The sequence below is a fragment of the Undibacterium sp. Rencai35W genome (assembly GCF_049340185.1).
Classification (GTDB): domain Bacteria; phylum Pseudomonadota; class Gammaproteobacteria; order Burkholderiales; family Burkholderiaceae_D; genus Undibacterium.
In genome coordinates, this window is record NZ_JBMPPC010000006.1 from 1 (window position 1) to 230,686 (window position 230,686).

At 49.0% G+C, this 230,686-nt stretch carries 200 protein-coding genes, 1 tRNA gene and 1 other RNA gene; 129 read left to right on the forward strand and 73 right to left on the reverse strand.

Going from position 1 to position 230,686, the window contains the following annotated elements; genetic code table 11:
• Nucleotides 1-139 precede the first annotated feature (139 nt).
• A complete protein-coding gene (locus ACO0K3_RS13890) occupies nt 140-568 on the reverse strand; it encodes a hypothetical protein (protein ID WP_422985544.1) in 429 nt (142 codons plus the stop codon).
• A 513-nt stretch (nt 569-1,081) separates the two neighbouring features.
• Entirely contained in the window at nt 1,082-1,573 is a 492-nt protein-coding gene (gene cadR / locus ACO0K3_RS13895; RefSeq protein WP_422985546.1) for a Cd(II)/Pb(II)-responsive transcriptional regulator, read from the reverse strand.
• A gap of 87 nt (nt 1,574-1,660) precedes the next feature.
• Between cadR and ACO0K3_RS13900 the strand changes: the two genes are divergently transcribed.
• Complete coding sequence (locus ACO0K3_RS13900) at nt 1,661-4,018, forward strand: heavy metal translocating P-type ATPase (protein WP_422985548.1); 2,358 nt, start codon at nt 1,661-1,663, stop codon at nt 4,016-4,018.
• A gap of 79 nt (nt 4,019-4,097) precedes the next feature.
• Here the strand turns inward: ACO0K3_RS13900 and ACO0K3_RS13905 are convergent, their stop codons facing one another.
• Both ACO0K3_RS13905 and ACO0K3_RS13910 read right to left on the reverse strand, forming a co-directional pair.
• A complete protein-coding gene (locus ACO0K3_RS13905) occupies nt 4,098-4,532 on the reverse strand; it encodes a cupin domain-containing protein (protein WP_422985550.1) in 435 nt (144 codons plus the stop codon).
• Nucleotides 4,533-4,618: 86 nt separating this feature from the next.
• Complete coding sequence (locus ACO0K3_RS13910) at nt 4,619-5,068, reverse strand: SRPBCC domain-containing protein (protein ID WP_422985552.1); 450 nt, start codon at nt 5,066-5,068, stop codon at nt 4,619-4,621.
• A gap of 416 nt (nt 5,069-5,484) precedes the next feature.
• Between ACO0K3_RS13910 and ACO0K3_RS13915 the strand changes: the two genes are divergently transcribed.
• Nucleotides 5,485-6,852 carry a pectate lyase family protein gene (locus tag ACO0K3_RS13915; RefSeq protein ID WP_422985554.1) on the forward strand — a complete coding sequence of 456 codons (1,368 nt, stop codon included), beginning with the start codon at nt 5,485-5,487 and terminating at the stop codon, nt 6,850-6,852.
• Between the two features lie 142 nt (nt 6,853-6,994).
• Here the strand turns inward: ACO0K3_RS13915 and ACO0K3_RS13920 are convergent, their stop codons facing one another.
• The 8 genes from ACO0K3_RS13920 to ACO0K3_RS13955 form a co-directional block, all read right to left on the reverse strand.
• The gene (locus ACO0K3_RS13920) at nt 6,995-7,510 is read right to left on the reverse strand and encodes a hypothetical protein (protein ID WP_422985556.1); all 516 of its coding nucleotides are present in this window, start codon (nt 7,508-7,510) and stop codon (nt 6,995-6,997) included.
• A 232-nt stretch (nt 7,511-7,742) separates the two neighbouring features.
• Nucleotides 7,743-9,158, reverse strand: coding sequence for a M64 family metallopeptidase (locus ACO0K3_RS13925; RefSeq protein ID WP_422985957.1), 1,416 nt, complete (start codon nt 9,156-9,158; stop codon nt 7,743-7,745).
• A 216-nt stretch (nt 9,159-9,374) separates the two neighbouring features.
• Nucleotides 9,375-10,016, reverse strand: a complete 642-nt coding sequence (locus ACO0K3_RS13930; protein WP_422985558.1) for a PRC-barrel domain-containing protein — start codon at nt 10,014-10,016, stop codon at nt 9,375-9,377.
• A gap of 120 nt (nt 10,017-10,136) precedes the next feature.
• Nucleotides 10,137-10,688 carry an NADPH-dependent FMN reductase gene (locus tag ACO0K3_RS13935; RefSeq protein WP_422985560.1) on the reverse strand — a complete coding sequence of 184 codons (552 nt, stop codon included), beginning with the start codon at nt 10,686-10,688 and terminating at the stop codon, nt 10,137-10,139.
• Nucleotides 10,689-10,789: 101 nt separating this feature from the next.
• A complete protein-coding gene (locus ACO0K3_RS13940; RefSeq protein WP_422985562.1) occupies nt 10,790-11,827 on the reverse strand; it encodes a zinc-dependent alcohol dehydrogenase family protein in 1,038 nt (345 codons plus the stop codon).
• A 317-nt stretch (nt 11,828-12,144) separates the two neighbouring features.
• Nucleotides 12,145-12,471, reverse strand: a complete 327-nt coding sequence (locus tag ACO0K3_RS13945; protein WP_422985564.1) for a chaperone modulator CbpM — start codon at nt 12,469-12,471, stop codon at nt 12,145-12,147.
• Nucleotides 12,468-13,436 (reverse strand): DnaJ C-terminal domain-containing protein, encoded by a 969-nt coding sequence (locus ACO0K3_RS13950; RefSeq protein WP_422985566.1) that lies wholly within the window; start codon nt 13,434-13,436, stop codon nt 12,468-12,470. Before ACO0K3_RS13950 ends, ACO0K3_RS13945 begins: the two co-directional genes overlap by 4 nt.
• A gap of 69 nt (nt 13,437-13,505) precedes the next feature.
• Nucleotides 13,506-14,201, reverse strand: a complete 696-nt coding sequence (locus tag ACO0K3_RS13955) for a VIT1/CCC1 transporter family protein (RefSeq protein WP_422985568.1) — start codon at nt 14,199-14,201, stop codon at nt 13,506-13,508.
• A gap of 376 nt (nt 14,202-14,577) precedes the next feature.
• On the opposite strand from ACO0K3_RS13955, the gene ACO0K3_RS13960 reads away from it, so the two are divergent.
• From ACO0K3_RS13960 to ACO0K3_RS13980, 5 genes are read left to right on the forward strand one after another with little or no spacing between them, the layout of a single operon-like run.
• Nucleotides 14,578-16,062, forward strand: coding sequence for an efflux transporter outer membrane subunit (locus tag ACO0K3_RS13960; RefSeq protein ID WP_422985569.1), 1,485 nt, complete (start codon nt 14,578-14,580; stop codon nt 16,060-16,062).
• Nucleotides 16,059-17,432 (forward strand): efflux RND transporter periplasmic adaptor subunit, encoded by a 1,374-nt coding sequence (locus ACO0K3_RS13965; RefSeq protein WP_422985571.1) that lies wholly within the window; start codon nt 16,059-16,061, stop codon nt 17,430-17,432. The genes ACO0K3_RS13960 and ACO0K3_RS13965 overlap by 4 nt, the downstream gene beginning before the upstream one ends.
• The gene (locus ACO0K3_RS13970) at nt 17,429-18,241 is read left to right on the forward strand and encodes an ABC transporter ATP-binding protein (protein ID WP_422985573.1); all 813 of its coding nucleotides are present in this window, start codon (nt 17,429-17,431) and stop codon (nt 18,239-18,241) included. Before ACO0K3_RS13965 ends, ACO0K3_RS13970 begins: the two co-directional genes overlap by 4 nt.
• Nucleotides 18,241-19,452: an ABC transporter permease gene (locus ACO0K3_RS13975; protein WP_422985575.1), complete on the forward strand. Its 1,212-nt coding sequence runs from the start codon at nt 18,241-18,243 to the stop codon at nt 19,450-19,452. The genes ACO0K3_RS13970 and ACO0K3_RS13975 overlap by 1 nt, the downstream gene beginning before the upstream one ends.
• Nucleotides 19,453-19,497: 45 nt before the next feature.
• Entirely contained in the window at nt 19,498-19,755 is a 258-nt protein-coding gene (locus tag ACO0K3_RS13980) for a hypothetical protein (protein ID WP_422985577.1), read from the forward strand.
• Nucleotides 19,756-19,817: 62 nt separating this feature from the next.
• Here the strand turns inward: ACO0K3_RS13980 and ACO0K3_RS13985 are convergent, their stop codons facing one another.
• On the reverse strand, nt 19,818-20,780 hold the full coding sequence (locus ACO0K3_RS13985; RefSeq protein WP_422985579.1) for a cation diffusion facilitator family transporter: 963 nt from the start codon (nt 20,778-20,780) through the stop codon (nt 19,818-19,820).
• A 27-nt stretch (nt 20,781-20,807) separates the two neighbouring features.
• Nucleotides 20,808-22,736: a molecular chaperone DnaK gene (gene dnaK / locus ACO0K3_RS13990; RefSeq protein ID WP_422985581.1), complete on the reverse strand. Its 1,929-nt coding sequence runs from the start codon at nt 22,734-22,736 to the stop codon at nt 20,808-20,810.
• 417 nt (nt 22,737-23,153) lie between these two features.
• Between dnaK and ACO0K3_RS13995 the strand changes: the two genes are divergently transcribed.
• The 3 genes from ACO0K3_RS13995 (at nt 23,154) to ACO0K3_RS14005 (ending at nt 25,983) form a co-directional block, all read left to right on the forward strand.
• The gene (locus ACO0K3_RS13995) at nt 23,154-24,314 is read left to right on the forward strand and encodes an Acg family FMN-binding oxidoreductase (protein WP_422985583.1); all 1,161 of its coding nucleotides are present in this window, start codon (nt 23,154-23,156) and stop codon (nt 24,312-24,314) included.
• 4 nt (nt 24,315-24,318) lie between these two features.
• A complete protein-coding gene (locus tag ACO0K3_RS14000) occupies nt 24,319-25,155 on the forward strand; it encodes a DUF6920 family protein (protein ID WP_422985585.1) in 837 nt (278 codons plus the stop codon).
• A 432-nt stretch (nt 25,156-25,587) separates the two neighbouring features.
• Complete coding sequence (locus ACO0K3_RS14005; RefSeq protein ID WP_422985959.1) at nt 25,588-25,983, forward strand: c-type cytochrome; 396 nt, start codon at nt 25,588-25,590, stop codon at nt 25,981-25,983.
• Nucleotides 25,984-26,147: 164 nt separating this feature from the next.
• Here the strand turns inward: ACO0K3_RS14005 and ACO0K3_RS14010 are convergent, their stop codons facing one another.
• From ACO0K3_RS14010 to ACO0K3_RS14040, 7 genes are all read right to left on the reverse strand, one after another.
• On the reverse strand, nt 26,148-26,564 hold the full coding sequence (locus ACO0K3_RS14010; protein WP_422985587.1) for a BLUF domain-containing protein: 417 nt from the start codon (nt 26,562-26,564) through the stop codon (nt 26,148-26,150).
• A 343-nt stretch (nt 26,565-26,907) separates the two neighbouring features.
• Nucleotides 26,908-27,939, reverse strand: a complete 1,032-nt coding sequence (locus ACO0K3_RS14015; protein WP_422985589.1) for a Stealth CR1 domain-containing protein — start codon at nt 27,937-27,939, stop codon at nt 26,908-26,910.
• A gap of 603 nt (nt 27,940-28,542) precedes the next feature.
• A complete protein-coding gene (locus ACO0K3_RS14020) occupies nt 28,543-28,689 on the reverse strand; it encodes a DUF6538 domain-containing protein (protein WP_422985591.1) in 147 nt (48 codons plus the stop codon).
• A 93-nt stretch (nt 28,690-28,782) separates the two neighbouring features.
• Nucleotides 28,783-28,867: transfer RNA gene (locus ACO0K3_RS14025), tRNA-Leu, on the reverse strand.
• A 184-nt stretch (nt 28,868-29,051) separates the two neighbouring features.
• Complete coding sequence (locus tag ACO0K3_RS14030) at nt 29,052-31,835, reverse strand: bifunctional diguanylate cyclase/phosphodiesterase (RefSeq protein WP_422985593.1); 2,784 nt, start codon at nt 31,833-31,835, stop codon at nt 29,052-29,054.
• A gap of 70 nt (nt 31,836-31,905) precedes the next feature.
• Entirely contained in the window at nt 31,906-33,621 is a 1,716-nt protein-coding gene (locus ACO0K3_RS14035; RefSeq protein ID WP_422985595.1) for an ArnT family glycosyltransferase, read from the reverse strand.
• A gap of 307 nt (nt 33,622-33,928) precedes the next feature.
• Nucleotides 33,929-34,195: a type B 50S ribosomal protein L31 gene (locus tag ACO0K3_RS14040; protein ID WP_262835590.1), complete on the reverse strand. Its 267-nt coding sequence runs from the start codon at nt 34,193-34,195 to the stop codon at nt 33,929-33,931.
• A 216-nt stretch (nt 34,196-34,411) separates the two neighbouring features.
• On the opposite strand from ACO0K3_RS14040, the gene ACO0K3_RS14045 reads away from it, so the two are divergent.
• Nucleotides 34,412-35,020, forward strand: coding sequence for a trimeric intracellular cation channel family protein (locus ACO0K3_RS14045; RefSeq protein WP_422985597.1), 609 nt, complete (start codon nt 34,412-34,414; stop codon nt 35,018-35,020).
• Between the two features lie 27 nt (nt 35,021-35,047).
• Here the strand turns inward: ACO0K3_RS14045 and ACO0K3_RS14050 are convergent, their stop codons facing one another.
• Entirely contained in the window at nt 35,048-35,683 is a 636-nt protein-coding gene (locus ACO0K3_RS14050; RefSeq protein ID WP_422985600.1) for a TetR family transcriptional regulator, read from the reverse strand.
• A gap of 159 nt (nt 35,684-35,842) precedes the next feature.
• Here ACO0K3_RS14050 and ACO0K3_RS14055 point away from each other — a divergent pair, with 159 nt between their 5' ends.
• The 6 genes from ACO0K3_RS14055 (at nt 35,843) to ACO0K3_RS14080 (ending at nt 43,487) form a co-directional block, all read left to right on the forward strand.
• The gene (locus tag ACO0K3_RS14055) at nt 35,843-37,189 is read left to right on the forward strand and encodes an efflux RND transporter periplasmic adaptor subunit (RefSeq protein ID WP_422985602.1); all 1,347 of its coding nucleotides are present in this window, start codon (nt 35,843-35,845) and stop codon (nt 37,187-37,189) included.
• Nucleotides 37,190-37,265: 76 nt separating this feature from the next.
• Nucleotides 37,266-40,421, forward strand: coding sequence for an efflux RND transporter permease subunit (locus ACO0K3_RS14060; protein WP_422985604.1), 3,156 nt, complete (start codon nt 37,266-37,268; stop codon nt 40,419-40,421).
• A 3-nt stretch (nt 40,422-40,424) separates the two neighbouring features.
• On the forward strand, nt 40,425-41,894 hold the full coding sequence (locus tag ACO0K3_RS14065) for an efflux transporter outer membrane subunit (RefSeq protein ID WP_422985606.1): 1,470 nt from the start codon (nt 40,425-40,427) through the stop codon (nt 41,892-41,894).
• 351 nt (nt 41,895-42,245) lie between these two features.
• Nucleotides 42,246-42,632 carry an OsmC family protein gene (locus ACO0K3_RS14070; protein ID WP_422985608.1) on the forward strand — a complete coding sequence of 129 codons (387 nt, stop codon included), beginning with the start codon at nt 42,246-42,248 and terminating at the stop codon, nt 42,630-42,632.
• A 343-nt stretch (nt 42,633-42,975) separates the two neighbouring features.
• Nucleotides 42,976-43,266 carry a hypothetical protein gene (locus ACO0K3_RS14075; protein ID WP_422985610.1) on the forward strand — a complete coding sequence of 97 codons (291 nt, stop codon included), beginning with the start codon at nt 42,976-42,978 and terminating at the stop codon, nt 43,264-43,266.
• Complete coding sequence (locus ACO0K3_RS14080) at nt 43,263-43,487, forward strand: hypothetical protein (RefSeq protein WP_422985612.1); 225 nt, start codon at nt 43,263-43,265, stop codon at nt 43,485-43,487. The genes ACO0K3_RS14075 and ACO0K3_RS14080 overlap by 4 nt, the downstream gene beginning before the upstream one ends.
• 618 nt (nt 43,488-44,105) lie before the next feature.
• Here ACO0K3_RS14080 and ACO0K3_RS14085 read toward each other — a convergent pair.
• On the reverse strand, nt 44,106-45,020 hold the full coding sequence (locus tag ACO0K3_RS14085) for a LysR family transcriptional regulator (RefSeq protein WP_422985614.1): 915 nt from the start codon (nt 45,018-45,020) through the stop codon (nt 44,106-44,108).
• A gap of 110 nt (nt 45,021-45,130) precedes the next feature.
• On the opposite strand from ACO0K3_RS14085, the gene ACO0K3_RS14090 reads away from it, so the two are divergent.
• From ACO0K3_RS14090 to ACO0K3_RS14120, 7 genes are all read left to right on the forward strand, one after another.
• Nucleotides 45,131-46,318: an MFS transporter gene (locus ACO0K3_RS14090; RefSeq protein ID WP_422985616.1), complete on the forward strand. Its 1,188-nt coding sequence runs from the start codon at nt 45,131-45,133 to the stop codon at nt 46,316-46,318.
• 180 nt (nt 46,319-46,498) lie between these two features.
• Nucleotides 46,499-47,155 (forward strand): hydrolase, encoded by a 657-nt coding sequence (locus tag ACO0K3_RS14095; RefSeq protein WP_422985618.1) that lies wholly within the window; start codon nt 46,499-46,501, stop codon nt 47,153-47,155.
• 8 nt (nt 47,156-47,163) lie between these two features.
• A complete protein-coding gene (locus tag ACO0K3_RS14100; protein ID WP_422985620.1) occupies nt 47,164-47,451 on the forward strand; it encodes a DUF1427 family protein in 288 nt (95 codons plus the stop codon).
• A gap of 35 nt (nt 47,452-47,486) precedes the next feature.
• Nucleotides 47,487-49,319, forward strand: coding sequence for an amidohydrolase (locus tag ACO0K3_RS14105; RefSeq protein ID WP_422985622.1), 1,833 nt, complete (start codon nt 47,487-47,489; stop codon nt 49,317-49,319).
• A 53-nt stretch (nt 49,320-49,372) separates the two neighbouring features.
• The gene (locus ACO0K3_RS14110; protein WP_422985624.1) at nt 49,373-49,783 is read left to right on the forward strand and encodes a DoxX family protein; all 411 of its coding nucleotides are present in this window, start codon (nt 49,373-49,375) and stop codon (nt 49,781-49,783) included.
• Between the two features lie 9 nt (nt 49,784-49,792).
• Complete coding sequence (locus ACO0K3_RS14115; protein WP_422985626.1) at nt 49,793-50,494, forward strand: YoaK family protein; 702 nt, start codon at nt 49,793-49,795, stop codon at nt 50,492-50,494.
• Nucleotides 50,495-50,708: 214 nt separating this feature from the next.
• Nucleotides 50,709-51,128 carry a hypothetical protein gene (locus tag ACO0K3_RS14120; protein ID WP_422985627.1) on the forward strand — a complete coding sequence of 140 codons (420 nt, stop codon included), beginning with the start codon at nt 50,709-50,711 and terminating at the stop codon, nt 51,126-51,128.
• A gap of 33 nt (nt 51,129-51,161) precedes the next feature.
• On the opposite strand, the gene ACO0K3_RS14125 is transcribed toward ACO0K3_RS14120, so the two are convergent.
• Both ACO0K3_RS14125 and ACO0K3_RS14130 read right to left on the reverse strand, forming a co-directional pair.
• Nucleotides 51,162-52,016: a helix-turn-helix domain-containing protein gene (locus ACO0K3_RS14125; protein WP_422985629.1), complete on the reverse strand. Its 855-nt coding sequence runs from the start codon at nt 52,014-52,016 to the stop codon at nt 51,162-51,164.
• A 99-nt stretch (nt 52,017-52,115) separates the two neighbouring features.
• Nucleotides 52,116-52,820, reverse strand: a complete 705-nt coding sequence (locus ACO0K3_RS14130) for a pirin family protein (RefSeq protein WP_422985631.1) — start codon at nt 52,818-52,820, stop codon at nt 52,116-52,118.
• 204 nt (nt 52,821-53,024) lie between these two features.
• Here ACO0K3_RS14130 and ACO0K3_RS14135 point away from each other — a divergent pair, with 204 nt between their 5' ends.
• Nucleotides 53,025-53,945 (forward strand): LysR family transcriptional regulator, encoded by a 921-nt coding sequence (locus ACO0K3_RS14135; protein WP_422985633.1) that lies wholly within the window; start codon nt 53,025-53,027, stop codon nt 53,943-53,945.
• Nucleotides 53,946-54,115: 170 nt separating this feature from the next.
• On the opposite strand, the gene rho is transcribed toward ACO0K3_RS14135, so the two are convergent.
• Together rho and trxA are read right to left on the reverse strand one after the other, a co-directional pair.
• Nucleotides 54,116-55,378, reverse strand: a complete 1,263-nt coding sequence (rho, locus tag ACO0K3_RS14140; RefSeq protein WP_422957053.1) for a transcription termination factor Rho — start codon at nt 55,376-55,378, stop codon at nt 54,116-54,118.
• Nucleotides 55,379-55,597: 219 nt separating this feature from the next.
• On the reverse strand, nt 55,598-55,924 hold the full coding sequence (gene trxA, locus ACO0K3_RS14145; RefSeq protein WP_422959549.1) for a thioredoxin TrxA: 327 nt from the start codon (nt 55,922-55,924) through the stop codon (nt 55,598-55,600).
• Between the two features lie 379 nt (nt 55,925-56,303).
• Here trxA and ACO0K3_RS14150 point away from each other — a divergent pair, with 379 nt between their 5' ends.
• The 6 genes from ACO0K3_RS14150 to ACO0K3_RS14175 all read left to right on the forward strand — a co-directional run bounded on the left by ACO0K3_RS14150 (nt 56,304) and on the right by ACO0K3_RS14175 (nt 63,841).
• Nucleotides 56,304-59,021 carry a PD-(D/E)XK nuclease family protein gene (locus ACO0K3_RS14150; RefSeq protein ID WP_422985635.1) on the forward strand — a complete coding sequence of 906 codons (2,718 nt, stop codon included), beginning with the start codon at nt 56,304-56,306 and terminating at the stop codon, nt 59,019-59,021.
• Complete coding sequence (locus ACO0K3_RS14155; protein WP_422985637.1) at nt 59,021-62,416, forward strand: UvrD-helicase domain-containing protein; 3,396 nt, start codon at nt 59,021-59,023, stop codon at nt 62,414-62,416. Before ACO0K3_RS14150 ends, ACO0K3_RS14155 begins: the two co-directional genes overlap by 1 nt.
• 57 nt (nt 62,417-62,473) lie before the next feature.
• Entirely contained in the window at nt 62,474-62,692 is a 219-nt protein-coding gene (locus tag ACO0K3_RS14160; RefSeq protein WP_422957057.1) for a DUF904 domain-containing protein, read from the forward strand.
• Nucleotides 62,693-62,703: 11 nt separating this feature from the next.
• Entirely contained in the window at nt 62,704-63,015 is a 312-nt protein-coding gene (locus tag ACO0K3_RS14165) for a cell division protein ZapA (RefSeq protein WP_422985961.1), read from the forward strand.
• Between the two features lie 76 nt (nt 63,016-63,091).
• A non-coding RNA gene (gene ssrS / locus ACO0K3_RS14170) (6S RNA) lies at nt 63,092-63,270 on the forward strand.
• Between the two features lie 118 nt (nt 63,271-63,388).
• Entirely contained in the window at nt 63,389-63,841 is a 453-nt protein-coding gene (locus tag ACO0K3_RS14175; RefSeq protein ID WP_422985639.1) for an EVE domain-containing protein, read from the forward strand.
• A 43-nt stretch (nt 63,842-63,884) separates the two neighbouring features.
• Here ACO0K3_RS14175 and lgt read toward each other — a convergent pair whose 3' ends face one another.
• From lgt to ACO0K3_RS14190, 3 genes are all read right to left on the reverse strand, one after another.
• Complete coding sequence (gene lgt, locus ACO0K3_RS14180) at nt 63,885-64,688, reverse strand: prolipoprotein diacylglyceryl transferase (protein WP_422985641.1); 804 nt, start codon at nt 64,686-64,688, stop codon at nt 63,885-63,887.
• Nucleotides 64,682-65,581 carry a LysR family transcriptional regulator gene (locus ACO0K3_RS14185; RefSeq protein WP_422985963.1) on the reverse strand — a complete coding sequence of 300 codons (900 nt, stop codon included), beginning with the start codon at nt 65,579-65,581 and terminating at the stop codon, nt 64,682-64,684. Before ACO0K3_RS14185 ends, lgt begins: the two co-directional genes overlap by 7 nt.
• A gap of 158 nt (nt 65,582-65,739) precedes the next feature.
• The gene (locus ACO0K3_RS14190; RefSeq protein WP_422985643.1) at nt 65,740-65,976 is read right to left on the reverse strand and encodes a TIGR04438 family Trp-rich protein; all 237 of its coding nucleotides are present in this window, start codon (nt 65,974-65,976) and stop codon (nt 65,740-65,742) included.
• A gap of 132 nt (nt 65,977-66,108) precedes the next feature.
• On the opposite strand from ACO0K3_RS14190, the gene ACO0K3_RS14195 reads away from it, so the two are divergent.
• Complete coding sequence (locus ACO0K3_RS14195) at nt 66,109-66,417, forward strand: c-type cytochrome (RefSeq protein ID WP_422957061.1); 309 nt, start codon at nt 66,109-66,111, stop codon at nt 66,415-66,417.
• Nucleotides 66,418-66,674: 257 nt separating this feature from the next.
• Here the strand turns inward: ACO0K3_RS14195 and ACO0K3_RS14200 are convergent, their stop codons facing one another.
• Nucleotides 66,675-67,820, reverse strand: a complete 1,146-nt coding sequence (locus ACO0K3_RS14200; protein WP_422959542.1) for a branched-chain amino acid ABC transporter substrate-binding protein — start codon at nt 67,818-67,820, stop codon at nt 66,675-66,677.
• Nucleotides 67,821-67,967: 147 nt separating this feature from the next.
• Between ACO0K3_RS14200 and ACO0K3_RS14205 the strand changes: the two genes are divergently transcribed.
• Nucleotides 67,968-68,477, forward strand: a complete 510-nt coding sequence (locus ACO0K3_RS14205) for an Lrp/AsnC family transcriptional regulator (protein WP_422985645.1) — start codon at nt 67,968-67,970, stop codon at nt 68,475-68,477.
• Between the two features lie 513 nt (nt 68,478-68,990).
• Here ACO0K3_RS14205 and ACO0K3_RS14210 read toward each other — a convergent pair.
• The 7 genes from ACO0K3_RS14210 to ACO0K3_RS14240 form a co-directional block, all read right to left on the reverse strand.
• Nucleotides 68,991-70,295 (reverse strand): D-amino acid dehydrogenase, encoded by a 1,305-nt coding sequence (locus ACO0K3_RS14210; RefSeq protein ID WP_422985647.1) that lies wholly within the window; start codon nt 70,293-70,295, stop codon nt 68,991-68,993.
• Between the two features lie 144 nt (nt 70,296-70,439).
• Nucleotides 70,440-70,811, reverse strand: a complete 372-nt coding sequence (locus ACO0K3_RS14215) for a hypothetical protein (protein WP_422985649.1) — start codon at nt 70,809-70,811, stop codon at nt 70,440-70,442.
• A gap of 12 nt (nt 70,812-70,823) precedes the next feature.
• Complete coding sequence (locus ACO0K3_RS14220; protein ID WP_422985651.1) at nt 70,824-71,249, reverse strand: DNA polymerase III subunit chi; 426 nt, start codon at nt 71,247-71,249, stop codon at nt 70,824-70,826.
• A 128-nt stretch (nt 71,250-71,377) separates the two neighbouring features.
• The gene (locus ACO0K3_RS14225) at nt 71,378-72,019 is read right to left on the reverse strand and encodes a glutaredoxin family protein (protein WP_422985653.1); all 642 of its coding nucleotides are present in this window, start codon (nt 72,017-72,019) and stop codon (nt 71,378-71,380) included.
• A gap of 15 nt (nt 72,020-72,034) precedes the next feature.
• The gene (locus tag ACO0K3_RS14230) at nt 72,035-74,098 is read right to left on the reverse strand and encodes a M3 family metallopeptidase (protein ID WP_422985655.1); all 2,064 of its coding nucleotides are present in this window, start codon (nt 74,096-74,098) and stop codon (nt 72,035-72,037) included.
• A 77-nt stretch (nt 74,099-74,175) separates the two neighbouring features.
• Entirely contained in the window at nt 74,176-75,021 is an 846-nt protein-coding gene (gene folD, locus ACO0K3_RS14235) for a bifunctional methylenetetrahydrofolate dehydrogenase/methenyltetrahydrofolate cyclohydrolase FolD (RefSeq protein ID WP_422985657.1), read from the reverse strand.
• A 378-nt stretch (nt 75,022-75,399) separates the two neighbouring features.
• A complete protein-coding gene (locus ACO0K3_RS14240) occupies nt 75,400-75,930 on the reverse strand; it encodes a helix-turn-helix domain-containing protein (protein WP_422985659.1) in 531 nt (176 codons plus the stop codon).
• Nucleotides 75,931-76,551: 621 nt separating this feature from the next.
• Here ACO0K3_RS14240 and tagH point away from each other — a divergent pair.
• From tagH to ACO0K3_RS14280, 8 genes are all read left to right on the forward strand, one after another.
• A complete protein-coding gene (tagH, locus tag ACO0K3_RS14245; RefSeq protein ID WP_422985661.1) occupies nt 76,552-77,802 on the forward strand; it encodes a type VI secretion system-associated FHA domain protein TagH in 1,251 nt (416 codons plus the stop codon).
• 16 nt (nt 77,803-77,818) lie between these two features.
• The gene (locus ACO0K3_RS14250) at nt 77,819-78,604 is read left to right on the forward strand and encodes a PP2C family protein-serine/threonine phosphatase (protein ID WP_422985663.1); all 786 of its coding nucleotides are present in this window, start codon (nt 77,819-77,821) and stop codon (nt 78,602-78,604) included.
• 59 nt (nt 78,605-78,663) lie between these two features.
• A complete protein-coding gene (locus ACO0K3_RS14255; protein ID WP_422985665.1) occupies nt 78,664-80,376 on the forward strand; it encodes a protein kinase domain-containing protein in 1,713 nt (570 codons plus the stop codon).
• Between the two features lie 11 nt (nt 80,377-80,387).
• Nucleotides 80,388-80,873, forward strand: coding sequence for a TssQ family T6SS-associated lipoprotein (locus tag ACO0K3_RS14260; protein WP_422985667.1), 486 nt, complete (start codon nt 80,388-80,390; stop codon nt 80,871-80,873).
• A gap of 496 nt (nt 80,874-81,369) precedes the next feature.
• Nucleotides 81,370-84,066: a pyruvate dehydrogenase (acetyl-transferring), homodimeric type gene (gene aceE, locus ACO0K3_RS14265; protein WP_422985669.1), complete on the forward strand. Its 2,697-nt coding sequence runs from the start codon at nt 81,370-81,372 to the stop codon at nt 84,064-84,066.
• Nucleotides 84,067-84,190: 124 nt separating this feature from the next.
• A complete protein-coding gene (gene aceF, locus ACO0K3_RS14270) occupies nt 84,191-85,528 on the forward strand; it encodes a dihydrolipoyllysine-residue acetyltransferase (RefSeq protein WP_422985671.1) in 1,338 nt (445 codons plus the stop codon).
• Between the two features lie 14 nt (nt 85,529-85,542).
• A complete protein-coding gene (lpdA, locus tag ACO0K3_RS14275; protein ID WP_422985673.1) occupies nt 85,543-87,654 on the forward strand; it encodes a dihydrolipoyl dehydrogenase in 2,112 nt (703 codons plus the stop codon).
• A 256-nt stretch (nt 87,655-87,910) separates the two neighbouring features.
• On the forward strand, nt 87,911-89,017 hold the full coding sequence (locus tag ACO0K3_RS14280; protein ID WP_422985675.1) for an HD domain-containing phosphohydrolase: 1,107 nt from the start codon (nt 87,911-87,913) through the stop codon (nt 89,015-89,017).
• 74 nt (nt 89,018-89,091) lie between these two features.
• Here the strand turns inward: ACO0K3_RS14280 and ACO0K3_RS14285 are convergent, their stop codons facing one another.
• The gene (locus ACO0K3_RS14285) at nt 89,092-89,883 is read right to left on the reverse strand and encodes a substrate-binding periplasmic protein (protein WP_422985677.1); all 792 of its coding nucleotides are present in this window, start codon (nt 89,881-89,883) and stop codon (nt 89,092-89,094) included.
• A 402-nt stretch (nt 89,884-90,285) separates the two neighbouring features.
• Here ACO0K3_RS14285 and ACO0K3_RS14290 point away from each other — a divergent pair, with 402 nt between their 5' ends.
• The 3 genes from ACO0K3_RS14290 to ACO0K3_RS14300 all read left to right on the forward strand — a co-directional run bounded on the left by ACO0K3_RS14290 (nt 90,286) and on the right by ACO0K3_RS14300 (nt 93,444).
• Nucleotides 90,286-91,302, forward strand: a complete 1,017-nt coding sequence (locus ACO0K3_RS14290; protein ID WP_422985679.1) for a GGDEF domain-containing protein — start codon at nt 90,286-90,288, stop codon at nt 91,300-91,302.
• Between the two features lie 290 nt (nt 91,303-91,592).
• Nucleotides 91,593-92,357: a DUF2189 domain-containing protein gene (locus tag ACO0K3_RS14295; RefSeq protein WP_422985681.1), complete on the forward strand. Its 765-nt coding sequence runs from the start codon at nt 91,593-91,595 to the stop codon at nt 92,355-92,357.
• A gap of 223 nt (nt 92,358-92,580) precedes the next feature.
• The gene (locus ACO0K3_RS14300; protein WP_422985683.1) at nt 92,581-93,444 is read left to right on the forward strand and encodes a tetratricopeptide repeat protein; all 864 of its coding nucleotides are present in this window, start codon (nt 92,581-92,583) and stop codon (nt 93,442-93,444) included.
• 65 nt (nt 93,445-93,509) lie between these two features.
• On the opposite strand, the gene ACO0K3_RS14305 is transcribed toward ACO0K3_RS14300, so the two are convergent.
• On the reverse strand, nt 93,510-94,457 hold the full coding sequence (locus ACO0K3_RS14305) for an alpha/beta fold hydrolase (protein WP_422985685.1): 948 nt from the start codon (nt 94,455-94,457) through the stop codon (nt 93,510-93,512).
• 39 nt (nt 94,458-94,496) lie between these two features.
• On the reverse strand, nt 94,497-97,865 hold the full coding sequence (locus tag ACO0K3_RS14310; RefSeq protein ID WP_422985687.1) for a S41 family peptidase: 3,369 nt from the start codon (nt 97,863-97,865) through the stop codon (nt 94,497-94,499).
• A gap of 325 nt (nt 97,866-98,190) precedes the next feature.
• Here ACO0K3_RS14310 and ACO0K3_RS14315 point away from each other — a divergent pair, with 325 nt between their 5' ends.
• Nucleotides 98,191-99,972, forward strand: a complete 1,782-nt coding sequence (locus ACO0K3_RS14315) for a glycoside hydrolase family 44 protein (protein ID WP_422985689.1) — start codon at nt 98,191-98,193, stop codon at nt 99,970-99,972.
• An 85-nt stretch (nt 99,973-100,057) separates the two neighbouring features.
• Here ACO0K3_RS14315 and ACO0K3_RS14320 read toward each other — a convergent pair whose 3' ends face one another.
• The 3 genes from ACO0K3_RS14320 to ACO0K3_RS14330 form a co-directional block, all read right to left on the reverse strand.
• Nucleotides 100,058-100,678 carry an FMN-binding negative transcriptional regulator gene (locus tag ACO0K3_RS14320; RefSeq protein WP_422985691.1) on the reverse strand — a complete coding sequence of 207 codons (621 nt, stop codon included), beginning with the start codon at nt 100,676-100,678 and terminating at the stop codon, nt 100,058-100,060.
• Nucleotides 100,679-100,754: 76 nt separating this feature from the next.
• On the reverse strand, nt 100,755-101,945 hold the full coding sequence (locus ACO0K3_RS14325; protein WP_422985693.1) for an acetylornithine transaminase: 1,191 nt from the start codon (nt 101,943-101,945) through the stop codon (nt 100,755-100,757).
• 276 nt (nt 101,946-102,221) lie between these two features.
• A complete protein-coding gene (locus tag ACO0K3_RS14330; protein WP_422985695.1) occupies nt 102,222-103,247 on the reverse strand; it encodes a CDP-6-deoxy-delta-3,4-glucoseen reductase in 1,026 nt (341 codons plus the stop codon).
• Between the two features lie 23 nt (nt 103,248-103,270).
• Here ACO0K3_RS14330 and ACO0K3_RS14335 point away from each other — a divergent pair, with 23 nt between their 5' ends.
• Complete coding sequence (locus tag ACO0K3_RS14335; RefSeq protein ID WP_422985965.1) at nt 103,271-104,206, forward strand: SDR family oxidoreductase; 936 nt, start codon at nt 103,271-103,273, stop codon at nt 104,204-104,206.
• Here ACO0K3_RS14335 and ACO0K3_RS14340 read toward each other — a convergent pair.
• The 3 genes from ACO0K3_RS14340 to ACO0K3_RS14350 form a co-directional block, all read right to left on the reverse strand.
• The gene (locus tag ACO0K3_RS14340) at nt 104,167-106,860 is read right to left on the reverse strand and encodes a CHASE domain-containing protein (protein WP_422985697.1); all 2,694 of its coding nucleotides are present in this window, start codon (nt 106,858-106,860) and stop codon (nt 104,167-104,169) included. The two genes, ACO0K3_RS14335 and ACO0K3_RS14340, sit on opposite strands and share 40 nt — an antisense overlap.
• Nucleotides 106,861-106,976: 116 nt before the next feature.
• Nucleotides 106,977-108,758 (reverse strand): GspE/PulE family protein, encoded by a 1,782-nt coding sequence (locus tag ACO0K3_RS14345; RefSeq protein ID WP_422985699.1) that lies wholly within the window; start codon nt 108,756-108,758, stop codon nt 106,977-106,979.
• Nucleotides 108,759-108,780: 22 nt separating this feature from the next.
• Nucleotides 108,781-109,605 (reverse strand): methyltransferase domain-containing protein, encoded by an 825-nt coding sequence (locus ACO0K3_RS14350; protein ID WP_422985701.1) that lies wholly within the window; start codon nt 109,603-109,605, stop codon nt 108,781-108,783.
• Between the two features lie 280 nt (nt 109,606-109,885).
• Here ACO0K3_RS14350 and ACO0K3_RS14355 point away from each other — a divergent pair, with 280 nt between their 5' ends.
• A complete protein-coding gene (locus ACO0K3_RS14355; protein WP_422985703.1) occupies nt 109,886-111,931 on the forward strand; it encodes a M13 family metallopeptidase in 2,046 nt (681 codons plus the stop codon).
• A 181-nt stretch (nt 111,932-112,112) separates the two neighbouring features.
• On the opposite strand, the gene ACO0K3_RS14360 is transcribed toward ACO0K3_RS14355, so the two are convergent.
• Complete coding sequence (locus ACO0K3_RS14360; protein ID WP_422985705.1) at nt 112,113-112,619, reverse strand: DNA-deoxyinosine glycosylase; 507 nt, start codon at nt 112,617-112,619, stop codon at nt 112,113-112,115.
• A 341-nt stretch (nt 112,620-112,960) separates the two neighbouring features.
• Between ACO0K3_RS14360 and ACO0K3_RS14365 the strand changes: the two genes are divergently transcribed.
• From ACO0K3_RS14365 to ACO0K3_RS14390, 6 genes are all read left to right on the forward strand, one after another.
• Nucleotides 112,961-114,208 (forward strand): YjgN family protein, encoded by a 1,248-nt coding sequence (locus ACO0K3_RS14365; RefSeq protein ID WP_422985707.1) that lies wholly within the window; start codon nt 112,961-112,963, stop codon nt 114,206-114,208.
• Nucleotides 114,209-114,216: 8 nt separating this feature from the next.
• The gene (locus ACO0K3_RS14370; RefSeq protein WP_422985709.1) at nt 114,217-115,269 is read left to right on the forward strand and encodes a M48 family metallopeptidase; all 1,053 of its coding nucleotides are present in this window, start codon (nt 114,217-114,219) and stop codon (nt 115,267-115,269) included.
• 170 nt (nt 115,270-115,439) lie between these two features.
• On the forward strand, nt 115,440-115,913 hold the full coding sequence (locus ACO0K3_RS14375) for a DUF962 domain-containing protein (RefSeq protein WP_422985711.1): 474 nt from the start codon (nt 115,440-115,442) through the stop codon (nt 115,911-115,913).
• Between the two features lie 167 nt (nt 115,914-116,080).
• On the forward strand, nt 116,081-116,497 hold the full coding sequence (locus ACO0K3_RS14380) for a glycine zipper 2TM domain-containing protein (protein ID WP_422985967.1): 417 nt from the start codon (nt 116,081-116,083) through the stop codon (nt 116,495-116,497).
• Between the two features lie 162 nt (nt 116,498-116,659).
• Nucleotides 116,660-117,265, forward strand: a complete 606-nt coding sequence (locus ACO0K3_RS14385; protein ID WP_422985713.1) for a DUF4337 domain-containing protein — start codon at nt 116,660-116,662, stop codon at nt 117,263-117,265.
• A gap of 138 nt (nt 117,266-117,403) precedes the next feature.
• Nucleotides 117,404-118,177, forward strand: a complete 774-nt coding sequence (locus ACO0K3_RS14390) for a transporter (RefSeq protein WP_422985715.1) — start codon at nt 117,404-117,406, stop codon at nt 118,175-118,177.
• 394 nt (nt 118,178-118,571) lie between these two features.
• Here ACO0K3_RS14390 and ACO0K3_RS14395 read toward each other — a convergent pair whose 3' ends face one another.
• The 3 genes from ACO0K3_RS14395 to ACO0K3_RS14405 form a co-directional block, all read right to left on the reverse strand.
• Entirely contained in the window at nt 118,572-119,048 is a 477-nt protein-coding gene (locus ACO0K3_RS14395) for an FKBP-type peptidyl-prolyl cis-trans isomerase (RefSeq protein WP_422985717.1), read from the reverse strand.
• Between the two features lie 178 nt (nt 119,049-119,226).
• Nucleotides 119,227-119,622 carry a VOC family protein gene (locus tag ACO0K3_RS14400; RefSeq protein WP_422985719.1) on the reverse strand — a complete coding sequence of 132 codons (396 nt, stop codon included), beginning with the start codon at nt 119,620-119,622 and terminating at the stop codon, nt 119,227-119,229.
• 139 nt (nt 119,623-119,761) lie between these two features.
• Nucleotides 119,762-120,784, reverse strand: coding sequence for an alpha/beta hydrolase family esterase (locus ACO0K3_RS14405; RefSeq protein WP_422985721.1), 1,023 nt, complete (start codon nt 120,782-120,784; stop codon nt 119,762-119,764).
• 300 nt (nt 120,785-121,084) lie between these two features.
• Between ACO0K3_RS14405 and ACO0K3_RS14410 the strand changes: the two genes are divergently transcribed.
• The 3 genes from ACO0K3_RS14410 to ACO0K3_RS14420 all read left to right on the forward strand — a co-directional run bounded on the left by ACO0K3_RS14410 (nt 121,085) and on the right by ACO0K3_RS14420 (nt 122,884).
• A complete protein-coding gene (locus ACO0K3_RS14410) occupies nt 121,085-121,735 on the forward strand; it encodes a helix-turn-helix domain-containing protein (RefSeq protein ID WP_422985723.1) in 651 nt (216 codons plus the stop codon).
• A 114-nt stretch (nt 121,736-121,849) separates the two neighbouring features.
• Entirely contained in the window at nt 121,850-122,377 is a 528-nt protein-coding gene (locus ACO0K3_RS14415; RefSeq protein WP_422985725.1) for a GNAT family N-acetyltransferase, read from the forward strand.
• A gap of 48 nt (nt 122,378-122,425) precedes the next feature.
• Nucleotides 122,426-122,884, forward strand: a complete 459-nt coding sequence (locus tag ACO0K3_RS14420; protein WP_422985727.1) for a GNAT family N-acetyltransferase — start codon at nt 122,426-122,428, stop codon at nt 122,882-122,884.
• A 45-nt stretch (nt 122,885-122,929) separates the two neighbouring features.
• On the opposite strand, the gene ACO0K3_RS14425 is transcribed toward ACO0K3_RS14420, so the two are convergent.
• Nucleotides 122,930-124,066 carry a DUF3734 domain-containing protein gene (locus ACO0K3_RS14425; RefSeq protein WP_422985729.1) on the reverse strand — a complete coding sequence of 379 codons (1,137 nt, stop codon included), beginning with the start codon at nt 124,064-124,066 and terminating at the stop codon, nt 122,930-122,932.
• 323 nt (nt 124,067-124,389) lie between these two features.
• The gene (locus ACO0K3_RS14430; protein WP_422985731.1) at nt 124,390-124,989 is read right to left on the reverse strand and encodes a response regulator transcription factor; all 600 of its coding nucleotides are present in this window, start codon (nt 124,987-124,989) and stop codon (nt 124,390-124,392) included.
• Between the two features lie 7 nt (nt 124,990-124,996).
• Between ACO0K3_RS14430 and ACO0K3_RS14435 the strand changes: the two genes are divergently transcribed.
• The 11 genes from ACO0K3_RS14435 to ACO0K3_RS14485 all read left to right on the forward strand — a co-directional run bounded on the left by ACO0K3_RS14435 (nt 124,997) and on the right by ACO0K3_RS14485 (nt 134,465).
• Entirely contained in the window at nt 124,997-126,937 is a 1,941-nt protein-coding gene (locus ACO0K3_RS14435) for a sensor histidine kinase (protein WP_422985733.1), read from the forward strand.
• Between the two features lie 210 nt (nt 126,938-127,147).
• Nucleotides 127,148-127,666, forward strand: a complete 519-nt coding sequence (locus tag ACO0K3_RS14440; RefSeq protein ID WP_422985735.1) for a hypothetical protein — start codon at nt 127,148-127,150, stop codon at nt 127,664-127,666.
• Nucleotides 127,667-128,314: 648 nt separating this feature from the next.
• Nucleotides 128,315-128,875 (forward strand): DUF2589 domain-containing protein, encoded by a 561-nt coding sequence (locus ACO0K3_RS14445; RefSeq protein ID WP_422957107.1) that lies wholly within the window; start codon nt 128,315-128,317, stop codon nt 128,873-128,875.
• A 101-nt stretch (nt 128,876-128,976) separates the two neighbouring features.
• On the forward strand, nt 128,977-129,276 hold the full coding sequence (locus ACO0K3_RS14450) for a hypothetical protein (protein WP_422985737.1): 300 nt from the start codon (nt 128,977-128,979) through the stop codon (nt 129,274-129,276).
• Nucleotides 129,273-129,731: a DUF2589 domain-containing protein gene (locus ACO0K3_RS14455; RefSeq protein WP_422985739.1), complete on the forward strand. Its 459-nt coding sequence runs from the start codon at nt 129,273-129,275 to the stop codon at nt 129,729-129,731. Before ACO0K3_RS14450 ends, ACO0K3_RS14455 begins: the two co-directional genes overlap by 4 nt.
• A 2-nt stretch (nt 129,732-129,733) precedes the next feature.
• The gene (locus ACO0K3_RS14460) at nt 129,734-130,216 is read left to right on the forward strand and encodes a DUF2589 domain-containing protein (RefSeq protein ID WP_422985741.1); all 483 of its coding nucleotides are present in this window, start codon (nt 129,734-129,736) and stop codon (nt 130,214-130,216) included.
• Entirely contained in the window at nt 130,213-131,202 is a 990-nt protein-coding gene (locus tag ACO0K3_RS14465; RefSeq protein WP_422985743.1) for a glycoside hydrolase family 25 protein, read from the forward strand. The genes ACO0K3_RS14460 and ACO0K3_RS14465 overlap by 4 nt, the downstream gene beginning before the upstream one ends.
• 145 nt (nt 131,203-131,347) lie before the next feature.
• Nucleotides 131,348-132,340 carry a hypothetical protein gene (locus ACO0K3_RS14470; protein WP_422985745.1) on the forward strand — a complete coding sequence of 331 codons (993 nt, stop codon included), beginning with the start codon at nt 131,348-131,350 and terminating at the stop codon, nt 132,338-132,340.
• 75 nt (nt 132,341-132,415) lie between these two features.
• Complete coding sequence (locus ACO0K3_RS14475) at nt 132,416-132,646, forward strand: hypothetical protein (protein ID WP_422985747.1); 231 nt, start codon at nt 132,416-132,418, stop codon at nt 132,644-132,646.
• Between the two features lie 162 nt (nt 132,647-132,808).
• Complete coding sequence (locus ACO0K3_RS14480; protein WP_422985749.1) at nt 132,809-133,774, forward strand: hypothetical protein; 966 nt, start codon at nt 132,809-132,811, stop codon at nt 133,772-133,774.
• 64 nt (nt 133,775-133,838) lie between these two features.
• On the forward strand, nt 133,839-134,465 hold the full coding sequence (locus ACO0K3_RS14485) for a glycoside hydrolase family 25 protein (RefSeq protein WP_422985751.1): 627 nt from the start codon (nt 133,839-133,841) through the stop codon (nt 134,463-134,465).
• A gap of 182 nt (nt 134,466-134,647) precedes the next feature.
• Here ACO0K3_RS14485 and htpG read toward each other — a convergent pair whose 3' ends face one another.
• Complete coding sequence (htpG, locus tag ACO0K3_RS14490) at nt 134,648-136,564, reverse strand: molecular chaperone HtpG (protein ID WP_422985753.1); 1,917 nt, start codon at nt 136,562-136,564, stop codon at nt 134,648-134,650.
• Between the two features lie 463 nt (nt 136,565-137,027).
• Here htpG and ACO0K3_RS14495 point away from each other — a divergent pair, with 463 nt between their 5' ends.
• Together ACO0K3_RS14495 and ACO0K3_RS14500 are read left to right on the forward strand one after the other, a co-directional pair.
• Nucleotides 137,028-137,825 carry a hypothetical protein gene (locus ACO0K3_RS14495; protein WP_422985755.1) on the forward strand — a complete coding sequence of 266 codons (798 nt, stop codon included), beginning with the start codon at nt 137,028-137,030 and terminating at the stop codon, nt 137,823-137,825.
• A gap of 108 nt (nt 137,826-137,933) precedes the next feature.
• A complete protein-coding gene (locus tag ACO0K3_RS14500) occupies nt 137,934-138,668 on the forward strand; it encodes a substrate-binding periplasmic protein (RefSeq protein WP_422985757.1) in 735 nt (244 codons plus the stop codon).
• Nucleotides 138,669-138,772: 104 nt separating this feature from the next.
• On the opposite strand, the gene cysS is transcribed toward ACO0K3_RS14500, so the two are convergent.
• Complete coding sequence (gene cysS / locus ACO0K3_RS14505) at nt 138,773-140,170, reverse strand: cysteine--tRNA ligase (protein ID WP_422985759.1); 1,398 nt, start codon at nt 140,168-140,170, stop codon at nt 138,773-138,775.
• A 527-nt stretch (nt 140,171-140,697) separates the two neighbouring features.
• Here cysS and ACO0K3_RS14510 point away from each other — a divergent pair.
• Nucleotides 140,698-141,792, forward strand: a complete 1,095-nt coding sequence (locus ACO0K3_RS14510; protein ID WP_422985761.1) for a GGDEF domain-containing protein — start codon at nt 140,698-140,700, stop codon at nt 141,790-141,792.
• Between the two features lie 30 nt (nt 141,793-141,822).
• Here the strand turns inward: ACO0K3_RS14510 and ACO0K3_RS14515 are convergent, their stop codons facing one another.
• A complete protein-coding gene (locus ACO0K3_RS14515) occupies nt 141,823-143,241 on the reverse strand; it encodes a PLP-dependent aminotransferase family protein (protein WP_422985763.1) in 1,419 nt (472 codons plus the stop codon).
• A gap of 328 nt (nt 143,242-143,569) precedes the next feature.
• Between ACO0K3_RS14515 and ACO0K3_RS14520 the strand changes: the two genes are divergently transcribed.
• The 11 genes from ACO0K3_RS14520 (at nt 143,570) to ACO0K3_RS14570 (ending at nt 154,525) form a co-directional block, all read left to right on the forward strand.
• Nucleotides 143,570-144,544, forward strand: a complete 975-nt coding sequence (locus tag ACO0K3_RS14520) for a threonine dehydratase (RefSeq protein ID WP_422985765.1) — start codon at nt 143,570-143,572, stop codon at nt 144,542-144,544.
• Nucleotides 144,545-144,745: 201 nt separating this feature from the next.
• Nucleotides 144,746-145,342 carry a LysE family translocator gene (locus ACO0K3_RS14525; protein ID WP_422985767.1) on the forward strand — a complete coding sequence of 199 codons (597 nt, stop codon included), beginning with the start codon at nt 144,746-144,748 and terminating at the stop codon, nt 145,340-145,342.
• A 61-nt stretch (nt 145,343-145,403) separates the two neighbouring features.
• A complete protein-coding gene (locus tag ACO0K3_RS14530; protein WP_422985769.1) occupies nt 145,404-146,285 on the forward strand; it encodes a DMT family transporter in 882 nt (293 codons plus the stop codon).
• Between the two features lie 192 nt (nt 146,286-146,477).
• Nucleotides 146,478-146,936, forward strand: coding sequence for a RidA family protein (locus tag ACO0K3_RS14535; protein ID WP_422962006.1), 459 nt, complete (start codon nt 146,478-146,480; stop codon nt 146,934-146,936).
• Nucleotides 146,937-147,024: 88 nt separating this feature from the next.
• Nucleotides 147,025-148,218, forward strand: coding sequence for a PLP-dependent aminotransferase family protein (locus ACO0K3_RS14540; RefSeq protein ID WP_422985771.1), 1,194 nt, complete (start codon nt 147,025-147,027; stop codon nt 148,216-148,218).
• Nucleotides 148,219-148,510: 292 nt separating this feature from the next.
• Nucleotides 148,511-149,134, forward strand: a complete 624-nt coding sequence (locus ACO0K3_RS14545; RefSeq protein WP_422985773.1) for a glycine zipper 2TM domain-containing protein — start codon at nt 148,511-148,513, stop codon at nt 149,132-149,134.
• A gap of 385 nt (nt 149,135-149,519) precedes the next feature.
• A complete protein-coding gene (locus tag ACO0K3_RS14550) occupies nt 149,520-150,317 on the forward strand; it encodes a substrate-binding periplasmic protein (protein WP_422985775.1) in 798 nt (265 codons plus the stop codon).
• Nucleotides 150,318-150,334: 17 nt separating this feature from the next.
• Nucleotides 150,335-152,308 (forward strand): ATP-binding protein, encoded by a 1,974-nt coding sequence (locus ACO0K3_RS14555; RefSeq protein ID WP_422985778.1) that lies wholly within the window; start codon nt 150,335-150,337, stop codon nt 152,306-152,308.
• 93 nt (nt 152,309-152,401) lie between these two features.
• Entirely contained in the window at nt 152,402-153,118 is a 717-nt protein-coding gene (locus ACO0K3_RS14560; RefSeq protein ID WP_422985780.1) for a pseudouridine synthase, read from the forward strand.
• A gap of 25 nt (nt 153,119-153,143) precedes the next feature.
• Nucleotides 153,144-153,755, forward strand: coding sequence for an AAA family ATPase (locus ACO0K3_RS14565; protein ID WP_422985782.1), 612 nt, complete (start codon nt 153,144-153,146; stop codon nt 153,753-153,755).
• Between the two features lie 170 nt (nt 153,756-153,925).
• A complete protein-coding gene (locus tag ACO0K3_RS14570; RefSeq protein WP_422985784.1) occupies nt 153,926-154,525 on the forward strand; it encodes a lysophospholipid acyltransferase family protein in 600 nt (199 codons plus the stop codon).
• Nucleotides 154,526-154,724: 199 nt separating this feature from the next.
• Here the strand turns inward: ACO0K3_RS14570 and ACO0K3_RS14575 are convergent, their stop codons facing one another.
• Entirely contained in the window at nt 154,725-155,795 is a 1,071-nt protein-coding gene (locus ACO0K3_RS14575) for an acyltransferase family protein (protein ID WP_422985786.1), read from the reverse strand.
• Nucleotides 155,796-156,047: 252 nt separating this feature from the next.
• On the opposite strand from ACO0K3_RS14575, the gene ACO0K3_RS14580 reads away from it, so the two are divergent.
• From ACO0K3_RS14580 to ACO0K3_RS14700, 25 genes are all read left to right on the forward strand, one after another.
• Nucleotides 156,048-156,734 carry a flagellar basal body-associated FliL family protein gene (locus tag ACO0K3_RS14580; protein ID WP_422985788.1) on the forward strand — a complete coding sequence of 229 codons (687 nt, stop codon included), beginning with the start codon at nt 156,048-156,050 and terminating at the stop codon, nt 156,732-156,734.
• Between the two features lie 57 nt (nt 156,735-156,791).
• Nucleotides 156,792-157,565, forward strand: coding sequence for a substrate-binding periplasmic protein (locus ACO0K3_RS14585; protein WP_422985790.1), 774 nt, complete (start codon nt 156,792-156,794; stop codon nt 157,563-157,565).
• 145 nt (nt 157,566-157,710) lie between these two features.
• Complete coding sequence (locus tag ACO0K3_RS14590) at nt 157,711-158,571, forward strand: HDOD domain-containing protein (RefSeq protein ID WP_422985792.1); 861 nt, start codon at nt 157,711-157,713, stop codon at nt 158,569-158,571.
• A gap of 453 nt (nt 158,572-159,024) precedes the next feature.
• Complete coding sequence (locus ACO0K3_RS14595) at nt 159,025-161,151, forward strand: S46 family peptidase (protein WP_422985969.1); 2,127 nt, start codon at nt 159,025-159,027, stop codon at nt 161,149-161,151.
• Between the two features lie 558 nt (nt 161,152-161,709).
• Nucleotides 161,710-163,395, forward strand: coding sequence for an alkaline phosphatase D family protein (locus ACO0K3_RS14600; RefSeq protein ID WP_422985795.1), 1,686 nt, complete (start codon nt 161,710-161,712; stop codon nt 163,393-163,395).
• Nucleotides 163,396-163,901: 506 nt separating this feature from the next.
• A complete protein-coding gene (gene urtA / locus ACO0K3_RS14605; RefSeq protein WP_422961688.1) occupies nt 163,902-165,155 on the forward strand; it encodes an urea ABC transporter substrate-binding protein in 1,254 nt (417 codons plus the stop codon).
• A gap of 285 nt (nt 165,156-165,440) precedes the next feature.
• On the forward strand, nt 165,441-167,045 hold the full coding sequence (gene urtB / locus ACO0K3_RS14610) for an urea ABC transporter permease subunit UrtB (protein ID WP_422985797.1): 1,605 nt from the start codon (nt 165,441-165,443) through the stop codon (nt 167,043-167,045).
• Complete coding sequence (gene urtC, locus ACO0K3_RS14615) at nt 167,042-168,190, forward strand: urea ABC transporter permease subunit UrtC (RefSeq protein WP_422985799.1); 1,149 nt, start codon at nt 167,042-167,044, stop codon at nt 168,188-168,190. The genes urtB and urtC overlap by 4 nt, the downstream gene beginning before the upstream one ends.
• A complete protein-coding gene (gene urtD / locus ACO0K3_RS14620) occupies nt 168,187-169,041 on the forward strand; it encodes an urea ABC transporter ATP-binding protein UrtD (protein ID WP_422985801.1) in 855 nt (284 codons plus the stop codon). Before urtC ends, urtD begins: the two co-directional genes overlap by 4 nt.
• Nucleotides 169,042-169,182: 141 nt before the next feature.
• Entirely contained in the window at nt 169,183-169,881 is a 699-nt protein-coding gene (gene urtE, locus ACO0K3_RS14625; RefSeq protein WP_422957142.1) for an urea ABC transporter ATP-binding subunit UrtE, read from the forward strand.
• A gap of 7 nt (nt 169,882-169,888) precedes the next feature.
• Nucleotides 169,889-170,773: an urease accessory protein UreD gene (locus tag ACO0K3_RS14630; protein ID WP_422985803.1), complete on the forward strand. Its 885-nt coding sequence runs from the start codon at nt 169,889-169,891 to the stop codon at nt 170,771-170,773.
• 150 nt (nt 170,774-170,923) lie between these two features.
• Nucleotides 170,924-171,226, forward strand: coding sequence for an urease subunit gamma (locus ACO0K3_RS14635; protein ID WP_422957144.1), 303 nt, complete (start codon nt 170,924-170,926; stop codon nt 171,224-171,226).
• An 8-nt stretch (nt 171,227-171,234) separates the two neighbouring features.
• Nucleotides 171,235-171,630 (forward strand): urease subunit beta, encoded by a 396-nt coding sequence (locus ACO0K3_RS14640; protein ID WP_422985805.1) that lies wholly within the window; start codon nt 171,235-171,237, stop codon nt 171,628-171,630.
• The gene (ureC, locus tag ACO0K3_RS14645) at nt 171,627-173,327 is read left to right on the forward strand and encodes an urease subunit alpha (protein ID WP_422985807.1); all 1,701 of its coding nucleotides are present in this window, start codon (nt 171,627-171,629) and stop codon (nt 173,325-173,327) included. The genes ACO0K3_RS14640 and ureC overlap by 4 nt, the downstream gene beginning before the upstream one ends.
• A 289-nt stretch (nt 173,328-173,616) precedes the next feature.
• The gene (gene ureE / locus ACO0K3_RS14650; RefSeq protein WP_422985809.1) at nt 173,617-174,165 is read left to right on the forward strand and encodes an urease accessory protein UreE; all 549 of its coding nucleotides are present in this window, start codon (nt 173,617-173,619) and stop codon (nt 174,163-174,165) included.
• Nucleotides 174,166-174,171: 6 nt separating this feature from the next.
• Nucleotides 174,172-174,852 carry an urease accessory protein UreF gene (locus ACO0K3_RS14655; protein ID WP_422985811.1) on the forward strand — a complete coding sequence of 227 codons (681 nt, stop codon included), beginning with the start codon at nt 174,172-174,174 and terminating at the stop codon, nt 174,850-174,852.
• A 51-nt stretch (nt 174,853-174,903) separates the two neighbouring features.
• Entirely contained in the window at nt 174,904-175,536 is a 633-nt protein-coding gene (ureG, locus tag ACO0K3_RS14660) for an urease accessory protein UreG (RefSeq protein WP_422985813.1), read from the forward strand.
• A 151-nt stretch (nt 175,537-175,687) separates the two neighbouring features.
• On the forward strand, nt 175,688-177,340 hold the full coding sequence (locus ACO0K3_RS14665; protein WP_422985815.1) for a methyl-accepting chemotaxis protein: 1,653 nt from the start codon (nt 175,688-175,690) through the stop codon (nt 177,338-177,340).
• A 155-nt stretch (nt 177,341-177,495) separates the two neighbouring features.
• Nucleotides 177,496-178,236, forward strand: coding sequence for a c-type cytochrome (locus ACO0K3_RS14670; RefSeq protein ID WP_422985817.1), 741 nt, complete (start codon nt 177,496-177,498; stop codon nt 178,234-178,236).
• Nucleotides 178,237-178,245: 9 nt separating this feature from the next.
• Nucleotides 178,246-179,574 (forward strand): c-type cytochrome, encoded by a 1,329-nt coding sequence (locus ACO0K3_RS14675; protein WP_422985819.1) that lies wholly within the window; start codon nt 178,246-178,248, stop codon nt 179,572-179,574.
• A 172-nt stretch (nt 179,575-179,746) separates the two neighbouring features.
• Nucleotides 179,747-180,784, forward strand: coding sequence for a LacI family DNA-binding transcriptional regulator (locus tag ACO0K3_RS14680; RefSeq protein ID WP_422985821.1), 1,038 nt, complete (start codon nt 179,747-179,749; stop codon nt 180,782-180,784).
• Nucleotides 180,785-181,365: 581 nt separating this feature from the next.
• Nucleotides 181,366-183,669, forward strand: a complete 2,304-nt coding sequence (locus tag ACO0K3_RS14685) for a TonB-dependent receptor domain-containing protein (protein ID WP_422985823.1) — start codon at nt 181,366-181,368, stop codon at nt 183,667-183,669.
• Between the two features lie 103 nt (nt 183,670-183,772).
• Entirely contained in the window at nt 183,773-185,812 is a 2,040-nt protein-coding gene (locus tag ACO0K3_RS14690) for an alpha-amylase family glycosyl hydrolase (RefSeq protein ID WP_422985825.1), read from the forward strand.
• On the forward strand, nt 185,809-186,816 hold the full coding sequence (locus ACO0K3_RS14695; protein ID WP_422985827.1) for a PfkB family carbohydrate kinase: 1,008 nt from the start codon (nt 185,809-185,811) through the stop codon (nt 186,814-186,816). Before ACO0K3_RS14690 ends, ACO0K3_RS14695 begins: the two co-directional genes overlap by 4 nt.
• Nucleotides 186,813-188,174, forward strand: a complete 1,362-nt coding sequence (locus ACO0K3_RS14700) for an MFS transporter (protein WP_422985829.1) — start codon at nt 186,813-186,815, stop codon at nt 188,172-188,174. Before ACO0K3_RS14695 ends, ACO0K3_RS14700 begins: the two co-directional genes overlap by 4 nt.
• 62 nt (nt 188,175-188,236) lie before the next feature.
• On the opposite strand, the gene pstS (ACO0K3_RS14705) is transcribed toward ACO0K3_RS14700, so the two are convergent.
• Nucleotides 188,237-189,298 carry a phosphate ABC transporter substrate-binding protein PstS gene (gene pstS / locus ACO0K3_RS14705; RefSeq protein ID WP_422985831.1) on the reverse strand — a complete coding sequence of 354 codons (1,062 nt, stop codon included), beginning with the start codon at nt 189,296-189,298 and terminating at the stop codon, nt 188,237-188,239.
• A 232-nt stretch (nt 189,299-189,530) separates the two neighbouring features.
• On the opposite strand from pstS (ACO0K3_RS14705), the gene ACO0K3_RS14710 reads away from it, so the two are divergent.
• From ACO0K3_RS14710 to ACO0K3_RS14720, 3 genes are all read left to right on the forward strand, one after another.
• Nucleotides 189,531-190,088, forward strand: coding sequence for a hypothetical protein (locus ACO0K3_RS14710; protein WP_422985833.1), 558 nt, complete (start codon nt 189,531-189,533; stop codon nt 190,086-190,088).
• A 338-nt stretch (nt 190,089-190,426) separates the two neighbouring features.
• Nucleotides 190,427-191,194 carry a GNAT family N-acetyltransferase gene (locus tag ACO0K3_RS14715; protein ID WP_422985835.1) on the forward strand — a complete coding sequence of 256 codons (768 nt, stop codon included), beginning with the start codon at nt 190,427-190,429 and terminating at the stop codon, nt 191,192-191,194.
• Nucleotides 191,191-192,033 (forward strand): UDP-2,3-diacylglucosamine diphosphatase, encoded by an 843-nt coding sequence (locus tag ACO0K3_RS14720; RefSeq protein WP_422985837.1) that lies wholly within the window; start codon nt 191,191-191,193, stop codon nt 192,031-192,033. The genes ACO0K3_RS14715 and ACO0K3_RS14720 overlap by 4 nt, the downstream gene beginning before the upstream one ends.
• Nucleotides 192,034-192,286: 253 nt before the next feature.
• Here the strand turns inward: ACO0K3_RS14720 and ACO0K3_RS14725 are convergent, their stop codons facing one another.
• From ACO0K3_RS14725 to ppk1, 4 genes are all read right to left on the reverse strand, one after another.
• Nucleotides 192,287-192,625 (reverse strand): DUF6968 family protein, encoded by a 339-nt coding sequence (locus ACO0K3_RS14725; protein ID WP_422985839.1) that lies wholly within the window; start codon nt 192,623-192,625, stop codon nt 192,287-192,289.
• A complete protein-coding gene (locus ACO0K3_RS14730) occupies nt 192,622-193,005 on the reverse strand; it encodes a glyoxalase superfamily protein (protein ID WP_422985841.1) in 384 nt (127 codons plus the stop codon). The genes ACO0K3_RS14725 and ACO0K3_RS14730 overlap by 4 nt, the downstream gene beginning before the upstream one ends.
• A 99-nt stretch (nt 193,006-193,104) precedes the next feature.
• Nucleotides 193,105-193,587 (reverse strand): phosphohistidine phosphatase SixA, encoded by a 483-nt coding sequence (gene sixA, locus ACO0K3_RS14735; protein ID WP_422961664.1) that lies wholly within the window; start codon nt 193,585-193,587, stop codon nt 193,105-193,107.
• Nucleotide 193,588: 1 nt separating this feature from the next.
• Nucleotides 193,589-195,679: a polyphosphate kinase 1 gene (gene ppk1, locus ACO0K3_RS14740; protein WP_422985971.1), complete on the reverse strand. Its 2,091-nt coding sequence runs from the start codon at nt 195,677-195,679 to the stop codon at nt 193,589-193,591.
• 359 nt (nt 195,680-196,038) lie between these two features.
• Between ppk1 and pstS (ACO0K3_RS14745) the strand changes: the two genes are divergently transcribed.
• The 7 genes from pstS (ACO0K3_RS14745) (at nt 196,039) to phoR (ending at nt 203,111) form a co-directional block, all read left to right on the forward strand.
• Entirely contained in the window at nt 196,039-197,055 is a 1,017-nt protein-coding gene (gene pstS, locus ACO0K3_RS14745; RefSeq protein ID WP_422961690.1) for a phosphate ABC transporter substrate-binding protein PstS, read from the forward strand.
• 331 nt (nt 197,056-197,386) lie between these two features.
• The gene (gene pstC, locus ACO0K3_RS14750) at nt 197,387-198,331 is read left to right on the forward strand and encodes a phosphate ABC transporter permease subunit PstC (protein WP_422957234.1); all 945 of its coding nucleotides are present in this window, start codon (nt 197,387-197,389) and stop codon (nt 198,329-198,331) included.
• Nucleotides 198,328-199,224: a phosphate ABC transporter permease PstA gene (pstA, locus tag ACO0K3_RS14755; protein ID WP_422985843.1), complete on the forward strand. Its 897-nt coding sequence runs from the start codon at nt 198,328-198,330 to the stop codon at nt 199,222-199,224. The genes pstC and pstA overlap by 4 nt, the downstream gene beginning before the upstream one ends.
• A gap of 17 nt (nt 199,225-199,241) precedes the next feature.
• Complete coding sequence (gene pstB, locus ACO0K3_RS14760; protein ID WP_422957166.1) at nt 199,242-200,039, forward strand: phosphate ABC transporter ATP-binding protein PstB; 798 nt, start codon at nt 199,242-199,244, stop codon at nt 200,037-200,039.
• Nucleotides 200,040-200,214: 175 nt separating this feature from the next.
• The gene (phoU, locus tag ACO0K3_RS14765) at nt 200,215-200,925 is read left to right on the forward strand and encodes a phosphate signaling complex protein PhoU (protein ID WP_422957167.1); all 711 of its coding nucleotides are present in this window, start codon (nt 200,215-200,217) and stop codon (nt 200,923-200,925) included.
• An 11-nt stretch (nt 200,926-200,936) separates the two neighbouring features.
• Nucleotides 200,937-201,626 (forward strand): phosphate regulon transcriptional regulator PhoB, encoded by a 690-nt coding sequence (gene phoB / locus ACO0K3_RS14770; protein WP_422961661.1) that lies wholly within the window; start codon nt 200,937-200,939, stop codon nt 201,624-201,626.
• Nucleotides 201,627-201,806: 180 nt separating this feature from the next.
• Entirely contained in the window at nt 201,807-203,111 is a 1,305-nt protein-coding gene (phoR, locus tag ACO0K3_RS14775; RefSeq protein WP_422985845.1) for a phosphate regulon sensor histidine kinase PhoR, read from the forward strand.
• 113 nt (nt 203,112-203,224) lie between these two features.
• On the opposite strand, the gene ACO0K3_RS14780 is transcribed toward phoR, so the two are convergent.
• Entirely contained in the window at nt 203,225-204,676 is a 1,452-nt protein-coding gene (locus ACO0K3_RS14780; protein WP_422985847.1) for a hypothetical protein, read from the reverse strand.
• 2 nt (nt 204,677-204,678) lie between these two features.
• A complete protein-coding gene (locus ACO0K3_RS14785; RefSeq protein ID WP_422985849.1) occupies nt 204,679-206,016 on the reverse strand; it encodes an SPFH domain-containing protein in 1,338 nt (445 codons plus the stop codon).
• 258 nt (nt 206,017-206,274) lie between these two features.
• On the opposite strand from ACO0K3_RS14785, the gene ACO0K3_RS14790 reads away from it, so the two are divergent.
• The 3 genes from ACO0K3_RS14790 (at nt 206,275) to ACO0K3_RS14800 (ending at nt 209,635) form a co-directional block, all read left to right on the forward strand.
• Nucleotides 206,275-206,979, forward strand: coding sequence for a response regulator transcription factor (locus tag ACO0K3_RS14790; protein ID WP_422985851.1), 705 nt, complete (start codon nt 206,275-206,277; stop codon nt 206,977-206,979).
• A complete protein-coding gene (locus tag ACO0K3_RS14795; protein WP_422985853.1) occupies nt 206,928-209,042 on the forward strand; it encodes a sensor histidine kinase in 2,115 nt (704 codons plus the stop codon). Before ACO0K3_RS14790 ends, ACO0K3_RS14795 begins: the two co-directional genes overlap by 52 nt.
• Nucleotides 209,043-209,242: 200 nt before the next feature.
• A complete protein-coding gene (locus ACO0K3_RS14800) occupies nt 209,243-209,635 on the forward strand; it encodes a VOC family protein (protein WP_422985855.1) in 393 nt (130 codons plus the stop codon).
• A gap of 312 nt (nt 209,636-209,947) precedes the next feature.
• Here ACO0K3_RS14800 and ACO0K3_RS14805 read toward each other — a convergent pair whose 3' ends face one another.
• The 3 genes from ACO0K3_RS14805 to ACO0K3_RS14815 form a co-directional block, all read right to left on the reverse strand.
• On the reverse strand, nt 209,948-210,208 hold the full coding sequence (locus ACO0K3_RS14805) for a hypothetical protein (RefSeq protein ID WP_422985857.1): 261 nt from the start codon (nt 210,206-210,208) through the stop codon (nt 209,948-209,950).
• A gap of 263 nt (nt 210,209-210,471) precedes the next feature.
• The gene (locus tag ACO0K3_RS14810) at nt 210,472-211,263 is read right to left on the reverse strand and encodes a siderophore-interacting protein (RefSeq protein WP_422985859.1); all 792 of its coding nucleotides are present in this window, start codon (nt 211,261-211,263) and stop codon (nt 210,472-210,474) included.
• A 95-nt stretch (nt 211,264-211,358) separates the two neighbouring features.
• Nucleotides 211,359-212,030, reverse strand: coding sequence for a PadR family transcriptional regulator (locus ACO0K3_RS14815; protein WP_422985861.1), 672 nt, complete (start codon nt 212,028-212,030; stop codon nt 211,359-211,361).
• A gap of 538 nt (nt 212,031-212,568) precedes the next feature.
• Between ACO0K3_RS14815 and ACO0K3_RS14820 the strand changes: the two genes are divergently transcribed.
• The 6 genes from ACO0K3_RS14820 (at nt 212,569) to ACO0K3_RS14845 (ending at nt 217,847) form a co-directional block, all read left to right on the forward strand.
• Nucleotides 212,569-213,801: a serine hydrolase domain-containing protein gene (locus ACO0K3_RS14820; protein WP_422985863.1), complete on the forward strand. Its 1,233-nt coding sequence runs from the start codon at nt 212,569-212,571 to the stop codon at nt 213,799-213,801.
• 227 nt (nt 213,802-214,028) lie between these two features.
• Nucleotides 214,029-214,631: a DUF6988 family protein gene (locus ACO0K3_RS14825; RefSeq protein ID WP_422985865.1), complete on the forward strand. Its 603-nt coding sequence runs from the start codon at nt 214,029-214,031 to the stop codon at nt 214,629-214,631.
• Nucleotides 214,597-215,004 carry a hypothetical protein gene (locus tag ACO0K3_RS14830; protein WP_422985867.1) on the forward strand — a complete coding sequence of 136 codons (408 nt, stop codon included), beginning with the start codon at nt 214,597-214,599 and terminating at the stop codon, nt 215,002-215,004. The genes ACO0K3_RS14825 and ACO0K3_RS14830 overlap by 35 nt, the downstream gene beginning before the upstream one ends.
• Before the next feature lie 129 nt (nt 215,005-215,133).
• Nucleotides 215,134-215,733, forward strand: a complete 600-nt coding sequence (locus ACO0K3_RS14835; RefSeq protein ID WP_422985973.1) for a rhomboid family intramembrane serine protease — start codon at nt 215,134-215,136, stop codon at nt 215,731-215,733.
• Between the two features lie 124 nt (nt 215,734-215,857).
• Entirely contained in the window at nt 215,858-217,066 is a 1,209-nt protein-coding gene (locus tag ACO0K3_RS14840; RefSeq protein ID WP_422985869.1) for a YHYH protein, read from the forward strand.
• Nucleotides 217,067-217,076: 10 nt separating this feature from the next.
• Nucleotides 217,077-217,847, forward strand: a complete 771-nt coding sequence (locus ACO0K3_RS14845) for an SCO family protein (protein ID WP_422985871.1) — start codon at nt 217,077-217,079, stop codon at nt 217,845-217,847.
• Between the two features lie 136 nt (nt 217,848-217,983).
• Here the strand turns inward: ACO0K3_RS14845 and ACO0K3_RS14850 are convergent, their stop codons facing one another.
• The 3 genes from ACO0K3_RS14850 to ACO0K3_RS14860 all read right to left on the reverse strand — a co-directional run bounded on the left by ACO0K3_RS14850 (nt 217,984) and on the right by ACO0K3_RS14860 (nt 220,987).
• Nucleotides 217,984-218,778, reverse strand: a complete 795-nt coding sequence (locus ACO0K3_RS14850) for a hypothetical protein (RefSeq protein ID WP_422985873.1) — start codon at nt 218,776-218,778, stop codon at nt 217,984-217,986.
• Nucleotides 218,779-218,786: 8 nt separating this feature from the next.
• The gene (locus ACO0K3_RS14855) at nt 218,787-219,587 is read right to left on the reverse strand and encodes a MipA/OmpV family protein (RefSeq protein ID WP_422985875.1); all 801 of its coding nucleotides are present in this window, start codon (nt 219,585-219,587) and stop codon (nt 218,787-218,789) included.
• A 104-nt stretch (nt 219,588-219,691) separates the two neighbouring features.
• Nucleotides 219,692-220,987, reverse strand: a complete 1,296-nt coding sequence (locus ACO0K3_RS14860) for a hypothetical protein (protein WP_422985877.1) — start codon at nt 220,985-220,987, stop codon at nt 219,692-219,694.
• Between the two features lie 218 nt (nt 220,988-221,205).
• Here ACO0K3_RS14860 and ACO0K3_RS14865 point away from each other — a divergent pair, with 218 nt between their 5' ends.
• Both ACO0K3_RS14865 and ACO0K3_RS14870 read left to right on the forward strand, forming a co-directional pair.
• Nucleotides 221,206-221,916: a response regulator gene (locus ACO0K3_RS14865; RefSeq protein WP_422985879.1), complete on the forward strand. Its 711-nt coding sequence runs from the start codon at nt 221,206-221,208 to the stop codon at nt 221,914-221,916.
• 51 nt (nt 221,917-221,967) lie between these two features.
• Nucleotides 221,968-223,272: an ATP-binding protein gene (locus ACO0K3_RS14870; protein ID WP_422985881.1), complete on the forward strand. Its 1,305-nt coding sequence runs from the start codon at nt 221,968-221,970 to the stop codon at nt 223,270-223,272.
• A gap of 153 nt (nt 223,273-223,425) precedes the next feature.
• On the opposite strand, the gene ACO0K3_RS14875 is transcribed toward ACO0K3_RS14870, so the two are convergent.
• From ACO0K3_RS14875 to metG, 3 genes are all read right to left on the reverse strand, one after another.
• Complete coding sequence (locus ACO0K3_RS14875; protein WP_422985883.1) at nt 223,426-225,249, reverse strand: aminopeptidase P family protein; 1,824 nt, start codon at nt 225,247-225,249, stop codon at nt 223,426-223,428.
• A gap of 274 nt (nt 225,250-225,523) precedes the next feature.
• Nucleotides 225,524-226,003 (reverse strand): GNAT family N-acetyltransferase, encoded by a 480-nt coding sequence (locus ACO0K3_RS14880; protein WP_422985885.1) that lies wholly within the window; start codon nt 226,001-226,003, stop codon nt 225,524-225,526.
• A gap of 6 nt (nt 226,004-226,009) precedes the next feature.
• Nucleotides 226,010-228,085: a methionine--tRNA ligase gene (gene metG, locus ACO0K3_RS14885; protein WP_422985887.1), complete on the reverse strand. Its 2,076-nt coding sequence runs from the start codon at nt 228,083-228,085 to the stop codon at nt 226,010-226,012.
• Nucleotides 228,086-228,420: 335 nt separating this feature from the next.
• Between metG and apbC the strand changes: the two genes are divergently transcribed.
• A complete protein-coding gene (gene apbC / locus ACO0K3_RS14890) occupies nt 228,421-229,509 on the forward strand; it encodes an iron-sulfur cluster carrier protein ApbC (protein ID WP_422985889.1) in 1,089 nt (362 codons plus the stop codon).
• A 56-nt stretch (nt 229,510-229,565) separates the two neighbouring features.
• On the forward strand, nt 229,566-230,666 hold the full coding sequence (gene ribD / locus ACO0K3_RS14895; protein WP_422985891.1) for a bifunctional diaminohydroxyphosphoribosylaminopyrimidine deaminase/5-amino-6-(5-phosphoribosylamino)uracil reductase RibD: 1,101 nt from the start codon (nt 229,566-229,568) through the stop codon (nt 230,664-230,666).
• The last annotated feature ends 20 nt before the right edge of the window (nt 230,667-230,686 follow it).

The window sequence follows — 230,686 nt, forward strand, 5'->3', positions numbered from 1 at the left end:
CACGCAGATTCCATGTCGGCACGGAACACAATAGATTCCACATTAGATGCCGGATATACGACTGCAGGCTTATTCCTCGCGCCAGAACTATTGACTAATTTCTTGTACTTTGGGGGGAGTCCATATATGATGGGTTAGACTAAACCCACTGATTTTCATAAATGGTACTACGAAGAGCCCGAGCAGCAAAAAATGCCATTTGCTCAAGCTCTTGCTCAGTTTGCTCTGGACACTCAAGAAGGCTAGCATCATTCCAGGGGTCGTCTATGTGCACCCACTTGTTGCGATATTTGCGCAGTAAGTGGAGATTAGTTTTTAGTTCGGTTTTGATACTGGCATGATTAATTAAATCAATAAGACGTTCTTTACCTGTGACTGAATATTCGGAACGAAGATAAGTTTCAATACCCGATACGGCGGTAAGTATTGAGGCTAGGTGCGCGCCCTTTACAAAGGCAGTGTCTGCTTCTCGCACAATAAAACTGCACCACTCAGAGAGAATAACGCCACCTTTAAGCAGCTCATCATCGAGAGTAATTAAAAGTTCCCGACGCTCATCTTCGGTCATAGTGGCTAACTTCAAATAGAGTGAAAAAGATTCCGCCCAACCTGGCGGCCTGTCTGCCTATCCTGGCGAGGCAGTTCCTTCGTAACCGTTGCTCTGTAATGCTTTCAGCAATATGCTGTAATTTTTATCAGTACTAAATAACCGGGAAAGGCAGACAGCTTTCGTGGACGCCGCGCATTTCACTTTCGAAGCAATTTTTAAACAAGCGAAGTTGTTCAGTGGCCTTAAAAATTGCCTGCGTGACAAGTGCAATAGATTACGCACGACTTGAGGCTATGTCTAGTGGATTCGACGGGTGGTCCGCTTTCGTCTCTATGCGGGCGCTCAAGAAAATCGTTTGATTAGCTCCTTCGAGCACGAAGCAGCCGATCACAAGACAAAGTCTGTCAGATTAAATATGAAGTACCGCAAATAGACATTGACCAAAATTGCGAAACAAAAATGAGCCTCAAGCTTAGTCTGAGACTCTTTTGTATTGACTGCATTCGTGGCACCACGATCACATAAATTCAATTAATGGCAGCCACCATGATGTGTACCCAGATTAGCCGGTGCACCACCATCGGCGCTTGCCAGACTCTGCAATATCCCACAATCACTGCTCGCTTGTACGTGTTGGCATAGGCTGCGGAGCTCGCATAATTGCGTTTGCAAATTGCTGAGTTCAGCGATTCTGTGTGCTACATGATGGATATGTTCGTCCAGCAGCGTATTCACTTCTGCACAATTTTCTTGTGGAGCGTCGCGAAACTTTAACAAGTGACGGATTTCTTCCAACGTCATATCGAGCGAGCGGCAGTTGCGGATAAATTGCAGTCGCTCTACATGTCCATCGTCATACAGTCTGAAATTGCCATCTGAGCGCGCTGGCGGCGGGAGCAATTTTTCTTTTTCGTAATAGCGCACGGTCTCTACCAGACAGCCTGTTCTTTTCGCCAGTTCACCGATTTTTAAACCGGCGCTGGTTGCTGTGTTCTGTTCCCGATTTATTAGATTTTTAGTCATCAACATGCCTTTATTTCTAAATTGCACTTGACTCTGTAGCTGCTACAGGGTCTCTAATGTGCAATATACGCTTATTTAGGAAACAGCATGCCGCACGACCATCATTCGCATCACCATTCATCTGATCAGAAAATTGATCATGAACCGGCTCATCAGGCCCATTCTGACGATCAGATTCAACATGGACATAGTTGCAGCCACGATCATTCGCATGCGTCTGACGCTGCATCGGGCAATCACAAGCCGGATGTGGACTTAGTCGCTGATAAGACAGAGTTGATCGCGGCAGCTGGCAGCGTGAAATCCTTATTCTCTATTGAAAATATGGATTGCCCAACTGAGGAGGCATTGATACGCAATAAGTTTGCGAACATGGACGGTATCAGCAAACTGCACTTCAATCTGATGCAACGTAAATTGACAGTGATTCATCTGCCAGATCAGCGGACCCAAGTTCAATCCGCATTGAACGCGATTGGAATGGATGCGGTGTTGTTGGAGGATGCCGCTTCCATCGGTTCTAACCTGCCAGCGCCATCTCATAACTCACCTGCTGCAACGCGAAAAAAATGGATATTGCTAGCGATTGCGGGTGCGGCTGCTTTGATCGCCGAAGTGATTGCATTGGTCAGCGGCTCTGATCGCTCTTGGCCCATTGTTCTGTTGTGTCTGTGTGCTATCGGGCTGAGTGGCCTGGGCACATACAAGAAGGGTTGGATTGCGTTAAAAAATGCGAACCTCAACATCAATGCCTTGATGTCGATCGCAGTGACCGGCGCGGTCGTTCTGCAGCAGTGGCCAGAGGCGGCGATGGTCATGGTCTTATTTACATTAGCGGAAATGATCGAGGCTCTGTCACTGGACCGTGCGCGTAATGCGATCCGCGGCTTGATGGCGATGACGCCTGAACAGGCGACGGTATTACAAGCCGATGGCAAATGGGAAGTCATTGAGGCGGCGAGTGCACAGCTCGGCGCCAGTGTCCGGGTTGCGCCTGGTGAGCGGATACCGCTGGATGGTTTGATCAGCAAAGGACAATCAAGCGTGAATCAGGCTCCGATCACAGGCGAGAGCATGCCAGTAGAAAAAGTGCCAGGCGATAAAGTATTTGCCGGTACGATCAATCAGACGGGTTCTTTTGACTACACGGTGACGGCATTACAAAATGATTCCACCATGTCGCGCGTTATTCACGCGGTGGAAGAGGCGCAAGCTAGTAAAGCGCCGACCCAAGGTTTTGTGGATCGTTTTGCGAAGGTCTATACGCCTTGCGTATTTTTGATCGCACTGGCCATCGCCATTGTTCCGCCATTGGCAATGGGTTTGCCATGGATGATCTGGTTTTATAAAGCGCTGGTTTTACTGGTGATTGCCTGCCCTTGTGCCTTGGTGGTTTCTACCCCCGTTACCGTGGTCAGCGGATTGTCGGCTGCTGCCAAGGCCGGTATCTTGATCAAAGGGGGGCGTTATCTGGAGGAGGGGCATTATCTGAAGTCAATTGCGCTGGATAAAACGGGTACGATCACGCAAGGTAAGCCAATAGTAACTGACGTGGTAGTGATGGCGGGCACAGAGCAAGACAGCATGCTTCTTGCTGCCCAGTTAGCAGCACGCTCTGATCATCCGATGTCGCTTGCGATTCATGCATATTGGCGAGAAAAAAGGGGTGATGTGTTGACGGGTGAGGTCACTGATTTTGAAGCGCTGACCGGTCGCGGTACCAAAGGTCGCCTTGCTGCGGAATTTCACTATCTTGGGAATCATCGTCTGATCGAAGAATTGGGTATTTGCAATCCAGAAATCGAGACTGCGCTGAATCGACTGGAAGCGGAAGGTAAGAGCGTCGTCATGTTAAGTAATGATACGCACGTCATCGCACTGTTTGCCGTTGCTGATGCAGTGCGTGATACCAGTCGCGCAGCGATTGCGGAATTACATCAACTCGGCATACGAACCGTGATGCTGACAGGCGATAACACGTTGACCGCGAAATCAATTGCACGCCAGACCGGCATTGACGATGCGCGTGGGAATTTGCTACCGGAAGACAAACTGGCAGCGATCAAACAAGAGATCGCTCTATATCGTACTGTGGGTATGGTAGGTGACGGTATCAACGATGCTCCGGCATTAGCGCAAGCCAATATTGGCTTCGCCATGGGTGCTGCCGGAAGTGATACTGCTCTGGAAACTGCCGATGTCGCTTTGATGGATGATGACCTCAGAAAGATCCCACAATTTATCCGTCTGAGTCGCCGCACCGCCGCTATTCTCAAGCAAAATATCGCGATTGCCTTAGGCATTAAAATCGTATTTTTTGTGATGGCGATGATGGGAGTGGCGACTTTATGGATGGCGGTGTTTGCCGATATGGGGGCAAGCCTGATCGTGGTGTTTAACGGTTTGCGTTTATTACGCTGGAAACAAACTGATCACATAAGATAGCAAGATAACCGGATAATGAAGTCACAGGATCATGAGGTCAATGTGGCTAATTAGAATGAGGACTTGGCGCGGGTACACCTTACAGATCGGTCCAGATGTCCTCAGGTTGTGAGCGATCCCGATAGCATACGCGGGCATGATCCGGATAAGTGATCGTATCAACTGCTGCTCTGGTTCCTACCACCAGACATTTCGTCGGAGATTGACTTCGATTTTCAAGAAAATGACCGACCGCCACATTCGCCAGGAATGTGGCGGCATCACCTGGATGCAATACCGATTCATTTATCCCTTCGATGAGCGTTATCTCACCTTCCAGAACGTAGACCATTTCATCTTCTTTGCTATGCCAGTGTTTTTTACTGGAACGAGACCCCGGCTGCAGAATTTCGATGAATGCGCCAAACTGAGTGAGCTGGCCCGCTTCGCTGATCCATAAGGTCTGATCCGGCTCTGATGTTCCAGGTGTGGATGTTTCTTCCTTAAGAAACTGGTGGGGACTAAATACAGGCATGTGACTCATTCCTTTGTCAGTGGAATATCAGGTGGGATATCAGATGAAATATCAAATAGTGCGGTCTCTTAGATGCTAGAGCGGTATCACTTGAGCTCGCCACGTAAAAGCATGTGTAGGCGATCAAGGTTTTGTTCATTCGCCGGCTCGACGATATGACGTACTGCGTCTGCCACCTTCACGTCGTCAAACTCCTGAACCCACAACACTTTAGTACCTTCTTTGTCTGGTAATAAGGAAACGGTGAGCGTGAAATGAGGGTGTGAAACATGCCGAATCACAACTTTCTGTCCAGACTCGATTTCTTTGAATATATTTTCGTTATGAAAATTGGATCCGTCAGGACCATGCATGATGAACTTCCAGATACCACCTGTCTTGAACTCAAATATTTCAAATGTGTTTGTGAAGCCTTTTGGCCCCCACCATCGCATCAGCCTGCCGGGATCAGAAAAGCTCGCATAGATTTCATCAGGCGTGTACGGAAAGGTTCGCTGCGTCTGCATTATCTGAGTTTCATTCGTCGATTTGTCCATTGAAATAGCTCCGGTGATAGAAGTGTAGAGGTGACACTTGAAAAAAATAGCGGATAGATTTTAAGCGTACTGGTGGAGACCTCGGAATCTAAAGTCCCGGGCGATCCTTAAAGGTGCGTTGATGTAATCATGTTGGAGCATAAATAGCCTAAGAAGGCGTAATTTTGGTGCATCTTGTATCAATTTGTAATTTGTTGTCATGATAGATACAAATACTATGAAATTGCTACAGAAACAATTATTCTCGACAACAATTTTAGTTTTCAATATGCAACTAATAAGCAACTTGTTGAGAGCCTGAATTGAGGATTTGTCCAGATCATCTTTGTATGTACGGCGAGATCCTGCGTCATCACACTGGTATAAATGAAGGTATTTTGCCATCACCAACAGATTAAACAATGATCGGATAAAAAATGAATAACAAGAAGTTGAGATTAATCGCCTTTGCCGCGCTCACAGCATGTGGCGCTGCGGGTTCTGCCTATGCGGCGGATTGGCCGTCAGGTTTTTCTAAATGCGCAGATGAGGGTGGCGTTTGTAAAGTGGGTGACAAGGCGCGCCAGGTATCGTTCGGCTTAAAAGATAAATGGGTAATAAAATCCTTGTCTGGCAATGTCAGTTGTTCGGCTGCTAGCTTTGGTGTGGCGGCCAGCGCTGACGTAAAAGAGAAATGTGCTGTCGGTCCAGAGGGCGGACAAGATAGCGGAAACGGCGGCAGTTCCAGTGGAGGTGGTTCAGGATCAGGCACTGGCACCACTCCGGCTGGATATAGCGGCGGCTTTGCAGGACAAGTCACTGGCGGCGGAACAGTGGCCCCTGTTGTTGTCACTAGCGCAGCGCAAATGCAAAACGCTATTGATGCTTATACGGGTACTGGCGGCCTGGTTATTCGTTACAGCGGTACTTTCGATTTCCGCACGATTCCTGATCCTTGTACTCAATGGAAGAAACCTCAGGGTGCAATTGTTGAAGTCAAAAACAAAGGCAACATCACTATTGAGGGTACCAATGGCTCTGCCGCCAATTTTGGTATCGCTGTCAAAGGCGGTTCGACCAACATCATTATCCGCAATATGACGATCGGCCTGTTACCCGGCTCTATTGACGCGATTGGCATTGAAGGTCAGAGTGGTAAATTCCCTGGCTATGTCTGGGTGGATCACAATACCCTGTTTAGCTCACTGGCGGAGTGTTCCGGCGCTGGCGACCTGGAATTTGATGGGCTGGTCGATAACAAAGCCGGTGCACATCATCTTACTTACTCCTACAACTACATCCACGATCATCATAAGGTAGGCTTGATTGGTTCTAGTGATAGCGATGCAAGCGACCGCTATATCACCTTCCATCACAATTACTACAAAGACGTCGGCTCACGTGTACCTTTGCAGCGCGGCGGCTACACCCACATGTATAACAATCTATATAGCGGTCTCAAGACCTCTGGTATCAATGTGCGTATGAGCGGTTATGCTTTGATCGAAAACAACTACTTCGAGAATTCACAAAACCCGGTGACTTCCCGAGATAGTTCGGTGATCGGTAACTGGGAGCTGCGCAACAATAACATCAAGACGCCTGCCGATTTCAGTACCTACGGAATCAAGTGGGTTGCCAGCGACTCCAAGCCTACCCGCGATGCGACGGACTGGGTTACCACAGCGCATTTACCCATTGGTATCTCGTACAGCTACACACCAGATGAACCCGCCTGTGTGAAGCAAAAATTACCAGCAGTTGTTGGGGCAGGTACGTCCCTCGCCAAGCTAAGCTGTAAGTGATCCCTAGTTGGTAAGCCATTTATACTGGCCGTGATTTGTCTACGAATTGCCAGTTATTGTGTTTGCACGCAGGCGTAAAAAAAGCCCTCAGAGATGAGGGCTTTTTTACTTACCGGCTGCTATTCATACCAGCTTAGTAATTTCAGTCAGGCTTGCGAAAATCATTTTCAATCCAAGCGTTGGCATTACTCATCGAGAGTTTATAGTTCGCGGCGACTTTGACTTTGGCTAACTCATTACGGTCTGCATCATGCGCCGACAGGATGGCATAAGGATCGTCGTCATCCGGCACGATATCCAGGCTGATTTTGTAGTCTGCAGTTGCGGTGCTGACCATTAAACTCTTATGCAAAATGGCATGCAGTTGTTGTTCGTGACGACGGATGACTTCAGACGCTGTTTTGACCAGCGTGCCAAATGCGTTTGCATCTAACGGTTTTGGATTTTTCTTGTCGCGACCCATGGTCCACGGACCAACTAGTGCAGGCTCAGGTTCTCCATCCTTGATCATGGCAACCGCCCAGCCCTCATCGTCGTCATTCTTGATAACACGTGCAGTCCAGCCCTTGTCCTTCCACAGACGTGGTTCTTGAATTTTTTCATCTGAGTCCTGCGCACTATCTTCAGGTAAATCAACGGGGTCGGTAAAATCGTTCATGCGCTACTTTCTGTCAATACATTGAGATCACTCCTCGCCAGAGGACTGATTGATGGAGTCGGGTGAATCTGAAAATAAAAAACCTCTTGGATTTTCAAGAGGTTAATGTTGAACGAGTCTTATGTTAAAGCCTTAGCACGTCATCAGATTAAGTGCGACGATTGTAATGCATTTCTCACTTGTTCGATCGCATCAGAATCGCCAGCCCTAGCTTGTTATAGTCGCTTATTGCTTACTTCATCGCCTTGGCTGACGTGGTGTAGAGATCAATGATCGTGCTGATAGCATCGCTGCATACATGGCAAAAGCTATCGCTACGGTCAAACATGATGCATTGCATTTCAGGGCGATAATAGCCTTTCGCTTCATAATTGGCACCTTCAAAAGCGCCAACCACATGTTGATGCGGTGCTTTTGAAAACAAGGCATTGTTATAGTGCAGATCTTCTTTAAATAAGGCACTCATTTCGGATTCCGGTCTGTTCGCCGCGCGCAGGGCAGAGCGCTTCTTCTGATACTCGCGGGAATGTTCCTCGTACACCTCTTTTGGCCACGGGCTAGGCAAAGGTGTACCGGCTTTTACTTTATTTTTCCATTTTAATTGTGCCGGATCTGATAATGCAGTGACATTCGGCTCCCATGGTTCCTGGCGACTAGCACTGGACTGATAGGCGACGGGTGATGTGTAATATTCGTCTGCCAAACCAGCGAAGTGATGACCAAATTCATGAACGAATAAGTAATTTGCCCAATCGTTGCTGGCTGCAGCTGTACTGAACTGGCCAAAAATACCACCGCCACCGTAAGTGTCGTTATTCACTAAAATCTCGATGAATTCGTAGGGTGCATATTGCGCAATATCACGCAAGGCGCGGTTATCTGTGGTCAGTACATAACGCTCACTACCAAAGATATCGTAACGGGTTCCCAGCGGTGATGAGTGATATACCCCGGTCGACGGGCGTGACACGCCAGATTCCTGCGTTGGCACGGCCATCGCCCAGACATTGAAATCTTTTGCCCGTTCACGGAAGGGCGATACCTGAAATAAATGATCCGACAACTTACGCGCATCGTTTTCAAACTTTGTCATATCTGCTGCCGTGTAGCCGTCACCTAAAATCAGCAGATCAACCTTTTGATCAGATGGACCACTCACTCTGATCGGGATGACCTTTGCCGGAGCCGGGCCTTGATGGCGAACCACATCCTGCGCGTCGGTATCGATGTCGATACTCCAGGTGACGACGAATTTATTTTTTTCATCGCGCTTGAGGATGCGAACGCGCACTGGTTTTTCTGGTTTAGGAAAACGAACTGACTCTTGAAATGCACGTTGTACTTTATTCGCTTCTTCCGTGCTGCTCCACTCACCAAAAATTGTCGAGAAACCTCGTGAGTACAGTAATTCACCCGTTTTTAAATCTGATACCTCGACCTTATTGACACCACGGTCACTATCGTCAACCGGTCGTGCGAGATTGCCCGCCCAAGGTAAAGGCTCAATCAGAACACGCTCAATCGCATAGTTTTCGGTACTGGCATTCCCCGTATGGACATAGTCAACCCGCACTGTTGCGGGTACTCCGGCATTTGCGGTGATTGATGCAGTGAACAACAAATGCAAGGCAGAAAAAAATAGAATCACGGCTTTCTTATACACGATGGCTCCGTAGAATTGAGATAGCCGATATTGTATGCTGTAGAAATATATTGTGATGCCCGATGATGACGGAAATTCAGATGTATTCCGGTACTCAGTAAAAGATCTGAACTTCTAAATGAAAAATCTCTGATAAGGTTTTTTATCAGAGATTTGATCAGCATTAATAAGCGTATGCATTTTTGATGCAGTCAAGCAGATCTAATTCGTCATCGTTTCAATCCACTTGTGTAAGCGAGCTGTTGCAGCGTTTACATTCACTTCAAATTCTTTCCATTTTTTTGCGCTGGCGTTTTTCATTGCGGCTAACTTGTCTTCTGCGCTAGCGACATCTAATTTCATGGCAACGATTTGTTGATCTAGTTTTTGTTTTGCATCGGCATTCGCCGTTGTCGTCTTTTTCTCCAGTTCGGCTATTTTTGCTTTTGCCTTGGCAATATCTTGCTCAGCGAATGCAATAAATTGATCCCGTTTCGCAGTCTCTGTCGCATAGTCAAAGCGTGGCATCGATTTAACCATGTCTTTGGTTGCTCCCGGCATGACTAGACGACCATTTTGATCTATAACTTGTGTGATAGGAATCGCCACATCATGGCGACCAATACCAACAAACCCACCCGCACCGATGATTAGATAGGACACGCTTTTATCTGGCGCAATGATCAGATCTTCTACGATACCAATTTTTTCTTTTTGTTCGTTATAAATTGCTTTACCCATAATATTTTTCTTCACACTCCATCCCAGGGCGAGCCGGCTTGCTTCTGTCACCGATACACTGACCGTGGTAGAGCCAGCTACTTGCGCACTTGCGCCATTGGCGAGTGAGATGAGGAATATCATGCAGATTGCTGGGAGTAGGTAATTCGTGTTCATTTCGCTCTCTTTTAGCTAGGTTTTTGTGAAATATCGGAGTGTAATTAATCGGATGTAGTTATCAGGGAAGGTGATGTATTGAATGACTTAAGGCGGTGAGACATGAAGTTTCACCCACGCTTCAAATGCGTGCATCCATGTCTGTATAAAATGTTTACTGTGTTCTCCGATATCCCCGTCAGCTGTAAACAGTGCATCCGTCGCCTGGATAAAGGCTTCTGGCTGCCCCAATGTTGGCGCATTGAGATAGCTAAGAACATTTCTGAGATGTTGTTGTGCCATTGCGGTTCCTGTGCTGCCAGGCGACACCCCAAGAATGCCAGCGGGTTTGCCCGACCACGCACTTTGACCATAGGGGCGTGAGGCGTGATCCAACGCATTTTTTAGTACGCCGGGGATAGATCGGTTGTATTCCGCGGTAACGAAGAGTAAACCTTGAGATGCCTTAATATCGCTCTTTAATTGGCGAACAGATTCTGCCTGATTTGCATCATGGTCTTGGTTATATAGCGGCAGATTTCCAATATGAAGTTGCTTAAATGAGAAATCGTGAGATCCCATTTTTGTCAACGCATTGGCAAGTTTTTGGTTGAATGAATCTTGGCGCAGACTACCCACAACGATACCGATTTGATACATATTGCCTCCGGGGAGATTAATTGCAAAAGCTATCTTTGCAGATTCGAACAGGACATTTTTAATGAAATGTATGTCGGCACGGAAATACACCTGTTAACGAATTAAATTTCGATCATGACTTTTAATGCATGCGTATCACTTGCATGAGAAAAGGTCTCATAGGCATCCATAATTTGGTCGAAGCTGTAGCGATGAGTGATCAGCAATTGAGGGTCAATTTTTTTCGATTGAAGTGACCTCAGTAACATGGGGGTAGTCACCGCATCGACCAGACGGGTTGTGATGGTGATGTTTCTGTCCCAGAGATTTTCCAGATGGAGGTCAACTTTCTTGCCATGTACACCAATGTTGGCGATGGTACCTCCGGGAGCGATAATTTTTTCACAAAGCTCAAACGTAGCGGGTACGCCGACAGCTTCTATAGCGGTATCGACTCCACGGCCATTTGTTAATTTCATGATGGTCTCTGCTGCCTTGCCATCGCTGCTATCTACGATCGAGGTGGCACCGAATCGTATGGCGACCTCGAGCCGGTTTATGTTCAGATCTATCATGATGATCTCGGCAGGAGAATAGAATTGTGCAGTAAGCAGCGCAGCTAAACCAATTGGGCCGGCTCCAATAATGGCGACGACACTACCCGGCTGTACTTTTCCATTCAGAACCCCACACTCAAATCCGGTCGGCAAGATGTCACTGAGCATAACTAATGCTTCTTCATCTGATCCGGCAGGAATAGGATAGAGACTAGTGTCTGCATAGGGGATACGTACAAATTCTGCCTGAGTGCCATCAATCTTATTTCCTAATATCCACCCACCGGTTGTGCAGTGCGAGTACATGAGTTTGCGGCAGTATTCACATTTTCCGCAGGAACTGATACAGGAAATGAGTACATGGTCGCCTACTTTGAACGCACTGACTGACGGACCTATCGCCTCAATAATCCCTACACCCTCATGACCTAAAATTCTTCCAGGGACACAGCTTGGAACATCGCCTTTCAATATGTGCAGGTCGGTACCGCATATCGTTGTTTTTGTGACTCTGACTATCGCGTCTGTTGCTTCGATTATTCCGGGTTTTGGTCTCATTTCAACTACGCTTTTCCCAGGACCTTGGTAGATAAAAGCTTTCATATAACTAATCCCTATTTCTATGATCTTGCTAGAATAATTGTTCGAATTTATTGAACAGATATCATGTCTATTGGTTCAATTGACGTATTTTTCAAACGCTATTTCAAAGCACATTTATAGTGGTTTGTTAAAATGAATTATTCTCTCAATACGGCCGTTTATCTGTTCGTTGCACCACAGAGGGTTTATTTTATTTCGCTTAACTCGTTCTTTAAAAAAGAAGAAAATATGTGAATGGCCTTCACTCTTTGACGAGCATTTAATCGACGGTTAGTCCATTTTTAGGATGTGGTCTTTTGAATTAAATAAGCTTATTACTACAAGCAATGCCATCCTGATTTAGCTCGAAGCGATGTGATTTGATTTTCAAGTTCAGATATACGTCGCATCAGCGTCACGGCTAATACCATGCCGTTTCTGTCCAGCTCAAAATCGTCACGAATTCTGCGCGCATTCCTTGCAGTAATTAACGCTTGCATAGAGAAAATTTTTACGCTCTGCTCGTCACTTAAGAGCTTGATGAGTTCATTTTCAATTAAATCCTGAATTTCATTTCCCGATAAGCCGGAAATTTCTATCAGATCATTTTCGGAATAGACCGACATATTGTCGATCCATGCAAGGTCAGAAATAGAGGTAATCATGTCGGTCCTTTGTTGAAATTTTTTCTTGGAAGGAAGTCCGATGTATTCGCGAGCTGCTGATAAAGATCGTGGTCTGGTTGAGAAATGGTTTTAGGCATTACAACCTGAATCACGGCATATAGATTTCCCATAGATCCGTCTGATGAGGGCAAGCCTCGCTGTGCTAACCGCAATCGTTGTCCTGATGATGTTCCTGCCCTGACATTTAGTTCTACGTTTCCTGTTAGGGTCGGTATTTCTATCTTTGCTCCCAATGCCAGTTCCCAGGCTGCAACTGGTACATCAAGATACAGATCGCGTCCATCGAGACGGAATAGAGGGTGTGTTGCGATTTCGATTACTACATAGAGATCACCTGCTTTTCCTCCATGTTGGCCAGGACCTCCTTTACCTTTTAACCGGAGTCGCTGGCCGCTGACTGCACCCTTGGGAACGGTGATGCGAAATGTACGTGGAACCCGATGTAGTAAACCTTGTTCGTCATATTCCGGAAGTGAAACAGTGAGCTCAGTCTCACCACCAGCATATATTTTTTCCAGTGACACTGAAATCGACACGGAATAGTCTTCGCCAGAAACAGGGAAATTTCTATGCTTCCGCTCAGTGCTTTTGCTACCTTGTGAACTTGAGTCAAAACCGTTCGATCTGAAAGCGTTAAAGATATCTGCCAGGTCTACATCATCGAAGGAAGATGCATCAGAACTATATTGTTGTTGCCAATTTGGTGGAGGAGTAAAGTTCTCACCGTTGGCGTGTTTGCCAAGCTGGTCGTACTCAGTACGTTTTTCCGGATTTTTTAGAGTCGCGTATGCTTCCGCTGCTTCTTTAAATTTTTCTTCGCCTTGAGGATCTTTCGACACATCTGGATGGTATTGGTGAGCAAGCTTACGATAGGCTTTTTTAATATCACTTGTGCTAGCAGTTCGTGGAACTCCAAGGATCTCGTAATAGTCTTTGTATTTCATTGCAGTCCTTGGTAACGAAAGCGGTGACGTTGTCTTTCTAAGTGCACATAGCGTGAAATTTGCCGCTGGTCAGACGGTAGTGCCAATGAAGCTGCCTATTCCCGCAGTAACGCCCATGGCAAGCGCACTCCAAAAGCTGACACGTAACACACCGTTGAAAATAGATGCACCACCGACGTGGGCGGCTAATCCGCCAAGAATTGCGAGAAATAATAATGAGGCTGAGCTAATCGCGATAATTAAGTAGCCTGGTGCGGACAGCAAAATAACGATTAGTGGAAGCAACGCGCCTAAGGCAAAACTGGCAGCCGATGCCATTGCTGCATAAAGTGGTTTTGCACTCAGCGTATCGGTAATACCTAATTCGTCTCTCGTATGCGCCCCTAACGCATCATGAGCCATCAGCTGAGCTGCAACCTGAGCCGCTAATGACGGATCGAGACCCCTAGCCATATAAATATTGGCAAGTTCATTTTGTTCGTCGCTGGGATTGTCACGTAGTTCAACTTTTTCTTTTTCTAAGGCCGCTTGTTCAGTATCTGCCTGAGATTGCACGGACACATACTCACCGGTTGCCATTGACATAGCGCCAGCCACGAGACTGGCAATACCCGTAATCAACATGGTGTGATGGGTGGCGTGTGCTGTTGCCACGCCGAGCAATAGACTGGAGGCCGATACAATCCCGTCATTGGCACCAAGCACTGCGGCTCTCAACCAATTGACGTTCTCAAGTTTGTGCCGCTCTAAGTGTTGACGACGCATTGACGATTCCTCAAAAAAAACAAGTTATTTTTTATTTAAGAATAATTTGTTACTTCAAAATTCACTGTGCGATAGCGCACTGAACAGAGCAGATTCTCTCAATTTTCCAGTCTGCATCTCAAACCGATAACGTTTGCTACCGCACAGACTATTTATTACGTTGACGCTTATCGTGAACATCAACAAAGTGAACTTCGTTGAAATCATGTTCTGGAAAATCATCAATTTTTCAAAGCTAATTTGGTTGAGTATCTTTGGATGATTTGATATGTCAAATTACTTTTTTAGATTTTATTTTCTGGAATTTATGAATGTCGTCACCACACAAGTATCCTTAAAATTTTTGGCATTTATAAGTGTTCATGCCATTTTCAGCATGATTTTATTTCTGAGCGGGTGTGCACCTATGGTCGTGAACAAGACTGGCAATGATGCGTCACTTATTCCTGCGCAGTGGTCTGTGCAAGCACCGAACGGCGAAAATACTGCATTGCTCCCAGTATCAACAAACGTGAGTCCGTATGGCGGTGGCTTATTGAAATGGTGGCAGCGATTCAATGATCCGATATTAAGCAGCGTAGTAGAGCAATCATTGAAGTCAAACCTGACTATCATCGGAGCACAGGCAAGTTTGAGACAAGCCCGCGCACTCAGGGATCAAGCCGAGGCGGGACTGCTGCCATTGGTATCAAGCTCGGTGTCAGCGCAACACAATACATTGGGCCGGCATACGAGCACTAATACGTATTCCGCTGGTTTCGATGCCAGTTGGGAGCTTGATATTTTTGGCGGCAATCGGCAGGCACTCAACGCAAGTGAGGCTGTCGTCGCTGCAAGTATTGCAAATTTAGGCGACATACAGACATCCGTCACAGCAGAAGTGGCAATCGATTACATTATTTTACGAAGCGTACAAGCCAGACTACTGATCGCCCGAGAAAATCTGAAGAGTCAGGAGGCCACACAACAGCTGACACAGTGGCGTTTGCAGGCTGGACTGGTCACTGAACTTGAGGTGCAGCAGGCGATCGCTGCGGTGGAACAGACCCGTGCGCAAATACCTGTTTTACAAACCAGTTTGGATCAAACGCGACATGCGATTTCTGTCTTGTCTGGTCAGGCACCTTCAGCGTTATCGGAGGTGCTGAGTACAGCCGTAATTGTGCCGCAAGCCGGAAGCGACCTGGCCTTGGATGTCCCGGCTGAAACATTGCGTCAGCGACCTGACATACGTGCTGCTGAATATCAGGTAAGTGCTGCCATGTCGCGTGTTGCGCAAGCCGATGCCGCTCGCTTCCCGAATTTTAGGATCGGTGGTTCACTTGGCTTAAGCGCAGCGAGGCTGAGCGCATTGGGTGATAGCGGCTCCTTAGTGTCCGCCTTATTGGCTGGAGTTACTCTGCCAATCTTTAACGGTGGCGCACTTCGTGCACAAGTTCGGGTGCAGCAAGCCTTGTTTGACCTATCTACTGCAACTTATAGAGCGACGGTGTTAGCAGCACTCGCCGGAGTTGAGGATGTCTTGGTTGCCTTGCGTGATGACCGTGACCGGTTGATATCTCTACGGCGTGCGGCGGATGCCGCAGAGAACGCGGCTGGACTGGCACGTCAGCGCTTTAGTAGCGGGTTGATTGATTTCCAGGTGGTACTGGATACTCAACGAACCCAACTGCTTACTCAGGATGCTGTTGCTATTGCATACGCCAATATCAGCACGGATCAGATTCGTCTCTATAAAGCACTGGGTGGAGGCTGGAGTTCTGGATTGTCTGGGCTACCGGGTTTAACCAGTGCCAAGGAGGCCGTTGAAAGCGACCAACAATTGCCGATTGACGTTAACCTACCATCACATCACTTATGAGTCTCACAATGCCACCAGAGTCACCAGTTATTGCGCCTGCAGGGTCACTAGGTACTCAAGGAACTCCAAAGGGCAAAGATATCAGTTCACTTCTAAAGGAACCATTGGCACGCCCTTGGTATCGTCGCTCAGTTGTTTGGATTTTGCTTGTGTCGGTGGTAGTAGTCGCTATAGGGACCTGGTATTGGCAGGCAAAAAAAGCAGCGAATGCATTACCAGCCTATACAACTCAGGTTGTTGCCCGTGGCAATTTGACGCTTACTGTCACTGCAAACGGAACAATACAACCGACTCGTTCGATCAATATTGGTAGTGAGCTGTCTGGCTCGGTTCTTAAAGTCAATGTCGATGTCAACGACCGTATAAAAAAAGGACAGGTGCTGGTAGAACTTGATCCGGCCAAACTCCGCGATCAGATATTGCGATCAGAAGCCACACTCACGTCGGCGAACGCAAAGGTTATACAAACAGGTGCGACCGTGAAAGAAGCGAAGACAACTATGGCCAGACTTGTGGAGGTTTCTCGGTTATCCGGCGGTAAAGTTCCGGCTAAAACTGAACTGGACACTGGACAAGCGATGGTTGATCGAGCCGTGGCCGACGACATTAGTGCTCGTGCAGGTGTTGATGATGCAAAGGCTGCGTTATCTACTGATCAGATCAATTTGTCAAAGTTATCAATCCGGGCTCCCGCTGATGGCGTTGTATTGACTCGCAACGTTGATCCTGGAAATGCCGTTGCAGCGTCCTTGCAGGCAGTGACTTTGTTCATCGTGGCAGAGGATTTAGCAAAGTTGAGACTATGGGTTTATGTAGATGAAGCAGATGTAGGCGCGGTGAAGATGGGACAGGATGCAACATTCACAGTAAGTGCCTATCCAGCCCGAAAATTCCCTGCTCGAATCACTCGTGTTGGCTTTGGCTCAACAATTACCGATAACGTGGTCACTTATCTGACCTATCTGGATGTCGGAAATGAGGACCTGAGTTTACGTCCCGGTATGACGGCAACGGCAACGATTACTGCAACACAGCGCACCAATGTCTTACTAGTACCTAATACGGCGCTGCGTTTTACCCCGATTATTACTACAGCTGGCACGCCATCAGGTAAGGGAGTGGCAACGAGTCTTATCCCTCGAATGCCAAGTACCAATACCCGTAAGCCTGCTGCACTGAACGCGAGCACGGCAACTGCAAAACAAGTCTGGGTCCAATCGAAAGATAGTAAAGGTATCGCTACCGGCTCTGCAGTGGCAGTGGCCGTCATACCTGGTATCAGTGATGGTCATATGACCGAGATTATTGGTGGAGATCTGCAAGCAGGGATGCTGGTAGTAACAGGCCAGAAGTCGGTGATCGAGAAATGACAGAGTCTCAGAATCCGGTCATCGCCCTCCCGACACATCTTCAAAACACCGATGCGGATAGTGAGCAGCATGGGGATCCAATTATCCGCTTGCGAGGTGTGACTAAAGTCTATGGCAGCGGACAGTCGCGGTTAATTGCTCTTAAGGGAATTGACCTCGATATCAAACAAGGAGAATTTGTCGCGATCATGGGGCCGAGCGGTTCCGGCAAATCAACTGCAATGAATATACTGGGTTGTCTTGATACGCCGACCGCTGGCCAGTACTTGTTTCAAGGTGCGCACGTTGAGGCGCTGTCACGTGATCAGAGGGCGCGTTTACGTCGTCAGTATTTGGGTTTTGTATTCCAGGGATTCAATTTACTTGCCCGTACTTCCGCACAGGAGAATGTTGAACTACCTCTCCTCTATCGCGGTGATAGTCCTGGCGTGCGACGCGATGCCGCATCGAAGGCATTGCAATCAGTTGGCTTAGGCGGTTGGGAGCAACATACACCTTCAGAATTGTCGGGCGGCCAACAGCAGCGGGTGGCGATCGCCCGCGCTATTGTTACCGCGCCAGCAGTAGTGCTCGCCGACGAGCCAACGGGCAATTTGGATACTCAACGTAGCCACGAGATCATGGGACTACTTCTTGCACTAAACCGTGATCATGGCATCACGGTTTTGATGGTAACCCATGAACCAGATATGGCTGCTTACGCACGCCGCATGGTTCACTTCACTGATGGCGGTATCGCGAAAGATGTGATCAATCCCAACCCGGTTACAGAGGCGCCGTCTGATCTCAGCATTGAAGAAAGTACCTGATGCTATTCAGTGTATTCATGCTTGCATTGCATTCTGTTCAGCGCAACATGCTGCGGTCGTTCCTAACCATATTGGGCATCGTGATTGGGGTGAGTGCGGTGATCACGATGGTGACTCTGGGTAACGGCGCGACGCAGGCAATAAAAACACAAATATCCAGTCTTGGAACTAATTTGCTTATGGTTCGTCCAGGTCAGCGCGGTTTTGGCGGCGGCGGTGGTGGCGTTCCTCAGTTCACCGAGGCAGATGCGGCTGCTATTGCTGCGCAAATTGGTGGCGTGGCTGCCGTCGCTCCTCAGGGTAATGCGAACGTTACTGTCGTCGCTAATGGTAGAAACTGGGCAAGCGGAGTGACCGGTAGTACGAATGAATGGTTCAACACAGGCAACTGGCGGTTAACTAGTGGCCGACTTTTTGGTACCGATGAACAGACAGCCGGTGCAGCTGTTTGTATTATTGGTGAGACGGTCAGGCGCGAGCTATATGGCGGAACGGTCGGCCAAAGTGGCTTGGGAGAACAACTACGGATAAAGCAGTTTTCTTGTGACGTAGTAGGTATTCTGACGGCGAAGGGGCAAGGCGGTATGGGCGATCAGGATGATGTTGTTGTCGTGCCCCTCCATACCCTTCAACGGCGCGTTACCGGGAGCCGTAAGGTGAGCACGTTGTTGGTGTCAATGGAGGACGGCGCAGACAGTGTGCCACTCAAGGCGAGCCTGAGGCAGTTACTACGTGAGCGTCGCAAACTTGCTGAGAACGACGACGATAATTTTAATATTTTTGATACCCAACAATTAGCTGAAACACTGTCGAGCACAACACAAGTGCTGACAACGCTATTAGGTGCGGTAGCGGCTGTGAGTTTGCTAGTTGGTGGTATTGGGATCATGAATATCATGCTGGTCAGTGTGACGGAGCGCACGAGGGAAATTGGTTTGCGTCTTGCTGTGGGAGCTCTTGAGAGCGAGGTGCTACTGCAATTCCTGATTGAGGCAGTAGTGCTATCCGCGCTCGGAGGTTTGATTGGTATTGTGATCGCGACTGCAGCATCGTATGGGCTCTCCAGTGTAATGGCTGTTCCCTATCGTTTTGATCCATTCATCAACCTTCTTTCGCTCGTTTTTTCCGCTGCCATCGGTATGGTTTTTGGGTACTTTCCTGCTAGACGAGCAGCCCAAATGGATCCGATTGAGGCTCTACGTCATGAATAAGAGATTCAAAAAATCATGTTGTCTCACTAAGAAAGTAGGTGTTTTATGAATATAAAGGCTGAAGAAAAAAATCTTCAATTAAAGAATGGGTCTGAAGTTTCCCAATCTGGCAGGTCGATTGCAAGTGCAAATACGGACGGAAAAAATAAGGGCGCTACAAAAAAGGTCATCAAGGCAAAAGTAGTGATTAAAAAAAGTATGACACGCTCTCCACTTGATCTCGCATTAGACGAATCATTAACGGAGACTTTTCCTGCCAGTGACCCCATCGCTATTGATGCCGAATATTATGAAAAAAAATAATGACTGTCTGAGGCACTCTTTTAGTTTATTAGTTTTATAGAAAACTAAACTCAAACCAGTTTTTATTCGTCCGCTTTGCCGTAACGCCGTGCAATCGTCTCCCTGTAAGCGGCTTGGCTTTGTGGTTTGATAAAAAGAATAACCACTGACGGAAAAGTTAATTTTACTAATCGTTCTAACTCCGTAACTCTCGTCTCTATCTCAGACGTGTGCAAATTATCTGCAAATTCCATACTAAGCGCGACCAAAATTTGATTAGGTGCCAGATGAATGGCAAGCGCACCGTTTGCATGGGATATGCCATCGATTGTCCCAGCCGCGTGGAGGATCGCGTCGATGATTTTTTGATCCGCTCTTTCTCCTATTAGCAGACTTTTTGTCTCACGTGCGAGTAACAGGGCCGTTGCCGCCAACACCAGACCTAGCAGTATGGAGGCGACCCCATCAAGTACCGGAAGGTCTAATTCAACTGAGAGATAAATGGCGATAAACGCGATGAGAAGGCCAATCAAGGCGGCGCTGTCTTCAAGCAAGATAATGAAAGATGGAGGGTCCTTGCTTCGGTGAATTTCGCTAAAGATATTTTGGTACGGCGTCGTACCTTTGAAGGTCTTTAAGGTAATCCACCAGGAACTACCGTCGATCAATGCAGATATTCCCAACACAATATAGTTGGCCGATACATTTTCAATCGGTGTTGGATTGCTCACGTGACTGATGCCCTCGTATAAAGCTATGCCTGCGCCGAGAGCAAAAACTAGTAGTGCGACAGCAAAGCTCCAGAAGTAGACTTCTCTACCGTAACCCAACGGATGGTCTTGATCTGGGCGGGCTGCTGACTGATGCATCCCATATAGTAGTAGAAACTCGTTTCCCATATCAGCGAGGGAGTGAATCCCCTCGCTAAACATGGCGGAGCTACCGGTCCAGGCAGCAGCGCCAAATTTTGTCGCTGCAACTAATAAATTAGCACCAAGCGCAATATAGATAATCGCTTTAGAAGAGTAGGGGGCGGACTGGTGCAAAGTAGCTTTTCTTGCGAATAAGTATTTTTACTTTGGTTCTTTGACTTCCTCAAACTCAGCATCGACGACATTCTCTGTGTGTTGTTTATCCTTCGCTTCTTTGCTGTCATTGGCAGAGGGTGGCTGTTGCTGATTGGCTTCGGCATTTACCTTCGTGCTGATTTTTTGAATTGCATCAGATAAAACATCGCGTCTGCTGTCAATATCAAGCTTGTCGTTATTACTAATTGACGTTTCTAGTTCTTTAATTAAAGAATCAATTTTTTCTTTTTCTTTGGAGTCCACTTTACTTCCGTATTCCGTCATCGTTCTATTGGTGGTGTGGATGAGACCATCAGCATGGTTGCGAGACTCTGCCAGGTCTTTTAGTTTCATATCTTCCACAGCATTCAATTCCGCATCTTTGACCATTTTTTGAATTTCCGCCTCCGTTAATCCAGAGTTGGCTTTGATGGTGATTTTGTTTTCTTTTCCGGTTGCCTTGTCCTTCGCGCCCACATGCAGAATGCCATTTGCGTCGATATCAAATGTGACCTCAATCTGTGGTGTCCCACGGTTGGATGGCGGAATTCCTTCAAGATTGAATTCTCCCAGAGCTTTATTGCCAGCGGCAATTTCACGCTCGCCTTGAAATACCTTTACGGTAACAGCTGCCTGATTGTCATCGGCAGTAGAAAATATCTGACTGAATTTTGTCGGAATTGTTGTATTTTTAGGGATCATCTTGGACATTACTCCACCCATCGTTTCTATGCCCAGTGAAAGCGGCGTGACGTCGAGCAGTAGCAAATCTTTTTGGTCTCCAGATAATACGGCCCCTTGTATTGCCGCACCCACCGCTACTGCCTCGTCCGGATTGACATCCTTACGAGCCTCTTTGCCAAAAAATTCTTTTACCTTTTCCTGAACTTTTGGCATTCGGGTCATGCCACCAACTAAAATGATATCGTCTATATCGCCGACGCTGATACCCGCGTCTTTCATAGCGATACGACAGGGCTCAATCGTTGCATTGATCAATTCTTCTACCAAAGACTCTAGCTTTGCCCTGCTTATTTTTTGGTTTAAGTGGATAGGAGCGCCATTCGCCATGGCGATATAGGGTTCATTGATTTCTGTTTGCTGGGTAGACGACAATTCAATTTTGGCGCGCTCTGCGGAGGCTTTAATTCGCTGTAATGCGATTGGATCTTTTTTTAGATCAATTCCACTGAGTTTTTTGAATTCATCAATGATGTAGTCAATAATCCTTTGATCAAAATCTTCACCACCAAGAAAGGTATCGCCGTTGGTCGACAACACCTCAAACTGACGCTCACCCTCGACCTCGGCGATCTCAATGATTGACACGTCAAATGTACCTCCACCTAAGTCATACACTGCTATTTTTCTATCACCACTTTCTTTTTTATCCATACCAAAGGCAAGCGCTGCGGCAGTAGGTTCGTTGATAATCCGCTTGACGTTCAGCCCGGCGATACGGCCAGCATCTTTGGTTGCCTGACGTTGGGCATCATTAAAATAAGCTGGCACGGTGATGACTGCTTCAGTAACTTCTTCTCCCAGATAGTCTTCTGCCGTTTTTTTCATTTTTCGGAGAACCTCTGCAGAAATCTGAGGCGGAGCTAACTTTTTATCTCGAACCGAGATCCACGCATCGCCGTTCTCTGCTTTCATAATTTTGAAGGGCATTAAGGCTATGTCTTTCTGAACCTCTTTTTCTTCGAATTTTCGACCGATAAGGCGTTTCACTGCAAATAAGGTGTTCTGTGGATTCGTCACCGCCTGTCTTTTTGCAGGGGCACCGACCAAAATTTCACCATCCTCTTGATAGGCAATGATCGATGGCGTTGTGCGGACGCCCTCAGCATTTTCAATGACTTTAGGTTGCCCATTTTCAATAATCGCGACACATGAATTGGTTGTGCCAAGATCGATTCCGATAATTTTACTCATGATGATTTCCCAGGTGGTCGCGTTCAAATACGCTATATGAATGAATTGGCAGGTCAGTGGTAATTAGAAAATTCAGCGTGAACGAGAAAGATTGGTTGGTCTGTACGTTACCAATCATAGGGAAAATATTTAGGTTTATTTTGCAATCGCTTCACCTATAAGCTACCTGCTCATAATTACATTTATTTTCCTCTTCATTCAATTATTGAACTATCGATTACCTCACTCCCCGAAAATAAGTAAACATAATCATTTTGAAGAGAAATAGATTCCGGAGTTCTATTGAATATTTCGGGCGTATGGCGATCAACATATCTTGCCTGGGTTCGCTAACGCACAGAAATAACTTCGCGTTCCACGCATAATCAGTAAAAAATTGCGCGAAACTTAAATATCTATACCTTAAAGGAGTAGCGTATGGATCGTCGTCAGTTTATTCAGGTAGCTGGGGGTGGAATTATCTTTTCAGCCGCTGTGGCATCTACAGGATGTACTCAACACATGCCTGCCGCCGCTGTGGCTCCATGGAATGCTCCAGGACAGGAAACCGATGTTAGACGCTGGATACTCAGTTACGCAATCCTGGCACCGCACTCGCACAATTTGCAATCATGGTTAGTGGATTTGCGTACACCTGACGAAATTCTGCTGCGCTGTGATCTGGCTCGTCTGCTTCCCGAAGCCGATCCATTTTCGCGACAGATAATGATGAGTCATGGTGCTTTCCTTGAATTATTAGATTTGGCAGCACGCGAGCGCGGTATGAGAGCTGATATCTTCTTATTTCCAGAGGGCTCGTTTGGCCCGAACGACATCGATCAGCGACCAGTTGCACGAATTCGCTTGGTCACCGATTTCAAAGTAACCAGAGATTCTTTATTCGCCCAAATACTGCATCGTCGCACAAATCGAAGTAAATATGATGCAGCGCGCCTGGTGCCACGTGAGGCATGGCAGACAATGACCGAGATTATAAAATCGTATCCCATGCATTTTGGATTTGTCGGGCTGGATCAGCCGGATTTGATCCGGCGTCATCGCGCTATTGCTGCCGAAGCATGGCGCATAGAACTCAGCACGCCACGAGTAGTCATGGAAACATACAAAGTACTGCGTATAGGGGAGGCTGAGATTGAACAGCATCGGGACGGTTTAGTTGTGTTGGATCGAATTCCTGTGCTGATGAGTAAACTCGGCCTGTTCGATCGCACTAAATCACCTGCGCCGGATGATTATGCTACTACCAGCCAGGTTAAAGACTTTAATATCAGACTTGACTCAACGCCAGGCTTTTTGTGGATGGTCACTGATAGTAACGACCGATCGACCCAGATTAATGCCGGCCGTGCCTACGTCCGAGTGCAGCTTGCTGCCACCGCCGTCGGCATCGCATTGCAACCGCTCTCGCAGGCCCTGCAGGAATATCCAGAACAGGCAAAGCCATACGCTGACATCCGCAGCTTACTAGGTTTGTCACAACCAAACCGTGTCGTACAGATGTGGGCTCGTGTCGGCTTTGCGCCAAGCGTCGGGCCTGCGCCACGCCGGGGATTGGATGCTCAACTGGTAAGGATCTGAATCTATGGTGATACTGACTTATTTTCTACTGGTGACTGCTTTAATCATTACTATTGCATTGACGCTTGCGCGATCGAAATGGCGGCGTGAGACCTTGACGCTACGTAACAAGATGAAATCTGCTCAAATAGCTTTCGCCAAGCAATTCTATGATCCTCGTGAAATAGAAAACCTACCTCTTCCCGTGAGACGCTATTTTTTAAACGCGTTGCAAGAAGGACAGGCCATGATTTCCAGAGTTCGCTTTAAGCAGCAAGGGGAGTTTCGGCAAAACGAAAAGAGTGCTACCTGGCAGCCGTTCCATGCGACACAGTGTGTGACAACGAATCCACCAGGATTTGACTGGGATGCACGTATCAGGATGGCTCCTGGTATTGATGTTTGGGTGCGGGATGCTTATGTCGTTGGCGGCGGTTCTTTACGTGCAGCGATATTTGGATTCTTCACCGTTGCAGAACAAAGTAATACGGAGGCATCGTCTCGGGGCGAACTAATGCGTTACCTTGCCGAGGCAGCATGGTATCCAACCGCGTTACTACCAAATCAGGGTATAAGGTGGGATACCATCGACGACAGCTCTGCAAGAGCGACCATCAGCGACGGCACAATAACGATCTCGCTGAATTTTACGTTTGGGGTGGATGGCTTGATTACTTCAGTATGGACTGAATCCCGCCCACGGACATCAACGGATTCTTCGCCATGGACGTGTCATTATCATGGCTACGAAGATCAAGCTGGCATGCGTGTCCCGATCACCGGCGAAGTCGAATGGGAGTTGTCAGGAGAACCCGCGCCCTACCTCAAGGGGCGTATGACTCACATCGAATATGAGTATTGACTTATGATTTCAAAACTGTACGTTGAGAACTGAACATTATTCAAAATCACTGTTCGTATTGAACCGATATCAATTTTTGATAGGCACTTTGTATTCCCCTTAATTCTCTTTTCTAATCGTTTTAATACCGACCTCCATACATTCGTACAACCCACTACGGAGGACATCCTCAAAAAGAACTGCGAGCTGACTCAGTGAAGGTTGCCTCCGGTAGTATCCAATGATGTTGGAGCATGCGAGCAGAGAAGAATCGCTGAAATACATGATGGTGTGGGATGCGACAACTTTGGCTTTTGCGCGGTAATATGTATCACTAGTCCTGTTTGCTGGCTCAAAGTCGATAATACCTCGATAGCGTAAGTGCCTTCGCGTCAATGAAAGTGAAGTATGAAGACAAGTGAAAAGAAGTCAGCTCGCACAGCGAACACTTCAATGGTAATTGGTCGACCCTGGTTGTTATTGGCTCTAGCGTGTCATACGCAAGTATCCTATGCGGCAGACTCTATCTCTGCTGGAAAAGCTTTATATGCGAGTTTGGCATGCGCATCTTGTCACGCAGTGGGGCCGGGCGCGAGGGCTGGGTTTGGGCCGCAGTTAAATGGGATTTTCGGGCGGGTAGCAGGCAGCACTGTTGATTATAAAGAGCGCTATTCGGCTGCAATGAAACAATCTGGTATCGTCTGGTCTGAACAATCTTTGACGAAATTTATTAACTCACCTAGTGATCTGGTTCCCGGTACAAAAATGAGATTTTGGGGTCTCAGCGATAAGAAGAAAGTCGCTGACTTACTAGCCTATTTGCGTAGCTTTCCGGTCGATCCAAAATAAAATTACTCAACGTAGATGCCGCCCTAAAACTAGCGAGCTGTACTAAGCCGCTAAGTCCTAACATTGTATTCACAATCGTCGTCCATTGACGATATTTGAATTAGTACGGTCAAGACAGTAGCGGCATACAGTGTGACATTACATTGTTTACATCGCTTATCAGACTAGCTTAACCACCTGGCAGTACTCATTATTTCAGCAAAAAATTCTTTCAGTGCAGAGGCGGACATAAGGTATGGATCGAATTCTGCGGTTGATGAGTATTTCAAGAATAAAGCTGAGTTCTCAGTAGTCGCAGCGATTAGTCCCATGTTCCAATTTGTGAACTGACGTTGAGTAATCTCTTCTAGCGACAAAACTTCAGGTTTAATGTGGCGCTTATCTTTTAAAATATGATGATAAAGGGCGTTGACGGACGAACGTTCTCCCTCCAGGCATTGTAAAAATATACCGTTTGATAAACTAAGTGCTCCGGTCACAGCGAGTTGTTGGTTATTCTTTCGAGAACTAGCCAAAATATCCTTCACATCGGCAGGGCCTAAATTGATTGCGCGGCTCGCATAGATCAAACGAATCATCATAAACAAATACTTTCAAGAATAAAAAGAGTGAACTTAAATATGCACCACCTAAGTATATATTCAGAAAATTGTATTGAGTTACCTGACAGCCAGTTGAACCGCAATCTAATCGCATAAAAATGGCTGATCTGTTTGTGTTTCGAGTAAGAGAGTGACGAGCAAGGATCAGCATATCTAGCTCATGGTTAAACCAAAATTTACCTGCTATGAATTTTGGTTTTAAATAGATGTGCAGAGTAATAATCACTCATTAGCGTAGCCACCAATCATGCACCGAATATGGAATGCGCGCTAACAATCACTTGCCCGTTTAATATTGGGAGTACTGGATGAAGAAGCAAATTCAAGAAAATCTAGCTGCATGACATTCGCCTGATGGTGAAGTCATCGAATCTCGGAATAACAATTCAAACTTTGATGGCTCAGGTAATAATTTTTTTAGAGTCTGGACGACTCGAAGCAAACGAAAGTCATTCTCCGGCGCGTCGTCACATGTATCGTTGATACAAAAAAACGGTAACTCGCCAAATTGAGTAAGTAGAGAGTCGAACTGTAGTTTGGCGTTATTGTCGCCTGTATTAATATGTAAGGGATCTAATACTATTTGTTGGGCGACCCCAATGTGTATCATCCAGCGTGGAACCAGATCGGGGACGATTGCCGGCGATCGCCACGAGCGGAATGTTGTTGAGCGTACTCGTTCGAATAATTCTGGCGCAATTTGCTCAAGCGCAAACATAGCACTCCTGAGCATAGGACGCGGGGAGTGCGAATAAACGCGAGGAACATGACTGTAGGTCGAATAGCGCTGTGATAGCCAGGCCTTCGATAGTATCGATGCATTGACCAATGCGGACTCATCAGGTTGCAGCGCTTCATAGTCCGGTATTGATTTTGTCTCAGAAAAAATTCTCAGACAGCCACCAAACCACCAATCAATATCGACTTTCGCACCGAAAAAGACATCGTCGTTGAGATAAATGAATTTTTCTGACAAGCCAGGGATATGGTGCAGGTAAGACTCGATATGACCTGAGTCAAATACCGATCCTGTCGTGCTCGGAATCAAATCTCGATGATCAATGATAGTAATATATTCCGACGAACGCAGCCATGATGGAGTCTGTCCGTCACTGATGATGTAGACATGACCATGGTCAGGAAAAAATTTTTCCAATGCGCGTAGGTTAAATAGCAGTTCTCCGTTGTCGCGATATCTGCCAGCCGTGTTTCCGTGCGCGGCTAACTCGTCCGGATTTTCTATAATCCAGCTTGCATAAGCCTGCTCCCGTTTTATCTGCCACATCGGATCTGAACCATCTACCCATAAATAGACAATATCGATTTGTTCCGAAATCTTACGTGCGTCGTTCATTAAGCAAGCCATCTTTCTATCCGTATTATTTTGATTGATACACGTTCTATCCGGTCTCTTGCAGAGCTTGTCAGATTATTTGTATCGAAACGACAATTCGTCCATACCTGGAAGACTTAGTCGTTGATATATCCTGAGTCAAAGAAACTCATAGACCAGTTTAAAAATTCGAATGATGTTGACAGTTACATCGCGTTTCCATGTCTGGAAGACGCGCTATGAACGTGATTCATTGCGATGTAATGATTTGTTCGTGTCGCAGGCACTGACAAATGAAGTGAGACTGATAAAGTCCAAAAGAAAAGGGGCTGCAAATAACGGCAACCCCTTGTATCTTATGTCTATCCTTACCTGATATTAACCAAGTAATTGCGAAATAGCAGTCAAATCAAGCAAACGAAGGCTAACAGCGATTACTGTGTTTCACAAGAATTTTCGCACCCAAACTAGCTGGCTATAACTACTTCACTAGCTTAGTTGATTTAAAATCAAAATATAAATTAAATTATTTATAAGAGACCCTTCTCTGGGTCACACTACTCGCACAATTACACCATCAATCCCGCAAATGGTGGTATTTCTCAGACAGGCAATGTCTGCTGACTAAGCGAGCCGGATGCTGGAGGTCAGTAAGCTGCGGTAGATTACTTTGGTCTCAAAGAAATCATGCAGGTCTTCTGGAATATTGAGACGCAAGTACAAAACACCATGTCTGTTGCGGTGTAAATTGGAAGATAATCTGATGCCCATTTTGTGCGATATGTGACACTCATGTGTGACACTAGACAAAAACAGAGCTAAAAAACAAAAAAGCCCTTGAAAAATCAAGAGCTTAGTGTCTTTTGGTGCCGAGAGCCGGAATCGAACCGGCACGCCTTGCAGCGCGGGATTTTGAGTCCCGTGCGTCTACCTATTCCGCCATCTCGGCAACGCAAGCCAAGATTATGACAGAAGCAATTTGAGATTGCAAGGGCGAACCAAGGATTCTTGTGTGTTCGGACGTTTTACCGGCAGCCAGCGCTACGTTTGTTGTTCATGTGTTGAGGGGGATGTGTCGCTTATTTATGGTCTTTGCTTTTTTTGAATTTATATTATTTGCGTGAGTGCGGGATTTATCCTATCGCGACGCTTAATGCAGGAGCCGCATTGCTATCGTTATGGTTCGTCGGCCTATCGGGTTCAATTGGGGGGAGCAGGCTTTGGATGGCTTGTGCGGGCAAAGCGGTTGAGCGCAGCCAGCCTTGATATAAATCGCAGCCTATATTTTCAAGCGAAATAAGTTGCAATTCGGTCTCGACGCCTTCTGCGATTACTTCCATGCCGAAGTCGTGACCTAATGTGGAAATAGCTTTGACGATTGCCATATCCTTGTGATTTTTAGTGTGTCCCTTCACGAAACGCTGGTCGATTTTGATGCGTTGTACGGGAAATTCTCTTAAGTAAGTGAGGGATGCGTATCCGGTACCAAAGTCGTCAATACTCACGCCGACGCCGAAAGCGTGTAATTGTTCTAGGCAGATTTTGGCGATATTGATGTCTTGCATAATCATGGTCTCAGTGACCTCGATTTCGATGCGTGAGGGAGGGATGCCGGCATCGGTAATCGACTTGATCACAAAATCGACAAAGCCTGCCTGAAAGAACTGGAGGCTGGAGACATTCACGCCAACCACGAATTTTTCTGGCAAGTTCCAGGTCGGTATTAACTGACAGACTTCGACCAGAATTTGATTGCCGATATCAATAATGAGTCCGGACTCTTCTGCGACAGCGATAAAATCTTTGGCTGCGATCATGCCGCGTTTTTCATGGCGCCAGCGCAGTAATGTTTCAACGCCAATCATTTGATGAGTGCGTACATCGAATTGCGGTTGGAAATAAGGCAGGAAACGTTTTTCTTTCATCGCAACGCGCATTTCGAGTTCTAGATTCGTTCTTTGTTCCAGGGCCTGTGCGATATCGATAGAGAAAATCGTGTATTTGTTTTTGCCTTTTTCCTTACTTTGATACATCGCCATATCGGCTTGCTTCATCAGCTCATCTACATCTGGTGCACCATCGCTGGCGATGGCAATGCCAATACTGGTAGTCAGATAATAAGTGTGTTTGCCGATGTTCATTGGCGCGCAGATCAGTGCGAGTATGCGGTCTGCTATGGCATTAACGTCGTTGTCTTTGGGTAGATGTTCCACCAGGATAACGAATTCATCTCCGCCTAGACGCGCGACAAAATCAACTTCTTTGACTGAGTTTTTCAGGCGATGGGCGATCTCGATTAAGACCTGGTCGCCGATATCATGACCGACTGAGTCATTGATAAATTTAAAGCGATCCAGATCGAGGAAGAAGACGGCAAGTTTGCTGTGATAGATATGTGAGTGTCGCAGCGCTCTCTCAGTGGCATGACGTAAGCTGGTACGGTTTGCTAATCCTGTCAGTGCATCCTGATAGGCTAACTGTTTAATTTTTTGCTCAGATTGATATTTATCCGTGACATCCATGGCGATCACGCGAAGTGTGAATCCCGTCGGCGTTTCGCTGGAATCTACGATGAGATTGAGCCAGCCAGGTGTTTCACTCTCTATGCGGACGACCTGATGTGTGTGTAATACCGTGGTGAGTGCCGTGCTGATTACTTGTGTAAATTTGAGTGCATCTTCAGCATCCATATGCAGAAGTAGTTGCAGCAAATAATCAATCCGTATCTCTGGATCGAGATAAAACAAATCATGCAGATTGCCCGTTTGTGCACTCAGCTGATGTGAGGGGCTGAGTTGAAAACTACCCATTTTAGCCAGACGTTGCGTTTCCAATAAAGATTCTTCGCTGATCTGTAAGGCGCTGGTCATATCGTAAGCAAGCCGGTGAGCGATTTTACCGGTTCTGACTGTCAGATAAATAAAGCCAGTGGCAAATGTCGTGAACAGAGTTCCTATCAGTGTGATCAGCCACAGGATATTGGTTTCTGCTAAACCGTCATAGGTTTGAATTTCGTAATTGACCGACCATTTTTTTCCAGGCACGGATAACGGTAGCTGAAAATTAAATTGCTCTATATACGGTTTATTCGTAGTGTCGGTTCTCGTTCCTGATGGTAGTGTGATCTGAATTTTTTCATCATCAATCCCGGTACCCGAGAGGGTGACGCTATTCATCTTCAGATTGGCAGAATCAAACAGATGATGAATTAACTTATCAATAGAAATAACGGTAGAAAACGCACCTTGAAACGCAGTTTTTCTTTGTGCTTGATTGGTCAGCGGTAAGCTGGTGTTGTACACCGGTATAGAAATAACGATGTTATTTCCTTTTAAAATCGGATGCTGATTATTCAGCATGAAGGACAGGGGTTGCGCACTCTCTCGCATGCGCTTACTCCCTGAAGGAAACCATTTTTCCAGATTCAGGCCAAGTGCATCGCGCAGCTCTTGTCGCGGCTCCATGTAAAGGGCAACCAGTGCATCCTGATGCGCAACTTTATCGGTAATCGAAAAATCAGGGTAACCCTGAGTATCAACACTGGTATCGATTTTCACCGCTTGTTCAAAGCGATTAAATTCGTCAGGACGGACTCGTTTAGAAAATAATTTGGCGACGAGCCAAGGCTGATTTTCTACTTTTGCAAAGGAGTGAAATGCATAGCGATTGAAGTTCGGTGAGATGTAATACAGACTGACGAAGGATTCCAGCCGTGATTCTTCATGTTCAAGTTCGTTTTGCAGGCTGGCATGGTGTTGATAGACAGTCTCTTGCAAACGCCTTTTAAGATTCTCTTTTGATACCTGTAACGACAGCCAGCATAGCCCTGTCGTGACGGAGATACAGATCACGGCAGTGAGGAGTGCTGCTGGAACTGCTTTGACCTTCAGGAAGCGTGCTGTGACTTGCGAATTCATTGAACTTAATTAAAGTGGAAGCGCCCGGTAGGCGCATTCCCTGACTACAAAAATACTGCGTGGTTACGGATTACTTTTTTAAATACAAAGAAAAAAGCTCATCATTGTCGGCGGTGCGGTGACCGTCCCATACTCGTTCCCATTTACCCGGATAGGCATTGCCATCGACCTCGCTGGTCTGGTGCAATCTCTGGCTTGATTGTAAAAGCAGTACATCGCATGAACGCTCATTAAAACCAGCAAAATGCAGGTGACCAAAATACGCAAACGAGGCGCGTTGTGAAGGGCCGATATTGCTATCAATACAGCGATAAGTCTGAGGCATTTTTGTTTGCAATTCCATCGTCAGGCCAGCATAGCTGATACGGTGATTGATCAGTGGTAATGCCAGCGTGAGCAGCAACAGCCAGCAAAGAATGACGCCGCCGCTAGATAAGACAACTGCACGCCACAGGACGGATGGTTGTCGTGAAATACGCCAATACACCAGAGCAAACCAGGCGATCGTCGCAATCAAGGCAATCAGAAAGGTAAAGGGGTTAAAGTGCGCCTCATAGCCAGGTGCCCAGCGTGTGACGGCCTTCGCTGCACTGGCAGGCCAGCCGGTTTGTAAGGCAATCCAATACAGCCAGAACAGAGCGGCGACGCCAGTCAATACCATCACGGCGAACCAGTCAACGGCATTGATTGCGCTGCGCTTCATCGTCGGCAAGCCAAAAGCTGCCAAAATCGCCAGCGGTGGCAAGATTGGTAGCAAGATACCTTCTTCCGAAAATGGATTAATCAGTGCGAGCAGGATAAAGCAGGCTAAAAATGTGACAGGTAAAGAGATGTGCAGAGCTTTTTCCTGTTTGCGCCAGGCATAAATTGCCCACGCAGCAAATGGCCATGCCGGCCAGGCAAACCAGATGCCGTATTTGAGCAAATAAGTAATGCTGGCGAATGAGGGAAGGTCGATCTGGCGCGTATTCCACAGCATCCAGGCTGGATAGGGTGAGCTGTCAAAAGGATTCACCATCGCAATTGCTAGTAGCCATGATCCCGCAACAATCAACGCTGCGGGAATTGTCAGCTTCAGCAGTAATTGGTACTGAGTTTGCTGACGATAAAAACATAATCCGATTAAACATACGCTTAGTGTCGCGGGTAACACCCAGCCACGCGTCAGAACTAGTAGTCCCAGAGTTAAGCCTAGCTTGAGTGCGCTGATCTTGCTGCTGCTATCGAGTAATCTGGCGCAGCCATATAAGGCATAGGCGACCAGAGATATTTGCAGAGCTTCGGCGCTGGTTTCATGACTGCGCACCAGCAGACCCAGGCAGCCCAGATAAATCAATAAAGCACCATCAGCCAGAGTCCGTCCAAAATCTTTGGCATCAGGTTGTCCGCCAAACGCCAGTTTCAATGGCTGCGCTTCGGTACGACGACCGAGTAAATACGTGGTGTACCAGACTGACACCGATCCCAGCATAAAGAACATACCGGTTGCAAGCCGGGCGGCCATTGCGTCACCTACCAGCCAGCCAAATAATTTAATGCAAATCGCGCCCAGCCAGAAGGCTAGCGGTCCTTCTTCCGGCATGGGCAGGCCGACGATGTGTGGCCATAGCCAATCATTCAGTGTGCCGTGCGCCATGGTCCACATCACGCCAAAACTGGCAGCGTCATCTCCTTTCCACGGGTCGCGACCTATTAGTCCGGGCAAAATATAGAGCAGACATAAAGCTAAAATGCCCCAGCGTGGCAGGGCGATAGTGGCAGCGGCAGGAAGGCGTACAGGCTTCATATGTCTCTATAAAATGAGCTATGACGAAAAATAACGGAGTGTAACGGGACTTATACTGACTTAAAGGATTGTGGCTGACCTTCAGTGCCAGGCGAATTGCAGTCCAGATTGTAGTGCAGCGCCAGAAGAATCATTAACACTATTCTTTGCGGGTACTCACAGATTGTTGCAAATTTGGCTTGAAGTAAAACCCGGTAGCTTGGTGCAGATCTGGTTGATCCAGATCATTTCCAGATCATTTATAAAAAAAGGCAGCTTGAGCTGCCTTTTTTGTTCAACACATTCTTTACAAATCTTAAGAAGAATCTTAGTTTGCAACAGAAGTTTTGGAACCAACAGTACCGAATTTTTTACGGAACTTATCAACACGGCCAGCGGTATCAACAATTTTGTGTTTACCAGTGTAGAAAGGATGGGATTCTGCTGAAACCTCAATCTTTACCAGTGGGTATTCTTTGCCTTCAAATTCCATTTTGTCACGTGTCTGGATAGTAGAACGTGTAACAAATTTGAAGTCATTAGAAACATCGTGGAACAAAACTTCACGATAATTTGGGTGGATGCCGTCTTTCATGCTTGCCTCAAAAAGTTTTGGTAGCCAATCATCACTTCGGCGGTCGACTTGCCTCTTGACCCGATTGTTGATCACTTGCCGGATATTAAAAATATACTCTTGGCAGAATTGCCAGCCCGCGATTATACAATAAAATCATGGGTTTGCGCTATTCTGCATAAAGACAAAAGCCTGAGAACGATAGGAGATACGGTGGCGGCATCAATACATTTAGGCATGAGCACCCTGATTCATGCAGTCGAAGTGGCAGGTATTATCGCTTTTGCCAGTTCGGGTTTTATCGAAGCCCGGCGCAAGAAGATGGATCTGGTCGGCGTATTTACAGTCGCCTTTATTACTGCGTTTGGCGGCGGCACTTTGCGCGATCTCTTGCTGGACCGGCGACCTTTATTTTGGGTTGAGCACCAGGAATATCCTTTGATGATCTTTGTTCTTGCATTGATTACGACACCGTTTCTCCGTCATTTACGTCATGTCGTGACGGAAAAAATGATTTTGTACGCGGATGCGCTGGGTCTGGGTTTGTTTAGTGTGGTCGGCGCATCTCTGGCGCAAGAGGCGCAAATGCCGATTTTCGTTTGCGTCATGATGGGGGTTATTACCGGCATCTTTGGCGGAGTATTGCGTGACATGATTTGTAATGAAATCCCCATGGTGTTCCGGCGCGGTCAGCTTTATGCGACCTGTTCATTTGCCGGCTGCTGGGCCTATCTCCTGCTGAATTTGCTGGGTGCGTCCGAGAGCGTGGCGGTATTTTCGGGGATTGTTCTGACGTCGGCAATGCGACTGCTGGCAGTTCGTTTTGACTGGAAACTGCCAGGTTAGTCTGATCCAGCAGGCGGACTAATTCGCTCAGGTGCTTATTTTCAGGGGAGGGCGTGCAACCAGTCCTGCCATGAACATATCAATCATCGCCTCTGAATGTTGTATCAGGCAGTAGGCTGACGTGTCTTCCAACCATTCATGAACGATGCCCATGGCATAAGCATGTATGGCTTGCATGACGATCCAGGTATCGGTATTTGCCGGAAGATTGCCCTGATCAACAGCCTGCGTCACGATGGCCTGAACTTTGTGAAGACATTCAACACGCTTTTCGTCCTCCGCATCGAAAAAAACCAGATCGCTGTTTTTTTCGCAACGATGAAAAATAATATCGAACACTTTGCGTTGGCGCTCGTCACCTGTGACTTGTCTTAAAAAATGTAGATATAGTTGCTTGATGCTTGCCAGCGGATCTTTGCTCGGTGTGGAGACAATTTCATTGAGCAAGGCTTCCATCGGCAAGAAGGCGCGATCGCACATGGCTTGAAAGAGCGCGCTTTTATCCTTAAAGTGCCAATAAATCGCGCCGCGCGTCATGCCTGCTGCGCTGGCCACATCATTTAATGTCGTACTGGTCACGCCTTTTTCGGCAAATACTTTTTCAGCCGCATCCAGCAGCGCACTATAGGTTTCCTGAGCTTCTTCTTTAGTTTTTCTAACCATAATATCTCTCCTGACGACGCAGATTCAGGTGGTCTTGCACCTGTTCTTGTATTTTTTGTTATCTTGTGATGCCAAGAATATTTTTTGCTTCAAACATTTACAAACATTCGTGAATGTATATAATAGCACACCGAGCTCCCTATCGAAAGAGAAAATTTCATGAGTCCACCTAATTCCGCCCTCTCTAAAGCGATCCAAAAAATGTTCCCAACTTCCGCTGATTCAGTTACTTCTATGCAAGCTAATTCTTCCATTCGTCTCTGGCACATTGCCGCGCTGAGCCTGCCGTTACTGACATTGTCAGCCTGTGGCAAGCAAGATGCGAGCGCCGCAGGACACGGCGGCATGCCACCACCAGAAGTCAATGTCGTCACCGTCCAGCCAAGAAATCTGGCAATGGATTTTGAATACGTCGGTCAGACTGCAGGCTCACGCGAGACAGAAGTGCGTGCACGGATTTCCGGTATTTTGGAAAATCGCGTGTATGAGGAAGGATCGCGCGTAAAAGCCGGCTCCGTATTGTTCCAGATCGACCCGGGTACATATCAGACCCAACTGGCATCCGCAGAAGCAGCGGCTGGTGTGACAGAAGCCAAGTTGAACCAGGCAAAACGTGAGTTTGCCCGCCTGACGCCATTGGCGGCTGAAAAAGCGATCAGTCAAAAAGAATTTGACGATGCAAAATCAAGTCTGGAAACAGCTGAGGCAACTTACAAGCAATCCCGTGCACAAGTGAATGAAGCCAAATTGAATCTTGGCTATACCAAAGTAGTTGCACCGATCAGCGGTGTAACAGGTGTCGCGAATAAGTCAAACGGCAGCCTGGTAACGCAAAGCGATAGTTTATTGACCACGATCGTGCAGACCGATCCGATTTATGTGAACTTCAGCGTTACCGAAGCGGATTATCTCAAACTCAGCAAGGACGTGAATAGCGGCAAGATCGCTTTGCCTGGCAAGCGTGCGACGAATGGTAGTCTGGCATTTGATATCAGACTGAAGCTGGCTGACGGCAGCATTTATCCAACGACGGGCAAGATGAATTTTGCCAGCGAAAAGATCAATCCGGCAACCGGTGGTTTTGATGCGCGTGCACAAATCCCTAACCCGGAGGGCAATTTGCGTCCAGGTCAATTCGTTCGGGTGATCATGAATGGTGCAACCCGCAGTGCTGCAATCGCCGTGCCACAACGCGCAATTATCGACAGCCCGATGGGTAAAATCGTCTTCACGGTATCGCCTGATAATAAGCTGGCACCGCGTCCTGTTGAATTGGATGGCTGGTCGAACGGCGAATGGATTGTAACCAAAGGCCTGCAAGCGGGTGACCGTGTCCTGGTCGATGGTTTCATCAAAGCCCATGATCCTGGCATGACCGTTACACCAGTTGCATTGACTGCACAGGCTGCCGTAACACCGGCGCCAGCAATGCCTCAGGCTGCGCCAGGTGCAAAGCCAGCTGCCGAATCTGCGAGTGCTAAAGCCGCTTCCGCTGCAAGCAAGTAAATACAAAACTCAGCACAAAACTAAGCGCCCCATTTAGCCCCCAAACAATACGTAATACGAGGCACAAGGACTATTCATGTTTTCAAAATTCTTTATTAACCGGCCGATTTTCGCGACAGTCCTGTCGCTGATTATCGTGCTGGCTGGCCTGGCCGCTTTGCGGATCTTGCCAATTTCGCGCTACCCGGAGATTTCTCCTCCGGTTGTCAATGTCACCGCGGTTTATCCGGGCGCTTCTGCCGAAGTGGTCGAGCGTACCGTTGCTGCACCGATAGAAGAGCAGATTAATGGTGTCGAACACATGTTGTACATGGATTCGACCTCATCTGCCGATGGTCGTGTATCGATCAACGTTACCTTTGAAGTTGGCACTGACCTCGACATCGCTGCCGTCAACGTCAACAACCGCGTACGTCAGGCGGATGCCAAGTTGCCGCAAGAAGTCCGTCGTCAGGGTGTGACCGTCTCCAAGAGTTCATCGAACTTCCTGGTGGTGGCTGCGCTGTATTCGCCGGATAACCGTTACGACTCTTTATACCTGTCTAACTATGCAACGCAAAACGTACTGGATGCCTTAAAACGTATTCCAGGCACGACCAATATTCAGATTTTTGGTGCGAAAGATTATGCAATGCGTATCTGGATGCGTCCTGATCGTATGGCACAGCTAGGTATTACCGTTGCCGATATTTCTAATGCGATTACCGAACAGAATGCCCAATACGCAGCAGGTAAAGTAGGCGCACCGCCAAACAATACCGAAGAGCTGACGATGACCGTCACTGCCAAAGGTCGTTTGCTGGAACCATCTGAGTTTGCCAATATCATCGTAAAAACCGACAAGAGCGGTGCCACTATCCGTGTCAAAGATGTTGCCCGTATCGAGCTTGGCTCCAAAGACTACAACCTGAATGGTCGTGTGAATGGTCATCCATCCGCGAATATCGGTGTCTTCTTGCAGACTGGCGCGAATGCACTGGATACCCGCAAAGCCTTAGAAAAAACTTTGCAGGATCTGAAGGCCAAATTCCCGGAAGGTATGGAATACGCGACGCCGTACGATACGACACCGTTTGTGACCGAGTCGATTGCCGAGGTACTAAAAACTCTGGGCGAAGCGATGGTGCTGGTATTCATCGTGGTGTATTTATTCCTGCAAAGCTGGCGCGCAACCATCATCCCGACGCTCGCTGTTCCTGTTTCTCTGATCGGTACGATGGCTGGTTTGCATTTGCTGGGTTATAGCATTAATACACTGACCTTGTTCGGTATGGTGCTGGCGATCGGTATCGTGGTCGATGATGCGATTGTTGTGTTGGAAAACGTCGAACGCCTGATGAATGAAGAAGGCATGACGCCAAAAGATGCGGCGATTGAGGCGATGCACGAAGTGACTGGTCCGGTTATTGCGATTGTCCTGGTGCTGGTTGCTGCGTTTGGTCCGATTGCTTTCCTCGGTGGTTTGGCGGGAGAATTGTATCGTCAGTTTTCCGTGACAATTTCGATCGCGGTCGTTCTGTCTGGTATCGTTGCCTTGACTTTGACACCGGCACTGTGCGCGATTTTGCTCAAACCGGGTGCGGAGCAGCACAATCGTTTCTTCACCTGGTTTAACGGCGCCTTCTTGCGTCTGACCAAACATTATACAAATGGCGTGACCTTCTTCCTGCGCCGTGCTGTCTTGGGCGTGCTAGTGTTCGGCGGCATGCTGGTCGTCACTGGTGTGTTGTGGAAAACGGTACCAGGTGGTTTGGTGCCGGATGAAGATCAGGGTTACTTCATTGGTGCTGCCATCATGCCAGAAGGTACGTCATTGGCTCGTACCGATGCGATGGTCAAGCAGGTTGAAGAAATTATGAAAACTAACAAGGACATTGATACAACGTTCGCGCTGGTTGGTCTGGATTTCCTCGGCGGCGGTGGCTTGAAATCCTCTGCAGCAACCATGTTTTTCCCGCTCAAACCTTGGGAAGAGCGCACTCACTCAGCGCAACAATTGGTTGGTGAAGCGTATATGAAAACCGGTCGTATCAAAGAAGGTCTGCCATTGTTCTTCGCACCTCCTGCGATTCAAGGTTTGGGACAAACCGGTGGTTTTGAATTCTATTTGCAAAACAAAGGCGAGGGCGGCGTAAAACGCTTGGCTGAACTGTTACCTGCATTACTGGCAGAGGCGAATAAACAACCAGAGTTGGCAGGTGTGCAGACTTTGTGGCAAGCGAATTCACCACAGTTGTATGTCGATGTCGATAACGACAAAGCGCGTGCGATGGGAGTGGCCTTGTCCGATATTTACAATACGCTGGCAGCGACCATGGGTAGCTACTATGTGAATGACTTCAACAAAAACGGTCGTATCTATACCGTGCAGTTGCAGGCAGAGGGGCAGTTCCGCGCCAAGCCAGACGACATCGGCAGCATGTATGTACGCTCCGCATCGGGTCAGATGATACCGGTACGTGCTTTCACAACGATCCGCTTTATCACTGGTCCGGATTCAGTCCAGCATTTCAACGCTTTGCCATCGATCAAAATTCTGGGCGGTGCTAAACCAGGTTACAGCTCAGGTCAGGCAATTGCCGCGATGGAACGTGCTGCGAAGAATGTCTTGCCGACGGAGATGGGCTACGACTGGGGCGGTGCATCATTCCAGGAAAAACGTACCAGCAATGCCGCAGGTATCGCCATCGGTGCCGGTGTTCTGATGATCTTCCTGATTCTGGCTGCACAGTATGAGAAATGGTCTTTGCCATTCTCCGTTTTGCTGGCAATGCCTTTCGGTATCTTTGGTGCTCTGCTGGCGGTGTATTTGCGTCACTTTAATAATGACGTGTACTTCCAGATTGGCCTTGTGACCCTGCTTGGTTTGTCTGCAAAAAATGCGATTTTGATCGTGGAATTTGCGGTGATGAAAGTGCATGAAGGCTATGCGCCGGTGGCCGCGGTATTGGAATCGGCACGCTTGCGTTTCCGCCCGATTCTGATGACCTCGCTTGCGTTTATCCTGGGCGTGGTTCCGCTGGCGTTCTCGCACGGTGCTGGCGCTGCGGCACGGATGTCGCTCGGTACCGGTGTTCTGGGCGGCATGCTGGCGGCAACTTTCCTTGCGATTTTCTTCGTCCCCCTGTTCTTTAAACTGATTAACGATAAACGGTTTAAAACTACTGAAGCAGACTTCGAGCATCCTGTGCATATTTTGCACAATGCACCAGTTGCAGAAGTGAAGGAATAAGTAATGACTACAATGATGACTACAAACATCTCTACATCCAGACTGGTACTGACTGCGATTGCTGCAGGCTTGCTGCTGGCGGGTTGCGGCGCAGTCGGGCCTGACTATCAGCGTCCTGCATTTGATACCCCGGCGACCTTGACCACGGCGGCGAATGCCTCCAAATCCGTCGCAGCGGTCGAATGGCTGTCGTGGTGGAAATCGTTCCAGGACCCGGTTCTGAACAGCCTGCTGGATGAGGCGGTCGCACATAATCAGGATCTGGTACTAGCAGCCGGACGTGTTGAAGAGGCGCGTGCTACAGCAACTGCCGCCAACTCCAGTCGCTATCCGACCGTCGACGCTAATCTGGTTGCTACCAAATCTCGGACGAGTCAGAATTCCGGCAAATTACCGTCTGGCTCACCGCTGATTGCTAAGGATTACCAGGCCAGCTTAAGCGCGTCTTATGAGCTCGATTTCTGGGGCAAACTCAGCCGCGCTGACGAAGCGGCACGCGCCAGATTGCTGTCCCAGGAGGCGAATCGCGGTATCGTGATCAGTAGCTTGTATTCCAATCTGGCGCAAAATTATTTTGCATTGCGTGCCTACGATGCACAGCTTGCATTGGCAGACTCTGCATTAAAAACGCGTCAGGAAAATCTGCGTCTGCAACAGAAGCGTTTTTCCGCCGGATCCATTGGTGAACTGGACTTGCATCAGGCAGAAGCCGAAGCAGCGGCAACCGAGATCACTCTGGCGCAAGCAAAGCAGGCGCTGGCAAACACGGAATCAGCGATTGCCGTATTGCTCGGTCGTTCACCGGCAGCGATTGCCAATCCGGATATCCCTCGTGGCAACAGCATTGACCGTATTTACCAGCAACTCAGCGTTCCCGCTGATTTGCCGTCGGACTTGCTGAATCGTCGTCCCGACATTATTGCGGCGGAACAGACCTTGGTTGCGGCAAATGCCGATATCGGTCAGGCGAAGGCGCAGTATTTCCCTAGCCTGAAATTGACCACGACTTACGGAGACGAATCCAAGGTATTTCAAGACCTGTTTAACCCGGCTTCTTTGCTGTGGAATCTCGGTGCGAACTTAGCGCAACCGGTATTCCGCGCTGGCGCCATCGGTGCGGTTGTCTCAGGTGCCGAAGCTCGCAAAACGCAAGCCTTGGCGCAGTATGTCCAAAGTGTGCAAGGGGCGTTCCGCGATGTGCATGATGCCTTGATTAATACCAGCGCCAATGAGCAAATGTATGCTGCGGGTAATCGCCGCGTCGTTGCCTTAAAAGATTCGTTGCGTCTCGCGGAGTTGCGTTACAAGAACGGGTACAGCGGCTATCTCGACGTACTGAGTGCCCAGCGGGATCTGTTGCAGGCCGAGTCAGGCCTGATCGATACCAAACGCGCCCATCTGGCTGCCGTCGTCAGTATTTATAAAGCAGTTGGTAGCGGCTGGGATAAACCACCGAGTCTGGCCGCGAAATAAATTCAAAAATAGGGGAGTATGTCCTTAAATTGGCATGAATGCGCACTGTTTATATGGGTAGTAAAATATACTATGGTGAGTATGCTTAATAAAAGCGACATGCGACTCTAGAAAAATCGGCGTCACGCAGTAGCAAAAATGAGGAGCGAATCTGCATGCCAGTTTCGCTCTTCTTTTTTTTGCGTGTATTTTTTTAATTGCGACGATAGTTTCTGTTGATGAGTCGCACACGTATGGCAGATGAAATTCCACCCGTCTGCTGATAGCGAATGCTTGTGAGTACCGGCGAATCTTTCTACAATCCATCAATAGTTTGCATCAGATTACACATATCAACTTCATGGAGAGCACATGGCAACCGTCCATCTACACAACACATCAGGTTACGCTCAGGAGATACGCGCGCGCACTCACCGGCTGACGTCGGATGAACCTGAGAATAACGGCGGTAAAGACACCGGTCCCGCACCCTATGAGCTGCTGCTAGCTGCGCTGGCATCCTGCACTTCGCTGACCCTGCGTATGTATGCAGACAAAAAGGGATGGCAACTCGGCAGCATTAAAGTAGATGCCCGCTTTTCCCGTGATGATCAGGGCGTAGAAACCATAGAACGCACCATCGCTTTTGGAGAAACGCTCTCCCCGGAGCAACGTACTCGCCTAGCCGAGATCTGCGAAAAAACACCGGTCACCAAAACCATACGACAAGGTACAGCAATCCAGACGCAACTACAGTAACTCCGGTAAACGTTTGTGTTCCTGGTGAATGCCCGCTATTTCGCGGGCATTTTTTCTTTCTCAGAGGTGGGGGGGCGAGGTGACTGGTCAACTTTTAGACAAAATGGCCAAATCGATTCGTGACATTTTTGACAACTAAGACTACACTGAGTTGAGTGCTGAGCAGCTCGGCTCTCGTAAGGCAACGTGGTACCGCTAGTCATCACAGATAGGGGCTCGCGTTGTCTTGATATTGCTGCATAAAGCACTAAGTCAGATTGAGTCTGCGCTGCTATCGCATCCTGATTGCTCTGTGGACCTGAACCCGTCGTAGGTAAAACTACTTCAATCGAGGAGAATAGTCATGGCAATGTTTCGCGCAGTAGGGGGACTTTTTTGGGTCAACGCAGGACAAACGGTTAAGTTTGGTTATGCTTGGCCCACCACCGGTATTACCGACATCGGTCCAGCCATCGCCACTGCCAATCCACAAGATACTTTTCACGGTGAACTGATCGTTCAAGGCAATGGTCGCTTTTATCGTACTGTTGGCGCAGGCGACAACGCTGTTGATGCCGCTGTCTATACCGCAGATATTTTTAATAACAGCAATGTCGCCGCCAGTTTTGTCGTCGACGTGGGGACATGGCAATGATCTACTCAGACAAACTCACGGTACTCAGCGAAAACGGCGTCATCGTTGCAATGCATATCCCCGCCGCCGCAACCCCTGGAGCGCCACATGCAGAACTAATGCCGTCGGCCACACAAAAAATGCATCACCTGAGTGTACGGGATTTGCCACATGGGGTAGATATGAAACCAGAGGTATTGCATGAACATGTTTGTTCTGCGCTGGGTTTGCGGTTGAGGTAAGCCGCGCTGAGGCCCGTCGCGTTTAGGCAAGGAGACATCAATAAAAATGCTAAGTAGTTTTTTTGTTTTCTCCGTCAGATCAAAATATAAATTGCTCTTCAAATATAAATAAGCCCCGCATCAATTTTTTGGAGGAAACAGTAACTAAGAAATATGATCGAAAAAATATCGACTTTTTTTACCCTTATATTTGGCAACCTTTTTGTGATATTCGCCCGAACCGATATTTTGTCGGCAAGCTCAGATCGGTTAGTGCTTGAGGTAAATACGTCTACAATTATCGTAGATAGAAAAACTCAATTAATTTCTTCACCCAGACAAATTCTCGCCAGATTTGATTCAATTCAATCAATTGATGTAGAGCATTGGCGAACTGGAAAGCGTCATGAGTAGTGGGCAGTTATCGTACGTTTATCAGGTGGACGACATCTACCCATTTGTAAAAATACTGATGAGGCGTTGTCTTCTATTGTTGCAGCTCATTTGGGAACCATCACAGGCAAGCAAGTTCGAGCTAATTCGAAATGGAGTGTCTGGAGATAATTTTTACGTTCTCGTCGAGCTACGCTAGACAGAGTTTATCGGTATGGCGATATAACAATATGACGATACAAGAATTCAGCCATTAAGAACATGACTCTTCAGATAGCGTTCAATTTGTTCGATGAATACACTCGTCTTTCTCGAAAAACGACGATTCTGCAGGTAAGCTGCATATACATAGGCTTCTTCAGCCTGCGGTGAAATTTTCCAGTCGTCAAACAAACGTATCATTGTTCCCGCGCTGATCTCGTCTGATATCAGCCACTCTGGCAGCAAGGCGATGCCCACGCCTTTTCGGACTGCCTCATGCAAGGTGTCTAAGCTGTTTGCAAGCAAGCGGCCTTTGATTTCTACCTGTATTTTGCGCGTCTTTTTTTGGAAGTTCCAATATTGCCTGCCATTGCCGTAACTGAAGCGCACACATTCGTGGGACGCTAACTCATTAGGATGGTGTGGTATCCCGTTGCGGTCAGCGTAAACTTTGCTGGTGACGATGAATCGCTGATTGATCGCAAGTCGCCTCACGATGAGATTGGGATCAATTTCTGGTGCGCCTATTCGAATGGCGACGTCAATATGGTCTTTGGCAAGATCGCAGTACGTGTCGGACACAACGATATCAAGGGATACTCGCGGATAAGTTTGTAAAAAATTCGCGAAGAACGGGGACAAGCACAATCGCCCAAACGTGACGGGTACAGAGACTCTTAAGTTGCCGATAGGTTCGCTCTGGTTATCCGCGACACTGTCATCCGCCTGCGTTAAATCCCCAAGAATTCTACTCACCTGTTCAAGGTAGGTTGCTCCTGCATCGGTTAGTGTGACGTGGCGTGTTGTTCTCGTCAAAAGAGCCGTGCCCAGAGATTCTTCTAAGGCGTCCAGCAGTCGTGTCAGCGACGAAGTAGCAAGGCCCATGTTACGTGCGGCTTTAGAGAAGCCGCCTGTACTCGTCACTTCGATAAAAGCCCGGATTGCATGCAGTTTATCCATTATTTACCTTTGCGTTGATTGCAAAGCTCAATTGCAAATTGAGTCTATTCTCAGATTATTTTGCAATGCTTATGATGGCTATGTCAAAATTTACTTTTAAAGGTGTTTCTATGATGACTCAAGTACAGGTACTTGCTTCTGCGCCCGTCGCAGGCCTCTCGCGTGGCATGGTGATTTTTTTTGCTTTTTGCTGTGGCGCGATTGTGGCGAATATTTATTATGCGCAACCGATTATTGAATTGATTGCCAGTGATATTGGTATGTCGTCAGCCGTTGCCAGTCTGATTGTTTCGCTGACGCAAATCGGTTACGCATTAGGTTTATTTTTTCTGGTGCCATTGACTGATCTGGTGGAAAGTCGCCGTCTGATGATGTTCACGGCGGTCGTATCTATCGCGAGTCTGACCGCTGCGGCGATGGTACATCAGGTAAATGTGTTTTTAGCGGTATCTTTACTTATTGGATTTAGTTCAGTCTCTGTTCAAATTTTGATTCCTCTTGCCGCACATCTGGCTCCCGAGGCGACTCGCGGTCGTACAGTCGGCAGCATTATGGGTGGATTGTTGCTTGGTATTTTACTGGCTAGACCTTTGTCCAGTGTGATTGCGGATCATTTTGGGTGGCGCGCCGTCTTCGTGATGGCGGCATTGGTAATGACGGGAATGACCCTGTTATTCTGGATGATCATCCCAACGCGCCAGCCTGACCACAAGGCCACGTATGCTGGTTTATTGCGTTCGCTTCTCACCCTCGTCAAAACAATGCCGGTATTGCGTCAGCGAGCTGTATACCAGGCCGGTATGTTTGCCTCATTCAGCCTGTTCTGGACGTCGGTACCACTAGAGTTGGCACGTCATTACCATTATTCACAGACACAGATTGCCTTGTTTGCTTTAGTTGGCGCAATCGGCGCTGTGGCAGCGCCGATCAGTGGTCGGTTGGCTGACGCTGGGCACACCCGCATTGCCAGCTTGTTTGCGATGAGTTTTGCCACTCTGAGCTTTCTCCCCAATTTGATCCATCAGCCATTCGGAGTGCTGGGTCTGGTCGTCACAGGGATACTTCTGGATTTCTGTGTGCAGATGAATATGGTGCTTGGGCAGCGTGAAATTTATGCGCTGGATGCGGCTAGCCGCGGTCGCTTGAATGCAATTTATATGACCAGTATCTTCGTCGGTGGTGCTATCGGTTCTAGTATTGCCGGACTTCTGTATGCGAATGGTGGATGGGAGTGGATTGCTACCGCCGGAGCTACGTTTCCGCTTCTTGCACTGATCCGGTTTTTGACTAAAAAATAATCGGGATGTTCTATGTCCTGTGCGGCATAGATATCGCCGCACAAATCTTCAAAAAAAGCACGTTCAGACAAGACGTCGTCATTCGATGCCGGCAAGCTGCAAGGGCATGTCGGTATCGCTACATGGAACGCTGATTCATTCAGTTCCACCTCTTGATCTCTTCCCTTTTTTGGAGCAAAAATGTCAAATCCTAAGCATGAATTACTCACCCCGGAAAACTGCACCCTGATCCTGATTGATCACCAACCACAAATGACGTTTGGCGTCTCGAATATTGATCGTCAGCTATTGAAAAATAATGTCGTCGGTTTAGCCAAGGCTGCCAAGCTATTCAAGATACCCACGATTTTGACGTCGGTAGAGACCGAGGGTTTTTCTGGCTATATCTGGCCAGAATTACTGGATGTTTTTCCAGGTCAAAAAATTTACGAGCGTACTAGTATGAACACTTGGGATTCTGCAGAGGTGAAGGCGGAAGTGAAGCGTATTGGCCGCAAAAAACTCGTCATCGCCGCTTTGTGGACTGAGGTATGCCTGAACTTCCCGGCGCTGGAAGCTATGGCCGATGGGTACGAAGTGTATTTCGTCGAAGATGCCTCCGGCGGGACTTCTGTTTCGGCACATAATTTTTCTGTGCAACGTCTGATACAAGCAGGTGCTGTACCGGTGACCTGGCAACAATTCTTGCTGGAGATGCAGAGAGACTGGGCACGTAAAGAGACCTATGACGGTACCATCGGTATTGTACAAGAGCATTCTGGTGCTTATGCGGTCGGTGTGGAATATGCCAAAACCATGGTGCATAAGATGCCGCAAAGTCGTAAAGTACCTGGATAGATACGGCGATGAAAATATATCTTGTCGCGATCGCCACTGGGATTTTGGTGGGGATTATTTATGCCTTACTCAACGTGAAGTCGCCGGCACCTCCGATTGTTGCTTTACTCGGTTTGCTGGGCATGCTGGTCGGTGAGCAAGTCGTGCCTTTTGCCAAGCGGCTGCTGAATAAGGAGCCGGTCAATGCAGTGTGGTTGCATCAGGAGTGTTTGCCGAAAATCACTGGTGTGATATCCGCCACGGATACTCTTGCGCCAGATAATCAGGCAAAGCTAAATAACGATACGTTGAGTTAGCCTTGCCACACGATAGTGAATTGATAGGAGACCACATGGATGCTGATCTGATTTTACTCAATGGCCGTTTTCATACAGTCGATAAAACGCATCCACGAGCAGATGCTGTAGCGATTGCAGGCGGAAAATTTATTGCTGTTGGTGATGCCGATGAGGTCATGCGCCATCGTGGTAGCGTGACTCGGATTATTGATTTGCAGGGGCGCACTGCGATTCCGGGATTGAACGATTCACACCTGCACCTGATACGCGGCGGCCTCAATTACAACCTGGAGTTGCGTTGGGAGGGCGTGCCTTCGTTAGCCGATGCATTGAGAATGTTGAAGCAGCAGGCGGATCGCACACCGCATCCTCAATGGGTACGTGTAGTCGGTGGCTGGACAGAATTTCAGTTTGCAGAGAAACGTATGCCTACGCTGGAGGAGATCAACGCAGCGGCGCCGGATACGCCGGTATTTGTGCTGCATTTATACGATAGAGCACTACTCAATGCTGCTGCACTGCGTGTGGTTGGCTATACCAAAGACACACCCAATCCACCTGGTGGTGAGATCCAGCGCGATGCGGCTGGCAACCCCACGGGATTGTTGATTGCGAAACCGAATGCCATGATTTTATATGCGACTCTGGCGAAAGGTCCGGCCTTGCCGCGTGAGCTGCAAGTCAATTCGACCCGCCAGTTTATGCGTGAATTAAACCGGCTCGGTGTGACCAGCGCGATTGACGCTGGTGGTGGTTTTCAAAATTTTCCCGAGGACTATGCGGTAGTTGATCAACTGGCGCGTGATAAGCAATTGACGATACGGATTGCCTACAATTTGTTCACGCAAAAAAAAGGGGAAGAGCTGCAGGACTTTAAAAAATGGACCGAGATGGTCACGCCGGGTCAGGGTGACGACTTCTACCGGCATAACGGTGCAGGTGAAATGCTAGTCTTTTCGGCGGCGGATTTTGAAGATTTTTTACAGCCCCGCCCTGATCTCGCGCCCGGGATGGAGGATGAACTAGAAGCCGTTGTCCGGCATCTGGTGTCAAAACGCTGGCCATTTCGTTTACATGCGACCTATGATGAGTCGATCAGCCGCATGCTGAATGTATTTGAGAAGGTCAATCGTGAGATCCCCTTCGACGGTTTGCACTGGATGTTTGATCACGCTGAGACAATTTCTTTGCACAATATTGATCGTGTCCGGGCGCTCGGTGGTGGCATCGCAATCCAGCACCGGATGGCGTTTCAGGGTGAATATTTTGTTGATCGCTACGGCTCAGATGCGGCTAAACAAACACCACCGATTGCGCGCATGTTGGAGGCCGGTATTCCTGTTGGTGGAGGTACTGATGCGACGCGTGTGGCAAGCTATAACCCATGGACCGCCTTATATTGGCTGGTGTCAGGGCGTACCGTCGGCGGCCTTCGTTTATATGATCACAGCACGGTATTGCCGCGTGAGACTGCGCTGGAATTATGGACCGTTGGCAGTGCCTGGTTCTCTAGTGAGCAAGGTAAAAAAGGTCGAATTGCGATGGGGCAGCTGGCCGATCTGGCCGTGCTCAGTGCTGACTTTTTTAGCATTGATGAAGACAGTATCAAATCGTTGGAATCGGTCTTGACGATAGTGGGTGGTCAGATCGTCTATGCAACGGCAGAGTTTACTTCACACGCACCGCCAGCGATTCCAGTTCTGCCCGACTGGTCACCGGTTAAGCAAGTGCCAGGACATCATCGTACTTTTGCGTTACCGCACCAATGCGCCAGCGCATGCGGTGTGCATGGACATGCGCATGATGTTGCGCGTCGATCCTCTATGCCAGTTTCGGATCACGGTGGATTCTGGGGGGCGTTGGGATGCAGTTGTTTTGCATTTTGACTAGTCACTACAGCTGTGTTTCTAATTTTTCCCATTGAATACGTATAAAACACATGATTAAATTAACGCTGCCGACATTGTGGCAAACAGATGACTTTGGTTTGCTCTTTTTGCGTATCAGTAGCGCTTTATTGGTGTTGTATGTTCATGGCTTGCCTAAGCTATTCCACTGGCAGACGGAATTGCAACACATCGATGATCCGTTGCACTTTGGTACAACGCTAACTTTGTTATGCGCCTTGTTCGCAGAGATCGTGTGCCCATTGTTTATTTTTCTTGGACTATGGACCCGACTAGCTTGTCTGCCGCTGTTATTTTTGTTATTGGTATCCATGCTGCTAGTTCATGCCGACTGGAGTATTGAACAAGGACAGTTTGGTTGGTTATTGATGATCGTATTTACCACGATTGCTGTATCTGGTCCGGGCAAATTTACAGTAAAAATTTTTTCTATTGAACGATAGTGAGTCCGTATGACACCAACCCGTAAAGCGACGATACAAGGCGTCGGCCTGGGATTTTTAGCCGGCTATGTTGACACGTTGGGTTTTGTCGCTTTGTTTGGATTATTTACTGCACATGTGACCGGCAACTTTGTATTGATTGGTGCCGGCTTGAGCCAGATGTCGAGCGGATCGGGTGCGGGATCATTGCTGATCAAATTCCTGGCGTTTCCGGCGTTCATCGGTGGTGTTGTCGTTGCACGACTGTTCATCGCAGCGATGGAGCGGCGTCAGCGACCAGCCTTGCAGTTGGCGCTGGTATTGCAGTTGGTCTTTTTGATTAGCTTTATGCTGTTGGGTATATTGGCGTCACCCGTTGGTGTCGTACAGACGCCTTTGGCAATTTGCGCGGGTATGTCTGGTGCGATTGCGATGGGGGTGCACAGCGCGAATGCCCGGTTGCTCATGCCGCAATTGGCACCGACCTCCTTGATGACGGGAAACGTCACGCAAATTGTGATCGATGCGGTAGATATCGCGCGAGGCGCTGCCGATACGGCGACACGTGCGCGATGCGGCAAATTTATCTGGCCCGTGCTGGCGTTTGGTATTGGAGCGATCATTGCAGCGTATACGTATTTGCTGACGGGATTCTGGGCGCTGCTATTGCCGATATCGATACTGGCTGGATTGGTGCTGATGGAAAACAGACCAGTTACGGATATCGGATAACAGGCAGACAGATTGGATAATAAATTGGCGTTATGAAATATACTCCTGATGAGTATATAAATAAGATTGCCATAAATAGTGCGGTATAGGATATATTTCTATTGATAAATAGGGGAGTATATGTTTTTCCTGTTTCTATTGATGAATAAACATCCGGAGATGATCGTTGAATACGATCTGCTTGCGACGCCACTAAACTAGGAAAGAGATGCGTATGACATCATCAGAAGATCGTGACTGGCGTGGAGATTTTCTTCCGCTTGTGAAGGCATTACGCGTTTTGCATAAATTAATGATCGAAGTGGAGACGCAATATTATGGCGTGGTCTCTAGCCCGCTGGAGCACTTAAGTCTGGTGACGAATCATCCGCATTTTGCTTGGTTGCAAAAGCTATCTGGCATGATGGTGGAGCTCGATGAGCGTCTCGATGATGAGTTGCCTGTCGATGCGGCTACAGCGACGGCATTTCGCCTGGCCTTGGAGCAATTGATCGGGCCACGTGCGGCGAGTGACGCCGATTTTCGTCAGCGTTATCTGGCGATGCTGCATGATGCGCCCCAAATTGCCATTGCACATGGCGGGTTACGTCGTGCACTCGGCTCTTTGCCCGCACCTCCAGATGAAAAAAAGTAGGCTTGGGGGATATCAGCAGCTTTTTCCATTGCTTTAGAGTTGAAGCTTGCGCCACGTACCCGGCGGTGCGCCCGTTGCTTTTTTAAATGCTCTGGTTAAATGGCTTTGATCGGCAAAGCCACATTCCAATGCGATCGTTGGAAGAGAATAATCTGGTTGAACCAGCATATGTTTGGCTTTATTGATGCGTAGCTGGTGCAGCCAAGTGTGGGCCATGACGCCGGTATTTTGTTTGAATCCTCGTGAAAAATGTGCCCGAGACAAGCCGCAGTGACGGGCTACTTCTTCAAGAGAGATTCCACGTGCCAGGTGTGCTGCCATAAATTCTTTTGCCCGGCGTTCCTGCCAATGCGCCAGACCGCCGCCGCGTGGTTTTTCATGGTGTCCATTTCCGTAACTCTGTACGAGATGACTCAAAAAAGCTTGCGTCACATGGTCGGTTAACAACTGATTGCGACTATCTGGCTGTTCCAGTATCGGTAAAAACAATTGTGCTAAATGATAGATGGTTGCATCGTATCCGCGCATTTCTTCAAGCCGGTGGATACGTTTTTGTCCGATATCATTGGTTAACTGATCCAGCGTATTTGCAGGAATGGTGATGCGCAGATTGTTGTAGCTGCTGAGATGCTGGCAGCGCCAGTCATCTTGCAAGTGGGTGATCGCGACCATACCTTTGGCGTGGCTGCCCTGATAGATTAATTGTTCGCCGCGCCACAATTTATGTGACCGAAAGTCTTCCAGTTGGACGATCACAGAATGATGGTCGCTACGCGGAATCCGGATGATGTGAGGCTCAGGCGATTGGTGACGTGCATGGGTGATGGCAAGCTCTGGCAAACTCAGTGTCTTCGTATGCGCTGCCAGAGTACAAGTTTCGTCGGACATATCGTGACTCTTTAGTTGACTTGAATTGTCATCCGCCTGCATCAAGATGCCATCCTTCTTGGATATAGATCGACTGGAAGGATGGCGCTATGACTTCACTTAATGCACTGGCAGATCAAACACCAGCACTTCTGCCTGTGTTGCCTGACTCAATGTGATGGCAGTCTCATCGCTGATTTTTAAGGCGTCACCGGTTTCTAGCAACAAACCATTGACCAGTAATTGACCTTTTGCAACGTACACGTAGCCAAGCCGCCCCGCTGCCAGCGGCTGTGTGGCTTGTTCATCGCCATTGAGAATCACCGCAAAAATAGAGGCATCCTGATGAATTAAAACAGAGTTGTCGCGGCCATCGGGTGAGGCGATTAAACGTAATGCGCCTTGCTTTGATGCGGTGTCAAAGTGTTTTTCTTCATAGCTTGGCGCGATGCCTTTCACGTTCGGCTCTATCCAGATTTGTAAAAAGTGAACCGGATTCGATGATGAGTGATTGAACTCGCTATGGCGCACGCCACTGCCTGCACTCATACGTTGTACATCGCCGTAACGGATCACCGAGCCGGTGCCCATGCTGTCTTTGTGAGCGAGTTCGCCATCAAGGACGTACGAAATGATTTCCATATCACGATGGCCATGTGTGCCAAAACCACGACCAGCTTCAACGCGATCCTCATTAATCACGCGCAACGGTCCGAACCCCATGTGTTGTTCATCAAAATACTCAGCAAACGAAAATGAGTGTTTGGATTTTAACCAGCCGTGGTTGGCATCGCCGCGATCAGCACTTTTACGAATAGTTAGCATGATATTTCCTTGATTAAGTTGTATAGTCGATTTAATCGAAGTTAAGAATTGCCTTTATTTACTGATTTTCCTTCGATGTCTTGCAGTATAGTGTTGTATTATTTAAATGAAAAACGGAAAATTTACATTCATATAATCGAAAAAATCGATGATTAAATTTTATGCAAAAATAATCAAAAATCGAATCCATAACAAGGAGTGCGTATGTTAAAAATCAGCCTGGATGCCTTGCAAATCATGGATGCGATTGACCGTCGGGGGTCGTTCGCAGCAGCAGGCAAGGAGATGTTTCGCGTACCATCGACGATTTCCTATACCGTTGCCAAGCTGGAGGAGGAGTTAGGGGTGCAGATGTTTGAGCGGCTTGGGCCGAAAGTCACACTGACTCTGGCGGGAAAAGAGTTGCTAAAAGAAGGGCGATATTTACTCAAGGCGGCCAGTGATCTAGAGCGTAGAGTGCAGCGCGTTGCAACTGGCTGGGAGACCGAATTAACGATTGGTATGGACTCTTTGTTTTCTCCCATCGTCTTGAAGGATGACATCCTGGCATTCTGTGATGTCGCTAACCAGACGCGTCTGCGTATCGTCCAAGAAGCGTTGTCCGGCACTTGGGAAGCCTTGCTGGATGGTCGGGTCGATATTCTGCTGGGTGCTGCTGGCGAGGGACCATCGGGTGGTGGTTATTCTGCGAAAGCGATTGGTAAAATTCCGTTTGTGTTTGCGGTGTCGCCTGATCATCCATTTGCGGATAAGGCATCGGTATTAAGCAAGTCAGACCTCCAGCAATATCGTGCGGTGACTGTTGCAGATTCTGCCCATTTATTACCTGCGCGGACGGTCGGTGTGTTGTTTGGTCAGGACGCGATTACCGTGCCTACCATGCGTGCCAAACTGGATTTTCAGCTAGCGGGGATAGGCTTTGGATTTTTACCGGAATTTTGCGCCCGTGAGGCGATTCAGGCCGGGCGCTTGATTGAGAAGCAAGTCGAGGAACCAAAGGCAGAGGAAACGATTTATCTTGCCTGGCGCAGTGGTGAGTCGGGCGCGGCGCTAAACTGGTGGATCCGGCGGGCTGAACAGGCGGGCTGGTTTGAACAGCTGTGTCGTCATTTGCCATCGGCATAAAATCACGGCATAAAAAATCGCCGCAAAAATAATTGCGGTAGAAATAATCACGGCATAAATAATAGCGACGCAAATAAAAAGAGCCATCTGTACAGATGGCTCATCAGGCTAGTGGTAGCGATAAAGAGTAACTTTGCCTCGCTCATCCACCTTGCAGCAGTTACGCTGTTTTAACCGCCACGACGCATCATTTCAAAAAACTCTGCGTTGTTTTTGGTTGCCTTCATTTTATCGAGGATGAATTCCATCGCTTCAATTTCGTCCATGCTATACAGCAGCTTGCGCAGGATCCAGATTTTTTGCAATTGATCCGGCTTGATCAGCAACTCTTCGCGGCGTGTGCCGGATTTGTTCAGATTGATTGCTGGGTAAGTGCGTTTCTCGGCCAGACGGCGCTCGAGATGGACTTCCATATTGCCCGTGCCTTTGAATTCTTCATAAATCACATCATCCATGCGGCTACCGGTTTCGATCAGTGCAGTAGCGATAATCGTCAGGGATCCGCCTTCTTCTACGTTACGTGCGGCGCCGAAGAAGCGTTTTGGACGTTGCAGTGCATTTGCATCAACGCCACCAGTCAATACCTTGCCGGAGGCTGGGATGACCGTGTTGTAGGCGCGTGCCAGACGGGTGATCGAGTCGAGCAAAATAACCACATCTTTTTTCATTTCGACAAGGCGCTTGGCTTTTTCTAGCACCATCTCGGCGACCTGTACGTGACGCGTTGCAGGTTCGTCAAAAGTAGAGGCGACGACTTCACCACGCACACTGCGTTGCATTTCGGTGACTTCTTCAGGGCGTTCGTCGATCAGCAAAACGATCAGCGTGATATCGGGATGATTGGTGGTAATTGCATGAGCGATATGTTGCAGCATCACGGACTTACCAGATTTTGGCGAGGCGACCAATAAGCCGCGCTGGCCTTTACCGATTGGCGCAATCATATCAATGATGCGGCCAGTCGTATTTTCTTCACCGCGCATCTCGCGCTCAAGCTGCAAAGGCTTGTTCGGGTGCAGCGGTGTTAAGTTTTCAAACAGGATACGATGTTTCGAGGCTTCTGGCGATTCGCCATTGACCTTGTCGACTTTTACTAGCGCGAAATAGCGTTCGCCGTCTTTTGGTGTACGGACTTCACCTTCGATCGAATCCCCTGTGTGCAGGTTGAAGCGACGGATTTGCGAGGGTGAAATATAGATATCGTCAGTGGACGCCATGTAGCTGGCATCGGGCGAGCGCAGGAAGCCAAAGCCGTCAGGCAATACTTCGAGAGCGCCATCGCCAAAAATTTGTTCGCCGGATTTGGCGCGTTTTTTAAGAATGGCGAACATGAGTTCTTGTTTGCGCATCCGTGCTGCGTTGTCAATGTCTAGACCAATGGCCATTTCTAGCAAGGCTGAGACGTGTAACGCCTTTAATTCTGATAAGTGCATGTTGAGTGTCCCGGGATGGGATAGGTAGGTGGGGGAGTGAACAGAGGTGAACTACAGGATGATATTTTGGATGTTTCTGCTGATATGCAGAGTCAAATTTTAATTTTTTTAGATTGCTAACTGCGTGTACAACAGCAGTTCAATTCAATGCGGCTAATTTTGCTAATTGGACGGTACCGTAGCACCGCCCTTGATTCGCCGTATTCTACCTTGAATATATTAGATATTGCTATCAATAAAAGAGGTAAGTTGACCTTTTGCCAGCGCGCCGACTTTTTGTGCCGCTGCCGCGCCGTTTTTGAACAGGATCAGTGTAGGAATGCCACGGATACCGAATTTGGCAGGAATAGCCTGGTTCGCATCGACGTCCATCTTCGCAATTACGATCTTGCCGTCATATTCTTTCGCTACTTCTTCGAGTATCGGGGCGATCATTTTGCAAGGACCACACCACTCTGCCCAGAAGTCAACCAAGACTGGTTTGTCGGAATTCAGTACGTCTGCTTCGAAGGAAGCATCGCTTACATATTTGATGTTTTCGCTCATGGAATCCTCATTCGAGGGAAAAATTAAGGGGGTACAGCGCCACAGGAGTTTAATCTGAAATCGGTTTGTAGGATATGTGATCTACATTGCGACGATGACGCATCCGGTATAACAATGTGAATCTGGAGGCGATCTGTGCAAATTCAATGGTGCTCATCGTTTTTGAATGATGCAGCAATGGATTCAGTGGTGTCTAGTAGCAAACTATGCGTCAAATAATAACCTATTTTTTAGAAAAGTGTCATCCAGCCCTCAAATTGTATTCGCTCTCGCATAAAATGCTTGTCCATCAGGCAAATTTTCTGATAACACATGTATCTCTCATTGTGCTCTTTTAATCCATGTTCAATGCCTTACTCTCAACCTCTGCCTTGGTGCCATGCGTAATATCCACGAATTGATTCCTGCATCAGCTGACTTCTGGCAGCAGGCTGCCACTACGTTCTTGCAAGAGTTGCGTTCATCGGATTGGGCTATTGTATCGCCGCTTGATTTTTCATCGGTGCGGGTCGTGGTGCCGACCTTTGAACATGCGCAGTTATTTTTGAAAGCGCTGAGCCAAGAATTGCATGCTAATTTTATCCCGCCGCGCATCAATACCATGTTCGCCTGGGTCGAAATGCTACCCCCTCAAGAAGTACCGAAAGTCAGTGCATCGAGTGAGCGTTTGATGGGTTTGTATGCCGAGTTGCGACAGCATGCCTGGCTGAAAAAATTATTTACCGCCCGGCGTAATACGGATTTGCTGCCACTGGCGCAAACTTTACTTAATCTCTCTGATGAATTGACACAGGCGTTGTTGCCTGCGGTGCAATCAGACAAAGACGGTGCGATGCAGCGCTGGCATACGGCGTTGGCACAGCTACCGCAACCCAGCCAAAAAATCTTGTCTGAAGAAGCGCAGCTGGTATGGACAATCTGGCAGAGTCAGCTAGATGAGCGCGATGCGATCGTGCACGGACATCATCAGTGGATGCGTATTGCACAACAGGCACAAGAGCCGTTGGTATGGATTAGCCCAACCGCACCGAATGTGATGGAAAAGGCATTTCTTGATGCTTATGCAAAAAAGAAAAAACTCATGACGATTTTGCTGGACTGGCGCTCTGTCAGCCTGCCAGCAATTTACGCTACTGCCTGGCCGAATTTGTTAGATGAAATTCATCAGGGGCAGCAGCAATTTTTATTAGAACCAGCGGCAATGTCACATATTCGTTTATGTGAGGCCGCCTCACTCGAAGACGAGGCGCAGCAGGGCGCCCAAACCATCGTGGACTGGCTGCTTGCCGGACGTCAGAGCATTGCTGTCATCGCGCAGGACAGGGCAGTTGCTCGTCGTATCAGGGCATTGCTGGAGCGTGCAAAAGTGTTCGTTGCTGATGAAACCGGGTGGAAATTATCGACGACCCGTGCAGCTGCGGCGATGGCGGCCTGGTTTGAAGTCGTTGTGACTAAAGCCGATACGATGGCCTTAATCGACTTACTGAAATCCCCTTATCTGCCAATTCCGGCTTCTCTCGACAGTGCCATCGACAAGTCAGATTTGGTCATGCAAATTGAGCTGAGCTTGCGCCGGGCGAATGTTTTGGGCGGTTGGGACTCGATGCTGTCCTTGCTTGAATCTAAGCCAGACGCGCGCCAATGGATTGCGATTCTGGCTCGTCAGGCAAATCAGTTTAGCGGACGAAAAAAATTATCTGAGTGGAGTAAGAGCACGTTGCAAATGCTGTATGAGCTTGGTATTCATACGAATCTGGTAGTTGATGCTGCTGGCTCACAGATTATTAACTTGTTACAGGCCTTAGTCGAAGATTGTCAGCATATGGCGGCACCGTTTTCTTTTTCTGAATGGCGGGCTTTCGTCAATCTGCAATTTGAAAATGCACCTTACATCCATAGCCGGAACGATAAGCGTGTTTTTATGCTGCCGCTGAATGGCGCACGCTTACGACGGTTCGACGCGGTGTTACTAGTCGGTGCAGATGCTGCGCATTTGCCATCGCAAGCCCAGGAGGTTTTGTTTTTTACCAATGCGGTACGGCGTGAATGTGGTCTGATTACCCGAGAGCAAAGGCAGCAGCAACAGCTGCGCGACTTTACCGAGCTGCTGTTATCGAATTCTGAGATCGTGTTGTCATGGCAGGGGCAATTACAAGGCGAGCATAACCCGGTTAGTCCGTGGCTGGCGCAACTCGACCTCGCACTTGAGCGAAGCGGGCAAACAAGGCTTGGTGTACATCATCCGGTTTTGCCAGTGCAGACGCTGAGTACGCTGAAGGTATTGCAGCCCGCACCTGCTGCCGCAGTGCTGGCGCCGGCGACCTTATCATCAAGCGCATACAGCAGTTTGATTGCCTGTCCATATCAATTTTTTGCGCGCCGTATGTTGAAACTGGATGCGATCGACGAATTATCGGATATGCCGGAAAAACGTGATTATGGCGACTGGCTGCATGCGATTTTAAAAACCTATCACGACCGCCTCGCTGCAGAGAAGGTGACTGACCGGTTGCAGTTACTCAGTGATATTTCTACTGAGCGGTTTGCTCAGATTTTGCAGCATAGCCCAGCCGCGTTGGGTTATAGCGTGCGATGGAGTAAGGTCATTCCCTTATATGTCGCTTGGGCAGACCAGCGCGAAGCCGATGGATGGCGCTTTGAACTTGGTGAAGAGTGGCGAGAGCACAGCTTGAGCTGGGATGTAAATGGTCAGGAAGAAAGCGTAATGCTACGTGGACGCATCGACCGGATCGATATCAATGCCAAAGGCGAACGCGCGGTACTCGATTACAAAACAAAAACCTTATCTTCTTTAAACATACGCTTGAAAGAGGGGGAGGATCAGCAATTGCCATTTTATGGACTGCTAGCCAATCAGGATGTGGTGGCGGCCAGTTATGTCGGGCTGGAATTAGAACGAGGCAAAATTGGTGATGCTGCCAGCCAGGATTTTTACCACTGGACGCAATCGCTGGAAAACGCAATTAAGGACAATATGCAGGCGATCAGAAACGGAGCCGCACTCACTGCACAAGGAACAGAGTCGGTGTGCCAGTATTGTGAAATGCGCGGACTTTGTCGCAAGGGAGCATGGTGATGACCCTGCAAAGTGCGCAAGCGTATGAAATTAATGGTCAGCCAGCGGACGCACTGAGTTTTACTTCTGCCGCCTGTCAGCCAAAATCATCCGTTGTTGTCGAAGCCTGTGCCGGTAGCGGCAAGACCTGGCTGCTGGTCGCTCGTATGCTGCGCTTATTGCTGGCGGGAGCAGAACCCGGCGAGCTGCTGGCAATTACGTTCACCCGTAAAGCGGCTCAAGAGATGCGTGAGCGCTTGGTAGATTTGTTGCGCCAACTTGCACTCGCAGAGGAGCCGGAGGCGACGGCTTTATTGCTGGAGCGCGGTGTCGCACACGCAGATGTGATGAAAAATTTGCCTGTCGCCCGCCGCTTGTATGAAAAGGTCCTGTCCAGTCCGCAATCTTTGGCGATGGATACATTTCATAGCTGGTTCGGACGGCTGATACAGCTCGCACCGCTGGCATCGGGTGTGCCGCATGGCTTTAGTTTGCTAGAGGCGACAGCGGATTTGCAACGCGAAGCTTATGCGCAATTAATGCAATCCTTGAAAGATACCGAGCATCAGCAGACACGTGCTGCGCTGCTTTTGCTATATGAAGAATTAGGTGATTTTAATACCAGGAAGATGCTCGATGCCTTCCTTGATAAGCGGGCGGAATGGTGGGCATCGAATCAGGACGATACTGATGGCAACCCGCTTGACTGGTTGCGCGATATGTGTGGTTCTGACGCAGAATACGACCCACGGTTAGCCTTATGGAATGACCTGGAATTATGTCAGCGCATCAGCGCAATTGCTGTTTGCCTCGGGCAAGGCACAGCAACTAATCAGAAGCGTGCAACTGCTATGGAGACGGCGCTCTCCGGTAATGCCAGTCTCGACAACTTTGACGCCTTGTGTAACGAATTTTTTGGTACAGACGGTAAAAACAGATCAAATCTAAAAACCAAAAATTTGTTGCTGGCGATTGAAAAATGGTTGGGGCCAGACAGTGTGGCGAGTTTTGATGATGAATGTATCGTCATCGCCGATACGCTGAAATTATTGAGACGACGCAGTGCCGAAAAAATGGTGCTGACAATCAATGAGGCGCTTTTTCAAGTTGGCGCCGCTTATCTGGAACTGTATCAAACTCTGAAAGCGGATCAGAGGGTATTCGATTTTGCCGACCTGGAATGGCAGGCTTACCGCCTGATCAGCAATGAAGAATATGCTGCCTATCTGCATAGCAGACTGGATGCGCGCTACAAGCATATTTTGCTCGACGAATTTCAGGATACCAATCCTTTACAATGGAATATTGTACAGGCATGGCTGGATGCCTACGGCAGTGATGCCGAACGTCCGACAGTATTTATTGTGGGCGATCCCAAGCAATCTATTTATCGCTTCCGCCGTGCGGAGCCACGTGTATTTTCTGCCGCACGTCAATTGCTGGCGCAACAAGGAGCTGTACTATTACGTACAAATCAAACCCGCAGGAATGCACCGGAAATCGTCGCTATATTGAACGATAGCATGCGTGAAAATCCGATTTATGTTCCGCAGACCAGTGCCTCGACGGCACATGGCGAGGTGTGGCGCTTGCCTTTGATTGAGATCGATTCTGAAGTAGTCGGCAATGAGGTGAATTCTGAAGACAATTCTCATGAAACCTCAGATGCGTCGCACATGTCACATATGTCACATACATTACGCAATCCTTTTACCACGGCATTAGTCGAAGATGAAGATCGCCGTCGTCTGGAAGAAGGGCATCAGATCGCGCAAGCTTTGTTAATGGCGCGCCAGCAGATAGGCGACCTAGCCTGGTCGCAGGTGATGTTGCTGGTGCGGCGTCGTACGCATTTGTCATCGTATGAAAATGCCTTGCGTGCAGCGGGGATTCCCTTTGTATCCAGCCGTCGCGGAGGATTGCTGGATGCCTTGGAGGTCGCTGATTTACTGGCATTGCTGGGATTCTTAATGACGCCTGGCGATAACCGTGCTTTAGCGCATATTCTTAAATCGCCGATTTTTTCTGCAGGCGACGATGATCTGATCACGCTTGCGCAGCGTCCGGAGACGTCCTGGTGGAAGCGCTTGCAAGCCTTGCATCGCGAAGGCGATGTGACGATCTTTGTCCGCGCCTATGCTCTGTTGAGCAACTGGATGCAGGCCGCACATGATCTTCCTGTGCATGATCTGCTGGATAAAATTTTGCACGAAGGCGCATTGCTGGCGCGCTATGCTCAGTATGCCAATCCGGCTGAGCGAAACCAGATCATCGGCAATATCGAGGCATTTATCGAGCTTGCGCTGAATATGGATGCAGGGCGCTATCCTAGTTTGCCGAAGTTTATTGCAGCGCTGGCCGTGTTTCAGAAAGGCGGCGAAGACGACGCGCCTGATGAGTCGTCGATTGATGGCGCCGCTGATGCGGTCCGCATTCTGACTATCCACAGCGCCAAGGGACTGGAGGCCACGGTCGTGGTGATGGTCGATGCGAATCATAGTGAATCTGCGAAGGATCAGACTGGCATATTGTGTCAGTGGCCTTTACAGCAAGGAGAGGCGCGGCATTTTTCTGTTTTCGGCCGCAAGGATCAGCGCGGTGCTGCAAGGGACGCTTTGTTCGCACAAGAGGAGGCACAGGCAGAGCAGGAGAACTGGAATTTGCTCTATGTGGCAGCAACCCGGGCTAAAAATTTGTTGATACTTAGCGGTATCTCCAGTGAGAAGGGCAAAAAAAGTAAGGCTGCCAAAAAAAATCCTGAGCCAGATGCCAGCTCTGACGAGGCCAATACAGGTATGCCGGGCCTTATTCAAGGTAGCTGGTACGAGCGGCTGAGTCAGGTCGCGCCAACCGAGCTACAACAATCGGAGAGCCTGCTGTCGCAAGTGCATGACGAATTCGATCTGGCATTGTTTAATCCGCCGGATCTGACTTTGGCTGATGTTGAAGTCACTCCGGTGACGACAGAGGCGCAGGTTGAGGGAATTGCCTTGCACGCTTTGATGGAGCGGCTGACTAATCGGGTGCAGACCTGGCCACTCACTATCCCTGACACTGATGCAATTGCCTCGTGGCTGCCTTGTCCAGGCGACGTTGCTTCAACGATACGACGGCAGGCGCAGGCAATATTGTCCCAGCCCGGGCTTGAGAAGTATTTTAGACCAGAGTGCTATTTGTATGCCCGCAACGAGATGGATGTTTTGTTTCAACAACAGACTTTGCGCTTGGACAGAGTTGTATTTTTTGAGCATGAAGTCTGGATACTTGACTATAAACGTGCTTTGCTTAGTAGTGAGCGCGAAGGCTACCGGGCGCAGTTGCAGGTGTATGCGGATGCCTTGCAGGGACTGGTCGGTACTAAAAGAATCAAGGCTGCTCTGATTTTAAGTGATGGTGACTTGATAGAAATGCTTTAGGGTCTGATTTCCATTTATAATTTAAAACCTAAAGTCTGGTCTAACCAAAGTGATGAGATGAATTCTGAATTTGAATTACTTGCTGAAAAAGTCGCACGGCTGGCAGAGCTGACAGATTTTTTACGTCGCGAAAATGCGGAGCTGCGACGTGATATCGTCGCGCTGACTGAAGAGAACGGTGAAATGCATCAGCGCATGGACGAAGCGCATGTTCGTGTGACTGCCTTGCTCGCACATTTGCCTGCAGAGGACGATTCAGACAAGGAAGCAGCATGAAGGAAACTACGGTGATACAACTTGACGTCAATATCATGGGGCAGGCGTATAAACTGAGCTGCAAGGAAGGCGAAGACAAAGCCTTGCTGACCGCCGTTGCTTATCTCAACGATAAAATGTCTGCGATTCGCGATGCAGGCAAGATCAAGGGAAATGACAGGATCGCCGTAATGGCCGCCTTGGGTGTAACAGCTGAGCTATTGTCGACCAAGTCACCGGAAGGTCCTTTATCCGGACTCTCTATTGCAGAGGTGAAGCAAAAAATTCACAATATGCATGAGGTTTTGGACAAGGCGCTGACACCCCAAGAAAATCTATTTTGAACCGTGCTTGTATTGGTTTAATCAATCAAAAAAACTTAAAAAAAGCTGTACGAAATCCCGGATAGGAGTAAACTTAAATTCCCTACCGTGTTCGCCAATGTCATATATTCCTTGAACCATTTATGTGCATAGGCTGTAGAAATTGTTTGATGGGTGTGAGCGTCGCTAGTCCGATGAACCCGAAATTGAACTGACTGTAGCCAACTTGAACCGCCAGGTTCAGGATGCCGGCATAGCGGCATTGGTGGGGACTTATTCTGAAGCACTGACAACGAAAGTTGCCAGTGCTTTTTTTATTCAGAACATTGATTTTGCGCTTGCCGGAACGTATGCTGATACGCTTTTACTACGTTCACTCATTTGAGAGTTACTTATGGCTTATTGGCTGATGAAGTCGGAACCTGATGAAATCAGTATTGATGACGCGTTAAGCGCATCAACGATCCCCTGGTTCGGCGTAAGGAATTATCAGGCACGTAATTTCATGCGAGACGCGATGAAAGTTGGTGATGGCGTTTTGTTCTATCATTCAAGTTGTCCTGAGCCGGGTATTGCCGGTATCGCTGAGGTTGCCAGTACGCCTTATCCTGACCACACGCAATTTGATCCTGACAGTAAATACTACGATCCCAAAGCAACACTTGAGACGCCGCGCTGGATGATGGTCGATATCTGCGCAAAGCGAAAAACACGCTTACTCTCTCTTGCCGAATTACGAAAAAACGAGGCGCTGGCGGATATGGTCGTGTTACAGAAAGGTAGTCGATTATCGATTACTCCTGTGACTGTCTCAGAGTGGAAGTTCATTCAGAAACTGCTTGCCTGATCGTACTTTCGCTACTTCGCACTCTGATGGATGGCTGGATCGATTACTTGGATATTGCGGATGGTTTTTTATAGGCGATCCACAATAAGATGATACCGCCGGCAATCATTGGCGCCGATAACATCTGACCCGCTGAAATCGTTACGCCGAATGCGCTGACCACGTAGTCAGGTGTTCTGAAATACTCGGTGAAGAAACGGGTGCATCCATATAACAGCACAAACATCGAGCCGACCGCTAGACGGGGCCGCGGTTTGCTGGCAAACCACCATAGAACGATAAACAGCAAGACGCCATCAACCAGCGCCTGATAAATCGGAGAAGGATGGACTGGTTGTTCCAACCCCGGCCACATCATGGCCCAGGGCAAGTCTACAGAGGCGATTCGTCCGGGCAGCTCATGGTTGATGAAGTTGCCTATACGGCCTGCGGCATAACCCAGGGGAACCAAGGGGGCAATAAAGTCATACACATCTGCCAAATGGCGACCGCTGCGGCGCGACCATAAGTACATCGCGATCAAGACTCCAATGAAGCCGCCATGAAAAGACATCCCGCCGTGCCACACCATGAAGAGTTCTAAAGGGTTGCTGAATAATTCAGCGGGACGATAAAAAATGAATTCACCTATTCTGCCGCCAAGAATGACACCTAAGACACCGTAAAACAACATGTCGTCAATATCTTCCTTTTTCCATCCGATTACGGCGACATGGGGTAAGCGTATGCGCAAGCGCCCCAGTGCAACAAACTGGACAAAGGCGACCAAATACATCAGACCGTACCAATGCACGGATAACGGGCCTAATGTAAATGCTACCGGGTCAGGATTCGGGTGTATCAGCATGTTGTATCTTTCGTTCGTAGTAAGTCCAGAAACGCGCGTAATACCGGAGACGCGTTATCCTTGCGCCACGCAACTCCGATTTCTACTGCGACGCTTAATTCGGGGAGATTCAGGTAGGTGACACCCGCGCGTTTTAAATTCGAGACAGATTGTGGCACAAGCGCGATCCCCATGCCAGCCGAGACCAGGCCGATAATCGTTTGCATCTGTATCGCCTCCTGACCAATCTCTGGAGTAAGGCTGGCTTCACGAAAACAGCTGAGGATCATGTCATGCAAAGCTGGGGCAATTTTTCTGGGGAAAATGATGAGCGGATGTTGCTTAAAATCTTGTAGCGAGGCGGATTTTTTATGCTGGCTTAAAGAATCTGGTATTGCCAGGATCAATGGCTCTGATAATACTTTCTGATAGTTAAGTGTACTCGTCAGATAATCTGGTACCGGCGGAATCATCAAGCCGGCATCAATCTCTCCTCGTTCTAACGCCGAGAACTGCACATCACTGGTAGCTTCGCGCAACTCAATGGCGACAGCAGGGTGAGTATGGCGGAATTCCCTCAGATAAGGCGGCAGCACACTGTAGTCGGCTATCGAGACGAAAGCCAATGACAAATGACCACTCGCGCCATTCGCCGCACGCTGCACCAACTGGGCTAAATTTTGGGTCTGTAAGACGATACGCCTTGCTTCCGGCAACAGTGCAAGTCCTGCGGCTGTCATTACGATGCTTCTGGTGCTGCGGGTAAACAATGTCGCCCCCAGACTTGCTTCAAGTGCTTGTATCGCTTGTGAGAGCGGAGGTTGCGTCATATGCAGCTTTGCTGCTGCACGGCCAAAATGCATTTCATCCGCCACGGCCAGGAAGTAACGTAATTGTCGTAATTCGAGATTCATATTCACCGCGTCTCAATGATGGGTGAATCATATATTTTGCTCAGGGTAGAGAGCAAGACAAATTATCTCTGATTAAAAGCCAGGCTCGGATCATCGTGTTGAAAACGGCGCTCAGTTACAGCAACTACAGCAACTACAGTAGCTACTGTAATGAGCATTTATCGCTTACCGTTTTTTTTATTGTCGAATGCGCGTTTGACGCGCTCGTTTTTGATTTTTTCAAAATGTGCATGGTCCTTGCGTTTGTCGAGACCCAGCATGCGTTCAAAAAATTCAAACCATAAAAACGCAGCAAAGGCGAGTCCAACAATCCACCACCAGGATAAATTGTCCAGGAAGCTGATCTCCAAATATTTAAGCAGCGACAGCAGAGCAATAACGATAATGATAGGCATAATAATTCCTTTGGATAAATAGTAGAAGTAATTTACGCCATGGTCAACCGCATGTTGTCTGAGATCGTTTGCTACTGAAGAAACAAAACGCAGTAAAATGCGATACGTAGTCTTTAACCTGGAGAAAAAGCAATGAAATATTCTTTGTTGATAAGCGCCGTGCTGGCATTCGCTGCATCTGGTTCTGCAATGGCAAACGCAGATTTGGCGAAAGCAAAAAACTGTATGGCATGCCACGCAGTTGCTAATAAAGTAGTTGGCCCTGCGTATAAAGATGTAGCGAAAAAATATGCTGGTGATAAAACAGCAGAAGACAAGCTAGTTAAAAAGGTGATGGCTGGCGGTACTGGCGTTTGGGGAGCTATTCCGATGCCGGCAAATCCTCAGGTTACAGAAGCTGAAGCACGTACTTTGGTGAAATGGGTGTTGGCTTCAAAGTAATGCAGTTTAGCGAAATCAGTTAAAGAGATTACTTAGATCAATATCAAGTTCAATTACTTGATTGATCTGACACGATCACTTCAGCAATAATTACTTAAGTAATAACATAAAAGCCCGACTTCTCGGGCTTTTATTGTTTGTGTGGTACGTCTAAGAACATTGCAGAATATAGCGGAGATAGTAAAACGAAAAAAAACGCGACGAGTCAAAGACGGTCGCGTTTTTTAAAGAAGGCTGGGTAAGCAGCCTGTCTTGAATTACTTCACAACTTGAACAATCTCACGTTTGCCGCCTTTGTATGTGTACAAAGTCAGAGTACCGTCTTTGATGTCGCCTTTAGCATCGAATTCGATGTCGCCAGTGATACCTTTATGTTTGATCTTCGCCAGGAATGGCAGGTACTTAGCTGGTTCTGCAGATTTTGCCTGAACCATTGCGTCTGCCATCGTCATCACAGCATCGTAAACATACGGTGCGTAGATTTGTACTTCGATACCGAATTTTTTCTTGTAAGCAGCTTTCCAGTCATCGCTAACTTTTTTCTGCGCTTCCAACACACCACCAGCTTCAGCACAAACTACTTGACCTTCGCCAATGCCATCACCAGCCAGTTTGACCAAGTCAGCGGAGCAGATGCCGTCGCCGCCCATGAATTTAGCAGTAATGCCCAGAGCTTTCATCTGACGCAGCATAGGACCAGCAACCGCATCCATACCGCCGAAGAAAATCACGTCTGGATTTTTTGCTTTGATTGTGGTCAGGATCGCGCTGAAATCAGTAGATTTGTCTGTTGTGTGCTCAGTTACGACAACTTCAGCACCTTTGGATTTTGCACCTTTAATAAATTCAGCAGCAACACCTTCGCCGTACGCTGTTTTGTCATCAATTACAGCGACTTTTTTCGCTTTGTTGATTTGCACTGCATAGCGACCCAAAGTGCCACCCAATTGGCCGTCATTCGCTACTACGCGGAACGCACCTTTGTAGCCTTGTTGTGTGTATTTTGGATTTGTTGCAGATGGGGAAATTTGAGGGATGCCAGCATCGTTGTAGATTTTTGAAGCTGGAATTGTTGTACCAGAATTCAAGTGACCGATTACGCCGTTTACTTTCGCGTCAACCAGTTTCTGTGCTACGGTTGTACCTTGTTTTGGATCTGCGCCGTCATCTTCGGTCAACAGTTCGAATTTTACTTTTTTACCGCCGATCATCACGCCTTTAGCGTTCAGTTCTTCGATCGCCATTTTGGCACCGTTTTCATTGTCTTTGCCCAGATGGGCAATCGCGCCGGAAATTGGACCTACGTGACCGATTTTAACAACTTGTTCTTGAGCAGCCGCAGCACCAGCGAAAGCGAAAGCAATTGCGCCAGCCAGTGGAATCATTTTAGTTTTGAACGACATGAACATACTCCTAAGGTTTAAAAAAAGTAGGACAACATTACTGCATCTCTGACTTATTCAGATAACTGAATAGCCAGAAGGTACAACAGAAAAATTAATTCGCAAAGCTATTTTGTTTGTTTTTTTGGTAAATACGACGATTTTTATATGCCCCAATATCGAGCACTTGACAAGGTAGATCGCAAGCTTTTGAACTTGCTGCAAAAGGATAATCAGACCCCCACCAGAGTGCTTGCTGACAAGCTGCACATCTCGCAGCCTACCTGTCTGCGACGCATCAAAGATTTGCGCGAAGCGGGCATCATTAGTGCAGAGGTCGCTATGGTCGATCCGTTTGCACTGGGATATGGCATGCTGGCTTTTCTCGAGGTGTCGCTGACGAATCAGTCTGATGAGCATATGCACGCATTTGAAGCAGGCATGAACAAAGAAGCTGAGGTGATGCAGTGTTATTTTGTGTCTGGCGAATACGATTATTTTTTGGTGGTACATGTGATTGATATGGATGCCTATTATCAATTTGTGCGACGCGTCATTTCTGGTTCTGGCAACGTCCGTCATTTCCATTCACGCTTCCCGATGAAGCGCGCTAAATTTGCAACACGCATTGTGTTCGATGAAAAAGCGGCCGAGCTGCCGGTCCGGGTTGCTAAATAAGCGGCTTCGGGACCGCGCCAGTGATCACTATTGTCTGGGATTCTTAACGCCTGTGCCTTTGTGTAGATAACGCAGGTGCACTGCAACCGGATGACAGCGATCGCAGAAATCAATTCTTTGGTTTAGGCATGGCGCAGTCGTGAGGATGCGATATGTTGGTGTAGTGGTGAGTTGACGATGAATGTAGTCGTTCATCAATACGAGAGGCAGTTTTTAGTATGGCTTTTATAAAGCCTGCCGCTGAGATGCGATGTGGTGCGAGACAGGATCGCACTAGTCTTGACGCAGCAATATATCGTTATTGCGAGACTTTTAAATGGATAATGAAACGATGTGATGCGATTAAGTAGGCTAATTTAGAAATCGCCGAAACTGAATCCGCTGTTTTGATGCGGGCTCGCAGAGGAAAACCTGCTACAAGCCGCATTCAGACTAGGAGTTCATGCCCGGTATCTAAAAAAATGAATTGTGATGAATTTTTTCAACGAAGTTATTTTGAAATTTTTCCGTTATTCAGGCGGGTACCAACACACCACTGGGGTGACGTCTGTCCATGCCGGTGAATGCGAATTCAACGTCAGGAATCTTGCCCGAGACGATATCGGCAATCGCGCGTCCCGAACCTGCTCCCATAGTCCAGCCAAGAGTGCCGTGACCGGTATTGAGAAATAAATTACTGAATTTGGTTTTGCCAATATAAGGCACGTTGGATGGTGTCAGCGGACGCAAGCCTGTCCAATAGGTCGGGTTGTCGTAGTCACAGGCGTTTGGAAATAGTTCGCGGGTGCGGCGGGTGATGGCTTCACAACGGGCCGTATTTAAATCGCGTCCATAGCCGTTGACCTCACAGGTTCCTGCCACGCGCAGGCGGTCACCCAAGCGAGAGACTACTAACTTATAGCCATCGTCAGTGAGGGAGATTGTGGGGGCCTCGTCGGGATTGGTAATCGCATAGGTCGCTGAGTAGCCTTTGCCCGGATAAATCATCAGATTGATACCTAATGGTTTGAGTAATGGCTGTGAAAAACTGCCCATCGCCATGACGAAGGCATCTGCCCGCAATACCTTGTGGCGACCGGCGGCATCAATGACCTCGACCCCGACCACCTTGGCACCGGCACCGCTACCTTCGGTCAGCAATCGTGTGACGCTGGTATTGTATTGAAAATCGACTCCGGCCTCCGCCGCTTTGGTGGCTAAACCGCTGGTAAATTTATATACGTCACCGGATTCATCTGTTTCGGTATAGTCGCCACCGACGATTTTGTCACGGATGCGTGCTAGTGCCGGCTCTATGCGGACAACTTCGTCAGCACTGATGGAGTCGCGCGGGCAGCCAAGGTCGCGCATGAGCTTGGCGGCGGGAAGAGAGTCGTCGAACTCTTTTTGCTCAGTATAAAAATGCAGAATACCTTTGGTCAGGCAATCGTAATCGATCCCTGTTTCTTTACGCACAGCCTGCAAGGTCTGGCGGCTGTATTCTGAAATGGCGACGATCTGGCGGATATTGTCTGCCGTACGGGCTGGCGTACACTCACGCAAAAAGCTCAGTCCCCAAATCCATTGCAGCCATTCGGCACGCGGACGAAATAGCAAGGGTGCGTCTTCTTTGCCTAGCCATTTTAGTACCTTCAGCGGTGCTGACGGATTAGCCCAGGGTTCGGCATGCGATACCGATATCTGGCAGCCATTGGCAAAGCTCGTTTCTTGTGCTGCACCGGGTTGACGTTCGATTACGGTGACGTCGTGTCCTTCTTTTTTTAAAAACCAAGCGGATGCGGTGCCGATGATACCTGCGCCTAAAACGATAACCTTCATGGGGCGAATCTCCCATTGTGTGATAGCGAGATTGTAGAAAGTTATTGAATGTTAATGTATTCAATAACTGGCGTGATATTTTTATTTTTGGAAGAAAATATTTAAAGCGTGTTGTTAAAACAAAAAAATATCATATTTAATGACTTATTTCGAAATTTTTGCTTTGGTGATTTCTTGCGTGACTGCGCGGGTGATGACTTCCTCTATGGTTTTGTGTAAACCACCGCGGATGTCCAGTGCCAGACCTTCAACAGCGGTTTGCAAAACATCGGCCAGGCTATCTCTGACGCGGTGTTCCAAGACGAAGTCCACGCGTGCTAATACCTGGCGCAGTACGTTTTCCCGTAAGGTTTGTTCCAGTTTTTGCCATTCGTCTTCACTGATACTTTGCTGCGACATTTGACCAGATGCTGGTGTCGCTATTATTGCAGCGCTATTGTGTGTCAGATCAAACTCATTGCCCGGCTGAATAATTTCAGTAAGGACGGGGATGCTTGCATCGATTTGATTACTCATAATGAGGATGATTTACGTAGTTTTGGCGGTAGTATGGGACAAGGTATGCCCCTGCTGCTGATAAAAGCGATAGCGTTCCCGGCCTGCCAGTTTCGCGTTTTCGTCGATGGCGATGATTTCTATCATGCGCTCAAATTGATCAAAGTGCGCAGGTGACACATCCGTCAGATTAATTAAAATATCGTGATGCGGCACGGGCACTGTATCGTCGTACGTGAGAATAACTGGCGTCTGCTCAGCCAGCCGGTCACCAGCCATCACATGAGGCAAAAAATCGGCTTCTGAAAACGTCCAGAGTGCATTATTTAATGCCTCAAGCTGTGCCTTGTTGCTGTCAAACACCACAATCTTACATTGTGCCGCTCTGGCCTTGCGGATCAGGCGACAGGTGTAATTGAGCTTGTCCGGCACATTACTATGAAAGTCGATGCGTGTCATGGGGTCTCATGGGGTGCCATTGAATATGATTAAGTAGGATTGAAGCTCAATTCCCGACTAAAGCGATATCGCTCGTTATATTGTTTTTCCGTATGACTGAAAAACGTCCTTTAACATGACGTGAGATGTCAGAACCGGAAACCAGATTCAGCGCTGGTAGGAGGTGGCGGCGGTGCTTTGCGTTTTTTTCTGTTAGGCGTTGCATTGTCGTCAGCAGTGTCGTTTTTTGCAGCAGGTACCGTTGTGGGCGCAGCAGATTCTGCAGCGGCGTAACGATAATCTTTAGGCAGCTGATCGGTCTCTGGATAGCCTGCCTTGCTTAATGCCGTGCGCCATTCGCTGGTATCCAGGCCGCGGAATTTGATATTGCTGATCACGAGTAAAGGCAGTTGCGTGTCGCCGCTCACTTGTTGTAATTTATCGGCATCTTCTGGCGTCTTGACAGTTTTCTCGGAAAAAGGAATGCCGTTACCTTTCAGGAATACCCGTCCCTCATTGCAAGGTGTGCAATTGGCGGCGGTGTATAAAGTGACCGGATTTTTTGCGACGGCTGCCGCCAGCTCTGGTGGTAAATTGCTCGCAGGGCTGCCTCCATCATAGGACTTGGATTGCACTTGTTTTATCGAGGAGGGTGGTGGGACGTCGCTATAGGTGACTTTACCGTCAGGGCCTACCCATTTATATAATTGTGCCTGTGCGCTCGTTGCTATCAGCAGGCTGATGAGTAAAAAGCTTACTTTCAGTGCGGGATTGATTGATTGACGATTCATCTGTTTCTCCAAAAATCAGGCTGCCATACCATGATGGCGTAATAAGGCATCTACCGTAGGTTCGCGGCCACGGAAGGCCTTGAAGGATTCCAGTGCCGGGCGTGAGCCACCGACTTCTAATACCTCCGCCTGGAATTTTTGCCCTACGCTACGCGATAGTGTACTGCCTTCTGCCTTGCTTGCCTCTTCAAACGCAGCATAAGCATCGGCCGACAACACTTCAGCCCACTTATAGCTGAAATAACCCGCAGCATAACCACCAGCAAAAATATGGCCGAAAGAATGCTGAACACGGCTGAAATCCGGTGGTGTAAATACGGATACCTGTTCCCGTACCGTATTCAGAATCGCCTGCACGTCATGTTGGCTACCGGTGCAGACTTCATCATGCAGGCGCATGTCAAATAGAGAAAATTCAACCTGACGCAGGGTTTGCATACCCGACTGGAAGTTCTTGGCAGCGATCATTTTGTCGTACAGATCGCGTGGCAGCGGCGCACCGGTCTCGGCATGCGCCGTCATGCCTTGCAACACATCCCATTCCCAGCAAAAATTCTCCATAAATTGCGATGGCAATTCGACCGCATCCCATTCGACGCCAGAGATACCGGAGACTGATAATTCATCGACCTGCGTCAATAGATGATGCAAGCCATGACCAAACTCATGGAACAAAGTGATCACGTCATCGTGTGTGAACAAGGCGGGCTTGGTGATGCCGTCAACAGTCACCGGCTCATTGAAATTGCAGGTCAGATAGGCAACGGGGGTCTGGATGCCATGTGCCGTACGGCGGCGACCACGTACATCATCCATCCATGCACCACCGCGTTTGCCATTGCGGGCATACAGGTCGAGATAGAATTGGCCCACCAGCTTGCCGTCTTTTTCTATGCGATAAAACTTGGCATCCGGATGCCAGACCGGTGCGTTGTCTGCCTTGATGTTGACTGCGAACAAAGTCTGGATCACATTAAATAAGCCTGCGATGACCTGCGGCTCGGCAAAATACTGCTTTAACTCTTGTTCGGAAAATGCATAACGCTGTTCACGCAATTTTTCTGAAGCATAAGTGGTATCCCACGCTTGCAGATCTGCGATGCCCAGCTGCTCACGGGCAAACAGGCGTAGTTCTGCCAGATCTTTTTCGGCAAATGGACGGGCACGGTTCGCCAGATCAAGCAGGAAGGCACTGACTTGTGCCGGTGTGTCCGCCATCTTGGCGACCAGCGATACCTCTGCAAAATTCTGATAACCGAGCAGGCTGGCTTCTTCCTGACGCAGTGCGAGTAATTCGGCGATGATGACGGTGTTATCCCATTCAGGATTGCTGCCTAATTCCGACGCTTTCGTCGCATTCGCGTGATAGATTTTTTCACGCAATTCACGGTTGTCCGCATATTGCAGTACCGGAAAATACGAGGGGAAATGCAGGGTAAATTTATATCCTGTCTTACCGTCTTTTTCTGCTGCTGATCTGGCCGCTTGCAAGACGTCTTCTGGCAAGCCTTTTAATTCGGTGATGTCATCAATGAACAGTCCGTAATCATTGGTCGCGTCGAGTACGTTTTCGGAGAATCTGGTGGATAAAGCCGCTTGTTTTTCCTGTATCTCGGCATAGCGGATTTTTTTGTCATCAGACAGCTCTGCGCCGCCCAGGCGGAAATCGCGGACGGCATTATTGATGATGGTTTTTCTGGCTTGTGAAAACTGGTTGAACACTGGACTGGCTTGCAGCGTTTTGTACTTATCGAACAGCGCAAGATTCTGGCCGAGAGATGTCCAAAATTCGGTCAGCAATGGCTGATTTTCATTGTAGACAGCGCGTAATTCCGGCGTGTCGACGACAGCATTCAAATGACCGACGATACCCCATGCGCGTCCGAGTTTTTCGGTCGCGTTTTCCAGTGGCTCAACAAAATTCTCCCAGGTGACCTGCGCCGCAGGAGCTTCCAGAGCAGCGACGACCGCACGGTTCTCTTCTAGCAAACTGGCAATTGCGGGGCTGACATGTTCTGGTCTGATTGCTGCAAATTGCGGTAAATCGCTAAAGTCGAGCAGGGGATTTTGTTGAGTCATCTGTTTACCTTCATAAAATCAAACGGGTCTGGAGATTGCCGTCGGTTGCATGCGATTAGATACAATTTTGAGTACGATTAAATACGTTCGGCAGCTTCGATTGTATTGACTAGCAACATCGTGATCGTCATCGGACCGACGCCGCCCGGTACCGGTGTGATGTAGCCTGCTACTTCTTTGACGTTGACATAATCGACGTCGCCGCATAATTTGCCTTCATCGTCGCGGTTCATGCCGACATCGAGTACGACAGCGCCTGGCTTGACCATGTCGGCAGTCACAATATTGCGTTTGCCGGTTGCCACCACGAGAATGTCCGCATTGCGTGTATGTGCGCCTAGATCGCGGGTCTTGGAGTTACAGATGGTGACGGTAGCGCCCGCTTGCAAGAGCAGCATCGCCTGTGGCTTACCAACAATATTCGATGCGCCGACTACGACGGCATTCGCGCCGCGTACCGGATAATCGATGGACTCCAGCATTTTCATGACGCCATATGGTGTGCAAGGGCGAAACAATGGCTGACCAGTCATCAGCAAACCAGCATTGCTGATATGAAAACCATCGACGTCTTTGTCGGCGGCGATGGCTTCGATAACTTTATTCGCGTCGATATGTGCCGGCAGAGGGAGTTGCACCAAAATTCCGTTGATCTTGCTATCTTTATTCAGGCGGTCGATGTGCGCGAGTAAAGCCACCTCACTCAAATCGGCATCGTATTTTTCCAGTACGGAATAGAATCCGCAGTCCTCACAGGCCTTCACTTTGTTGCGCACATATACTTGGGATGCCGGATTTTCTCCGACTAGAATCACTGCCAGACCGGGTTGTTTGCCTTGCGCGGTCAATGCGGCTGCGCGTTGTGTGACTTCGGTGCGAATTTGTTGGGAAAGCTGGGTTCCGCTGATGATGTGGGCTGTCATGATGGGCTTTGCAAAAGAAGATCAAGGCGAGATTATAAATTATGCGATGTATCGCGGCGGAACATTACTTGATTAAGTGAGGGCGGAGATAGATTGACTTGACGTTCTGATCGCGCGGGAGCCGTATCGGTGGTGATGTAATGTCTGATTGCAGGTCGTCTCGCAGCTTATCTGTACCTCATTATTGACTAAATAGATGCAGATAGTAGATGTAAAGAATTAAATACTGGGGGTAAGTATATTTTTATCGCCTATATAAAACCTGCGGAATAGCGCATGTTTTATATGGCAATGGGGGGAGTATAGTCATCTCTGGCACTAATGCCGTTATTGCCAACAGATAAAATGCCCGGTGGGCAAAGCCATTCTGCGCCTGATTCAGTGCCGGTATTGCTTAAACGCAAACCAGGCAAGAGCCAGTAATCCGCAGGCGGATACGACTAGCAGAACCTTCAAGGATGTAGACGGTGATTTGCTCTCGCCAGATGAAGCGGAGGAGCGCCGAGATTTAGTGCTACGAGGGTTTGATGTGCTGGTGACGTTTTGGGCGAGATCTGCGGTCAGCAAGGCAAGCACTGGCGTCGGGTCGAGTTTGAGCAATTTAGCATAAGCGCGGACAAAGCCTTTGACGATGGCCGGCTCGGGCAAGCTGGCATAGTCGTCAGTTTCAAGTGCGCGTATCTGACGAGGTGCCAGCCTTAGTTGTGATGCCACCTGTTCTACAGTCCAGCCCAGTGCGTTTCTGCCGGCGATCAGTCTGTTACCCGGTGACTTGGCTAATCTTTCCGCATCGGCGGCGGACAATTCGGGGGCGATCGGCTGCCCCAGGCGAGATTTGATCAGTTCCTGATATTGAAAACTACCGGTCGGTTCAAACGATACTGGCTCGCCTGATATTGGATCACTCATCCAATCCTCACATGAAAGATGACATTTTAATAAAACACAATCTCACTATATCATCATAGCGTACGTTTTTTAAGCCTGAGTCTGATACTAAGTGTTACCAGAAGTTCAGTAAACCGAGTTTAGGTTCAGGTTGATAGAGGCATAATCAGTCGCTTATAAAGGAATGACCACGGCTTGGCTAAAACTTCCCTGCAATATCGATTGGCCTCGCATCACTGAGTTGAGGCTGTTTGCAATACTACCTGCATTATTGATACTTATTTGCGCTCACTAAGTCGTCGTCTTGGCGTAGTGTTTTATCTGACTTGACCGAACTGTCGTAAAACCAACGCGTGATTCGCATTCATGGACTCAAGTCTGTCGCTGATTTGCCGAGAATCAGGTAAGCTGCCGTACTCTCAGGCAATATTTTCGTCGGGTAGTATGTCAGTCTGATGCTGCAAAGAAAGCTTATCTGCTTCAGCTGCAAAATCAATCATCGCCACTGGTATGCAGATCTGCTTTGCCGGAGAAAACAGAGAGATAATTTAGCCGCACTGGTAAAGAAATGATGTGCCACCCGTTTTGACGATGGCTGTGATCTGATTTGCTGCTGCCCCTGCGTCGTTTTTGGATAAAACAATGATTAAAATTGCCGTCGTTTCTTACAATGAGGAAATCCCCGCGCAGCCACTGTCTGCTATATTTGGTGCGGATCAAGCGACCATAGGACGGAGCGACGATAATTTTTTCGTATTGCCGGATCCCAAGCATTTTGTATCTCGTTCTCAGGCAAAAGTATGGAGCGACGGTACGCGTCATCAGCTGATTAACCTGAGCCTCGCCAATCCTATTCAGATTAATGGCAAAGAAATTGATGCCGAGCGCGCTTACGATATCCATGCCGGCGATCAGATTCATATAGGTTTGTACCTGCTCCGTGTCTGTGCGGCAGATGAAGAGAGTGGTGTGGGCGATCCACAGAAGCAGATTCAAACTACCGGGACAGAACAAAGCAACACGTTTGCTGATCAAAAAAACCCTGCACGTCCTGCTATTGCTATACCGATGCCGAAACTTCAGGCGGCAGCTAGTACCAGACAGGTTCAGCCACCGCAGTTTTTATTGCGGCCCGAAACCAGCGAACAGCCGAAAGTCCCGAACCCCATGACAGTGTCCAATCCGGTCATCGCCTCAGATAAGGTGGCAACTCCTGCTCCAGCAAGCATAACGACAATTGAGCCACAAGCAGCGGTTAAAGGTTCCGAGATATCCAGAGCGCCTGCTGACGCCAGCGATTTGCTACAAGCATTTTTAAAAGGCGCTGGTCTTCCTGATCTGAACTTGTCATCAGGACTGACGCCCGAATTGATGGAAACCATGGGCAAGCTGATGGCGACCTCGGTGAAAGGCACGATGGGCTTGATTTCCCAGCGCGCCTTAGTGAAGCGCGAAGTCAATGCCGAGCTCACGATGGTGGTATTGCGGAAAAATAATCCCCTCAAGTTTTTCCCCGATAGCGACACTGTATTGACCCAGATGTTGCGTAAAAAGATGCCCGGTTTTATGGCGCCCGATGAGGCGATGGAAGATGCCTATCTTGATTTGCACGCACATCAGTTGGGTGTCGTGGCGGGTATGAAGGCGGCGATGGATGCCTTGATGCATAAACTCGAACCAGCCGGTTTTGAGAAGCGTGCCGGTGTGCCCGGATTCTTTGATGCGCTCAATCCGGCTCGTCGCAAGGCGATGATGTGGGATCAGTTTGTTGATGTATTCGATACAATCTCGTTGGAATCCAAAGACGAATTTCAATCTTTGTTTGGTAAGGATTTCTTGCTTGCGTATGAAAATGAAGTTGAGCGCGCCAAACAAGATACCAATCTCGCCTGATGAATTGACTCTCCCAATGCGTCTCGACATTGCTCAAATTACCGGTATCGGTGACAGGCAGACTAATCAGGATGCACTTGCCAGTGCAATTGAAGATGATCTCGCCTGCTTTGTGCTGGCCGATGGCACTGGTGGTCACGCGGGCGGTGAGTTGGCCGCGCATCTGGTCACGGACAGTATCGTCGAAAAATTTTTACAAGAAGCTTCCTTCAGTGCACGAGCTTTGCGTTCTTATGTGGACTGGGCAATACATCAGGTCGCACAGCATAAGTTAGGCAACGCCCGGCAGCAGCAAATGAGCGCCACGGTTGCGGCCTTACTCATTGACCAGAGTAATCATTGTGCTTTGTGGGCGCATCTTGGCGATACCCGCATCTATTTGTTTAGAGGCGGCAAAATCATCGAAGTCTCTAAAGATCATAGCCAGGCACAGCGCTTGGTTGACGCTGGCTATGCTGAATATGAGGTTCTGCGCCAGCATCCTCAGCGTAGCGTATTATTTGCAGCGATCGGTGCCGAGGGCGACAGCCATCCAGAAGTGACCTTGGAGGCAACCGCATTGCAGCATGGTGATGCCTTTTTGCTGTGCAGTGACGGTTTGTGGGAATGGATACTTGAAAACGAGATGGAGCAAGTACTGGCGCTGGCCGATAACGCAGACGCATGGTTGACTGCGATGGCGGATATCGCCGTACAACACAACGTGGCAAGTCGTGCTGACAGAGATAATTTCTCCGCTTTTGCTATCATGGTTCGGGATGGGAATGATGGCGTCACAGATGCAGTGGATACAGCCGGGTAGGCTGGACAGGCAGACTAAATACAGTACAAAGTAAAACCTAGAATTCTTTCGGATAAGTCTTGAACACAGAAAAAATACTCCCAGACGGCACCTCTACTGCAGCATCGGCGCATGCTCCAGGGGAGAACTGTCTCGCCATCGGCACGCGGCTGAATGATTTTGAGATTACCGGTGTTCTGGGTGAAGGTGGTTTTGGTATCGTCTATCTGGCATTTGACCATTCTCTGCAACGCACCGTCGCGATCAAAGAATATATGCCGGGCGCGCTGGCAGGACGCACGTCGGATGCAAGTGTTGTTGTGCGGGCCGAGCGGCATAAAAAGACTTTCGACGCCGGTCTGAAAAGCTTTATCAACGAAGCGCGTTTGCTGGCGCAGTTTGATCACCCGTCTCTGGTGCACGTGTACCGGTTTTGGGAAGAAAATAAAACAGCCTACATGGTCATGCGTTATTACGATGGGCAGACGCTCAAGGATATCGTTAATACCAGGCCAGAAGTCATCACCGAAGACTGGCTCAAGGCGATGATCAAGCAAATTCTAGAGGCGCTGGATACCTTATACCGTGCCAAAATCCTGCACAGAGATATTTCGCCGGATAACATCATCGTGCAAAAAAATGGTGACGCGGTATTGCTTGATTTTGGTTCTGCGCGCCAGATTATCGGCGATATGACACAGGGAATTACGGTAATTTTAAAACCCGGTTATGCGCCGGTAGAACAATATTCCGATGACTGTGAAATGACGCAGGGACCATGGACAGATATTTATGCTTTGGCCGCAGTCATCTACTTTACGATGATCAAAAGCTCGCCACCGATCTCGGTCGCACGTGTCGTCAAGGATACTCTGGCGCCACTACAGGGACGAATTTCGTCAGGATTTACAGAACAATTTCTGATGGCGGTTGACCGTAGCCTGGCGATACAACCACAAGACCGACCGCAGAGCGTAGATGAATTTCGTCAGTCGCTTGGTATCGGCGAGCTTGATACCTCCCGTAATGCGCAGGCGAGGCGCGCCGGTGTTGATGCGGATGATGAGGTGGCGAGAATCGCCCGTATCAAAAATGCGCCTTACACAATAGCCGCCACCCCCGCTGTCACCCCCGCCACATTGCTGTCATCGTCAGCGCAGGCAGATGGCAATAAGCGTTTGATACTCAAACCACAGATCTTAGGGCTTGCTTTGCTCGTGCTGATACTGGCGGGTGTTGGTATTTATTTTTCCGCACGCCCAGATGCCTCAAAAGCGCGATTGCCCGTCCCTGATCAACAGCAACAGCCAATGTCGTCAGCCAGCACTGGCATCGCCAATACAAGCTCTCAGCCAGCTACAGCCACAGCAGCAAGCGTACCCGAGCCGAGTCAGGAGCAAGTCGCATGGTCAAAATTAGAGAGCGATACCGAACTTACGCCAAAAGCGATTGCCGCATTTTTACAGCAATATCCAGATGGACAATTTGCTGACGCTGCAAGAATAAAGCTGGCTGAATTAAATAAGCTCGCTGCGCAACCGAAGCAGCTTGTCATCGCATCCGAAGAAAAAGCGATCCGTAAAGGCAACATCAAACTGGCGATCAAGCCCTGGGGCACGGTTTTTGTCGACGGCGTACAAGCGGGAGCCAGTCCGCCTTTAAAACATTTAAATCTCTCCTTGGGAAAGCATAAAATACGAGTAACGAATCCGGGTTTCCCTGATTTTGTCACCGATGTCGATGTCAAGAAAGATGTCGCCGGTAATATCGACCATGAGTTCGTTAACAAATAAGTTTGATCCACATGAACAGTATTTTTAAATTCAGTCAGCTTTGCCTGCTTTCGGTTGTCATCATGATGTCCGGCTGCGAGAGTTTGCAAAAAATAACAGCGCCACTACCACCCAAGCCAGTGGTTAAGCAAAAAGAAGTCAAAGCTGCACCGCAACCGGTGGCTGTCGCGGCGGAAGCCCCTGTAGCGACTCCCCCCGTGAGCAATTACGACGCCGTTGCTTTAAAAGAGGGATTAAGTTTATATAACGATGGCGATTACAACGGCGCGATTAAGAAGTTGAGCGGTACAGAGATATGGAGCGGACATAATAAAGTCATCCAGTTAAGCGCCTTAAAAACGATGGCATTCTCATATTGCGTCACGTCGCGGGCTCAACTATGCCGTCAGCAATTTGAGCGTGCCTTGAAACTAGATCCCAACTTTGATTTATTACCTAGCGAAATTGGACATCCTATCTGGGGTCCGGTATTTTTAAAGGCGAAGAAGGCAAAGTGAGATGAGTCCTTTAGTTCTGTTGAGTCGTATTTAAAAAAACTCCCTAAAAACCTCCGGTGAAGCTAATAGTGAATTGGCTTCACCGGAGGTTTTTTGTATACAGTGCGCTGGCTTTATTTTTTCTTAGCTCCGCGCTGATCCAATATGCGCTGAGTTCCATGAGAGCAGTAAGCTCTATGAGCCTATTGAACTTTTCAGTATCTCTGCGCTACTTTTTTAGAGCAATCCCGCCGGTAGACTTTCATTCACTCCCCCTGACGCATTGTGCTGCGCTGCTCCTATAAGTAAAGACGATCATCGTTTGAGTCTGCTCAATATTAAAATGTTGCGCCGCACACAAAATATCACATTATGAAATCATATATCGCTATTTGAAAAATTAAAAAGTCCTGTTAGAATGCCTTCGCACACAATTAATATGATGTAGATACAAGCACTAATTTGTCGATTCGCCACCGCGCTTCGCTTCGAAAGCGCATTAACAGGAGACCGTGTTATGTCACCCCAGATAGACCAAGTTCTGGCGCAAGCCGTCAATGATCCCGATGTGATGGAAACTAACGAGTGGCTGGATGCCCTTGAATCGGTGATCGAAAACGAAGGGCCGGAGCGTGCCCATTATCTGATGGAGCGCATGGTCGATCTGGCGCGTCGTCGCGGTGCTCATATTCCGTTTTCTAGCAACACCGCCTATGTGAATACGATCCCGGCAGATATGGGTGAACATTGCCCGGGTAATCTCGAAATTGAAGAAAAACTGCGCTCCATGATGCGTTGGAATGCCATGGCCATGGTGGTCAAGGCTAACCGCGTCGATGGCGACCTTGGCGGTCACCTGTCCAGCTTTGCGTCGCTGGCAAATATGCTGGGCATAGGCTTCAACCATTTCTGGCATGCGCCGACTGAAGATCACGGTGGTGACCTGTTGTACATCCAGGGCCATTCTTCCCCAGGTATCTATGCACGCGCCTTCCTCGAAGGTCGTCTGACTGAAGAGCAATTGCTGCATTTCCGTCGCGAAGTCGATGGTAAGGGTCTGTCTTCTTATCCGCATCCAAAATTGATGCCTGACTTCTGGCAATTCCCTACGGTGTCCATGGGTCTGGGCCCTTTGATGGCGATTTACCAGGCGCGCTTCCTGAAGTATCTGCACGCACGCGGTATTGCTGACACTGAAAAACGTAAGGTCTGGGCATTCTGCGGCGATGGTGAGATGGATGAGCCAGAATCCATGGGCGCTATCGGCATGGCAGGCCGCGAGCAGCTGGACAATCTGGTGATTGTCGTCAACTGTAACCTGCAACGCCTGGACGGCCCGGTGCGTGGCAATGGCAAGATCATTCAGGAGCTGGAATCTGATTTCCGTGGTGCTGGCTGGAACGTCGTCAAAGTCATCTGGGGTAGCGGCTGGGATGAGTTGCTGGCGAAAGACAAAGACGGTATCCTGCAAAAAGTGATGATGGAAACCGTTGATGGCGAATACCAAAACTACAAAGCCAAGGATGGTGCCTATGTACGTGCCAACTTCTTTGGCAAACATCCAAAATTGCTGGAAATGGTCAGCAAAATGTCGGATGACGACATCTGGCGTCTGACCCGTGGTGGCCATGACCCACACAAGATTTATGCAGCATTTAAAGTCGCCCAGGAAAACAAGGGCCAGCCTACCGTTATCCTGGCCAAGAGTATTAAGGGCTTTGGCTTTGGCAAATCCGGCGAAGCACGCAATACTGCGCACAATACCAAGAAGCTCGATGACGAAGCCATCAAGGCCATGCGTGACCGCTTCCAGTTACCGATTGCTGATTCCGAATTGCCAGCAATCCCATTCTTCAAACCTGCTGACGACACGCCAGAAATGCAATACCTGCATGCGCGTCGTAAAGAGCTTGGTGGCTACCTGCCGCAACGCCGTCAAAAAGCCGACGAAGCTCTGGTGGTGCCAGAACTGACAGCCTTCCAGGCCATGCTAGAACCAACCGCTGAAGGCCGTGAAATCTCCACGACAGCCGCTTATGTGCGTATCCTGACTGCTTTGCTGCGCGATGCCAGCATAGGCCCGCGCGTCGTGCCTATCATGGTCGATGAATCCCGTACTTTTGGTATGGAAGGTCTGTTCCGCCAGATCGGTATTTTCAGCCAGGTAGGTCAATTGTATGAGCCTGTCGATAAAGACCAGGTCATGTACTACCGTGAAGACAAGGCTGGTCAGATTTTGCAAGAAGGTATCAATGAAGCCGGTGGTATGAGCTCATGGATCGCTGCGGCGACTTCGTACTCGACCAATAACCGCGTGATGATTCCGTTCTATACCTATTACTCGATGTTCGGTCTGCAACGTATTGGTGATCTGGCCTGGGCTGCCGGCGACATGCGTGCACGCGGCTTCTTGCTCGGTGGTACAGCCGGTCGTACGACGTTGAATGGCGAAGGCTTGCAGCATGAAGATGGTCACAGCCATGTACTGGCTTCCACCATCCCTAACTGTATTCCTTACGACCCGACCTTCGCCCATGAAGTGGCAGTCATCATGCACGATGGCCTGCGCCGCATGGTGACTGATCAGGAAGATGTGTTCTACTACATTACCCTGATGAATGAAAACTATAGCCACCCAGGTTTGAAAGCCGGTCAGGAAGAAGGCATCATCAAGGGGCTGTACCAGTTGCAAAAATCCGAACAAACCACCAAGCACCGCGTGCAATTGATGGGCTCAGGCACTATCTTGCGTGAAGTGATTGCCGGTGCTGAACTGCTGCAAAATGATTGGGGTATTGCTGCCGATGTCTGGTCTGCACCATCGTTCACTTTGCTGGCCCGTGATGGCCAGGATGCAGAACGCTGGAACATGCTGCACCCGACTGCAGAACCACGCGTGCCTTACATCGCCCAGTGCCTGAAAGACACGGCTGGCCCTATCGTCGTCGCAACCGACTATATGCGCACCTTTGCTGAACAGGTACGTGCCTTCATACCGAAAAACCGTAGCTACAAGGTCTTGGGTACCGATGGTTTTGGCCGCTCTGATTCCCGCGCCAAATTGCGTGAGTTCTTTGAAGTCAACCGTTACTTCGTGGTCATCGCCGCATTGAAGACACTGGCTGATGAAGGTGCCTTGTCTGCATCCGTGGTGGCGCAGGCGATTGCCAAATACGGTATCAATGCAGATAAACCAAATCCGGTCACTGTGTAATTTTACGTCTGACACCCACTAACATTTCCTGCCACTTTCATTTTTAGAGAGGGGCAGGATGAGCGTGAAGACAGCGTAAAAACCTGGCTTCACCCCAACCGCCATGTGACAGAGCAGGGCGACAATGGAGAAAACTATGAGTAGCGTAGAAGTCAAAGTACCGGATATTGGTGATTTTAAGGAAGTTGAAGTCATTGAGCTGATGGTCAAAGTCGGTGACACCATCAAGGTCGATCAGTCACTGATCACCGTAGAATCAGATAAAGCCAGTATGGAAATTCCATCCAGCCATGCTGGTGTGGTCACAGAAATTAAAGTCAAGGTCGGCGACAAGGTTGCTGAAGGTTCTTTGCTGGTCGTGGTGGATGCTGCGGCAAGTGCAGCGGCGCCAGCGGCGGCACCAACAGCGCCAGCGGCTGCTTCGGCAGTAGCTCCCGCGCCAGTAGCGGCAACGCCTGCACCAGCGGCTCCGGCACCTGCTGTCGCTCCTGTAGCTGCTACGACAGCACCGGTAGCAACGGCCAGCGCAGGCAAAGCACACGCATCACCATCCATACGCAAGTTTGCGCGTGAACTGGGTGTCGATCTGAGCCGTGTTGCCGGTTCTGGTCAAAAAGGCCGCATCACGCAAGAAGATGTACAAAACTTCGTCAAGGGCATCATGGCAGGTAGCACTGCCGTTGCTGCTGTTTCTGCTCCGGCAAAAAATGGCAGTGGCGTTGGCCTCGATGTATTGCCATGGCCATCGCTGGATTTCAGCAAGTTTGGTACGACCACGACTTCACCTTTGTCACGCATCAAAAAACTCAGCGGTCCTAACCTGCACCGCAACTGGGTAATGATCCCGCATGTCACGCAATTTGATGAAGCTGATATCAGCGACCTCGAAGAATTCCGTAAGTCTTCGAACGAAGCCCTGGTTAAATCCGGCGTCAAGTTGACCATGCTGGCTTTCGTCATCAAGGCCAGCGTTGCAGCGCTCAAAAAATTCCCGGCATTTAATTCTTCGCTTGATGCTACCGGTGAAAACCTGATCCTCAAGCAGTACTACAACGTCGGCTTTGCAGCCGATACGCCGAATGGCCTAGTCGTGCCTGTTGTTAAAAACGCAGACCAGAAAACCCTGTCGCAAATCGCTGTCGAAATGGGTGAATTGTCTGCCCAGGCACGCGATGGCAAACTGAAACCTGCTGACATGCAGGGCGCAACCTTCACGATCTCTTCACTCGGTGGTATCGGTGGCACGGCGTTCACGCCTATCATCAATGCACCTGAAGTGGCGATCCTGGGCTTGTCCAAATCCAGCATCAAACCAGTCTGGGATGGCAAACAATTCCAGCCACGCCTGATGTTGCCTTTGTCGCTGTCATATGACCACCGCGTCATTGATGGTGCCATGGCTGCCAAGTTCACTGCTTATCTGGCCGATGTACTGGCTGATCTGCGTAAAACCTTGCTGTGAACGGAGACCAGACTATGAGCACTATCGAAGTCAAAGTACCCGATATCGGTGATTTCAAGGAAGTTGAAGTCATAGAATTGCTGGTCAAGGTGGGCGATACCATCAAGGTCGATCAATCACTGGTGACAGTAGAGTCCGACAAGGCCAGTATGGAAATCCCGTCCAGCCATGCCGGTGTCATCAAGGAATTGAAAGTCAAACTCGGCGACAAGATTGCCGAAGGCAGTTTGTTGCTGGTGATAGAAGCCGAAGGTGCTGCGGCAAGTGCAGCGCCTGCGGCTGCTCCGGCAGTTGCGGCCGCTCCTGCGCCAACATCAGCACCCGCCGCCGCGCCTGTCGCAGCAGCACCTGCCGGGCCTGTCGGCATCGTCGAAGTCAAGGTACCTGATATTGGTGACTTCAAGGAAGTTGAAGTCATCGAAGTCATGGTCAAGGTTGGCGACAGCATCAAGGTCGATCAGTCGTTGATTACCGTCGAATCTGACAAGGCCAGTATGGAAATACCATCTAGCCATGCCGGTACGGTAAAAGAAATCAAGGTCAAGGTCGGTGACAAGGTTGCTGAAGGCAGCTTGCTGTTGCTGGTCGAAGCCGCAGGCCAGGCAGCTTCTGCTCCTGCTGCCGCTGCTCCAGTTGCTGCGACTACTGCACCAGCAGCGTCCGCCGTGGTTGCACCGGTCGCTTCCGGCTACACCGGCAGGGTCGATGTTGAATGCGACATGATGGTATTGGGCGCTGGTCCTGGCGGTTACTCCGCCGCCTTCCGTTCTGCTGATCTGGGCATGAATACGGTGCTGGTCGAGCGTTATTCTACGCTCGGTGGCGTCTGCCTGAATGTAGGCTGTATCCCATCCAAGGCGTTGTTGCACGTGGCAGCCGTGATTGATGAAACCGCATCGATGGCTGCGCATGGAGTGACATTTGCTAAACCAGAAATCGACATCGATAAACTGCGCGGCTACAAGGAAAGCGTCATCAAGAAAATGACGACTGGCCTCAGTGGCATGGCAAAAGCCCGCAAGGTCAATGTGGTGCAGGGTGTGGGCCAATTCCTCAGCCCTAACCATATCGAAGTCACAGCGGCGGATGGCAGCAAGAAAACCGTACAGTTCAAGCAGGCGATTATTGCCGCTGGTTCTTCTGTCGTGAACCTGCCTTTCGTACCGGCAGACCCACGCATTGTTGATAGTACAGGCGCGCTGGAATTGCGTCAGATACCAAAACGCATGCTGGTCATCGGCGGCGGCATCATCGGCCTGGAAATGGCGACCGTGTATTCCACCCTGGGTTCACGCATTGATGTTGTAGAAATGCTGGACGGCCTGATGCAGGGCGCAGACCGTGACATGGTCAAGGTCTGGCAAAAATTCAATGAAAAACGTTTTGACAACATCATGTTGAAAACCAAAACGGTTGCCGTTGAAGCTCTGCCAGAAGGCATCAAGGTCACATTCGAAGCCGCCGAAGCTGGCGCAACTGCACCAGCACCCCAAGTCTATGATCTGGTACTGGTTGCAGTAGGCCGTAGCCCCAACGGCAAGAAAATTGCTGCCGACAAGGCAGGCGTGGCAGTGACTGACCGTGGCTTCATCAATGTCGATAAACAAATGCGCACCAATGTGCCGCATATCTTTGCGATTGGTGACCTGGTTGGCCAACCCATGCTGGCACACAAGGCCGTGCATGAAGCCCATGTGGCAGCAGAAGCAGCATCAGGTGAAAAAGCTTACTTTGATGCTAGCGTGATTCCATCCGTTGCTTATACAGACCCTGAAGTCGCATGGGTAGGTATGACAGAAGATGAAGCCAAGGCCAAAGGCGTCAAGCTTGAAAAAGGTCATTTCCCTTGGGCGGCGTCTGGTCGTGCAGTGGCGAATGGTCGTGATGAAGGTTTCACCAAGTTGCTGTTCGATGCAGAAACCAAACGCATCGTCGGTGGCGGCATCGTCGGCACGCATGCCGGTGACATGATAGGTGAGATCGCCCTGGCTATCGAGATGGGTGCTGATGCGGTCGATATCGGCAAGACCATCCATCCACATCCTACCCTGGGTGAGTCGATAGGCATGGCGGCGGAAGTGTATAAAGGCGTATGTACTGATTTGCCACCGATGCGAAAAAAATAGGTTATCTGAAGTAATCGAACCGTATAAAAAAACCTGAAGCGGGTATCTGCTTCAGGTTTTTTTGTTTCGGTGTCGGGGTTATCTGTTGTTAGCGTTATTAAAGTTACTAAAATTGCTAGAACATACAAAGTATATAAATTACATGGCAGGTAAGCGATCTCTAAAGTTTTACTTGATACTCTCAGTAGCCGTTATAATTTTTAAAAATATTGATTCAGGGTAATAATTAAATAAAACAACTTGAAGGGGCTTGAAAATGAATGCACCGGCACATGTTGCAACATTTAGCTGTCCAGAGTTTTTGGCAATGGAAAGAACCATTATCGACGACTTTGTCGACTGTACCCGAGAGTGCTGTGAAGAGGCAGAGACTTGCGTTAAGGCGCTGAATCATGAAGGCGGCGCAGATTATATTCATCGCCTGTTCCGCTCCTTGCATTCGCTCAAGGGGAATTGTCAGATGGTTGGCCTTGCACCCTTTACAGGTTTATTGCATCGTATTGAAGAAATTTTCGCCCGCGTTCGTTCTCGCCCTGAATCGTATTTTTCTGAGCTGGGTGAGTTTTTATTAATTGCAACAGATGAAGTTGAAGATCTGCTGACGGAGTTGATTAATACGGGTCAGGCCAATGACAAGAGGCGGCAAAAACTCTACGATATTTGCGATGCCTTGCAAAAAAATAGCGGCGATCAATTAGACCCGCAACAATTCAAGGATGCGATTACCGCTCTTGGTGGCAAGCTTGCGGATAAAGGCAGTGCGGCGAAATCTCCCAAAATCCATCTGGAACTTCCCGCAGATATGGAGTTGATGCAAAAACTCTCATTGCAAATCGATAATCTGAGTATTTATCGCAAGAATCGTAGCGATCAGGTTGTGCAATTGATGGAGTCACTGAATGAGGCACTCGGTTTCCCGTTAGATACGGAGCAATTAAAAGCCGCTTCGCTGATGCATGATGTTGGAATGAGTTTTATCCCCCACAATATTTTTAATAAAGAAGGTGTGTTGTCGAAAGAGGAGCTGCGTTTCATTCAGGAGCATGTCGTGACAGGCAGTCAGTTATTGCTGCGTTTTGGTGGCTGGAATGACGCAGCCCGCATGGTGCTTGATCATCATGAAAAATTTGACGGATCAGGCTATCCTAATGGTCTGGCTGGCGAACAAATACATCCTGGCGGGCGTATGCTGGCGATCATCGATACGTTTTGTTCTGTGACGACGGAGCGTTCTGACCGCAGCTACAAGAAAAGTTTATTGAGTGCGATTTCTGAGATCAATGCCAATATCCATATTCAGTTTGATCCCGTAATGGTGACGGCATTTAACGATGTGGTAAGAAAAATGATGATGAAACAATAAAGCGACAGAGCGACAGAGCGATGGAGCGATATAGTGACAGAAGAAACAGGCCGCAGTTGTAGTTCTTTGCTGGCTCAACGTGCCGGTTTAAACAGCGCCGGAAGTTCACCCGACTTGCGTCCTTTGAGGATCGCGTAATTAATCCGTTCAATTACATCGAGATTATTTTGTAAGCTGGATACGAAGTGAATATCATCAGCCAAAAAAGGTTTGTTTAATACTTTGACGGTGTAATTGATTTGTCCTGGACTGCGGATTTTTTTATCTTTGATATATTGATTTAATTCAGTTTCTAATTCTTTCGCATTGGCAGTACGCGAATTAAAAAGCAAAACATCCATGCGACCTGAGAGTAATTTTTTGAGTCGTGAACTGGTTTGCGGTTGATCTTCTTCTACTTTAAAAAAACTGCCTCGCTTGTTATCAATCTCATCTCCATAGCGGATTCCTCTGACGATACCAACAGATTTTCCTTGCAAGTCTTGCAGGGAATTAAATTGGATAGTAGCGTCGCTTCTTGCAACAACCCATACAAAATCTGTAAAGACAGCATCGGAAAAACGCATCGAGCTGAGGCGGTCTTTATTTTTGGACAGTCCAAAACCAATGCCTTCCCCCGTTTTTACACTTTCCACCAGACGTGGAAGCGGATAGCGACGTATCTCAAACTGAAGTTCAAGTGCTTTCTCAAAGTAGTCGATAAGTTTTTGATTTTCAGGCCGGATCGGTGCCATTTCACCGCGTTCATCTCTGGTTTCCGCTACCAGCAAAGGCAGCGTTGCAGCGCTCGGAGCACCCGATACACTCGCCAGCAGTGTGAGCGATAGCAGAAGATAGAAGCGATAGATCTTTTTAACTACAAACATAAAGACGTGCTTCCTCAGGGTGTGCCTGTTTGCCTGAATGGTAGTGGGTCAGTGTAACAAGATGGTTCGTCATAGATTGATCAATGACGGGATATTTTTAATTATGTTGGTAAATTAACTTCACTCTGTAAACGACGAGATCAAAAAAATAATCCTGATATGGCACTGATTTACACCATTATAAGGTTTATTCACAGATGGTATTGACATGCGGCAATGTAAGTTATTGTTACGGCGTTGTGAAATTAGCGACTTGCTGCCTGTATGGCATCATTGCATTGATGCATTAGCCCGTAATTTCATCCATAATCAAAGTAACAAAACTCCTCCCGACCATAGGAACATAAGCTTGGTCAGCAAATCTGCGGAGTTACCTGACTGACCTTTTAATAGGCTGGAACGATGCAAAGAACTCGCGCGAGTGACTCCTCACATTTTGATTTTTCCGTCACAAAACGGAACCGGTCAAAAGAAGAAATTATCCTCCTGATGCTTTGTGCTCTGAGTATTCCCAGCATCTTGCCGTTTGGGATTATTCGCCTATTCCAGGCTAACTGGATGTTGGCGACGGTTGATCTTGCGATCGTTGCCGGTATGGTTGCGATTTTCGTCTTTGTCTGGCGAACCGGTCGCGTACAGAGCGCCAGCCTGATCGTCACTGTATTCTATTCTGCGGGCATGCTGGCAGCGATTTACCTCAAAGGTGCAGCGATTGTTTACTGGGTATACCCAACTATGATTGCTGCGTTTTTTATGTTGAAGGCAAACCATGCTTTGCTGATCAATACTTTTTCCCTCTCTATCTTGTTGTTGATTTTGAGCAGACAAATGACGCTCTTCGATTTGTCGTCGATTGCGGTAACGCTAGTGTTGATTAATCTTTTTTCTTATATTTTTTCATACCGTACCAGCATTCAGCATAATGAATTAAATCAGCAAGCCGAGAGGGATTTTCTGACCGGTGTTGGTAATCGCCGCGCTTTGGATCGTGCTTTGGAAGCGTTTTCGGACACAGAGTCGGTCAGCCCTGAATCTTGTTTACTATTGCTGGATCTCGATCATTTTAAGAAGATTAATGATCAGTTTGGACATGCAGCAGGTGATCAGGTGCTGACAAAATTGTGCGACGTAGTTCGCACCAGATTACGTACTACTGATGGGATTTTTCGCTATGGCGGCGAGGAGTTCGTCATCATTGCCGTCGGCACCGATTTGTCGACAGCCAGTGCTCTTGCCGAAGAGTTGCGAATCAAAATTGCGTCATCTTCTTTGTATAAAGATCTGACTGTCACCGTATCAATCGGGGTTGCAAAAATCACGCCTGCCGAGACTGCATCTATATGGTTTCAACGTGCCGACGCGATGTTGTACGAAGCGAAGCAAGCAGGCCGTAATACGGTCAGTGTAGCGAGCGAATAGTCCTGCTAGATTTCAAGAGGTCTTCCTGGAAAACATCTACATGAACAATGCATCTTGCTTAACAAAATTTTGTGAGTAGTGCATCGTGCTGCAACTGCTATTATTTACCCTCATTTTCTCCCGTTGAGATTCATTCCCAAAAACGACTAAGCTTAAAATTATATGATCTCAAATATTGAGCAGACAATATGAGTCGGCAGATGCAAGGCAGGCCAGGCGATAGCGCGCCACCAGATATTAAGTCCGTCATTGATGCTGAATCCCCTTTTCCTCCAATAAGGCGGATCCGTATGTTGAGACCTCTGTCATGGCTAATGCTAGGCTGGAGAGATTTTCGAGCATCAGGTGGGGCCAGTATTTTTTATGGGATTTGTTTTACCTTAATGGGGGCTTTGCTCAAAGTTGTGCTGAATAAGGCGCCAGAGTATTTATCTGCATTGACTTGTGGATTTTTGTTGGCGGGTCCCTTAATGTCACTAGGTTTATACGATATCAGCAGACGTCTGGAAAGTACCAGATCCGGTTTGTTGGGAAGCGTTTTTTCGATGCGAGGGCGATGGAGCAACATCGGTGTGCTTGCTCTGGTATTGGCCGTCATTATGATGGTCTGGGCTCGTGCCTCTCTGGTGATTTTTGCTTTGTTTTACAACAAAGGGATGCCAACCATGCACGGTTTTTTGTCACAATTATTTTCCCTGAATAACCTTGAATTTATTGCCGTCTACGCCTGTATAGGTTTTATTTTCGCCAGTATCGTATTTGCTATTACTTGGGTGTCTATTCCTTTGATGCTGGATCGCGATACTGACGCCATTACCTCTATGATTATCAGTACAGTGGCATTGTTTGTGAACGTTCCTGCGACAATCTTCTGGTCTTTTTTAATTGTCGGTCTGGTTGTGCTGAGTTTTATGAGCTGGAACCTGGGATTTTTGGTTGCGATGCCTGTCATCGGTCATGCAACCTGGCATGCGTATAGAGAAGTTGTTGGCAAACATGGTGATCTGGCTGAGTTCTCTGTGGATAGCCAGAACACATCCCCGCTTGTGAGATGAGTTCTGGTAAATACCCACGTCAACAGAAAAACTCACAAATTACCTACAATTCGTTACGTTTCCAAATAGTTATGAAACATCCTTTTGCTACTGTACAGGCTTGCTTGACACTGCCTATTCTTTCAATAGGTCTGTTAAGTACTATTCCTGCATGTTTTCGCTGTCTTGGATTTTAGACAGACAAGATGCGCAGGTTTGTCCTAGTTCAGTGAGGGAGACGACAATGAGGCGTGTCAAAAAGGGATTGTTATTTCTTGTCGGTTTAGCGACCTTTACTACGGCCTTGGGTGACGGCATGATTGGTCGCTTACATACCTCCGATAGCGAAAATTCTTCGGTAACTCCAGATCTGATCACCTTGACACGGTTGGCAAACAAGGGCGATACACATGCTCAGACCAAGCTTGGCGTGATGTATTTTCATGGTGACAGCGTGCAGCAAGATTATCAGCAAGCCATGCATTGGTTCCAGAAGGCTGCGGATAACGGGCATGCAGGTGCACAAACGAACTTGGGTTTGATGTATAGCAATGCTCTGGGCTTGCCTCAGGACTCCCAAAAAGCTGCGTACTGGTATCAAAAAGCGGCAGCACAGGGTTACTCCGTTGCATATCTGAATCTGGGCGTTTTATATTCTATGGGCGAGGGTGTCCGGCAGGATTTGAAACAAGCACTGATCTCTTATAAAAAAGCAGCATATCAGGGTAACCCGCATGCCCAGTACCGTTTGGGCACGATGTATGCAAACGGCAATGGCGTGCCTCATGACGATAAGAAAGCGGTATTTTGGTATACAAAAGCAGCTGGACAAGGCTTGTCCAGCGCACAGTTTAATCTGGGACTTAAGTATCTCAATGGTGAAGGAGTATCCCAGGATGTGATTGAGGGATATAAGCTGATGATGATGGCGAGTTTTGACGCAGGCAAAAAATCTATGGATAGTCGCGACCTGGTGAGCGAGGGGGCGACTCAGGATTTGATTGACGACACCCAGCGCATTTCAGAAACATGGACACTAAGCTCCGAGACACAAGCTGATGATCAATCAAATATCAGTTTGATTGCAGAAGATATGCCTGATATCTAAGTGTTAGGATATGAGATCAGATGACGGTTCTGCGTATATCTGATTTTATACTGACGTATTTATGTTTAGCGCAAGAAATCCTGCACTACTTTGATCGTTGCCGCAGGATCTTCTTCTTGCGGAACATGTCCCAACTGGTCAAAAATTTGTAACTGACTACCTGGTATATCCCGATGAAATTCTTGTGCATATTTAACCGGTATCAGTTTGTCTTTTGCACCCCAGATGATCAATGTGGGCAAGTGCAAGGATTTGATCTTATCAGATCCGGCCCCGGCATCTAACTGCGAAAAACGCCTGACCAATGCATGCCGGTTGCCTGCACGTAGCGTAGTTGCTATATATCGATCAACCAGTTCTGCTGTTACTTTCTCCGGATTGCCGTAGACATTACGCACGCTCTTTTCCATCATATCTCGCGGTAAGGTTAATTCCACTAATTTATTCAACACCGGAGTGCGGGCAATTCTGAATCCTAGCGGAATAGATTCTGGAATAAATGCATAACCGGCAGCATCAACCAGGATTAATTTTTCTACCCGGTCTGGCCTGCTGGCAGCAACTTGCCATGCGATTTCACCACCGAGTGAGTTACCACCTAGGATACAGCGTTGTATTCCTAATTGATCCATCAGTTCGATGATGAAACGTACATACACCTGATTGCTGTAATCGTCTTGCACATTGGGGCCGGTTAAGCCAAAGCCAGGTAAGTCCATGCTGATAACCCGATGCTGCGTCTTCAGTACATCTGTCCAGCCTTCCCAGGTATGAAGGCTGGATGAGGTTCCATGGATTAAAATTATTGGCACTGGGTCGGAGGCGATACCCTGATCCCGGATATGTACATTCAATCCATGGAGATTGATGAAAGCCGAGGGTGCCGGAGCCCATTTTTGCTTTAAGTTCGCAAGAGGCTGATCAGGCGCCCATGTTGTGGCAACAAGCACGATCATAAAGAAAATAAGCGCAAGAAGCAGAATGCCAATGAATTGCATGCTTCGTTTTAGCATTGCTGCCTCCTGAGTTTATATATGTGTACCAAGAATCGATTATTTCAGGCTTGGTATTGCTTGTGGTTTCAAGGCCTTAACCGGTTGCTCTTTCAATTGACTATTCAGCATTTTCAACGCGACTTCCAATTGCTGGTCTTGCCCTGCAAAAGTCGCATGCGGAAGATTATCAACCTCAACGTCGGGAATCACACCTACCCCCTCGATCAGCCAGTGGCCATCCATCGCAAATTGACCGTTTTCGGCAACTCTGACCATGCCGTTATCGGCGAGACGATTATTGTCGGATAGCCAGACACCCGCACCCGCTGTGCGTTTTCCGACTAATGGTGCAAGTTTTAATGCTTTAATACCTGCCGCAAAAGTTTCACCATCAGAATAGGTCAGTTCATCAATCAGGACAACCAGGTGGCCACGGAATGTTTGCTGCATGTTGGTGGCGGGTTGATTGTTCGGAGATGACCAGAAGGCCCAGGCTTTGCGCAATAATTTCTCAATAATCCAACTGTCGATATTACCGCCATTATTGCGGCGGACATCAATGATCAGGCCGTCTCGATCAATATTGCTATAAAAATCACGGGCAAAGCTGGCGATATCACGTGATCCCATTGCACGTAAATGTAAATAACCTATTTTGCCTTGAGATGCTGTATTCACGCGGTCACTGCGTGCTTGCTCCCAATCGCTATAACGCAGATTGTTTTGCTTGTCGATGTTGATGGGCGTGACGATGACTGCTTTAGCCGCGGCTTGTCCTCGCTGTATGTGCAGTAAAACCTGTTTGTCCGCCTGGTTTAACAGCAGATCAGAGATATCCCTTACGTCGGTCGTCTTCTTGCCATTGACCCCGGTAATCACATCGCCTTCTTTGATGTCCAGATCCGGTTGAGACAAAGGAGAGCGTCCGGCAGGTAATTCAGGTTCGCTATGATAAATATGTTCAATGCGATAACCGTCTCTTGTTCGCGTCAGCACTGCCCCCAAACTTGCTGCCTGACCGTCTGGAGCCGCTTTGCGAATATCGCCGGGAGCGACTTGTGAATGCAGGGCACTGACTTCGCTAACCATCATACCAAGTATGTCGTTGAGCTCTGTTCTGTCGGTGACACGATCAACCAGAGGCGCGTATTTATTGCGGGTTTTGAGCCAGTCGACACCACGCATTTTGTCGTCATATAAAAAATCCCGGTGCATACGCCAGGCATCCACAAACATTTGCTGCCACTCTTCACGCGGGTTACTGTTAAACGACCAGTCATCAATTTTGACTTTCGCTTTACTAACGTCAGAGGGCTGTTTGGCACCCGCTTCCACAATCAGAAAGTCACCGGGAGCATTCATCGCAAAGCTGCGGTAGTACACATGCTTTTTATCTGATGACAGGTCAAACTGACGCACGCTATTTGCAAAGACTTCCGGCTCAGGTGAGGTCTTGGTAATTGCCAGAGTTTTTAAAACGGCGTTGCCTTCATTACCGTCTTGCTCCATGAAATACAGACGCTTATCATCTACCGCCAATCCGCGATAATTGCCAGATGCCAGTGGTACTTGATACAGCCGGTCGGCTAGTTCCGTATATTGGATAGCAGGCAGAATTTTTGTAGCAGCATCGGTTTTCTTATCATCTTTAGTATCACCGGCGTGTTTGCCCGATGTTTTGTCAGCGCTTTTGTCGTCAGTTTTTTCCTTCGACTTATCTGCGTCTTTTTCGTTTACCTTATTTTCAACCTTATTTTCAATCTTACTTAGCTCGTCATCAGCCTTGAATGGAAAACGATTTGCTGACTGCAGAGCCAATGCGTATATACCGCTGCGTTTGTCAAAAAACGGACCCATATTACGATCGCCCCAAGGTGATGGCTCCGTTGCCTGAAATGTTCTGGCGGATAAAAAATACAACCACTTTCCGTCAGGGGAGAACGTTGGGGAGCGAGACTCATAGCGATCACTGGTCACGAATTGCCATTGCCTGGTAGCGACATCGTATAGACCAAGCTGTTCACGTTGCAGTCTGGAATTAGGCCGGGTGACTGCAATAGTTTTACTATCGGGCGACCAGACGATTTCTTCGTGCCGGTCTATACCTATTTTTCCTGCATCATCAATGACGACATTGGATTTACTCGCCAGGTCGAGGAGCCAGAGTCTGCCACGTTTATCGCTATGCGCCAGCCATTTGCCGTCAGGGGAGGGTACTAATTGCCAACGATGCACATCGCCGTTATGAGTGAGTGCCTCAGCTTTGCCACTGCCGTTAGCAGGGAAGCGCCAAATCTCGTTTTCACCGGTGGCGTCTACGATCGCATAAACCCATTTGTCATCATGCGAAAATACCGCGGATCGTCCCCTTGCGCCTGCTGGAAGCGCAATGTCGATGCGCCTTTGTACGCCGGTACCTGCGATCGTCAAATGTCCGCGAGCGGTGAATAGCAGGCGCTCTTCTTTGCCCGCCAATTCAACTTCAGTCAATTGTTCCAGTGGATTTTTTATTTGTCGATTGCGTTGCTGATCAAAGTCGGAGAGCAGATCAATATTGATACCTTGGTCCTTATTGCTTCCGATATCGAGTATATGTAAATCGGCGCCAAGCTGATAGACGATTTTACCGTCACCTAGAGCTGCATTCCGGACATCCCAGTCCACATGTTTACTCAGCGCCTGGCTATTTTTACCATCGGCATTAGCCGTCCATATGTTATAAGCGCCCTGGCGATCGCTCACGAAATAGAGCTGACCTTTCCACCACATGGGACGTTTATTATTACTTTTCTCTTCAGGAAAAAGATTGATCGCCTCTGATTTTCCCTGCAGATCATATTTCCACAGCTGTGCATAGGCACCGCCACGATATTGTTTGGCGTTGTCGCCGGTCATGTGCAGACCATAACGTGTGAAATATAGGGTTTGACCGCTGTCATCGAGTACCGCTTCATTGGCGTCGGCAACAGGAAATACTTGTCGTTGCAGAGTGAGCGGGTTGATCGCGGCGACTACCCGGTGTGCTGACGGACCAATTGAATTTTGCATCGTCGTCAGGACGTCACCTTGTTTCGACCAGCCTAACACGGTAACCACGCCATTCTCAAAACTGATGCGCTTAGGCACACCACCTGACAGCGGCATGACATACGCTTCGATCGCACCCTCATATGAAGCAGAAAAAGCTAACCATTTGCCGTCATGCGAGATTGCCGAGTTCAGTTCTGTCGCTGGGTGCGTGGTAAGTCTTTGTGCCTGTCCTCCGGTCTCAGCGACTTTCCATAAGTCACCTTCCGAGGTGAACACGACAGAGCCTCCTCTGATAGCAGGAAAACGCGGATAAGCCGGCACTGCATTAGCGAATAAGGACGTGGCAGCCAGTGCACAAAGAATAGGGGCTTTTAAACGCTGTGGTGAAATTTTCATGGGCGATAGTCGATGTCTGGGTAATGGTCTGGTGGATGATTTGGCGTTCGTGGTCTCGTTCAGTGATCTTGTGTATTGAGACACTTATTTTCTTGCTAAATCAGAAAATTATTTTGTCATATTCTCTTTTTATTTTCACCATTTGAATATTTTTCTATAAAAATTGAAGCTGAACGGTGAAAAATAGTTGATGTGCGGCAATTATTTAAAGGAATTTCGGCGCATAATCGCATCAATAAATTTCCACATGGAAATAAATTTAACTGATGTGAGCAGGATTACGCGGCTAAACAAGGCTGATAAGACCGATTGATGCGAGGATGCCATGAGACCCAACGATGTGATGAAAGTTCTGATGCCTCTGGGCTTATTGTTGGCTGGAGTGAGTGCCCATGCGCAAAGTACCAGTTTTACGATTAACACGAGTCTTGAGCGTAAGGCGATCAGTCCGCTGATTTATGGATACAACGCTTATGCGGATGGTACCAACCGTGCGGGCTGGGAGAATCAGGGCGGGCAAGCCTCCCTGCAAAGTTTGAATCTCGCATCCAGACGGCTAGGTGGTAATTCCATGACCAGCTATAACTGGGAAAATGGTGTGAGTAATTCCGGTGAGGATTGGTGTAACTCATCCAATGCGGCGGTCAGTGCAGTCGCTGGCGCAGGTAATCCATCAACGACGGCAGGGCTGGCCTATTACGCTCCCGGAGCTGCTCTGGTCAGCTTTCATGATCAATCGCTAACGTTAAATACCTATTCTTTATTGCAGCTTCCCGCCGCCGGCAAGCTCCCAAAAGACATCGTCAATCTGTATCCGCCAAGTTCATGCCAGGGATATGATTTGTGGCAGAGCACAGCGGGGCCATCGAATATCGACACTGCCCGCTGGTTGACCATCGTGAATGACAAGCCAGCGTCTTTGGGGAGTTTATCTACGACCCCGACTTTATTAGATGATTTTGTGTATCTGGATGAAGAATTGAATTTCCTGATCCAGAAATACGGCAACTCACAAACAGCAAGCGGTATAAAAGGCTATGAGCTGGATAACGAGCCGGATCTCTGGCATCACTGGGCAGATGCCAACAATGGCAGCGGCACACATCCGAATTTATATCCTGCGTTCACTACGGTCGCGGATGTCGTACAAAAAAATATCGCACTCGCCTCGACCATCAAGAGAATGGATAGTTCTGCGCAGACCTATGGGCCTGCGATCAGCGGTTATCTTGGCCTCTTTAGTCTTTGGGCTGTTTGGGATGGCACGCAGTCACATCAGCCTGCAGACTGGTCTACCTATAACGTAGAGCCATTTGTCAGCAACTCGACCGGCGACCGTTATCGTTACAATGGGATGACGATGGCAAATGCCTACTTGTCAGCAATGAAAAACGCCTCGCAGCAAGCGAATCAACGTTTGCTGGACGTATTCTCATTTCATTATTATCCGCAGGCTTCATACAGCTCAACGGATAGGGTGCAGGCCGCGCGTAGCCTGTGGGATGCCAGCTACGTCGAACCGAGCTGGATTACTCAAACCGGTAATGGATTTACAGACGGACGCGGCTTACAAATCGTGACTAAGCTCAAACAGGCCATCAATGATTTTTATCCCGATACCAAGTTGGCGATTACGGAATACAACTTCGGTGGCAAAGACGACGTCACCGGTGCAATTGCACAAGCCGATGCCTTAGGCATATTTGGCAAACAAGGCGTCTATCTGGCGACGTATTTTGGTGATGCTGAGGGATTCGTTGCGTCTGGATTCAAGATCTTCCGTAACTACGATGGCAGAATGTCCAGCTTTCCAGAGATATCGGTACAGGCACTGGCTAGTAATAATGCAAACGGCGCAGTTTATGCCGCAGTCAGTGCGGCCGATCCCTCTACTTTGCATATCATTGCAATTAACCGGCTCACTACCGCGATGACGGGTAACTTTCAGATTACCAATCCGGTGAATTTTAAAACGGCGCAAGTTTGGGGCGTGAGTGGAACGACCACAGCAATTACCGCACAAACAGGCCTGAGCAATATTAAATCCAATAAATTCAGCTACCGGATGCCTGCCAGCTCAGTTTTGCATTTTGTTCTGAAGCCGTAAAATTCATGTAATCTCAAAAAACAGTGGTGGCGTAATAGTAGTGGCACGATGGCACGATGGAGTCATGGATAAGAAGGTTTTGTATTTACTCCCAATAACCCAAGCGTCGCATCCACGCCGCGATATCGCGCTGACTCTCATCGCCAGTTTTATACAGAGTCTGTTTTGCGTCCGGAATATCGTCCGTTAGGCGATGTTGGCCAAGTTTAAATTTTCCTTCCAGCTGATCAATCTTGATGCGAAAGGCGACTATGCCTTTTAACAAACCATCTCTTGCAGCATCCGGCATTTGATCAAAATTTGACTGGAAGTCAGGTTCATGATGGGTGATGAGTTTTGTCAGTACCGATAGTTTTTCGCTCGCTTCGTGCATCACGGTCGCTTTGCCGCTTGCATGAACGCTGATGTAATCCCAGGTTGGTACCCGGTTACCTGGCTGGTATAAACTAGGTGAAACATAGGTATGCGGTCCGTGGAAAATCGCCAGAGTACTGTTGCCTTTTTCCATGGCTTGCCATTGTGGGTTGCTGCGTGCCATATGACCATCGATGACGATGTGTCCTTCATGAGCCTCCGCAAGTACCGGAATGTGACTGGCAAACGGGGTGCCGCCGATGTCACAGATCAGACTGACGAAGTTGTAACGACGCATGACTTCCAATAGCAGCGCGGGATCATCTTGTTTAAAGTGCGGAGGAAGGTACATGCCACTGTCTTTCTTATCGCAAAAGAGAGAGGGTACTGCGTCATGTTGTTACATCACGCAGTACGGAGAAGTGAGTTTATTTTTTTAGTTGTGTCAGCACCTGGCCGAGCATCACGATCATCTGGTCGATTTCTTCGGTGCTGACATTCAATGCCGGCATGAAGCGCAACAGATCTGGGCGCGGTGAATTCAGCAACAAACCAACAGGCTCCATATCGCGGGCGATTTCAACGATTTTTGCACCGATATCGCTGCCGAGTTTAAGTGCGCGCAATAAACCCTCGCCGCGCTCACCTTGCAGGCCGAATTGCTCAGAGAGTTTCAGCAGTTGCTGGCTTAAATAGTCACCCTTTTGATTTACAGACGCTAAGAATCCCGGTGCCAGTAATTCTTTGATTACTGCTACACCAACGGCGGTAATCAGCGGATTGCCGTTGTAGGTACCACCTTGGTCTCCTGGCACGAAGCATGCGACTTCTTCACGGCAGAGCAATGCTGCCAGAGGTACGCCGCCGCCAATGCCTTTGCCTAGCGTCATGATGTCAGGCTCAATACCGGATAACTGATAGCCGAACAACTCGCCGGTGCGTCCCATGCCGGATTGCACTTCGTCGACGATCAGCAGCACATTGTGTTGTTTGGTCAATGCGCGCAGTGCTTGCATGAATTCACGGCTTGCAGGGAGTACACCACCTTCGCCTTGAACCGGTTCCAGCATGACTGCGACCGTTTTATCAGTAATTAATTTTTCGACCGAGGCGATATCGTTCAGATCGGCTTTTGGAAAGCCTGTAACTTGCGGTGCAAAAATCGTGTCCCAGCCAGGTTTACCAGAAGCTGACATCGTCGCCAGAGTACGGCCGTGAAAACCATGATCAAAAGTGATGATTTCGAACGCACCATTCTTGTTTTTCTGCCCCCATTTACGTGCCAGCTTGATAGCGCCTTCGTTCGCTTCTGCGCCGCTATTGGCAAAAAATACCCGGTCAAAACAGGAGTTGTCGGTCAGCAGTGTTGCCAGCTCGATCGCTGGTGCATTGTAAAAAGCAGGCGAAGGATTAACCAGTTTTTTTGACTGCGCAACCAAGGCATCTGTTATGCATTGCGGTGAATGACCGAGGCAATTCACTGCCCAGCCTTGTAAATAGTCGAGATAGCGCTTGCCCTTGTGGTCAGTCAGCCACATACCTTTGCCTTCGGTAAAAACCAGCTCTGGCCTTGGTGTGATGTACATGAGGGCATTGACATTGTACTGACTGAATTCCATTTCAAAACTCCTGATTAGGGTGAAGGATGATGACTAGAGTGAATCGATAAAGCGAGCAGATATAAAAAAAGCCACAGGTGAGGCCTGTGGCTTAGATATGCTGTGCGGTTATTTGACGCGCACGTTCACTAACACATCTGCCCAGGCTCGCAGAGCGAGATACGACGTCGCGCGATATTTGGTGAAGACATGTCGGTAAAATTTTTCATAAAACGGATAGTAGGACGTTTTTTGCGATGCGTCAAAATGTTTTTTCAGTTTTTTTAGCAGCAAGATTTACGCTGCCAGATCCGCCTCTGAGGTGAATGAGTCGGCATAAAACTCGTCTTCCGGTAACTGGCATTGTTTGACAAAGTCCCGTTTGGCAGAATCTACGACAACCGGAGCACCACACGCGTACACCTGATAGCCAGACAAGTCTGCATGATCCGCAATCACGGCTTGATGTACAAAGCCAGTCCTGCCAGCCCATTGATCTTCTGCAATGGCATCGGATACCACCGGTATATAAGTGAGATTAGGCAGAGTTGTTGCCCATTCCTCGCACAAGGCATGCATATACAAGTCTTGCGGACGGCGTCCGCCCCAGTACAAAGCGACTTGACGTGTCGACTTGCTATAGATCAGATGCTCAACGAGCGCTTTAATTGGGGCAAAGCCAGTACCGGATGCCAATAAGATAATTGGTTTTTCAGAATCTTCACGCAAGAAAAAGCTTCCCTGAGGTCCTTCGAAACGCAGGATGTCGCGCTCTTTCAGAGTACCGAATACCTGATCGGTGAACAGGCCGCCTGGCATGTGACGCACGTGCAGGGTAATTTGCTCGTCCATATGTGGCGCGTTCGCCATACTGTAGCTACGACGCTTGCCGTCGCGCAGCATGAACTCGATATATTGTCCTGCGCGGTATTGCAGTCTCTCGTTGGCGGGTAATTGCAAGGCAATCAGCATCACATCGTCAGAAAGTTTTTCTAATTTTGCGACGCGGCTAGGCATTTTCTTCAGGGGGTAATCGCCGCTTGCTGCGATCTCACGGGCTTCAATCGTAATATCTGCATCAGGTCTGGCGCAGCAAAACAAGGCCCCCCCTTGTGCCTGCTCTTCGTCTGATAAGGCTCTTTGCTGGTGATTGCCATGGGTTACACTTCCGGCAATCACTTTGCCTTTGCAGGAGCCACAGGCGCCGTTTTTGCAGCCGTATGGCAAACCTATGCCTGAACGCAAGGCGGCTGCTAAGACGGTTTCGCCTTCATCACAGCTAAACTGGTGGCCACTTGGAGTAACAGTTACTTGAAAAGTCATACAATCCCGAATAAATAATGTCGATGAAAAATACTGTGGAAAAAAATACCAGAATCCGCTTCGCCAAACCTCGCCTGTTAATTCTCGGCTGCGGGGATGTTGGTATGCGCTTGCTACCTTTGCTTAAAGATCAGTTTCGCGTATTTGCTGTCACGAGTCAGCGCAGCCGACATGCTGAGCTACGTGCCGCCGGTGCCATACCGCTTACCGCTGATCTGGATCAGGCGCATACGCTAAGGCGTCTGGCAGGGCTGGCATCCCATATTATTCATCTTGCACCGCCGCGCAGTGAAGGGACATATGATCAGCGAACCCGAAATTTGATCGCCATTTTACCTGACAAGAGCTCGCTTGTTTATGTCAGCACGACGGGCGTCTATGGCGATTGTTCTGGTGTGGTCTTTGATGAGACACGGCCATTGCATCCGCAAAACGCAAGGGCCTTACGTCGGGTCGACGCAGAAAATCAATTACGACAGTGGGCCAGGCGCAGTCAGTCTCGCCTCAGTATTTTGCGTGTCCCCGGTATTTATGCTGCAGACCGCTTGCCTCTGGAACGTTTGAATAAGGGAACTCCGGCACTAATTGACCGTGATGATGTCTATACCAACCATATTCATGCCGAGGATTTAGCTTATCTGATCCGTCTTGCTTTGTTTCGCGGCAGTGCCAACCGCGTTTATCACACGGTCGATGACAGTGACATGAAGATGGCGGCTTACTTTGATTTGGTTGCCGATGTGTTTGAGTTGGCCCGTCCACCGCGTTTAGCTCGCAGTGAACTTGCGCAGCAAGTATCACCGGTGTTGTTGTCGTTCATGTCGGAGTCCCGTCGTTTGCTGAACCAACGTATGAAAGCCGAATTAGGTGCGCGCCTGACTTATCCGAATGTGCAGTGCGGTGTAGCTGCAGCAAAATCTCAGCTATTAGCAGAGGTGACGATCGGCAAATCCAGATAAAAGCGAGAGCCGCGGCCCTCGATACTGGTAAAGCCGATTTTGCCGCCCATTTTTTCTATCATGGATTTCGATAGGCTGAGTCCCAATCCTGTTCCTGCATATTTACGTGCAGCCTTTGCATCTTCCTGACTGAATTTCTGAAAAATATTTTTCTGGAATTCAGCCGAAATGCCGATGCCATGGTCAATCACCTCCACTCTGACCCAGTCATCCAGCCGATTAATCTCTACGGCAACCTGACCGTTTTTCGGTGAAAATTTAATCGCATTGGAGAGCAGGTTGGACAGCACCTGCGTGAAACGTTGCGTGTCGACTGTCACCAGCATATCGGCAACCTGTTCTGCGTCAAACAGAAGTTTGATGGAAAAGTTCTGCGCGTAGCCGAGATTCGCATCGATAGTCGATTTAACCAAGTCACGTAACTGTATGCTCTCCATCTGAAATTGCATGCCGCCGTATTCAAGCTTCTCAAAATCCAGTAAATCATTGATCAGTAAAGTCAGGCGTGACGCATTGTCGTTTGCCATCTGTATCAATTTTTTAACTGGTTCAGGTAATGTGCCGCTGACACCACCCGTCAGTAAGCCAAGGGCACCACGAATCGAGGTCAGTGGCGTGCGCAACTCGTGTGATACGGCAGACACAAATTCACTCTTCAACTTTTCGATACGTTTTCGCTCAGACAGGTCGTGCAAAATCAATACCAATAAATTTTGTGTTCCCAGTTCGACTTTGGCCAGCGCCAGTTCAAGAGGGAAATCGATATTGCCCCGCTTTTTACCAATCACCTCCATGCGAGTGGGAATACCATGATTCACATATTCTTCTGATAAATAACTTTGCAGGTAGGTATTCGCGGTGTGATCAGGGAATAATTCTTTAATATTGCGACCAAACAGCGTGCCCAGCGGATAGGCGAATAGCGCTTCTGCCGACTGATTTGCCGATGCGATAAAACCACGCATATCGGTTGTCACAATACCTTCCGCGGCATTGGAGAGAATCGCACTCAGGCGTTCTTCGCTGTCATGGAGCTGGCTGGTACGTTGTGCCACCAGCGTCTCTACATTAAAGGTATGTGCTGTTGCGACCAGCAAATAAATACCTAGCAGACTGGAGAACATCAAGCCGCCTATCATGGTCGACCAGGTAATCCAGGAGACATGGCTATCCCAGTAACTACGTGAGGGTTGTGCCAGAAACGCATATTGCCGCCCGCCGAAATCAATCGTCGACTGAAACAAAAAAGTCAGGTTTATTTCAGAGATCGTGTCATAAAAAATACCGTTCACTCCGGGATAGGATAGATCATAAAATTTCAGCAAGAAGAGTTTTTTCTCTTCTGGTGTGAGCAAATCGGCGATCAGGTTTTTGATACTAACGATGCTGACGGCAGCACCTTTGAACGCATGATCGCGATCTTCTCTGGTGGTCAGTGCCTTACCTTGCTCATAGACAGGCGCAAATAGCATGACGGAGGAATGAGAATCTTTTTCAGATATAAAAGCAATCGGATCGGTTGCTACTACATTGCCACTGTCACGTGCTTCTTCGATGGCATTGCGCCTGGCGGTACTGGTGCCGATGTCATAGCCAAAAAAAGTTAAGGCATTCGCAAATGGTTCAATAAACGTTACCGGAAAATATTCTTTGTAATCTTTTGCTTTGACGAATTCGTCTGAAGTGTTTTTTTCAGTAATCTGAAAATTGATAAAACCTTCTTGCAGCACTGCATTCTCAAATTTTTGCCTGTCTTCGCGTCCCACTCTCGGAATCCACAATAAGGCGGAGATTGCTTTATGCGTTTGCAGCGTATATTCATTAAAGATATTGAAGTCGGTACGAGTGACGCCTTTAGATGCTGCAAATAAGCGTTCAATATTTTTCACCGCATCTGCATGCACATCCAATTGATTTTGCAGGCTCTGGCTCAAGCGTGCTGCCTCCAGACGGAATTCCAGGTGTTGCTTCTGTTCTTCACGATGACGGATAAAAATAAACGCGATGAAGACCGTCAGCAGGCAGATCGTGAGAGGCAACATGACGCTATAGCGGCGTGAAAGCCAGATCTCACGAGGCTTCGCAAGAGGAATCAGTACGATCGGCGTGATCGTCAGCACGCCCAGAGTATCGCCTATCCACCAAGTGAGCCAATTGCTGAGGATTTGCTCCGACGAGATCACGTCGAGATGGTACAAAGAGACGATGCCAACGCTGGCACTGGTCAGGCATCCGGTTACTCCTCCCCATACAAAGAAGCGGAAAATTTCACGATCAATATTCAGTGCCAGATTGTTCTTCAGCCTGGTGCGCACCAGATGCGTGCTGATATAGGCTTGTAAGCATGCACCGGTTGCGAGTAATGCGGGCAATAGCAGGCTTGTGAGCTGAAATGATTTGGCATTGTCAGATCCGATGACGACATTGACTAGAAATGCACCGAGGAACACACCTGGCAGCAGCCGGTAACCTTGCGTCAAAATGATGCCTAAGGCCAGGCCGGCAGGCGGATATACGGCAATCGCATAACCGGGCGGTATGGCAAGTAGTAATGACAATCTACCCAGCACGGCATAAGCGATAGCTAAAGTCAGTATTTGAACAATCAAATTTGACTTCAGACTATGACGTATGCGCTGAGCTAAAGCGGGCATTAAGATTCCTTAAGGATCATAAGCTGTTGACCTGCCGGTTTGGCGTAGACGGTGCAAGCACATACCAGACAAACTATACGACCAATACGACCAATACGACCAATACATACACGTGATTACACTAACGATGATGTCACTTTGAGTACTTCATCCGCTGTGGTTACTCCCTCGATGATTTTATATGCGCCAGCAATACGCAAAGGCTTCATCTGATCGGAAACACTTTGTGCTCTGAGTGCATGAATATCAGATTCAGGACGAATCAATTTACTGAATGCCTGAGTGACGGTCAATAGCTCATACAGACCTGTACGGCCTTTATAGCCGGTTAAACGACACTCGGGACAGCCGACCGGACGGTAAATCATTGCCGGTTTTGGAATTCCCCATTCTTCGGTCAGGCTTTTCCATACGGCATCCGGCATTTCACCATCGCCGGATTTACAGTGTGGACAAAGGGTCCTGACCAGACGCTGCGCCAGAATGCCTATCATGGTTGCTTCTAGCAGGTAGTAGGGTACACCTAGTTCGAGCAGACGCATAATCGCTGATGGGGCATCATTGGTATGCAGGGTAGACAACACCAGATGACCGGTCAAGGCAGCCTGAATCGCCATCTCTGCCGTCTCCAGGTCACGAATTTCACCTACCATGATGATGTCTGGATCCTGCCGCATCAGTGCGCGTACACCGTCAGCGAAATTCAAATCAATCGACGACTGTACCTGCATCTGATTGAATGCGGGTTCTACCATTTCAATCGGATCCTCGACGGTACAGACGTTGACATCAGAGGTGGCCAGAGCTTTCAGTGTCGTATACAGCGTCGTTGTTTTACCTGATCCGGTTGGCCCCGTGACTAGAATGATGCCATGCGGCTTGCTGGTCAACTGATCCCAGCGCATCGCGTCTAACGGCGGAAAACCAAGTTCCGGCAATGTCTTGACAACGACTTCCGGGTCGAAAATACGCATGACCACTTTTTCGCCGAATGCGGTTGGCAAAGTCGATAAACGTAATTCGACCTCCTGGCCATCGGCTGTGCGTGTTTTGATGCGACCATCTTGCGGGCGACGTTTTTCAATCACGTCCATACGACCAAGTAACTTGATCCGCGCAGTCATTGCAATCATGACGGTTGCCGGTACCTGATAAACCTGATGCAGCACACCATCAATCCGGAAGCGAATTACCGCCAGTTCACGTTTTGGTTCCAGGTGAATATCTGATGCCCGCTGATCAAAGGCAAATTGCCATAGCCAGTCAACGATGTTGATAATATGCTGATCGTTCGCATCGACCTGTTTATTCGCCTTGCCTAATTCAACTAATTGCTCGAAGTTATTGCGTAAGGCAGCATCGTTGTTACTCGATTTTTTCGCGTCTTTAATCGATTTTGCCAGAGAAAAAAATTGGGCGATGTATTGAGAAATATCAAGTGGATTTGCTAGTACCAGGCGGATTTCCTTGCGGGTGATCTTGGCGATCTCTGCTTGCCATTCGGTATTGAACGGATCCGTTGTGGCGATTGTCACGCTATCCTGTGTCGATTCGACAGGCAGAATGTTAAAACGTGTCGCGTAGGTCGATGACATCACATCTGAGACGCGGGTGAAATCGATCTTTAATGGATCAATCCGGTAAAACGGGAGCTTGACCTTATGTGCAGCCCACTCGGTTAGCCAGTCCAGCGTCAATTGCTGATGCGGTTTTTTTGCCGAATGCAATTTCGCCTGAGCCAAGGCCGTCAGCGTATGCATGGCCGCCGGGCCGTTGCGTAAGATGGCCTGCGCATTGTTGAATTCTGCTTTCGCATTTTCCTTGAGGATGACGCCATCTGCCATCAGCCAGGTAAAAATTTGCTGCATGTTCAACGTGTGATGTGCTGATTTAGTCATGGCGTTCAATTCGAAAAATAGTTCATGCAGGATCAGTCGCTGCCAGGAGCGCTTTGACCCAGGATTTGGCTGGTAACTTGGTTAGTGCCTTAATGTCATCAGCGCGTTGAGTTAACATAGAAAAATCAGGTTTGATCGCCTTCTTGAAAGCGATCGCGACGACATTCCCGTCATGCACTTGCGGCAGGCACAGCACCTGATCGAATGCGTAGCGCAATGCCTTCAGGTTCTTTGCGTAACTCGGGTGATCACCAAATAAATTAACGGTCAATATGCCGTCTGGCACCAGACATGCCGCACACGCCTCATAGAATTCTGCACTGTCCAGCACGGGGCCGCGCGCAGTTGCATCATATAAATCGACTTGTAAGACATCGAATTGCTCCAGATTTGCCGGGTCATTAACGAATTCCAGCGCATCCATTTCGATTACCTGAAGGCGATCATCATTGGCAGGGAGCTTAAACATGCTCTCGCAGATCGCGATCACAGCAGGATTCAGGTCCACGGCAGTGACTTTGGCCTGCTCAAACTGGCGATAACAAAACTTGGTCAGTGCACCGGTTCCCAGTCCTAGTTGCACGATATGGCGCGGTTCGCTGATAAACAGCATCCACGTCATCATTTGTTGCGCGTATTCGAGTTCTATCCAGTCGGGTTTGCGCAGGCGCATTGCTCCTTGTACCCATTCGGTACCAAAGTGCAGATAACGAACGCCATCAAGTTCGGACAGGGTGATAGGGGCAAACTTAGGTTTGCGGGCAGCCTTTGGGGACGTGGTCGCTGCGGCTCTGGGGCCTGAGCGATAGTTGGCTTCGGCTTCTATGGATTTTCTTTTGATCAGCATTTGTCCATTTTACCCAGTACAGGCAGAGAAATAGTGAATTCTTCGCAGGTCTTTACAAAAATTCGTACCTTAAGCAAACCATCATCCCCCGATTTTGTAAAAAAGCTGCGAATGTCACCATCGCGTTTCTCTGAAAACCGTGACAATTCAGCACGAGATGCTGCAAAGCCGCATCGGAATAAACCAGCAAATTGGAACCTTTTGTTACGAATATAATCGTATGCTTAGCATTTCTGGCTACCCGCCTATTTCTTGACTCTTCCCCAAAAAGGACAACGCTGTGAAAAGACATCTACTAAGTGCACTGACCTTAAGTTTGCTCGCCGGTTTCGCCTCTGCTGCTGACGCACCTAAAGCGACACAAACCGGCCCACTCTCCGGCATTGATGTGGAATATATCGAGCCTTCAGTACGTGCCCAGGATGATTTTTTCACGCATCTGAACGGTAAGTGGCTCAAAACCACCGAGATTCCTGCGGATAAATCCAGCTGGGGCGCGTTTGCGAAATTACGTGATGACACACTGCCACAACTGAAAAGCCTAATTGAGACAGCGCAGTTAGAAAAGAAAAAAGCGGGTTCCGACGAGCAAAAGATCGGTGATTTTTACAGCAGCTACATGGACGAAAAAAAGCTTGAAATCTTGGGTTATAAACCGCTGACTGGTGAATTGCAGGCGATACGTGCGATCAAAGATAAAAAAGCGATTCCAGCCCTGATCGCTCACATGAACCAGATCGGTGTTGGCGCACCTTATGCGATCTATGTCGGACAAGACGCCAGAGAATCAAGCAAGTATGCCGCTTATCTGACTCAAGGCGGTCTGGGTTTGCCAGACCGTGATTATTATCTGAAAAAAGATGATGCAAAACTTGCCGACGTCCGCGCGAAATACGAGAAACACATAGAAAAAATTCTTAGCCTGGTCGGTGAGAAAGATGCTGCAGCGCGTGCCAAAGCTATCCTAGCCTTAGAGACCGCCATTGCAGAAGTCCAGTGGACCAAGGTAGAGAACCGCGATCCGGTCAAGCGTTATAACAAACTGGCAATTGCGCAGCTCGACGGTATCGCACCAGGCTACGATTGGAAAACTGCCTTGTCCTCAGCTGGCATCGCGAATAAAGTCGATTACATCATCGTCAGTCAGCCAAGCTATGTGACGGGTTTTAATCAGGTACTTAATAACACCGATCTGGCTACTTGGAAATCGTATTTTGAGTGGCACCTCCTGCGCAGCTATTCCGAGTATTTGTCTAAAGATTTTGTCGATGCAGATTTCGCGTTTTATGGCGCAACAATCACGGGTGTAACCGAAATGCGCCCTCGCTGGAAGCGTGGCGTTGCCTCGGTCGAAAGTGCTTTAGGTGAAGCCGTGGGGAGAAAATATGTAGAACAATATTTCCCGGCAGAGCGCAAAGCGCGCATGGAACAATTGGTCAAAAATTTGCTCGTCGCCTATAAGCAAAGTATCGACACCCTGGACTGGATGAGTCCGGAAACCAAAAAAGAAGCGCAAGCCAAACTCGCTAAATTCACACCAAAAATCGGCTACCCCAACAAGTGGCGTGATTACTCCGCACTGACTGTGGTCGCCGGTGATCTGGTTGGTAACGCTATGCGCTCCAGTACCTTCAGCTACAACCGCCGTATCAATAAACTAGGTAAGCCGATTGACAGAGAAGAGTGGGGTATGACACCGCAAACAGTGAATGCGTATTACAGCTCTACCATGAATGAAATCGTCTTCCCTGCCTCGATTTTGCAGCCGCCATTCTTTGATATGCGTGCCGACGATGCCGTGAATTACGGTGCAATCGGCGCGGTCATTGGTCATGAGATCAGCCATGGTTTTGACGACAAAGGTAGTCAGTCTGACGGTGATGGCAACCTGCGTGACTGGTGGACCAAAGAAGATCGTAAAAACTTCTCCGCAAAGACCGACATGCTGGTCGCCCAATACAATAGCTATAGTCCATTGCCCGGTTATAACGTGAATGGCGAACTGACACTGGGTGAGAATATCGCCGACAATTCTGGTGTTGCCATCGCCTTTAAAGCGTATAAATTGTCATTGAATGGCAAGGACGCACCGGTGATCGACGGATTGACTGGCGATCAGCGGTTTTACATGGGATTTGCACAGGTATGGCGCAGCAAAATGCGTGACGCACAACAGATCGTCCAGGTGAAAACCGACCCGCATTCACCAGGCCAGTTCCGTGCGAATGGCACGATGGTCAATCAGCCCGGATTCTATGACGCATTCGGCGTGAAAGAAGGCGACAAAATGTATCTGGCACCTGAGAAACGCGTGATCATCTGGTAAAACGCGGATAATTAGTCCGCAGTCCGCAACATGGCGATGACTATTCGCATCCGAATACCGGGCCGAGAGCCCGGTATTTTTTTGTTCGTTTGATTGGATGCTGAAAATCAAGTCAATTTAAATTAATTTAGCTCAAACTGAATCAACTCAAATGAATAACTTAAATGAATCTCAGTCATGGTCAATTTGGTTGAAGCTGCTTCCATTCGATTAGCTTTTCCTCAAAATTCCGCATTGCATTGGCCGGTGATGATGACGGCAAAATCACCGTAGCAAAACCCAGTGCCGCAAACTGGGGTGCGAACTTACCTGACGCCTTACCATTAAAAGCCATACGTTGTAGCGCTGGATAGTGTTCGCGCAGCCATGCAAATTCGTTTGCCTGGGCATTGCGGATATTGGTATCCAGACTGCCTTTACGATGACAGGTATCGATCACATCCCATAGACCAAAACCATGCGCCAGCAAGCGTGGCAGCCGGTCTTCATATGTCAGCGATGCCATATCCTCCCTTGTCACTGCCGATATCAGTCGCCAGAACTGATTGTGCCGGTACGCATAATATTGCCGTGCCTCCAGCGATGCGACACCAGGAAAACTGCCGAGTATCAGCGTATGTGTCTGCGCATTGATGACCGGCGGGAAGCCGGATAAATTGCTTGAATCGTTTGAAAGATCCATTTTCATAAAAATCTGGCCATACGCGGCTTCTTGATTAAGGGGCGTGCAAAGAAGTGTTTTAGTCGATCCAAAAAAACTCCATCAGCGGTTTAGGACAAATTAAAGTTGACGCACTAAAAATTTTTAACATTTTTTAACAAAATTTCTTTAATACTAATTATGATCCAGTCTCGCCAAAAATAAATTCCTCACGATCTCGTTTGAATCAGCATAAAAGCCGATGGTGACTGACAGAGATGAGGCGCAAGACACGATAATTCGACGATTAAATGCAAATGGACCAAATGGATCAAATAGATCAAATAGATCAAATAGATCAAATAGATCAAATAGATCAAATAGATCAAATGACAGACCAGTCCCCCGTTGGCGCAAGCGCGCTGGCAGGCACTACCAACCCTTCTAAGCCCGCTGACTTTTCGCCAGCGATCACCGTAGCAGCGTATGCGGATTCGCTACAAGATCCAGCTGTTAAGACATCGCCGATCACGAATCAGGATATCTGTTTTACTGGCAGTGGCAAAGAATATTTCCGAATCTGGATAGTGAATCTGTGTCTGACGATTGCAACGTTCGGCATCTATTCTGCCTGGGCTAAGGTCAGGCGCTTGCAGTATTTTGACCGTAATACGCAGTTATCTGGCGCCGTGTTCAATTTTCACGGTGATCCGGTGGCGATTCTGCGTGGCCGCCTGATCGCTGTCGTACTGCTGTTTGCGTATCACTATGTATTCCAGTTATCCAAGACGATAGGGATTCTCGTTGCTGCCTGTATGTTGCTTGGAATGCCGATGATGTTACGTAGTGCGCAGCGTTTCCGTTTGCGTAATACCAGTTATCGTGCCTTGCGATTTAATTTTCACGGATCGGTGACGGGAGCGTATTTGACTTATCTGCCGGTCGTTACTGTATTTTTATTACCCGGACTAATTGGTGCTTTGTACCCACACAGGCCACTATGGATTTCTGTTTCCTTGTTGGGTTATCTCACCTGGCCGTGGTTGCATGCCAATATGAAGCGATATCAACATGGGAATTTTTCTTATGGAACCTTGCAATCTGATTGCACATTAAAAAGATCGGCGTTTATCTTCACTTATGTAGTCGCCGTGCTGTTTATGCTCGGCGTCGCTGTCGTTGTTGGTATTGCCTCTGGCGTTGGCGTTGCCATTTATCAGCATATTATTGCGTCCAATGCGGCCCCTTTATTGCGCAGTCAATTTTTTGTGACCGTTCTTGTCGCCATTGCTGCCTTACTTTTCGCTTACTTCGCTTACCTCGTTTGTGGCCCGTTTGTGCAAGCGACGATCTGGAACAAGGTCTGGTCATCTACTTCGCTTACCGGATTGACGATCCACTCTGCAGTACCACGCTGGAAATATCTAAAGTTGCAATCCGTGAATGTCCTCCTGACCTTATTGACACTCGGTTTATACAGGCCGTTTGCCGTCGTACGTGCGTACCAATTCAGGTTGAAACATGTACAGATTGCCGGTCCGGGTTTTAATGCGATTCAGTCTGGGACCGGTGTTGCGAGCAGTAGTGCCGCTGGCGACAGTTCAGCAGATTTCCTTGGTTTTGATCTTTCCTGGTAGGCCAGACAATGATGAACGTTAATTATTTTGATGGCATACACGCGAAACTTCAGCAGGCAACGCTCGCAATCAGGGCGACTGACGTAGTGTTGATTGGCGAGGGCGTCAATAAGACCTTTCTATCAAAAAATATCTTCGTTGAGGAGCCATTTTTTAATGCGCCTTGTGTCATCGCGTTTCCTGATGGCTCGCATTGTGAAGTAAACGATGCTGAGTCTCGCCGCAATTTACTGACGCAACTCGGGTATAAAAAGTCTTTGGTAGAGCGCTGGCAAGATCAGTGGCTGGCATCATTGATCGCCATTCTCGCCATGGCAGGAATACTGTTTGCTGCGCATCATTGGGCGATGCCATGGATCTCTGACAAAGTCGCCGTAGTTGTGCCTGACGAACTGGAAAAGAAATTAGGCGCGCAAATTATGGTTGCCTTGGACGACAGCATTTTGCAGCCGAGCAAGCTTAGTGATAAAACAATTAGTCAGGCAGACCAGTTGTTTCGTCGCTTGGTGCCGAAAGACAGTCGCATGCCAATTCATCTGGAGGTTCGTTTCTCTAAACAGATAGGTGCCAATGCATTTGCGCTGCCTGGCGGAACCGTGGTTGTGACCGACCAGATGATGGATCTGATTGTTGGCGTCAGTGGCAACGATATTTCCGGAGCACTTGCGGGCGAGCTGAGCGGTGTGTTTGCGCACGAGATCGGACATATAGAAAAACGTCACGCCATGAGGGGTCTGATTAACGACTCTTTCATCACCGTAGTGATGGGAACCTTATTCGGTGACTTTAGCGGCGTGGCGACTTTCGCGCCGACGATTTTGATGAGAACAGAATATTCCCGTGCGATGGAGTCGGAGGCGGATGAATATGCGATTCAATTACTGAAGGCCAACGCCATTTCTACGAATCATATCGCCAATCTCTTTGAGTTCCTGAGTGAAGAAAATCAGCGTAAGCGTAAAGTTAATCTGCCCACATGGCTGGAGAAGGTCTCGAGCTATACCTCAACGCACCCGCCAACCAGGGAGCGGATGGCACGTTTTCGTCAAGCTGCGGAGTAGCCTCGGTGCACGAATGACTTGTCTGGTTGCAACGTAAGAGGGCTGAAGCTTATGAGGTCTATGAGGCTACCGCGTCTATCTGCGTCTATTGGTGATAAATCCGAGTTTCCTTTGTTTGTGGATTAGAATAATCAGATAACAGCAGTTCACTAGGATAGCGGAGACAAACCATGAGCAAACACATTAGTAACACCAGTGCAGAACAGCAAGCGTCTGGCCGTGCCGTTGAGCAGTTATTGGAAAAATATGCCGAGAGTCATCGCAATCCGACCAATGAATATATTCATTTCGTCTGCGTACCGGCGATTATGTGGACAGTGCTGGGGCTGATCTGGGCGATCCACCCGGTAGTTGCGGTCGGTGCCGCGCTGCTGGCGCTGATTTATTACGTGTCCTTGTCCATACCGTTTGCGGCCGGTATGAGCCTGATGGCGGCGGTAATGCTGGGGATTCTTTATGCCTTACCTGCTAGCTGGGTTTTGCCTTTATCCGTCGGCGTCTTTGTTGTCGCGTGGATATTTCAGTTTATCGGCCATAAGATCGAGGGCAAGAAACCCTCATTCTTTGACGATCTGCGGTTTCTGTTGATCGGCCCTTTATTTGTGCTTGGTTTTTTGTATCGCAAGCTCAAAATCTCGTATTAATTTGTTACAGTTCTGTGTCATGATCCGCGCGACAATTTGTCTGTAACCGGAACGTTTCATTGGTCGACGTGTCCAATCATCAGTTCAAACACTGTAAGGAGAGTATCGTGAAAAAAAGTCTTATCCTCAACTCCATCGCCGGCATTACTGTTGTCACTGCGGCGGCTATGCTTAGCGCCTGCGCCGTTGCCCCGACCTCCAGCAATGTCTATCGCACCAGCCAAACTCAGAACGAACAATCCGTTCGTATGGGCGTGGTCGAGTCCGTGCGTGAGGTGCTGATTGATAAAGGCCAGAGCGGCGTAGGTACTGCGGCCGGTGCAGCCCTGGGCGGTATCGCCGCAGGTTCCAGCATCGGCAAGGGTAACGGCTCTCTCGCCGCTGGCATCATCGGAGCAGTCGCCGGTGGCATGATCGGTCAAAGTGTTGAAGCCAATATGAACAATCGTAAGGGTTTTGAAATTACGGTGCGTCTCGATAATGGCGAGATGAAGGCCATCACTCAGGATGCCGATGAATTATTCCGTGCAGGAGATCGCGTACGTTTGTTGTCCAACGGCCGGACAACCCGTGTGACGCACTAATTGTTTCTCGCTGCTACAGCGAAAAAACAGCATCAGACCTCGTGATATACGAGGTCTTTTTCTATCTGAATTACATAAAAAAGCTTCATCACACAATCGCTTAAAAGTAATTCATAACACGCTCACAGTACGCTTACAACACGCTCATAAGGGACGCACAACATGGATATTGATCCGTTAGAAACCGTTGAAAACCTCGAAGAATCCAAACCCGCAGATCGAGCAGCAATGCGCCTCAATATGCTAGTGGCGATCACGGTAGCGATACTCGCCACCTTCATGGGAATTTGCAAAGTCAAGGACGACAATATCGTCCAATCGATGCAGCAGGCACAAGCGAATAAGCTCGATCACTGGGCGTTTTATCAGGCTCGTAATATCCGTGAAGAAGTCGCCAAATCAACCATCGTACAATTACGTTTAGCCGCCTTATCAAAGTCTGTAGAGGACAAAGCTGCCTATCAAACCGCCATTGCCGATTATGAAAAAGTCGCTGCCGAACAATCGCGTAAAAAAGAAGAATTAAAAACCCAGGCAGAGCAGGATCAGAAGGATTATGACGCCGCCAACTTTAAAGACGACCAGTTTGATTTGTCCGATGCCTTGATCGCGATTGCGATTTCCTTACTCGCCGTAACAGCGTTGACTCATCAAAAATGGCTGTACTGGCTCGCTCTCGTACCCACCGCCTGCGGCTTCTACATGGGGCTGGCAGGATTGCTGGGCTGGGCAACACATCCCGATAGTCTGATTCGCTTATTGTCGTAATGGATTGGTTTTTAGACGTTTTCAACATCGATCACGCAGGTTTTATGCGGCTCTTGGCCTGATATAGGGCTGGAAGCCGCATCAACATTGCGGATTCATTTTTAGAATTTCCTTTTTCAATTTAATCAGAAAGCAGCCATGTCCTCATCTCACATCCTCAAATGGCTCAGCGCCAGCGCACTCGCCAGCCTAAGTCTGATTGCCGTGGCTGATGATGACGCAGGTGTCACGCCATATCGTCCCTCCGTATCAAGCCCCGCTCAGTTACCGCTGCCAGGACAACTGGAATTAGAAATGGGGCTGCTGAGCAGCAAGCAAGGTAACGCACGACGTGACAGCCTGCCGTATCAACTCAAGCTCGCGTTCAATCCGCAGTGGGGCATCCTGATCGGCGGCGAAGCGGTGGTCTCCGCCAGAGACGATAGCGGCAACCGTGCACGCGGTATCGGCGACACCACGCTGGTGCTGAAGCGCGCATTCCTGATCGACGACAGCAGCGCACTCGGCCTAGAATTCGGCATCAAAACACCGACCGCCAAAGACAGCATCGGCAGCGGTAAAACCGACTACAGCATCAACGGTATCTACAGCCAAGACATCGGCAAAGTCCACATGGACGCTAACTTGAACTTCGTCCATCTCGGTATCGCAGACCCCGGCACCTCCAGCACGCAGACAGGATTATCCGCCTCATTCTCTACACCCATCGCCGACAAATGGGGCGCGACAGCAGAACTCAGCGGCACCCACCGCAGCGGTAGCGACAACACCTCACAAATATTAGCTGCACTGGCCTACAGCCCCAGCAACCGAATGACGATTGATTTTGGCGTCGCCAAAGGACTCAACAAGGCCTCACCGGATTTGTCTTTGTTTACGGGGATTGTGTTGCCGTTGGGGCGGTTGTGGTGAGATTTTGTGACGTTAGAGCGCGGTAATAATTCTGGCAAAGTGCAGAGATGGCTACGCTGAATTTGCTACTTACTACCTTCAAAAATAGTCATGCCAATGTCGTCTTGTTTTACCTGACATCAGTGGTAGTTTTATTGCTAGAGTTTGAGTAGATAAACTTTGTTCACTGCGCTTCTGACAGATTTCAGTCGCATATAGATTTTAAGTTGAAGTAGATTCTAGTGAAAATCTAGAGCTGAAACGGCCAAACTTATCCAGTTTCAAACGACAGGAATTTTCAGCATGGTTAATGCCACAACTCAGTGAAGAGAGTTATTGATTTAAATTTATTGATGTTGAATCAACTGCTAACCAAAAGACGGCATCTCAATCAAACGATGCCGTCTCGTTAACACTAATGCTGATGCCCGTGATCACCATGCACGTGACCATGTGAAATTTCTTCCATTGTCGCTGGGCGCACGCCTAAGACCTGCAAGCCGACGCGTAGGGATTTGCCTGCAAGCGGGTGATTACCGTCTAGCATGACTTGATCGCCTTTGATTTTGAGTACGGTATAAATCTGTTCTTGTCCTGCATCGTTCACGCCTTGCAACGAGGCACCTACTTTGACGCCGGGAGGGAAGTCTGCCTTTGAAATTGTGCGTAGCAGGCTGTCGTCACGCAGGCCAAATGCATCTTCTGGTGGCAGGTCGAGCGTGGCTTTAAAACCTATCTCTTGGCCTTGCAGCGTTTCTTCTATTTTGGGAAGCAGGTTGTCATAGCCGCCGTGTAAATAGGCGATGGGGGTTTTGCCGTTTTCAATGACTTTGCCAGTGCTTTCGGCGACGGTAAAACGCAGAGTGACAGCGGTGTCTTTATCAATTTTCATTTGCATCTTTCAGATTTGGAATAAAAGTGCAAGCATCTTAACCGAAGTGCTGTTAGTGATGTTTGAGAGCGATAGTGGAATTAGTCATTCTGCGTACCGATCAGAGAGGAACTTACCGGAGCTTGCTTCATCGGCGCGTCTGCTGCGTTCATTAACAACTTAGCACGTCAATCGTAGATTATTCAGAGTAGGGCGCATGCACCAGGCGTTGAGATATCCACCAGATATTGCCATGCGTATCCCTGACGCCGCCTTGCCGGTCGCCATAGGGCATATCCTGAACCTCCATTTCTATGGTCGCGCCATGGGTGAGTGCTTTTTGCATACTTTGATCTGCGTCGGCGACGTAGAGATAAAACGAGCTGGGCATGGGCGGGTACTTGGCCGAGGATTCGCTGACCATGACGGTGGAGGTGCCGAGGCGTATTTGGGCATTCGCGATCTTGCCATCGGGACGCAGGGAGCGCAGGGTTTCAGTGCCGCCCAACCCCTGGATTAAAAAATGAACAAATGCCTCTGCATCGGCGACAAAAAAATACGGTGTGACGGTACCGAAATCAGGCGGGATGTACATGGCTTCTCCTTTTTGAGATTGGGCTTTTGTTGAGGGTTAATTGCATGTTACTAATGTCGTTGCGGTCATTAATATTGCTATTGCACGATTACCGTTGCGTGGATCAGCGTCTGGCTGTTTTGGCTGACATGCAGGACATTTATTTGATTGCATCGGCGGTGAATTGCCGTTCAAAAAAAGCCCAGATCATTGCCGGTCCATCCGGTGCCATGGGGGATGGTCCCAGCAATCGCGGGCGACGGAAGTAGGGTTGCGGAAGCCCGTGCCCGCCGCCATGAATGGCAACGAGTTCGACTTCCACTTTGGTGTTGTTGCGCCAGAAGAATTGCTCGACCTTCACACCGTCGGCGACTGTGCTGAGCTTTGTTGCAGGCTTACCAGAGAGATGGTTGAGGTCGGCAAAATATTGACCTGAGTCTTGCGACGAACGGACATTGCCACCTTTGTAAAATAAGCCAAAGAGACTCGATTCTCCACCATTAAACGGGACCAGCGGATCCTTGGTGCCATTCATGATCATGACCGAGGTGCCTGGAATGCCTGGAATGTCCTTAGTCAATTGCTCGGCGGGCTTACATTTAAAATTCTCCGGTGATGGGACGTTTGCCGATACCGCAGCAATCGCGCGAAACCGCGAAGACGCCTCTAGTGCAAGCCGAATCGACATAAATCCGCCAGACGATACGCCCGTTGCAAAAATGCGGTTCCGGTCGCTTCCGATGTCGGTGATGAGTTTGTCGGCGAGCGCACTGAGGAAGCCGGTATCGTCTACCTCACGTCCGTTGGCGCTGAAGTCGCCAACTTTGCTGCAATCGTTCCAGTCGAAACTATAAGAACTTGGATAGACGACTGCGAAGCCATGCTGGTCGGCGAGGCGCTCAAATCCATATCCGGTGTCGATCCGGATCTGCGCGCCGCTTTCACCCGATCCGTGCATGACCATCACCAGTGGCGCTCCTTTTGCCAGCCCTTGCGGTAGGTATGTCAGGTAAGTGCGCTTGAGTCCATTGACTTCAATGGACGCCTTCGTCAGCGTGCCAGATAGCTTCGGTAGCTCTGGCTCCGGTGAATAGATAAAGTAGCCAAATAGCAGGCCAGCTATTGTAATGAAGGCGATCAAACCCAAAAGGCAGAAGCGAAGAAAACGTAAAACACTTTTCATTAAAAGACCTCGTTGTTAGAACGATAGCTGGGTGCACCAGCGCAGATGTGTGCACAAACACTAACACGGCCAACCGGGTCTGGATGCTTTCGAATAAGCTGATTGAGTGCTTTGATTGTCTTGTGTTGTTATTAATTCCCCCTGTTCAGATATTTAGTCCGAGATCTGAACATGGCATCCATTGCAGCAGGAAATTGGCAGTCAAAAAAAGTGATTGACACCATATCCAATAAATTGGAAAATAAATCCATTATGAAAGAAGTTGATCGAGCCAATTGATCTACGCAATCCATACACACCATGCAAGCCAAAAAAATTACTCAACAGTCCAACCATCAGTCGGGCCAGCAGTCTGAACAGCAACCTGATACATCGCCTGACACATCGCCTGACATTAACCAGCGCATAGCAAACCGCCTGAGTAGCCTACGTGCAGAGCGTTCTATGTCCCTCGATGCGCTGGCAACCAAGTCGGGAGTGAGCCGGTCGATGATCTCTTTGATTGAGCGCGGGGAGAGTAGCCCGACCGCGGTGGTGCTGGATAAATTATCGTTTGGTCTGGGCGTGACGCTGGCGTCATTTTTTGAAGAGCCACAGCCCGATGCGAATCCTCTGGTGCGGCGCGAGGCGCAATTGCAATGGACCGATCCGCAGTCCGGTTATCGTCGCCGGAATATTTCGCCGCCGCATTTTCGTTCGTCTATCCAACTGGTCGAGGTGGAGTTCCCTGCCGGTGCGAGGGTGTCCTATGCCGCAGGCTTACGTGAGGTAGGGATACATCAGCAGGTCTGGATCCTGGACGGTTCTCTGGAAATTATATTGGGTGATGTACATCATCATCTGGAGAGCGGCGATTGTCTGGCGATGGATGAGAATAATGCGATTGTGTATCAAAACACTAGCAAGCGTCCGGTTCGTTATGTCGTTGCGATTAATACGGCATCGCTTTAAAAAAACACAGATGGTGAACTTAGATTGCCTGGTGATGAATTGGAATTGATCAGCTACTTTCAACAAGCTTATCAACTGATCTCTTCATTTATTTAACTACTACGGGAGTTTCTGATGTCCTCTGATCATGTGATCCAGTTATTGCAGACGATCGACGATGATGCTGATATCGCAGCGCTGTGTGATGTTCTGATCGATTGCGTCGACGGTGGGGCATCGGTCAGTTTTATGCAGCCGTTGTCGCATGCGAAGGCAGAGGCGTTCTGGCAGGGTGTCGCGGCGAGCGTAGTGCGCCAGGAGCGACTCTTGCTGGTTGCCAGAGATACTTCGGGCATGATCGTCGGTACGGTGCAGGCAGTATTGAGCCAGCCAGAGAATCAGCCACATCGCGGCGATATTTCCAAGCTGCTGGTGCATCGCCGTGCGCGTGCGCATGGATTCGGTGCAGCACTGATGCAGGCGGCAGAACAAGCGGCACGTGCAGCGGGAAAAACGCTGCTGGTGCTGGATACCGCGACCGGCGGTGGCGCTGAAGCTTTATATGAGCGGCTTGGCTGGCAGCGATGCGGACGTATTCCAGATTACGCCCTGTGGCCGCAAGGTGGTTTGTGCTCGACCACGATTTATTCCAAATCCATTTAATGGGTAAGTAAATAATAGGTGCCTAATTATTAGGTAAGTAAAATTCATATGGTCACTATCAATGTGGAATCGCCAGATCAGGCCGATGTGCTGGCTTTGATTGCCGAGCTGGACGCGTATCAACATAGTCTGTACCCGGCAGAAAGCGTGTATGCGCTTGACTTAACCGCGGTCTCTGCGCAGCATCTCATTTGTGCCGTCGCCCGTGATGCAGAGCAACGTGCGGTCGCCTGTGGCGCAGTTGTTCTGGCGTCAGAGTATGGTGAGATCAAGCGCATGTATGTACACCCTGAGCAGCGCGGAAAGGGCTTGGCGAAACGCCTACTGAATTTGCTGGAAGCCTCTGCCCGTCAGGCAGGCCGCCGGGAAATAAAGCTGGAAACCGGGCCACGCCAGACCGAGGCCTTACGTCTTTATGCGTTGGCTGGCTACAAGGTCTGCGGTCGGTTCGGCGATTATCCCGATGATCCTTTAAGCGTGTTTATGTGCAAAACTCTTCGTGCTTGAGGGGCGTGTATGCAAACTCCGTTTATGTTTAAGCAGGAGTTGATATCATTCCTGCACAAGCTCATGGATCACCAAACCCGCATGGGCGGGTAATGGCTCTAGCCATGCCTTATGTTTCAAGGCGCGCTTCGCATCATGCAGACCCGCTTGCCAGCGTTTGCTTACAGTCTCGCTGCTGAAGTCGATATCCTTAAAATACTGATCATCGGGCAGGGCTTTCATGATCAGGTGGACGACATTGATGGTGTGTTCGCAGCCCATTCTGATCAAGTTTTGTACTTCGGGTTTTTTACGTTCGGCGGCGGAGAGATGTTCGGTCAGATTGCGTATGGCCTTTTGCAGATTCTGGATGCGTTGACGGGTTTCTAACTGCTCCTTTGACCTGCTGGCGTATTGTATGCTTTTATAACGGGCGAGTGCTTCTGCCATGGTTTCCGGTGCTGCTTCGGTCGGATCCCATAGGTCAACCATAAAGCACAACGCATCACGTTCTACGGTATCTTCCAAAAAAACTTCCAGCGGTGTGTTCGAGTAGATGCCGCCATCCCAGTACATCCGTCCCTCAATCGCTACAGGTGGAAAGCCTGGTGGCAAAGCACCACTGGCCATAATATGTTCCGGGTCGATGTGTTGTTTGCTGCTGTCAAACGTCTTGATCTGACCGCTGTCGATATCGACGGCGCAGACACTGAGTCGCATCCGTCCTTCATTCAGATAGTCGAAGTTGATGTATTTTTCCAGCGTATCTTTGAGCGGACCGGTATCGTAAAAACTATTCTGACTTAACGGTACTTTGGCGTTCATATCCCAACCGGCACCAACGCGTGGTTTGAAAAATCCCGGTACACCGTTAGTCAGGGTGCCGATGGTTTCGGAAGAATTTTTCCAGCTATTCCAGGCATCAGCAGCGCTACCCCATTGCTGTAACCATGGCGAAAAAATTGACCACGGTTGATTTGGCCGTGTCGGTGGCGCCAGACTTTGCCAGAACGCCTGTAATTGCTGCACTCGCGTCTCGGGAGGATTGCCTGCAATCAGCGCACAATTGATGGCGCCAATCGACGTGCCGATCAGCCAGTCAAGCTGAAAGTCTTGCGCATGCAATTGCTCAAAGACACCTGCTTGATATGCACCCAAGGCACCACCGCCCTGGAGGATGAGGACGGTTTCTTGTTTTGGCATGGTATGAGGTGAGGATTAAATGTTTGTGAGGTTGCTAGGGGCGATAGTGCGATAGTGCGAGACCGTGCGAATTTGTTGCGATGCAATGATATTAACCTCATTGGCTATTTTGTGTTGCACAGATCACACCAACCATCATCACGGGTGACACACTATAAAGCGCCCATCAGTTTGCGGAGCTACACGCATTGCAGCCGACAGTTCTTTGCTTCATAAGGCCGGTGTGCGGCGTGCCGACGGGCGCAGTAGCGGGGCAAACAGCGTGATATCCGAAACGATGCGGTAAGAACACCAATAAAACCAATATCAAGCCAGCTGAAGCATCAAACTAACTTAAGCAATTGCACCTTGTGAATCAGTTGCACGACATTGTTCACTTCTAGTTTTCGCATTAAATTTTCGCGATGCTTGTCCACTGTTTTGGCAGATAGATTGAGTTGTGTCGCCATTTCTGCTGTGGAGAGTCCCTGGTAAATCAATTGCGCCGTTTGCAGTTCGCGTGCTGTCAGCTCGCTTGAGCAACTGTCGATTTGTTGTTGTACCTCCGCGCTCACTATCACGCGTCCTGCCATCACTTGCGCAATCGAATTCAGCAGCTCGGGACCGGAACAGTCTTTGAGTAATACCGCATCGGCCTTGGCGTCTTGTAATTGTTTAAGGTTGATACCTGAGGCGGAACCGGTCAGTGCGATTACTTTGAGTGCTGAGTAGCGCTGTTTGCACCAGGCCAGCACCGCCGATGATTCCCCGCCGGGCATGTGGTAATCGAGGATCAGTAAATCGATTTGATGTTGTTGTAGTAAAGCTTGTACCTGATCAAGGCTGCCAGCTTCAGCTACTACCTGATAATTGCCCCGTTGCTGTAGCAAGAGTTTCAGTCCCTGCCGGAAGATGGCGTGATCGTCGGCGAGCAGGATGTTCATAGGTCTCATGCACTGGGTAGATGTTAAAATTGAAATCAATTCTACAGGAAAACTATTACCTATTAAACATTACATCTATTATCGACGGTACCTGCATCGCAGCGGTCTGAGCATCTGGCTGGCTTTCTTGCTATGTTGCTGTATGGCAGAGGTGCAGGCAGCATCCTGCCAGGTACGTGGGCAGGAGATCGTGATCTTGCACGGCTGTGTCAGTGCGCTTGAACGCTCTGCAGTCAACCACGAATTCACCGTACCGGATTCGATACCGGCGAATGAGGGGCACTGGTATCGGATTGATTTGATTGCCGACGCCGATGCTGGCGACCGTCTGCTGGATCTGGGTATTCCTGATGCTTTTCAGGTACAAGTGTATGTACAGCAAGCCGGGCTCACGCAAACCGTGCTTAATCTCAATGAGAGCAGTCGCTATGCCGACCGGCCAGTGACGCACCGCAATTTGATAGCAGTATTGAGACTGACGCGTGGTCCGGCGCGTGTCTATATCTACTACCACTCACATGGCAAGACGCCGATGCTGGCGAGTTTGCTTACTGCAGCGCAGCTGAGCACCAGCGATACACTGATTAATCTGCTCAATGGCCTTATCTTCGGGATCATGCTGGTGATGTTACCGGTTCTTGCGCTGGGGTTTAATGCTCAGCGTAAGTTCGGCTACCGTATGTATGGTGCTGTAGTATTCTCGACGATGGTATTTATTGCACAGCTTGAGGGCTATACGTTTGCCTTCCTGTGGCCCGGGGCACCTGCCTGGAATATGCTCGCACCAGGTGCGCTGGGCATGCTGATGGTGATGACCAACATCGCATTTGCGATCAGTTTTTTACAGATGAAAAGCCGCATGCCACGCCTGTACCGGCTGTATTTGTGTATGTTTGGTCTGGCCTTGCTGGTTTTGATATTACATCTGATGTATGCACTCGATAATTTATTGATTATCCAGTCATTCACCTATTCAGTGATTGCGTGTGTCGTCGCTGCACAAGGCGTCCGGCAGCGGATAGAAGCTGCGCGATTTTATTTTTTAGGTACCTTATCGGTTGCAGTATTCCCGTTGTTGTTGGTTGGTTTTGTGTTGTTCTTAGTGAGACCATCTCTCCCGTTTTCGTTGCTTGCCTATCCTAAGTTCGGTTACCTCGCCGAGTCACTGCTGTTTGGTGCTGCCGTCATTAGCCAGATCGGAAAATTCAATACTCGTCAGGCTGAGCAACGGATACTTCGTTTAGCGGAGACTGAGCAATTGCTCGAAGCAGAGCAGGGTAAGCTTGCAGCCTTGAGTAAAGCTAATCAACAGCAACTGCAACTGGCATCGGTTAGCCATGATATTGCGCAGCCACTTGCTTCGTTGCGCTTTGCTGTCAGTGTGCTGGAGCAACATCAGGGCAACGAGCCGATTGCACAACATATCGACCATACGCTGCAATACGCGCAATCTTTACTCAAGGATTTGATTGCTCAGGTGCGTGACGATCGGCATGAGCCCGAACAAATCGTTCTCAATAAATTATTTGCCCAACTAGGTCTTGCGTTTCAGGGCATTGCCGCGAAAAACGGTTTGCGCCTGTCGATACACACTAGCAGATTGCGCTTTGAAGGATCTTCCTTATTGCTCACTCGCATACTCAGTAACCTGCTAGCGAATGCAATACGCTACACCCCCAAAGGACGCGTCGTACTCGGTGCCCGGCGCAGGCCAGATGGTATTGAGATTTTGCTGTTTGATACGGGATCCGGTATTCCTAAACATATCGAGCAAAATTTAATGCGCGCTTTTCAACAAGGTAGCAATGCCAGCAGCGACGGTTTTGGTCTAGGCTTGTATATCGTTAAAAACCTATGCCACCAGTGCGGCTATCAACTGCGTATCAATTCTCGCCCCGGGCATGGCAGTTGCGTCGCAGTATTTATTCCTATTCCTACATCCCACTAGCAACTACGGTGTTTACCGTATTACTTGTCTGTTCACCAAGTCCTAAACTGAACCTGCTGCTTATGGTAAGCATGCCAGGCTCTGACTCATTAGTGATGTCTGGCTTATTCAATTGTTCATCATTTTGAGGGTGTAAACCGAAGACTGCATTATCAGTTGCTCAGAAGATGATGTTTCTAAATTTAAATAAATATTGAGGTTGCAAACAACATGACAAAGATAGTTGCCACTGGCAAGGTACTTTATCAAGCAGCAAAATTTTTAAAAGGAAATACGACTTTCGTGGCGGATGGTCTGACTATGTGTAGCGCTGTAGTTATTCAAGTATTACATAAAGAAAAACCCATTGGAATATTAATGGCTCATCGAGGTCCGCAGCATAGAGACGAATTCATAAGAAATTTTAAAGAGGCGATAAAAACTATATCCGACGATCCCGGTATCGATAAAAACGTAGTTCAGTTTAAGGTTTTAGACATACAAACAGCACCTAGTACGGATATGTCAGGTGCAGGTTTAGATTTGCGTTCAGATGAATTGTTAATCGACGAAATTAAAACTGTTCTTAGCGGGCGTTTGCTAAATAGCACAGAGCTATCTCGTATGACTAAGCAAGGCGTATATGAGTCGGATATTGCAAATAAAATGGAGGCTTGTATGTTTGAAGATGGAAATATTGAAGTTACTCCACCAGGAAGGTCATCGAGGTCGGGCTGCACTATCAGTTGATGAGAAGTAGTTTTTTATCTTTTCATTGATATTAAACGGATCTAATCCCGAAGAGCTAACTCAACGAGGTGAAAGAATCGGTTCGATGGATCTAAATTTTCGTCAGCAAGAAATATGTGAAGTACTTACAGATACTGCCAGAAGTTAATGGAGAACGATACTCGCCGGCGAAAGTGACACGGTCTTGGTCATGCATTCGTCCGCATACGAATATCTTCTGGCTAATACAGTACGCTGCACTAGCAAAGTACGCACCATACTTGGAGCTAGGTTCTGGTTAGATGATTTGAGATTTTATTGGTTGATGTTTGATACCAGACCCGACTTTCCTCCGCATATTGAACAACATTGACCGCAAGCTTCTCAACAGGTAAAAAAGCCAGTAACGAGGGTTTCGGCCTACTCTTGTTCGTTATCAAAAATCTATTCCAACAGTGCAGTTAATAACTACACATTCCATCAAGAATGTGGCAGCTGCGCAACCGTTTACGCCGAACTCAAAATTGCAAAAAAACTACGGTGTTTACCGTATTACTTGTCTGTTCACCAAGTCCTAAACTGAATCTGCTGCTTACGGTAAGCACGCCAGGCTTTGACTCATTAGTGATGTCGGGCTTGTTTGAACTGTTCACTATTTAGGGATCAATCATGGCTGATAATTTTTACGGAACGCTCAAAGGTATTCCTATCGACTACCTCGTTTCGGCACCGCTGATGGCGGCAGGTCGCGCAAATATTGCGCTGGCACAGAGCATGGAAGAATTTGTTATGCAGATAGGATTTGTCGGCGGAGATCCAAAAAATGGCACGAATAATATCGTGTTCAATTTGGAACGACCTTACACCGATCCTGACACCAATCAGGTAACGACCCAAACAATTACTGTGACTTGTCCTTTATTGGGCTTGGTGCCGATTCCAGCGCTCTTGGTTGACAACGTGACAGTCGATTTTACAACGACAGTCGATACCTCATCGTCGAGCACCACAGCCACCAGTGCGACAGTCACCGGCAGCTACAAGGGCGGCTGTTTCGCTATGTCGGGGTCGGTCACTGCAAGTAAAAATCAAATGCGCTCCTCCAACCAATCTGCAACCTATTCATTTCACGTCCAGGCCGACCAGCAGCCTGCAACCGAGGGAATGGGTAAGTTGATGGATGTGATGGCGTCTTGCATTACGCCAGTTCCCACGACTGCATCCAAATAAAAATTAGGTAGATTTGGAAAAGGCCTCAAGCAGCATCTATATCGAGGCGTTTCCATATCACTGTCCATTGAGATTTTCCATCAAAGTAAATCGAGATTTTTATGAATAAGAGTAAATTAAAAAACGGTAACGCAGACGAAAAATTAAGCGGAGTGCGTCTGCCAGACGGCCGCATGCCATGTCCTGTCTGCAGCGTGACCGTGACAGTGCCTATGGCATCACTGTTGGGGGGATTGGCAATTTTTTGCGGGGGCTGTGGCGTCAAACTATCAATCGACATGAATGCCAGCCGGAACGCGCTATCCGCAATCAGAAAAACTCAAAATACACTGGGTGATATTGATAAAACCCATCAGCCAGCAGCTGGTTATGATGCCACAATCAATAAGAGGTTCTCGTGAACATCTGCACTCTCGATGATTTGCTTCAAGCGATCAGCAATGCGGTTTCTAACGCAAATAGCTTTGTTCAAAAGGCCGCCAAGGACTCTCACAAGGAATTCTTTAACTCAAGTGCGGACGGCACCCTATCACCTAAAACTGTACCTATGTTGCTACCCAACCGTCATGTGATCAATGAAGACGGCAAGCAGGGCGAGACGGAAAGTGTTCAGAATATTCCCGAGAGCACATTAACCCATCACAACCAGATAGTGCTCGACGCCATGACCATGGATATTGATTGTTTGGTGGAGGAACTTAAGGAGAATAAAGACGGCCCCGCTTTGCTGGTATTGAAGTTAGGCGGCGACCTGCGTGGCAGATCCAGTGTCGGTCGACTAAATCTGAGCTTTAAAACTTCTAGTCCACCAGAAGGCGTCGCTCGCCTGAACGATGAATTATTGAAAAGCACTTGATCATGCTGAATAAAATACCGCGTCTGAGTGATCTGATTGAAGCTGCTGCCAGCGCCGTGGTGACGGCGAATCAACGGCTGTGTAAAGGCACAATCGATTACATCAAATCATTTTTTGTTAGCGAGCCTGATGGCAACTATCGGCCGAGAACCGTCAGTCTGGCAACCAATATCGATCAGCCTGTGTTGACCGACGCATTACAGTTGCCAGTAGCAAGTTTGATCCCGCAGGCCAATTTGGCGCTGGCCGTGGCAAAGATTGATTTCTCGCAAAATATCACGCACTTGTCTCGGCTCAATGGGCAACTGATCCTTCATGGTCACTTGAGTTCAGCGAAGGGAAAAAGAGCCAGTCGCATGCCGGTCATGAGCATAGTCGTGTCGGTCAAGAGTCAGCCAGCCTCAGAGGGCATGCTGCGCTTAAATGATTCACTCAACAGTGCCGGAATTTCTCAAGCTGTTGACGTGCAAGGAGTGGCACCATGAATCAAGCGCTTCGCGTTGTGTTGCCTGCTGAAGAATCAGAACGGGTGCGAACTATGTTGAAAAACAGAAAGCTCAAGCTCAGAGACCAACTCTGGGATCATGCACCACTGATACTTTTGACGGTAATGATCACCCAGCTCATGTTGTTGGCGTTGGGTGGTGCATATGTTTGGCAGAACTGGGCGAGTAAAAAACAAAATCTACAAGCTAGCAAAACTATTGCACTAAATCAGAATGCTGCAAATGTTTCATCAATATCGGTGGCAACTCCAGTGCCAGCAGCACTCGCAGAGAGGTTCAAATCACCGGAATTGATTTCACCGGTCGAATTTTCCGCACTGAAGAGCGCCAGGCCCAGCGTGCTTTTCGGGATACGGGTATCAGCGCGTCAAGGCCAAATCAACTGGTCACGACTCAAGGCGGCAGGCGTCGCATTTGTTTCGATCAAAGCGACCGAGGGCAGCGACATAGTTGACCCTCAATTCAAGCGCAACTGGCAGTCTGCCGCAGACGCTCGCATAGCGCGTAGTGCTTACCATGTCTACACCAGCAAGGCCAGCGCACAAGACCAGGCCAAACACTATACAAGGACCTTGTCAGCTGTATCGGCAACCGGTGATGCTGAACTACCGGCAGTGCTGGAGCTAGAGTCTGCCATGTCAAAAGGCGAAGACATTTACCGCGCTAAGGATGAACTATTTAAATGGCTGCGACTGGTCCGGCAAGACACCGGAATGAAGCCACTCATCTACGGAAGTCTGAGTCTGTTCGACGGTTATCTGAAAGGCAGTGCCCTGAAGACCTATCCAATCTGGTTGACTGAATACAGCAAGGGACCGACGCAGTATCCCCAAGGCTGGCCGAGGTGGGCGTTTTGGCAGTTGACGGAAAAAGGAAAGATCGATGGCGTGCAAGGTGAGCTTGAGTTCAGTCAGTTTAGTGGGAGCGAGGCAAGCTTTGAGCGAATAGTACGAAAACAGAAGTAACCCTGCTTGTTTACCAAATTAAGTTTATGCATGTTTTCTGCCAGCGACGGTGTCGTAATTCCCGAGGAATCGAGAATCCTTATCTACAAGTTTAAATGCATAGCTGACTAATAATATTACTGAGTTAAATCGAAAGAGAGACAAAATGCTATTAAATACGATTGAATATGAAGCAGGAACATGGGAAATATCGAACGGCGGGTGCTTATCTAGAATTACATTGAGCGCGGACGCAGTATTGTCCGGAAATTCAGATGCTGATTCCGACTTACCCGAAAATATTGTGCAAGCAAGACGAGTTTATAAGGACTTAAAATCAGGGCACTTATTGAATGCAAATTTTCTCGGGCCAGGAAACGACGCAAGGAATATGACTATATTGAGTAGCAGTGGAAATTCAGCTCATTTGAAACAGTTTGAAGATCCGTTGAGAAATTTTTTATTAAAGATACAAAGTATATTTACAGACAAAAGATTTAAAAATCTTGAAATTCGCAACGAGGATTCTGGGTTCCCAGAGTTAACACGTCGTCGTGGGGAAAATTCTTTCCTTAACCTCGACTTATTTAAACAAGTCAGCTTCGAGACAACTATTACCGTCGAAAGGAGTAGCGAACACTACGAGTTAGATGGTGGTGGTCAGATACCTGAATATCTTACATGTAGCGCTAGCACAGAAGTTCGTTGGCCTGAGCAGAGCAGTAGTATGCATAAAACTGAGAATCTTAAAGATTTTGTCGGTTACATAACTGAGAAAAGAGATGCATTTTCTGATTGGCGTAAGCGCATACAAAAAGAAATAGAAGGCAAGGAAAAAAATAAAAAAAACAAAGAATCTGACTCTTTTTGGCGGGATTCTGCAAGTGGGATACAAAATTGGGAGAATCTACTCTATGAGTTAAATATTGCACAGAGTTTGTGGAAAGATATAAGTACGGACACGGAAGATAATATATGTATAAAAGTTACTATTGCCAATGCGGAGAGAATCGCTACTGGTCTAGTAACAAATGACGAAGGGATGATGTCCACGTCCAATGGAAAAGAGTCCAAGAAGAGAAAAAATGAAAGTTTTGGGAGTAAGCAAAACAAGATATCTACCGTAGAACAAGATATGCCTGAAGAAGATATAGTTTAGTCCTCAGACGGAAACAATTGCCTCATTTTCGCAATCTGCAATGCAGCAGATCATCGCGATCCAGATTCAAATGTTGTGAAGAAAATTCGCACAGAATTAAAAGAAAAAGGATTCGGTCAGATCGGGGAAATGTTGGTAGCTGACCAGGCAGTAGTGGATATCATACGGGCACACTTGGAAATTCGAGAGGGTATCCTTATTAAATGTGAAAACCAAGCTGAGAATCGAGTAATTCCTGGTGCAGAAGATTACACAATTGAAATTTTTTATAAAGGCCATCACTTTAGCGATCAACAGTTATGGTAAAGCCCAATATAGCTAAAACACTGAAACTAGCCAACGCAGCGTTTAACTTGTTCTATCAACAAGCGATCTGGAGTGAAGATAATGGATGCAATTGAGACTATCCCAGCTGGTAATCCAGCTGAACCTATCGCGGCTATGAAAATTGTTCATGGTAATACTAGATTGGCAGCCTCCCTCCAAGAAGCAAAAATCCTGTTGGCGTATGCAGCTCGGCATGGCGATTTAGTCGACGAAAATGTCATCAAGATTATCGTCACTAGCGGGACTCTGCATGCGAATGCGGCGTTGAGCGATGCAGATGAAACGGCGTTTTGGATAGCTTTTAATGCCCTGACCAAGGCAAGTAGCCCCGTTACGGCAGAGAGTCTGGAGTCGATTTATGACTCAAACGTGGCAGGTATCTCAAAAAAATCACTCGCCAGAAAGACAGTGATTCTGTATCAGGCGTTCGCTATTCTCACGCTATGTCTGCTACTCATCGCGCAAATTTACTGGCTCTTTGGCACGAAGTTAATCGAGGATGTGTACAGCGTCCGGACCGAACAAACAAAACCGCAAATGACAGATCAAGCCAAACAACAAAGCGCGCAAACAGATGTCGTCGTGAGTCAGGGGACGGATGCTGAGAGCTACAAGCAATCACTACAAAGACAAAATCAGCTGACTATGGAATTGAGAAGTGTTTCCTTAAAATCCTGGTGCAACTGGTGGCTGCCGTATTGTGACAACAGGAAGGTGCTGAGCAAGCAGGCAGAAGATAGCGAGCATGAAAATTTAGCGAATTTTCTCACCTCGAAATTGATGATCGAGGTGTTGCAAATCTATTTATTACCGCTCTTATATGGCGCTCTGGGAAGCTGTGTTTATATACTGCGGACATTGGCATCGGAGATTGCTGCCTGCACTTATTCCAGAACCATGAATATCGGATTTACGATACGTTTTTTTCTTGGCACATTAGCTGGGATGGTCATCGCATGGTTCGTGACACCGGACACTTCTGGCGGATTGTTTAAATCCTTATCACCATTTGCGCTGGCATTTTTGGCGGGTTACAACGTCGAAATTTTATTCTCTCTGATGGATCGGTTTCTCATGGCATTTACGAATAAGAAATCCGGAGAATAAAACCTCATCCGACCTGATGTTGAGAGGTAAGAATATTCACTATGAGCCACCGATAAGGACTGACATGACATCAAAAAGCCCATTGAAAGGAATTGATGTTTCACATTATCAGGGAGCGGTAGATTGGTCCGCCGTTAGGAATGCAGGGATCTCGTTTGCCTTTGCTAAAGCGAGCGATGGCAATACCTATGTTGATCCGCAATTTCGGACTAACTGGCAAGCGATGAAAGTGGCCGGAGTCGTGCGTGGCGCCTATCATTTTTATGAAACTAAAGACGATCCGCTGACTCAAGCGAACAATTTCATTGAGGCGCTTGACTCGCTGGATTCTGACGATCTGCCACCCGTGGTCGACATAGAGTGCTACAACGGCGCGTTCGGAACGACCTCTCTTGCCAGCAATTTACATAGCTGGTTAGATACCGTCAGCAAGGCGTTCGGCCGTACTCCTGTTATCTATACCGGCAGTTCATTTTGGAATACGTATTTGGGTAGCGTTGATTTTTCTGCCTATCCGCTGTGGATCGCAGAATACGATGTTAGTCAGCCCAAAATACCGAATGGATGGAGTAACTGGACTTTCTGGCAGTCATCACAAAGTGGTAGCGTAGCAGGTGTTAGCGGTGCTGTTGATCTGGACCAATTTGCAGGATCCAGTATGGCTGAACTCTCTGTATTGTTCGGCGCATAAACAGGCGGTGAGAACGAGGATTGCTTACCAAGCCGGGCAATCGATTAATCTATCGATCAACGTGACAGGACGATTCATCTACTTGTTGTTGATATGAGCGAGCGGATTTAAATAAAAAAGCGCCGAAGTTTCCTTGGGCGCTTTTTTTGAACAGATCGCGATTGCTACAACGCAGACTTTGACTATGCCACGTTCAACAGCATGTCATTGAGACGTTTTACGAAGCTGCTTGGATCTGCTAATGCGCCGCCTTCGGCGAGCATTGCCTGATCGAACAGGATGTTAGCCCAGTCGTCAAACTTCTTCTCTTCATACTTCAGACGTTGAACTAAAGGATGGTCTGGATTGACTTCAAGAATCGGTTTTGATTCTGGTGCTACCTGACCTGCTGCTTTTAGCATACGCATCAGGTTGCCGGACAATTCGTTGTCATCGGCAACCAGGCAGGCAGGCGAATCAGTCAGGCGGAAGCTCACACGCACATCCTTGGCTTTGTCGGTCAAGGCGGCTTTCATCTTCTCAACGAGATCTTTGAATTGCGTTTCGGTTTCTTCGTGCTGCTTTTTCTCGGCTTCATCTTCGAGCGTGCCGAGGTTCAGGTCACCTTTTGCAACCGAGACCAGTTCTTTGCCGTCGAAGTCGTTCAGGAAAGACAGCATCCATTCGTCTACACGATCCGTCAGCAATAAGACTTCGACGCCTTTTTTGCGGAAGATTTCCAGGTGCGGACTGTTTTTTGCTGCGGCATAGCTTTCGGCTGTGACGTAGTAAATTTTTTCCTGTCCTTCTTTAGTGCGGCTCAGATAGTCGGCGAAAGAGACGGTCTGTGCATCGCTATCGTTGTGTGTGGAGGCAAAGCGCAATAGTTTTGCGATACGTTCTTTGTTCGCGGCATCTTCGCCTATGCCTTCTTTCAATACCTGACCAAACTCGGTCCAGAAGCTGGCGTATTTATCTTTCTTGGCTTGAGAGTCTTCGTCGCCTTCAGCATTTGCTAATTCTTCCAGCATACCGAGAACGCGTTTCGTCGAGCCTTCGCGAATCGCCTTGATATCGCGGCTTTCCTGCAAAATTTCACGTGAGACATTCAGGGGCAGATCATTGGAGTCGATGACACCTTTCACAAAGCGCAGATACACCGGCATTAATTGCTCGGCATCGTCCATGATGAAGACGCGTTTGACATAGAGTTTGATACCGCCACGTTTATTGCGGTCCCACATATCGAACGGTGCTCGGGCGGGGATGTACAGTAATTGCGTATATTCGCTGCGACCCTCAACACGGTTATGCGTATGCGTCAGCGGAGCGCTGTAATCGTGTGAAATATGTTTGTAGAATTCTTCGTATTGCTCAGGTGTGACCTCGCTCTTGCTGCGTGCCCACAAGGCGCTGGCTTGATTGACCGTTTCCAGTTCGTCTTTCAGCACCTGTTCTTTTTTCTCTTCATCCCACTCTTCTTTTTGCATCAGAATCGGCAAAGAGATGTGGTCGGAGTAGGTGCGGATCACGGACTTCAATTTCCATGCAGAGAGGAAGTCATCTTCACCCTCGCGCAGGTGCAGCGTGATGGATGTGCCGCGATCGGCTTTCGTGATGTCTTCAACGCTGAAGTCGCCAGCGCCTTCGGATTCCCAGCGCACACCTGCATCGGCGGCAGTGCCAGCACGACGTGATTCAACCGTGATTTTGTCCGCGACGATAAAGCCGGAATAGAACCCTACGCCGAACTGACCAATCATGGCTGCATCTTTTTGCTGGTCGCCAGACAGTTTGCCGAAAAATTCTTTGGTGCCAGACTTGGCAATCGTCCCCAGATGCGCAATCGCGTCGTCACGTGTCATCCCGATGCCGTTGTCAGCGATGGTGATGGTACGTGCAGTTTTATCGAAACTGACTTTGATCTTGAGTTCAGGATCGTTTTCAAACAAGGCAGCGTTATTGATGGCCTCAAAACGCAGCTTGTCGGCAGCGTCGGAAGCGTTTGAAATCAGTTCGCGCAAGAAAATTTCCTTGTTGGAATACAGCGAATGAATCATCAACTGCAACAGTTGTTTGACTTCGGCTTGAAAGCCCATGGTTTGTTTTTGGTCGGACATGTTTCCCTCAAACTATTTTTATGGATGGTGAAAAGCAGAAAGATTTTGCTTGTCTGTTATGTGGCTGAGTTGAGTTTTTTCAAGATCCGGGCATTAGTAAATAACGATACTAGGAGTAAGTATCAATAAATAATGGCTTAATCCGCTTTATTTACGTGGGGATTTAAAAATACTCCCTGTAAATGGATTTTTAATAAAAATAGAATGTGAGTAATAAGGTTCACCGGACACGACGCATTTCAGCATTCGTGTTCGCGGTGCAACTTGTAAAAATCGCCTTAGAAATAGTGAAGTTCTATTGTTAATTTGTTATATATTAAAATTGCAACTACAATCCTATCTCATGGTCAAAACTGATTAACGTGTAATTCCCAATAGGCAGGTGCTGCCAGGGAAGATCAGCCCAGATCGGATCAGTGCAAATGACAACACCGTTCTCAGCAATATCCAACAAAGACTGAACATGATGCGTCGAATGATCGCTGCCTTGTGCTTTTTAAGGTTCTTATGGTTTGCGCTGTTTGCTGTCTTCATGACGGCGGGAACTTGCTCGGCAGTTGATTTGTATGTCAGTAATTTATTTGCCCAGGATCCGGCACAGGCCGCGATCGCCACCAGTGTGCCGTCAGAGCAGGCGACTTTTGAGAGTATCAACGAGCGCATTGCGAAAGAACTCAAGCGGCGTTGCCCCATCGCTATCGAGCTGAAGATCGTTCCCGCAGCACGCCATATTGAATTATTTCCCAGGTCAAAAGAGGCTTTCAGCATTTCTCGTCGCGACAATTTTAGTGACGAAGACGGCGTTATTCTGGCAGAGGTGATTCAGATTCCCGTCGTGGTCGTCGCAGTGCGCGGTGCCAGGCTCAAGACCTATGACGACCTCATCGCACTCGCTGCCATCAACGGCGTTGGTGCCATGCGACGTATTAACTATCCTCCGCTATCACAGGACAGCCGCATCCGAAAAGTCGATATCAATTCCGTAGAAAACGGATTACGTATGTTGGAAGCCGGGCGTATCTCGGCGCTGGCAGGTACCCAACCAGCGATTCTTGCTGCGGCAAAGCGCAGGGGAAGTCTAGACAATTTGGGGCCGATGGTCGTTATCGCTTATGGTTCCTACGTCTTGCGCGTTCGCCCTGATTTTGAAAAAAATGTTGTGGCAATTCAGGTACGCGACACGATGCTGGAGATGAAAAGGAATGGCACGATTGATCGTATCTACGCCGAGTTTCAGGAAGAATTACGTCGCCCTCTTTGAACGGGTTTTAATTGCTGATTGTTGTTGATTTTTGTTTGCGAATAATACTGATGGTACTGAGAGTGCTGGCATAGCAGTGACTTCGTGCATTTTTCTAATTACGTCAACATGAATATACTTTTTCGTTTAGTTTCGATACTCTCCCTCACACTGATCTGGATGCCGGCATCCGAGGCAGTGAACATCTATCTGACCGAAGTCACGCCGTATGCATTTGCGATAGAGCAAAAGGATAAATTTGACGGCGTTAACGTGCGTATCGTCAAAGAGTTAAGCAAGCGATCTGGTATTCCCCTCGACATCATCGTTGTCCCGAGTTCGCGACATGTCACCCAATTCCCGCTGGAAAAAGAGGCCTACAGTATTTCTCAGATCAATAATTTTACTGAGGAAGAAGGTGTTCAGCTTGCCGACATCACCGCTTATCCCATTGTGGTCGTCATCGCTCACGGTGTTGTCGCAAAATCCTATGAAGATCTGATCTGGATCTCTGCCGAAAAAGGGATAGGCACCATGCGACGCCTCAGTTACGGTCCTTTCGGGCAGGACGGGCGTATCAAAAAAGTCGAAGTCAATACGCTGGAAAACGGTTTTCGTATGCTGGAGTCAGGACGACTCGCCGGCCTGATCGGTAGCCAACCCGCCATCCTTGCCGCAGCAGAAAAAACAGGCTCTGAAGCAATGCTGGCAAACGTATTACAGATCGGCTACGGTGCTCACGTATTACGTAGTCGTCCGGAGTTCGCAAAAAGCGCAAACTCGAAAGCACTTGTGCAGGCGCTACAAGAGATGAAAAAAGACGGGACGATTATGCGGATTTTTGGGGAGTTTCAAAAGCGTTAGATCACTAGAGGTCGTAGCGCTAAGTAGTGAAAACTATTTTAACTCCCTCTTTTACAAGAGGGGAGAATGACAGCGATGATGCAGAATTGTAATTTGTGAATGTCCTATAATGATTCGCCGGAAAATGATGTCGCCTTCCGGATCTGCATCCCTCCCGCGGTATCCTCAATCTCGTATCCCAGACCCTGAATCTCCGTACGCAGTGCATCTGATTCTGCCCAGTTTTTATTCAGGCGACAGAGGCGACGGCGTTCTGCCAGTGCTTGTACTTCGGCTGGTATGAGGAAGGTAGCTGGTTGCCAGTTCGCCAGATCGAGGCCCAGTACGCGGTCGAACTGATTGAGTGTGGCTTTTTTATCGGCATCATTCAGCGTTGATTTTAAAACTTCCCACATGACGACCAGTGCTTTTGGTAGATTCAGGTCCTGATTGATTTCAGTATGGAAGCGAGTCACGTAGCTGCCGTCGGCCTTGCCGCCTTCTGGCAGGGCGAAGTACGTATCACGTAATCTGCCTAGTGCAGTTTGCGCTGCTTCTAATGCGTCCCAGCTAAAATTCATCTGACTGCGGTAGTGTGCCGACAGACATAAGAATCGATACGCCAGCGGATCAATCTGCTGGTCGATTAATGTTTGCAGTCTTAGAAAGTCACCGCTGGATTTAGACATTTTTCCTGCGTCGATTTGTAAGAAGTAGCCATGCATCCAGTAGTTGGCGAGGCGTGTGCCATGGCATGCCTGATTTTGCGCAATCTCGTTGCTGTGATGGATGGCGATATGATCTTCGCCGCCGCAATGGATATCGAACCACGGTTCGAGATATTTGCTTGCCATTGCCGAGCATTCGATATGCCAGCCCGGAAAACCGCGTCCCCACGGGCTATCCCATTCCATCTGGCGCTGTTCATCTGCAGGACTGAATTTCCAAAGGGCGAAATCGGTCGCATGCTTTTTTTCACCGAGTTCGACGCGCTTGCCAGCCTCAATACCATCGCGGTTGAGACGTGCCAGATAGCCGTAATCCTCTTGTTGAGACGTGTCGAAATATACGCCGTCGCTGGTAATGTAGGTAAATCCTTTTTGTTCGATCGCGGCGATAAAATCGATTTGCTCTGCGATGTGATCGGTCGCTTTGCACCAGATGGCGGGTGGCAGCATGTTCAGGTTGTTCAGGTCGGATGTAAAGGCGACGGTAAATCTCTCGGCGATATCCCATGCAGATTCACCAGCTTTGCGACTGCCTTTTTCCATTTTATCTTCACCGTCGTCGGCGTCCGAGACCAGATGGCCGACGTCAGTGATATTGATGACGTGGCGCACCACGTGACCATTAAATTCTAGTGTGCGGCGTAAGAGATCTTCAAACAGGTAGGTACGCAGGTTACCGATATGTGCGTAGTCATACACTGTCGGGCCGCAGCAATACAGACCGATCCAGTCTTGGCGTAATGGCGTGAACAAACGGAGCTGGCGTTCCCAATTGTCGTAGAGATAGAGTTGCATAGCGAATGAGAAATTAAATTAAAGGAAAGAGTGAGGCGTTCACTGGCGCACGTCATGGCTTGTTAGCGATTGACAAGCTTTGGTACATGCCGTCCATGACGGTGTTGTTGCAGTCAAGCGTGTGCGAAAACGAGATCAGCAGGGGATCAACAGCGACAACAGGGCGACATTACTGGCGCAGACGTCAGACTGCCTGCGAGTACAGGCGTGCTGTCAGCGGATGCAATACTGGTCTGGTGGTTGTATGTTGTCACAGTGTAGTGAGTGTAGTGAGTGTGGCGAGTGTGAATTCGGGTGAATATAGGTAAATAAGGACAAGCGAATAAGATAAGAATTTATCACAGAAGTTGTCTATCTAGTCGAATTGTTTGCCCGGAGAAATGTTTGAACAGATTGTCTTGCAGTTCAGTTTGCACTCTGCGTTCGGCACCATATAATCAGATCACAGGATCGCAATGCTATCGAATCGAATAGTTGATTCGTCAGCTTTATCAACCGGTGAAAATAAGAAAAGTAGGGAGAGCACGATGCAAGTACGTTATCCCGATGTCAGCGATGAGACCTATCGCAGTTATTATCTGAAGCAAGACAGAGGACAATGCCGCAAGCTGGTCAGGATTGTGCTGTGGACGAGTTTGCCGCTGCTGTATGTCGACTATTTATTTCATGGCCTGACGATAAGCTTACTGGCGTTGCTGGTCTTGCGTACGGTAGTCGTGATTGGATCAGCAGTGTTGTTGAAGCGACTTGCTACGACTCCCAGCGCAGAGACGTTACAGCGAGATATGTTGCTGTGGATCGTGCCAGTGTTGTTCACCCAATTTGCCAGTAATGCGAGTTTGCCGCGTGAGTATTTTGGGCATTATCTGATTGATGCCTGGCTGGTGATGATTTATTTTATTGCGATTCCCCTACCTTTGCGGGTATTGCGTGCACCGATGATTGTGTTTGTGACGGCGTCTTTGTGTTTGCTGGCATATCAGCAGGCAGCATTGTCCGCTTATACGATCAGCGTCACGTCGATGCTGTTGGCTGGCGCATATTCAGGGCATGCTATCTCGGCGTATCTGCATCGCTATCGTCGTAAAATTCTCAGTGCCGAGCAAGAGATAGAGCGTCAATCGACGATTGATCCGGTGACCGGTGTTGTCAATCGCCGCGAATTTATGCGTATCTCAGATTCTGAATTGCAGCGTCATGTGCGTCTGGGTAAATCCTTATCGATCCTGGTGCTTGATCTGGATCAGCTCAAGCAGATTAGTGATCTGCACGGACATCATGCGGGCGATATTGTGCTGGTTGAAGTCACGCGCAGGATGAAGCGGGCAACCCGCAGTTATGATTGTCTGGCGCGATATGGCAATGAAGAATTTTGTATTCTTTTGCCAGAGGCCAGCGCCGAAGACGCGGACCGGATTGCGGCTCGTACCCGTGCGACTGTACTGGCAATGCCGGTAGCGTATTCTGGTAAAGAGTTGCGTGTCACGGTCAGCATGGGCGTTGCGACGATGCAGGAGGGCGATACCGCATCGAGCATGTTGCAGCGTGCTGATGCCTCGCTAGCCAAGGCCCGAGTGGCGAATGATCACGCGTATGACAGCGTGATCGGTGGCGAGGCCTGAGCTTGCCGACCTTGCAAACCCGCATCATTTCTATGACACTTCTTTTTGCAAAAACTCCCAGACGCCGGGATCTGACATCGCAGCAATATTGATGCGCATTCTGGTGGAAGGGAGTTGGTTCGGCGAGAACAAACTGCCTGGCGCCAATAGAAAACCTTGCTCCATTGCTTTCTCGGTCAGGGCATTGGTGTCACAGCCAGTATCGGTCCACAAGAACATGCCAGCAGGTGTGCGGTAATCGACCTTCATTCCGAGATGCTCGATACGCTTAGTCACATCATCCCGTACAGAGTCCAGTTTGACGCGAATGCGATCGACGTGTTTGCGGTAATGACCTTCGGACAAAATTTTATACACCACGCGTTCACCGATTTCGGTCGTCGTCAGGGTTGACAGCATCTTGCGGTCTGACAGGCGCACGGCTAATTCATGTGAGGTCGCGATAAAGCCGACACGCAAATTGGCTGCCAGTGTTTTAGAAAAACCACCTAAATAAATTACGCGGTTCAATTGATCCAGTGCAGCGATGCGCGTCGCTGCTTGTACTGCGGTGCCGGGATGCATGTCGCAATAAATATCATCCTCAACCACCATGAAATTATGTTCTTCGGCGGTCTTTAATACCTGAAAGGCTTTTGCCGCGGATAAGGATGTGGAGGTCGGATTGTGCATGACCGAATTGATGATGTAGAGCTTGGGCTTATGCAAAGCGGCGAGTTCGGCGAGCTTGATCACGTCCGGGCCGTCATGCAAACGCGGAATGCCGATGACTTTAGCGCCGAGAATCGCGAAGGAGGCAAACATCAAAAACCAGGCAGGATCATCAACGAAGATGGTGTCACCCGGTCGTGTAAATTCGCGTGCGACCAGGTCCAGCGCCTGGGTGACGCCAGTCGTCATGACGATCTGCTCGGGTGCGGCGGCGATTTCGAGTTCGGCAAGCTTTAATTGCAATTGCTGACGCAGAGGCAGAAATCCTTGTGGTGTGCCATAGTGCAATAACAGATTCTGATTCAGGCGGCTGATGGAGCGCAGTCCATTGGCGACCAGTTCACCATCCAGCCAGTCATGCGGCAGGACGCCGGAGCCAGGCATTTTTTGCGGCGGTAATTGGCGAAACATATTCCGTACCAGCCAGACCACATCAAGCTGCTGTGATCCCGCGATAGTTTGCGGAGTAGTGTCATGCTGGGTCATCATCGAGGCACGTTCGCGCACAAAAAATCCCGAGCCGCGACGTGATTCCAGATAGCCTTTTGCCACCAGCCTGTCATAGGCTTCGACCACGGTGAAGCGCGAGACGCCTTGCTCATCTGCGAATTGGCGTATCGACGGCATACGTGCCCCATTGCGCAACAGCTTGTCGTCAATGCGGGTTGCGATATTGCGGACAATCTGCTCCACCAGTGAGCCGCCAGAGTCGCGCGAAATAATGCTGCTGCCGTTCATAGCTCATCCTCAAAGAAACTGTATCAAAGAAATTGTACTGGGAAAGTTGCCGTAACAGTGTGGAAATTATCTTTTTTATTGTATTGGTACTGTATTGGTTTTTGCGCTTAGGATAGCACAAACAGATGGGTGCGCAATATGCTGTGACAGGATTCATGATGCAAAAGCATCAGCTTGCTTTACGGCGTAAATGAGCTTGCAAATAAGGTCGCAGGTAATGCCGTAAATGACATAGCAAGCGACACTACAGACGATATTACAGGTGATCCAGCAAACGCTAAAGCAAACGACTCAACAACTAAACCGGTCAATGGATACCGCAGGAGATATGATGAATTTTAGTTTACCCAGTTTATCCGAGATAACGACCGCCGCTGACATCGTTTATGCCGCGTTGCCGCCGACACCGCAATACGTCTGGCCTTTGCTGTGCGAGGCGATTGGTACGGAGGTCTGGCTCAAACACGAAAACCATACACCGACCGGCGCTTTTAAAGTCCGTGGCGGGCTGGTGTATATGCAGGAGTTGTTACAGCGTACACCCGATGTCCGGGGTGTGATTGCGGCGACGCGCGGCAATCACGGGCAGTCGATTGCATATGCGGCGCGGCGGGTCGGGCTGGCGGCAACCATTGTGGTACCGCGCGGAAACAGCAAAGAGAAAAACGCTGCCATGCGTGCGCTCGGTGCCCAGTTGATTGAGTACGGCGATGAATTTCAGGAGAGCCGTGAATACGCCTTGGTGTTAGCCGAGGAGCGCGGTTTGCACATGGTGCCATCCCTGCATCGCGATCTGGTCCGCGGTGTAGCGACGTCATGGCTGGAATTGTTCAAGGCTCAGCCTGCGCTGGACGTGGTGTATGTGCCGGTGGGGCAGGGCTCTGGTATCTGTGCGGCTATTGCAGCACGTAATGCGCTGGGTTTGGCGACGCGTATTATCGGTGTGGTGTCCAGTCATGCACGGGCTTACCAGCTCTCATTTGAGCAAAGGCGCTTAGTTACCTCTCCCGTGACAACCGTACTTGCGGATGGTTTGGCGTGCCGTGTGCCGGACCCGGCATCGCTGGCAGTTATTTTTGATGATGTCGAGACGATTGTGGCGGTGTCCGATGCCGACGTTGCGGAGGCGATGAAGTTATTGTTCGTCACCACGCATAACGTCGCCGAGGGCGCGGGTGCTGCGGCGCTGGCTGCCGTGATGCGGGATAAGCACCGTTTGCGTGGCTTAAAAGTCGGCGTACCGCTATGCGGCGGCAATGTAGATCATGAGGTGTTCGCTGAAGTATTAAGCGACGCTATTTAGATAATAAGGGGAGTATGTAGATAAATAGTGCTTATTCCGCATACTTTCATTAGTGATTGAAAAAATACACCTCCCTAGTATATTTTTTCTTCGTCAGTTTGACAGACGGTGTGATAAATCGATCCATTCGTTTTTCATTTGTTTGTTGTTTATTAATTTATTAGTTCATTAGCTCCCTATATCAATCTGAAGAAAGCTCTTATGCAGTTCGCTGAAATTCTCGCCTTTACTACCTTTGCCTGGATCGCGTCTTTTACGCCGGGACCGAATGTGGCGATTGCGGCCACAACCGGGGTCAATCATGGTCTGCGCGCGGCATTGCCGCAGGTTGCGGGTGTGCCGATTGGTTTTGTGGCGCTGATGTGGCTTGTGGGTTTGGGTGGCATGGCGATTTTGCAGGCGAGTCCGTTACTGGTCTGGGGGATGAAGCTGGCGGGCAATGCGTATCTGTTGTATCTCGCCTGGAAGCTCTGTTTCTCACGCCAGCTATCATCCTCGGAGGCGATCAAGCCGCTGAGCCTGATGCAGGCCGCCTTATTTCAGATCGTGAATCCTAAAGCCTGGATGATGCTGGTTGCTGCAACCTCGACCTATGCGATTGGTCATGCCGATTTTATGGCGCGCATGTCGTGGATGAGTCTGGGGTTTATTGTCCCTAGCGCATTGAGCGTCATGGCGTGGGCGTGGATGGGACAGAGTTTGCGTAGCTGGCTGTTGGTTGGCAATCGCTTGCGCAATTTCAATCTGTGCATGGGTCTGGCGTTAGCGCTGACGGCTGTATGGATGCTCACTCGCTAACTATTTTTTTAAAATAGTGAAAAAAATAGTCAAAAAATAGTCAAAAACAGAACAGAAGCTCATGACAACACAAAAAATAGCAGAGACACGCGGCATGTGGCTGGGGGCGGTTGGCGTCGCCATTTTTAGCCTGACCTTGCCATTCACGCGGATGGCGGTGGCAGAGCTCAATCCGGTATTTGTAGCGCTGGGACGTGCGGTGGTGGCAGCGACCTTGTCCGCAGTCTTGCTGTGGCAGATGCGGGCGCAATGGCCGGATCGTCAGCAGTTACGTGGATTACTAATTACGGCGCTGGGCGTAGTGGTCGGCTTTCCGGTGTTCTCGTCGATTGCGATGCATTATGTACCAGCTTCACACGGAGCGGTCGTGTTGGGTATTTTGCCTCTGGCAACCGCCTTATTCGCGGCGCTTCGTTTTGATGAGCGTCCGTCGGTGGGGTTCTGGATTATGGCTCTGATTGGCAGTGGTCTGGTCGTTGCGTTTGCGTTGCAACAAGGTGGCGGAAGTTTTCATCTGGCAGATTTCGCGTTGTTTGCCGCCGTGATTGCGGCTGCCATGGGATATGCCGAGGGTGGACGTTTGTCGCAGGCAATGGGTGGTCAGCAGGTGATTTGCTGGGCACTGGTCTTGTCGATGCCGGTCTTGCTGCCGGTAACGGTCTGGCTGGGCTGGCGCTATGGCTTGCAGGCGTCGGCGCATGCCTGGCTTGGTTTTGCGTATGTCTCACTGTTTTCTATGTTCATCGGGTTCTTCTTTTGGTACAAGGGGCTGGCAATCGGTGGTATTGCCCGGGTCGGGCAGGTGCAATTAATTCAGCCATTTTTGACGCTGCTTGGCGCTGCCTTGCTGGTAGGTGAAAATTTAACCCTGAGCAACGTCGCATTTGCCCTTGCCGTGATCCTTGTGGTGGGGATAGGCCGCCGTATGAAGATTCAACGGTGAACTTGTTTAAAATCCATCACTCTCCAAATTAAATCAAGCGGTTTCATGCTTATTGGGGGTGTTAATCGGGTGGTGAGGAGCTTACAATATACGACTGACCTTAGTTTATCTTCGCTATTCACATAGCTTTAGTTAGCATTACTCAGTCGCCTGTGTTTGCCGGGTGCACCACCTTACTTTTTGGAACAAACCATGTCTTTTTACGAAAAACTTCAAGCCTTGAATATTGAGTTGCCAACCGTTGCTGTGCCTGCTGCTGCGTATGTTATGTACGCTCAAACTGGCAATACCGTGTTTTTGTCCGGTCATATCGCCAAAAAAGATGGCAAAGTGTGGGTAGGTCAATTAGGTAAAAATATTAGCACTGAAGAAGGCAAAGCTGCGGCCCGTGCGGTTGCGATTGACCTCATCGCCACGCTGCAGGCGGCTTGCGGCGGCGATCTGAATCGCGTTAAACGCATCGTCAAAGTCATGAGTCTTGTGAACTCCACTGGTGATTTTACCGAGCAACATTTGGTCACGAATGGCGCATCCGAATTGTTCGGTGAGATTTTTGGTGAGCAAGGCAAGCATGCGCGCTCCGCTTTTGGCGTGGCACAAATCCCTATGGGTGCTTGTGTTGAGATTGAATTGATTGCTGAGATTGCTTAAGTCAACTGAGTCTGCCGATTCAGCTAAGTTAGCCAGTTATTCCGTCATAAAATTATAAAATTGTTTGAAAAACTTCAGTGAGACCAGCATGAAACTTGAAAACCCGACCCCGATAGAGTGGAAATTTTCTGAACGAGCAGAGCAGTTGCAAAGCTCTGTGATTAGGGAAATTCTAAAAGTGACCATGCGTCCTGAAGTGATTTCATTTGCCGGTGGCTTGCCGTCGCCAGAGACTTTTCCGGTAGATCGTATGCGTGCGGCGTTCGACAAGGTATTGTCGCAACAAGGTAAGTCGGCATTGCAGTATGGCCCAACTGACGGTTATGCCCCTTTGCGTGAATTTATTGCGGACTCCTTGTCGACAGCAGATTCCAAGATTTTGCCCGAGCAGATTCTGATGGTATCTGGCTCACAGCAGGGACTGGATCTGCTGGGTAAAGTACTGATTGACGAGGGTAGCAAGATTCTGGTGGAGACACCAAGCTATCTTGGCGCCTTGCAGGCGTTCTCGGTGTATCAGCCGCATTTTGAATCAGTTGATACCGATGATCATGGCCTGATCCCGGCTTCGGTTGCGACAAAAGGTCATGGCGCACGATTGATGTATGCACTGCCGAATTTCCAAAACCCGACTGGCCGTACTTTATCGCTCGATCGTCGTATGGAGTTGGTTGAGACCTGCGCCCGCATGGGAATCCCATTGATTGAGGATAATCCTTACGGCGATTTGTGTTACAGCGGCGAACCATTGCCAAAGATGCTGAACATGAATCCGAATGGCGTGATCTACATGGGCTCATTTTCCAAGGTATTGACGCCGGGCATTCGCCTTGGTTATGTCGTTGGACCAGCGCCACTGATCCGTAAATTAGAGCAAGCCAAGCAGGCTGCCGATCTGCATACAGCAACACTGACGCAGATGGTCGTCTACGAAGTCATTAAGGACGGCTTCCTCGGTGAGCATATTCCGACTATCCGTAGTTTTTACTCTGGTCAGTGCGATGTCATGCTCAATGCGATGACGAAGCATTTCCCTGAGGGCGTCACATGGACGCGGCCTGAAGGCGGTATGTTCATCTGGGTGACTTTGCCTAAGCATATCGATAGCAAACAATTACTCGATGAGGCGATTGCGCAAAATGTTGCCTTCGTACCGGGTGGTCCTTTCTATGCGAATAATCCGGCGACCAATACCTTGCGCCTGAGCTTCGTCACTGTATCTCCAGAGCGCATCAACGAAGGGATTGAAAAACTGGGTAAGCTGATTAAAGCTAAGATGTAAATTTTTTAGCTCTGTTAAATCAATCAGACCAGGATTAACATTTTCAATATCTTCAATATCTTCAATATCTTCAATATCCAACCAAGGATGAGGTGGTAAGACGCAGTATTGGTCTGGTACTGCTGAATAGTAAAAAACGAGTGCACTTCACGGCGCATTCGTTTTTTTTCGTCTGGTAATTCGCTGTTGATGGACTAAACTGTCAATTATTGTCAGATAGGTAATCCATTTTATCTTGCGGCCGTTATAGAACAGGCAATAGCTTTTTAATCTTTTAATGTGGAGTGAACTGATGAAACGATCGATCTTATTTTTGGCGATAACACTGACAATCGCTGGCGGCGCACAGGCTCAAGCGCTGAGCTCAAAACAGCAGTACACAGTAGATACAAAAAATGCCGCGAACCGTTATGCCGAAGATAAAAAACTTTGCGCAGAAGAAGCAAGCTCTGCCGCCAGAATGCAGTGCCTGCGAGATGCTAAGTCAGAATACAACAGCGCTCTTGCCGCTGCCAAAGCCAATTCAAATTCCAATGTAAATTCAAACAAGGCCGTAACCGTTTCGACCAAACAACTCGATTCCTGCATCGGCTGCGGCAAAGTTGTTGCCGTTAACGTGAACGATAAGGACGGTGAGGGCAGCGCGCTAGGCGTCATCGCTGGTGGCGTAGCAGGAGCGATTCTTGGTAATCAGGTAGGTAACGGCACGGGGCGCGATCTGGCGACGATTGCCGGTGCTGCAGGCGGAGCCTATGCGGGTCGTAAAATTGAACAAAAAGCGAAATCGAGCAAAATATGGGAAGTGACGGTGCAGTACGATAACGGTGAAAGAAATACATTTAACTTCGACCACGATCCAGGCTTGAATCATGGTGATCTGGTAAAAAATGCGGGTAGCAGTATCGTTCGACGTTGAGCAGTCAGATAGATCGCATTTTCGACGCAGCAGTACCTGATCGCTGGTAGTGACTTTCTTTCCCACTGGCGCCGGCGTGTCAGCATACGAACCTGATTCGCGGGCCATCCAATCTTGAGAATGACGTAAAACCAAGTGTCTATGTACGTATCTGTGCGCCTGAGCACAGATACGTACTATTACGCATGGCGCTACCTTGTCTCAATTTTGTAACATTGCGCTGCTAGTTTCTCCCTGTCTACATCTTTGTTGTTAAGATCGTGCGTGCCAGTCGGGTGCCTTGACTAAGCTCAGGGCTTTTTTACCACTTATGAGGTAATGCATTATGCATCCCATCAAGAAAAGAGTATTTGCGTCGGCTTTGCAAATATGCGGTACGGTTTCAATGATTTTATGTGTATCGCTAGCTAACTCTGCTTACGCTCAAACTCCGGCTCAGCCCCAATCCCAATCGCCAGTCGCTGCATGTAAAACCCTGATTGCCACTGGCAATCCCGATTACCCGCCTTTTTTATGGCGCGATCCCGATGATGAAACTAAATTGATTGGTGCCAATGCCGATCTAATGCAATTGCTTGCCAAGGAAATTGGTATCAGCATCGAGGTCAAATACGCCGGCCCCTGGGGGCGAGTACAGGAGGAAGCAAAACTCGGGCGGATTGACTTGATTGCAGGTGCATTTTTCACCCAGCCGCGTCTTGATTACATGGACTATTTTTATCCTGCGTTTCGTGAGACGCGTTCGGTAATCTGGACCAGAGATAATGCCGTATTTCCCTATAAAAAATGGAGTGATTTAAAAAGTCGCCTGGGTGTTACTGTCATTAATAATAGTTTCGGTGACGAATTCGATCGTTATGCGAAAGAGTCTTTAAAAATCACCACAGTCCCGGGCTTGGAGCAGGCCTTGAAGATGCTGACATTATCCCGCGCAGACTATCTGATTTATGAAGAAGATCCTGGTCTTGCTTATGCCGCTAAATTAAATATCACCGGCTTGAAAACGGTGAACCCAGCCATCAGCAATGAAAGTTTGTTCCTCACCTTTTCGCATAAATCTGCCTGCAACAATGGTGATATGCGCGGACGAATCGCCAAGGCCATGATCAAGCTTAACAAGCAAAATGTAATGAGCAAGCTCATCGACAATAATATTCAGGCTTGGCGCAAACAAGCAAAATAAAGTGACATAAGACGATATTGGGTAAGCTTACACTTCGACAAATTCTGATCTTAGGTGTTGCGCTGGGAATTTTATTACCCGCCGTGGTCTTGGGTAGATTTCTAGTGCAGGATCGGTATGAGCGCGAACTGAATTTACGCGTACTTACTCCTATGTCCCAATATGCTGACATGCTCGCAAGGGCGATGGCGGTGCCAGTCTGGAATGTCGATAAAGAAGTTGCCAACGAATTTGTGCAGGCAGTCATGCGCAATCCAGAAGTCGTCAGCGTGACCGTTGAAGACGAATCCCAAAATCAATTTGTCCATGCCGAAGTTGCATCACGCCGCATTGGTGAGCTATTCCATGAAGAACGTTCGCTGTATCTGACGGGACTGGAAAATAAGCGTATCGGCAAAGTTATTGTTGAACTCAGTGCCGGTCGTTTAAAGAGTGATCTGATTGCCGATTTGCTGAAAATGAGCGGAGCCTTGCTGGCACAGGTCTTGATTTCTTTCGGGTTTATTTTGCTCCTGTTTGAGCGCCGGATCGTACGACCTATCAAAGAATTACAACTGGCGACGGCGGATCTTGCACGAGGCAAATTACACCAGCCTTTAGTCCGGCGCCGGGACGACGAAATTGGCAATCTGTCAGAAAGTCTCGATAAAATGCGCCTCGATCTCGGCGCCCTCATTACGGAGCGCGATCATAAGAACGAGGTACTCCAGATTGAGTTGAACGAGCGCTTGCGCGCAGAGCAAGCTTTACGTTTTACAGAGGAAAAATTCACGGCAATTTTTCATGCGTCTCCGGTGGCGATGACCGTTTTTCGTAAGACAAATTTTTTTGTCATGGTTGATGTAAATGATGCCTGGGTCCGGCAGTTTGGATGGACGCATGATGAAATTTTGCATAGCCGCGAAAAGCAAATGTCCTTATGGCGTAATCCGGATGATTTTGATAGCGTGATATCGAAGATCGAAAACCATAATGAGGTTCACGATTACGAAGCATGGTTGCATTGCGGTCACCAGGAAAAAATCTTGCTATGTAATATCTCTGGTCGCCTGGTGCGTCTGGGAGATGAGTCGCTGCTGGTTCTGGTACAAGAGGATATTACCGAAAAGCGTCACAATGAATCCGAAATTCTGACTCTCAATACCAGCCTCGAACACCGGGTCTCGGAACGTACTAGTGAGCTGGAAGTCGCTAATACTGAGTTAACGATCGTGCTGGAAAATTTGCAGCGCGCGCAACATGAATTATTACGCACTGAAAAAATGGCAGCCTTAGGTTCCCTGGTCGCCGGGGTCGCGCATGAGTTAAATACGCCTATCGGTATCAGTGTGACGGTTGCTAGTACGATGCAGCAGCAAACGGAAGCGATTTTACAGGGAATGCAAAGCGGTATGCGGCGTTCTACGCTCGATGAATTTCTACAAAACTCACGTGCAGGCACTGATATTCTGATGCGCAACTTAAGCAAGGCATCGGAACTGATTGTAAGTTTTAAACAAGTAGCCGTCGATCAGACCAGTGCTAACCGGCGTTTGTTTATACTCGATGAGACCGTAGCCGAAAACGTACTGACGCTGGGGCCGACGATACGTAAAACCCGCCATGAGGTGGTCTGCGATATACCGCCAAAAATCATGATGGACAGTTATCCCGGCCCTTTAGGACAAGTGCTGACGAATCTAATTAACAATGCGTTTATTCATGCCTTTGATACTGACGCCCGCGGGATCGTCAGTATTTCGGCAACGATGGATGAGTCTGATACGGTCACGATCGTGCTGACTGATAATGGCAAAGGTATACCGGAAGAAAATCTTGGACGGATATTTGATCCGTTTTTTACGACAAAATTGGGGCAGGGCGGCAGTGGCCTGGGTTTAAATATTGTCTACAACCTGGTGACGGGTGTGCTTGATGGCAAAATTACGGTGGAAAGTGTCATTAACCAAGGCACGACATTTACCATGAGTTTGCCTCGTCTCCCGCCTTAGCGTTGTATGTCCATTATGTTTCGCACATCATCGAATTCAATGGCACAGCTTTGAAAATTTTGTAGTTTTTCCTGCATCTGTTACAGTCCCGCCATGAGTAAAATATCTTTAGATCGTCTCCTGCAATCGCAGGGATTTGGCACACGAAAATATTGTCGTGATTTGATTGATGATGGTGAGCTGAGCATCGCCGGTGAGGTGATGTCCAGCTATAAAACAACGGTTGAAACCGAGGGATTACGTTTTCATATCTTTGATGAAGAGTGGGAATACCGTGAGCATCTTTATATCGTTTTAAATAAACCGGCAAATTTTGAATGTTCCCGTAAGCCTAGCCATCATCCGGGAGTCTTGACGATATTGCCCGAACAATTTACCTGGCGCGATGTGCAGCCAGTTGGTCGCCTCGATCATGATACGACAGGCATGTTGCTAATGTCTGATGACGGGCCATTTATCCATGCGCAATCCTCGCCGAAACGGCATATTCCCAAGGTCTATGTCGCTACGACAGCCGAACCAGTGACTGAGGAGCTGGTGCAGAAATTGTTGTCCGGCGTACAGTTACATGATGAGCCTGCTCCACTGGCGGCACAGACCTGCCGGCAAGTATCCGATACGCAAATAGAAATCGTGCTGGAGCAAGGCAAATATCATCAGGTCAAACGTATGCTGGCGGCTGCAGGCAATCATTGTGCTGCACTGCAAAGAACCGCAGTTGGACAATTGACGCTGGATTCGTTAGGCTTGGCAGAAGGTGAGTGGTGTTATCTCTCGCAGCAACAAATGGCATTATTAGTTCCTGCTTAGGTGATGGTTTTCTAAAGGAGTCGGTATGTCGGTTATCGCAGTGGTGAATCCCAAGGGCGGCGTCGGTAAGAGTACGTTTGCGACGAACCTGGCAGGCTATCTTGCGCATCAAGGCCACAAGGTCGTGCTGGGCGATACCGACATTCAGCAATCATCCCGTACCTGGCTTTCTTTGCGTCCTGCCAATTTACCCTCGATCAGCGCATGGGATATTGAAGACGGACATATCGCCAAACCGCCCAAAGGTACTACCCACGTTGTCCTCGATACTCCCGCCGGCCTTAGTGGTAAAAAGCTCGATGCAGTCTTAAAAATCGCGGATAAAGTCGTTATCCCCTTGCAGCCGTCGATTTTCGATATTCTGGCAACAGAAGAATTCATCAAAAAACTGAATAAGCATGACCGGCGTTACCAGCTGGCTGTCTTGGGCATGCGAGTGAACGCACGCAGTCGTGCCGCTGATCAGCTTGCCCATTATGTGGGCCAGCTTGGTCTGCCTGTACTGGCCTATCTTAGGGATACGCAAAACTATATACAACTGGCTGCGCATGGCGCAACTCTATGGGATGTGGCGCCTTCCCGTGTCGAAAAAGATGTCGCTCAGTGGCAAGATATTCTTGCCTGGATAGAGCGCTGACAGCGCGGTTACCATATCACTGGCAATTCAAACAAGCACTAATTCTTTACTCTGCAACAGAGTAGACGGGAAAAATGTTGCGAGAAATATTTCCCTTGGGAAGCACTCATCTCTATAATGCCGTTTGCATCAGTTTCTCTGTTTCCTTTTTAATATCAAAGACTTAGTTCATGCATCACACCATTTTCGATACGCCTGTCATTAATACGTTTATGCGCTGGGTTTCTCTTTTGTGCTTGCGCTTGATGGGTTGGACGGTAGAGGGCAATGCGCCTGCCGCACCTAAATATGTACTCATCGCGGCACCACATACGAGTAACTGGGATTTTCCTGTGACCTTAATGGTTTGTTTTGCCTTGCGCCTGAATGTGTACTGGATGGGTAAAGCAAGTTTATTCCCGCCTGTTGTCGGTGCTGTCATGCGCTGGTTAGGTGGTATTCCTGTGAATCGCGAGCGTTCAGGCAATCTGGTGCAGGGTACTGTTGACGCATTTCAACAGAATCAGCGCTTGACCGTGATCGTTCCACCTGAGGGCACGCGTGGCAAAGTTACGCACTGGAAGACGGGGTTTTACTATATTGCACAAGGTGCAGGTGTGCCGATTGCGCTCGGGTATCTCGACTTTAAAAGGAAGGCTGGCGGTATCGGCAGGATGTTTGAATTGTCCGGCGATATTACGGCGGACATGACGGAGATCCAGGCGTTTTACGAGGGAATTACCGGCAAAAATCCTAAGCAATTTGACGCTAGTACGATTCAGATTAAATAAGAAGCTGGAATCTTTTTTCACGCCTCATTTTGGATGAACAGAAGTTCTTCACGCACCAACAACAGTTGTGACTGTCGCTTATTGACGTAGTAAATAGAAGTTATTAAGTGGAATAACAGATAGGGCTGCCTGTAGTGACGAAGTTTCTTTAAGGCAGCTATCTAATGTCTCAATGATACTGGCTCTTGTGATTCCGATTTTATGGTTCTGCCGGCGCCACTGTCGTTTCTGTTTTTACTTCCTTGGACGGCGTAGGATGGTTGCCATTCAATTGTTTGATCAATAACCAGGACATCGGCTTGAGCAAGAGTTTTTGTGTCAGAGCTTCGCACCAGGGGTGCGCAGCAAGCCAGACAATTAAGGCGCTGACAGCGAGTGCAGTGAGACTGGTTAGTGCCTTGTCCAGCGTAAAAATTGCATTCAAAACGCCGGTTTCTTGTAGTACGATCAAGGCCAGACCATGCCATAAAAATACGTAGATAGAGCGCTGCCCGATTGTTGCCAGTCCCCAGTTCTTGCGTGATAGCAAGTGTAAACATGCCAGGCCGATTACGCCGGATGCCAGATATTGTGCGATTTGATAAAGAGTCCCGGTCATATTCGCCATACCCAGACGATTCAGTGAATAACTTCCGTAAAACCAACGGTAGTCGAAATCACTTTTGAGTAAAAATGACGCAATAATTGCCACTGCAACGACTGGCAGACTGATCAGCAATACGCGCTTTTTAGTACGGTCAAACAACGCTGGGCCAAGTTTCCACCCCAGTAAAAAGAACGGGAAGAAGCTGAGGGTGCGGGCAATGCTTAAAAAATAGCCGGTACTTTCTGAATAACTGGCAAGCAGGGATAGACCAACCGCAATGACCACAGGAAACTGAAGCCGTGCAAAAACCGGCAACATCAGACGCCAGCAAAGCAGGCTCATCAGATACCAGAGCATCCAATACGGCGCAAACAACCCGCTATAAACGCTGAGGCTACCTTTTAGCAACAATTCTATGCCCTCGTATAAAACTTCAAATACGAATAAAGGAATCACAATATTTTTGACTAACTGATTGCTTTGCTTATCATCCAGAGATGCTTTTGAGAGCATGCCAGATACCAGTGCAAACATCGGCATGTGAAAAGAGTAGATAAAAATCCATACTGAGCGCAGGAAATGATCCCCGGTGATATGGAGTTCAATTAAATGTCCGAACACGACCAGAAATATCAAAACAGCTTTGATATTGTCGATGCGGAGGTTTCTGCTTTGGGAAGACATCAGTAATTCTCTAACTCTTTGTAAATAAGCGTTATTTTTGAAAAGACGCCATGATAACGAATCGCAGGCGATTGCGTACATCGAGTTTGTAACGAAGCTTTGCCAGATTCCTCAGGATTAGTAAAATTGAGCGTGCAGCGAGTAATTTTTATTTCTGCATGGAAATAATTTTATGATCTAGTTACAATGTGCCGCTACCTTCGGGTAATCATATTGAGTGTCATCAGATTTCTTTCAGGGGTAGTGAAACTCATGCCAGCGAATGACAGACCAAAGAATTTACTCACCTCGAAGATCGATTTCGAAGGAGTTGAAGAGCTGACTAAGCAAAAAGCGACCATCTCTGACGATAGTCTGGATGAGTGGGGATTTGACCTTGCCGCAGTCACCATCCCGCAAGCAGAGAACCAATTGCCTGATCCTCCTTACATTGCGCCGCCACCGCCCCAGCCCGTCGCTCCCCCCAAGGAGAGGGCGAGTCCGGTTTCTGCCAATAATTATGCACGGTCATCTGTTAAAAAAAGTCCTGTCAAAAAGAAGGACCATTTTTCGCAATATGCTGCAGCAATTATTTTATTACTCTTTATCGTTTCATCTGTACTGGTTTATCTGCACATGCAGCGTCCCCCTGCGAATACGGCAGACCTGAGTTATATGGCTTTGCCGCAAGCTGTGGTCAATATTGATGGACAGGTCACACGGGTGCAGGTAACCATTCAGGTGGATACAGACGATCAGGACTGGCTCATTGAAAACAAAAAAGTCTTGAATGAATTTTTTCAAATTGCCCTGGCTAAAGTGAATGCTGACGATTTGCGTACTCCAGAAGGCTTTGCTACGATGCAACAGGACTTAAAAAAAGAACTCAACCAGGCCATGCATACAGATAAAATTCAGGCAGTTCTATTGACCGAATTATTACTGCAAGATAAATCTTGAAAAAATGAAATCAGCACAAGCGCGACAGAGTTTGCACACACGGCGGCGACCTTGCTGATGGCAAGGCCTCTTTTGTTACGGCTGATATCTGTCGGATTGACGCTTGTTTTTGCCTTTGCTGTAACGACCAGAATTGCCTGTGCAGAGACCATCACCTTGATGGGGGAGGATGACTGGTACCCTTACTCGGCTCAAAAAAATGGTCAGTTGCGCGGTTTTGCCGTCGATGTCATTGAATCCGCTTATGCGTCAGTCGGCTTGCAAGTTAATTTTGTTGCAGCGCCTTATGCACGTTGTCTGATGCTGGTGAAGTCAGGACAGCAGCTAGGCTGTTTTGACAGCCTCAAAGATGTGACGCTGACGCCGGATTTTTTATTTCACAAAGAGCCGATTTTTAAAGCGATGATCGGTATTTACGCCAAAAGTGATCAACCAGAATCCCGCCTGAATGCTGCCAGCCTGTCAGGTCATAAAGTAGGCCTTACCCATGGTTATACCTATGGGGATGAGGTTGAAAAAAATCCACAAATTGTGCGAGAAATCGCTCCCAGCGATCTGTCTAACTTCCGTAAATTATTACGAGGGAGATCGGATTATTCCTTGGTCTACACACGTATTGCCGATTATCTGATCGCCACGTATCCAACCGAATTCAAAGACAAATTCAAACTGCTAGGGATCGCGGTTGAGGACAAGCTTTATGTTAGTTTTTCAAAAAAACAGCCAGATGCTGAACGTTACGCAAACTTGCTTGACAAGGGATTATCAATCATACGCAGCAATGGCACTTATCAAAAAATAGAGCAAAAATGGCGCACTCCTGCACCTTAGAATGGCCAGTCGGTAATTAAATGGATGAAGTAATGAACGAGACAAAATGAACACAGATGGATTGTGAAATATTGTGTATTTACTCATTTATTGAAAAAGAAATATGTTAGTGTAATTGCCACATCCAACATCTCAGATGCCTCTCATGACTACGATAGAAAAAACAAGCGAGTTTGAGTTCATTGAAGGTTTAACTGCAGAATTGTCGTCAAAAGAATTGATTTTCCCCACTTCTTTAAACGCGACGATGAAAATCCGCCGGGCACTCAGCCACCCGGATATGCCTAGCGACACGATTGTTCGCATCATCAGTGCAGAGCCCGTGTTATCAGCGCAAATTCTGCGCATGAGCAATTCTGCGATGTACAACCATACCGGTAAAAAAATAGTCGATTTACGCGCAGCGACCCTGCTACTTGGGTTTGCGGTAATACGGAATATTGCGATCTCTGTCGGGATGAAACAGCTCGCAGAACATAAAGCTAACGAGCAGCTATCGAAGCAGCTTGATGGTTTATGGACCAGAAGCTTACGCGTAGCGGCTTTGTCGTGTGTAATTTCCCGACACCTCCCTAATTCCAGCCCCGACAAAGCGATGCTGGCGGGCTTGTTGCATGATGTGGGGAAGTTTTACATCCTCAACAGGGCACGCCATTATCAGGGGCTATTTGTATCGAATGCCGCCTTATGGGAGGTTATCGATCAATGGCACGCGGAGATTGGTGTGGCGATCCTGGAGAACTGGGATATCGACGAGGATATCCGCGCGGCAGTCATGGATCACCGAGCCAGCCAGTTGCCACATACGACACGACCAGGTTTGATTGACGTGGTCGCAACGGCGGATTTTCTGGACGGACATTTTGTCACAGATTCTCTCGATGACATTAACTGGCAAGCCTTGCCGGTACCACTCAAAAATCTCCAGCTTGATGTAGAAAAATGCCAGATTCTGATCGCCGAAACAAAGGTCGAATTAGGACTGATATTGCGTGCCTTAGCCTGATAGCCGGGTTGTTAATTCAGATTTAATTTTCACAATCTGGTTCTGTAAGAACTTCCCACTCAATTCCTTGTGGATTGGCTTCTCATTTGACGAATCCGAGAGTCGGGCGCGGTATATTTTTCTTTCCACAGAACAAATTATCATAATTCTGGTCTACACCACATCGAACTAAATCAGTGTGCTTATGCCGCTGTTCGCCTTAGCCTCGTCGTGCCTGGGTTTGTGTTTAAGTTTGTATTGAAATTCGTGTAGACGATGATACTGAGCGAGATGCTGATATCGTTTATTATTTCGTTATTCCATTCTATTTCTGCCAACAGCCGCTCTGCCTTAGTGTAGTTTGGGCGGCTGTTGGCATGATTGTTTTTTAATTTAATTTTCACTAAATTTTGATAGAGAATTGCCTTGTTAACTAGAATAAATACAAAAATGCTGCCAATCACCGTATTGGCAATGGGGACACTGACCCTTCTTGCGAGCCTCAGTCCATCCGCTTATGCCGATGAAGGACAGTGGCAACCGCATCAATTACCACAATTAAAAAATGAACTGAAGCGTATCGGTATTACCATCCCAGCAGAAAAACTAGCCGATCTCAGCAAACACCCGATGAGTGCCATGGTCTCGCTGGGAGGTTGCTCCGCTTCTTTCGTGTCGAATGCCGGCCTGGTGGTCACCAATCATCATTGTGCTTACGGTGCAGTCCAGCGTAATTCCAGTGCGACCCGTAATCTGATCGCGAATGGCTTTCTGGCAAAAACACGCGCTGAAGAATTACCTGCCGGATCCAGTGAACGAATTTATGTAACCGATAAAGTTGAGACTGTTACCGAAAAAGTCGTTGGTAGTTTGAGTGCCAGGCTGTCTGGTCGTGAGCGCAATCAGATGATACAAAATCGTATCAAAAGCCTCATCGCAGAATGTGAACAAGACAAAGCTTATCGCTGCTCTGTGCCCAGTTTTCATCGCGGCCTCGAATATTATCGTATCCGTCAATTAATGATCCGTGATGTCCGCTTGGTCTATGCCCCGTCCGATAAAATCGGTAATTTTGGCGGTGACATTGATAACTTCGAATGGCCGCGCCACACTGGCGACTTCTCATTTTTGCGCGCCTATGTCGGTAAAGACGGACGTCCAGCGGATCCATCCCCGGATAATGTTCCTTATCAATCAAAAGATTTTCTTGTGGTGTCTGCCGAGGGCATCAAAAACGGCGATCCTATCCTGCTGGCAGGTTATCCGGGCCGTACCAGTCGCTATAAATTGCCAACAGAAATTCGCTCGGCACGTGACATCAGTTATCCGCGCCGTGTCGCTGAATCACAGGCCGACCTGGCGACCATCGCCAAAGCAACTCAGGATAATCCTGAATCTGTCGTGCGCTATGCGAGTGTCGCAAAAAGCATCAACAACGGCATGAAAAAAACGCAGGGTTTGCTGGATGGATTTAGCCGCAAAGATATCGCTGCTATCAAAGACGTTCAGGATGCAGAGTTCCGTCGCTGGTTTGCTGACCACAGCGAAGCCGCAGATAAAAATTTGCTGGCTGAACTCGATGCCGTAATCGCCTCCGATATCAGCCTGAGTGAGCAGGAATTTGCTATGAATGTCGCCCTGCATAGCGATTTATTCCGCAGTGCCCGCAGCCTGTATCGTCTCGCACTGGAGCGCAAAAAGCCGGATGCTGATCGTGAATCCGGTTATCAGGATCGTGATGTACCGTTTCTCAAAGCACGCTTGTCACGGCTGGAACAATCTTTTGTCAGCAGCGTTGATCAGGCGCGCTGGCAAGCGGCGATGCAGCGTTATCAGCAATTGCCGGCAGAGGTACATCCTGCGGGCTTAGACGCCTTGTTGCCAAGCACAGACGCGATTGCCGGGATTTATGCGCAGACCCGGCTTGCAACCACAACGCAACGCCTGGCATGGTTAGACAAAGATGCCGACAGTATCGTGCAATCCGATGATGCTTTCTTAAAGCTGGCTGTCAATGTGTACCAGATCGGTGACGCAATGGAAAAACGCCGTAAAGACATTGATGGCAATCTGGAGCGCATTATTCCACGCTACATGCAAGCTTTTATTAATTTTAAAAAGACCCAGGGAAAGCCGGTATACCCCGATGCCAATTCAACGCTGCGCGTTACTTTTGGTACCGTAGCACCTTACTCGCCGCGTGACGGCATCAGTAAAGGTCCGTTCACGACAGTTGAAGGTGTGATTGAGAAAAATACCGGTAAAGAACCATTCGCCGTGCCACAAGCGGTGCAAGATGCGGTCAGGGAAAAACGTTATGGTGTATTCCGCGATAAAGTACTTGGTACCGTGCCAGTCAACTTTTTATCCAGTGCTGATACGACGGGTGGTAATTCCGGCTCTGCGGTCATGAATAAACAAGGCGAGCTGATCGGTTTAAATTTCGATTCCACTTACGAATCGATTACCAAAGACTGGTATTTCGACAGTGCGATTACCCGGGCTATTCATGTCGATATCCGCTATATGCTCTGGGTGATGAAAGAAATTGACCATGCCGATAACCTCTTGAAAGAAATGACGATCAAGTACCCGCATTAATTGCCCGCATAAGTACTGACATTAAATATTCACGTACAGAGGAATAAAAAAACCAGAGCCAGTCTCTGGTTTTTTATTTGTCATACTGAATTTCTAAAGAAATCTCTCATCGATATGTTATCGAATCGCTTACGCCGGTCTTTTCTCCGTGTCTCGGTGTTGAGAGGTCCTGGTTTTTGCGTAATTCCTGTAGATATTATTTTTCTATCTAGAAATTTTTAGAAATTTCCAACTTATGTCACGCAGTCCGGACGAGGGTCTACGGGCGATAGTGGCCTGGGAGGCGCATGAAATATGCGTGTTGTGGTCTCAGATTCGTATCAAGCCAGCTTTTTCATGTCGCGGTTGATACCGTACTTCATATCACATCACCGCAGCAGAAAATCAACATCGGTATGTCCTCTCAGAATTTTCCTGTCAGATTTCCAACACAAGATTATGTCGTTGATATGAAAATATCCTGAGTAATTCCTCCACTGATCTTGTCGCCAAAGTCATCTCTCAGTCATAAAAACTTTCTATGCTCAGCGGCTTCTCACTTCTTTCCGTCTGCTGACTATGAAAACTTCTCGCCGCCAGTTTATCCGTGACTTCACCTTCGGTACGGTTGCCGTTTCCAGCGCACTGTCGCTCGCAGCCTGTGGCGGCGGGAATGGCAATAATTTGACAGTCAATTTTTTGCATGGTGTTGCCAGTGGCGACCCGCAAAGCGATAAAGTTATTATCTGGACGCGCCTGACTCCGTCGGCAAGTCAGGATCTCGACGTGACATGGGAAATGGCGAGCGATGACCAATTTACCCGTATCGTTAAATCCGGTAGCTTTACGACTACTGCAGCCAGAGATTTCACCGTCAAGGTCGATGTCACTGGTCTGTCCGCGAGCACCGTATATTTTTATCGCTTCACGTATGGCACAGCACGTTCTGCGACAGGTCGTACCAAGACCTTGCCGACCGGTAGCGTCTCCCAGGTAAAACTTGCGGTATTCACATGCTCTAATTATCCGGCAGGCTATTTCAATGTGTATGCTGAAGTCGCCAAACTCAACGATATTGATGCCGCGATTCATCTGGGTGATTACATCTATGAATACCAGCGCGATGGCTATGCCTCGCAAGATGCTGCCAGCTTAAATCGTCTGGTTGATCCGAAAAATGAAATCATCACACTGACCGACTATCGCAGCCGTTACGCACAATATCGCACCGATGGAGATTTGCAGGCGATGCATGCAGCGTTGCCGCTGATTGCCATCTGGGACGATCATGAATTTGCCAACGACGCCTGGACCGGCGGCGCAGAGAATCATGATCCAGCGACAGAAGGACCTTTCAGCGCCCGTCGTGCTGCTGCCTTGCAAGCCTACAACGAATGGATGCCTATCCGCTTGCCGGATACGACCAAAAATGATCGTATCTATCGCTCTTTTGATTTTGGTAATCTGGTCTCCCTGCATATGCTGGATACCCGTCTGATCGGGCGTGAACAACAACTTAGCTACACCAATTACATCAGTGCCAGCGGTGCATTTGATGCAGTAAAATTTACGACCGATATCAGCAATCCGGCCCGTCAGCTAATGGGCGCAGAGCAAACATCCTGGCTGCAATCCCAACTCGGCAAGTCTACGGCGACCTGGCAAATTTTGGGACAGCAAGTCTTGATGGCACGCATGAATATTCCCGCGCCACTGGTGCTGCAAGCAATCAATTTCAGTGATTACACCGCGCTACTGGTGAAAGCGCAGACCGCGCCAGCGACATTAACCGCTGCCGAAAAGCAAATCCTGGCACAGCCATCGATTCCTTACAATCTTGATGCATGGGATGGCTATGCCGCCGCACGTGAGACGGTCTTTGCGACCGCCAAAGCATTGGATAAAAATCTGATCGCGCTGGCAGGCGATACTCATAACACCTGGGCCAGTGATCTTGCTGATCTGAGTGGGAACGCAGTTGGTGTCGAGTTCGGCGTGACCTCGGTTACCTCGCCAGGTTTTGAAGAAATTTTCCCCAAGGAAGATCCGGCTAAAGTCGCAGGCGGCCTGGAACAGATCATCGGGCCTCTGGTCTATGCCGAAACGAAAAGCCGTGGCTTCATGATCGTGACGGCGACCCCGACCGAGGCCAGGGCAGAATGGCGTTACGTTAGTACGGTCAAGTCTAAAACTTATACTGTCGTCCCGGGTAAAACTTTAAAGACCTTACCGGGTGCTGCGAATCGTAAATTACTGCCTGTGTAGTCCGGTCATCACGCTCATTCTTTATCACTTTAAAAAACCAGCAGACTTGCTGGTTTTTTGTTTTTACGAAGAACTCAATAAGTGATTAGTATCCCAGCATTGCCTGTTATTTTGCCTGCAATTGAGCTTGATTCTTCCTGGCAAGACCTGAACTTGTTCTCGAATTTTATTTGGCGACAGATCTTCTTACGCACGTTTTATTGCCTGGAAACGCACCAGACTGAAGCGGCGACCAACAATTCTTTGTCACTTGCACAAAATTGATGCGAATGCATCAGTAATCGTCCCGTCCGCTCACTGCAAACCGCATGACGCAGACCTCCTGCCTCTGGCACGTAATCTGCTAACGGTATTCATGCGAACTCCGCACTCCGCTTTTTTATTCGCCTTGTGATTTGTTTTTTTGTTTTGTCGTTTACTTTTTTGTTCGATATTTAGTTCGTTTTTACATTCGCTGTTTAACGCTGTTTAACTAACTCATTCACACTCACGCTTAGGAGCAACAAATGTCTCGTCGCACCCTATTAAAATCGACTGCAGTTGGCGCCTTTACTTTGGCTACTGCTGCTTGGTTGCCGCATGCGTATGCCGCTGACACGATCAAAGTCGGCATTCTTCACTCGCTATCAGGCACGATGGCGATTTCCGAAACGTCGCTGAAAGACGTTGCCTTGATGACGATTGATGAGATCAACGCGAACGGCGGTGTGATGGGTAAAAAGCTGGAGCCGGTGATTGTGGATCCTGCTTCGAACTGGCCTTTGTTTGCAGAAAAAGCGCGCCAGTTGGTTGCGCAAGATAAAGTCGCTGTCGTGTTTGGCTGCTGGACGTCGGTATCACGTAAATCGGTATTACCGGTATTTAAAGAGCTGAACAGTCTCTTGTTCTACCCGGTTCAATACGAGGGCGAAGAGCTGGAAAAAAATGTGTTCTACACAGGCGCAGCACCGAACCAGCAAGCGATCCCGGCGACCGAATATCTGATGTCGAAAGAGGGCGGTGGCGCCAAGCGTTTTGTGCTGCTCGGTACGGACTATGTTTATCCACGCACGACCAACAAAATTCTGCGCGCTTTCTTGCATAGCAAGGGTGTGAAAGATACTGACATCGATGAAGTCTATACACCGTTCGGTCATTCTGATTATCAGACTATTGTCGCAAATATTAAGAAGTTTTCTGCTGGTGGCAAGACGGCGGTGATCTCTACGATCAATGGCGATTCCAACGTCCCGTTTTATAAAGAACTGGGTAATGCCGGCCTGAAAGCGACCGACGTGCCAGTTGTCGCATTCTCGGTAGGTGAGGAAGAGCTGCGCGGCGTCGATACCAAGCCTTTGCTTGGTCACCTCGCTGCATGGAATTATTTCCAGTCAGTGAAAAATCCTGTGAACACGGCATTTATCAAGCAATGGAAAGACTATGCCGTTGCCAAAAAACTGCCTAACGCCAGTACCGTCGTCACCAATGATCCGATGGAAGCAACCTATGTCGGTATCCATATGTGGAAGCAAGCAGTAGAAAAAGCCAAATCCACCGATACGGATAAAGTCATTGCTGCTATGGGTGGTCAGACTTTCAAAGCGCCATCAGGTTTTGAACTCACAATGGATAAAACGAATCACCATTTGCACAAGCCAGTCATGATCGGCGAGATCAAAGGTGACGGTCAGTTCAGCGTTGTATGGAAAACCAAAGGCCCGATCCGTGCTCAGCCATGGAGTCCTTACATCCCTGGTAACGAGACTAAGCAAAAAATGTAATCGTCTGAACTATGTACTCAGTGCGATGCGCGACAGATTAACTCTTGACTCTGTTATTGCCGGAGCCGAGTTGATCGACGCCATGAATTGAGTTGAATTGAGCTGAAACCGAGACATAAGTTCTGAACGTGTGATTCACCAATGCCGGGGAAGGAGTGATTGCCAACCCCGGCATTGTGTTGATGCTGGTCTGGTATTGAGTTGTTTTTTACCTGTTCTATCTGCACTACTGTAGTACGACGCTTCATTTTTTTGACGAATTTTTCAGCCCGGAAGAGTGCGTTTATGTCGCTATTTAAAAAAATAGTCTTGCCCGGATTGCTTTGCCTGCATGCCGTAATCGCCAGCGCGGCGATTGATCCTGCTGTACTTAAGCCTTTAGCCGGCGATGATCCTGATGCCCGTATTGCCGCCGTCAATCAGATCGCGGTACTGGCAAATCAGGATGCCCTGAAAGTGCTGACAGCGTTGAAAAATGACGCTCTCTATGCAACGCCAGACGGTCAGTTGTATATCGTCGACAATGATAAAGCCACCAATCTCGCCAATGATAAAACGACGCCCTTACCTGAGGGCATTGATGGCATCACTGTCAACAACCGTCTGCGTGCCGTGGTGGATGACGCACTGTCTGGATTAAAGCTGTTTTCGACAGATCGTGCACTGCGCCTGGCTGCAGTGCTGGAACTACAAAAAAGCGCCAGTCCCGAACAAGCGCCATTGATTACAAAAGCACTGACAAAAGAAAACGATCCTGAGATTAAATCCTTGCTACAACTCGTTGCCGCAACCGCTAATTTGCAGTCTACCGATCCGCTTGTCCGCAAAGCTGCGGTCATCGCGCTGAAAGACAGCACAAATGCCAACATCAAGCCTGCGCTACAAAAAATGCTGGATATGGGACCTGATGGCAAACCCTTGGAACCTGACGAAAGTATTCGTATTGAAGCCGCCAATACCATGAACGCGCTAAATAGCCGCATCGTCAGAACCGAGTTTGCCGGTAATTTGTTTTATGGCGCCTCGTTAGGCAGCGTGCTATTACTGACTGCACTGGGACTGGCGATTACCTTTGGCCTAATGGGTATTATCAATATGGCGCACGGCGAACTGATGATGATCGGTGCGTACACGACCTATGTGTGTCAAATGGCTTTCCGGCATTTTTTGCCAGGCGCAATTGATGCCTACCTGATTGTCGCGCTGCCCGCTGCCTTCATCGTTGCAGGCACAGTAGGGATCGTGCTGGAACGCACCGTCATCCGTTGGTTGTACGGCAGACCGCTGGAAACGCTGCTCGCAACCTGGGGCATCAGCCTGATGCTGATGCAAGCGGTACGCACGATCTTCGGTGCGCAAAATGTCGAGGTCGCCAATCCTAGCTGGATGTCGGGTGGCGTCACCGTGCTTGGTTCACTGGTGCTCTCGTATAACCGGATTGTGATTATTTTCTTTGCCTTGTTCGTGGTGCTGGCAGTCTGGCTGATACTGAATAAAACCCGGCTTGGCTTGTTTGTCCGTGCGGTCACACAAAATCGTCGCATGGCCGATTGCGTCGGTGTTTCTACCGGTAAGATCGACATGATGACTTTCGGTCTGGGCTCCGGTATCGCGGGTTTGGGCGGTGTCGCCCTGTCGCAATTGGGAAATGTCGGTCCTGATCTGGGGCAGAGTTATATCGTCGATTCGTTTATGGTAGTGGTGCTGGGCGGGGTCGGGCAACTGATCGGTACGGTGATCGCTGCGCTCGGTCTGGGAGAAGTGAATAAATTTCTTGAACCCGTCGCCGGTGCTGTCATGGCAAAAATCACGATACTCGTTTTCATCATCGTCTTTATCCAGAAGCGGCCACAGGGCCTGTTCGCGATGAAGGGGAGGAGTGCAGAATGAGTGAATCCTTATTTTCGCGTCCGGCCTGGTCTGGCATCATCGTTTGCGCCGCCATTCTGGCCTTGTTGCCTATCTTGAATTTGAGTTTTCCGGCTGGACATGCCTTGCATATTTCTAGTTATGCCGTTGGTCTGATCGCGAAATTTATGTGCTATGCCTTGGCTGCGCTGGCGCTGGATCTCGTATGGGGTTACACCGGCATTCTGTCACTCGGGCATGGTGTGTTCTTTGCACTGGGCGCGTATGCGCACGGCATGTATCTGATGCGTGCAATCGGACGGGATGGCGTGTACCAAAGCAATCTGCCGGACTTCATGGTTTTTCTCGACTGGAAAACCTATCCCTGGTATTGGTCGATGACCGATAACTTCTGGTATTGCATGGCACTGGTGGTTCTGGTGCCGGGTACGCTGGCATTTGTGTTTGGTTATTTCGCGTTCCGGTCCCGCATTAAAGGGGTATATTTTTCCATCATTACACAGGCGATGACGTTTGCCTTTATGTTGATGTTTTTCAGGAATAACACCGGCTTTGGCGGCAACAACGGGTTTACCGATTTCAAGCGTATTCTCGGTTATTCAATTACTGCACCCGCGACGAAAGCCGTGTTGTATCTGGTGACGCTGGGTTTTTTACTTGCGGCCTTAATCCTGTGTCGCTGGATCGTAAAATCTAAATTAGGACGAGTGCTGCAAGCAGTACGGGATTCTGAATCACGCCTGATGTTTATCGGTTACAACCCCTTATGGTTCAAACTATTTGTATGGACGCTCTCTGCGATTTTATGCGGTATCGCCGGTGCTTTGTATGTGCCGCAGGTCGGTATTATTAATCCATCCGAAATGTCGCCGGGTAATTCGATCGAGATGGTGATCTGGGCCGCGGTTGGCGGGCGAGGCTCTTTGCTAGGTCCGATTATCGGTGCCTTTTCTGTGAATGGTTTAAAGAGCTGGTTCACGGCGGCTTTTCCCGATCTTTGGTTGTTTGCGCTGGGTTTGTTATTCATCCTGGTGACCTTGTTTATGCCGCAAGGTATTCTGGGACTGGTCGACCAATTCAAGCGCAAATGGCAATCGGCGTCTTCCGATGGGCTGGTTACCCAGGCAACCCCGGATACATCAACCGGCAAGAAGGAGGCGGCATGAGCAATATCGTGCATGATAAAGCCGCCGACATCCTGATTGACCTGGTGCAGCGCGACGAGCCGCAAGCCTCGTTTTCGCGGATCAAACCAGAAGGCGTCGATACCATACATGGCGCGATTTTGTATCTTGAGGATATTGTGGTGTCCTTCGACGGATTTAAGGCCTTGAACTATCTGAATCTGGATATTTCAGTCGGCGAGCTGCGCTGCATCATCGGCCCGAACGGCGCTGGCAAAACTACGATGATGGACGTCATTACAGGTAAGACACGACCCACCTCCGGCAGTGTTTTTTTTGGTCAGTCTATAGATCTCAGCAAGATGACTGAGTACGACATTGCACATGCCGGAATTGGTCGCAAGTTTCAACGTCCTACCGTGTTTGAACAACACAGCGTGTTTGAAAATCTCGAATTGGCAATGAAGATGAACAAACGCGTCAGACCGACTTTGTTCTTCAAGCTCAGTAGCGAACAGAAGGGCAAGATTGACGATATTCTGCGACTGATACGTCTGAACGGCAGCGAACACAGGCTCGCCGGTTTGCTCTCGCACGGCCAAAAACAATGGCTGGAAATCGGCATGCTGCTGATGCAAGAGCCGCAGTTGATTTTGCTGGATGAGCCTGTGGCTGGCATGTCCGATGCCGAGACCGTGCGTACTGCCGAGTTGTTGAATGAATTGCGCGGCAAACACTCGATTGTGGTGGTGGAGCACGACATGGCGTTTGTCACCGAGATCGCACGCGAAGGCAAAGTGACGGTATTGCATGAAGGTTCGGTACTGGCAGAGGGGACGATGCAGCAAGTCCAGTCGGATGAGCGGGTGATCGAAGTGTATCTGGGGCGTTGATATGTGCTACTCGCTCAGTCAAGACAGCGGTTTTGTTTTGATTCCCGAAATTGAATCCGCACTATCCATGCGCCTCTTGGCACGAAAAGCTTCCAGCAGCCGCAGCGGTATTGCGGATTAGTCGATAAACATAGGATTTTTATGCTACAGGTTGATCACATCAATCAATATTACGGATCGTCCCATACCTTGCGCGGTGTCTCGCTGTCTCTGGAAAAAGGACAGTGCCTGACTTTGCTCGGCCGTAATGGTGTCGGCAAAACGACCTTGCTGAAATGCCTGATGGGGGTGTTACCCGTGTCCAGCGGCAGCATCATGCTGGAAGGTCGCGACATCACCAGACTCAAGCCACATGAGCGGGCTGCCGCTGGTATTGCCTATGTTCCGCAAGGCCGTGAAATTTTTGCTCGCCTGACGGTAGAAGAAAATATGCTCATGGGAATGGCTGTCAAATCAGGTCGCAAGGCCTCAGTAATTAAAGACGAAGTGGTTGAATTGTTCCCGGTATTAAAAGAAATGTTGCATCGCCGTGGCGGAGATTTGTCTGGCGGGCAGCAGCAGCAACTTGCGATTGCACGTGCTTTGCTGGCTGAACCCAAGCTGATTATTTTTGATGAACCAACGGAGGGAATACAACCATCCATCATTAAGGATATTGAACGTGTTATCCGTCTGTTACGCGAGCGCGGCGATATGGCGATACTCTTATGCGAGCAATATTTTGATTTTGCCCGCGCGCTGGCAGATCAGTTCATCATTCTTTCACGTGGTGAAGTTGTGGCATCTGGTCTGGCAGATCAAATGGACAGTGAGGACGTGAAGAGGCACTTGGCGGTATAGTTTCAGGATGAATCAGATTGTTGACCCATTTATACTCGGCGGTTCTGCCGGGCCTGTGATCAAAGCCGCGTGTCAGGCCAGACTAACGCTGGGTTTTGTCGATGATGCCGGTACTACACGGCTGGTCGAGCGTAGCCATTTTGGCCCGCTGCGCGTACAAAAACCGCTGTATCCGGAAGCACCGTCGATTTGCCATGCCATCGTGGTACATCCCCCTGGCGGTGTCGTCGGAGGTGACGAATTACATATCAAAACCAGCGTTGCCTCAGGTGCACACGCCTTCGTTACAACTCCCGGTGCGGCTAAATGGTATAAGGCGAATGGTCATGTTTCGCATCAATTGATTGAGCTCGATATCGCAGCGCAGGCATCCCTGGAATGGTTGCCGCAAGAGACGATTTTTTTTGATGCTGCGCATGTGCGTTTGCAAAACAGAATCAACCTGGGTAAAGACGCAAGCTATATCGGCGCCGATATTTTGTGCTTCGGACGCACCGCCTCTGGCGAATCTTTTCATACCGGAAAAATCACACAGACCAGCGAAATCCGCCGTGAGGGTAAGTTACTCTGGTTTGAGCAGGGCAGCATCGCCGGCGGCTCATCTTCTATGCATAGCCCGCTGGCACTGGCAGGCAACACCGTCAGTGCCAGTCTGATTGCGGTCGGCAAACAATTACCGGCGTCGCTGATCCAGCGTTTGCGCGAAGAGGCGATTGCGTTGACCGGTGACCCTCATGCCGTTGGCGTCACTCAGATGAAGACGGTCATCGTTGCAAGGTATATGGGGCATTCGAGTGAAATGGCACGTCAGTGGCTGACACGCATGTGGCAAATTGTGCGGCCTGAATTGCTGGGGCGTGAAGGCGTAGTGCCGCGGATCTGGAATACCTAGTAGTGGTTATTGCTGAAGTTAATGTGTCTTGTGGCAGCTAAATAACGAAATAGATTGTTGATGGGGTCAGCGATTTTATACCCCTCTACCGCAAGCGGAAGAGGATAGAAGAATAAAGCAAAAAATTTGTAGAAAATTGAAGGAACAAACATGGAATTAACACCGAGAGAAAAAGACAAGCTGCTGATTTTTACGGCAGCCTTGCTGGCTGAACGACGTCAAGCACGTGGCTTGAAATTGAATTATCCCGAAGCCGTCGCTCTGATCACTGCTGCCATTATGGAAGGTGCCCGCGATGGCAAAACCGTCGCTGAGCTGATGTCGGATGGCACCAAGATACTGACACGTGCCGATGTCATGGACGGCATTGCCGAGATGATCCCCGATATTCAGGTAGAAGCGACATTCCCGGACGGCACCAAGCTGGTCACCGTTCATCATCCTATTCCATAGGTGCTCATATGATTCCTGGCGAAATGCTGATTGAAGCAGGCGATATTGAACTCAATGTTGGTCGTGTTACTGCATCCATCGTGGTGGCGAACAGTGGCGACAGACCGATACAGGTTGGCTCCCATTTTCATTTTTTTGAAACTAATCCCGCATTGGAATTTGATCGTAACGGCGCTTACGGCATGCGCCTGAATATCGCCGCGGGCACCGCGGTTCGCTTTGAGCCGGGGCAGAAGCGCACGGTGGAGCTGGTCGCTCTGGCTGGTGATCGTAACGTATATGGGTTCAACGCTAAGGTGATGGGTGCATTGAGTCAGCCTGAATCTGAATCTGAGCCTAATGCTGAGTCTGATCTTGATCCCCAGGCTACAGCAAGCACTGATAAAAACAAGGAGGCCAAATGAGCAAGATCTCACGCCAAGCGTATGCAGAAATGTTTGGCCCGACAACCGGCGACCGGATTCGTTTAGCCGACACCGAACTATTTATTGAAATCGAAAAAGACTTTGCCACTTATGGCGAAGAAGTGAAATTCGGTGGCGGTAAAGTCATCCGCGATGGTATGGGACAGTCACAGCGTAATTACAAAGACGTAATGGACACAGTCATTACCAATGCAGTGATCCTTGACCATTGGGGCATCGTAAAAGCGGATATCGGCCTCAAAGGCGGCAAGATCGCTGCCATAGGCAAAGCGGGTAATCCAGATATCCAGCCGGATGTCACTATGTGCATCGGTGGTGCGACGGAGATCATCGCTGGTGAAGGCATGATCGTTACCGCAGGCGGCATTGATTCGCATATTCATTTTATTTGTCCGCAACAGATAGAAGAAGCATTGATGAGCGGCGTGACCACCATGCTGGGCGGCGGTACCGGCCCGGCGACGGGCACCGCTGCGACAACCTGTACGCCTGGCCCATGGCACCTGCATTCGATGTTGTCGGCGGCAGATGCTTTTCCGATGAATTTAGGTTTTCTCGGCAAAGGTAATGTGAGCTTGCCGATGCCACTCGAAGAGCAGGTATTGGCGGGAGCCATCGGCTTGAAGCTGCATGAGGACTGGGGGACGACCCCGGCGGCAATTGATAATTGCCTGGCCGTTGCTGATCGTATGGATATCCAGGTCGCGATTCATTCGGATACCTTGAATGAAGCGGGTTTTCTGGAACATACTTTGGCGGCATTCAAGGACCGTACGATCCATACCTTCCATACCGAAGGTGCCGGTGGCGGCCATGCGCCGGATATTATTGCAGCGGTCGGTCAGGCTAATGTCTTGCCATCGTCGACTAATCCGACCCGGCCTTATACCGTAAATACACTCGACGAACATCTGGACATGCTGATGGTCTGTCATCATCTTGATCCCGCCATCGCAGAAGATATCGCCTTTGCCGAATCCCGTATACGCCGCGAGACAATTGCTGCGGAAGATATTTTGCATGACATGGGCGCAATCTCGATGATGTCATCCGATTCGCAAGCGATGGGGCGGGTCGGTGAAGTCATCATGCGTACCTGGCAGACGGCACATAAGATGAAGACGCAGCGCGGATCGCTGGCAGAGGACAATGCCCGCAATGATAATTTCCGTGCTAAACGCTATATCGCTAAATATACGATCAACCCGGCGATCACTCACGGCATCTCACACGTAGTAGGCTCGCTGGAAGTCGGTAAGATCGCTGATATCGTGTTGTGGAAGCCAGCATTTTTTGGGGTAAAACCCACGATGATTTTAAAAAGCGGCATGATCGCGGCGGCACAGATGGGGGATCCGAATGCATCAATCCCGACACCACAACCGGTCCATACCCGCATGATGTTTGGTGCCTACGGCGGCGGTTTAAAAACCTCGGTGACCTTCGTCTCACAAGCGGCACTGGATGCCGGTATCGGCGCGCAACTGCAACTGAACAAGCCGCTGATTGCCGTAAAAAACATGCGGCATTTGCGTAAGGCAGACATGATTCATAACGCGGCAACGCCAAAGATGGAAGTCGACTCTGAAACTTATGAAGTACGTGCGAATGGTGAATTACTGGTTTGTGAGCCAGCTAAAATCTTACCGATGGCGCAGCGCTATTTTTTGTTTTAATCATTGATGTGAATATTGACAGGATTTACGTGAAAATCAGAACCTCTCACCACAGAGACACAGGCACACAGGCGCAGAGGCGGAGAGAAAAGGTAAGAGTAGCTTGCCTGACGGAATGTGAAAACGAACTCGCAAGCTGAGCGCGCCTGTTGGCACATAATGCCTCTGAAAGCCTTATCCAGCCTGCGGATACCATGTGGATGATGGTAGACAACTTGCCGTTTGATGTAAATTTCGATTTATTTGACAACGTATTTTAGACACTAATTTAAAAACGAATTTTATAATTATGCTGACCCTGAACACCAAAGTAGATCAAGCCGACAGCATTGTCGGTGAGCTGGTTCTGCCTTACGAATTACGTGAAAAAAGCCGGCAACGTGCGACCCTGAGTTCCGGTGAGGACGTGGCGGTATTTACTGTGCGCGGTACGGTGCTACGTCATGGCGATTTGCTGCAAGGGATGACAGAGTCCGGTGAGGTTCAAGTTGTAAAGGTACTGGCCGCCAAAGAGGCGACTTATCGTGTGGACTGCAAAACGCCCCATACTTTGTTGCGCTGCGCGTTTCATCTTGGTAACCGGCATACGCAAGCGCAAGTCGGCGACGAGGCGGGTACTGGATTTTTGCGGATTCGTAAAGATCCTGTGCTGAAAGAAATGCTGGAAGGCCTGGGGGCAATCGTGAGCGAAGAGCAGGCCGCGTTTGAGCCAGAATCCGGTGCCTACGGTGGTGGTCACCATCATCATGGCGACGATCATCACAATCTCTTGGCACCAGTACCTTTGCGTCAGAAGATTCACCGGCCAGCCCAGCTTACTTCGGACAAGACTTCGTGAGCTTATATGCAATCCGCTTCGCTCCTGCATTTATTTCAGCTTGCCAGTCCTTCATTGCCTATCGGCGCCTACAGCTACTCGCAAGGGCTGGGGGCAGCCATAGAAAATGGTCTCGTCAGGGACGAGGCATCGGCACGTACCTGGATCGTTGACGCCTTACATCATATAGTCGCCCAGTTTGAGGCACCGATACTCTGGCGTTTGTTAAGCGCATTTGCTGCGCGTGATGCCGGGGCTGTGAGCTTGTGGACCGAGCGCTTTATCGCTGCACGGGATACGGCAGAGTTCCGTGCCGAGACGATACAGATGGGATATTCCTTGTCGAAACTCGCCATCGATTTAAAAATCGCCGATGCGTCATTGCTGGCTATTTTGCAGCAACAGGCCGAAGTACCTCTGCCAACCGCCATGGCGTTTGCTTCCGTCGCCCTGGATATTCCAGCCGATGCCTGCGTGTTAGCCATGCTGTTTTCATGGGCTGAAAATCAGGTGCTGGTATGTGTCAAATCGGTCCCTTTGGGGCAGGTATCCGGGCAGCGCTTATTGCTCTCGCTGCGACCAGAATTGGAGGCCGCGGCACTTGTTGCGCACACTTTGCCTGATGATGAATTATCGAACTGGTCGCCCGGCTTATCCTTATTGTCCATGCAGCACGAGATCCAGTACAGCCGTCTCTACCGGTCGTAAAAAGTACTTTTTAAGTTAACGTATTGCGCTCAACTATTCCATTCAAAAATTATGACAACAACTTCAGTGGCAACTACCTCAAATCCTCTGCGCGTCGGCATCGGCGGTCCGGTTGGCTCGGGCAAAACGGCCTTATGCGAAATGCTGTGCAAAGCCATGCGCGATCATTACGACATGGCCGTCATCACGAACGATATCTACACCAAGGAGGACATGGAAATCCTGTTGCGCGCCGATGCTTTACCCGCCGAGCGTTTGATGGGAGTAGAAACAGGCGGATGTCCGCATACGGCGATTCGTGAAGATGCCTCAATTAACCTTGAGGCAATTGCTCGCATGAGCGCTGAGTTCCCCGACCTGGATTTGATTCTGGTGGAGTCGGGCGGTGATAATCTTGCAGCCACTTTTAGCCCTGAATTATCTGATCTGACGATCTATGTCATTGACGTGGCTGGCGGCGAAAAAATCCCGCGCAAGGGCGGCCCTGGCATCACCCGTTCTGACTTATTGATTATCAATAAAACCGATCTGGCACCGTATGTCGGCGCGAACCTTGATGTCATGGCGCATGATGCAAAAAAAATGCGCGGTGAACGACCCTTTATTTTTACCAATCTGCGCAGCGGTGATGGTGTGCCTCAGGTGATTGAATTTATTTGTAAACAGGGGTTGTTAGATAAATAGTTCTTTTAGAGCGACAGTGTGATGTGAGCAATTATTAATGGCAAAAGTAATACAAATTAGACGTAAATCACTTAATTAATAATTAATAACCCTACTAATTGTAAGGGAAGTGTTATATTAATCGTACCGATCCACTTGATAGTCGACGATTATGCGCACAAACCTCCCTGTTTCGCAGAACGAATATCAGTTCCCCCCAAGTGATAGCCTGGTCAGCGTGACCGATGAAAAAGGGCGCATCACTTACTGTAACCCAGCATTTGTACAAACCAGTGGCTTCCTCAGGCATGAGTTGCTGGGGCAGCCGCATAACTTGGTACGCCACCCCGATATGCCAGAAGAGGCATTTCGGGACATGTGGACAACCTTGCAATCGGGTAAGCCATGGACGGGTTTAGTAAAAAATCGACGAAAAAATGGTGACTACTACTGGGTACGCGCAAACGCAACTCCCATGCGACACGGGCAAAAAATTACCGGCTTTCTCTCGGTTCGTACAAAACCGACTAAAGAAGAGGTCAAAGCGGCTGAAGTTCTTTACAAACACATGCGCGATGATGCTAAAGAGGGCCGGCAAGTCTACGTGTTAAAACATGGCAAGGTTATTCGAAAAGACTTATTTGGACTTATTGGTAAAGTCCTCAACATGGGGAAAAAAGCGCGCTTGTTTTTAGTTCAGGCAGCCTATGGCTTACTGGTCTTGCTCGCGGCGATGTATTTTTCCGCGACGACCGCAGCGATTGTCGCGATAGTATTAGGCCTCGGTTTGACTGTATGGATTGGCTATCTGGTCTCGCTTCCTTTGAACGCTATCCTCAATGATGCTGATCGACTTGCTGCAGGTGATTTGTCGCATCCGGTAGCATTGGGAGCTGGTGGTTTGGCTGGAGAAGTGCAGCAGGCGATACATCAGCTCTCTGTTAATCTTCGCACTGTTGTCGGTGATACCAGGAGGGAGTTGCAGAACGTTCGCAGCACGACTGAGGAAATCGCCGCTGGTAATTTAGATATGTCTGGCAGGACGGAGTCTCAGGCAAGTAGTTTAGAAGAAACCGCTGCTTCGATGGAAGAAATTAACAGTACGGTTGCACAAAGCGCCGGTGCTGCATCACAAGGTTCGACATTGGCCTCGCAGATGACGGATTTAGCTTATCGCAGTCAGGATGCAGTGCAAGCGGTTGTCGTTACGATGGAAGAAATTAGTGGATCGTCACATAAAATCAGTGACATCATTCACATCATCGAAGGCGTTGCCTTTCAGACGAATATTCTCGCGTTAAACGCCGCAGTGGAGGCGGCGAGGGCAGGCGAAGCAGGACGCGGTTTTGCGGTGGTCGCTTCTGAGGTGCGAGCATTAGCACATAGAACAACGGATGCTGCACGAGAGATTAAGCATTTGATCCAGGAATCTAATGAGAAAGTAGATGCTGGCAGTAAGCAAAGTATCGAGGCCAGACAGCGAATGGAAGATGCACTGAAGTCAATCGCGAATGTGCGCACGATGTTAAGCGAAATCAGCAACTCTGCAGCTGAACAACAATCCGGCATTGCGCAAGTTAATGATGCGGTTACCGATCTTGACTCAGTCACACAACAAAATGCAGCGATGGTTGAAGAGCTTGCTGCATCGGCGGAATCCTTAAATGATCAGGTAGATGCAGTTCTTGATTCCATGGGGCTATTTCGGTTAACCGACACTGATATTACTGTCGCACAAAAAGATGCAGTCAATTTGAGAAAACTAGCTAAGCCAGAACAAGAACAAAAAAATGAAACTAAAAATCAATCGTTGCGGCTAAGATAGTTTCATTGATAATTAGAAAAGCCCGTACTCGATTAATAGTACGGGCTTTTTTATGCTGCCACTCCATTGTTTAAAGTAAACTAACTGCATTGCAACGAACGGATCTCGCTCCCTGGAGGTTTCGTTGTCTTTTATCTTATCAGGTGTGTTGATTTATGTTTATTTCAAAAGGTATGTACGGTTTTCGCGGCCAGCTTCGGATCGTCTTGTTGGTTTTCTTGTGTTTGATGACACTAATGATGGGAAATACCTCATTTGCACAAAATGTCCCGGATACGTTATCACAGCGCCTGATGGCCTGTACCTCATGCCATGGCAAAGAAGGTAAAGCAGCAAGCGATGGTTATTACCCACGGATTGCTGGCAAGCCAGAGGGCTATTTACTGAATCAGTTAAAAAACTTCAGAGATGGCAAACGCACTTATCCCTTGATGACCTATATGGTGGGAAATATGTCGGATGTCTATCTGCAAGAGATCGCCCATTTTTTCTCCGAGCAGCATCCGCCTTATCCAGCGCCTCAGAACATTGATGTGACGTCAGCAGTCATCGAGCGTGGCAGGCAGTTAGTGCAACGCGGCGATCAGGCCAGCAAGTTGCCTGCCTGTATTGCCTGTCATGGTGAGAAGATGACGGGTGTCGCACCATTTATTCCGGGCTTGCTGGGGTTGCCGCGAGACTATATCAATTCACAATTAGGCGCATGGCAAACCGGCAGCCGTCATGCGCAGGCGCCTGATTGCATGGAGCAGATTGCACGTAAATTGACTTCGCAGGATATCGCGGCCGTGTCAGCATGGCTTGCTTCGCAAACATTGCCAGCTAATCCGGTAGCGATTTCTGCCGCTGAGTTCAAGGCTAAGCGCCCTATGTCCTGCGGCACTATTCTTGAATAAGCGATTGATATGATGAAACGAATTTTTGCAAGTTTATTGCTAGTGCTGGCGCTGATTGCATCGGGCACTTTTTGGTACGGAACTCAGTTGGGCTCGCCTTTACCGGTAGACATGGGACAGACAGCAGGGACGACTGAGCATGCTACGGATCAGAGTGATCAGATTGCCCGCGGCGCTTATCTGGCGCGCGCCGGCAATTGTATGGGCTGCCATACGACCAGAGGTGGTGCTGCCTATGCCGGTGGTCGCTTGATTACCTCTGAGTTTGGTGATTTCGTTTCACCGAATATCACGCCGGACAAAAAAACAGGTATCGGCAACTGGACTTTTGGAGATTTCTGGAATGCTTTGCATAACGGTAAATCGAAGGATGGTCGCTTATTGTATCCGGCTTTTCCTTATCCTAGCTATACCCAGATTTCACCTGGTGATGCACAAGCGCTCTTCGCTTTTTTTCAGTCGATACCGGCAGTTGAGCGAGAGAGTCAGGCGCATGCGCTGCGTACACCTTATGATCAGCGCGGCTTGTTGGCATTCTGGCGCGCTTTATATTTTAAGCCCGGAGAATATCAGCAACAACCCGCACAAACCGTTGAATGGAATCGCGGTGCCTACCTGGTGAAAGGTCTCGCACATTGCGGTGCCTGCCACACCAGCCGCAATGCATTGGGTGCCAGTGATCTTAACAACGAGCTAGGCGGCGCTTATATGCCGGTGAGTAACTGGTACGCGCCATCATTGCTGGCGCAAGACGAGGCTGGAGTCCAGGCATGGCCAGCAGCACAGCTCAGTCAATTATTAAGAGACGGTATTTCAGCGCAGGCCCATGCATCTGGACCAATGGCAGAAGTCGTTGCCAACAGTCTGCAATACTTGAACGACAGCGACGTGCAGGCGATGACGGTATATCTGCAATCCTTGCCGAAAGTGACTACGCCCAAAGCGGACTTACTGGACCAGGCGATTGCCGGGCAGGGAGCTGGTAAAGAAGAGATGGAACGCATCATGTATCTCGGCGGCGCGCTCTACAAAACTCATTGTGTCGATTGTCACGGCGACAGCGGACGCGGCGCGCCACCGGTGTACCCAGCGCTGCAAGGAAATGCCGCCTTGCAAATGACATCGGTAGCGAATCCGGTGCGGATAGTACTGGCTGGCGGTTTTCCTGCTGCAACCAAAGGTAATCCGCGTCCTTACGGCATGCCGCCTTTTGCGCCGACCTTGTCAGATACCGAGGTCGCTCTGGTCATATCCTATGTCAGAAATTCATGGGGTAATAAAGCACCGGTGATCGGTGCGTCTGACGTGAACCGGTACCGCACGGCACCTCTGGATTGAAAGGGTACTCACTTCCTTTTCGTTCTTGCATCATTGCGCTTTATAATAACTCTGAGGAGTCCTTTTTCAATCTGCACAGAGAGGGACGACTTGATGATTTTCCCGATTTTGAAGCCGGGAAACCTGACCTGGCAATGACATCAAGATAACGACTAAAACGGAACTACACAAATTGACATCCGATTCCAGCAGTGCTGAGCAGCGCCGTTTGCAAATGGCCGATATTGCCCGTCTCGCCGGAGTCTCTACCTCGACGGTATCGAGGGCGCTGAGTGGCAGCTCTTTAGTGAATGATGAGACCCGTAAGCGGATCGAGGAACTAGCCCGGTCGCTAAATTACACCATCAATATTGGTGCGCAGAATTTGCGCTTAAAGCAAAACCGCACCGTGGCGGTAGTCGTTCCCTATGATTCTGCGACCCGGCAGCATTTGTCTGATCCGTTTTTCCTGAGTATGTTAGGCAGCCTTGCTGACGCTTTAACCGATCGCGGGTTCGACATGTTGTTGTCGCGGGTAGACGCAGAGCGCCTAGACTCTGCAGCGCAAATCTATGATACTGGCCGCGTGCTTGGCGTGATTTTAATTGGTCAGTGGCGTCATCACGATCAATTGAACCAACTCGCTGCGCGCCGTGTTCCGATCGTTGTCTGGGGTGCACAATTGCCGCAACAATTGTATGTAACCGTCGGTAGCGATAATGTCATGGGTGGTTTGTTGGCGACGGAGCACTTGATTCAGTCTGGCCGAAAGCATCTGGCTTTTTTTGGCGATACACAATTACCTGAGGTCGCGCATCGCTACGAAGGCTATTGCAAAGCACTGAGTCAACATGGGATCACTCTGGATGAGCGACTGGTAGTTCCGGCATCATTTATTGAGGAGGGCGGGCGCCTGGCGGTTGAGGAGTTATGCCAGCGTGGCATCGCATTTGACGGTCTGTTTGCATGCAGCGACTTACTGGCAATGACCGCAATTAACACCTTGAGAGAAAAAGGCTTTCAGACACCAGACGATGTTGCCGTAGTCGGTTACGACGATATTGAGCTGGCACGTTACTTCCATCCTCCTCTTACCACCGTGCGTCAGCCAATTGCACTGGCAGGGCAAGCCTTAGTCGACGCTTTACTGGTATTGGCAGATCAGCGCAATGCGACGCCACAGTTGCTCTCGACCGAACTTATTCCGCGCTCAAGCAGCCGTTCCGGCTAGATTTTCTATGTCATTCATATAGATAACTCAAAAATGCAATCGTTTGCATAAATTTCAAAAATACCTATTCTTTTTGAAATAAATAATCCGATTCAACGGCGTAATGCATTTTGCGTTGCAGCAAAAGCATGAGTGGAGCATTTTTTATGTTGCGTGGCTTATACAGAGATGCTCCGTATAATATTGAGATTTAGGCAGATTATTCGCGGAAAAAATCACCTGCTTCAACCATAAAAGATACAGGTAAAACAGTCTTCGCAGATAGACTGCAATTCAAAAATAGCACGATCAGCTTAAAAATTTCTTCTTTACATCAGATGTGGTCTTATTGCACTGCGCTATTGCAATCGATTGCAAAGAAAAATATTTTGCACGATAATTCACCACACCTGCACTACAAAAGATCTTCATCAATGTTTGCCATCAGATGATCGGAGAATCAGGCGAGGATTGCTGGAGGTCTTTTGTCACTGCTTTGCATACGCTGAATCACCAGCGTCCTGGCAAGCAGAAAAAAGGTGACGACACCGCCGGAACAAGTGCGCATTGTTTTGGACATAATGAATAAAACGGAGACTGTAATGACATCACAACGCATCAAAATGACACGTATGGCCAGCGTAGTATCGATGGCAATTTTTCAAATGAGTGCTGCCTGGGCACAGGAAGCGGCAACGAGTCAGGAAAAAGAAAAAAATTCGTTGAACCTGAATTCCGTGATCGTAACCGGAACACCATTAGGCACTTCCAAGATGAAGGCCAGCGTGTCGATCAGTACGCTTGATGCCGATCAGATTTCGCAATCAGCGCCGACGAATGCGGCTGAGATTTTGCGTGCGGTACCTGGTATTCGCGCCGAATCATCAGGTGGCGAAGGCAATGCGAACTTGACCGTGCGTGGCGTACCTATCTCTGCGGGTGGCGCCCGTTACGTGCAGTTTCAGGAAGACGGTTTGCCGTTATTGCAATTCGGCGATATCGCCTTCGTTACCCCTGATATGTATTTGCGTGCGGATGGCGGATTGAGCCATCTAGAGGTAGTACGGGGCGGAACTGCGTCAACGATGGCAACGAACTCGCCAGGCGGCATCATTAATTTTTTAAGCAAAAACGGTAGTGAAAAAGGCGGCAGCATCGGCATTACCAAAGGCCTGGATTTCAATCAGACCCGCTATGATTTTGACTACGGTGCACCGATCTCAGATAAGACCCGCTTCTTCATCGGCGGCTTCTACCGCAATGGTGACAGCTCACGTCCGGCAGGGATAACCGCTGAAGACGGCGGTCAGATCCGCGCCAATATGACGCATCAGCTGGACAACGGTTATGTACGTCTGAGTTTTAAACATCTGGATGATAAGTCGCCGATGAATATGCCAGTTCCAGTCAAAACGGTGAACGGCACGATCTCAGAATTGCCCGGCATCGACCCACGTACTGCGAGTTTTTACTCCCCTTACTGGACGCGCGATATCGTTCTGGATAAAAACAATAACAAGATTTCGACTAATATCAATGATGGTTTGCATGTAGTCAATAATGCTTTCGGTGCAGAAGCCTCATTGAAACTCGGTGGCGGCTGGACATTGGATGAAAAGTTTCGTAAGTCGACGAATACCGGACGATTCATTTCCATCTTCCCGGCAGATAACGGCACGACTTCAAGCGGGATGACATACGCAACCGGTCCGAATGCTGGTAAGGCGTATATAGGTGCCGCATTTAATGCGACAGTATTCAATACCTCGTTTGACGATCTCGGTAGTACTGTAAATGACGTCAAATTATCAAAAGTATTTGATACTGGGAATGGTAAGTTGGCAGCGACAGTCGGCTTATATTCGTCTATACAAAATCTTGGTGTAACGTGGAATTTCAACCAATATTTACTGCAAGCCAGTGGTGACAAGCCGGCTTTGATCAATTCGAGTGCGACGATCCCCGGTACCCAAGGTCAGCTCGCTCAGGGAACAGATGTTTTTGGTGGTTGCTGCAATCGCAGTATCGATGCGCAATACAAAACCAATGCGACTTACGCCAATCTGGACTGGGAAAGCGGTAACTGGAATCTTGACGGCAGCCTGCGCTACGATAAGCAAGATGCAACCGGCACTTATAATCAGGCAGTCAATCAGGCATATCGTGCCGCAAATGTGAAGTTCATCGACTATGGTGTAAATCACACATCCTATTCTCTTGGCGCAAACTATCGTCTGACACGCGACCTGGCATTGTTTGCCCGTGTCAGTGAAGGTATTGCATTCAATGCTGACCGCATCATGTTCGGCAATCCGCTAGATGGTACGACACCGATCAGTACCAATATCGTGAAACAGACTGAAGCAGGCGTGAAGTGGAAAACTGGCGATTTCAGTAGTTTCGTGACTTTGTTCCAGGCAAAAACCGCAGAGTCGAATTTTGAGGCGACCACCCAGAAATTCACTGCCAATACTTATGATGCAAAAGGTCTGGAGATTGAGGCAAGCTACCGTATGGATGCGTTCCGTATGACAGGTGGTCTGACTTATACCAATGCGACGATCGTAGGAGCAAATGATAGCTCCGTGATTGGTAAGACACCGCGCCGTCAGGCCAAGTTCGTGTATCAGATTGCACCGACTTATACCATCGGCGATGCAGTTTTTGGCGCTAGTGTGATCGGTACTACCAAATCCTTTGGTGACGACGGTAATACGCTGACTTTGCCTGGATTTAACGTCTTGAACGCCTTCGTCAATTATCAGCTGACAGAACGTGTGCAAGTGTCTCTGAGTGCGAATAATCTTCTCAATACCATTGGTTATACCGAGGTCGAAGGCGATGGACATGCAGCGCGTTCGATCAACGGACGCACGCTGCGTGCGACCTTGAAATATAGCTTCTGATTTCCTGCTACTCCAGCAGCTTTTTAGGCTCTCGTCACATTCACTCCCTGTGGGCGAGAGCCATTTTCTTTTTTTCTGATGTTTCTAAAGTCTGGTTCTTTTGATGAGTCCGCACGCTATTTTTGATCGTCTTCTTCAATCTCTGGTAGCACAACTGCCCTCAGATCAGCATTTTTTTATTACTTTGCGTTTTCAAAAACAGGCGCCAGTATTGATAGACAAGTTGCGTACTCTGTATCGTAATAAATTCGATAGTGAAGCTGGTTTTATCGATTGGCTAGAGCAGATGTTGCGTGCAACAGGATGCTTGATTGCTGATCGTCCTTTAGCATTGCGCACTCTGGATGAGCAGCGTAGTGGCAACAGGGAATGGTTTTCTTCGCAAAATATGCTGGGTTATTGTGCCTACGTTGATCGTTTTGCCGGAGATCTGCGTGGTGTTGCCGCACGTATTCCTCATTTGAAAAAATTGGGCGTCACGTACTTGCACTTATTGCCTTTCCTGAAGGCGAGACAGGGTGAGAACGACGGTGGCTTCGCGGTAGCTGATTTTGATGCCATCGAACCAAAACTCGGTACGATGGAAGACCTGCAAGAATTGACGACGCAGCTGAGATCTTCCGGGATTAGTTTGTGTTCAGATTTTATTTTGAATCATGTTGCTGATGATCATCCATGGGCAATAGCTGCAAAGCGAGGAGATGCAAGCTATTGCGATTATTTTTATCACTATCCGGACCGTATTCAGCCAGAGATTTTTGAAGCGAGTCTGGGGCAGGTTTTTCCTCAGGTGGCACCGGGTAATTTTAGTTTTATCCCAGAGATGCAGCAATGGGTATGGACAACGTTTTATCCGTATCAATGGGATTTGAATTACACCAACCCCGCTGTATTTGCCGATATGACGGTCGCTTTGCTACAACTGGCTAATCGTGGCGTAGAAGTATTTCGTCTCGATTCAACGGCTTTTCTCTGGAAGCGTGAAGCAAGCAATTGCATGAATCAGCCCGAAGCACACTGGATATTGCAGGCCCTGCGCTGCATCGTCGATATTGCCGCACCCGGCGTTTTGCTCAAGGCAGAAGCAATTGTCCCGACCGCAGAATTACCAGCTTATCTCGGCAGTCAGGACTCCGCGGTAAAAGAATGTCATCTTGCGTATCACAGTAGCCTGATGGCAGCGAGCTGGGCCGCGCTTGCCGAACAAGATGCCGATCTGCTACGCGCAGTTATTCAGGCGACACCGATATTGCCGGAGCAGGCAAGCTGGCTGACCTATGTGCGTTGTCATGATGATATAGGCTGGAATGTGTTACGTCCTGAGGCGAGTCATGGTATGCAAAATGTGCAGCAGCGGCTATCGCATGTGTCCAGATTTTTTTCTGGTGAAGACGCTAGCTTTGCGCGCGGTGCCAGCTTCCAGGCTAGTGATCCGGATACGGTGCATGGTACTGTGGGTATGGCGTCTGCGCTGGCAGGTCTGGCCAGTGCCAGTACGTCGCTGGAGCAAGAATACGCATTGCGACGCACATTATTATTGTATGGCCTGACACTGTGCTTTGGCGGCATGCCTTTGATTTATATGGGTGATGAATTTGCACAAATGAATGACGACGATTATCGTCTGCATGCAGGACATGAAAACGATAGCCGCTGGCTGCACCGACCTCTCTGGAATACGGAGTTAGAAATGACTGCTCATGACGTCAGTACGATTGCCGGAACCATGTTCCGCAGCTTAAGTCACTTGTTACTGCAACGGCGCGCTCTGCCGCAACTGGCAGCGCATCAGTCGCGTCGTTTGTTGTTGGGGGTACCGTCTCAGATACTGGCCTTTGTCCGAGGCACAGAGGATGAGGCTTTGCTGTATATGGCAAATTTTTCAGATCAGACGATCACATTAGATTTATTTTCTTGCGTGACGGACGCCGGGTTAAAAACGGCGCAATGTCTCTGGCGTAATCAGTTAGATCAGAGCATTCATGCTGATACGCTGACTTTGCAGCCTTGGTCGCAAGTCTGGCTGACCAGAGCAACAGATATGGTACAAAAAAAGACGCAGGAAATACATGTACAAGCGCTGCCACCAGATAACGCCGACAAGCCAGAGTCGCGTTCAACCACCAATGGAGTCATCGCGTGAACAACAAATGGAAGCCCGTCCTTATTTTTGGCGAAGCGTTGATCGATGATTTTCCCGGTGAACAAGTAGTGGGGGGGGCTCCGTTGAATGTGGCGCGTACACTCGCTTATTTTGGTGCTGATCCCCTGTTGATTTCGCGGATAGGCGGTGATGCAAATGCGGACCTGATCGTACACGAAATACAGCGCTTTGGTTTGCAACAAGACGGTATACAGATAGATGCTCTGCACTCTACCGGCAAGGTAGAGGTCAGGCAAAATGATGCAGGGAATAAGGCGAATCATCATTTTGATATTTTGCCAGATCAGGCCTATGACTATATTGAGTCCGGTGCAGCTCTGAGCATCCGCGACAAGCTTTGTCCTGATCATGATGCAGGTTTTATCTATTTTGGAACGCTGGCGCAGCGCATGGAATCCTCACGTAAAGCGCTATACGCATTGCTGGACAATACCCGTGCGATGACTTATCTCGATTTGAATTTACGTGCGATGCAAGTCAGTATGAGTACGATAGAACGTTCTCTGCATGCGGCGGACATCTTGAAAATCAACGAAGAAGAATTGCAGACATTAGTCAAGATTTATCTGCGAGATACGCACTACGCCACGCTGGATGTGAGCGACAGCGCACGCTCCTGGCAGGGCGGCATATCTTCGTTGATGACAATGTTTAAGTTACGCGCAATCCTGGTGACGTTGGGTGTTCGTGGCTATGCATATTTTGATCGTGACGGTGAGTACCTCAGTAATGGCGACGTCCAGATCGCGACGGAGCTTGTCGATACGGTTGGCGGTGGCGATGCATTCTCTGCGATTTTCTTACTTGGTTTACAGCAAGGCTGGAGCCTATCACTGACCTTGCAGCGGGCACACCAATTTGCGGCAGCTATTTGTGGTGTGCGCGGAGCTGTCGCAAGTGATATGCAATTTTACGAACAATGGCAGTCCAGATGGACGGCAGAGTCAGTGGAGAAAAATACTGGCAAGGGAGCCATCGCATGAATCAGATAAACAGTCAGCAGAGTTTTGGCGGTGTTGTGAAACCTAAACCTGGCTTATCTTTCTGGCAGATTTTGAATATGAACTTCGGGTTCTTTGGTATTCAATTCAGCTTTGGTTTGCAACAAAGCAGTATGAGCCCGATTTATGCCTATCTCGGTGCTGATGAGGCCAGTTTGCCGTACCTGTGGCTCGCCGGACCAGTGACCGGTCTGATCGTGCAACCTTTGATTGGCGCGATGAGTGACCGCACGGTGACGCGCTGGGGACGACGCACGCCATATTTTCTGGTCGGCGCACTGCTGTGTAGTCTGGGTTTGTTGTTGATGCCGTTTAGTCCGACTTTGTGGATGGCTGCCAGTTTGCTGTGGATACTGGATGCCGCCAACAACGTGACGATGGAGCCGTATCGCGCTTTTGTCAGCGACAAGCTCGATAAAAGTCAGCATTCGATCGGCTTTCTGACGCAGAGCGCATTTACCGGACTGGGGCAGACACTCGCGTATCTGACGCCGTCGATTCTTGTCCTGCTAGGGATGAGTCGCGATGCAGTAAATGACAATCATATTCCGCATATTGTGATCGCTGCATTTTTGATTGGCGCCGTGTTTTCTATCGCCTCAATTTTATGGACACTGAAAACCTCTCCTGAAATTCCGTTAAGTCAAAGTGAGATCAAGGTCTTGCAAAACAAGCCAGGCGGCTGGCGCGCGACGCTGACGGAAGTAGCGCTGGCGATGAGGGAAATGCCGCCGACCATGCGCCAGTTAGCTTGGGTTAAATTGTTTCAGTGGTATGCCATGTTCTGCTACTGGCAGTACATTATGCTGTCATTGGGACGGACGATTTTTGGCACCAGCGATCCAAGTTCTCAGGGATTTCGTGAGGCTGGATTGTTGAATGGACAAATCGGTGCCTTTTACAACTTCATCGCATTTGTCGCAGCATTTGCCCTGGTGCCATTTACCCGCCGCTACGGGCCGAAGCTCACACATGCGTTGTGTTTGACACTGGCAGGTCTGGGAATGCTGAGTATTCCCGGGATTCACACACCTGCTTTATTATTTATCCCGATGATCGGTATTGGCATGGCGTGGGCTAGCATCATGGGCAATCCCTATGTGATGCTGGCGGGTAGCATCCCAGCAGAGCGTACCGGGGTGTATATGGGAATCTTCAATATGTTTATCGTGATTCCCATGATTATTCAGATTATTACTTTGCCCCTGTATTATCAGCGCTGGCTGGGTGGCAATCCTGAAAACGTGATTCGCTTAGCCGGTGTTCTGCTCATCTGCGCTGCGTGTTCGGTCGGCTTTGTGAAGCTGCAAGCCGACGCTGGCAAAGAGACGTCAGTATAGTGGCAGCATCGTAGTAGTAAGGCAGCAGTAAAGCGCGTTGCCGCACGTCACGGTATTCTTGTTTACTGTTGCAATGACCACTGTAATGGTTTGCCATTCTTATCGGTAACCGTGGTCATTTCTTTATACACACGTGCTTGGATCGCATCAGGCAGGCGCACCAGATCGACGTTATTGACCAAATGATCGCCGTTTAAAAATCCCCAGGAAAAGAACTTCAGCACTGCAATCGTCTTTTCTGGCGTAGCAGACACCTGAGGCACAATCACAAAAGTTCCCATCGTAATTGGCCAGACGTTGGGGCCAGACTTATCGGTCAGCATTTCGTCAAAACTGGCCTTGCTCTTCCACTGGCTCGCTGTCAACGCCGCAGCGAAACTCTCCGCTGACGGAGGCAAAAATTTACCATCACGATTTTTCAATTGCACAGCGGTCAATTTATCCTGCAAAACATAGTTGTAATCGATATAGCTGATGGCATAGGGCGTTTTTTTGATGCCCGCCACAATACCGCTACTTCCTTTGATCTGCGTCAAGTCCTTATGCCATGCGATGGTGAAATTTTTGCTGTAGGCTATTTTCCAGTCTATGCTGACTTTACTCAAATAATCTGTGTAGTTATAGGTTGTACCAGAGCCGTCCTGACGTACGATAACTTCGATGTTTTTCGCTGGCAGATTGATTGCCGGATTGATGGCAGCGATCGTCGCGTCATTCCACATGGTGATTTTTCGTGAAAAAATCCCGGCGAGGATGTCACCCGTCAGTTTCAGATCCCCTGATTTAATACCGGGCAAATTCACGACAGGTACGACCCCCGAGATCGCGGAGGGAAATTGAATCAATTGTTCTTTTTTTAGGTCGGCGGCGCTCATTGCGACGTCACTGGCACTGAAATCAACTTCTCTGGCTTTAATCTGCTTAATCCCGCCGGATGAACCGACGGGTTTGTAATCGAGCGTATCGACTGATTTCTTGGTATAGGCTTGAGCCCAGATATTGTAAAGCGGCGCTGCAGCAGAGGAACCTGCGCCATTCAGGGTAGCGGCGCTGGTGCTGACAGATAGCGCAGACAACAAGAGGGATAGCCCGATGACAGGCGCAATACGATAGAGAGATTTCATGGTGTTCAGGGAGCTGGTAAGAGGTGTTCAGTAACGCGGATCGGTGAAGTAAAGCAGGATTACAATCAATAACAGACCGTATTATCTCGCAAATTCAGAATCCGGCTTGAAAAGACCTTGTCATGCAGAGGTCATTTAATTCAATTAGTTTATACAGATAGAAAGAAATGACATTTGTAGAATTGAGATAAATAGTTTATATTATTTGTATATTTAATTCATGGAGGTGTTTATGGCTACTGCCCCGAGTAAAAAAACAGCAACAACGGACAAACCGCTTGCTAAAGCTGCCGGTAAGATTGCGGTAGTTCCCGCCAAAAAAATTGCAACTGCCGCTAAATTAGTCGCGACTCCTGCTGATAAGCCAGCAAGTAAACCTGTAACGAAGCCAGCGACTAAGCCAGCTGCCAAGCCGGCGACTAAATCAGCGGCTAAGAAAACGCTTGCTAAGGCCAAGCCAGTCGTAAAAAGCGCTGCCGCTAAGTCATTGAAACCAGCAGCATCGAAGCCTGCATCAGCTAAACCGGTCGCAGCCAAAGCAGCGGTAGCCGCAACCGCGAAGGTGAAAAAAGAGAAACTCGTACGTGATAGTTTCACCATGCCTGAGTCTGAGTACGAGGTCCTCAGTTCCGTGAAAAAAGCCTGTCTGAGCGCCGGAATCGAAGTGAAAAAGAGTCAATTGCTGCGCATAGGTCTGGTCTTGCTGAATAAAGCCAATGTGACAGAATTGAAGACCCTGATCAATGCGCTGGTGCCATTGAAGGCTGGACGTCCTAAGAAAGACAAATAAATCGCTTTGCGAAAGTAAGTGAATAAGTGAAAAAAATGACGAAAAGGAAGACATAGTCGCGGTGCTTTCATCGTCTGATAGAGCAGGCATATACCCCTTTGTCTGGAACACTTATCGGCAATTTGCGTCATTGCTTCACTTAGTTGTCTTACTGAGTTACATCACTAAGTTACTGCATTAAGTTACCTCAATAAGTTACCTCAATAAGCAGGCTCGCCTTAACCGCGAGCCTGTTGTATTTTTGCCTGTCATAAAACCGACATCAAACTGTCATCTTGTTGAAGTAATCCTCCATTAATCTTCGTCCGTCAAAATGCTAAACACAAAAAGGACGACGCATGAGATTACTCACGATACCTGCGGATGCCAATCCGAGTTTTTCTAAACTCAGCCTGAGTCTGGCGAGTACCGCCAAAGAAGTGAAAGAAGTTCAACGCCTGCGCTACAAGGTTTTTATCGAAGCGATGGGCTTGTCGGCACTCAGTAACCCTGACGGTCTCGACAAGGACGAATTTGATGAACACTGCGATCACCTGATCGTACGTGACACCAAAACTTTAAAAGTCGTCGGTACTTACCGCATCCTCGGTCCGAATGCAGCGCGTCATATTGGCCGCTATTATTCTGAAACAGAATTCGACTTATCCCGTCTTCACAATATCCGCGGCAGTATTGCCGAAGCAGGGCGTGCCTGCATCCATCCTGACTATCGTAGCGGCGCTGTCATCATGCTGCTCTGGGCTGGACTGGCTGCATACATGCGCCGTGAGCGTTGCTCGCACCTGATTGGCTGCGCAAGTATTAGCCTGACTGATGGTGGTCACAATGCAGCGGCGATTTACCGGAATTTTAAAGAGGCTGATTTCTCCCCTCTGGAATATCGTGTTACACCACTACTGCCATTTCCGTATGAAGAGATGGATGCCACGCATGAGGCACGTATTCCACCGCTGCTGAAAGGCTATCTGCGTGCTGGTGCCTGGGTCTGCGGTGAACCGGCATGGGATCCTGATTTTCATTGTGCTGACCTGTTCGTGATGTTGCCCTTGTCGAATCTGGATGATCGCTATGCCAAACACTACGGTACTGAGGAGATAGCAAAATGAAACCTGGCGACCACTTCCTGAATCAGAAATTGTTTAAAACCAGTAAAAAAGACGTCATACGTTTTCGTAGTATCTGGATATCTGATCTGCATTTAGGAACGACTGGTTGCCAGGCAGCGCGCCTGCTCGAATTTTTACAGGCGACAGAATCAGAGACCCTGTATCTGGTCGGCGATATCATTGATGGCTGGCAGCTCAAGCGTCGCTGGTACTGGGATCAGACACATAACAATGTCGTACAAACCGTATTAAAAAAAGCCAAGAAGGGAACCAATGTTATCTTCGTTCCCGGTAATCACGATGAATCGATCCGGCAATTTATCGACTTGGATTTTGGTGGCATCAAAGTCAGAGATGAACTGGTGCACGTTACGGCACAAGGCAAACGCATGTTGGTGCTGCATGGCGATCGCTTCGACGGTGTAATCGCCTGCGCTAAATGGCTGGCTTATGTTGGTGATAGCCTGTACACCGTCATTCTGAAATTCAATCAGGTCTTTAACAACTGGCGCGCTCGCGCTGGTTTGCCATATTGGTCACTCTCACAATATCTGAAGCTCAAGGTCAAAAACGCCGTCAGCTACATCAGCTCTTTTGAAAATGCACTGGCCGATGAAGCACGCAAGCGCGATCTTGATGGTGTGATTTGCGGACACATTCACAAGCCTGAAATCCGTGATATCGACGGCGTCCTTTACTGTAACGACGGTGACTGGGTAGAGAGTTTATCCGCACTGGTCGAGGAGGCGAATGGCGAGCTGCGGCTGGTCAGCTGGCACGACATCATGCAGGTCAATCATCCTGCATTACTATCAGAACCTGAATTGGTGAATGCCTGATCCACTATGTTTTATGCGCCTTTCAGGCCAAAATGCCTTGGAAAGGCCGATGGATAGTGCGGAATGGTTTTTGGGAATTTGTAAAAAACTCTAAATTAAAAAATCACTTTTTGTCCGACTTGCACAAAAACGAAGACCTTTCACCACAGAGATGCCGAGACACGGAGATACAGAGAAAAAGACAGGAGTAAGCGATCCCATAAAATATTGATTCAGGGAGTTAGAAGTTCCCTTTTCAAATTGCCAGATCGTATCAGGTGGAGTGGTGTAATCCTGACCCAATCAGATCGGCTGAACTTGCTGGGCCGCCGTCTTTATCCCAGTAAAACAACCAGCCAGCCTCGGAGAAATGTGTGACTCTGCGCGCAATGAATAGCATTGCCTGTTGCACCGCTTGCCAGCTATCCACCCCATAAATCCTTGATGGATGCAAGTCGAGTATTCCAAGTGATACTGTGCAACCCCAGTCAAGATGATCCCTCACGGGAGCGGCAATGCCTAAGATCAGTTCAGCACCCGCACCGTCGGGTGATACCGCATACCAGCGGCGTTCTAATAAAAAATTGCTCGTGACCAGATTCTTTCCCTTCAATTGGTTTCTGCATGGCTGGCAGGCTTCACTTCGTTGAATAGAATTTTATTGGAAAAAGGGTCCGTCAAACTCATGACGCGATCGCCCCATGGGGCGATTTCGATACCCGGTTTATTGTATTTATAGATCTTTTGAGACAATTCCTGGTACAGCGTATCGATGTCCGGCGTATTCACAAACACCTTGCTTCCCGGGGTGCAGTCGCCAGAGTGTTCACTTAGGTGAAAAACTAAACTGTCTCTCGATACTTGCATATACAGAGGGAAATCTACCTCAAATCGATGCTCCCAATCGATATTCATACCGAGAAATTCGATATAAAACTGTTTCGCTTTTTCTTCATCAAAGATACGCAAAACGGGAATGCTTTGGAAGTTCATCGTCTATCCTTCTTCATACATCATTCAGGAGATTGATGATAGCGCAGTAGCGCGATCAGGAACATGAACATGACCACAACTGCGACTATGAACCTCAGGCTATTTAATCACCAAGTCTGGCGACATGATCGCTTTCAGATAGGTTTGTATGCCTGCTTCGCTGTCTTCTTTGGCGCGTTGCTTCTGGCTGATCCACCAGACGTTGCCTTTGCGTACGGAGCAGTCTTGTTGTGCCGGCGCGATCAGGCGGGCGGCTACCTGGCCCAGCGTAGGCTGGTGGCCGACAATGAGGACTGGTTCGCGGCTGTTGGGCCAGTTTGCGGCCTGGAGCAGGGCGTCGGCATCGGCTTCAGGGCCGATTTCGTAGATGACTTTGAATTTGCGGTCGAGTGCCGCCATCGTCTCGCGGGTTCTGACCGTGGGGCTGACCAGAATGCGGCAGGTTTCTGGCAGATTGCTGTCTAGCCAGTAGGCCATTTTGTTGGCCTGTTTGATCCCTTTTCCTGTGAGCTTGCGGGCGCTGTCTGGCATGCCGGGAGCGGCCAGTTCTGCGTCGGCATGGCGCCACAGGATCAGGTCCATCTTATTCCCCGTCCGTGTCCGATAAGGAACCCAGGCGCTGCATCAGACTTTGCTGAGCACAGATTGACGCTTGCTTGGTGCGGGCTTTTTTGCGGTGATAGTCGCCGTCGCTGTCGAGTGTCCAGGCGTTGACATTGTCCTTGAGATAGGGATCAAGACCTTCGGTGATAACACGTTTTTTCAGGGATTTATCCAGGACCGGGAACGCGACTTCAATACGGCGGAATAGATTGCGGCTCATCCAGTCGGCGCTGGCGAGATGCACGTCGTGAGCGAGATCGTTGCGGAAATAATAGATGCGGCTATGTTCCAGAAAGCGGCCGATGATGGAGCGCACTTTGATGTTTTCTGATAAGCCGGGGACGCCGGGACGCAGCGCGCAGGCACCACGCACGATCAGGTCAATTTTGACGCCGTCGGCTGACGCCGCATACAGCGCACGGATCACGGATTCATCAAGCAAGGCATTCATCTTGGCGATAATCCGTCCCGGCCTGCCAGAGCGGGCAATCTTGGCTTCGTTACGGATGGCTTTGATGATTTGCGGTTGCAAGGCAAATGGTGCCAGCCACAAATAGTCGAGTTTTTTCGGTTTATTCAGGCCAGTCAGATGGATGAATACTTCGTTTACCTCAGCAGCAATCGCCGGATGTGCCGTCAGCAGACCAAAATCCGTATAAAACTTGGTCGTCGACGGATGGTAATTGCCAGTGCCCAGATGCGCGTAATGCCGCAATGCACCACCTTCTTCGCGACGGATCACTAGAGCCAGTTTGGCGTGGGTCTTTAATCCGACCACACCGTAGACCACCTGTGCACCAGCGCGTTGCAGGCGATCTGCCCAGTTGATATTGGCTTCTTCATCAAAGCGCGCCATCAACTCGACCACGACAGTGACTTCTTTGCCGTGGCGTGCGGCGGTGATCAGCGACTCCATCAGATCCGAATTCATGCCAGTGCGGTAAATCGTTTGCTTGATTGCTACCACCGCCGGATCGAGCGATGCTGAGCGGATGAAGTCGATCACTGTCTGGAAAGGCTGAAACGGATGATGCAACAAAATATCTTGTTTACCGAGCAGGGTGAAGATGTCGGCGTGTGTGTATTTGGAATTGATCTTCGCAGAGAACGGCGGGAAGCGCAGATTCGGCTGCTTGACATGATCCACCAGCTCAGACAGGCGCACCATATTGACCGGGCCATCGACCGGATATAACCGGTCCCGATTAAGCGAGAATTGCGACAACAGAAACTGCGCAAGATCGTCCGGACAGTTTTTAGCGACTTCCAGACGGACGGCTGCGCCAAACTGACGCGTCTGTAATTCGCCTTGCAAGGCCTGACGCAAATTTTTCACTTCTTCTTCATCGACCCACAGATCACTATCGCGTGTTACGCGGAATTGCGAATAAGCGAGAACTTCACGTCCGTTGAATAAATCGCCGATATGCGCATGAATCACCGATGACAGCAGGCAGAACGATAAACCTTTATCTGACAACTCATCCGGCAGCTTGATCACCCTTGGCAGGACGCGCGGAGCCTTGACAATGGCAATCGCAGTACCGCGGCCGAAGGCATCTTTACCAGCCAGCGAGACGATAAAGTTCAGACTCTTATTCACTACTTGCGGGAAGGGATGGGCGGGATCGAGGCCGATCGGGGTCAGCAGCGGTTTTACCTCGCGTTCAAAGTAGGCCTTGACCCAGGCTCTTTGTGCTTCGTTTCTATCGGTGTGGCGCAACAGGTGTATATGTTTGCGTGCCAGTTGCGGCAAAATTTCCTGATTCAGGACTTCGTATTGACGTTTGGCGAGCTCATGACATTCTTTATTAATCCTGTCCATCATCGCGACGAAGGCCGGATGTTGCGCCAATTCGCCATCTACGGTGTTCTGTGCCAGCAGGCTTGCAACCCGGACTTCAAAGAATTCATCGAGATTGCTACCGACGATGCACAAATAACGCAAGCGCTCCATTAGAGGAATAGTTTTGTCCTCGGCCTGTGCCAGTACCCGCCAGTTAAAAGCGATTTGTGACATCTCGCGATCAAGGAAAATCGCTGATCGCGGTAATTCCTGATGTGTTGTCATAGAAGTCGCAGGCTTGACCTGAGTGCTTTGCTCAATCGGTTCGACAGGCGTTGCCACTGATTCCGCCGGCGGGTTGGGGGCTTTCTGATCTTGCATGTTTGCTCGCGTGTCATAGAGACCGTCATATAGGTGCAGTGGATTGTAAAGAGGCAATATGACAAGTTTATGACAATTAATGACATACTAATCCTGTATTTCATCAAATATTATTGTGCGTCATAATCCTGTCATATTTGACTTGTAAAGTTCGCTGCGTAATAAATCAGTTATAAACCAGCAGTAATGGACCAGATCCAGACCGCTACGTGTTATTTAACCCCGAGGTGAATATGCAACTCAATCGACTCTTTACATCTTTGATGATCGCGTTTGTTACAGCGACAGCATCCGTTTCAGCAGTTCAAGCCGCCGACATGACCGGCGCAGGTGCGACTTTCCCTTATCCTATTTATGCAAAATGGGCAGAAGCTTACAAAAAAGCAACGGGTAACGGCCTCAACTATCAATCCATCGGTTCCGGTGGTGGTATCAAACAGATTAAAGCAAAGACAGTCGATTTCGGCGCGTCTGATATGCCTTTGAAGCTCGAAGAATTGGATGCAGAAGGTTTGACGCAATTCCCGGCAATCATCGGTGGCGTGGTGCCGGTTGTCAATCTGGACGGTATCGCTCCGGGCAAAATGAAGATGACAGGCGACGTACTGGCGGCCATCTACATGGGCAAAATCACAAAATGGAATGCACCGGAAATCGCTGCAATCAATCCAGGTCTGAAACTGCCAGCAGAAGAAATCACTGTAGTACATCGCTCTGACGGTTCAGGCACTACATTCCTGTGGTCCGATTACCTGTCTAAAGTCAATCCAGAATTCAAAACAGTCGTTGGCGCAAGCACTGCGGTCAAATGGCCAGTAGGTCTGGGCGGTAAGGGTAATGAAGGCGTTGCCGCTAACGTACAGCGTATTAAGAACTCCATCGGCTACGTTGAATATGCTTATGTTAAGCGTAACAAAATGATTTACACCTTGTTGAAAAATGCAGATGGTCAATTCGCTGAACCAGATGATGAAAACTTCAAAGCGGCAGCCGCAGGTGCAGACTGGTCTAAAGCCCCAGGCATGTACCTGGTGTTGACTAACCAGCCTGGCAAAGTCACATGGCCTATCACTGGCGCGTCGTTCATCTTGATGCACAAAGCTCAGGCTGATGCTGAAAAAGGTAAAGAAGTATTGAAATTCTTTGACTGGGCATTCAAAAACGGCGGTGCAATGGCAACGGAACTGGAATATGTGTCCCTGCCACCAGCGGTAGTCAAGCTGATCGAAGATAGCTGGAAAGCAAAAGTCAAAGACGCATCTGGCAAGGCAATCTGGTAATTAGTTTGATCGATTGATCGGCACTTGATGATGAATTTCCATCATCAATGTGCATGATTCAACTAAGTAAAAGCAGTAAAGCTAGCAGTACAAAGCAAAGTGGAATCCGCGGTTGAGAGCGGTATCCACTTTGCCCATAGTGTCAGAAGTTCCGTAAGACTCAGAACAGCCCCTGAACGATTACCCGAACTACTTTAATGAGATGGAATTGTGTTCCATGCAGATACAACAACCTTCGATAGCCATGTCCACGCCCACTTCTCCAGCCAGCCCAAGCACCCTCCAGAACCACTCTCAGGTTGCTGCTTCGGCGCAATCGGCAGAAGTCAATATGGTCGCGGTCATGCGACGTCAGCAATGGCAAGATTTTATCTTCCACAAGCTGACATTCAGTTTTGCTCTATTCGTATTGGTGGTGCTGATCGGCATCATCATTTCCCTGATTATCCGTGCCTGGCCGGCTATGCAAGAGTTCGGCCCCGGATTCGTGACAACCATTGAGTGGGATCCGGTCAATGATAAATATGGCGGTCTGATTGCGATTGTCGGCACGCTCGCCACTTCGGTGATCGCGCTGCTGATTGCTTTCCCGGTCAGTTTTGGTATTGCCTTGTTTCTCACCGAAATTTGTCCGCCATGGCTCAAGCGTCCGCTCGGCACAGCGATTGAATTGCTGGCTGGTGTACCAAGTATTATTTACGGCATGTGGGGCTTGTTCGTATTTGCGCCACTATTCTCTGAATACATACAGCCTGCATTGCACAACACGCTGGGTAAATTGCCCGTCATCGGCGTGATGTTCTCCGGTCCTATGATCGGTATCGGTATTCTGGCGGCAGGCGTGATTCTGGCAATCATGATTATTCCGTTCATCTCCTCCGTCATGCGCGATGTGTTTGAAGTCGTTCCTCCGGTATTAAAAGAATCTGCCTACGGCCTCGGTTGCACTAAATGGGAAGTCGTCCGCAAAATCGTTTTGCCTTACACCAAAATCGGTGTCGTCGGCGGCGTCATGCTCGGTCTAGGCCGCGCCCTTGGCGAGACCATGGCGATTACCTTTGTGATCGGTAATGCGCATAAATTATCTTGGTCCCTGTTCGCAGCAGGTAACAGTATTGCTTCGACTCTCGCGAATGAATTTGCTGAAGCGGAGACAGTGCTACATACCTCATCCTTGTTCTTGCTGGGTCTGATCCTGTTTGTGATTACCTTTGTCGTGCTGTCGGCTGCCAAGCTGATGCTCCTGGGTTTAAGTAAAAAAGAAGGTGCAAAATGAGCGACAACTACCTGGCGGCAGCGCCTTTGCCGTTGAATTCTTCTCCAGATAATCCTGTTTATAAACGTCGTCTGCTGACGCACAAAATCGGTATCGCCTTATCTTCGCTGGCGATGGCCTTGGGTGTGTTCTTTCTGATGTGGATACTGGCGACCTTGCTGATCAAAGGTTTTTCGGCAATTAGTCTGGCAATGTTTGTCGACACCACACCGGCACCAGGCAGTGATGGTGGCGGTCTGATGAATGCGATTGTCGGTAGCTTTATGATGGTCGGATTTGCGACACTGATTAGTACGCCGATTGGTATTCTGGCCGGTATTTATCTCGCAGAGTATGGTGATAAGAGCTGGTTCGGCGGCGTCACGCGTTTTGTGACAGATATTATGTTGTCTGCGCCCTCGATTGTGATTGGTTTGTTCGTGTATGCAATCTATGTGTACAACGTCAAACATTTTTCTGGTTGGGCCGGTAGTCTGGCGATCTCACTGATTGCGATCCCTGTGGTAGTTCGCACTACCGATAATATGCTGGGTTTGGTGCCAACCAGCTTGCGCGAAGCCGCATTTGCGCTAGGTGCGCCACGCTGGAAAGTCGCTTTGCTGATACGTTTGCGCGCAGTCAAGGCAGGTGTCATTACCGGTATCTTGTTAGCGGTGGCGCGTATCTCCGGCGAGACGGCACCCTTGTTATTCACCGCCCTGAATAACCAGTTCTATAACGGTAATATGAATAAGCCGATGGCGAATTTGCCCGTCGTGATCTACCAGTTTGCAATGAGTCCTTACGACAACTGGCGTGAGCTGGCTTGGGGTGGCGCCTTGCTGATTACGTTTAGTGTGTTGGGACTGAATATTCTGTCACGCACGATGTTCAACCAAAAAGTTCAGAACTAATTTCCTTGGAATCCATAATGACAATGACCATGACAGAGCCAGCAGCATCGACTATTGACAGCAAAATGGCGATCGAAATTTCAGGGTTGAATTTTTTCTATGGCGCGACCCGCAGTTTGCGCGATATCAACCTGAATATCCGCGACAAAAAAGTAACTGCCTTTATTGGCCCATCCGGTTGCGGTAAATCGACTTTGCTGCGCACCCTGAACCGTATGTATGATCTGTACCCAGGCCAACGTGCCGAAGGTCAGATCATGTACAACGGCAAAAATATTCTCGATGCAAATCAGGATATCAACCTGCTGCGCGCTAAAGTTGGTATGGTGTTTCAGAAGCCCACACCGTTTCCGATGTCGGTCTATGACAACATCGCGTTCGGCGTGCGTTTGTACGAAAACTTGTCCAAAGGCGAGATGGATGAGCGCGTTGAATGGTCCCTGAAAAAAGCAGCGCTCTGGACCGAAGTCAAAGACAAGCTGAACAAGAGCGGTCTGAGTTTGTCCGGTGGTCAGCAACAACGTTTGTGTATCGCCCGCGGCGTATCCGTCAAGCCAGATGTACTGCTGCTTGATGAACCAACCTCGGCACTGGATCCGATCTCGACCGTTAAGATCGAAGAATTGATTCATGAGCTGAAAGAGGATTACACCATCGCAATCGTGACCCACAATATGCAACAGGCAGCCCGCTGCTCGGACTTCACCGCGTATATGTATCTGGGTGAATTGGTGGAATTCGGTGAGACGGATCAGATTTTTATGAATCCTGTGAAAAAAGAAACGCAGGATTACATCACTGGCCGTTTCGGCTAGTCGCACACTGATTAAGCTACTGCGCGGAGCGATCTTGGTTCGGCGATGCTCGACGTACTAAAGTACGACTGCGCTTCTCAAACCAAGCTAGCCCCGCTCGCTATGCTTAATCAGCGCGCTTGTGAGATATTTAAGTAAAAACCAAGCAAAAAAATTGCACATTTAGGAGCATACCGTGACAGGCGAACATTCTTCAAAACAGTATGACAATGATCTGGAAACGATTCGTTCTAAGGTCTTGTTGATGGGCGGTCTGGTGGAGAGCCATTTCCATGATGCGATGTCCTGCTTTCGCACTGGTAATGCTGAGCATGCCGAGCAGGTGATTAAATCGGATCTGGAAGTGAATCGCCTTGAAGTGACTCTGGACGATATGTGCAGTCATCTGATCGTCAAGCGCCAGCCGGCAGCAAATGATTTGCGCACTGTCATGGCAACGGGAAAAGTAATTACCGATCTCGAACGTATCGGTGACGAGTCGACCAAGATTGCCCGGATATCACGCGATGCAAGTCTGGCACGCAAGCAGCAAGCGCTTTTCAACGGATATGATGCCGTGCGTGTTCTGGCAGCGAGTGTTGGCGATATGTTGCATCAGTCGCTAGATGCGTTTGCGCGTCTGGATCAGGCTAAGGCAGTGCAGCTGATCGCTCAGGATGCCTTGATCGACAACGACTTCCGTTCGATCATGCGCAATCTGATCACCTTCATGATGGAAGACCCGAGTACGATCTCGTCGACACTGGATGCGCTGTGGGTGGCAAAGGCAATCGAGCGCATCGGTGATCACGCCAAAAATATCGCAGAACACACTATCTACATCGTCGAAGGTAAAGACATTCGTCACTCCGACTATGTAGCGACTAAACAAGAGCAAAGTAACTAATTTATTCTATGATGGCTGCTGACAAGACTACTATTCTCATCGTTGAAGATGAGCCCGCCATCGTCGAGCTGGTGACCTTTACCTTGCGCGCCAGCGGATGGAATACCTATTCCGTCAATAACACGGCAGAGGCCTGGGAGTTTATTCAGCGCCGCACGCCGCAACTGGTGCTGCTTGATTGGATGTTGCCTGACCAGAGTGGTTTGCGTCTCTTGTCAAAGATCCGTGGTGACCGCCAACTGAACGAGGTACCGGTTATTATGCTGACGGCAAAAAGCATGGAAGAAGACAAGATTGCCGGTCTCGATCATGGTGCCGATGATTATGTGACGAAGCCATTCTCGCCGCGCGAGTTGACAGCCCGTATCAAAGCCTTGTTGCGTCGCAAGAGCCCCGAGCATGCACAAAGTGCGCTGGCTGCTGGTCCAGTGATCCTGGATCCGGTCAGTTGCACGGTCAAGATCGATGAGCAAAAGGTCGATATCGGTCATGCAGAATACAAGCTGCTCAAGTTTTTTATGGCGCATCCCGAGCGCGTATTCTCGCGCAGCCAGTTGCTCGACAAGGTCTGGGGCGATCATGTCGTTATCGAAGAGCGTACGGTCGACGTCCATGTGCTGCGTCTGCGCAAGGTACTGAAGAATGCGGAATCCTTGATTAAAACAGTGCGCAGCGTAGGATATATGCTGTCGGAGAAATAGAGCGGGGATCACCTTCGTTCGTGTTTCTGTAAGCGATCTAGGATCCCGCTGTATTTGCCAGACATTTTGATATACTCCCCCTGTAATTAATAAAAAACAGCCCAATCCGCACATTCTTATTGGTGGATTGAAATATACAGGGGTAGAGTATTTTCTCTTAAGCGTTACTTAGGGTAGTTAATGCATCCTCATCTTATCTTCTGGATCTCCGCCACCGTCCGTATTCTGGTGGTGCTGGGTCTGTCTGCTGCCGCTGGTTTTGTATGGGGACCCGTACCTGGTCTGGTTCTCGCTGTGATCGGTGTGATCGTCCTGATCGTCATTCAACTCTTCTTCTTGCTGCGCCTATCTGACTGGCTGGATAAACCGAATATCTCGCGTTTGCCGGATGGCTGGGGTGCCTGGACCGAAGTCTTCTCGCGGCTGTATCGTTTGCGTCGCGGCGACGAAAAGAATCAAACCGAACTGGCCGAATGGCTCGCCCGTTTTCGCCAGGCCATGACCCTATTGCCAGACGGCGTGGTCATCATGGATGACGTCCTGTTTCTTGAGTGGTGCAATCCCGCGGCGGAAAGCCATCTTGGCCTAAGCCTCAAGCAAGATAAAGGTATGCGGATTACCAATCTGGTACGCAGTCCTGAGTTCATGGATTACATTATCCTCGGTCGCTACGATGTACCGCTGACGCTGTCGTTCCGCGAGCGTAAGTTGATTGTCCATATCATCCCATTTGAAAACCGCAGACAGATTCTGGTCACGCATGATGTAACCGAATCCGAACGGATTGACATGATGCGCCGCGACTTTATTGCGAATGCCTCCCATGAATTGCGTACGCCTTTGACGGTGATCAATGGATTTTTAGAGATCGCCTCCTTGCAGCCAGACCTCGACGCCTCAACCCGCATGTCACATCTGAAGCTGATGGCAGAGCAGGGAGAGCGTATGCAAAGACTGGTTGAAGACATGCTGACCCTGACCCGTCTGGAATCGATGGATTACCCGATGCGACCGGATCGTATCAATATGCGCGCCATGCTGGAACAGATACTCGAAGAAGCGCATGCCTTGTCTGCGGGTCGGCATATCATCACGCTAGAATTTGATGGGCCGAATATCTTCGGCAGCACTGATGAGATACGCAGCGCGCTCACCAATCTGGTCACGAATGCGATTCGCTACACGCCAGAGAATGGTGAAATCAAACTGATCTGGAAGAATCTGTCGCAAGGGCCGAAATTTATTGTGCAAGACAATGGTATCGGCATCAGTGCCGAACATATTTCGCGCCTGACAGAACGCTTCTATCGCGTCGATAAAAGCCGCTCTCGCGAGACCCAGGGAACTGGCCTCGGGCTGGCCATTGTGAAGCATGTGTTATTGCGACACAAAGCGAATTTAATGATTGAATCCACACCCGAGGTCGGCAGTAAATTCTGCGCGCAGTTTCCGACGAGTGCTGTGGTGCAGGACGAGATGGATTGAGCGCAACAGATCTGACCTGATCTGCGGCGGTATAAATAAAAAAGGGCATCACATATAAATGTGATGCCCTTTTTTATTGCCCAGTTAATGCGCCTTAATTTCTATGCGCCGTCCTACCGCAAACTGATCGTCTGTTTCTTCCACAGCGGATCTTGCCAGCGATAGAACACGCTGAGCGAATTAGGGTTGTCGGCCCAACGCTCTACCTGCAGCGATTCGCCGCTGACGATTTCAAAGCTACGCTTGTAGCGGCCATCCACACGTGCTTCTCTCGCCATCAGGAGTTTTGTCGTTCCTGGTACCCATCCGGCAAATTCTGCATAGCCCAGATCCGGTTCTGCCGCTGCGGGCGGGATCACATCGATGACCCACTCTTTGCCTGTTTGGCGGAACAGCCACATCTCGCGCCAGGTGTCCATCGGCTGTACGGCCAGCGTCAGCGCGGTGTGCTGGGGATTGCTACGCGCTGAAGCTGTCCATACCAGGCTGTAGGTGCAGCGTTGTGCCAGCGGGGCTTTACTATCGTGTTTGGCATCAAGTAATGCAACGCAGGTTTCACCCGGTTGCCCCGTTGTGGTGACGATGCGCAGGTTCTTGCTGTCGGCTGATGCCGGTAGTGGTGCCGGTTCTGCTGCCCAGCGCATGCTGCCGGTACGTACGCCTGCTTCTGCATAGTTGACGAGGTCTTCGTCGCTCATTTCACTTTTATTTACGCCTGCTAATTCGGTCAATGCGCGATTTTCTGCGGCTTCGCTGTTGTTGCTGTTTGTGTCGTTGTTGCCGCCTTTGCGCTGGCGCTGAAACGCAATACTGGACCACACGCCGGCGCGGCGCATGCGGATGCGGTTCTTCTGGTATTCAGGTAATTCCGTAATCTCAACCTTGTCGAGCATCTCGGCGCGCCACAGGTCGATACTAGTACGCTCGGTTGGTCGTGTCGCCGGATCGATGCAGTCGGGACGTGTCAGTGCCAGCGCCGCTTTTGCTTTTTGCATCTGACTAGCATTCATCGCGAGTACGCGGCGAAATGCTTCGCCGTCATAGCAGAGCTGGATACGTCCATCCCTTTCTATGCTTTTTAGAGTCACGCCGTAATACGCGGCGACTTCCAGATGGGCGGCGATCTGGGTCTCGTTTTGCTTCACACCCGGATTAAGCGTTTTGCTTGATGCGCGACGTGCCAGACGCTCTGCCATCCCGCCTAAGGCGTCGAAGGCTTCGGCGTTGATTACCTGCACTGGAGCCGCCTTCAGGAAGGCTGCGGTGTAGGCGATGCCCAAGGCTTCTGCACCCGGGGTATCACGCAGAAAGCGCACGACGGACAAAAGCTCAGGCGCATCATCGGGCTTGGTCGAGATGATCCTGACCTGGCTTGCCTTGATATAGCCAGCACGCTCCCGGCGATGGTCATAGACTTGCAGGTAGTCGAGTTTTTCTCCTCGAATTTCCAGACTATCGCCTTGCCAGAGCACAGCTTGTTGCTGTGCTCTGTCTTTGGGCGCGGCGCGCAATTGCGCCTGATCCAGGGTCACGATGGCAAGGACGGTAATGACAGCAGCTAACATAATTATTGGCTCTCTTCAGTAGATGTTGTTTGTGCCTGTGCTTGTGTCTGTGCCTGCAATTGTGCTTGCTGGTTTTTGCCAGCACCCAATAGAGCGGAGCCAATGAAGCCGCCATCTGCCGGAGGAGGCGCAATGATCACAGAAATTTTGTCCGACAATTTATCCGCCATGGTTTTTTGGATTAACAATGGATGTTTGCTCAGTAAGGCACCGTCGCGTTCGAGCTGGGCGCTGGCGACTTTACCGACCAGATCCTGACGGTAGGCTTCGGCGTCGGCAAGTTTACGGCGTGAGTCTGCTTCACCGGCGGCTTCGATGATGCGTGCTTGGGCAGAGCCTTCTGAGGTTTTGATGCGGGAGATTTTTTCGGCTTCAGCCTCAAATTGCCTCTGCTCAATTTGTTTCTGTTTAAATGGCAGTACATGTTTCATCGCTTCTTCCTGTGCTTTGGCGGCGATGATCTGCTCGCTAGCAGCGGCTTCTGCGTTTTTTTCACGACGGATCTTTTCTGCATCGGCTTCAAGTGCAGTTTGCTGAACTTGCTTGCCTTTGAGTTCTAAGGTGTAGCGCATCTTTTCGCTTTCTAGTTCTTCTGCAAGGAGTTTTTCCATGCCGACTTTGTAATCAGGTGGCAGATCTACTTTACCCATCATGACGCTACGCAGTATCACGCCATCGTTAGCGAGCTTGGGCTTGAGTTCGGCTTCGATCTGCTGCTGGATTTCCTGACGTTTGCTGGAGAAAATTTCTCTCACGGTGTATCGGGTGAACGCCTTGTAGATGACGCCTTGCACCGCTGGTTCGACGATTTCACCGTTGATATCTTGCGGCAGGTTTTTACTCATGCTCGTCAGTTTCGCCGGGTCGAGCACATAACGTATGGTCAGATCTACCCCCAGCGATAAACCTTCGATCGACTGGAAAGGCGCTTCGCCATTGGCTTTGGCGCTTTTCACCGGACGGTAGGTCTGGTCTAGCAGCGAGTAGCGACGCAACTCATGGATGCCAGGAATCGCCATCACGGTACCGGCACGCAGTTCTTCCGAAACGCCGGTCAGTTGATTGATACGGATACCAACATCGCCGCGTTCTATTGTCTGGACGGGCGGATGCTGAATCACGGCATAAGCGGCGGTGCCGAGAACGGCCAGAACCGCAAGGCGTTTGATGATGGTGCCGCCGTGCGTTTTGATGCCGCCGGAGATACTGCCGGAGACATTGTTAGAGTTGATACCAGATGCGTCATTGCCGAACCCGCCAGAGACATGGCGTAGACCAGACACGCTTTTAGATAAGGTGGAACGGATGGCTTGTACGATGGCTTTGATACGGTCAGACATGACATTCTCCTGTGATGTTGTGGTCGGGTGCCGCGTTCATTCGCTGCTGTTCCCTGATACACATCATGCGACTGTGTGTGCGGAATAATCAACGAGGCAGCCGTGCCAGTATGTTCATCGTTCCTGAGCACTTGTTCCGTCTGCGGAGCCAGCGGAAGACTGTGTGAGTAAAAACTCACAGCCTGGCGTATGACTTTTGCGCCGAAAGCGTGGATACTTCACGCATCAGTGATCAGAACGAAGCAGGAGCAGCGCAGCATGGTAAAAGTAGCCGTAATCGAAGACGACCTGCCGACCAGTAATCAACTCAAGTCCTGGATAGAATCGGCGAAGCCAGGCATCCAGGTTGATCAATGGTTTAGCCGTGACGACGCCGAAGCCGCGCTGGCGCGTGAGACCTATGATCTGGTGGTGCTGGATATCGAGCTGGGGCGCGAGCGTCATGCCGGTGTTGCGATCATTAATGTGATCAATAAGAGTCAGGCCACGCCGGTACTCGTCGTGTCCGCCATGCCAGCGACGATCTACCGCAGCATCATGAAGGCACTGGATGCCTGGGATTATTTGCAAAAAGCGACGTTTGAAGAGACGGATTTCATCGACACCTTCTTAGAAATTTTACGCGCAGTCAAAGAACGCAAACAGCACAAGGACAACGGCAAACAAGTTGAGATCATCGATGAACTGGCGATGGATCCATTGCGTCAGCGCAGCCCGATCTGGCGCGGCCAGCGTATTAATTTGCCGCTGACCGCACAACGGATTCTGGCGGCACTGTTCGCCAGTCGCGGCCAGGTAGTGTCTTATGATGATTTATATGAGGTCGTCAAGAGCGGCCGTAACCGTGACAATATCCGAAAGCATGTCAGTACTATCCGTGACGCTTTTCGCGAAATTGATCCTGGGTTTGAATGTATAGAAAACGTACCGATGCGTGGTTTTCGCTGGGTGGATGGCAAGTGATGAAAGCGCTTTTTTCTGCACTGGCACCATATCGTTTGCGTCTCTTATTTCGCACCGCCTTTCTGCTACTTGCCGTGGCCACGGTTGCTCTGGCGCTCTCTGTACTGCAACAGGAGAAGCAACTCAGCTATAAGAATTATCAGCACAGTTTTAATAAAACCCGTGAGCAGATACTCTCAACCTTACGTCATCCCGCAGGTCAACTGGCCTTGTTGAATCCGCCCGCAGACAAAGGCGGTGAAGGCTTGCATCCTTTGCTGTTGCCGTTCTCGGCGCTGGATTTTGATGATCAGAATAAGGTGCAGCAGGCAGTAGCGATGTCGGGCTGTCTGGTGCAATACGGCAGCAGTGGTTCGCTGTGTTTGGGCATCGGTAATAATCCGTGGGCAGGTGGCTATATCTACGCAGCAGGTAGCTTCAATAGTGCCGATCTGGCCGCGCATCAGCGGGGTGATGAGAGTCTGGTGCAAGCGCACAGAATGCAGGTCAGCGTCAGCCTGCGCGGACAAACATATCAATGGATTGCGCCATTCGAAAAAATGACGGATGCAGGAAAAAAATCGGCAGGACTGCGCGGTCGCCTGACCGGATTCTGGACCAGTGAGGCCGACAAGCCAAATGCCCGGCCAGTGAAGGAATTCCGCGGCTGGATCTGGCAAAACGCGAATTGCAATCAGGCCGAACTCGATGATCAGGATCACACTTGCAGTAAGACCTCGTTCTATTCCTTGCGCCTTCCTATCGCTATCTGGCAAGAGGCCTTATTTGAGAAAAAACGTCCGGTCTGGCCACCCGAAGATCTTGATCAGATCAAAGTCAGGATCGCCGTGCTGGCACCGGACAGCAACGATACCTTGTTCGATAGTGAAAAAGAGACACCGACACCGCCATTCTCACTAAAAGATTTACAAGGCCAGTTATTGCCCGGCGAGACAGTGAGAATACGCAAGCTGTCTGGCGCTAAAGAGCTGGTGAACCTGAGTGGTCAGGTCGAACAAGAGAACGACTCGTGGAATGCACTGACGCGCCTGATTCGTCGCCTGCCTGTGGATGAGTATGATACGCCGCTGGAAAGTCGTGACCAGATCACAACCGCACTCGATAGTTACGAGGTCGTACTTAAAGGTGACTTGCGTAGTGTGAGCAAGAGCCTGGCAGTCGTGGCGACCCGCGTATCCTGGTTTGTCGGTGCGATGTTGCTGGCGCTATTTCTCACCTGGCTGATCATGGAAATCAGCATTATCCGCAAAATCACAGTGCTGACTAAACGCGCTGCGTCTTTGTCCAAAACGGTTAAAGGTACCGGTGGTTTGCAACAATTTGAGCTGGGGGATTTACGCGGTGATGACGAGTTGGGCGTCCTGGCAAGTTGCTTGCACGATTTGTTGCGACGGGTCAAAGAAGACGTCGAACGCGAAGGCATCCGCGCCGAGCAAGAGAAGCAGATGTGGCATGCCGTCGGTCACGAGATTATGTCGCCATTGCAGTCACTGATGGCGCTGCATGGCGCAGCCGATGATCAGAGCAGTCGCTATATTCACCGCATGCAGCAAGCAATACGCGTGCTGTATGGTAGCGCCTCGCCAAGTGAAGCATTTCAATCGACAGAGCTGCAAGTCACCAGTATCGACATCGCGGCTTTCTTGCGTAACGTGGCGGACAACGCGCCTTGCGTTGGCATTTCTCACGTTGAATTTAATAGTGGTGCGGAACCGATCATGGTCAGAGCCGATGATTATTCGCTGGAGGACGTCGTCACCCATGTACTACGCAATGCCGACCGCTATCGCCTGCCCGGTAGTCCGGTTCGGATTGACTTGCTGACCAGCGAGACAGGCGTCACCATTATTATCCATAACACCGGCCCGCGTATTGCTGTTGATATGCTGGACAAGATTTTTGAATACGGTGTCTCCGATCAGCAGGACTCGGGAGCAAATGGCAACCGCGGGCAGGGCTTGTTTGTCGCGAAAACCTATATGGCAAAAATGGGCGGCACGATCAGCGCGCAGAATACGCACGATGGTGTAAGCTTTGTGCTAAGTTTGCAGCGGGCGCATTAAGTTTGTTACTGCGGTTTTTGCATGATGTATTTGCTTGTAATTGGCTTGTAATTGGCTTGTAACCGCCGATTCATAACCGGTTCGTAATCACTTACGAATTGGGCTGCAACCCGCATGCAATTTGCTTGTGACTGCTTCCTGATTAACTTATACCAGCTGTTTAATTATTCATTTCATTGCCTATCAAAGATCGAGACATCATGATTACTGCGATTAACCATATTAATATCAAAGCCCCGTCGGATTTACTGGAACGTGTGCGGGATTTTTATTGCAGCGTACTCGGTTTGCACACAGGACATCGCCCGGCATTTCAGTCGCATGGTTATTGGTTATATGCAGGTGATAGCAGCATTATTCATTTATCAGAAGCAACGGTACTATCTGCCGGAGATAGCGATATCATAGCGACGACAGGCTATTTTAATCACATCGCTTTTTCTTGTCAGGATCTGGCGCAGACCAAAGATCAGCTTGAATTGTTTGGCATTTCTTACACCGTGAATACAGTGCCTGAGACGCAGCAAGTCCAGTTATTTCTTACCGATCCATCAGGGCTCGGTGTCGAGTTGAATTTTGCTCAGGCGATCTGAGATATTTTGTTTGACAGAAGCTAGATCGATATCCTCGTTGCGGATTACACATTACACAAAGCATTGGCATGTATTGAGGGATGGCAATAATGGCGCATAACTTGCGGTTTAATTCGGAGTCAACGATGAAGTCGTTGATCCGGGCCGTACTACGGTAGAGCTATGAGATTACCTACGTTTTTGTTCGCAGCATCTTTATCTTTGCTGCCTTTGGGTTCTGCTCATGCAATAGATCGTCTCGCAAACGGTTTCCCCGAACTTCCAAAGGATGCTCGAAAAGTAGCTGAAAGAAGCGTTACTTGCAATTATTTTTCAGGCGAGTTCAATGGTGATAAAGGTGAGCGCGATAAGGAAGTCGCAGTTCAGCTTCGTAAGCTGCAATGTGCGCATGTCGAGCGCGACCTCAGGAGTATGCGTGCTAAGTATCAAAAGAAGCCCAAAATTCTGACGGCTCTTGAAGAGGCGGATCAATGATTGTCTGGCCTGGCGCTTCATCAACGGATTCGCGTTGTGGGTGCTGTGGTCACACAATCGTTCGACTGACTCGATATGCGCACCAAATACGTATGCCAAGCTGTCGCCATTGTGAGGGATAAAAAAATTCCTTGAGCCGGCAAATGTCAACCAAGAGTGACTGTACTAACACTCCAGTCCTCTGCTAGTCGCCAATATTAAGTTTTGCGCAGGCGATCTGAGGTGCGTGGTCTGAAAGAAGTTGCCCTGGCGTCTGGCTTGGACACTTTTGATGTTGTTGATTGATGATGATTGATGATGATCAATGTTGATTTGCACTGATCGAATCAAGGTAACGCGGTTTTTTCAGCTACGTTCAGGCATTACTCATCATGTGTCTGATGATGTTCATCGACCCCGTTGCGCCAATAACTCGCTGCATGAATATGCGTTTTGTTCATGCCTTTGTCTAACAGGTAATGACGTAAAGGCTGTACCTGACTGAGCTCCGTGGCGATCCATGCATAGCCGGTGCCGTCCGGCAGAATTTGCTTTTGCAATGCCTGTAATAACGTCATCGCCGGATCATCATTCCTGATCCATTCAATCCGCACATTCTTACCATGCTGTAACGGGATTTGATCGCGTGAATCTGCGATGCTGATCAGGGCTATGACTTTTGTTTCTGCTGGCAATTCTTCTAGTCGTCTGGCGATTGCGGGCAGGGCGGTTTCATCGCCGATCAACAGGTACCAGTCGAAATCCTTGGATACCAGCAGTGAGCCACGCGGACCGCCTATGCCTAAGGTTTGGCCGGGCCTGGCCTGAGCCGCCCAGCTTGATGCGGGGCCATCGCCGTGCAGATAAAAATCTATGTCCAGTTCTCTGTTGATCGCGTCGTAACGACGCGGCGTGTAATTCCTGGCGATAGGACGCGCTGCATCATCCTCTGCGGCTTGGCCGGACTGCGGCAAAATCGGCTGCTCACTCCCTGTCACTGGAAAAAATAACTTCACGTGATCGTCGTGCGCAGCCGAGATAAAGCCATCAAGCGCATCGCCGGTGAAGGTGATTCTGCGCATATGGATACTTAATTGTTCAATACGTGACACGGTCAGCAGACGAAGTCTCAGCTCATGCCGTATGCGTTGTGTCTGGTGTAAATGTTCTGTCATTGTCTGTCCTTAGCCTGGTCGGCTTGTGATGATGTTGGGGTCATATAGTGCTCAGATTTTTCTCATACTCTGTACATATTCCGTGCATATTTCATCTAGCCTTCATCGATGATTTGATGCGCCGCCTGTTCTAATATGGCGGCTACACGGTCGGCTTCGGCGGCATTCCAGCTACCCCGACGTAACATCAGTGCGTGTTTCAAGGTATGCATGGCTTGGTGTACACGTTCCGGTAAAGATTGCTTCGCTTGTACGCGGGCAAACATATCGAGTCTTGCCATGATGCCGTCAACCTGCGCACGATTCGCCTCTAGGTAGTCGCGCCCGACGGTGGTGATGGTGTACAGACGCTTGCCGCTGGTCGCGGCGTTTTCTGATGACGTCACCTGATCCTGCTCTTCCAGCAAGGTCAGCGTCGGGTAGATCGCACCCGGACTTGGGGCATAGGCACCGCCGCAACGCTCTTCGATCGCCTTGATAATTTCATAGCCATGGCGCGGACTGATTTCTATTAGTGCCAATACGATCAGAGGCAGATCGCCGCGGCCAAACACACGTTCCGCACGTTCGCCACGTCCGCGTCCGTGACCGCCGCCACGCATACGCCCGCCGCCTGGTTCATCGTCATAGGTATCATCGCCATGACCGGCAAAATAGTGATGGTGATCGCGATGACCATCATGATGATGGCGACCGCTATGATGATGTTCGGAATGACGTTCGTGATGGCGCGCATGATGAGCGCGCAGAGAATCAAAAAGTTTCATATTTTCCTTTAAAGATATATCGTTAGAATGAAACTTAATGATATATCTTTAACTGGCAAAGTCAAGGCGCAATACAAATTTTTTTATGATTCGGCTGTGATCTGTCTTTGACCAGCGGGATGAGTTATTGTCGGAATACAGGTGAAAACTGTTCAGAAACGGCACAGAATAGCAACTTGCTTTACCTCCATTAACAGAATCCACAGGCTGGATGCGGCTTCCAGATGCATTTCGCGCCAACAGGCGCGCCCGGCTTGCGAGTTCGTTTGTGAAACTTTTAAAACCTCTGAATCGAAAAATTATATTGATAGAAATAGGACTTACGTAAAAATCAAAACCTCTCACCACAGAGGCGCGGAGACACAGAGAAAAGACAAGAGGTAAGGATTGAATGGTTCTGGAGTATTGGCTAAAGGATTTTTAGACGTCCCATATTGAACTCGCAGGCTGGATGCGGCTTCCAGAGGCATTTCATGCCAACAGGCGCACCTGGCTTGCAGGGTCGTTTGTGCAATCTTATATCGGAGAGAGAACGTATATGTACCTTGATCAAGGTCGCCTGATATTGCTGGTATGTACATCGCTACTGGCTTGGAGTAGCAGCTTTGCGCAAACAACGGAAGCGTATCCTGTGCACGTCATCAGCACGCCGCATGCCATCCAGGCACTTGATGGCAGCTATCTTCCGGTACCGGCACTTGAGAAAAAGGTGACTGATCTGATGGCCCGATCTTGCGTCACCGGTCTTGGCATTGCGATCTTTAATCAAAATAAAATTGTGTATCTCAATAGTTTTGGTTGGCGTCAAAAAGAGCAGCGACTGCCCCTGACCGTAGACAGCGTGATGTATGGTGCTTCGTTCACCAAAGCAGTGTTTGCCACCATGGTCACGCAACTGGTGCAGGAAGGAATCCTTGATCTGGATAAACCGGTTGAGCAATATTTGCCCAAGCCTCTGCCGGAGTACGACAAATATCGCGATCTGGCAAATGACCTGCGCTATCAGCGGATTACGCTGCGTATGCTACTGAACCATACGGCAGGCTTTGCCAATTTTCGCTGGCTGAATCCAGACAAAAAACTAATGCTCCACTTCATGCCTGGCAGCCGGTATGCGTATTCCGGCGACGGCATCAACCTCGCTCAATTCATTGTCGAACAGGCGACCAAAAAAAGTGTCGGCGACCTGATACAGGAGCGGATTTTTAACCCCTTACAGATGGTGAGCACAAGTATGACCTGGCAAGAACGCTTCAACGAAAATCTCGCATTTGGCTATGATGACAAAGAAAAAATCCTGGGACATAACCGCCGTAGCAACGTAAATGCAGCCGGATCGATGGACACAACAATCAATGATTTCGCCCAATTTATACAGTCGCTAATGCAAGGCAAGATATTGAATCAACAGGGCAAAGACATCCTGCTCAAACCAGGCATCGCCATCAACTCGGTGACGCAATTCCCGACCTTATCCAGCGCGACAACGCAGGACAACCAGACCATACAACTGAGCTACGGCTTAGGCTGGGGCCTGTTCCAGACACCCTACGGCAAAGCGTATTTCAAAGAAGGTCACGACGACGGCTGGGAGAACCATGCACTCATCTACGACGACAAACAAATCGGTATTGTCCTGATGAGCAACAGTGCCAATGGCGACAGCATTTTTAAAGAATTGCTGGAGGCATTAATCAAAGATACCTACACCCCGTGGAAGTGGGAGGGATATATTCCGGGATCTTGTGTAGTGGGTGATGGTGCGAAATAAATGGGTTGGGATTGAGGTAGATTTTTGCGCGGGTGCTTGGCAACTTGGACGATGTGATTTAACTTTTTCTTTGCTTACCTGACTGCTTACATTGATAGCGCCGACGTACGTAAAATTGACCTGACAATCAAGGTTGTTTAGTTTTTTTAGTCAACTGAAACCGTGTTGCTGATTTTGCATGTATATGTTAGCGTCAGTCACTTTTTTTATAACAAGTTGAGGTTTCAGTGATACCTTCGTTCACGCAATCGATCAAAGTCGCAAAAGAATTGGCTATTTGGCTTAACGAAAGAACGAATGAGAAGGAGGTACCTAGCGCAATCCGAGTGCGAACCGGGGTGGCAATTCTTCAGCTTTCGCTTGATCTTGCTGATGCAACACTTATCTTATTAGATGTGAATCTGCTTGGCCCGGCGTTGACTTTAGCCCGTCCTCTATTTGAAAGTTATGTCCGCGGCATTTGGCTACTGGAGTTCGCATCAGACGACGATATAGAAAAATTTAACAATGGTAAATGTCCGCTATTTCATGAGCTCTTAAATGCTATTGGCCGTGATGAAATTACTGGTGGCGCCTGGATACATGCCAACAAGAAGGCTAATTGGGGTTCCTTTAATGATTTAACCCATGGAGGAAGAGAGCATGTAAAACGCAGGAGCACAGATGACGCGGTTGAGGCAAACTATCCAGAATCAGAATTGGAAGCCCTTGTTAAATTCGGCATTGAAGTGCGGATTCGAATCGGTGCTGCACTCCTCTCTCTCATGAATGACGAAATGGCGATAAAGCAATTAAATGAAAAAGCAAAAGCAAAAGCTCTTCGTATCTAACCTTGCTATTAACCACCCGTCACCCACCCCAAGCGCAGGGTGGTCGTCTCGCTGGAGGCTCGCTGCACGTGCACTCAAACATCTGGCTCTTCATGCGGTTATCTGCTTTGTGTTTGCCTTGTTTCTGGGGTGGATAGAGATGCAGATCTACATCGCGCAGCAGGCGCCGGACTCGGCCCATGAGTTTGTCGGGATGTACCTGGTTATTGCGATCTACGTTACGGCACCGATAAGCTGCTGTTTTGCTGCACCGTTTCATCTGCTTGCCTATCTTCGCAAATCTGGCACAACGCGTCATGTGCTTTCGGTATTGGCGTCAATCGCGTCAAGCTTCGTGGCGGCGTTCGCTATTTATCTGCTGTCGAAATCCTGACGTGCTGCCGAACCTGTCAATCAAGCAGACTTTTAAAGGTATGGTGGCCTTGAGCTTCATTCTATTCCTGGCCGAATGCTCTATGCCGCTGCGATTCGTTTATCTGGTATGTCAGTCGTTGCTCGTAATATGAAGACGTACTCTAAGTTTCCGTTGCTTAGCCTTACGCTAGTGCTCGTCTCACTTCTCGCCTGGTTCGTTGTCGCTAGTCGTTTGGATCTGCATGCGTTTCAGTCGCAGAGATCTTCACTCCTTTTGCAAGTTGGTGCTGTCGACGGGGTCACGTTTGAAAGCGGGCAGGTGTGGCGGCTCTTGACGTCCCAGTTCCTCCACGTACACTTTCTTCATATGCTGGTTAATCTTGCCAGCATCTATTTGGTCGCCTCAGCAGTTGAGCGAATAATGGGACGTACTGCGCTCGTTATTATTTATTTTATTGGCGGAACAGCAGGCCAGTATTTTAGCGTGCTGCTCCACCCAGATCTCGTCAGTTCTGGTGCGTCCCAGGCGTTGATGGCCTTATGTGGCTTTATCTTATTGGCTTACCGGCGCTTTTCGCCATTGCGATATATCGTTTACTTGAGTGCTGCTATTGTGGTGTTTCAAATTTCACTGGATGTGTATGTCAGCAGCGCATTTAAACCCGGTCATAGTTTTAGCCTTCTGGCGGGCATGATGTTCGCTACGCTATTCAATCGTATTTCGCCGGCATCGCGAGGTGATGCCTGACCATCTCTGTAGCTGAATTTCTTTGAAAAAATTCATATAGTTTTTATACCGGCGATCTTCATAATTCCTCCATATTTTCATTTTAAAGTGAAGCCTGATAAATCTTTTTTGATCAGGAGTAACTATGAAAAACATGATAGGAACAGCGATACTGACGCTGACTGTTGCTGCCTGCGGTGGAGGCTCCAGCGGAAGTTTAGCTACTACCACATCATCGTCAACATCGACCTCGACCTCCACATCGGTGACGGTGCCGGGTACTCCCGCAATTAGCCAGATCAAGGCCGGAGACGCTTCGTTGACGATCAATTTTAATCCACCATCCTCCAACGGCGGAGCGGCGATTACTAGTTATCTGGCGACATGCGTTGCTAACGGCAGTGCCAGAACTGCTAATGCGGTCAGTAGTCCGGTGTTGATTTCAGGATTGACGAATGGCACGACCTACACCTGCAATGTCGTTGCGACTAATTCGGCTGGTAATAGTCTGGCGTCGCCCAGCGTCAGCGCTAGTCCGGTGGCCAGTGTCGTCACGGGCGTTGATCCTGCCAAGCTCCCGGTCGGCGATGGCAAATTTACCCGTAGCGCACCAGCGGTTGGTTATGTCTACACGTGCTATTCTGCAGTCGGTAGTGGTGGCGCCACTTCTAAAGGACCGTGGTTTAATTCCGATGGTGTCACCTGGAGTTCTTTGAGCAAAATCAGTGTCCAGGGAGCAGTCAGCTGGGTATCGAGTTTTGCTGTCACTCTGGGTAGTAATCTGGGTATCAGCGGAAATGGTTTACCCTCAACACCGACCGGTAAATTTCCAATTGCGAGTACAGACCCGGCCTATGCTTATGACCGAAATCCTAATTCTATCCAGACGGCCACGATTGCCTGGGGCTTACCTGCTAATCCTACTGTGGCAGCAAGCCCAACGTGCACAGGCTTGGGCGCAATCGGTGTGTTGCTTGATGGTGCGCGTTTATACAACGCAGACGATGGGGCAAATCGTGACGCGGTTGCCTGGGAGGTACAAGATGCATGTCAGGGACATCCTGAGCGCACCGGTCAATACCATCATCACAGTATCAGTAGTTGTCTGAGCCAAAAAGATCAGGCAGGGCAGCATTCTCCTCTGGTCGGCTATATCGCGGATGGATTCGGTATCTATGGAAACCAAGGCGAAAATGGTAAGGCCATGACCAACGCTGATCTGGATGAATGTCACGGTCATACGCATGCGATCACGGTCAATGGCGTCACTGTCAATCAATATCATTATCACCAGACCAAAGAATTTCCTTATACCGTTGGCTGCTTCAAGGGAACTCCCGTCACTATTCATTGATGAGTGCGCTATGTCATGTACTTCTGATGCTCACACTACCCACACTAGCGTTGCTGTTGCTAGCTTGTTGCAACCGTTATCAATGAGCCGCATGCTGTTGTCTCGTTTCTTTTGTGCTCTGGGGTTGCTGCTGCTGGCAGTATTGGCGGCGGTTGTTCTGGCAGCGTATGTAACGGGTGCTTTCCATTTTCAACAGCATGCTTTGAATTATGATTCGCTGCCGTTTTACCACACCGCAGATTTTCAGCCGCGATGGGATAAATGGTCCTCATGGCAGCGTACGGCCAAGTTTGATTTGATCAATCAGCACGGAGAACCGTTGAGCCAGAATGTGTTGGAGAAAAGACCGAGTTTCGTAGGATTTTTCTATGCCGGATGTGTGAGTTTATGTCCCGTCTCGCTCGAAGTATTGCGCGAACTTAACCGGATCATAGTTGCGAGCGAAGCGGGAGTAAAACCACAATTTCTACTGCTCACAGTCAATCCTGAGTTGGATGGTGCAGGCCAGTTAGCCGATTATGCAAAGCGCCTTCAATTACCTGCGAACTGGTCTTTGCTGACCGGAAATCCCAAAGAGCTTGATCACTTTGCACACAGCCTTAAAACAGATATCCGTCTTAGAGAACGCAATGGCGAGCCTTTGCACGGAGGCCGGGTATTTTTGCTGGATACCGACAGACGAATTCGCGGCGTCTACGATGCTAGCAGCACGACTGAATTGTTGCGCATGCGCGCTGATCTTGAGCGATTGAACGTGGAAAAAGCAAACCAACAAATGTAGATGTTCCCCTTGGGTTAATCGCAAAACTGAAATGCAATCCGCATTATCCATGCGCCTCTCCAAGGCATATCGTGCCAAGAGGCGCATGGATAGTGCGGATTCCATTCTGAATTTTGTAATACTTTCAATACCGATCTTACTCAAAAACCGGATCAATCGTGAGTGGTGCAGTGGCGCTCAGGATTTGGCCTTGCTGTGACCAGGCGGCGAACTGGTAGGTGATGGATTTGTAATTGCCAGCGTTGGTGATGGCTGCGCCTTGCTTGTCGGTGACTTCTGCCCAGGTAGATGATTGTCCTGTGCTTTTGAATTTGAGTATGACGTCTGTCGCTGTGTGCAGGTAGGTGAATTTCACTCCGGTGCATTTTTTATTATTGATGCTGGTATCGCCGACGTAGTGCAGGTAGTCGAGTGCCTGATTGCAGGCGGTGCGTAAATCACTGGCGTCGTACAGACCGTCGGGGCGGCTGATGAGGGAGATCCAGGGTTGACGTGTATAGGCGTCGAGTTTGCGGTTTAACCGGAGTTCGGCATTTTCATCATAAGCCGTTTTCATCAAAGGAATGCTGGCGCGGCCGTAGGCATCCAGCGGCAGGTCGAGCTGGAGGCTGCGGCTGCGCAGACTGAGCGTCAGGTGCTCTGCGCTGACATTTTTTTCCTTGGGAATAAAGCGGTAATGCTGCTGGATGAAATTTTTGGGTTTGCCATATTTTTCAAACCAGATCATGGCGCGGTAGGTATTGCGGTAGCTGATCCATTCGCTTTCTTCGGACAATATCTGCTTACCTGCTAAGTCTGTCGGGCTTGCCACGCTTACCGTGCTCGTCGCACCCGCTGCGCCCGCGACCCCAATCACAGCAGGCGTCTGCGCAGCAGCCACTCCGCTGGTGAGCAGTAAAGTGAGGAGCAGGGAAGAGGTTGTCGTGATCATGGCTGGTATCAGAAACGATAAGCTAAACCGCTATGTATCGTCAGGTAATTGCGCTGACTGACCAGAGGGCTGCGGGCGGCACTGTTGGTCAGATGCACGGCAGAGACTCCTGAGGTCAGTAATACGCTGGCGCTGATTTCCCAGTTCCAGTTAACTCCCAGATGTACATCCTTTATTCCGGCGGATGCGCTGTAGTCTGTGCTGGTTTTATTCGTCGGTGAGAATCCTTCGCTGCCAGATCCGCTGAGCAGCAGCGTTGGCAAAATGCCGAAATATTTTTCAGTGTAGTCACGGTTCGCCCAGACGATTCCACCGGAGGTGGCAAGCGTATGGTGAGGGACAATTTGGCCAAATATTTTTTGCACATCAAGCTTCGCCATTAAACCGCCACCATTCGCATGGAGCAGGCTGGTGTTGAACCTGAGTTTGTCATTCAGGTAGTAATTGAAAAACCCACCAGCGTTGAGTGCGGCACTGATGTCGCTGCCACCGGCGGCTTTTTCCGCCTCACTGGCAGTGCGGCCGGGCTGATACTGTAGCAGCGGACCGAATTCTATCTCTGGGTTCGATGATAAATGCATGCCCGCCGTATAGGGATCCGCGATAAAAATCCCGTTACTCCATTGCATCTGCAGGATAGGCATCAGGGTCGCTTTGCGTTCCTGCCTGCCTTCGTAATTCGGCGCGGCAGCAACTGCCAGGCCGACAAAAATATCACGACTACCATCCGGCATCACATTAGCAGCGAGCGACTGGGCATATGATTGGCCGGATAGTGCGGTGAGTGCAATGAGCAAAAGTTTTTTCATGTCGGATCAGGTAATTCAAATCGCCTCAGGTAATACGGAAAGTGCACAATCCTGTGCGGTCACAGATCAGCACAGGATCGACATTGTAATGCCTGTAGCCAGTCTTATTGCACAGTGACCTCGATGAGGGCACTCAGGTCCGGATAATCGGTGCGTTGTACTTTGACGTGATAGACGCCGGGTTTTTGCGGTGCCGTGTAATACATACCGATTTCACCCAGACCAAAATCGGCGGGCAAAGGCAGATTAAAACTGCCGCCGTCGGCTTCGACCACACTCCAGGCAATCGGCTCTACCAGGTAGAACACGTTGGGAGCGTAGTTGATCGACGCACTGAAGTGGTAGCGGGCACCAGCGGTCAGTGTCAGTGTTTTTAGCGGGACTTTCAGTTCAGGGATGAAGTTGAAATTGCTGCTGGCTTCGACGGTGACAGTGGCCTGCACACTCAGGTTGGGAAAGTCGTCGCGCTGTACCTTGACGTGATACACGCCAGGTTTGGCAGGTGCCGTGTAGAGGCCGTTGATGTCGATGCTGCCGCCATCGGTTTCTACAACTTTCCAGCTTACAGGCTGGCGCAGGTAGTAGACATTTTTAGGATAGTTGATAGCGGCGCTGAAGCTCTGTGCTGTGCCGACGGCGAGTCTGACATTGGCTGGCTGGATTTCCAGGGTCGGTATAAAACTTGTGTCGGGGTTAGCGAGTGGTTGTCCTGTGGCTTCTGCTTTGGTTAGTAGGGTCAGGGTTTGCGTGAACTGCGCACTGCTCAATCTGGCTTTTAGTCCATCCAGCAATTTGTCTTGCGTATCGCCGCCATTGGGGTTGGCGCTGGTCGCAGGTTTCAGTGGGGTGCTGTAAAAATCTGCCAGTGTGCTTGTATCGACGATCCCTTTTAACGCGGTCGTGACATCGTTCTGCGCTGTCTTGATGCTGGTGCTGGTCACGTTTTTTGCGACACTGTTTGCATCGAAACTGGTGAATATCGTGCTCATGTCGGCGCGCATCAGACGCGTTGACAGCAATTCAGTCAACGGGGTGAGGTTCGCGGTATCGCCGGTGATGCTGATGGCATGTAGTTTGCGGCTGTCGGCTGGATTGGTGATTTCTAATACGCAGGGCAGCGTGCCATTCGGGACCGTCACTTTAAAACTGCCGTCGCTCCCTGTTTTACCTGTTCCTGTGCCGGTACGGCATTTGACACTGACATCGGTACTGGCGATGGCCATACCTGTTGCTGCGGTACCGCTGATGGTTGGCAGCGTTGTCTTGTTATCGCCAGCACTGTTGCCACCGCACGCGCTGAGCAGTAGGGGAATCATAAGAGCGCTCAATGCGCCAAATATACCAATACGGCGAACGACACTGTGATCGGGATGGCGACGGGATAGGTAGCTGGATTTCACTTGGAACGACTCCTGAATGAAGAAGGAAATAGAGGTTGAAATAGGGATTGAAGATAAACAATGGGCGTATGGTAGGCCTTGCGATCCAATAAATCCTCTCCGAAACGTCGCTGAATTGTCATGAATTTGTACAAGCCGGTTTAAGACGTTGTTTTGCGGATTTTGTGTCTGTACATGCAGGTGCCGACGCTTATACAATGCGGAGCTTGGAGGCGTTTATGTACAAACTGATGCTGGTCGAAGATGATGCGAAACTCGCGCAACTGGTCGTCGATTATTTACAAGAATATGAATTTACCGTTGATGTGGTAGAGCGTGGCGATACGGCCTTGGCCCGGTTTCAGCAAAGCCAGCCAGACATCGTGGTGCTTGATCTGATGCTGCCCGGGTTGGACGGCATGCTGGTCTGCCGCCAGATCCGCAATGTCAGTCAGGTGCCGCTGGTGATTTTGACGGCGCGTGAAGATACTTTTGATGAAGTATCCGGTCTGGAGCAGGGAGCCGACGATTACATCAATAAGCCGGTACAGCCGAGAGTCTTGCTGGCGAGATTACGGGCCTTATTACGTCGCCGTGCTGAACCTGCACAAACACCACAGACAGCGCAATCAATCACTGTAGCCAGAGAATTAGCCTTCGGCGCATTGAGCATCGCCAAGAGCGATCGTGTGGTGCGATGGCGCGGACAGACGGTGGTATTGACGAGTCCGGAATTCAAATTGCTGTTGCTGCTGGCCGAATCGGCGGGTACGGTACTGTCCCGTAATGACATCCTGAAAGCCATGCGCGGGATAGAATTTGATGGCATTGATCGCAGTATCGACAATACGATTTCGCGCTTGCGGCAGAAGTTTGATGACAGTGCTGCAGCCCGGATTAAAACAGTCTGGGGCGAGGGCTATCTATTCAGTCCCTCTGCCTGGGAATGAGTGCCATGAGCATCTCGTGTCTGCATCCGTCATGATCTGGCTCATACGATCATGAACCGGATTTTCTGGCGATTTGTCGTGCTGGTGTTGCTAGCGATTACGCTGGCGTCATTTGCTGTGTATTTCGCGATTAATCGCTTGTTTGGTGATCCGCTGGAAGAGATCGCCTTGCGCCAAGTTTCGGCTCAGATATTTTTGCTGGAACAATATGTGGATAAAGCTCCCACCGATGAATGGCTGCTGCGCCTGAATAAGGTCAGGGAAGTATCGAATCTCAACATAGACCTGATCCCTTTGCCGCAAGCGCAATCAGCGCTTGACGGTGATCAGCGTTACGCTTTGCAGCGCGGTGAAGTGGTGCTGGATATCGCCAGCAAATCTTTTTATCGTCGGGTTGACCTTAATGACAGTAAATACGCAGGCAGCGCTGGTGATGTGATTCATGCCAGGGACTTGCCGATTGACGTGGGTGTGGTCTTGAAGATGGAGGCGCTACGTTATGCCATTGTCGCGCTGTTTTTATTGTTGCCGATTGCGTTCTGGTCACGCTCGCATTGGCGCGGACTTCAGCAATTGTCTGGCGTGGCGGATGAGTTTGGTCAGGGCCATCTGAATACGCGGATTCAGCTTAGCGAAAGCTCCATCCTGTTCCCGCTGGCAGATTGTATGAACCAGATGGCGAGCCGCATTGATGTGCTGCTAGAGACGCATAAAAACTTACTTCACTCGGTATCGCATGAATTGCGCACGCCGATTGCCCGTCTGGAATTCGGTCTGGAGTTATTGCGTAATGCGCCGCAGGCAGTACAAGAAAAACGTATCGCGGCGATGGAAGATGATATTCATGAACTAAATGCGCTTGTGAATGAACTGCTGGATCTGACGAAGCTTGATCAGCAACATGCTCTGAAGCGTCAGCCATTTGCCATCGACGGTATGTTGCAGGATTGTTTGCATGCGATGGAACATCAATTGACAGATCAGGATATCAAGCTGGAACTCGCCAGTGATCTGGGTGAGTTGAACGGCGATCGCCGCTTGCTCGTGCGAGCCATGGGTAATCTGCTGAGCAATGCGACCAAGTATGGCAATGGTGTAATAAGACTATCCGCACAACGGTCTGGGACCGGTCAGATAACGATGACGGTCGAAGACAATGGACCTGGTATTCCCGTTGTTGAGCGTAGCAAGATTTTCGATGTGTTTTATCGGATTGACCGTAGCCGTGACCGGCATACCGGAGGCTTTGGCCTGGGGCTGGCGATCGTACAAAAGGCGATACAGCTGCACGGTGGCAGCGTCGTTGTAGAGGAATCCGCTTTGGGTGGCGCGAAATTTATTGTGTCCCTGCGGTGACGGTTGTCGCTGAGGATGACGATTCAACGAACCACAAAAACAAAGGCCGCATGATGCTGATGACTGCCTTGATTTATGGCCTCACCGCCTCACACGACCTTGATGTCTGTCAGCGATGTTCGCCTGACAGCTTAATCAAATACCTCAATCAAATTATTGACTGATTGCTTGCGTGCGTTGTTCCAACCAGGCCTTGGCTGCATCGGAGACACGTGGTGACAGGCGTTGCAGTACCGTTGCATGGTAGGCATTGAGCCAGTCAATTTCATCATCACGCATTAGTGACAGATCGATACAGCGCGTATCAATCGGGCACAGGGTCATGGTTTCAAATTTCAGATACTCGCCGAACTCACCCTGGTGGCCAGTGATATTCAGCATCAGGTTTTCGATACGCACACCCCATTTACCCGGACGATAAATGCCAGGCTCATTCGATGTGATCATTCCTGCTTCCATCGCGGTATGAGGTTCTGGCATCGCGCCGGAAATCGACTGAGGGCCTTCATGCACATTCAGGAAATAGCCGACACCATGACCCGTGCCATGACCGTAATTGATGCCTTCTGCCCAGATCGGCGCACGTGCCAGCGAATCGAGCATGGGAGACAATGTGCCGCGTGGGAATTGCGCGCGTGACAGATTGATCATGCCTTTTAACACCAGCGTGAAATCACGTTTTTGTTCGGCAGAAACGATACCAACAGGAACCACGCGTGTGATGTCTGTCGTACCGTTCAGATATTGGCCGCCAGAGTCGATTAGCAAAAGGCCGTTGCCTTCGATGACGGCGTGAGATTCAGGCAAGGCGCGGTAGTGCGGCATGGCGCCATTGCCATTGAAGCCGGCAATCGTACCGAAACTTGCCGAGACAAAATGTGGCTGACGGGCGCGGGCGGCGGTGATTTGCTCATCAATGGTGAGTTCAGTGATACGTTCTTTGCCGAGAGATGCTTCCAGCCAGCTAAAGAAGTCACACAGTGCTGCGCCGTCTTGTTCCATCGCTTCGCGCACGAATTGCGCTTCTTGCGGTGTCTTGCGCGATTTCGCAAAGACGGAGGGATTGATCGCTTCGATGACCTTGACCGACGCCGGTACCGATTGACGGAAACCGAACGTAATACGGCGCGGGTCGATTAATAAACTGCTGCCTGCAGGCAGTGCTGCCAATGCTCCGGATGCCTTGGCGTAATCTGCGATATAGACGCCGTCTTTTGCCAGTATCTCAACCAGTGCAGCGGGAACTTTGCCATTGGATACAAACAGCGCAGCACTGTCTTGGCTGATCAGGGCATGGCCGACGAACACCGGGTTGTAGCTTACATCAGAGCCGCGCAGGTTGAAGGTCCAGGCGATATCGTCCACGGTTGAAACGAAATGCCATTCGGCGGCTTTTGCACGCATTTGTTCGCGCACGAGCGCAAGTTTATCTTGACGGCTGACCACCGCATATGGTGCCAGATGTTCAAAGATCGCCGCTTGTGGCAAGGCCGGACGATCTGGCCAGATCTCTTGTAGCAGGTCTTTGCTAGTATCGAGCCGGGTACCATTGGCTTGCAAGGCTTGCTCCAGCAGGCGGGCTGTCGCCAGTCCTAAAACCGCGCCATCGACACCGACGGTCTGACCAGCTTGCATGGTTGCCGCTAGCCAGTCTATATGCAGGGTGGCCGCAGCCGATGCGATTTTCATCATCTGTATGCCGGTCGGTGCCAGCTCTTGTTCTGCTTGGCTCCAGTAGCGGCTATCGACCCACAGTCCAGCGAAATCCGCAGTCACGATCAGAGTGCCGACAGAGCCGGTGAATCCTGAAAAATGCTCACGACCTTGCCAGTGTCCCGGCAAATATTCAGACAGATGCGGATCTGCCGACGGAATGATGTAGGCATCCAGACCGGCGGTCTGCATGGCAGCGCGCAGTTGTACCAAGCGTGCAGGAATCGGTGAGGTGACGGCGGCTGGGCTGAGTGGACTGTTCATGTGAGCGACGCAATGTGAATGGTGAGTGAGGGTGGAGCGGAGTCGAGTGAGACAATAGCGAGCAACAGGGAATAAAAATCGAATAGATTGAATAGAAGCAAATTCAGACAAATGCAGGCAAATTGAGACAAATAAACGATGGTACTTCAGCTTTAATACAGGCAAGTACTAGCAAATAAAGATGTCAGTATATCGTAGATATATTTAATTCCGCGCCTGAAAAGCAATTTCCAAGTTTGTTCCGTATTTCTTTAAATACGGCGAATGAATCAGCTCAATTACGCAAATAACGACGCATGACATTCGGTGCGGGTTCATGCGGATTGGCGTGTGAGTATTCAAGCTCTGGTGCAACTTCGAATTGATAGGCAGCGTAAAGATCGAGCAGGCGCGGCTGATCGACCCGCACGCCAAGGCGCAATTCGTCTACATGTGCCGTCTGCGCTGCATGGATCACGGCTTCCAGCAGATGTTGCGACAGGCTCTGACCGCGAAATGCCGGTAAGACACCCATGCGCATGATTTCCCAGGTGCCGGAATCGGTATCAAGAGGCAGCCAGCGGACAGAGCCGATGGGTTCTTCCGCGGCCAGCAAAATGAAACCGCCACCTTGCATCAGATCGCCGGTGACGCGCTCGCTGTCTTCATGATGGCCTGTAGAGCCGGGGGCGACTTTGCCTGCCCAGCAAGCGCGGGTCAGATGCGCAATCAGTCGCGCATCGTCCATAGTCGCTTCTCTGACCACGATTTCCATGGCAGATTAACGTACCCGCATACCAGGTTCTGCACCCGGCCAGGCTTCGAGGATGTAAAGACCTGGGTTAGTTTTTTCATCGGCAGCAGACGCGGCTAGTACCATGCCTTCGGACATCCCGAATTTCATCTTGCGCGGTGCCAGATTAGCGACCATCACAGTGAATTTGCCGATCAGTTGTTCTGGCTGGTACGCAGATTTAATACCTGAAAACACATTGCGGGTGCGGCCTTCGCCGACATCCAGCGTCAGACGTAATAATTTGTCCGAACCATCGACATGTTCGCAGTTGACGATCTTGGCGATACGCAGATCGATTTTGGCAAAGTCGTCGATCTTGATTTCTGGCGCCAGTTCTTCAATGCTTGTGCTGCTGCCGGTTGCTGCGTCTGCTGCTGTCGTTGTTGCAGAGATCGCTGCCGCAACATCAGTAGGTGCATCGAACAATTGATCGAAAATTTTGATATCGACACGTTGCATCAGGTGGACATACGGCAGCACTTTATGCAGATGCGGCAACGGTGTAGCGACATCCGACCATTGCAACGGTGCGATCTGTAATTGTGCTTCGACCTGAGCGGCGAGCTGCGGCAACACCGGTTTCAGGAAAATCGTCAGAATACGGAATGCTTCCAGCAGGCGGCTACAAACTTCTTGCAGCTTTGCATCGTTCTCTGCCTGTTTGGCGAGTTCCCAAGGTTTATTTGCATCGACATAGGCATTGATGATGTCAGCCTGATCCATGATGGCACGCAAGGCTTTGCCGTAATCACGCGCTTCGTAATAAGCCTGAATATCTGACGAGACTTTGCGCAGCTGATTGATAAAGGTATCGTCCGCTGTCGCCCAGTCAGTGACTACTGCACCGTCAAAACGCTTGGTGATAAACCCTGCGGCACGGCTGGCGATATTCACATATTTGCCGATCAGATCCGCATTCACGCGAGCGACGAAATCTTCAGGATTCATATCCAGATCTTCGACCTTGGCATTGAGTTTGGCCGCGAAGTAATAGCGCAGCCATTCCGGATTCATGCCGATTTCCAGATAGCGTAAAGGTGAGATGCCGGTGCCACGGGATTTCGACATCTTTTCACCTGAGACGGTCACGAAACCATGCGCATACACATTATCCGGCGTTTTGTAGCCAGAGAATTTCAGCATCGCGGGCCAGAACAGCGTATGGAAGTAGGTGATGTCTTTGCCGATGAAATGAATCTGTTCTGTCGTCGGGTCTGCCATGAACGCGTCGAAGTCACGTCCGATTTTGCCAAAGTAATTTTTCAGAGATGCCAGATAACCGACCGGTGCATCCAGCCAGACATAAAAATATTTGCCCGGCTGATCAGGAATCTCGATGCCGAAGTAAGGCGCATCGCGACTGATGTCCCAGTCACCCAGACCGCCATCGCCCTCTAGCCATTCTTTGCATTTATTCGCGACTTCCGATTGCAAGCGATTGTCTTTGAGTGCCCATTCACGAAGGAACTCAACGCATTTGGTATCTGATAATTTGAAGAAAAAATGTTCCGACGATTTCATCACCGGCGTCGCGCCAGTCAATACGGAGTAGGGATTCTTGACTTCGGTTGGTGCATACACCGCACTGCAGACTTCGCAGGAATCGCCGTATTGATCCTTGGCACCGCATTTCGGGCATTCGCCTTTGATGTAGCGATCCGGCAGGAACATATTTTTGACAGGATCAAAAAACTGTTCGATCGTTTTTGTCGTAATGAATCCGGCAGCTTTCAGTTTGCGGTAAATGTCTTGCGAAAGCGCATGGTTTTCCGGACCGTCAGTGGAATGCCAGTTGTCAAAAGTGATATGAAAACCGTCCAGATACTGTTTGCGGCCCGCGGCAATCCGCGCGACGAATTCTTGCGGCGTGATACCCGCTTTTTCCGCTGCAATCATGATAGGCGCACCATGGGCATCGTCGGCACCGACGAAATGCACTTCGTTACCCGACATTCGCTGATGCCTGACCCAGATGTCAGCCTGGATGTATTCCATGATGTGGCCGAGGTGGAACGGTGCATTAGCGTAGGGAAGGGCGGTGGTAACGAACAGCTTGCGCATGGTTGATGGTCTTTTAATTAAACAAACAAGGGGGCATGTATTTTAACAGCGAAAGCAGAGACGGGACGAGGGAGTTGGAATCCTGTGCGCTGCGAGTCACGCTGAATTGCCGTGCTGTATCGTTTTTATAATCAGTCGTAATTGACTAATCCGCAATGCTGGTGGGCCTGACAGCCGATTTGTGTCTGGAGAAGCGCATGGATATTGCGGAGTCTGTTTTGGATTGCATGATATTAAGAAGCCGGGACTCACGTAAAAACTTGCTTGTACTACAGGGCTATACGGTTCTGATAAGCGTTTTGCGCTAGACTGGCGAAAATTCAATGGAGATTTGCATGACTGTTACAGTAGAAGATATTAAAACCGCTTTGTCCCTGGTGATAGACCCGAATACCAATAAAGACCTGGTTTCCTCCAGATCCGCAAAAAATATACAACTGGTTGGCACAGATGTCACGCTGGATGTTGAACTGGCGTATCCGGCCAAAAGTCAGATGGATCTGATTCGTCAAAGCGTGATCGCTGCCTTGCGTACCGTTGCTGGTGTTGGCAATGTCAGCGTCAATGTGTATGTCAAAATCGTTGCGCATGCAGTACAGCGCGGCGTGAAATTGATGCCGAATGTGAAAAATATCATTGCTGTTGCGTCTGGCAAAGGCGGCGTCGGCAAGTCAACGACCGCAGTGAACCTGGCGCTGGCGCTGGCTGCTGAAGGCGCTGCCGTGGGTATTCTCGATGCCGATATCTATGGCCCGTCACAGCCGATGATGATGGGCATCTCCGGTCGCCCAGAGACGATTGATGGCAAAACCATGGAACCTCTGGAAAACCATGGCCTGCAAGTGTCGAGCATCGGTTTCATGATTGATCCTGATGAACCTATGGTCTGGCGAGGTCCTATTGTGACGCAGGCCTTGCAGCAGTTGCTGGAGCAGACTAACTGGCGTGACCTCGATTATCTGATCGTCGATATGCCGCCAGGTACAGGCGACGTGCAACTGACTTTGTCACAAAAAGTCCCGGTCACAGGCGCCGTTATTGTGACCACGCCACAAGACATCGCTTTGCTTGATGCGCGCAAGGGCTTAAAAATGTTTGAAAAAGTCGGCATTCCTATTCTCGGCATTGTGGAGAATATGAGTACGCATATCTGTTCCAATTGCGGTCACGCTGAATCAATCTTCGGCGAAGGCGGCGGTCAAAAGATGTGTGCCGAATACGGGGTTGATTTCCTCGGCGGCCTGCCATTAACGATGGCAATCCGTGAACAGGCAGATTCTGGCAAGCCAACGGTGGTTGCTGATCCGGATGGCAAGATTGCGCTGATTTACAAAGAGATCGCCCGTAAACTAGCGATTAAAGTTGCGGAAAAAGCGAAAGATATGACCAGCAAATTTCCGACTATTACCGTACAAAATACTTGAAGCCTTGAACCCTCAAATTTTAGTGCAGACCCTGATGAATACGGACGATTGCTGAGATGAATGGCCTGCCTGATATTGACTACATGCAAATGGCGCTGGAGCTTGCTTCCCGCGCCACGATTGCTACGTCGCCCAATCCTAAAGTAGGCTGTGTCATTGTCAAAGACGGGCAGCTTATCGGTCAAGGCTGGACTCAACCCGTTGGGCAGGCACATGCTGAGGTGCAGGCATTGCGTGATGCGTCAGCGCGGGGGCTGGATGTGCGTGGTGCGACTGCATATGTAACGCTGGAACCTTGCAGCCATTTTGGACGTACGCCGCCCTGTGCAAATGCCTTGATTGACGCTGGTATTGCCAGGGTCGTCGCCGCGGTGCAGGATGCCAATCCGCAAGTCGCAGGGCGTGGGTTACATACGCTCCGTGAAGCGGGAGTTCAGGTTGAGTCCGGCTTGCTGGCGCAGCAGGCAAGGGAAATGAATATCGGTTTTTTTAAACGCATGGAAACCGGCAAGCCTTGGGTGCGGATGAAAGTCGCTGCCAGCCTGGATGGCAGGACGGCCTTACCGAATGGCGAAAGTAAATGGATTACAGCCAGTGATGCGCGCGACGACGGCCATCTGTGGCGCGCTCGTGCCGATGCAATTTTGACCGGCATAGGTACTGTGCTGGCGGATAATCCGCAGATGACTGTGCGTGCTGTCACGACACCGCGACAGCCGCTGAAGATCGTGGTTGATTCGCAATTGCGCATATCACCGGATGCCGTATTGCTAGAGGATGGCAGTACCATTCTGGTCAGTGCGAAAGAGGTGGATTCGGGGTTTTTGAGCAGGCGGCAGGCGCTTGTCGAGAAGGGCGCAGAGATTTTGCATTTGCCAGACGCCGATGCGCACGTGGATTTATCCGCCTTGCTTCTGGAGTTGGGGCGCAGGCAGATCAACGAGTTACATGTCGAGGCCGGTGCCACGCTCAATGGCGCCCTAATTGATCAGAGCTGCGTAGACGAATTACTGATCTATCTGTCGCCTAAAATACTCGGTGATGGCGCGGGTCTTTTTCAACTTCCTGAGCTTAAAAAAATCGCAGAGGCGAAGCAAGTAAAATTTCATCAGGTCACGCAGATTGGCGATACTCTCAGGATATTGGCGCGCTTCTGAATCTGCTTCGTGTCAAACTT

Excerpts from the sequence above, each read along its gene's own strand:
- ACO0K3_RS13890 (WP_422985544.1), bottom strand. The coding sequence starts at position 568 with ATGACCGAAGATGAGCGTCGGGAACTTTTAATTACTCTCGATGATGAG.
- cadR (WP_422985546.1), bottom strand. The coding sequence starts at position 1,573 with ATGACTAAAAATCTAATAAATCGGGAACAGAACACAGCAACCAGCGCC.
- ACO0K3_RS13900 (WP_422985548.1), top strand. The coding sequence starts at position 1,661 with ATGCCGCACGACCATCATTCGCATCACCATTCATCTGATCAGAAAATT.
- ACO0K3_RS13905 (WP_422985550.1), bottom strand. The coding sequence starts at position 4,532 with ATGCCTGTATTTAGTCCCCACCAGTTTCTTAAGGAAGAAACATCCACA.
- ACO0K3_RS13910 (WP_422985552.1), bottom strand. The coding sequence starts at position 5,068 with ATGGACAAATCGACGAATGAAACTCAGATAATGCAGACGCAGCGAACC.
- ACO0K3_RS13915 (WP_422985554.1), top strand. The coding sequence starts at position 5,485 with ATGAATAACAAGAAGTTGAGATTAATCGCCTTTGCCGCGCTCACAGCA.
- ACO0K3_RS13920 (WP_422985556.1), bottom strand. The coding sequence starts at position 7,510 with ATGAACGATTTTACCGACCCCGTTGATTTACCTGAAGATAGTGCGCAG.
- ACO0K3_RS13930 (WP_422985558.1), bottom strand. The coding sequence starts at position 10,016 with ATGATATTCCTCATCTCACTCGCCAATGGCGCAAGTGCGCAAGTAGCT.
- ACO0K3_RS13935 (WP_422985560.1), bottom strand. The coding sequence starts at position 10,688 with ATGTATCAAATCGGTATCGTTGTGGGTAGTCTGCGCCAAGATTCATTC.
- ACO0K3_RS13940 (WP_422985562.1), bottom strand. The coding sequence starts at position 11,827 with ATGAAAGCTTTTATCTACCAAGGTCCTGGGAAAAGCGTAGTTGAAATG.
- ACO0K3_RS13945 (WP_422985564.1), bottom strand. The coding sequence starts at position 12,471 with ATGATTACCTCTATTTCTGACCTTGCATGGATCGACAATATGTCGGTC.
- ACO0K3_RS13950 (WP_422985566.1), bottom strand. The coding sequence starts at position 13,436 with ATGAAATACAAAGACTATTACGAGATCCTTGGAGTTCCACGAACTGCT.
- ACO0K3_RS13955 (WP_422985568.1), bottom strand. The coding sequence starts at position 14,201 with ATGCGTCGTCAACACTTAGAGCGGCACAAACTTGAGAACGTCAATTGG.
- ACO0K3_RS13960 (WP_422985569.1), top strand. The coding sequence starts at position 14,578 with ATGATTTTATTTCTGAGCGGGTGTGCACCTATGGTCGTGAACAAGACT.
- ACO0K3_RS13965 (WP_422985571.1), top strand. The coding sequence starts at position 16,059 with ATGAGTCTCACAATGCCACCAGAGTCACCAGTTATTGCGCCTGCAGGG.
- ACO0K3_RS13970 (WP_422985573.1), top strand. The coding sequence starts at position 17,429 with ATGACAGAGTCTCAGAATCCGGTCATCGCCCTCCCGACACATCTTCAA.
- ACO0K3_RS13975 (WP_422985575.1), top strand. The coding sequence starts at position 18,241 with ATGCTATTCAGTGTATTCATGCTTGCATTGCATTCTGTTCAGCGCAAC.
- ACO0K3_RS13980 (WP_422985577.1), top strand. The coding sequence starts at position 19,498 with ATGAATATAAAGGCTGAAGAAAAAAATCTTCAATTAAAGAATGGGTCT.
- dnaK (WP_422985581.1), bottom strand. The coding sequence starts at position 22,736 with ATGAGTAAAATTATCGGAATCGATCTTGGCACAACCAATTCATGTGTC.
- ACO0K3_RS13995 (WP_422985583.1), top strand. The coding sequence starts at position 23,154 with ATGGATCGTCGTCAGTTTATTCAGGTAGCTGGGGGTGGAATTATCTTT.
- ACO0K3_RS14000 (WP_422985585.1), top strand. The coding sequence starts at position 24,319 with ATGGTGATACTGACTTATTTTCTACTGGTGACTGCTTTAATCATTACT.
- ACO0K3_RS14005 (WP_422985959.1), top strand. The coding sequence starts at position 25,588 with ATGGTAATTGGTCGACCCTGGTTGTTATTGGCTCTAGCGTGTCATACG.
- ACO0K3_RS14010 (WP_422985587.1), bottom strand. The coding sequence starts at position 26,564 with ATGATGATTCGTTTGATCTATGCGAGCCGCGCAATCAATTTAGGCCCT.
- ACO0K3_RS14015 (WP_422985589.1), bottom strand. The coding sequence starts at position 27,939 with ATGAACGACGCACGTAAGATTTCGGAACAAATCGATATTGTCTATTTA.
- ACO0K3_RS14020 (WP_422985591.1), bottom strand. The coding sequence starts at position 28,689 with ATGGGCATCAGATTATCTTCCAATTTACACCGCAACAGACATGGTGTT.
- ACO0K3_RS14030 (WP_422985593.1), bottom strand. The coding sequence starts at position 31,835 with ATGAATTCGCAAGTCACAGCACGCTTCCTGAAGGTCAAAGCAGTTCCA.
- ACO0K3_RS14035 (WP_422985595.1), bottom strand. The coding sequence starts at position 33,621 with ATGAAGCCTGTACGCCTTCCTGCCGCTGCCACTATCGCCCTGCCACGC.
- ACO0K3_RS14040 (WP_262835590.1), bottom strand. The coding sequence starts at position 34,195 with ATGAAAGACGGCATCCACCCAAATTATCGTGAAGTTTTGTTCCACGAT.
- ACO0K3_RS14045 (WP_422985597.1), top strand. The coding sequence starts at position 34,412 with ATGAGCACCCTGATTCATGCAGTCGAAGTGGCAGGTATTATCGCTTTT.
- ACO0K3_RS14050 (WP_422985600.1), bottom strand. The coding sequence starts at position 35,683 with ATGGTTAGAAAAACTAAAGAAGAAGCTCAGGAAACCTATAGTGCGCTG.
- ACO0K3_RS14055 (WP_422985602.1), top strand. The coding sequence starts at position 35,843 with ATGAGTCCACCTAATTCCGCCCTCTCTAAAGCGATCCAAAAAATGTTC.
- ACO0K3_RS14060 (WP_422985604.1), top strand. The coding sequence starts at position 37,266 with ATGTTTTCAAAATTCTTTATTAACCGGCCGATTTTCGCGACAGTCCTG.
- ACO0K3_RS14065 (WP_422985606.1), top strand. The coding sequence starts at position 40,425 with ATGACTACAATGATGACTACAAACATCTCTACATCCAGACTGGTACTG.
- ACO0K3_RS14070 (WP_422985608.1), top strand. The coding sequence starts at position 42,246 with ATGGCAACCGTCCATCTACACAACACATCAGGTTACGCTCAGGAGATA.
- ACO0K3_RS14075 (WP_422985610.1), top strand. The coding sequence starts at position 42,976 with ATGGCAATGTTTCGCGCAGTAGGGGGACTTTTTTGGGTCAACGCAGGA.
- ACO0K3_RS14080 (WP_422985612.1), top strand. The coding sequence starts at position 43,263 with ATGATCTACTCAGACAAACTCACGGTACTCAGCGAAAACGGCGTCATC.
- ACO0K3_RS14085 (WP_422985614.1), bottom strand. The coding sequence starts at position 45,020 with ATGGATAAACTGCATGCAATCCGGGCTTTTATCGAAGTGACGAGTACA.
- ACO0K3_RS14090 (WP_422985616.1), top strand. The coding sequence starts at position 45,131 with ATGATGACTCAAGTACAGGTACTTGCTTCTGCGCCCGTCGCAGGCCTC.
- ACO0K3_RS14095 (WP_422985618.1), top strand. The coding sequence starts at position 46,499 with ATGTCAAATCCTAAGCATGAATTACTCACCCCGGAAAACTGCACCCTG.
- ACO0K3_RS14100 (WP_422985620.1), top strand. The coding sequence starts at position 47,164 with ATGAAAATATATCTTGTCGCGATCGCCACTGGGATTTTGGTGGGGATT.
- ACO0K3_RS14105 (WP_422985622.1), top strand. The coding sequence starts at position 47,487 with ATGGATGCTGATCTGATTTTACTCAATGGCCGTTTTCATACAGTCGAT.
- ACO0K3_RS14110 (WP_422985624.1), top strand. The coding sequence starts at position 49,373 with ATGATTAAATTAACGCTGCCGACATTGTGGCAAACAGATGACTTTGGT.
- ACO0K3_RS14115 (WP_422985626.1), top strand. The coding sequence starts at position 49,793 with ATGACACCAACCCGTAAAGCGACGATACAAGGCGTCGGCCTGGGATTT.
- ACO0K3_RS14120 (WP_422985627.1), top strand. The coding sequence starts at position 50,709 with ATGACATCATCAGAAGATCGTGACTGGCGTGGAGATTTTCTTCCGCTT.
- ACO0K3_RS14125 (WP_422985629.1), bottom strand. The coding sequence starts at position 52,016 with ATGTCCGACGAAACTTGTACTCTGGCAGCGCATACGAAGACACTGAGT.
- ACO0K3_RS14130 (WP_422985631.1), bottom strand. The coding sequence starts at position 52,820 with ATGCTAACTATTCGTAAAAGTGCTGATCGCGGCGATGCCAACCACGGC.
- ACO0K3_RS14135 (WP_422985633.1), top strand. The coding sequence starts at position 53,025 with ATGTTAAAAATCAGCCTGGATGCCTTGCAAATCATGGATGCGATTGAC.
- rho (WP_422957053.1), bottom strand. The coding sequence starts at position 55,378 with ATGCACTTATCAGAATTAAAGGCGTTACACGTCTCAGCCTTGCTAGAA.
- trxA (WP_422959549.1), bottom strand. The coding sequence starts at position 55,924 with ATGAGCGAAAACATCAAATATGTAAGCGATGCTTCCTTCGAAGCAGAC.
- ACO0K3_RS14150 (WP_422985635.1), top strand. The coding sequence starts at position 56,304 with ATGCGTAATATCCACGAATTGATTCCTGCATCAGCTGACTTCTGGCAG.
- ACO0K3_RS14155 (WP_422985637.1), top strand. The coding sequence starts at position 59,021 with ATGACCCTGCAAAGTGCGCAAGCGTATGAAATTAATGGTCAGCCAGCG.
- ACO0K3_RS14160 (WP_422957057.1), top strand. The coding sequence starts at position 62,474 with ATGAATTCTGAATTTGAATTACTTGCTGAAAAAGTCGCACGGCTGGCA.
- ACO0K3_RS14175 (WP_422985639.1), top strand. The coding sequence starts at position 63,389 with ATGGCTTATTGGCTGATGAAGTCGGAACCTGATGAAATCAGTATTGAT.
- lgt (WP_422985641.1), bottom strand. The coding sequence starts at position 64,688 with ATGCTGATACACCCGAATCCTGACCCGGTAGCATTTACATTAGGCCCG.
- ACO0K3_RS14185 (WP_422985963.1), bottom strand. The coding sequence starts at position 65,581 with ATGAATCTCGAATTACGACAATTACGTTACTTCCTGGCCGTGGCGGAT.
- ACO0K3_RS14190 (WP_422985643.1), bottom strand. The coding sequence starts at position 65,976 with ATGCCTATCATTATCGTTATTGCTCTGCTGTCGCTGCTTAAATATTTG.
- ACO0K3_RS14195 (WP_422957061.1), top strand. The coding sequence starts at position 66,109 with ATGAAATATTCTTTGTTGATAAGCGCCGTGCTGGCATTCGCTGCATCT.
- ACO0K3_RS14200 (WP_422959542.1), bottom strand. The coding sequence starts at position 67,820 with ATGTCGTTCAAAACTAAAATGATTCCACTGGCTGGCGCAATTGCTTTC.
- ACO0K3_RS14205 (WP_422985645.1), top strand. The coding sequence starts at position 67,968 with ATGCCCCAATATCGAGCACTTGACAAGGTAGATCGCAAGCTTTTGAAC.
- ACO0K3_RS14210 (WP_422985647.1), bottom strand. The coding sequence starts at position 70,295 with ATGAAGGTTATCGTTTTAGGCGCAGGTATCATCGGCACCGCATCCGCT.
- ACO0K3_RS14215 (WP_422985649.1), bottom strand. The coding sequence starts at position 70,811 with ATGAGTAATCAAATCGATGCAAGCATCCCCGTCCTTACTGAAATTATT.
- ACO0K3_RS14220 (WP_422985651.1), bottom strand. The coding sequence starts at position 71,249 with ATGACACGCATCGACTTTCATAGTAATGTGCCGGACAAGCTCAATTAC.
- ACO0K3_RS14225 (WP_422985653.1), bottom strand. The coding sequence starts at position 72,019 with ATGAATCGTCAATCAATCAATCCCGCACTGAAAGTAAGCTTTTTACTC.
- ACO0K3_RS14230 (WP_422985655.1), bottom strand. The coding sequence starts at position 74,098 with ATGACTCAACAAAATCCCCTGCTCGACTTTAGCGATTTACCGCAATTT.
- folD (WP_422985657.1), bottom strand. The coding sequence starts at position 75,021 with ATGACAGCCCACATCATCAGCGGAACCCAGCTTTCCCAACAAATTCGC.
- ACO0K3_RS14240 (WP_422985659.1), bottom strand. The coding sequence starts at position 75,930 with ATGAGTGATCCAATATCAGGCGAGCCAGTATCGTTTGAACCGACCGGT.
- tagH (WP_422985661.1), top strand. The coding sequence starts at position 76,552 with ATGATTAAAATTGCCGTCGTTTCTTACAATGAGGAAATCCCCGCGCAG.
- ACO0K3_RS14250 (WP_422985663.1), top strand. The coding sequence starts at position 77,819 with ATGCGTCTCGACATTGCTCAAATTACCGGTATCGGTGACAGGCAGACT.
- ACO0K3_RS14260 (WP_422985667.1), top strand. The coding sequence starts at position 80,388 with ATGAACAGTATTTTTAAATTCAGTCAGCTTTGCCTGCTTTCGGTTGTC.
- aceE (WP_422985669.1), top strand. The coding sequence starts at position 81,370 with ATGTCACCCCAGATAGACCAAGTTCTGGCGCAAGCCGTCAATGATCCC.
- aceF (WP_422985671.1), top strand. The coding sequence starts at position 84,191 with ATGGAGAAAACTATGAGTAGCGTAGAAGTCAAAGTACCGGATATTGGT.
- lpdA (WP_422985673.1), top strand. The coding sequence starts at position 85,543 with ATGAGCACTATCGAAGTCAAAGTACCCGATATCGGTGATTTCAAGGAA.
- ACO0K3_RS14280 (WP_422985675.1), top strand. The coding sequence starts at position 87,911 with ATGAATGCACCGGCACATGTTGCAACATTTAGCTGTCCAGAGTTTTTG.
- ACO0K3_RS14285 (WP_422985677.1), bottom strand. The coding sequence starts at position 89,883 with ATGTTTGTAGTTAAAAAGATCTATCGCTTCTATCTTCTGCTATCGCTC.
- ACO0K3_RS14290 (WP_422985679.1), top strand. The coding sequence starts at position 90,286 with ATGCAAAGAACTCGCGCGAGTGACTCCTCACATTTTGATTTTTCCGTC.
- ACO0K3_RS14295 (WP_422985681.1), top strand. The coding sequence starts at position 91,593 with ATGTTGAGACCTCTGTCATGGCTAATGCTAGGCTGGAGAGATTTTCGA.
- ACO0K3_RS14300 (WP_422985683.1), top strand. The coding sequence starts at position 92,581 with ATGAGGCGTGTCAAAAAGGGATTGTTATTTCTTGTCGGTTTAGCGACC.
- ACO0K3_RS14305 (WP_422985685.1), bottom strand. The coding sequence starts at position 94,457 with ATGCTAAAACGAAGCATGCAATTCATTGGCATTCTGCTTCTTGCGCTT.
- ACO0K3_RS14310 (WP_422985687.1), bottom strand. The coding sequence starts at position 97,865 with ATGAAAATTTCACCACAGCGTTTAAAAGCCCCTATTCTTTGTGCACTG.
- ACO0K3_RS14315 (WP_422985689.1), top strand. The coding sequence starts at position 98,191 with ATGAGACCCAACGATGTGATGAAAGTTCTGATGCCTCTGGGCTTATTG.
- ACO0K3_RS14320 (WP_422985691.1), bottom strand. The coding sequence starts at position 100,678 with ATGTACCTTCCTCCGCACTTTAAACAAGATGATCCCGCGCTGCTATTG.
- ACO0K3_RS14325 (WP_422985693.1), bottom strand. The coding sequence starts at position 101,945 with ATGGAATTCAGTCAGTACAATGTCAATGCCCTCATGTACATCACACCA.
- ACO0K3_RS14330 (WP_422985695.1), bottom strand. The coding sequence starts at position 103,247 with ATGACTTTTCAAGTAACTGTTACTCCAAGTGGCCACCAGTTTAGCTGT.
- ACO0K3_RS14335 (WP_422985965.1), top strand. The coding sequence starts at position 103,271 with ATGAAAAATACTGTGGAAAAAAATACCAGAATCCGCTTCGCCAAACCT.
- ACO0K3_RS14340 (WP_422985697.1), bottom strand. The coding sequence starts at position 106,860 with ATGCCCGCTTTAGCTCAGCGCATACGTCATAGTCTGAAGTCAAATTTG.
- ACO0K3_RS14345 (WP_422985699.1), bottom strand. The coding sequence starts at position 108,758 with ATGACTAAATCAGCACATCACACGTTGAACATGCAGCAAATTTTTACC.
- ACO0K3_RS14350 (WP_422985701.1), bottom strand. The coding sequence starts at position 109,605 with ATGCTGATCAAAAGAAAATCCATAGAAGCCGAAGCCAACTATCGCTCA.
- ACO0K3_RS14360 (WP_422985705.1), bottom strand. The coding sequence starts at position 112,619 with ATGAAAATGGATCTTTCAAACGATTCAAGCAATTTATCCGGCTTCCCG.
- ACO0K3_RS14365 (WP_422985707.1), top strand. The coding sequence starts at position 112,961 with ATGACAGACCAGTCCCCCGTTGGCGCAAGCGCGCTGGCAGGCACTACC.
- ACO0K3_RS14370 (WP_422985709.1), top strand. The coding sequence starts at position 114,217 with ATGATGAACGTTAATTATTTTGATGGCATACACGCGAAACTTCAGCAG.
- ACO0K3_RS14375 (WP_422985711.1), top strand. The coding sequence starts at position 115,440 with ATGAGCAAACACATTAGTAACACCAGTGCAGAACAGCAAGCGTCTGGC.
- ACO0K3_RS14380 (WP_422985967.1), top strand. The coding sequence starts at position 116,081 with ATGCTTAGCGCCTGCGCCGTTGCCCCGACCTCCAGCAATGTCTATCGC.
- ACO0K3_RS14385 (WP_422985713.1), top strand. The coding sequence starts at position 116,660 with ATGGATATTGATCCGTTAGAAACCGTTGAAAACCTCGAAGAATCCAAA.
- ACO0K3_RS14390 (WP_422985715.1), top strand. The coding sequence starts at position 117,404 with ATGTCCTCATCTCACATCCTCAAATGGCTCAGCGCCAGCGCACTCGCC.
- ACO0K3_RS14395 (WP_422985717.1), bottom strand. The coding sequence starts at position 119,048 with ATGAAAATTGATAAAGACACCGCTGTCACTCTGCGTTTTACCGTCGCC.
- ACO0K3_RS14400 (WP_422985719.1), bottom strand. The coding sequence starts at position 119,622 with ATGTACATCCCGCCTGATTTCGGTACCGTCACACCGTATTTTTTTGTC.
- ACO0K3_RS14405 (WP_422985721.1), bottom strand. The coding sequence starts at position 120,784 with ATGAAAAGTGTTTTACGTTTTCTTCGCTTCTGCCTTTTGGGTTTGATC.
- ACO0K3_RS14410 (WP_422985723.1), top strand. The coding sequence starts at position 121,085 with ATGCAAGCCAAAAAAATTACTCAACAGTCCAACCATCAGTCGGGCCAG.
- ACO0K3_RS14415 (WP_422985725.1), top strand. The coding sequence starts at position 121,850 with ATGTCCTCTGATCATGTGATCCAGTTATTGCAGACGATCGACGATGAT.
- ACO0K3_RS14420 (WP_422985727.1), top strand. The coding sequence starts at position 122,426 with ATGGTCACTATCAATGTGGAATCGCCAGATCAGGCCGATGTGCTGGCT.
- ACO0K3_RS14425 (WP_422985729.1), bottom strand. The coding sequence starts at position 124,066 with ATGCCAAAACAAGAAACCGTCCTCATCCTCCAGGGCGGTGGTGCCTTG.
- ACO0K3_RS14430 (WP_422985731.1), bottom strand. The coding sequence starts at position 124,989 with ATGAACATCCTGCTCGCCGACGATCACGCCATCTTCCGGCAGGGACTG.
- ACO0K3_RS14435 (WP_422985733.1), top strand. The coding sequence starts at position 124,997 with ATGCACTGGGTAGATGTTAAAATTGAAATCAATTCTACAGGAAAACTA.
- ACO0K3_RS14440 (WP_422985735.1), top strand. The coding sequence starts at position 127,148 with ATGACAAAGATAGTTGCCACTGGCAAGGTACTTTATCAAGCAGCAAAA.
- ACO0K3_RS14445 (WP_422957107.1), top strand. The coding sequence starts at position 128,315 with ATGGCTGATAATTTTTACGGAACGCTCAAAGGTATTCCTATCGACTAC.
- ACO0K3_RS14450 (WP_422985737.1), top strand. The coding sequence starts at position 128,977 with ATGAATAAGAGTAAATTAAAAAACGGTAACGCAGACGAAAAATTAAGC.
- ACO0K3_RS14460 (WP_422985741.1), top strand. The coding sequence starts at position 129,734 with ATGCTGAATAAAATACCGCGTCTGAGTGATCTGATTGAAGCTGCTGCC.
- ACO0K3_RS14465 (WP_422985743.1), top strand. The coding sequence starts at position 130,213 with ATGAATCAAGCGCTTCGCGTTGTGTTGCCTGCTGAAGAATCAGAACGG.
- ACO0K3_RS14470 (WP_422985745.1), top strand. The coding sequence starts at position 131,348 with ATGCTATTAAATACGATTGAATATGAAGCAGGAACATGGGAAATATCG.
- ACO0K3_RS14485 (WP_422985751.1), top strand. The coding sequence starts at position 133,839 with ATGACATCAAAAAGCCCATTGAAAGGAATTGATGTTTCACATTATCAG.
- htpG (WP_422985753.1), bottom strand. The coding sequence starts at position 136,564 with ATGTCCGACCAAAAACAAACCATGGGCTTTCAAGCCGAAGTCAAACAA.
- ACO0K3_RS14495 (WP_422985755.1), top strand. The coding sequence starts at position 137,028 with ATGATGCGTCGAATGATCGCTGCCTTGTGCTTTTTAAGGTTCTTATGG.
- ACO0K3_RS14500 (WP_422985757.1), top strand. The coding sequence starts at position 137,934 with ATGAATATACTTTTTCGTTTAGTTTCGATACTCTCCCTCACACTGATC.
- cysS (WP_422985759.1), bottom strand. The coding sequence starts at position 140,170 with ATGCAACTCTATCTCTACGACAATTGGGAACGCCAGCTCCGTTTGTTC.
- ACO0K3_RS14510 (WP_422985761.1), top strand. The coding sequence starts at position 140,698 with ATGCAAGTACGTTATCCCGATGTCAGCGATGAGACCTATCGCAGTTAT.
- ACO0K3_RS14515 (WP_422985763.1), bottom strand. The coding sequence starts at position 143,241 with ATGAACGGCAGCAGCATTATTTCGCGCGACTCTGGCGGCTCACTGGTG.
- ACO0K3_RS14520 (WP_422985765.1), top strand. The coding sequence starts at position 143,570 with ATGATGAATTTTAGTTTACCCAGTTTATCCGAGATAACGACCGCCGCT.
- ACO0K3_RS14525 (WP_422985767.1), top strand. The coding sequence starts at position 144,746 with ATGCAGTTCGCTGAAATTCTCGCCTTTACTACCTTTGCCTGGATCGCG.
- ACO0K3_RS14530 (WP_422985769.1), top strand. The coding sequence starts at position 145,404 with ATGACAACACAAAAAATAGCAGAGACACGCGGCATGTGGCTGGGGGCG.
- ACO0K3_RS14535 (WP_422962006.1), top strand. The coding sequence starts at position 146,478 with ATGTCTTTTTACGAAAAACTTCAAGCCTTGAATATTGAGTTGCCAACC.
- ACO0K3_RS14540 (WP_422985771.1), top strand. The coding sequence starts at position 147,025 with ATGAAACTTGAAAACCCGACCCCGATAGAGTGGAAATTTTCTGAACGA.
- ACO0K3_RS14545 (WP_422985773.1), top strand. The coding sequence starts at position 148,511 with ATGAAACGATCGATCTTATTTTTGGCGATAACACTGACAATCGCTGGC.
- ACO0K3_RS14550 (WP_422985775.1), top strand. The coding sequence starts at position 149,520 with ATGATTTTATGTGTATCGCTAGCTAACTCTGCTTACGCTCAAACTCCG.
- ACO0K3_RS14560 (WP_422985780.1), top strand. The coding sequence starts at position 152,402 with ATGAGTAAAATATCTTTAGATCGTCTCCTGCAATCGCAGGGATTTGGC.
- ACO0K3_RS14565 (WP_422985782.1), top strand. The coding sequence starts at position 153,144 with ATGTCGGTTATCGCAGTGGTGAATCCCAAGGGCGGCGTCGGTAAGAGT.
- ACO0K3_RS14570 (WP_422985784.1), top strand. The coding sequence starts at position 153,926 with ATGCATCACACCATTTTCGATACGCCTGTCATTAATACGTTTATGCGC.
- ACO0K3_RS14575 (WP_422985786.1), bottom strand. The coding sequence starts at position 155,795 with ATGTCTTCCCAAAGCAGAAACCTCCGCATCGACAATATCAAAGCTGTT.
- ACO0K3_RS14580 (WP_422985788.1), top strand. The coding sequence starts at position 156,048 with ATGCCAGCGAATGACAGACCAAAGAATTTACTCACCTCGAAGATCGAT.
- ACO0K3_RS14585 (WP_422985790.1), top strand. The coding sequence starts at position 156,792 with ATGGCAAGGCCTCTTTTGTTACGGCTGATATCTGTCGGATTGACGCTT.
- ACO0K3_RS14590 (WP_422985792.1), top strand. The coding sequence starts at position 157,711 with ATGACTACGATAGAAAAAACAAGCGAGTTTGAGTTCATTGAAGGTTTA.
- ACO0K3_RS14595 (WP_422985969.1), top strand. The coding sequence starts at position 159,025 with ATGGGGACACTGACCCTTCTTGCGAGCCTCAGTCCATCCGCTTATGCC.
- ACO0K3_RS14600 (WP_422985795.1), top strand. The coding sequence starts at position 161,710 with ATGAAAACTTCTCGCCGCCAGTTTATCCGTGACTTCACCTTCGGTACG.
- urtA (WP_422961688.1), top strand. The coding sequence starts at position 163,902 with ATGTCTCGTCGCACCCTATTAAAATCGACTGCAGTTGGCGCCTTTACT.
- urtB (WP_422985797.1), top strand. The coding sequence starts at position 165,441 with ATGTCGCTATTTAAAAAAATAGTCTTGCCCGGATTGCTTTGCCTGCAT.
- urtC (WP_422985799.1), top strand. The coding sequence starts at position 167,042 with ATGAGTGAATCCTTATTTTCGCGTCCGGCCTGGTCTGGCATCATCGTT.
- urtD (WP_422985801.1), top strand. The coding sequence starts at position 168,187 with ATGAGCAATATCGTGCATGATAAAGCCGCCGACATCCTGATTGACCTG.
- urtE (WP_422957142.1), top strand. The coding sequence starts at position 169,183 with ATGCTACAGGTTGATCACATCAATCAATATTACGGATCGTCCCATACC.
- ACO0K3_RS14630 (WP_422985803.1), top strand. The coding sequence starts at position 169,889 with ATGAATCAGATTGTTGACCCATTTATACTCGGCGGTTCTGCCGGGCCT.
- ACO0K3_RS14635 (WP_422957144.1), top strand. The coding sequence starts at position 170,924 with ATGGAATTAACACCGAGAGAAAAAGACAAGCTGCTGATTTTTACGGCA.
- ACO0K3_RS14640 (WP_422985805.1), top strand. The coding sequence starts at position 171,235 with ATGATTCCTGGCGAAATGCTGATTGAAGCAGGCGATATTGAACTCAAT.
- ureC (WP_422985807.1), top strand. The coding sequence starts at position 171,627 with ATGAGCAAGATCTCACGCCAAGCGTATGCAGAAATGTTTGGCCCGACA.
- ureE (WP_422985809.1), top strand. The coding sequence starts at position 173,617 with ATGCTGACCCTGAACACCAAAGTAGATCAAGCCGACAGCATTGTCGGT.
- ACO0K3_RS14655 (WP_422985811.1), top strand. The coding sequence starts at position 174,172 with ATGCAATCCGCTTCGCTCCTGCATTTATTTCAGCTTGCCAGTCCTTCA.
- ureG (WP_422985813.1), top strand. The coding sequence starts at position 174,904 with ATGACAACAACTTCAGTGGCAACTACCTCAAATCCTCTGCGCGTCGGC.
- ACO0K3_RS14665 (WP_422985815.1), top strand. The coding sequence starts at position 175,688 with ATGCGCACAAACCTCCCTGTTTCGCAGAACGAATATCAGTTCCCCCCA.
- ACO0K3_RS14670 (WP_422985817.1), top strand. The coding sequence starts at position 177,496 with ATGTTTATTTCAAAAGGTATGTACGGTTTTCGCGGCCAGCTTCGGATC.
- ACO0K3_RS14675 (WP_422985819.1), top strand. The coding sequence starts at position 178,246 with ATGATGAAACGAATTTTTGCAAGTTTATTGCTAGTGCTGGCGCTGATT.
- ACO0K3_RS14685 (WP_422985823.1), top strand. The coding sequence starts at position 181,366 with ATGACATCACAACGCATCAAAATGACACGTATGGCCAGCGTAGTATCG.
- ACO0K3_RS14690 (WP_422985825.1), top strand. The coding sequence starts at position 183,773 with ATGAGTCCGCACGCTATTTTTGATCGTCTTCTTCAATCTCTGGTAGCA.
- ACO0K3_RS14700 (WP_422985829.1), top strand. The coding sequence starts at position 186,813 with ATGAATCAGATAAACAGTCAGCAGAGTTTTGGCGGTGTTGTGAAACCT.
- pstS (WP_422985831.1), bottom strand. The coding sequence starts at position 189,298 with ATGAAATCTCTCTATCGTATTGCGCCTGTCATCGGGCTATCCCTCTTG.
- ACO0K3_RS14710 (WP_422985833.1), top strand. The coding sequence starts at position 189,531 with ATGGCTACTGCCCCGAGTAAAAAAACAGCAACAACGGACAAACCGCTT.
- ACO0K3_RS14715 (WP_422985835.1), top strand. The coding sequence starts at position 190,427 with ATGAGATTACTCACGATACCTGCGGATGCCAATCCGAGTTTTTCTAAA.
- ACO0K3_RS14720 (WP_422985837.1), top strand. The coding sequence starts at position 191,191 with ATGAAACCTGGCGACCACTTCCTGAATCAGAAATTGTTTAAAACCAGT.
- ACO0K3_RS14730 (WP_422985841.1), bottom strand. The coding sequence starts at position 193,005 with ATGAACTTCCAAAGCATTCCCGTTTTGCGTATCTTTGATGAAGAAAAA.
- sixA (WP_422961664.1), bottom strand. The coding sequence starts at position 193,587 with ATGGACCTGATCCTGTGGCGCCATGCCGACGCAGAACTGGCCGCTCCC.
- ppk1 (WP_422985971.1), bottom strand. The coding sequence starts at position 195,679 with ATGACAACACATCAGGAATTACCGCGATCAGCGATTTTCCTTGATCGC.
- pstS (WP_422961690.1), top strand. The coding sequence starts at position 196,039 with ATGATCGCGTTTGTTACAGCGACAGCATCCGTTTCAGCAGTTCAAGCC.
- pstC (WP_422957234.1), top strand. The coding sequence starts at position 197,387 with ATGGTCGCGGTCATGCGACGTCAGCAATGGCAAGATTTTATCTTCCAC.
- pstA (WP_422985843.1), top strand. The coding sequence starts at position 198,328 with ATGAGCGACAACTACCTGGCGGCAGCGCCTTTGCCGTTGAATTCTTCT.
- pstB (WP_422957166.1), top strand. The coding sequence starts at position 199,242 with ATGACAATGACCATGACAGAGCCAGCAGCATCGACTATTGACAGCAAA.
- phoB (WP_422961661.1), top strand. The coding sequence starts at position 200,937 with ATGGCTGCTGACAAGACTACTATTCTCATCGTTGAAGATGAGCCCGCC.
- phoR (WP_422985845.1), top strand. The coding sequence starts at position 201,807 with ATGCATCCTCATCTTATCTTCTGGATCTCCGCCACCGTCCGTATTCTG.
- ACO0K3_RS14780 (WP_422985847.1), bottom strand. The coding sequence starts at position 204,676 with ATGTTAGCTGCTGTCATTACCGTCCTTGCCATCGTGACCCTGGATCAG.
- ACO0K3_RS14785 (WP_422985849.1), bottom strand. The coding sequence starts at position 206,016 with ATGTCTGACCGTATCAAAGCCATCGTACAAGCCATCCGTTCCACCTTA.
- ACO0K3_RS14790 (WP_422985851.1), top strand. The coding sequence starts at position 206,275 with ATGGTAAAAGTAGCCGTAATCGAAGACGACCTGCCGACCAGTAATCAA.
- ACO0K3_RS14795 (WP_422985853.1), top strand. The coding sequence starts at position 206,928 with ATGTATAGAAAACGTACCGATGCGTGGTTTTCGCTGGGTGGATGGCAA.
- ACO0K3_RS14800 (WP_422985855.1), top strand. The coding sequence starts at position 209,243 with ATGATTACTGCGATTAACCATATTAATATCAAAGCCCCGTCGGATTTA.
- ACO0K3_RS14810 (WP_422985859.1), bottom strand. The coding sequence starts at position 211,263 with ATGACAGAACATTTACACCAGACACAACGCATACGGCATGAGCTGAGA.
- ACO0K3_RS14815 (WP_422985861.1), bottom strand. The coding sequence starts at position 212,030 with ATGAAACTTTTTGATTCTCTGCGCGCTCATCATGCGCGCCATCACGAA.
- ACO0K3_RS14820 (WP_422985863.1), top strand. The coding sequence starts at position 212,569 with ATGTACCTTGATCAAGGTCGCCTGATATTGCTGGTATGTACATCGCTA.
- ACO0K3_RS14830 (WP_422985867.1), top strand. The coding sequence starts at position 214,597 with ATGAAAAAGCAAAAGCAAAAGCTCTTCGTATCTAACCTTGCTATTAAC.
- ACO0K3_RS14835 (WP_422985973.1), top strand. The coding sequence starts at position 215,134 with ATGAAGACGTACTCTAAGTTTCCGTTGCTTAGCCTTACGCTAGTGCTC.
- ACO0K3_RS14840 (WP_422985869.1), top strand. The coding sequence starts at position 215,858 with ATGAAAAACATGATAGGAACAGCGATACTGACGCTGACTGTTGCTGCC.
- ACO0K3_RS14845 (WP_422985871.1), top strand. The coding sequence starts at position 217,077 with ATGTCATGTACTTCTGATGCTCACACTACCCACACTAGCGTTGCTGTT.
- ACO0K3_RS14850 (WP_422985873.1), bottom strand. The coding sequence starts at position 218,778 with ATGATCACGACAACCTCTTCCCTGCTCCTCACTTTACTGCTCACCAGC.
- ACO0K3_RS14855 (WP_422985875.1), bottom strand. The coding sequence starts at position 219,587 with ATGAAAAAACTTTTGCTCATTGCACTCACCGCACTATCCGGCCAATCA.
- ACO0K3_RS14865 (WP_422985879.1), top strand. The coding sequence starts at position 221,206 with ATGTACAAACTGATGCTGGTCGAAGATGATGCGAAACTCGCGCAACTG.
- ACO0K3_RS14870 (WP_422985881.1), top strand. The coding sequence starts at position 221,968 with ATGAACCGGATTTTCTGGCGATTTGTCGTGCTGGTGTTGCTAGCGATT.
- ACO0K3_RS14875 (WP_422985883.1), bottom strand. The coding sequence starts at position 225,249 with ATGAACAGTCCACTCAGCCCAGCCGCCGTCACCTCACCGATTCCTGCA.
- ACO0K3_RS14880 (WP_422985885.1), bottom strand. The coding sequence starts at position 226,003 with ATGGAAATCGTGGTCAGAGAAGCGACTATGGACGATGCGCGACTGATT.
- metG (WP_422985887.1), bottom strand. The coding sequence starts at position 228,085 with ATGCGCAAGCTGTTCGTTACCACCGCCCTTCCCTACGCTAATGCACCG.
- apbC (WP_422985889.1), top strand. The coding sequence starts at position 228,421 with ATGACTGTTACAGTAGAAGATATTAAAACCGCTTTGTCCCTGGTGATA.
- ribD (WP_422985891.1), top strand. The coding sequence starts at position 229,566 with ATGAATGGCCTGCCTGATATTGACTACATGCAAATGGCGCTGGAGCTT.